The following is a 230,686-nucleotide window of genomic DNA, read 5'->3' on the forward strand; positions in this document are numbered from 1 at the left end:
TGAAGCCTTCGTCTACCAGCACCTGAGCCAGCTCTTCGTCGACTTCCAGCTCGTCGATGAAGTTGCGCAGGATGTCACCGGTTTCCGCTTGCTGCTTGGCCTGGATGTCCGACTCAGTCATCACGTTCAGGGTCCAGCCAGTCAACTGACTTGCCAGGCGAACGTTCTGACCGCCGCGACCAATCGCCTGGGCCAGGTTGTCTGCACCTACCGCGATGTCCATGGCGTGAGCGTCTTCATCGACGATGATCGCTGCGACTTCCGCAGGCGACATGGCGTTGATGACGAACTGCGCCGGGTTGTCATCCCACAGCACGATATCCACACGTTCGCCGCCCAACTCGCCGGAGACTGCCTGGACGCGCGAACCGCGCATACCGATGCAGGCACCCTGAGGGTCGATGCGCTTGTCCTTGGAGCGAACTGCAATCTTTGCACGCGAACCAGGATCACGAGAGGCGGCCATCACCTCGATGAGACCTTCAGCAATTTCCGGAACTTCAATCCGGAACAGCTCGATCAGCATCTCAGGCGCAGTACGCGACAGGATCAGCTGAGGACCGCGGTTTTCGGTGCGGATTTCTTTGAGCAGTGCTCGAACGCGGACACCGACGCGGAAAGTCTCCCGCGAAATGATGTCTTCACGCGCCAGCAGCGCCTCGGCATTGTTACCCAGGTCCACGATGACATTGTCACGCGTCACTTTCTTAACAGTACCGGAAATGATTTCGCCCAGACGCTCACGATAAGCATCGACGACTTGAGCACGCTCGGCTTCGCGAACTTTCTGCACAATGACTTGCTTGGCAGTCTGGGCAGCGATACGACCGAACTCGATGGACTCGATCTTCTCTTCCACGACGTCGCCAACAACGGCGCCCGGATGAGTCTGGGCTACCTTGCTCGGCCAGGTTTCGATGGCAGGATCGTCAAGATCGTCTTCTTCGACGACCGTCCAGCGACGGAAAGTCTCATAGGCACCGGTGTGGCGGTTGATTTCCACACGCAGGTCAACTTCGTCTTCGAAACGCTTTTTGGTGGCCGTGGCCAAAGCAATTTCAAGCGCTTCAAAAATTACACCGGCCGGTACGCCTTTTTCATTCGATACCGACTCAACAACCAGCAGTACTTCTTTGCTCATCGTACGCCTCGCCTTTCGCAAGCCATTGGATCCGCGGGATCCGCGTCTCAGTCAAACGTGGGAATAATGTTGGCTTTGTCGATCAGATCGATCGGCAACAGGTATTCATGGGCATCCACTTGCACCACGACATCCTGCTCCTCCACCCCGCGGAGAAGGCCTTGAAAGTTGCGACGACCCTCGAAGGGCGAACGCAGCTTTATCTTCACTTGTTCCCCGGCAAAGGCTGCAAACTGCTCGATCGTGAACAGCGGGCGTTCCATGCCAGGAGAAGAAACTTCGAGCGTATATTCGGAGCTGATCGGATCTTCTACGTCCAGAACACCGCTGATCTGACGGCTGACGATGGCACAATCGTCCACCAGCACGCCGCCCTCTTTATCGATATAAACGCGCAACATTGAGTGACGACCCTGGGCCGAAAACTCGATACCCCAGCATTCATAGCCAAGGGCCACGACCACCGGGGCCAACAAGGCCTGCAACTGTTCTAGCTTGCTCGACACCTGAACCCCCTCGTGCATGCTGTGCAATAAAAAATGGGCAAAGCGCCCATCATGAAAAACGCCGTCGAAAAACGGCGTAATAGAGTGTCCAGCTAACAAAAAGCCCCTGAAAAGGGGCTCCGCTAAAACTGGTTGCGGGGGCTGGATTTGAACCAACGACCTTCGGGTTATGAGCCCGACGAGCTACCAGACTGCTCCACCCCGCGACAAAGCTGGGGCGGAAGTATACGACCGAACCCGCTCGGGGTCAATCTGACACATCCACCTACAAGAAAGCCCGCTATTGCGGGCTCACTTGTTAATTGGTACCGAGAAGGGGACTCGAACCCCTACACCCTATGGGCACAACCACCTCAAGGTTGCGTGTCTACCAATTCCACCACCTCGGCATTAACTCTTTTTGCAGCCCCAATATATCAGCTGCGAATCCCGTGTTACTTCTGTTCTGGAGCGGCAGGAACGTCAGCTGGAGCAGCGGCTGGTTTCTGTTGCCCTTCCAGGACCGGAACATCATCTGCTGCCGGCTTTTGTTTCACTTCAAGTACCGCTGGATCTGGCAAACCTACTTGAGTCAGCTGGTGAGCTTTCTCTTTAGCAAAGTAACCTAACCCCAAGCTGGTTATGAAAAAACATGCAGCTAGTATAGCAGTAAACTTACTAAGAAAGGTAGAGGAACCTTGGCTTCCGAAGACAGTATTTGATGCACCTGCTCCGAACGACGCGCCAGCGTCCGCACCTTTACCCTGCTGCAGCAATACCAGAGCAACAACGCCCAGCGCACCCAGCAGATGAAGAACGACTACGACTGTTTCCAGCATTTTTCAGTTTCCCGCGGCGCGAATGATCGCACCGAACTCATCTGCATTCAGGGAAGCTCCACCAATGAGCCCCCCATCGATATCCGGCATGCTGAACAGCTCAGCCGCATTGGCCGCCTTCACGCTGCCGCCATATAGAAGCCGCACACCTTGCGCGACTTCAGAATTCTCTTTCGCCAACTGCGCACGAATCGCTGCGTGCACTTCCTGCGCCTGTTCCGGCGAGGCTGTCAGCCCGGTGCCAATGGCCCAGACCGGCTCGTAGGCAACTACCGCATTCACGAAAGCTTCGATGCCGAGCTCTTCGATGATGCTGTCGAGCTGTTGCCCGACAACTTCAAGCGTCTTGCCAGCTTCGCGCTCTTCGAGCGTCTCGCCGATGCAGAGCACCGGCACAAGGCCGCTTGCCTGGGCTGCCGCGAACTTGCGGTTCAGGACCCCGTTACCTTCGCCCATGATCTGGCGACGTTCCGAGTGACCTACAAGCACCAGCTTGCAACCTGCATCAGCCAGCTGAGTCGGCGACACTTCGCCAGTCAGCGCACCCTGCCCTGCTTCGTGTGCGCAGTTCTGCGCACCCACAGAGATCGGTTGCTCTTCAAGGCACTCAACAACGAAGCTGAGGTGCAGACTCGAAGGAAACACTGCAACGTCGACACCGTCGGGGATAGCCATGTTGGCCAACCCCTCGACCAGCTCAGCGACGCTGGCGCAGGTACCGTGCATCTTCCAGTTACCAGCTACCATAGGGCGACGCATGCTGTACCTCGTCGGTCAAAGTGGGCGCAGATGTTACCCAACAGTTTCAACACTGGCAAGCCGAAATCAGGCACAAACTTCAGCAACCAGTTTTGCCAGTTCATCGGCGTAGCCGGCGACCTGTGTTTCGTCCTCGCCTTCGACCATCACACGCACCAGAGGCTCTGTCCCGGACTTGCGCAACAGCACGCGGCCACGACCGCCCATGGCCGCGGTGACGCGATCACAGGCTTCCTTGACGGCCGGGTGCTGCACAGGATCCACGCTGCCGCCTTCGAAGCGGACGTTGACCAGTACCTGCGGGCATTTCTTCAGGCCCTGACGCGACTCGGCCAGGCTTTGACCGGTACGCTTGAGCGCCAGCAATACCTGCAGCGCGGCGATGATCGCATCACCGGTGGTGGTGTGCTGGAAGCACACGACATGGCCGGAGTTCTCGCCACCGACCTGCCAGTTGCGCTCCAGCAGCTCGGCGATCACATAGCGGTCGCCGACGTTGGCGCGCACGAACGGAATGTTCAGGTCCGCCAGCGCCAGCTCCAGCCCCAGGTTGCTCATCAGGGTGCCGACGACGCCACCCTGCAAGCGGCCGCGCTCGTGCAGATCACGGGCAATGACATAGAGCAGTTCGTCACCATCGACGATCGCGCCGGTGTGATCGACCATCAACACTCGGTCGCCGTCGCCGTCGAAGCCAATCCCCAGGTCCGCCTTCTCGGCAACCACAGCCGCCTGCAGGGCGCCCATGTGCGTCGAGCCGCAGTCATCGTTGATGTTCAGGCCATTGGGCGCAGCCGACAGCACGGTGACCTGGGCGCCCAGCTCACGGAAGACGTTCGGGGCCACTTTGTAGGTGGCGCCATGGGCGCAGTCGATCACCAGCTTGAGGCCGGCAAAGTTGGTGCTGGTCGGCACGCTGCTCTTGCAGAATTCGATGTAGCGGCCTGCTGCGTCGTTGATCCGCGAGACTTTGCCCAGGTGCTCGGACTCCACGACGGTCATCGGCGCGTCGAGCAATTCTTCGATCATCATTTCCACTTCGTCAGGCAGCTTGGTGCCCTGGCCCGAGAAGAACTTGATGCCGTTGTCGTGATGAGGGTTGTGCGATGCGCTGATGACGATCCCCGCCTGGGCGTGGAACGTGCGGGTCAGGTAGGCGATGGCAGGCGTCGGCATCGGGCCGAGCAGCATCACGTCGGCGCCAGCGGCAGACAGGCCGGCCTCAAGCGCGGATTCGAACATGTAGCCGGAAATCCGCGTGTCTTTGCCCACCAGGATCTTGCACGCACCCATCTTGCGGAAGGCCATGCCGGCCGCCCAGCCCAGCTTGAGCATGAAATCGGGAGTGATCGGGAATTGGCCTACACGACCGCGAATGCCGTCTGTTCCGAAATATTTTCTAGTACTCATGGGTGCTCCAGATTTCTTATTTTGCCGATTCAACAGCAGCAATCATGCGCACGACATCGACGGTTTGCGCCACGTCATGCACACGTAAAATTTTCGCGCCCTTGGCCATGGCCATGCCCGCCAGGGCGAGCGCACCGTAAAGACGCTGATCCACAGGCTTGTCCAGCACCTTGCCGATCATGCTCTTGCGCGATACGCCCACCAGCAAAGGCCGCCCCAGTGCGTGCAGGGCCTCCATGTGCTTGAACAGGCTCAGGTTGTGGTCCAGCGTCTTGGCGAAGCCGAAGCCGGGATCGAGGATGATCTTCTCGGCCGCGATCCCCGCCGCGATGCAGGCATCCATACGCTCACGCAGGAACGATGCGACCTCGCCCGTCACGTCATCGTAATGAGGCGCGTCCTGCATGTCGGTCGGCTCGCCGCGCATGTGCATCAGACACACCGGAAGACCGGTGGCCACAGCCGCATCGAGGGCCCCGTCACGACGCAGCGAACGCACGTCGTTGATGAGACCGGCACCCAGGCGGGCCGTTTCGCGCATCACAGCTGGCGTCGAGGTGTCCACCGAGATGACCACATCGAGTTCGCGATTGATCGCTTCGACGATGGGCGCAACACGCTCCATTTCCTCGACAGGCGATACCGCACGGGCCCCAGGACGGGTGGACTCGCCACCGACGTCGATCAGGGTCGCCCCTGCCGCAACCATCTCCTCGGCGTGACGCAATGCAAGATCGCGCTGGGCGAAACGCCCGCCATCGGAAAACGAATCCGGAGTGATATTGAGGATTCCCATGACGTGGGTCCGGGACAAATCAAGAACCCGGTTGCCGCAAGGCAACCGGGTCGGGTACAGCGCAGAAGTCATGTCAGGCCTTAGTGTTCAGCAGCTGGACCGCCAATCGGTGTTTCCGGACGCGGGCCGGCAGGAGCAGTCGGCGTGCCGGAATTACCGGTGCCACCCGTCCAGTCCCGCGGTTCGCGAGGCGTGCGGCCAGCCATGATGTCGTCGATCTGCTCGGCATCGATGGTTTCATACTTCATCAGCGCGTCAGCCATTGCATCCAGCTTGTCGCGGTTGTCGGTAAGAATCTGCTTCGCGGTGCCGTAGCACTGGTCGATGATGCTGCGCACTTCCAGATCGATCATCTTCGCGGTTTCACCCGAAAGACTGGAGCTCTGACCGCCGCCGCCACGTCCCAGGTAACCGCCGTCTTCGTCCTCGGAGTACATCAGCGGGCCCATTTTCTCGGACAGGCCCCACTTGGTGACCATGTTCCGGGCAATCTGGCTGGCACGCATGATGTCGTTGGACGCACCGGTGGTCACACCGTCGAAGCCCAAAGTCATCTCTTCAGCGATACGGCCGCCGTACAGCGAGCAGATCTGGCTGATCAATGCGCGCTTGGACAGGCTGTAGCGATCTTCTTCGGGCAGGAACATCGTCACGCCCAACGCACGACCACGAGGAATGATCGACACCTTGTAGACCGGATCATGCTCAGGCACGACGCGACCGACGATGGCGTGACCGGCTTCGTGGTACGCCGTGTTCTGTTTCTCTTTCTCGGACATGACCATGGATTTGCGCTCGGCGCCCATCATGATCTTGTCCTTGGCCAGTTCGAACTCCTTCATCTCGACAATGCGCTTGCCCACGCGAGCAGCGAACAGCGAGGCTTCATTGACCAGATTGGCCAGGTCCGCACCGGAGAAGCCCGGAGTACCGCGGGCGATGACGGCAGGTTGCACATCGTCACCCATTGGCACTTTGCGCATGTGCACCTTGAGGATCTGTTCGCGACCACGGATGTCCGGCAGGCCGACCACCACCTGGCGGTCGAAACGACCAGGACGCAGCAGCGCAGGGTCCAGTACGTCAGGACGGTTGGTAGCGGCAATCACGATGATGCCGTCGTTCATTTCAAAGCCGTCCATCTCGACCAGCAACTGGTTGAGGGTCTGCTCGCGCTCGTCGTGACCGCCGCCCATGCCGGCGCCACGATGGCGACCCACGGCGTCGATTTCGTCGATGAAGATGATGCAAGGTGCGTGTTTCTTGGCCTGTTCGAACATGTCACGGACACGGCTTGCACCGACACCCACGAACATTTCAACGAAGTCAGAACCGGAAATGGTGAAGAACGGCACCTTGGCCTCGCCGGCGATGGCCTTGGCAAGGAGGGTCTTACCGGTACCCGGAGGACCGACCATCAGCACGCCGCGAGGAATGCGGCCGCCCAGACGCTGGAATTTGCCCGGATCGCGCAGGAACTCGACCAGTTCGCCGACTTCTTCCTTGGCTTCGTCGCAACCTGCGACGTCGGCCAGGGTGGTCTTGACCTGATCTTCGGACAGCAGGCGCGCCTTGCTCTTGCCGAAACTCATCGGCCCGCCCTTGCCTCCGGCGCCACCTTGCATCTGGCGCATGAAGAACATGAACACGGCAATGATGACCAGGATCGGGAAGCTGGCGACCAGCAATTGGGTCCAGATGCTCTGCTGCTCTGGCTGCTTGCCTTCGACCACGACGTTGTTGTCGACCAGGTCACCGATCAGGCCGTTGTCCGGAATGTTCGGACGAATGGTCTTGAAGGTGTCGCCGTCGCTGCGCTTGCCTGTAATGACGAATCCGTCGACGGCAACTTTCTCGACCTTGCCATCCTTCACTTGCTGGATGAACTCGGAGTAGTTGAGGGTCTGCGGCTCGTTCGGGCTGGAGAAGTTGTTCATCACGGTCACCAGGACCGCAGCGATGATCAACCACAGGATCAAATTCTTTGCCATATCGTTCAATTAGCTACCCTCTGAAGCGAGCTCCACGCTGGAGCGCGCCTCGCATGATATTCACCGGCCTAACTTACTACAGATCCTACAGGTGTGGCAGGCGGCGTCTGTAACCCTTTGTGAAACATTGACTACAAGATGTTCGTTACGCTTGGTAAATAAAGCCATTTGAAAAAAGCTATTGCCCTTGCTCAAAGTCGGCCGGTGCCTCATAACCGCCCTTGAAACCGCGCCCCAGCAGGTACTGCTCGCGGGAACGGTCGCGGGACGACGTCGGCTTGCGCATCTGCACCTTGTCGAACATTTTGCGCACTTCCTTGTGGTAGACATCGAAGCCTTCACCCTGGAAGACCTTGATGAGAAAATCACCACCCGGACGCAGAACCCGACCTGCAAGGTCAAGCGCCAGCTCACAAAGGAACATGGCGCGTGGCATATCCACGGCGCTCAATCCACTCATATTGGGGGCCATATCGGAAATCACAAGGTCTACTTGCGTATTACCGATAGCCGCGAGGATCTGGCGGAACACTTCATCCTCGGTGAAATCCCCCTGAATGAAGGTCACATCAGGGATGCTGTCCATCTCAAGGATGTCGGATGCGATCAGCCGGCCTTGCCCACCAATCAGACGACTGGTCACCTGGGACCAGCCTCCGGGCGCCGCGCCGAGGTCGACCACGGTCATGCCGGGACGGATCAGCCGGTCCTTTTCCTGGATCTCAAGTAGCTTGTAGCTCGCACGCGAGCGGTAGCCGTCCTTCTGCGCCTGTTTGACGAAAGGATCGTTGAAATGTTCTCTCAGCCAGTTATGGCTGCTTTTGGAACGCTGCGCCACTGGGCACCTCGATGATAAGCGTCGTGATTAATTGGGCGGAGCCACGGGCCGTCGGGTAAAATGGCCACCAATTTTACAGAATCAGACGATAAGGGTCAGATTATGCCGCTCAATAACGAGCAGAAGAAACAGTACAAGTCCATTGGACATGATTTGAAGCCGGTCCTGATGGTTGCAGGCAACGGCCTGAGCGAAGGCGTGCTGGGCGAACTTGAACGCGCCCTGGTCGATCATGAACTCATCAAGGTCCAGATCAAGCTCGAAGATCGCGACGAGCGTCGTGCCGTGATCGAAGAGCTGTGCAAGCAGGGCCGTGCGGAACTGGTTCAGACCATCGGCAAGATGGCGCTGATCTACCGCAAGAACCCTCAGCCAAACAAGCAACTGTCCAACATTCACCGCTACAAGTAACGGTGATTCCGGTCAGCGGCGCGACCTGCGCGCCCTGACCGAAACCGGACACGTCCGGCAAGACCTGCCAATACCGACACATCTGCCCGCGAAACAGGCCACCGCCAGGCGACCTGCACGCAGGCATCGATCAGATGTGCTTGACCTCGACGATCTCGTACTCGATCACACCGCTCGGGGTCTTGATCGCCACGACATCACCTTCTTCCTTGCCAATGATCGCCCGGGCGATCGGCGCGCCGACCGAAATCTTGCCCAGTTTGATGTTGGCTTCGTCTTCACCCACGATCTGGTAAGTCACCTGCTCGTCAGTCTCGACGTTGGCCAGATCCACGGTGGTACCGAAGATCACCTTGCCGGTGTGGGCGATGGTGGTGACGTCAATCACCACCGAGTTCTGCAGACGGCCTTCGATGTCGCGGACACGCGCCTCGACCATGCCCTGCTCTTCGCGGGCAGCATGATACTCGGCGTTTTCCTTGAGGTCGCCCAGCTCGCGGGCTTCACCGATTGCCTGGCTCAAGCGCGGGCGCTCGACCTTGGACAGATGATGAAGCTCCTCTTCCAGGGCGCGAGCGCCCTGAACGGTCATCGGGTATTTGGTAATGCTCATGCGTTGAGTCCTGCATGCAGATCCTGCAGGCGACGAACGGTCTTTTCCGGACCGAATTTCAGCGCCTCGCAGATGGCTTCACCAGCCGCAATGGTGGTCGTGCAGTAGATCTTGTGCTGCAGCGCATTGCGACGAATCGAGTAGGAGTCAGCGATCGACTGACGACCTTCGGTGGTGTTGATGATCAGCGACACTTCGTCGTTCTTGATCATGTCGACCACGTGCGGACGCCCCTCGGTCACCTTATTGACGCGACGGACTTTCAGGCCGGCCGCCTCAATGACGCGGGCGGTGCCGGCAGTGGCAACCACTTCGAAGCCCAGACCGATCAGGTCGCGGGCAACGCCGGCTACCAGAGGCTTGTCGTCGTCACGCACGCTGATGAACGCCGTGCCACCGGTAGGCAGTACTTCGCTGGCGCCCATCTGTGCCTTGGCGAACGCTTCGCCGAAGGTGTCACCGACACCCATGACTTCACCGGTGGACTTCATCTCCGGGCCCAGGATCGGGTCAACGCCAGGGAATTTGGCGAACGGGAAGACCGCCTCTTTCACGCTGTAGAAGTTAGGGATGATTTCCTTGGTGAAGCCCAGCTCTTTCAGGGTCTTACCGGCCATGACGCGCGCGGCGATCATCGCCAGCGAGGTGCCGATGCACTTGGACACGAAAGGCACGGTACGCGAGGCGCGCGGGTTGACTTCGATCACGTAGATCTTGTCGCCCTGCAGGGCCAGCTGAACGTTCATCAGGCCGACCACGCCCAGTTCCAGGGCCATCTTGCGCACCTGGTCACGGACGTCGTCCTGAACGTGGGCCGGCAGCGAGTAAGGAGGCAGCGAGCACGCGGAGTCACCGGAGTGAACGCCCGCCTGTTCGATGTGCTGCATGATCGCGCCGATGACTACGTCAGTGCCGTCGCAGACCGCATCCACGTCCATTTCGATGGCGCAGTTGAGGAAGTGGTCCAGCAGCACCGGGCTGTCGTTGGAGACTTGTACCGCTTCACGCAGGTAGCGCTTGAGCTCGTCCAGTTCGTAGACGATCTCCATCGCGCGGCCGCCCAGTACGTAGGACGGGCGCACCACCAGCGGGTAACCGATGGAACCGGCAGCGCGAATCGCTTCGTCTTCGCTGCGCACGGTGGCGTTTGGCGGCTGCAGCAGGTTCAGGCGCTGAACCATCTGCTGGAAGCGCTCGCGGTCTTCGGCGCGGTCGATGGCGTCTGGGCTGGTGCCGATGATTGGCACGCCGGCTTCTTCCAGCGCACGGGCCAGCTTCAGAGGGGTCTGGCCGCCGTACTGGACGATCACGCCTTTTGGCTTCTCGACGCGGCAGACTTCCAGCACGTCTTCCAGGGTCAGCGGCTCGAAGTACAGACGGTCGGAAGTGTCGTAGTCGGTGGACACGGTTTCCGGGTTGCAGTTGACCATGATGGTCTCGTAACCGTCTTCACGCAGCGCCAGGGCGGCGTGTACGCAGCAGTAGTCGAACTCGATACCCTGGCCGATACGGTTAGGACCGCCGCCCAGGATCATGATCTTGTCGCGAGTCGACGGGTTGGCTTCGCACTCTTCCTCGTACGTGGAGTACAGGTAGGCAGTGTTGGTGGCGAATTCGGCGGCGCAGGTATCAACGCGCTTGTAGACCGGCAGCACTTCGAGCTTGTGGCGATGACGGCGCAGGTTCTTGTCGGTGATGCCCAACAGCTTGGCCAGACGCTGGTCGGAGAAGCCCTTGCGCTTGAGGCGCAGCATCAGGTCCTTGTCGATGGCCGACAGGGCCAGAGTCTTGACCTTCTCTTCGTCTTTGATGAGGTCTTCGATCTGCACCAGGAACCAGTGGTCGATGCCGGTCAGCGCGAAGATTTCGTCGCAGGTCATGCCAGCGCGCATGGCATCGGCGACGTACCAGATACGCTCGGCACCCGGAACGGTCAGCTCGCGTTTGAGAATGCTGCTGGCATCGGCACTGGTCAGGTCCACTTTAGGGTCCAGACCGCAGACGCCCACTTCCAGGCCGCGCAGGGCTTTCTGCAGGGATTCCTGGAAGGTACGGCCGATGGCCATGACTTCACCCACGGATTTCATCTGGGTGGTCAGGCGGGCGTCGGCTTTCGGGAATTTTTCGAAGGCGAAGCGCGGCAGCTTGGTCACGACGTAGTCGATCGACGGCTCGAAAGACGCCGGAGTGCGGCCGCCAGTGATGTCGTTCTGCAGCTCGTCCAGGGTGTAGCCGACAGCCAGCTTGGCCGCGATCTTGGCGATCGGGAAACCGGTAGCCTTGGAGGCCAGTGCCGAGGAACGCGATACGCGCGGGTTCATCTCGATCACGACCATGCGGCCGGTGTCCGGGCAGATGCCGAACTGTACGTTGGAACCGCCGGTTTCAACGCCGATCTCGCGCAGCACCGCCAGGGAGGCGTTGCGCATGATCTGGTATTCCTTGTCGGTCAGGGTCTGCGCAGGCGCGACGGTGATCGAGTCACCGGTGTGCACGCCCATCGGGTCGAAGTTCTCGATGGAGCAGACGATGATGCAGTTGTCCTTTTTGTCGCGGACAACTTCCATTTCGTATTCTTTCCAGCCGATCAGCGATTCGTCGATCAGCAGTTCCTTGGTCGGGGACAGGTCCAGACCACGGGCGCAGATTTCTTCGAATTCTTCACGGTTGTAGGCGATACCGCCACCGGTGCCGCCCATGGTGAAGGACGGACGGATGATGCACGGGAAGCCAAGCTTTTCGAGGACCGCATTGGCCTCGTCCATGGTGTGGGCGATACCCGAGCGCGGGCACTCCAGGCCGATGGCCTTCATGGCCTTGTCGAAGCGCGAACGGTCTTCGGCCTTGTCGATGGTGTCAGCGTTGGCACCGATCATTTCTACGCCGAACTTCTCCAGAACGCCTTCGCGCTCCAGGTCCAGGGCGCAGTTCAGTGCGGTCTGGCCACCCATGGTCGGCAGCAGGGCGTCCGGACGCTCTTTCTCGATGATCTTGGCGACGGTCGCCCACTTGATCGGCTCGATGTAGGTAGCGTCGGCCATGGCCGGGTCGGTCATGATGGTCGCCGGGTTGGAGTTGACCAGAATGACGCGGTAACCCTCTTCGCGCAGGGCCTTGCAGGCCTGGGCGCCGGAGTAGTCGAATTCACAGGCCTGGCCGATCACGATCGGGCCAGCGCCAAGAATCAGGATGCTTTTAATGTCTGTACGTTTTGGCATGGGTTGTCACTCGAATCCTGTGTCAGTCGGCTGAGCCGTCTTGAACATTCTCTGAGGTGCCGGGCGCAGTCGGACGTGGGTCCGGCGCCGCAGCACCTGCTCGCTACAGTCGCAAGTCAGCCGCCTAGCGGCGCTTGGCCATGGCTGTGATGAAGCGATCGAACAGCGGCGCGACGTCGTTCGGGCCCGGGCTCGCTTCAGGGTGACCCTGGAAGCTGAACGCGTCCTTGTCGGTGCGCTCGATACCCTGCAGGGTACCGTCGAACAGCGACTTGTGGATGGCGCGCACATTGCCCGGCAGAGTGGCTTCGTCCACCGCAAAACCGTGGTTCTGGCTGGTGATCATGACCACGCCGGTGTCCAGATCCTGGACCGGGTGGTTGGCGCCGTGGTGGCCGTGGCCCATCTTGACGGTCTTGGCACCGGAGGCCAAGGCCAGCAACTGGTGGCCCAGGCAGATGCCGAACACCGGAATCTGGGTCTCAAGGACGTCCTTGATGGCCTGGATAGCGTAGTCGCACGGCTCGGGGTCGCCAGGGCCGTTGGACAGGAACACGCCGTCCGGGTTGAGCGCCAGTACTTCGCTGGCTGGCGTCTGGGCCGGCACCACGGTCACGCGGCAGCCGCGCTCGACCAGCATGCGCAGGATGTTGGTCTTGACGCCGTAGTCGTAGGCAACCACGTTGTACGGCAGGTCAGCGGCAGCGATTTCAGGATGGCTGTCGGTTTTCAGGCTCCAGACGCTGGAGCGCCACTCGTAGCTTTCCTTGGTGCTGACGACTTTCGCCAGGTCCATGCCCTTCAGGCCCGGGAAGCCGCGGGCTGCTGCGATGGCGGCCTCTTCGGAAATGTTGTCACCGGCCATGATGCAGCCGTTCTGTGCGCCTTTCTCACGCAGGATGCGGGTCAGGCGGCGGGTGTCGATGCCGGCGATGGCGACGACATTGTTGGCTTTCAGATAGTCAGCCAGGGACATCTTGTTACGCCAGTTGCTCGCTACCAGTGGCAGGTCACGAATCACCAGGCCCGCGGACCAGACGCGATCGGATTCGGCATCTTCCGGCGTAGTGCCGGTGTTGCCGATGTGCGGGTAAGTCAGGGTGACGATTTGCTGGGCATAGGAAGGATCGGTAAGGATTTCCTGATAGCCGGTCATTGCGGTGTTGAACACCACCTCACCAACGGTCTGACCGTCGGCTCCAATGGCTTCGCCGCGAAAAATGCTGCCATCAGCAAGGGCGAGTATGGCTGGCTTAGTCAAGAAGACCTCCCGTAATAAAGCCTGAAAGGGCGATCGCAGGTTGTAAAAAAGCGGAATGACGTATAGACACGTCACCCCGCTTTTTTTCATCGAATTATCTGCGCGCTTTTAGTGGACACACTAAAGCTGTAGCTTACAGAAAAAGGGATTTTTAATCCACCGCTAAAACGCCGTTCAGGCTCAAGAATGCGACAGGACATCGCGTAGCGGTTAAAAACTGCGGGCAGGATACAGGGAAAAGCCCCTCTCCGCCCGCATTCTTGCGGGCAATAGACTCTGTACGAAAGTTTTGAGACGAAGGTAAGGCAAGGCGAAAACAGCCGAGGAAGCGGAGTTTACGGTTTGTAAATGAGCATTCCGAGGCTGTTTTCAACGCAGCATGACCGAGTATCAAGACTTTTCGTCAACGCAGATCCAGCACATCCTGCATGTCATACAGCCCCGACGCCTTGCCATCGAGCCACAGCGCGGCACGCACTGCACCCTTGGCAAACGTCATGCGGCTCGACGCCTTGTGGGTGATTTCCAAGCGCTCGCCTTCGGCTGCGAACAGCACCGTGTGATCGCCCACCACATCACCACCGCGAACGGTCGCGAAGCCAATGGTCTCGCGCTCGCGCACGCCGGTGTTGCCTTCGCGCCCGTAGACCGCGACCTTGTTCAGGTCACGCCCCAGGGCCTTGGCGACCACCTCACCCATGCTCACGGCCGTACCCGAAGGGGCATCGACCTTGTTGCGGTGGTGGGCTTCGATGATCTCGATGTCCGCATCCTCGCCCATCACCCGCGCCGCCAGATCCAGCAGCTTGAACGACAGGTTCACGCCGACGCTGAAGTTGGAGGCGAAGACGATCGGAATGTCCTTGCTCGCCTCTTCCAGCAGATGCTTCTGCTCGGGGTTCAGGCCCGTGGTGCCGATGACCATGGCCTTGCCTGCCCTGCGGCAGAACGCCAGGTTTTTCAGCATCACGTCCGGCAGGGTGAAGTCGATCAGCACGTCGAACTCGTCGATCACCTGTTCCAGGTTGCCGGTCAACTGCACACCGATACGCCCCAGGGAAGCCAGTTCGCCGGCATCGGCACCAATCATGGTGCTGCCGGGACGAACGATCGCCGCCGTCAGCCCCGTCAGTGGCGCACGTTCCTGAACGGCCTCCACCAGGTTCTTGCCCATCCGCCCGGCGGCGCCCATCACAGCAATACGTCGCATGCCCTGCTCCTTAGAGGTCGCCGAAGAAACGCTTCACGCCTTCGAACCAGCCACTGGCCTTGGGCGAATGCGAGCTGTCACCTTCCAGGGACGAACGCAGCTCTTCGAGCAGTTCGCGCTGACGACGGCTCAGGTTGACCGGCGTTTCGACCGCCACACGGCACATCAGGTCTCCAGCACCGCCACCACGCACAGGGGCAACGCCCTTGCCACGCAGACGGAACTGCTTGCCGGTCTGGGTACCCTCAGGGATTTTCAGTTTGACGCGGCCGTCCAGGGTCGGCACTTCCAGCTCGCCACCCAACGCTGCATCGGTGAAGCTGATCGGCACTTCGCAGTACAGGTGCTTGCCGTCGCGCTGGAAGATATCGTGCTCGCGCACATTGATCACGACGTACAGGTCGCCCGTCGGGCCACCCTGAACACCCGCCTCGCCTTCGCCCGACAGGCGAATGCGGTCGCCGGTATCGACACCCGGCGGCACCTTGACCGACAGCGTCTTGTACTCTTCGACACGGCCTTCGCCATGGCAGGAATCGCAAGGGTCGGAGATGATCTTGCCGTTGCCGTGGCAACGTGGGCAGGTCTGCTGGACAGAGAAGAAACCCTGCTGCATGCGCACTTGGCCAATACCGCCACAGGTCGGGCAGGTAACGGGCGAGGAGCCTTTCTTGGCGCCGCTGCCATCGCACGGTTTGCAGTTGACCAGCGTCGGCACGCGGATGCTGACGGTCGTGCCGCGCACGGCTTCTTCCAGGTTCAGCTCCAGGGTGTAACGCAGGTCGCTGCCACGCTGGGCGCCCCCACGACCGCCGCCGGCACGGCCGCCGCCGAAGAAGTCACTGAAGACATCGCCGAAGATATCGGAGAAGTTGGCACCACCGCCGAAACCTCCACCGCCGCCCATGCCCTGATCCATGGCGGCATGGCCATACTGATCGTAGGCCGCACGCTTGCTGGCGTCGGACAGCACTTCATAGGCTTCGTTGGCTTCCTTGAACGCATCTTCCGAGGCTTTGTCGCCCGGGTTGCGGTCAGGGTGGTATTTCATCGCGAGACGACGGTACGCCTTTTTCAGGTCCGCCTCGCTGGAGCCGCGCTCGACCCCCAACACTTCGTAATAGTCACGCTTTGACATAAGTTTTCTGCACTCTTGAGGACGTCCGACATAACCCTCCTGAGTTTGCCGAACTCGTTGAGCCCCTTTCAGGCCCGGACCCAACTCACGTCAATTCAACGATCCTGGTCTTGGTTCAACGGCCTTCAACGACCGAGAAAAGCGGCAGAACAAGCCGGGTTGCAGGAGCTTCCGGCTTTGCCACGGGCCTTGCGAACGGGTTCGCAAAACCTTGAAAAAATTCGCGTATTCCAGACACGCCAACGCGGGAGCAAGCTCCCGCGCGGCGACATCCTACCAGCGACCACAAAAAAGTGTTCAACCGGCGATCAAGTGAGCTCGCGCTTACTTGTGATCTTTCACTTCTTCGAACTCGGCATCGACGACGTCGTCAGCCTTGTGCTCTTCCTGGGCGGCCTGAGCACCGGCTTCAGGTTTTTCGGCCTGCTCGGCGTACATCTTCTGAGCAACCGGAGCGGAGACTTTCGACAGCTCTTCGACTTTCGCGTCGATGGCAGCCTTGTCGTCGCCTTTAACAGCGGCTTCCAGGGCAACCACGGCAGCTTCGATCGCGGTCTTCTCTTCGGCGGTGACCTTGTCACCTGCGTCAGCGACCATCTTGCGAGTCGAGTGAACCAGTGCATCGCCCTGGTTACGGGCAGCGGCCAGCTCTTCGAACTTGCGGTCTTCGTCCGAGTTCGCTTCAGCGTCGCGAATCATCTGCTGGATTTCTTCATCCGACAGACCGGAGTTGGCCTTGATCACGATCGACTGAGTCTTGCCGGTGGCCTTGTCTTTCGCGCCGACGTGCAGGATGCCGTTGGCGTCGATGTCGAAGGTCACTTCGATCTGAGGCACGCCACGTGGTGCTGGTGGAATCTCGGCCAGGTCGAACTTGCCCAGGGACTTGTTCGAAGAAGCCTGCTTGCGCTCACCTTGCAGCACGTGAATGGTCACGGCGCTCTGGTTGTCATCGGCAGTCGAGAACACTTGCGATTTCTTGGTAGGAATCGTGGTGTTCTTCTCGATCAGCGCGGTCATCACGCCACCCATGGTTTCGATACCCAGGGTCAGCGGGCTGACGTCCAGCAGCAGAACGTCCTTGACGTCACCGGCCAGTACCGCACCTTGAATCGCAGCACCCATGGCAACGGCTTCGTCAGGGTTGACGTCCTTGCGAGCTTCCTTACCGAAGAACTCGGTCACTTTCTGCTGAACCAGCGGCATACGGGTCTGACCGCCGACCAGGATCACGTCGTTGATCGAACCGACGTCGATGCCCGAGTCTTTCAGCGCGATGCGGCAAGGCTCGATGGTGCGCTGAACCAGGTCTTCAACCAGCGATTCCAGCTTGGCGCGGGAGATCTTCACGTTCAGGTGCTTCGGACCGGTTGCGTCTGCAGTGATGTACGGCAGGTTGACGTCGGTCTGCAGGCTGGAAGACAGCTCGATCTTGGCTTTCTCAGCGGCTTCTTTCAGGCGCTGCATGGCCAGCGGGTCACCCTTGAGGTTCATGCCGCTTTCTTTCTTGAATTCGTCAACGAGGTAGTCGATCAGACGAATGTCGAAGTCCTCGCCACCCAGGAAGGTGTCGCCGTTGGTGGCCAGTACTTCGAACTGGTGCTCACCGTCGACTTCAGCGATTTCGATGACCGAAACGTCGAAAGTACCGCCACCCAGGTCATAAACGATGACAGTGTGGTCGCCCTTCGCCTTGTCCATACCGTAGGCCAGAGCGGCTGCGGTTGGTTCGTTGATGATACGTTTCACGTCCAGGCCAGCAATACGGCCGGCGTCTTTGGTCGCCTGGCGCTGGCTGTCGTTGAAGTAGGCCGGAACGGTGATGACCGCTTCGGTAACGGACTCACCGAGGTAGTCTTCGGCGGTCTTCTTCATCTTCTTCAGGATTTCAGCGGAAATCTGAGGAGGCGACATCTTCTTGTCGTTGACCGAAACCCAGGCGTCGCCGTTGTCGGCCTTGGCGATGGTGTAAGGCACCATCTTGATGTCTTTCTGCACGACTTCTTCGTCGAACTTGCGACCGATCAGACGCTTTACCGCGTACAGGGTGTTGTGCGGGTTGGTGACCGCCTGGCGCTTGGCCGACTGGCCTACCAGGGTTTCGCCGTCGTTGGCGTAAGCGATGATCGAAGGCGTGGTACGTGCGCCTTCAGCGTTTTCGATGACCTTCGCAACACCGTTTTCCAGAACCGAGACGCAGGAGTTGGTGGTCCCCAGGTCGATACCGATAATCTTGCCCATGTTTGACTCTCCCGAAACTTTGAATTTGGTTGCCGCAACTGCGTTTACAAATTGCGGTAATTCTTTAAACCATGGCCCTTAGATGGGGCCCGTTCAGCTGATTTCAAGCCTGCTCGTCAATTGACGGTGCAACAGGCGACGGTGCCTTGCTGACCACGACCATGGCCGGGCGCAGCAGACGACCGTTGAGCTGATAACCCTTCTGGAACACCTTGAGCACACTATTGGGCTCGACGTCGGCGCTTTCCTGCATGGCCATCGCCTGGTGGTGCTCGGCGTTGAACGGCTGGCCGTGCGGGTCGATGGCTTCCAGCTGGTAGCGCTTGAGGGTGTCGCCGAACATTTTCAGGGTCAGCTCGATGCCTTCACGCATCGGGCGGATGCTCTCGTCGTCCGGATTGGACAGGTCCAGGCCACGCTCCAGGCTGTCGACGATCGGCAGCAAGTCGCTTGCGAACTTCTCCAGCGCGAATTTGTGGGCCTTCTCGACGTCCTGCTCGGCGCGGCGGCGGACGTTCTGCAGATCCGCAGCGACACGCAGGGACTGGTCCTTCGCTGCGGCCAGTTGCTCTTCGAGCACTTGTACGCGGGTTGCCAAATCTTCTCCGGACGCCGCGTCTGCAGCCTGATCCTGAGCCTGCGTATCCGGGTTCTGTTCGTCAGCCATTGTTCTCTCCTCCAAATTACGTCCGTGAGCTCAACTCACGCTTCTGCCCGGCTATATGGGGCCTTAATTTTCGGCTTCAAGGGCATTCGGTGCAGGATCAGGCGAAAGACCCTACAAATTTTCCGACATGGCGTTTTTCCAGTCGTTACCAGCGATTGATGATTGGTGGTGCTAAAAACATCCCTCCAACCTGCCAAATCGAGCTAAGCACGGGCATTGTCAGCCCGAAGCAAAACACTGTATAAATAACCAGACAATTTCTTGGGAGCCGCCCCTATGCTGGTGCACCTGTCCATCCACAACTACGCCATCGTTGAACACCTCGATCTGGAACTGGATCGCGGCATGAGCGTGATCACCGGGGAAACCGGGGCCGGCAAGTCGATCATGCTCGACGCGCTGGGCCTGACCCTGGGCGATCGCGCCGACAGCGGCGTGGTCAGGCCGGGCGCCGACAAGGCCGACATCCTCGCCACCTTCGACGTCTCCGACATTCCGGAAGCGCAGGCGTGGCTCTCCGAGCGCGATCTGGAAACCGACGGGCCGTGCATCCTGCGCCGGGTCATCACCGCCGAAGGCCGTTCCCGCGCCTATATAAATGGCACGCCATGCCCGCAAGGTGACCTGAAAGCGCTGGGCGAGCTGTTGATCGACATCCATAGCCAGCACGAGCATCAGTCGCTGCTCAAGACCGACACCCATCGCCGCCTGCTGGACGAATACGCCGGGGCCACCGACCTCGCTCGCCAGGTACACCTTGCGGCCCAGCGCTGGCGCCAGACCCGCCAGGAACTGGAACGCCTGGCCAACTCCGGTGACGAACAGCGCGCCAAGCATCAGTTGCTCAGCTACCAGCTCGAAGAACTTGAAGGCCTGAGCCTGGGCGAAAACGAGCTGGAGCATCTGGAGCAGGAACACACCACCCTGACCAACGCCGAAAGCCTGCTGGGCATTTGCCGACAGGTGGTCGAACTGTGCAGCGAAAGCGATTCAGGCAACGCACTGAACGCGCTGACCGCCAGCCTCAACCGCCTGACCAGTGTGAACAACTCGCCGGATGCCCTGAACGAGGCGACCAACCTGCTCTCCAGTGCGCAGATTCAGGTCGAGGAAGCGGTCGGTGAAATCAACCGGTTTCTTGATCGTTTCGAGGCCGATCCGGCGCGCCTGCAACAAATCGAAGAACGCCTGGACACCATCTACACCCTGGCGCGCAAACACCGGGTCCAGCCGACCGAAGTTCCGGCGCTGCATCAGAAACTGCTGGATGAAATCGAAACCCTCAACGCTAACGACGAGGCCATCGAACGCCTGGAGCACGAACTGGGCTCCTACGCGCGTCATTACCAGGAAAAGGCCCGGGAACTGAGCGACCTGCGCCACCGCGCAGCGCCTGAACTGGCCCATGCAGTTGAAACCGAGATTCAGCGCCTGGGCATGCCCGGCGGACGGTTCAACATCGAGCTGCGGCAGAACGCCGACAAGGAACTGTCACCCCACGGGCTTGAGCTGGTCGAGTTGCTGGTCAGCGCCAACCCCGGGCAGCCGATCAAGGCACTGGCGAAAGTCGCGTCAGGGGGCGAACTGTCACGGATCAGCCTGGCGATACAGGTCATCACGGCGCAGACCTCGCGCATTCCGACCCTGGTGTTCGACGAAGTGGACGTCGGCATCGGCGGCCCGACCGCAGAAATCGTCGGGCAACTGCTGCGCAGGCTGGGCGAACGCGGCCAGGTCATGACCGTGACCCACCTGCCCCAGGTCGCCGCCCAAGGGCATCAGCACCTGTTCGTGCACAAGGTCCGTGAAGCCGAGGCCACACGAACTGCCGTATCGAAGCTGAGCAAGGCCGAGCGAGTCGAAGAAGTGGCGCGGATGCTCGGCGGCATCGACCTGACCAAGGAATCCCTGGCCCACGCGAAGAAGATGGTGGTGGCAGCAAAATCCTGAACGTAGCAGCACGGCTTGCCGGCGGGGCGGTGTGCCTGTGACGAAGAATTCGCCTGACCCACCGCTCCCGCCGGCAAGCCGTGCTGCTACAGGATCAGAGCAGATACGACCAAAGGGGCAAACTCCCGAAAACGACAAAGGCGACCCTGAGGTCGCCTTTGTTTTGTTTCAAAAAAAGACTTACGCCTTTTTCTTGCGTACGTAGAGCACAAGATTGTGATCCACCAGCTCGAAGCCGTGTTCGGCGACGATCTGCTTCTGAAGCTCTTCGATGCCCTTGTGGAAGAACTCGATCACTTCACCGGAATCCACGTTGACCATATGGTCGTGGTGGCCTCCGTCGGCCAGTTCGAATACGGCGTGACCGCCGTCGAAGTTGTGGCGAACCACCAACCCGGCTGCTTCGAACTGAGTCAAAACACGGTAAACCGTCGCCAGACCGACGTCCTCGTTGGCCTCCATAAGCGCCTTGTAGACGTCTTCCGCGCTCATGTGGCGCTGCTCTGCAGAATCGAGCATTTGAAGGATCTTGACCCGTGGCAGGGTCACTTTAAGTCCAGCTTTGCGTAGTTCGCTATTTTCAACCATGGTCAGCTTTCTCGCAGACGCTGCTTCGCAGCTTCTCTTAATGCAGGTATGATCGGGGTTTACGTTGTCCCAGCCAAGATAGTGGAAGTCGCCCACCGATGCAAAACACCAAGCTCTTGCTAACCAGTTTCACCTTCGTGGGACTGCTCGCACTCGCCGGTTGTTCATTCCCCGGGGTTTATAAAATCGACATCCAACAGGGCAATGTCGTCACGCAGGACATGATAGACCAGTTAAGGCCCGGAATGACCCGTCGGCAAGTAAGGTTTATCATGGGTAACCCCCTGCTGACCGACACGTTCCACCCTGAGCGCTGGGACTACCTGTACAGTCTTCAGCCAGGTGGCGGTGAACGCCAGCAGGAACGCATCAGCCTGACCTTCAACGGCAATGACCAGTTGGCCAGCCTTTCCGGTGACTTCAAGCCAGGCGTGAGCCGCGACGAAGCCATCCTCGGCAAAGGCAGCGATACCACTGTCACCCCCGAAAACACTGGGGAACAGCCGAAGAAAGAAGAGCCGCCAAAGCCAGGATCGCTGCTCGAGCAGATCCAGAACGACGTCGACAAGGTCGAAACCGTTCCGGTCCCGAACCAGGAACCGCTGGACACCAATCCACGCTGATTCCGCGCTGCACCGCCCCTTCCCCCTCCGGGAAGGCGGCACAAAAAAACCCGGCCAGCCCGGGTTTTTTTATGTCCATCGATTGCAGCGATGGAAAACTTAAATCGATTTCTGCCCTTTTCGCGCCTTCGCAGCCTTCTCTGCGCGCAAACGCCGCACCTCTTTGGGATCAGCCAGCAGCGGTCGGTAGATCTCGACGCGATCCCCCTCCTCCAACTTTCGCACCTTGGGATCGGCGATCACCTTGCCGAAAATGCCCAATGCACAGGCCGTCAGGTCGAGATCCGGAAACAACGCGCCGATCCCCGAAGCCTGCACGGCACTGAGCACCGTGGCGCCGACCGGCACTTGCAGCTTGAGCAGTTCCTGGCGATCGACAGCGGCGTATACCACTTCGACGCTGATCAGCGCCTCAGCCATACAGTTCTTTGGCGCGCTGGCAGAACGCATCCACCAGCGTATTGGCAGCCTGGTTGAACAGCGGCCCCAGGGTTGCACGCACGATGGCGCCGGAATAGTCGAACGACAGGTCGAGGCTGATCTTGCAGGCTTTCTCGCCCAGTGCCTTGAAGGTCCAGATGCCGTGCAACTGGCTGAACGGGCCTTCTTCGAGGTTCATCTCGATGATCTGGCCCGGGGTCAGCGTATTGCGCGTGACGAAGTGCTGGCTCAGTCCACCCTTGGCGACATCGACCCGGGCACGCATCGCGGTATCGCTCTGCTCCAGCACCGCGGTGCCGGAACACCATGGCAGAAACTCCGCGTAGCGGGATACGTCGTTGACCAGGTCGTAGAGCGCCTGGGCGGGATAAGGCAACAGGGCAGAGCGTTGAATATGGGTAGTCATTTCAGCGTCATTTCCAAAGCTGAGCGGCAAACACAATCAGAATGCCGATCGGCGCCACATAGCGCATCAAAAAGAACGTCAGAGCGAACAGGACCGGACTGCGTACCGACAACTCGTCGCGCACCGCCTCACGGCCCATCACCCAACCTGCAAATACCACGAAACACAATCCGCCCAGAGGCAGCATGATCCGCGACGTGAAGAAGTCAATCACGCCAAAGAAATCCAGGCCCGCAGTCGCGCCCCATTGGTAGAGGTGAAACGCGCCGCCTTCGTTCACGAAGAACTTGGCTTCTTTCCAGATATTGAACGAGAACACCGTGCCCAGGCCAACGAACCAGCAGATGAACGACAGCCAGAACGTCACCCAGCCGCGACGGACGCGAGTTCGCTCGACCAGGTACGCCACCATCGGCTCCAGCAGCGAAATCGCCGAACTCCACGCGGCCACGGCCACCAGGATGAAGAACACCACGCCCATCACCGTGCCGAAGGCCACGTTACCGAAAGCGTAAGGGAGTGTGACAAACATCAACCCCGGGCCTTCGCTGGGGTTCAGCCCCGCGGCGAAGACAATCGGGAACAGCGCAAGGCCTGCCAGCAGCGACACGAAGGTGTCCAGCAGCGCTACGCCCACGACGGTGGCGCTGATGGAGGCTTCCTTGGTCATGTAGGCGCCGTAGATCATGATCGAGCCGACACCCACGCTGAGCGAGAAGAAGGCATGCCCCATCGCCGGGAGCAGCCCGTCGAGCAGCTTCTCAGGGGTGAAGTCGAACATGAAATGCACGCCTTCCATGAAATGCCCGGTGGTCAGGCTGTAGCCCAGCAGGATCACCATCAGCACGAACAGCAGCGGCATCAGGATGCGCAGGCTGCGCTCCAGACCCGCGTTGACACCTTTGGCAATAGTAATGGCCGACAGCAGCATGAAGAACGTATGCCAGGCCACCAGGCGCCACGGATCGGCAATCATTTCACCGAAAAACGCGCCCACGCCATCAGGGGTCACCGACTGGAAGTCGCCCTTGCCCACATCGATGATGTACTCCAGGGACCAACCACCGACCACGCTATAGAAAGACAGGATCAGCAGCGCGGTAATCATCCCGGCGAACGCACCCCAGGACCACTTGCCCGAATGCCCCGCCTCGCGGGCCAGCACTTTCAGGGCATTGGCCGGGCTTTGCCGGGCGCGGCGGCCGATCAGGGTCTCGGCGATCATCACCGGAATGCCGATCAGTGCGATGCACGCCAGGAACACCAGCACGAATGCACCGCCGCCATAGACGCCGACCATGTACGGGAATTTCCAGATGCTGCCCAACCCCACGGCCGAACCAGTGGCGGCCAGGATGAACACCCAGCGGCTTGCCCAGCTTCCGTGAACTGAAACCTTGTCCGTCGACATCGTTGACACGTCCAACACGCAAAAAAAGATCGCGCATTGTCCGGGATTCACTCAGTGCGCTCAAGCACGCAGGTCACTGTTGCGAGCCCATAGCCGAGAGCACCGTTGATCCCTATAATGCGTCGCCTATGGCCAAGCTCAAGAAACATCCCACAGGGACCATCGCGCAAAATAAAAAGGCGCGTCACGATTACTTCATCGAACACAAGTTCGAGGCCGGTCTGGTCCTGTCCGGTTGGGAAGTAAAAAGCCTGCGTGCCAACAAGGTGCAGCTGGTGGACAGTTACGTGCTGCTCAAGGACGGTGAGGCATGGCTGATGGGCAGTCATATCACGCCGCTGACGACAGCCAGTACCCACGTCATCGCTGACCCGACACGCACCCGTAAACTGCTGCTCAACAAGCGCGAGCTCGAAAGGCTCAACGCTGCCGTGGCACAAAAAGGCTACACGGCCGTCGCCCTCGCCCTTTACTGGAAGGCGCACCTGATCAAGTGCGAAATCGCACTCGGCAAGGGTAAGAAAGAGTACGACAAGCGCGACACCGAACGCGCCCGCGACTCCGACCGCGAATTGCAACGTGCGGTGCGCAACAAGGGCAAGGAAGACTGAGCCCGAGATAAGCCGCGCTACTCCTTACTGTAGGAGCGCGCTTGCCCGCGACTGCGGTGTGTTAGCCCGATGGTTTTCATCTGGCACGACGCCGTCGCGGGCAAGCGCGCTCCTACAAGTGTGCGGTCGCTGCTTCTTTAAATCCCGTTACGCCGCTCGGCACGGGCCGTTCGCTGCACCTGCTGGCGCACTTCTTCCAGCACTTCCTGCACATACAGCAAATGACGGCTGGACACCTCGCGGGCGTCGTCAGCCCGGCCTTCGATGATCGCCAGGTACAACTCGCGATGCTGGCTGATCAGCATGTCGCGCGTTTCTGAGCGCTGCTGATACATGCCCCCGATGTTGGTCACCACATTGCGGCGCAAGAGGTCGAACAACCCACGAATGGTATGCAGCAACACCGCGTTGTGGCTCGCTTCGGCAATCGCCAGGTGGAAGTTCGCATCCGCCGCACCCTCTTCGGCACGGCTCACCTCATCGACCCGGGTGTAACAGTCCTGCAGGGCATCGAACGCCTCACGCAGCCGAATGCGGTCCACATCAGTGGCGCGAATCGCTGCGTAATAGGCGCAGGAAGCTTCCAGCGTGTGGCGAAATTCCAGCAGGTCGCGTTGCGCCTCGGAACTGCTTTCCAGCAGATGCAGCAAAGGATCGCTGAAAGTCGAACCCAGGTTCTCCACCACATAATTGCCCCCGCCCTGGCGACTGACCAGCAGCCCCTTGGCGGTGAGTTTCTGGATGGCCTCGCGCAGGGACGGGCGCGACACGCCGAACTGTTCGGCAAGCGCCCGTTCGGCAGGCAAACGCCCCCCGGCCCTGAGCGTGCCCTCGAGAATCATTCGTTCGAGCTGTTCGACAATATCGTCTGACAACCGGCGCTGACGCACCTGATCAAAGCCCATACCCCATCACTCCACATCACCTGCCGCCCCGCCTGACATAAAAACGGGGGCGCATATTCTCACTGATTGTGGCCAGACATTCACCCGGCAGATGCAATCCAAATCACCATTTCAGGCAAAAGCCGGACGAACTGCTACAAAAGTTCTAGAGCCTGAAATTGACACATCAACACCAAGGCTTTTAACCTAGCGACAAGACATTGTAAATTGGTCTTACCAATTTATGAATGCCGGCGACGAGTGGCTATCCCCACGACACGCCGCAAGCGATTCGCGACGGCGCAACGCTTGAGCTGGTGAGCTGTGCGATTCGTTCGTCAGCACCGGCAGGACAGAGGCCAACAGGCCGTCGTCCGCTGGAGCCGCGCACGCAGGACACGGACACCGGGCCTAACCAAAAACAACTAGGGGCCTCCTACATGCAAACCTGGCAACAGTTCTACACACCCTTGGGCAGCCTGGGCCTTTCGGCGCTCGCTGCAGTCATCCCGATCGTGTTCTTCTTTCTTGCGCTGGCAGTCTTTCGGCTCAAAGGACACATTGCGGGCACCATCACCCTGTTGCTTGCCGTGCTGATCGCGATCTTCGCGTTCAAAATGCCAGCCGACATGGCCATCGCCTCGGCGATCTACGGCTTCCTGTACGGCCTGTGGCCCATCGCGTGGATCATCATCGCGGCGGTGTTCCTCTACAAACTCACCGTCAAGAGCGGCCAGTTCGAGATCATTCGAAGCTCCGTCATGTCGATCACCGACGACCAGCGCTTGCAGGTCCTGCTGATCGGCTTCTGCTTCGGCGCCTTCCTGGAAGGTGCGGCAGGTTTCGGTGCGCCGGTGGCGATCACCGCGGCGCTGCTTGTAGGCCTGGGGCTGAACCCGCTGTACGCAGCCGGCCTGTGCCTGATCGCCAACACCGCACCGGTGGCGTTCGGCGCCCTGGGGATTCCGATCATCGTCGCCGGCCAGGTGTCGGGCATCGACGCCTTCAAGATCGGCGCCATGGCCGGTCGGCAACTGCCGCTGCTGTCGGTGTTCGTGCCGTTCTGGCTGATGTTCATGATGGACGGCGTCAAGGGTGTGAAAGAGACCTGGCCCGCAGCGCTGGTAGCAGGCGGCAGCTTCGCCATCGTGCAATTCCTGACCTCGAACTACATTGGCCCGGAACTGCCTGACATTACCTCGGCACTGGTGAGCCTGGTGTCCCTGACCTTCTTCCTGAAAGTCTGGCAACCGGCCCGCGCCACCGACATGCAAGTGGCCAGCGCAGGCGGCGGTGCCGTGGTGATGGGCGGCCCTGGCGGCTTCGGTCAGCCGCGCACCACCAAGAAATCCCCGTACTCCGCCGGCACCATCATCAAGGCCTGGTCGCCGTTCCTGATCCTGACTGTGATCGTCACGATCTGGACGCTGAAGCCGTTCAAGGCGCTGTTCGCCGCTGGCGGCCCGCTGCAAGCCCTGACCATGAACTTCCCGGTTCCGCACCTGGATCAACTGGTCATGAAGGCTGCCCCCATCGTGGCCAACCCGACCGCCATGCCAGCCGTGTACAAGTTCGACCTGCTGGCCGCATCGGGCAGCGCGATTCTGGTCTCGGCGATTCTGGCGATGATCGTACTGCGCATCGGCGCAAAAACTGGTCTGACCACTTTCAAGGAAACCCTGATCGAGCTGCGCTGGGCCATCGTGTCCATCGGCATGGTGCTGGCCTTCGCCTTCGTCATGAACTACTCGGGCATGTCCACCACACTGGCCCTGGTGCTGGCAGGCACGGGCGCTGCGTTCCCGTTCTTCTCGCCCTTCTTGGGCTGGCTGGGTGTGTTCCTGACCGGTTCCGACACATCGAGCAACGCCCTGTTCGGCTCGCTGCAAGCGACCACCGCGCACCAGGTGGGCGTCAGCGACGTGCTGATGGTGGCCGCCAACTCCAGCGGCGGCGTAACCGGCAAGATGATTTCCCCGCAATCGATCGCGGTCGCCTGTGCGGCCACAGGTCTTGTGGGTAAAGAGTCCGATCTGTTCCGCTTCACCCTCAAGCACAGCATCTTCTTCGCCGCCATCGTCGGTTGCATCACCTACGCCCAGGCGTACTGGTTCACCGGCATGCTGGTTCACTAAAGAGACGAGCACCGGGCGCCACTGCGTGCGCCCGGCTGCTGCCCTGCTCATTCAACGCTGCGAGACCCCATGATCATTTCCGCCGCAACCGACTACCGCGCCGCCGCGCAGCGCAAGCTGCCACCCTTCCTGTTTCACTACGCCGACGGTGGCGCCTACGCCGAACACACCCTGCGCCACAACGTTTCCGATCTTGCTGGCATCGCTTTGCGTCAGCGCGTTCTGAAAAACATGTCGGAACTGAGCCTGCAAACCACGCTGTTCAATGAAACCCTGAGCATGCCTGTCGCTCTGGCTCCTGTAGGACTTTGCGGCATGTATGCCCGTCGCGGCGAAGTGCAGGCCGCCCGCGCCGCTGCCAGCAAAGGCATTCCGTTTACCTTGTCGACCGTGTCGGTGTGCCCGATCGAAGAAGTCGCGCCCGCCATCGACCGCCCCATGTGGTTCCAGTTGTACGTGCTCAAGGACCGCGGCTTCATGCGCAACGCGCTTGAACGCGCCAAGGCCGCCGGGGTGAAAACCCTGGTGTTCACCGTCGACATGCCGGTGCCCGGCGCCCGCTACCGCGACCTGCACTCGGGCATGAGCGGCAGCAACGGCCCGATCCGTCGCGTGCTGCAGTCCATGGTTCATCCGCAATGGGCCTGGGACGTCGGCGTCAACGGCCGCCCCCATGACCTGGGCAACGTCTCCGCCTACCGTGGCAGCCCGACAGGTTTGACCGATTACATCGCCTGGCTGGGCAACAATTTCGATCCGTCGATTTCCTGGAAGGATCTGGAATGGATTCGTGACTACTGGGACGGCCCGATGCTCATCAAAGGCATCCTCGACGCTGACGACGCCCGCGACGCGGTGAAATTCGGCGCCGACGGCATCGTCGTCTCCAACCACGGCGGTCGTCAGCTCGATGGCGTGCTATCCAGCGCCCGCGCACTCCCCGCCATCGCCGACGCCGTGAAGGGCGACATCAAGATCCTCGCAGACTCCGGCATTCGCAGCGGCCTGGACGTGGTGCGCATGATCGCCCTGGGTGCCGACACCGTGATGATCGGTCGCGCCTTCATCTACGCCCTGGCCACCCACGGCGAAGCCGGCGTGAAACATCTGCTCGAACTGTTCGAGAAAGAAATGCGCGTGGCCATGGTGCTGACCGGCGCCAAATCCATCAGCGAAATCACCCGCGACTCCCTCGTTCGAGAGCTGCGTGAACTGGGCGCCTGAGCGCCCACCCTTTCAGATAACGCACCACGCACGCGGCACGCCAGATGCCGCGGCTGCAGAGGAAGACCGCATGAGCCTGCCCGCCTCCTTCCTGGCCGATGTTAAACGCCTGATCCCCGCCGAACGCCGCTTCGACGACCCGCTCTCGACCCTGGCCTTCGGCACCGACGCGAGCTTCTACCGGCTGATTCCAAAGCTGGTGATTCGTGTCGAATCCGAAGACGAAGTGGCCGCGCTGCTGCAGCACGCCCGCGTCGATCGCGTGCCAGTGACCTTTCGCGCCGCTGGCACCAGCCTGTCCGGCCAGGCCATCAGCGACTCGGTGCTGATCGTGCTGGGCGACAACTGGAACGGCCGTGAAATTCGTGGACAAGGCGAGCAAATCCGCCTGCAACCCGGCGTCATCGGCGCCCAGGCCAACGCCTGGCTCGCGCCGTTCGGACGCAAGATTGGCCCTGACCCGGCCTCGATCAACGCCGCCAAGATCGGCGGCATCGTCGCCAACAACTCCAGCGGCATGTGCTGCGGCACCGCCCAGAACACCTACCACACCCTGGCGGGCATCCGCATGGTGCTGGCCGACGGCACGCGCATCGACACCGAAGACGCCGCCAGCGTCGCCGCCTTTCGCGCAAGCCACGGCTCGCTGCTGGAGAGCCTTGCGCAACTGGGCCGCAAGACCCGGGCAAATGCCGAGTTGGCTGCAAAGATTCGCCACAAATATCGTCTGAAAAACACCACCGGGCTGTCACTCAACGCCCTGGTCGATTTCGACGAGCCGCTGGATATCTTGAGCCACCTGCTGGTCGGCTCCGAGGGCACGCTGGGTTTCATCAGCGCCGTGACCTACGACACCGTGCCCGACCACCCGAACAAGGCCTCGGCGCTGATCGTCTTCCCCGATGTGGAAACCTGCTGCAACGCGGTCACCGTGCTAAAGACACAGCCTGTCTCAGCCGTCGAATTGCTCGACCGGCGCAGCATGCGTTCCGTGCAGAACAAACCCGGCATGCCCGCTTTCGTACGAGAGCTGTCGGAAAGTGCCTGCGCGCTGCTGATCGAAGCCCGCGCCGCCACCCAGCCATTGCTGCATGAACAACTGGCACAAATCATGGCCTCCATCGCGCACTTTCCAGTGGAGAAACAGGTAGATTTCACCGAAGACCCCGGCGAAAACGCGCGCCTCTGGGCCATCCGCAAGGACACCTTCCCCGCCGTCGGCGCGGTGCGCGAAACCGGCACCACAGTCATCATCGAAGACGTCACCTTCCCGGTCGAGCAACTGGCCATCGGCGTGCGTCGCCTGATCGAACTGTTCGACAAACACCACTACGACGAAGCGATCCTCTTCGGCCACGCGCTGGAGGGGAACCTGCACTTCGTGTTCACCCAAGGCTTCAACGACCCTGAAGAAATCGCCCGCTACTCGGCCTTCATGGACGATGTCACGCAACTGGTCGCGGTGGAATTCAACGGCTCGCTCAAGGCCGAGCACGGCACCGGGCGCAACATGGCGCCCTTCGTCGAACTCGAATGGGGCAGCGAAGCCTATCAATTGATGTGGCAACTCAAACGCCTGCTCGACCCCACCGGCATTCTCAACCCGGACGTCGTGCTCAGCGAAGACCCGCAGATCCACCTCAAACACCTCAAGCCCATGCCCGCCGCCGACACCATCGTCGACAAATGCATCGAGTGCGGATTTTGTGAGCCGGTGTGTCCGTCCAAAGGACTGACCCTCAGCCCGCGCCAGCGCATCGTCATGTGGCGCGACATCCAAGCCAAAAAACGCAGCGGCATCGACACCACCGAACTGGAGCGCGACTACCACTACCAGGGCATCGACACCTGCGCCGCCACCGGCCTGTGCGCGCAACGCTGCCCGGTCGGCATCAACACCGGCGAGCTGGTGAAAAAACTGCGCGCCCAGCAAGCCACCCACGGCAAAACCGCAGGCTGGCTGGCCGACCACTTCACCACCGCCCTCAAAGGCGCACGCTTCACCCTCCACGCCGCCAACGGCGCACGCATGCTGCTGGGCGCCCCGAGATTGGCGAAGATTTCCGCCGCCCTGACCAAGGCATCCTCAGGCCGCGTGCCCCTCTGGACCCCGGCCATGCCGCAAGCGGAAAACGCCATCCGCTTCACCCCGCCGATTGAAGATCAACGCCCACGCGTCGTCTATCTGGCAGCCTGCGTGTCGCGCGTCATGGGCCCGGCAGCCGCCGACCAGGAACAGACCTCGCTGATGGACAAAACCCGCAGCCTGCTGGAAAAAGCCGGTTACCAAGTCGTCTTCCCCGAAGACCAGGACGCCCTCTGCTGCGGCCAACCCTTCGCCTCAAAAGGCTACGCCGAACAGGCCGAAGAAAAACGCCAGCAACTGCTCGCAGCACTGACCAAAGCCAGCCGCGGCGGCCTGGACCCCATCTACTGCGACACCAGCCCCTGCACCCTGCGTTTGGTGCAGGACCTCAAGGACACCCGCCTGGACCTCTACGACCCGGTCCGCTTCATCCGCACCCACCTGCTCGACAAACTGGTGTTCACCCCGCAACAGGAATCCATTGCCGTTCACGTCACCTGCAGCACCCAGCACTTGGGCGAAAGCCAGGCGCTGATCGAACTGGCGCGCATGTGCAGCCTCAACGTCGTGATCCCGGAAGGCATTCACTGCTGCGGTTTCGCCGGCGACAAAGGCTTCACCACACCCGAGCTCAACGCCCACTCCCTGCGCACCCTCAAAGACGCCGTGCAGTACTGCAGCGAAGGCATCTCCACCAGCCGCACCTGCGAAATCGGCCTCACGCAGCACGGCGGCATCGACTACCACGGGCTGGTTTATCTCGTGGACAGAGTCACCCGACCAAGAACCGCTTGATGCACCCAAATGGGGCGACAATCGCCCCATTTCCCCGACACATCTCGCAACATGGCTTTTTCACACCACCCGCGAAAAAAATAGAACCCCTGCGACGGCGGACAGTCCATCTCTTTAAGCGCCACACATGGCTGCTTGTCATTCCCTATCCGGGCATCGGCCCCATTGAATGCCCAGTCCACAGGCTTAAGGAGATACACATGAAACGTACAGCACTGACTGGCTTGTTTCTGACCGCTGCACTGTTGGGTTCCCCGGTATTCGCTGCCGATGACCTGTGCGGCACCAACCTGCAAACCCTCAAGGATGCCCACACCTCATCGGCGACCAACCTCAGCCCGGACAAAAAGGAAGAGGTCGAACGCGCCATGATGGCCGGCGAAGCCGCGCAAAAAGCCGGCGACGACAAGAAATGCATCGCCGAAACCAGCAAGACCATTCAAGAGCTGAAAACCATGGGCTCGGGCAGCGAAGGCGCCAAGTAACCCTCGCCTCGGCAAACGGGGTTCGACCTGTCCAGCGCAGGTCGCATCCCGCACAAGGTGACGTATCCCATTGATTCGGGTAGACTCCGTCCCCTGACTGCCTAGAGCAGCAGAATTGGGGCCGATTAGGATTCGACGCCGGTGATGAAACTCTAGGGGCATGCCGACTTGGTAACAGAAGTCGTAAATCCACTGTTGCAACTTTCTATAGTTGCCAATGACGAAACCTACGGGGAACAAGCTCTCGCTGCGTAAGCGGCGCTAGCCTTCCTTCTGGTAGCTTCGGCTCCAGCAATCATCAGGGGATGCCTGTAAACCCGAAATGATTGTCATACAGAACAGGATCGCCGTGCAGTACGCTGTGGACGAATCGGCTAAAACTTACACAGCTCGCCCAAAGCACCCTGCCCGTCGGGTCGCTGAGGGTTAACTTAATAGACACGGCTAAGCATGTAGGCCCGAAAGCGGAGTACTGGCGGACGGGGGTTCAAATCCCCCCGGCTCCACCACTTCAACATCTAAAGACGTCCACGGACGTCTTTTTTTGTGCCTGCAGGTCAGCAAAAACGGGGCTTTCAGCGCTTTTGCGGTCTTCAGTGGTTTTTTGAGTTCCAACGCTTTTGGTATCCCGGGTGGTATCCCTGGCTAACCAGTGCTATTTTCAGGATACCAAAACGCTGCTGGAGGTATCCCAATGCCTACTAACGCAAGCCGCCTCTCCGACCGCCAGCTCAAGACGGTCAAGGCCACTGGTAAAGACTTCGTCCTCACCGACGGCGATGGTCTGCAGCTTCGAGTACGCGCCAGCGGCTCGATGATCTGGAACTTCAATTACCGCGAGCCGCTGACCCGCGATCGCCTCAACATGGCGCTCGGCCCTTACCCCGACCTCTCACTGGCCAATGCCCGGAAGAAAGCGACAGAGGCGCGCGAACTGCTCGCACTGGGTATTGACCCCAAAGCCCAACGCGATGAGGCTCGACAGGCAAGGCTGGCCGAGAACGAGCACACCTTTGAGAAAGTCGCCACCGCCTGGTTCGAGCTCAAGAAGGACTCGGTGACGCCCGCCTACGCAGAGGACATCTGGCGCTCGCTCGTGCTGCACGTTTTGCCCAGCATGAAAAGCACGCCCCTCAAGGACGTGTCCGCCCCCATGGTGATCAAGCTGCTCAGACCTTTAGAGGCGAAGGGCAGCCTAGAGACGGTGAAGCGCGTCAGTCAGCGGCTCAACGAGATCATGACCTATGGAGTGAACTCCGGCCTGATCTTCGCCAACCCGCTGACTGGTATACGTTCGGTTTTCAAAAAACCGAGAAAAGAAAATATGGCTGCGCTTCCGCCCGAGGAGCTTCCCGAGCTGATGATGGAAATCGCCAATGCTAGCATCAAACGCATAACCCGCTGCTTGCTCGAGTGGCAACTCCACACCATGACCCGCCCCGCCGAGGCGGCTACCACACGGTGGGCCGATATCGACGTCGATAAGGCTCTGTGGGTCATCCCCGCCGAGCGTATGAAAAAACGCCGACCCCATGCGATCCCGCTCACAGACCAAGCACTTGCATTGCTGACCACGGTCCGGCCACTCAGCGGCAACCGCGAATACGTGTTTCCATCTGACCGGAATCCCCGTACCCATGCCAATAGCCAGACGGCGAACATGGCGCTTAAAAGGATGGGCTTCCAGGATCGGCTCGTCAGCCACGGGCTGCGCTCGATGGCCAGCACTATCCTTAACGAACATGGTTGGGACCCCGAACTGATCGAGGTCGCGCTGGCGCACGTAGATAAAGATGAGGTGCGCAGCGCATACAACCGGGCGGACTACATCGAGCGTCGACGACCAATGATGGTCTGGTGGAGTGAATACATCCAGAAAGCCGCGACCGGCAACCTCTCGGCCAGCGCGATCAATGTGGCGCGGGATCGCGTAGTACCGATCCAGTAACGCTGCGGCAATAGTCCCAAAAGGCACGCCTTCAGGTTCACTGGCGGCAATGGCCTACTTATCTTGCGCTAGCCCCCTCCGGCTAAGCCCCTGGATTTGATGCGGGGAAGCTTCGCGTCCCCACATCAAATCCAGGGGCTAACACTATAAAAGCGACCATCGGCTACACAACTACTGAGTGCCACCGAATTCCACTCCACGCCAAAGCAAGGAACTGGCGCAATCTCCAACGCTTTGCGGCTATTGACAGCCACCCCAACGACCATTAGAACGAAGCTTCCAAGCGCTGCAGTTGGCAGCACCCCAGGTGACCCGAACCTTAAAGGTCACGCCGCTCCTGCGGTGGTTCAGCCGCAAGTACGATTCGCGTCCGGCAGCTCGTACGGTCACTACCCATGTGATGGATGCTAACTCAATATCGTTGCCCCTGCGGTAACCACCCTACCCATCTGCTCAGCAGCAGCCTATCCGCTTGGCCATTTCACGTGCGCCAACCTGCGCCCGTCTCTTTCACTGGAAAGAGACGGGCGCTCCTGACACTGCTGCAGCCCTGATCGCACATGGCTCAACGGCAATTCCCCTCATGACAATCGGCGTGACAAACGCCGATGCCACCAGCCACAGCCATGTAGATGATGGTGCCGCAGACCAAGGAATGGACTGCAGCTGACTGACAGTCAGCCATGCCCCGGTCATCGCATTGCTGCTTGCACATGGCTCAGGATCTCGCGGCGCTGGTCTCGTCAACCAATGCAGCCTCCACCCGCCCACCGGTAACGGTGTTCAGGAGGCCAGATCATGAGATGCCCTTGCTCCCGGACGTAAGGAGCCGCCAGTCCCGCGTTAGAGGACATCCTCACAGGTCGCAGGGGCCTTGATCCCTGATAACACTCAACATCCTTGGCGGGATGACGTGGGGCGAGGGTCTGAGAACGAACGATGAGGTGACCGACATGGCAATAGTGAGTAGGCACGACGGTCGAAATTTTGGTTACGGCAGGCAGTTGAGCTACGCAGGGCTGCAGGCGCTGAAAGCCATGTTCGGCGGTGGTCATTACGGCACGGTCAAGGCGCACTGTGATCGGTGGCTGGCATTCGTGAAGTGGTGCCGCTCCGAACACGGGCCCGGTATCAATGATGCGCGGCAGATTGATCGAAGTGTGTTGGCCGCCTATGCGACGTATCTGCGCGACGTGGTTCGGCGCGGCGACCTCGCCGTCAGCACTGCACAAAACCGGCTATCCAGCGTGAACAGGACCATGGCGGCGCTGCGCGGTGATCAGTACGTGAGGCTGCTAAGTCCGAGCAAAGCGCTGGGTATGCAGCGCACCGGGGTTCGACATTCAGTGCCTCAGGGCCAAGACCGCGAACAGGTTAAGCAGATCGTCGATGCGCTCTGCAGCCAAAATCAGTTCCGGGCCGCCGCGATCGTACTGTTGGCGCGAGCGACCGGTATGCGCTTACGTGAGGCTATTCTGGCTGACCTGCCACGACTAAGCCGTGAGGCTAACGCCCAAGGCAGGATTAACATTCAGGATGGCACCAAAGGCGGCCGCGCCGGCGCCTCGGCGCCACGATGGATTGCGGTGGACGGCCAAGTTCGAGATGCACTTAAGTTTACACGGCAGATTTCGCCTGCAGGTAGCCGCAACCTGCTTGCGTCACACGAAAGCTACTCGAGTCTTCTCCTACAAATCATCCGCCCTGCGCGGGACATCCTGCATGCCCACAATCTCAAAGGCTTCCATGAGCTACGAGCGGCATACGCTTGTGAGCGCTATGAGCAAATCACCCGACACAGCGCGCCTATCAATGGCGGCCACTGTTACCAGGTAGATCGGAGCCTTGATCGTGAGGCTCGGAAGCAAATCGGCTATGAGTTGGGGCACGGTCGGATCGATGTGGTCGCTGCCTACATTGGAGGGCGGCTATGAGTAAACCATTCGATATGGAGTTGTTCTTGGCTGGTGTGCTGACCGGATCTAATGCAACCCGGCAACGTCACTTACGACAAGCAAAACTCATCCATGCTGAAATATATGATCGCTGGCAACTAGAGACGCCTTGGGCTTGGCAGAGAAAGCATGTGGCTTGGTTTCTTGAGCACCGCCTAGCTGGGCGATGCGAGCTGACCCGCTATTACTATCTGCTGACCGTAAGGCTGCTTGCTAGCCGCTTGAAAAAATCCTGGACATTCGTTTCCCAAGCGAAGACCTAATTTTGATAGTCAAGACCGACCAAATTCGATCCATGACCGCCATCCTCGGATGGCAACTACCAGCGATAAGCAGCCCTTATTCGTTACCCCGAAACGCCACCTCGCCGACCATGCCAATCAAACGCGAAGTTTGGCTACGAGGCTGCGAATGTGCTTTTGTGGTTTGCAGCCACCGTAGAACGCTTTAAGCCACCGCGACCTGGCCATTCATCAGCATGGGCAGCAGCCAGTCGCGGAGTTGTGTGAGGTATTGATTCTCCATACTTCGCTTAAAAACCATTTGGTTATACTTCGTCACGACTTTGTCATATTCAGTGAGTAGTTTATTTTGAGGATAAGCCAGCGGCAATGAATACAGATCATCCTTGGTTATAGAGCCAAATGTGGTTCCCTCACTATTTCTTCTATCGAAAATCGTTTTGAAATATTTCATGGCATAAAATAGGAAGCCATCAAAACCATCCTTGCTATTCAACGCAGCCAACCCACGCCCGATGCAACAGTCTAGGTGCGCAATATTCATATCACCGACTGGGGCACGAACACTGAGCAATATATCGCCGCTTTTTGCCATACGGGTAGGTTGAGTTGTGTACTGGCGCACCGTCGGAAACTGCCAGCCAAAATCGGTAGACCCTTGAAAGAACTCCACCCCCTCTTCGGAATCATTCAGGGACTCTCCAACTGGAGACTGTCCCATGGTTATATTTGCAATCTGACTTAACTGTCTATCCTCCCATCCATCTGGAATTTCTCGTTTCAGCGTGACATTGTAACGCATCTTGCCACCGGCGGACTTGTAGGGTTTTCCGTTAGCGTCGGGAAAGTCAAACTGCACAAACCAGTAGTCGTACAGAGTCTTAGCCATCATTTCCAGTTGGGCGTTGATACGATTATTACAGTCAATCTTAGCGTCCAAGGCGGAGAGGACCGCAGCGATTTTTTTCTGCTCTGCTGCGGGCGGCGTCGGAATCCGAAGATTTCTAATTGATGCAAGAGACAGATTTTTGATAGTTGAGCCAGTAGCAACGTTCCAAATCTGCCGTTGAATGTGCCCTAACTGCAAGTAGTAGTAAAGAAAATCAACGTCTATTTTTGAGCACTTAATGTAAGCCACGCTTTTGCCAAGAATGACAGATTCCCCGCGGTATTTTGCCAAGCTACCGAGGGTGCCATTGATGGATAGAAACAAAGTATTCTCGTCGAACTCAATGAAATATTTTTCAAATTCAGAGCGATTTACTTTTTTCGTCTGCGGAAATATCCTAATAAAACCTTGTTTTAAATTATTGCCATTAATGAACGGATACTCCGAGTTCTCAACGTATCTGGGCGTTCCATGAACCCCATCCCCAATCCGAGAACAAAGGGAGTTTAAACTGGATTCTGGCCAAGAAGGTTTACTCATACCGCAACCCCGCCAACTGCTTCTTAATTTCCTGTTTCAGACCCGCCGACTCGTTAAATAGATCATCCAGATTGTCAGCAAAACCCTGTAGCTTTGCGGCGAACTGTGCCGGGGTCAAGTCGGCATACTCAATCTTCACCTCAAAATACTGCCCGGCACTCAGGGAATAGTTTTTGGCAGCAATGAGGCCGTAGCTAACCACCACCGAGAAATCGTCGACCGCTTCTTTGCCATTAAAGGTAGCAATTATGCGGTCTTCCTCTGCCTCCGAAAGTAGGGTCTTCTGATTCTTTCCATCCTTAACTTTAGTGCCAAGGCCGGAGGCGTCAAGTAGCACTACATCCTCTTTATTAGCTGCGTCGATAAACAAGATGGAAACATTGGTACCGGTGGTGGCAAAAATATTACTGGGCATGGAGACCACACCGGCCAGCATTCTGTTATCCACAAGATGCTGCCTGATAGCCCTGTCGATGCCACTTTGTGCCGTGATAAAGCCGGTGGGCACTACCACGGCGGCTTTGCCCCCTGGTTTAAGCGAATGAATAATGTGCTGCAGAAAAAGTTGATAGATAGCCATTTTGTCGACGGCCTGTTTAGGGATATTCGGCACCCCAGCGAAAAAGCGTCCCTGATGTTCCTTGCTGTCCAGCTCATTACGAAAATCACTGAAGTCCATCTTGAACGGTGGATTGCTGACAATGTAATCGAATTTTTTAAGCGCCTTACCCTCCCGATGGTAGGGGTGGGCCATGGTGTTGCCCTGGATGACGTTGGGGATGGAGTGCACTAGATTATTGAGGACCAAGTTCAAGCGCAGCAGGCTGGATGACTTTTGCGAGATATCCTGCGAATAGATACTGCAGCGCTGCTCGCCGATGGCATGGGCGATGTTCATCAATAGGGTGCCGGAGCCGGCGGAAGGGTCGTAGCAGCTCACGTTCCTGATTTTGCCGCGCACACTCTCTGGTACCAATATGGCGGCCATGATCTTCGCCACCGCATGGGGGGTGTAGTACTCGGCGTACTTACCGCCGCTATCATTGTTGTAATCTTTGATCAGATACTCGAAAAGCGCAGCGTAAAAGTCGTACTTCTGGGTGAAGATGCGCTCGAAGCTGAACTCCACCAGCTTGTTGATCAGTGCGCGGCAAAAATTGTCACGCTTGGACGGGTCGGAGATGTATTCGCTGACACGATCAAACAACGTGACCTTGGCACCACCATCTGTTTTCACTGCGAAGATGTCATTGTTGGTAATGGCGATGTCACGCAGGGTGTCGTCAAACAGCTTAGCGAACTCAGGCTCATTCTGCTGGCGGAAGAGATGAGCGAGAAAGTGCTCAGGCTTCAATCGTGGGGTGTCTGGCCCCAATTGCAATTGCAGCATTTCCAACTCATCAGCACTAAGACTGGCTATGGCCTGCTCCCAAGTGAGGGCTTGGCTCAGCTCGGGACGAATTTTTTTTGCTTCGTAAGTGAACTTGTCGTTGAGAAATTTGTAGAGAAAAACCTGGGTTATGATCTTGAATTCATTACCATCGTTGCCCAGACCATAGTCTGCGCAAGTTTTTTTAAGACTGTCAATGAGGCGGCGAGTGCGTTGCTCAAATTCCTGCGTTACCACGTGGGTGTTCCTATTCGAGTGCCTGAGGCAAATTCATTGATGTATTCGGCCACCACCAATTGGTTGATGGTGCGAGAAGCGCCTGGAGTGAGCTGAATTTTCTGGCGACCTTGAAACTCGCCAATCACCAGCGGCATCATCATCCCTTCAAAGTAGCTTTCGTTGTTCACTAGCTGAGTGTTCTGCAACACCTGTTCGTCGGCCTGCTGTTTCACTCCGGAAAGCGCCTCAAACAGACGGCGTTCCGTTTTAGTGAGGCCGCCGCGCTCTTGCAGACGCTTGTGGATACGGGTGTATTTTGCGTCACCTTGGTACTTGGCGCGCAGCTGATTATTCTGCCGATTGAGCTCTTTGACCTGTTCGTGAATCGCGTTGAGTGCGCCGATGTTGGCAGTCATTTCCTCCTGACTGACCTCGCTGAGTTTCTTTTTCTTGAACAATCGCTCCAGCTCTTCTCTGAGCGTAATGAACTTGGGATCTTGCTGGTCGAAATTGTCGACCAGAGCTTCACGGGTCTGACGCAAGGTGTTCTTGAGTTTGTCAGCCAGTACCAGCTCTTCTTCCCGGATCTTGGAGAACATGAACAGCACATCTTCCAGCGCCACGTTGAGCAGGTTGGCGGTATCGGAACTGGATTCGATGCTCTCTTTCAGGTTGAGCATATCGAGGTGGTTGCAGGTTTCGCGGTAAAGCTGGTTGAGCTTCTGGAAATCAAGCTGCTGCAGGTGTGCGTAGTCGCCCTGCAGGCGAATCAGGTTATAAAGGATCCGGGCGTCGGCCAGTGCCTTCTTGAGCGCCAGCACCGTAGCGCGATCCTGAATTTGGATGATCTGCCGCGAGAACTCCTCGGCGTTCTCGATGTTGAAGCTAAAAAGGATGTCCTTGATCTGTTCGATTTCCTCGGCGATTTCTTCAGCGGATTTAAACAGATTGGAGTAGTGCTCGACCTCGTCGCCCAACTCGGCCTGCAGCTCGTCGAAATAGGCCTTGTTAGTGGCGTCGAACTCCTTGCGGATGTCGGCGAAATCGACCACGTAGCCGTAGCGGAAATCCTTGTAAGTACGATTGACACGTGTGAGCGCCTGCAGCAAATTGTGCGAACGGATCACTCGACCTAGGTAGAGCTTTTTCAGGCGCTTGGCATCGAAGCCGGTGAGCAGCATGTTGTAGACGAATAGCAGGTCGATGTTGCCTGCCTTGAAGTCTTCCACCCATTGCTTACGCTCTTCCTTACTCCCTACGTCATGCAGGATCAGTGCGGCAGTCTTGACGCGATTTTCCTGCAGTCTGCGAGCGGCGTAGCTACCGGGCGGCGCGGCGGTGATCAAGGCTTGCGAGGATTCCTTTAGGTTGGAGCTGGGCTGGCCCTGCTTGGCGTGAACGTCGTTGAATATCTCGAACATCTGCCGGGCCTGTTCGGCGCTGTCGCAGATCACCATACCGCCGATGCTGGCGTCGGCCAGCGCACCGCGGCTCTTTTCGAAATCACGCACGATATATTCGAGCATAGGCTCGACGAACTTCGGGTGAGAGTAGACAAGCTTGCGTTCAATATCACCCTGTTTCAGTTCTACAGCAGCCAGCGCCTCCTGAAGCACCAGTTTGTAGTTGGTGGCAATTTCTTCACGGATCAGTCGCAGGGTGTAGCCGTCTGCGATAGATGCGTTGTAGTAGTACTTGTGGATGTAGTCACCGAACAAGGCCCGGGAATTGCGATCATCACCTAACAAGGGGGTGCCGGTAAGGCCAATCTTGATGGCGCTGCGGTCTGATTGGCTGAGGTTAGCGAGGAAACTGCCCTGCGGGTTGTAGCTGCGGTGCACCTCATCAAGGAAGTAGACGCGCTGGATGTTGACGTCGTAATCCTCGATACGCACCGCGTCCGGGTCATCCTGGAATTTCTGGATGTTGACCACGGTGATCTCTGACCTGCCGCTGTGGTTGTGCAACACCTGCGTGGCCTTGATATCGCGAGCGAAGGCTTCACGACTGTCGATGCTGTGTACGATCAGCCCGCGCCCGGAAAACTCGCGCTGGGCCTGGGTGAGCAGATCGAGCCGGTCGACGATGAAATAGAACTTGGGAATAATGCCCTGACGCTGAAAATATTCCGTCAGAAAGCGGGTGTTGTAGTAAGCAAGCGCGGTCTTGCCACTTCCCTGAGTGTGCCAAATGATGCCATTGCGTACGCCAGCGTCGAGCTTCTTCTCGATGGCCTTAGTGGCGAAAAGCTGCGGGTATCGCATGACATGCTTTTGCAGGCCGTCGGCCTCGTTCACATAGACGAGCGAAAAACGCAACAGAAATGCCAAGCGTTGACGGCTGAACAGCGATGTGCAGATACGGTTGGTCGGCGCGTCGGGATCCTTGTTGCTGAGAAACTCCGGACTGTGTTTGATAACGTTGAGATTATTGTCGCGCAGCACTGTGTTCTCGATGTCGTCATCTTCTGCAGCCAGCAACTCGGCCAGATTCAACGCTTCCTCTTCACGGAAGTAGTTGAAGATTGGCGAGTCATACGAAGGGCTGGCATAGAAGGCGCCTTCGATTGGCTGCGGCGAGCCGTCTTCATACTCCATGTTGTTGGAGAAAACCATCAACTGGGTAATGTTAATGAAACGACGGAAGCGCAGATTGCGGCAGCGCTTGATGATGCGGTTGCGCTCGGACAGCACGCCTTCGCGGTTGTTAGGCTTCTTGACCTCGAGGAAGGCCAGCGGCATGCCATTTATAAGCAGGGTGATGTCGGGCCGGAACGCATCATCACCATTTCGGTATGGCAGCTCGGTCACAACGTGGAAGCTGTTGTTGTCGAAGTTTTCGAAGTCAATCAGACGGGGGCCAGAGCGCGCGGTGAGCCTATTGAAGAAGGCCTGACCGAGGTCCTCGTAATCTAACAAGAGCTTGGCTTCGGCCAGCAGCCGGTCGATGTCATCTGCCTCCACTTCAGGGTTGATTCTGGCCAAAGAAGAACAAAAAAGCGCCGGAAAGATATTGGTTTGCTCATCCCATGAGGCGTCTTTCAGGGAGAGGTAGCTGTATCCTAGGCGAATCATGTGCAAGATGCAGGGGATCTTGACTCGCGAATCTTCACTGAAAACCATTAGAAGTGCTCATCCTTATGCAGTGCGCTAATTGTGTTGCGGTGCGGTTTCGGAGGCATCATCCGCCCCACCAGCGCGTACCCACTCATCCACCTCGGAGAGCTGGAACTTCCAGAGTCTGCCAATGCGATGGGCCGGCATGCCCCGCCGCTCACGCCAGCGATAGACCGTATCTTTGGCCACCCCCAAATGAAGGGAGACCTGCTCAGCAGTAACCCAAGGTTCGGTGCTCATAGACCAGCCTAACACTTCCATAGTCGCTTTAAATCGGCTGAAGTCTACCAGCACGAGCTTCACTCGCAAAGGTCTGGACCCCAGCAGTCACCTATGCTTCGTATTAGCGGAGCGCGCACAAGGCGGTCGTAAGATTGAATGCAAACGGGTAGTTCAGCTAAATGAGATTTCTCGAGGAATGCCAAATGGTATTCCAAGCTAAAACTACAGTTCTAAATTAATTTTTTTATCAAAAGCTTGCGCAATTGGTTCAGATCACCCCGGCCCAAATGATCAAATAAAGACGTCCACGGACGTCTTTTTTTGTGCCTGTAATTCCTCAAACACAAGCGAGCCGAATACAAAAGTTGCCGGATCGAGCACGCCCCCTCGCCCGGCTGCGAATTATTCGCTGTCCAGTTGCCTTACCTGATACACCTGCCTGATGCTAGCACCCATGCTGTTCTCCACCATCAGCCGCCCCAGCCTAACCCGCTCGATGAGCACCATTCAGATACCCAGTCTTCGAACTGCCCGAGCACCATCCGAGAGGTCAGGAGAGATCACTGACACGCCGTAACGATCAACGGATCTAAAACGCCCCCACCCGCACCAAGGACCATCGATGTTCAAACCACAAACCCCTCTGGCCCGAATGAAAGCAGTTGCCAGCGGCTTGCTCCTGATCGCCGCCTGCCTTTACATCACCGCGCTAGAGCTCACCCAAATCTACCCGACCTTCGCCGGTTACCTAAAAGCCTTCTCCGAGGCGGCCATGGTCGGTGCGATTGCTGACTGGTTCGCCGTCACGGCGCTGTTCCGCCGTCCTTTGGGCCTGCCGATCCCTCATACGGCGATCATCCCGCGCAACAAGGCTCGGATCGGGGCAAACCTGGGTGATTTCATCTGCACGCACTTTCTGTCCCGTGAGCAGGTGCTGGCGAAGGTCAGTGAGTTCGATGCGGCCAGGCGTGTGTCGCAGTGGTTGTCTGTTCCTGCTAACGCGACGCAACTGTCCGGTTTGGCGGTGAGTCTGGCGGGGCATGGAGTGGGGGCTTTGCGGGATGAGCGGGTGCGGCAGTTTGTGCGGGGGACGGCGTTGGCTCGGCTTGAGCAGGTGGATCTGGCGCGTATGAGTGGGCAGTTGCTGGAGGTGCTGACCGATGACGGCCGGGCTCAGGAGGTGCTGGAGGGCGTCCTCGACAAGGTGGACGCCATGATGCAGAGCGAGGCGACGCAACAGCGGATTGCGCAGATGATCGCGGCGGAGCTGGATGTGTTGCGGTTCAGCGTGTTCGGCAAGGAGTTTTCGTTCAGTGGCATGGCGGGTAACTGGAGTTCGGACAAGCTGGTCAGGAAGATTTCCACGGTCATCAGTGAGGTGAACGCGGACCCCGAGCATGAGTTGCGCAAGGCTTTCGATGAGCAACTGCACACGTTGATCGAGAAGCTGAAAGAGGACCCGGCGTTTCGCCTGCGCGCCAGTCAACTGCGGGCGCAGTTGGTTCAGCATCCAGCGCTTCATGGTTATCTGACGGGGCTGGTCGACGATCTGGTCAACTGGCTCGAAACCGATATCCGCAGCGACGACTCCACCCTTCGCCTGCATCTGAACAGCGGAGTGTTGAAGCTGGGCGAAGCCTTGCGCGAGGCCCCGGCGATGCGTAGCTGGATCAACGAGCAATTGCTCATCGCGGCCGGCCCGATGGTTGAACGCTATCGCGCGCAGATCGGCAACTACATCGCCGAACGCATCGACGCCTGGAACGAGCACGAGTTGGTCGAGCAACTGGAGGCTCAGGTCGGCAAAGATCTGCAGTTCATCCGGATCAACGGCACGCTGGTGGGCGGCCTTGCAGGGTTGATGATCCATGGCGGGACGCAGTTGCTGGCAGGAGTTTGATCGGTTGATTCCGGGCGATCGAGCGGCTAACTCAAGGACTCAACTTTATTGGATCCAGGCCGAAACACTCTTTTAGACACTCTTTCCTAAACGCACAGGGACGTTGCGCATGCCGCGCTTTTCGGTCAACCCACGCCACACCGGCTGACGCCGCACCGCCAACACTCGAACAACACAACACATCGAAGAGAGCACCATGGCAGACCAATCTTTTGAAAAGAACTACTCGGACGACTCGTTCTGGGACAAGGTCAAGAACTACGCGAAATCCGCCGGCGAAGCGGCTCTGGAACCTGCGTTGAAGATGTACTACGCCGCCACCGACGCAGACACCCCGACCTGGGCCAAGACCACCATCTACGGCGCGCTGGGTTACTTCATCTCGCCTATCGACGTGATTCCGGACCTGACGCCAATCGTGGGCTACACCGACGACATCGGCGTGCTGTGCGCAGCATTGGCTGCGACGGCGAGCCATATCAAGGATGAGCATGTGACGCGGGCGAAGGAAACGCTGAGGCAGTGGTTTTCTTGATTGGCCTGCAGGGGCTCACTTGAACCGGCGAGGCTATCGCAATCTATCCTCGGCGTGGCTAGAAGGCGCTGACTAGAGCATCCGGCAAAGCTGTTGGACCACGCTGCAAAGTATGCGGCCATATGACATCATTGGCCTTGCCCTGAATTTTAGCGGCGCACAGGAGCGCTGCCTGGACAGTGATGCATGCGACAGGAGACGCAGTTGATGGATCGAACACAAAGGGTCGAGGGTTTTGAGGCGGAATACGCGCAGCTCGCCAGCCAGCGCGGTGATACCGCTCCGGCCAAGCCGCGCATCGCCGCCTGGGGTCTTGTTAAGGCGGGAAAAAGCTCTTTGCTCAACATGTTGAGCGGGCACGCCAGCGATGAGCATTTCAAGACGGGGGATACCCGCACCACCCGCACCAATCAGGCCCTTGAGCTTGATGATTACGTACTGATCGATACGCCGGGCCTGGGCTTTGATGCAAGTGACACTCAGCAGGCCAACGAGGGGCTCGACAGCGCTGATGTCGTGCTTTTCGTTCACGCGCCACCGGGCGAGCTGGACGAGGAAGAAGTGGCCCTGCTCGATCAGCTGCGCGAGACCTATGGTGACGATGTCGGCGAGCGCGTGGTGCTGGTAATAAGCCAACTGGACAAACTCCAGGACGCCGATCTGACTGACGTCAGACAGACCATCGAGCGTCAGGCTCTGATTCATCTCGGTGCCATGCCCGAGTGCTTCGTTATCTCCAACACTCGCTTCAAAAGCGGAGTTGAGAAGGACAAGGAAGGGTTGCGCAGCAAAAGCGGGATTCCGCAACTGACGGAACATCTGCAGGCCCTATCGAAAAGCCTCACCCGCTCGCTGGAAGAAGCACGACAAAAACGCCTGGCGCGCCGGGCACTTGATCTCTGCCAGCGTATCGACCTGGCGATGGAACAGGAGATCAAGCTGATCGAGCAGATCACCGAGCCATACGTAGTGAAGGCCAAAGCGTTCGTCGAACTCATCGACGGTGCCCGTCAGACGTTCAGGACCCACACGTCAGACATGCAGAAAGCCCGCAAAAAACTCGAGAGCCTTTAAGTAAGGAGACTTGCAATGCCTCTACCCTGGTTGATCGGCGCCGCAGCAGTCGCTGCCGTAGCCGCCATTGCCAAAGCTGTTTCCGATGACAGCCCCTCCTCTTCCAGCAGCACGACGACCCACGACGATAGTCACCGGCGCAAGCAGGAGGAGGAAGCCAAACGCCAGCGTGAACGCGATAACCTCAAGGCCCGAGTTGGGTCGCTTGCTGGGGAGCGCCGTGAACAGCTCAAGACCGGACTCAGAGCGGCGGCGACGACACTGGCGGCAACATCGGACAAGCACAATCCGGTTTCCGAAGGCTTGAGCAAGATGACCAGGCTCACGCTAGAAGGTGTGACGGGCGATCAGCTTGAACAACGTATCCGCAGCACCGCGTCTTCTACGTCCGGTTACGGCAAGACCGTCAAAGCCATCCTCCAGGCGTCACCGGCTCTGGAAGGCGAACAGGTCGTGAACTTCATGCAAGGGATGAATCTGCTTGAAACCGTGACCGCGCCCGCCGATGCCTCTGCCAGCGACCTTGCAGCACTGGCCAAGGCACAGGCCGCCCAGCAACGCATCGAGCGGCTACAGCAGCTCAAACGTCAACTTCTAGCCCAGGCGTAAACGATCCATGAGCACTGTTACTCGCGATGAGTTGATGCAGGTCTTTCAGCAATTGCAGGGGCAATTCTCCAGCAAGAAACAGAGCCTTGCCGATACCCAGCAGCGCTTCGATACGCTGCGCACAGGCTTCGTCGAGCTGATGCGCCAGAATACGGAACGCATGGCCGCGTCGGTCAACAAGCAGAACCCGCTTGCAAATGACGCCGCTCAGCTCGCACAGCGCCTGACGGACCAGTTCTGCGTCTGGGAAAAACGCGCAAAGCTGCGGGCCAGTGGAGCGGCGTTTCGGGAAAATTACAACGATTCTCTGTTGGTATTCGTTTACGGCAAGGTCAAGTCCGGCAAGAGTTCGCTGGGCAACTACGTGGCCTGGGGACATAGTGAGCCTTCTGCTCATTTGAAAGCAGAGGCCGCCCTGAAACCCGCTTACTTTTCCCATGAGCGCACCTCTGTCGCCAGCGGTGATCAGGAAGGTGAAGCGTTCCGTTCGGAGCAATTCCGAGTGGGCGCAACCGAGGCCACCAGTTCTATCCAGGGCTTCAAGTTGCCGGGCTTCACCTGGGTCGATTCCCCCGGGCTGCACTCGACCAACAGCGCCAACGGTGACCTTGCGCGCAAGTACGTCGATCAGGCGGACCTGATCCTCTACACCATGAACTCGCAAGCCCCTGGCCGCCAGTCGGATATGAGCGAAGTCAGCGCCCTGCTGAGCGGCCAGCGTTCGCTGATGGTCCTGCTGACCGGTAGCGACCTTACCGACGAAGATGAGGATGACGACGGGCAGCTCGTCACCGAAGTTTTGATGAAATCCAAAGAGACGCAGCAGCGCCAGATCAAGGAGGTCGCTAACAACCTCGTGGCGATGGAGCACGATGCTGTGGATAAAATCAGCATACTGCCCATCTCTACCCGCTTCGCTGAACGGCATCCTTCGCACTTGCAGGAAAGTGGTTTGGGAACATTGTTCCAGACCCTCAAGACCCTTTCTGAGGGCCAGGGTTTGCAGCTCAAGCTGAACACGCCGCTGAACAACCTGCGCAAGGCCGTCAAGGAAACCAACGACGATCTGGGCCTGATCAAGGAACTGACCGAATCATTCGAAGAGCAGATCCAGAAACAGGACCAGACGGTGGAGCGGGAACTGCACATGCTCGGCCAGAAAGGCACGACGCAGATGCGCAGTTTCATCAATCAACTGTTCAACGGCCCTCGCCCTGCCAACGTTCAAGCGCAGTTGCAGGAGCAGTTGGCCAAGGTTGTCGGCCAACTGACCAGTGAGGCAATGAAGACCATTGGTGAAACGCAGCAGAATGCGCTGAAACGCGCCTTCGACATGAGCCGCCTCGGTGCGATTCCGGACTATCAGGAAGTCACGGTCGAGAAGGAATACATGAGCGGCACCCGGAGCAGTACCAAAGCTGCATGGGGGACCGCCGGCGCCGTCATTGGCGGCACCATCGGTTTCTTCGTCGGCGGCCCTGCGGGCGCTGCAGCAGGGGCTTCCCTTGGTGGCGCTGCCAGCATGATCGGACGAAGCGCAGAGGCCATCATGGCCAAACACAACGTGGTCGTCGGCGATAACCTCGAAGAGCAACGCCAGATTGCAATCGAGCAGTACGCGAACGCGCTGCCCACCTATCTGAACGAGCAAGTGCTGGGCATCTACGAGCCCCATCGCGACTCCATGCTCGAATACTGTCAGGTCCTGACCATCGAAATGCAGCGCCTGCGCCAGGCTCTCAACACTCTAGAAACGAGCACCGTGCAATGACAAAACCAGGTCCGATGACACAGTTGCTGGCCCTCTACGACGAAGTAGATCCGCTGTGCGAAACCTACAACCCGAACGACATCGCCAGCATTCGCGAGTTGACTCGGGCGAAGAAGGCCCAAGCCGGTGCGACCATCATGGTGTATGGCGTCTACAACGCCGGTAAGAGCACCTTGATCAACGCCCTTCTCGGCCAGGAGCTGGCTGCAGTGGCTGATGTGCCCGAGACTGCGCGGGTACAAGGCTATCGCTGGGGCGATTTCGAAGTCCTGGATACACCCGGTATCGACGCGCCACTTGAGCACGAAGAAATCACTCGCGAGCAGCTGATTCAGTCGGATGTCGTGGTGTTCGTCGTCAACCCGCTAGGCGTCGTTGAAGAAGAAAAGACCCTCGATGTACTGCTTGAGCTCGTGCTGGCAGGCAAAATGATCTTCCTGGTGCTCAACTGCAAAAACCGCTTTGATCCGATCGATCTTGCGAAGGTCAAGGATGAGTTGCGCGAGCGCATCCAGCTCAAGGCAGGCGCCCGGCAGCTACTGGATCACATCCCGATCGTCGATGTGAACGCCCGCTCTGCGCTCAAGGCAAAACTGGAGAACAAGCAGAATCTGCTGAACAGTTCGGGCTTCCCGAAATTCGAGAGCGCACTTGCCGAGTTCTTCGCATCGGTCGAACAAAAGGCAATCGTTGCACGGGTCGCCACCGAACTGCGCGGTTTCATCCAGGAGACCGTGGATGCACTGGATGAGCAGCAAGACTACGCCTCGATCAAGCGCCTGGACACTTTCTACGCAGACATTGCACGTCGAGAACTCGATATCCGCCGTGGCTTGAAATCACTGATCGAAGCCAAGGCGGCCTATATCAGCAAGAGCACGATCAATGCACTGCACCTCAACAGCGACGGCGCGCAAGCCAAGATCGAGCAAATCATCGGCCAGGCGAACCACGAGGTGTGCACCGAGCTTGAAGAAGCCCTTACCCGCCTGGGCCTGGACGCTTCCGAAATGCTCGAAGAGGTCATCCGCGAAGTACGAATCCAGCCCCAGGCCTACAATGGCCAGGCTGCGCCGGACCTCGATGCGCAGGGCAATGAAACGGCTCAGGGGCCGGCATCGTCCGGTATCGACCTGACCCTGCTTGAATCGGGTGTGCGCCAGGCAAGTGGCCTGCTGAAGGCTGAACATGTGGTCAGTGTGCTGAAGGTCGGCAAGGAGTGGCTGCCTACCCTGTTCAAGGGCATCGGCCCCGTAACGATGGGAAAGATGGCCGAGCAGATCATCGGCAAGGTCATCCCGGTCATCGGTATCGCCTTCCAGGTGGGCAGCACACTGTATTCGGCTTTCGCCGGCGACCCAGAGCAGCAGCGATTGAATCAACAGGCCCAACGGGAAGCCCAGGAGCGGGAGCGTCGTGACCAGGCCATTCAGGCATTCGGTGAGGAAACGGCCTGGGAGTTCTCTCAATCGCTCAACTCGGTTGTCGATACCCATTTGAAAGCCAGCTTTGCCGAGATCAAGGAAAAGCTGCAAAGCCTGCGCGGCAGCCTCAGCCAGAATCAACGCGGCCTCAGCGAAGATCGTGAACGTCTGGTGAGATGCCAGGCTGCCATGGACGAATATGCCTGAAACTCCTCGGGCATTCGCCTGCAACCGGTGCATGGAGTGCTGCCGGCGGGTGAACCTGCTTCCTGAAACCGCCGCGATGGACCGCGGCGATGGTGCATGCCGGCACCTTGATGAAGTCGAGGGCGCGTGTCGCATCTATGACGACCGACCGGATATCTGCCGCGTTGATCGGCAATACGCGCTCCACTATCAGCAGACGATGACGTGGGACGCGTACGTCAAGATGAACGAGGATGGGTGCAAACAGTTGCAGGTACTGGCGCTCGCCCAAACGATCTGCGCCGCCCCTGCTGCCTGATCAGACCCGTTCAACACGAGGAGAAGCGAGTTCAGTCTATTGATCGAACTCGCACATACCCTGCAGAACACTTTCAGCATCTTCAGACGCCGAGCGAGCAGCCCGGGTAGAACTGCTCGAACAGAGCGGTTGGCAAGCGCTGCGTAGCGAGAGGACTGGCAGCGCAGCAGCACCTGGGTTAGAAAATGCCAAACAACTTGGGTTTGATAACCACGCCGGACAGCGGAAGGCAGCGGGCAAAGAATTGGTCTTGCTCGGCGTACTTGACGAACAATCGGTCGAGCTCAGCATTCACCCGACCAAAGCCCTCGTCAAACCAACCGATCAGAGTCGATTTCAAGGTCAGTATAATTTTTGCCATCTCATAGAGCGCACCCACTTTACTTAGAAGGCTGTCCGACTCAAACCCGTCTTCTATCTCTTTGAATCGGCCCTCCATCTCGGCCTGGAAGTCGTCGAATGCACGAGTCATCGTGCTTTCCAACTCATCGCTGGTTTCCCAGTCCCCGACAAACCCGAAGGACGAAAGGTAATCATCAAAGCCTTGCAGGTCGCCGAGCAGCTCGTCAAAGTTGGGTAGTTCAATCTCGCTGTCCAGATCAAGATCGGCGATTTTCAACAGACTCAGATCCGCCTGCTCAATCTTGCGAACCACTGCATTACGCATGTCGGTGAGTAGACGCTTGAAGTTCAAGCAGCTCATCGCCGCCAGGCGCTTGCTCAGAAAGGCGTGAGATTGCTCAAGGTACAGAGCAAGCACTTCTTCACGGCCGAACGCCTGCGTCGACTGGCCACCGCGCTTGCGAATCGACACGGAACATAGAGGTGTTACCGCCACACCTGGGCACTGTTTATGAATTTCCCGCGTCAGGGCCTCGACTTTGTCCCCTGCCACATCAGCATTGGTCAGGATCACTTGCAGGGGGATTCGCTCATCCTGGCCGATCACTCTGATCAAGGACAAGTCCACGGGCTCAAGCCGTGCGGAGCTGGCGTTAATGACATAAAAAGCGCCATGTATCCAGGTTTCCGGCTGCATGGGCCGTGCACGTCGCTCGTGCATGAAGCGGTCAAACTGTTCTAGCCACCGTGTGTGGTTGTCAGCCTCCAAACCCACACTGTCGAACACATTCAACAAGTGCATCTTGTGCTCAAAAGTATGCGACTGGAAATTTTTTTCCCACGTGGTGACAGGCTTGCCACTTCCGGTCTCAAATAGGCCGGGCTTGTCGAACAGGTAATTGCAGAAGCTACTTTTGCCTACGCCACTTTTGCCCAACACGATGAGATTGATTGCGAACTGATCCATTAACTTGAAAACCCTGAACAGCTGTAATCGTAGAAAGCCTGGGGAGAAAGCGCGGCGGTTCGCGCCTCCCCAGCCCTTGGCGTGCACGAGCAGGGATCAGGCTTTACCCGACTTCCACTTACTCAACCCGCTGCTGAAAGCCTGCATGAACAGCTCACTGGACAGTAACTTGGTCCAGTCCGGCGACTTGCCGGTTTTCAGATAGCCATCGATGGCACGCTCATATACCTCCACCAAAGCCAGTCCCAGTCCGCCGGTGATGACCCCCGCCACGCCCGCATTGATGACCTGCCCCAGCACTGGGATGAACTTGGTAAGACTGGCTGCCAACTGGCGCCCCATCAAACTCAGGATCTGCCCCTTGAGCATACTTACGGCGATTTCGCCCATCGAATCGAAACCATAGAGTTTGGCCAGCGAGGCGGCCATGGCGATCTGCTGAGGCACGATGAGCAATGCATCGGACATCGGCACCGGATTGAGACCGGCACTGGTGGCAGTCGTGGCGCTGTAGGTCATGATGATGGTCATGGCCTCGCTGCGTTTGGCAGGGAGCGAGGCAATTTGCGCGGCGATAAACGACTGGCGCAACGAATCATCCTTGAGCGATGCGCTGGACCAGTCGATCAGTTTTTCAAGGTCCAGCTTCAGCTCTGGATCATGGCTGGGATTTTCGGCACAGGTCTCGAAAACCTTGCAGCTCACTCCGTTTTCGCGCAGGACTTTGCGAAACGCCTGGGAAGTCAGACCATTACCTTGTTCGTCGACTGGCTCGGAGTCGCATTGCGTCAGGACAACGGCCACCGGTACATCCAGTTCACCAGTGATCAACCTCAGGTTGTCCAGATCAAAATCAGTGATGCGGTGATTGGCAACTGACAGACAGTACCAAATGAGGTGGATTTGCTCATTCAGGGCCTGGCTTTTGCGCTTCTTGATTTCAGGGATGATTTTTTCCCGAAAATTGCCCGCCGACGCTTTGCCTTCGGCTACCTCGTAACCTTCGGTATCGAAGATAACCAACGGCACCTTGGGATCCTCGTAGCGGTCGCAGCCGCGAGTGATCGGCTGCCCTGTACCCACCTTGGCAATGGCTTTGCCGAAGATATGATTGATCAGGCTGCTTTTGCCCACCCCGGTTCCGCCAACGATCATCAGGTTGGGTTTTTTGACCTGAGCCATCTCATTGTCGAACTGCTCTTCGAACCGCGTTTCCATACTTGCCATAGATTCGTCTCCGTCACCGCGCCACGTGTGTGCGCCCATATTTCACGCATTAAAAATACATCGGTTTGGATCCGAAAACCTTTAGGCACCAATTGCAAACTGCCATTAACGACACAGGTTTTCAGCCAGGAACTTGAACGTCATTCGACGCGCCGCCTCTTTCAGGGACAGCACCACTCGACCCTCAGAGCAGGTCTCACTCCCCCATCGCCGCCTGCCTCAACGCCTCATTCTCCCGCTCCATCCGCCGGTACTCCACATACGCATCAAACCCGGCCTTCAACACCACCGCCAACCCGACCGCCGCCAGCACATTCTTAACCATGCCCCATTCCTCTGTTTGCAATGTGCTTACACCATGCCGTTGAACCGCGACAAATTGCGTCGGGGTCAATCGCGTAGCCGTGCACCAGGTGGTTAAAGGTTGCCGGGGTATCGCCGATAGGCAGACGAAGGAATTTTTAGCTGGCCCGCAGCCAGCATCAACATTGAAAGGAAGACTCCCGTGCCCTCAGCCAAAATCCACACCGCCCTAAGCCGCCAGTGGGAGCTGTTGCAGCACCTCCCCAAGCGTTCCCCTGGCATCACGGTCACCGAATTGCTGGCTCGCCTGACCGCCGCCGGTTATTCGATCAGTCGGCGTAGTGTCGAGCGGGATTTGCGGGATCTGTCGTCGGTGTTTCCGTTGCAGTGCAATGACGGTGGTACGCCGTTTGGCTGGTATTGGCAGCCGGGTGTGAGCGTGGAGTTGCAGGGGATCACGCTGACGGAGGCGGTGAGTCTGGCGTTGGTGGAGGATGCGGTGCGGCCGTTGTTGCCGGGCAGTATGTTGAGTGTGCTGGAGCCGCGTTTCGAGCACGCCCGGCAGAAGCTCAAGGGGCTGGGCGAGGGTAATCCTACGGCGCGCTGGCCGGACAAGGTGGCCAGTGTGCGGCCGGATTTCAATCTGCGGGCGCCGGAGATTCGTGCCGATATTCTGGAGGCGTTGCAGCATGCGGTGATCAGCGAGCAGCAGCTGCACTGTCAGTACTATTCGGCGCACACCAATAAAGAAAGCGAGTTGACGCTCAACCCGCTGGCAATCGTGCAGCGTGGTTTGATCACTTACCTCATTGCCACGGCTGCGCCTTACACTGACATTCGTCAGTTCGCGGTGCATCGCTTTCGTGCGGTCACGGCGCTGGACACGCCGTGTCAGGGGCTGGATTCGTTCGAGTTGCAGGGTTATCTGGACAGTGATGCGCTGCAGTTCGGCAAGCCGGAGAAGATTCGTTTCAAGGCCTGGGTGAGTGAGCATCAGGCACGTCTGATCCGGGAGACGCCGTTGAGCGCGGACATGATACTGGAGGCGCTGGCCAACGGTTTCGAGTTGCAGGCGACGGTGAGCAATACCTGGCAGTTGCAGTGGTGGATTCTGTCTCTGGGTGACGCATTGGTGGTGCAGGAGCCGGCGGACTTGCGCCGGCACGTGGGCGACACCTTGCGCCGTGCGGCGGCGGCCTATGCCGATGAGGCCGTCGAGGCGGCCTCGCTGTAATTCTGGTGCCACGCGGATGATTGCGCGGCATCGGCAGGCTGCCTATCGACGCAGCCGTGCAAACCACTGGGCCAGGGTGCGGTCGATCACGCCTGCGGTCTTGAAGCTCAATGACGTGCTGCCGCAGTGCTCGCAACGGTCGCACCATTCGCCTGGGCCCAGGGCGTCGCTGCGGGGTGCGATGGTTTTCTTCCAGCCGCAACGGTCGCAGGTGAAGGTAAAGGGGTGGGGTCTTACGGGCATCTCATCGCTCCTTGGTCCCGCGTGGCCGCCACGCGGGGGTGGTCAATTCAATTGTCTCAGGCAGCAGGCACGAGGGCCTGAAGCAGTTCTACCTTGCGCTGCAACTGGGCGACGTGCGCCTTGTGGGCCCGTAGCGCCGATTTCAGTTCGCGGTTTTCCTCGGCATGCCTGCCCGGCCGCGTCTTGCCGCCGAACGGGGTGTCCTGCCAATGCGTCAGCAGGCGCCAGCACTTGCGGCATTGCAGGTACAACGCCGACAGCAGCGCCAGAATCACGCACAGCATGGCCAGCGTCAGCCAAGCCTCAATACCCATAGCATTTCTCTCCTGTCACGAATGCATGTTCAGCAGCCCGTCGATACCACTGCAACGCCTGGCGACAATCCGGCGCTTGCCCTGCCACGCCCTGCTCGTGCAGTCGCCCCAAGGCCCGCGCGGCCTGGACGATGCCGCGCTCGTAGGCCTGTTCGTAGTAGCTGACGGCCAAATCCTGATCCACCCGCATGCCTCGCCCGTGAAGGGCCTGCTCTGCCAGGTTGAACGCGGCTTCGGCCGAGCCCAGCACGTAGGCGAGTTTGAACAGGCGTCGCGCCAGTACGGTGTCCTGGGGCGTGCGGCTGCCGTTGATCCACAGCCAGCCCAGATCGTTGAGGGCGTCGGGATCGGAAGCGAGCGCGTCATCGCGCAACGAGCGGTACAAAAAGCCCAGCAGCGCAGGGTCGGTCATGGTTGCCAGCGGGCTGGGCGCTTGCAACCTGTGGTAGGTGAATGTCTCGCACGTGGCCGGCTTGAAGACGCGCAACGACGGCATGCCAATGCTCGGGCGGGTAGCGGGTGCCCGGGTGGAATCGATAAAACGCATGGCCTGGGGATCAGGCAACAGCGTGTCCAGCATCTGGAACACTTTCTCGGCAGGGCTCATTCGGACAGCCTTCTGATTCATCATTCGATGAGTGCCATTATTCGCAGTGGCGCGTCATTTTGTGTCGTGCGCAAACTGCGGTAGCTGTCGAATCGCAGATGGATCGTCGGCATTAAACGCAGTAGCATCTGGCCACACCTTGCCCAGCCACGTACCGCCATGGATGCCCGCGACGGCTCAAGCGCGGCGGTCTGCGGCCGATAGGGCTAGACACTTCTGCGTTTAAGGAATCTTCCCGGAATGGATTACCAGTCGCTCAAAACCCGCCACCGCAACGAGCGCGATGCGCACCACCCCAACCTCGCCCTGCGCGTGCATCGGGCCCTGAGCTGGCTCAACCGCGCCGAGCAGGCAGAAGACGTCGATGGCCGTTTCATCTTCCTGTGGATCGCTTTCAACGCGGCCTATGCGACCGACATCGACGAGCAGCATCGGCTGTCCGAGCAGGAGTCGTTCAAGGCGTTTCTGCAAAAGCTCTGCGTGCTGGACAGCGAACACCTGATCGAGAAACTGGTGTGGTCGGAATTCCCGGGAAGCATTCGCGCCCTGCTGGACAACCCTTATGTGTTCCAGAGTTTCTGGGATTTCCAGAACGGCAAGATCACCGAAGCCACGTGGGAAGAGCGCCTGCGCAGCGGCAAGCGCAACGCGCAGACGGCGCTGGCCAACCGCGACACGGCCAAGGTGCTGGGCGTGATGTTCAACCGCATCTACACCTTGCGTAACCAGGTGATGCACGGCGGGGCGACCTGGGAGGGCAGCGTCAACCGCTCCCAGTTGCGCGACTGCTCCAGCCTGCTCGGCAAGCTGGTGCCGCTGATTATCCTGCTGATGCTCGACAACCCCGACACACTCTGGGGCGACGCCTGCTACCCGGTGGTCAAGCAGTAAGGCGGTGTTTGCGCGTCGCCCGCGAGGGCGGCAGCGCCCCGTGTACGCTCACCAACTCACCCTCACCCCCAGCGTCCCGCTCACCCCTTCCAGCGCCTCGCTGTCCAGATTCGCCGCATAGTCCGCCGTCAAATACACACTCACATTCCCCGACACCTTCGCCACCACCCCCATGCCCACATCCATCGACGACGCCTTGTGCTCGGTCTTGATCCGGTCCAGGCCGTTGTAGGTCGTGGTGTCTTTGCCGCCGAAGCTGTGCCAGAGGTTGGTCCGCAGGTAGGGTTCGATTGGCAGGTTGTCGATCAGATATCGCCCTTTTAGCCGTGCGCCGAGTCGTCCTGTCCAGTAGGGCTGTGAGTCGAAGGAGACGTCGGAGATGCCGTCGTTCTGTTTGTCGAGGTCGATGCGTTGGTGGATGAGTTGGGCTTGTGGTTCAACCACCCAGTGCTCGGAAACCGGGATCGGGTAGCCGCCTTCAAGGGACAGGGTGACGGCGTGGCCTTCGGTGTCGAGTTTGACGCCGCGATCCGAGCGGTTGCTGCCGTCCAGGCGGGTGCCCATGGCGACGGCGTCGAGGTACCAGCCTTGAGGATCGACAAGGGTCCAGTAGGCGCCGAAGTGGTCGCCGTTGAGTTTGATGTGGCCGGCCTTGCGGTGCTGGAAGCCTTCGGCAAATCCGTCGACGTCGCCGCGCAGTCGGCTTTGGCCGACGAACAGGCCGATGCGTTGGGTCTGGCCGCTTTCGGTGGTGGCGCTGTAGAGGTCGTGGCCGATCTGGTAGCCCTGGTTGGAGGCGTCGAGGCGTGGAGACACGGTGCCTGACCAGCTTTTCTTCATATCGCCGCCGTACATCCGCGCCCAGCCTGCGGGAACGGCGCCGGTTTCGCCGAGCAGGCTTTGATCGCCCTGGCGCTCGTGAAAGGTGCCGAGTGCCGTGAGTATCATGAGTTGGGCGGCGGGCACGACGACTGAGTAGACCGGTACTTCGAGGCGGTAGAGTGGAATCGGCGCGGCGCCCGCGACAGCCTGTGGAACGGGCGGCGAGCTGACGGCCGGGATGGGCGACGTGGCTGCCGGGGTGTCGGGTTGCGTAGGCGCCGCCGGAGGATCCGCCGGGGCGACCGGTGTCGCGGTGGGTGGCTCGACCGGGGGTTCGTCGGGGCTGACGGTGGGTGCGGCGGCAACGATGGGCGGGCTCGCCACCGGCGGGACGACCACCGGTGGCGCGGGCGGCTCGACTGGTGCGGGCACGGCGACCACCGATGAACGCAGGTACCAGTTGTTTTCCGTGCCTGCGCTCACGCCGCCCTTGAACAGGTAGTACTCGTAGGCGCCGGCAGACAGCGAGCCTCGCAGGGCAAAAGCGTCGCTGGTGCTGGTGGCGCCGTTGAGGGCCTGGACCACTTCGATGCCGTCGGACCGGGTCAGCCCGCCCAGGCCGCCGAGGTTGGTCACAGCCAGTTGGGTGTTGCCGCTGATGGCGCCCTGGGACACCACCAAGCGGTCGCTGGGCGAGCCGTCGCCGCCCAGTTCGGTCTGCACCCGCAACTGGCCGTTGTTGCCGACGTAGTTGCCGTAGACGCTGAGGGTGTCGCTTGCGACTGCGCTGCCGGAAGTCAGGTCGATTACCCCGGCGTTGTTGAGTGTCGCCAGTTGCCCGGCGGTGTAGGGGCGGATCGCGCCTTGGGTGGCGGTCAGGGTGCTGCTGGCGTCGATGTTGAAGGTGCCGGTGTTGCTGGCACTGTCACCCAGGAAAAAATCGTCGGCCAGATCGAAACGCGAGCCGCTGGTGAGGTTGACGGTTTCCCAGCCGATGTAGCGCGCCGCAGTGGCAGACGAGGTGTCGATGAAGGTCAGGGTGTCAGCGCCCAGGCCGCCATCGATTGCGGGCGTCGGGGCCAGGGCGCTCTCGGTCAGGCGGGCGATTTGCGCAGTGTCGTTGCCGTCGCCCATCAATACAGCGGACTGGATTTGCCCGCCGCCGTCCCAGACGAAAATGTCGTTGCCGGTGCTGGCGCGAATCTGCCCGCTGATGATGCCGCCGGTGACCGTCACCCGGTCATCGCCCCCGCTGACGCTGAGGTTGCCGCCGATGCTGCCACCGGACACCCTGATCGTGTCGCGGCCAAAGCCTGCGACCAGGTTGCCGATGATGCGCCCGCCAGACAGGTCGAAGATGTTGTCGTCGAGCTTCATGTCGACGCGCCCGATGGTGCCGCCGCTCATGGCCGCAACATCGCCGTCTTCGAAGGCGCCGATGATCGTGCCGCCGGTCATGGAGAACACATCACGGCCGCCACTCTGGGCCAGCGACTGGATCGTGCCCCCGGTCATCAGAAAGTTGTCGATGTCGTTACCCTGGATCACCGCGCCGGTGATGGTACCGCCGCCAATGCGGATGACGTTGCCACCGTCGCCCAGGTCGATGGAGCCGCGAATGGAACCCGAGTCCATCTGCAGCACGATGGCGCCCGCACCAAACAGCACATTGCCGTTGATGACGCCGGTGCCGCCGACGGGAAAAGTGAGGGTGTTGTTGCCCAGCAAATCGGTCAGGCCGGGGCTGGTACCGCTGTCGCAGACATAGTTGTCATTACCTGCACCGGCAATCAGTGTGCAGGCCGCCTTAATCTCCGTGGCTGGCAATAACAGCATAGATACGCAAGACAGATAGAGAATATTGCTGACACTAGCCCGTAGGGGCCGTTTCATCAGAAATACTCCTGCGGGCATGGCCCGGGAGGGTTGCATCCGTTCGAAACCGGCGCCCGTTATAGGCCGTGCACCGAATTAACTTCCTTATTTAATTCAGCTAAGAGCAACCTCAAGAAAACGTCAAGTTATCCACAAGCCGCGCTGAGCGCTTTTGCCGCAGGGCGGCTCGGTTGTGACAACGATAACAACGGCGTAGAATTCGCCTCATTCGCTCGTCCCCATACCCATAATAGTTTGCTGACTGCCTACACCGCCCAGGCCATGAGCCTTGTGCGGCGTTTCTGCTTGTCGGCGTTTTCATGGGCTGGGGCTCGATCCTGCTTTTCGATGTTTGCCCGAGGCTTGCGCTTTTTACATGAACACTACCGATGCTCGCACTGGAAGTTGGCTCAGCGTGATCGCGCTGGCCCTGGCGGCCTTCATCTTCAACACCACCGAATTCGTGCCGGTGGGGCTGCTCAGCGCCATTGGCCACAGTTTCGACATGACCACCGCGCAAGTGGGCCTGATGCTCACGGTGTACGCCTGGATCGTGTCGCTGGCGTCGTTGCCGATGATGCTGATGACGCGCAACATCGAGCGCCGCAAGCTGCTGACCTTCGTGTTCCTGCTGTTCATTGCCAGCCACGTGATGTCCAGCGTGGCGTCGAGTTTCGGGATGCTGCTGGTCAGCCGGGTGGGCATTGCCCTGGCCCATGCGGTGTTCTGGTCGATCACCGCCTCCCTTGCAGTGCGTGTGGCGCCGGCGGGCAAGCAGGTGCAGGCACTGGGACTGCTGGCCACCGGGACGTCCATGGCCATGGTGCTGGGCATCCCGCTGGGCCGGGTGCTGGGTGAGGCGCTGGGCTGGCGGACGACATTCCTCGCCATCGCCGTCGTGTCGGGGCTGACGGTGCTGATTCTGATCAAATCGCTGCCGCTGCTGCCCAGCCAGAATTCGGGGTCGCTGCGCAGTCTGCCGATGCTGTTCAAGCGTCCGGCGCTGGTGACGGTGTACGTACTGACTGCACTGGTCATCACCGCGCAGTTCACGGCCTACAGCTACATCGAACCTTTCGTGCAGGTCGTGGCGAAGATGAGCGGTGAAATGACCACCGTTATCCTGTTGCTGTTCGGTGGCGCCGGCCTGCTGGGCTCGGTGGCGTTCAGTCGCTTCAACAACCGCTATCCACGCGGCCTGCTGATCGCCACCATTGGCGCGCTGACGGTGTGCCTGACCCTGCTGTTGCCGCTGTCGGGGAGCAGCTCGTGGATTTCGATCCTGAGCGTGGTGTGGGGCATGGCGATCATCTGCTTTGGCCTGGTGATGCAGGCCAAGGTACTGGCCCTGGCGCCAGACGCCACGGATGTCGCGATGTCGCTGTTCTCGGGGATCTACAACATCGGCATCGGCGGCGGCGCGCTGCTGGGCAGCATGGTCATCAGCCAGTTGGGCATCGCCAATATCGGCCTGGTGGGCGGCCTGGTGGCCCTCAGCGGCTTGGCGCTGGCGTGCCTGGCGTCGTATCGCTACGCAGAGAGCATCCGCGCCTGATTGGCGCAGCCTCTTCTGATCGTTCCCACGCTCCGCGTGGTAACGGCTCCTGCGACGCTCCGCGTCGCTGGACGCAGAGCGTCCTGGGCTGCATGCCCACGCAGAGCGTGGGCACGATCAACATCCTGCGCAACCATCATTCCCATCGATAACCAACATTCCGCCGATTGCCTTCCGCTCAAAATCCATGGGCGTACTATCACCTCACACCCAGACACGAACCGAGGGCAGGAAAAATGGTTATTCATCTTCTGACTTGCTTGTCACTGACAGCGCTGACCAGCTATGTCGTGGCCCTCAAACTTTTCGCTCTGACTCCGGTGCCAGTCACCGCAGACGAAACCAGCCATCGTGTCATGGCACGGGCTCGCTGATTACTTATCAGCCGCCCAAGTAGCTGAAACTTATCAGCACCTTTTACCCTTCTACTTTCTGTTTTTTGCGGAGCATTCGACATGGCCCGAGACGTCACCCTGCACGTTAGTTTTCCCAACTTTGGCACTAACTATTACTCACAACATGTCGTCGTCCGCAAAAACCGTCACAGCCTGATCGAGGACAAACGCTTCGACGCCTTCATGATGCCGGCGGCGGAACAGCACTTCAGTAACGAGGTGGTGGGCTTCAACGATCAGTTCCGTTTTCTGACTGACGCGCTGGCCATGCACCTGCTGGAAGTCGAAGACGCACGTCCTGCCAGAAGGGGCCGCCAATCGGCCCAGGCACGCAGTCTGTAATTCAAAATTTCTTCGCCTGGATCGCCAAAAATCCGTGGGACGGCCGTTCAGTGCAAAATTATTGATGGATGACTGCATTAATTTGAATTTGCCTCACAGCGTGTTTCTGACCACAATCGCCGTGCTTCAAATGTGACCGGAAAGTTGCCGCAACAGCTTTCCACTGTCGCACTGCTGTTTTGAAACACTTGGCACATGCCCTCCCTGTGCAGGAGCTCAGTCGTTTGAGACGAGCTCCTTTTTTCGCCCTGGAAGATTCGATTGAAAACGCTTTTGCGCAGTTTCATCCCTCATTCACTCAATACCCACCCTGCTGAATGGTCCCGCGCGGCCATCGGCGCGTGCTTGGGTATCCTGCTCAGCGCCCTGTTGAGCCAGCAGTTGTTCGGCACCGATGCCACGCTGCATCTGCTCGGCCCACTGGGTGCGTCGGCGGTGCTGTTGTTCGCTGTATCGACCGGCGCGCTGGCCCAGCCGTGGTCGATCATCGGCAGTTACCTCATCGCTGCACTGGTCGCCCTGGCGAGTGTGCACATGCTCGGCAACACAGTCGCGGCGGCCAGTGTCGCGGTGCTGTCCTCGATTGTGGTCATGTGCATATTGCGCTGCCTGCATCCGCCGGGCGCCGCGATTGCCATCAGCATTGTCGTGTCGAAACACGATCTCTCGGCCCTTGGCCTGCACGTGTTGTTGCCGGTGATGTTCAACGCCGGTTGCCTGTTGCTGTTCGCTCTGGTCTACAACAACCTGACCCGCATGCGCTACCCCAGGGCGCAGGCCAAGCCGGCCGTTGCGGCTCAGGTGATCGAGCCTGCGCAGGCTGGCGCGCCTGTACCGGGGAGTTTCAGCAGCGAGGATCTGGACAAGGCGCTGGATGAGGTCGGATCGTTTGTCGATGTGTCCCGCGCTGATCTTGAAAGCATCCTGCACAAGGCTGAAGACATCGCCCAGCACCGCAACCGCACTGACATCGACACACGGCAGGTCATTTCCCGCACCGCGCCCAGTCTGTCCCTCGAGCACTCGATGGCCGATGCGATGAAGCTGCTGAGCAAGCAAGGCAGCAAATACCTGCCGGTGCTCGACGCCGAGCGCAAGGTGGTCGGAATCATCAGCCTGGTGGATTGAAGCTTCACCGGCCCGTAGCAGTCCGGCTTGCCGGCGTCGGCGCCCTCAAGATCGATCCCGCGGGCAAGCCCGGCTGCTACGGATTGGCGGGGGACGCGGGACCGTAGCAGCACGGCTTGCCGGCGGGAAGTACTTGAGATCGCTGTCGCCGGCAAGCCGGACTGCTACGTTCGGGATTTACACATATTGGCTAGATCAAAGGATCCCAGCGCTGGGACCAGTCGCCTTCTTGCTTGACGATATCGCGCAGCAGGTCACACGCCGGTTGCAGCGTGGGTGAGGGATTGTCCCGCGAGTAAATCAGATAAGTCGGATAGCTGAACTCCGGCGCCATCGGCACCCGCTCGACAATTCCGCGATCCAGGTAGGACTGCACCACTCGCGTGCGAAAGTAACCGGAGCCGCCATTGTCGAGGATGTACTGCAAGGCGAACGGCCCCAGGTTGAAGGCTACGGCGGCCTTGGATCTTTCCGGCATGGCATCGTCGTGTTGCCGACGAAACGCCGGACCCCAGTCGATGTAGACATAGGGCTCGGGCCGACCCACCACCTGCACCAGAATCAGCTTCTCTTCGAGCAACTCCTCGACCTGCACCCCGGGCCAGTAGGCCGGTTGATACACCAGGGCTGCATCCAGCACGCCGCGTTCGACATCCTTCATCAGCACGTCGTCATCCTTGACCTCGGCGTGCAGCGCGTGGTCCGGGATCACTCGCTTGATCTCGCGCACCCAACTAAGCAGCAGCGGGTTGCACAGGCTCATCTGCGCGCCGATACGCAGCACGTGGTGATAACCGTCGGGCAGCGGCAGGTCGCGCCGCGCGGCGTCCCAGGTCTGGACCAACTGGTTGGCGAACAGGATGAACGCCTCGCCGTCCGGGGTCAGCCGGGCGCCGGTCCGGTTGCGCACGAACAGCTTGCAGTTCAGATGACTTTCCAGCTTCTGCACCCTGGCTGTGATGGCAGTCTGGGTAACGTGCAGCTGTTCGGCGGCCGCCATGAGGCTGCCCAGGCGGACGATTTCGAGAAAGGTACGGGCGAGGTCAATGTCCATCGATACGGCTCGGTGTCTGGCGTCGTGTGCCGCGCCATGGTAGCGCAGCAGCACCGTAGGCCGATGGAAAAGCAGGCAGGACTTTCATCGCCGGGGGTTTGCAGAAATGCGAAATCCGCTGTCTGATGCAGCAGGTTCGTACAGATAGCGAGCCACTTACCTACTTTCTGCGGAAAATCCTATGAAACACGCCCTGCTCACCGGCCTGCTCCTGACCGCTTTCGCCCTGCCCTTCGCGGCGTCTGCCAATGACGACAGCAACCAATGCCAGATGAACCTGAGCAAAGTCCGAGATGCAAAAGTCGCCCGGCCCAACTTGAGCGATGCCGTGAAGAGCGACGTCGACACCACCGTCCACCGCGCAGAATCAGCCTATGCCCGGCACAATGAAGATGGTGCCAGGGAGTGCGTGGCATTGACGCAGCAGGCGTTGCAGAAGATTCAGGGTAATTGACGCGAGTCAATTACAACCCCGGCCCCCGTAGCAGCACGGCTTGCCGGCGGGGGCGTCCGCAAGATCGCCCCCGCCGGCAAGCCGTGCTGCTACGGTTGAATCACTTCAAGACCAGCAACCGATAAACCCCCGCCTCGTTCTCGATCCCGTGGGTGTCATGGGTGAACCCCGGGAATGACCGGTCGAAGCTCTCCAGCGCCCTCAGATACGCCAACAGCGGCCCATCCGCAGGCCCTGCGTTTTCTCCCGGCATCAACAGCGGAATGCCTGGCGGATAGGGCACGATGCCAGTGGCCGCGATGCGTCCGGCAGCCTCTTCCAGCGTGACCTGCTCGACCTCGTTCTTGACCAGTTTTTCGTACGCCTCCACCGGGCTGAATTCGGCCTTGGGCAGGGTGCCGAACGCCTGGGCCATGGCTGCGGTGGTCCGGGTTTTCTTCATGGCGGCGAAGATGTCCTGGGACAAATCCTTCAAGCCCATCCCCGCATAGCGCACCTGGTTGGCGGTCAGCAGGTCGGGCAGGCACAGCTCCAGTTCGAGGTTCAGGTCATAGTCGCGCTTGAAGTCCAGCAGAGCGTTGACCAGCGTGCCCCATTTGCCCTTGGTGATGCCGATGGAGAACAGGAACAGGATGGTGAAGTCCGTGGTTTTCTCCACGACGATGCCTTGGCGCCCCAAGTAGGCGCTGAGCACGCAGGCAGGGATGCCGAAGTCGAGCAGGTTGCCGTCGTCGCCCATGCCGGGGCTGAGGATCGACACCTTGATCGGGTCGAGCATGCAGTAGCCGTCTTCGATGTCGCCGAAGCCGTGCCAGACTTCGTTCGGGTGCAGTACCCAGCAGTTGGGATCGCTCTTGAGCCTGGCCGGATCGACCTCATGGAACGGCAGCGAGGTCGCGCCCACCTGCACACTCGGCGGCTGCCAGCAGGAGAAGAACCAGTCGTCATTGCTGAGCATTTCGCTCTGCATGCGCGAGATGACCTGGCGAAAGGCAATCGCTTCTTCGATGGATTCATTGGTCAGAATCTGCCCGCTGGGCGATTCCATCATCGCCGAACTCACATCGCACGAGGCCATGATCGCGTAGTTGGGCGAGGTCGAGGCGTGCATCATGAACGACTCGTTGAAGCGACCGTGAGGGATCGGGTTGCGCCCGTTGCGCACGTGAATCATCGAAGCCTGGGACAACGCCGCCAGCAGCTTGTGGGTGGACTGGGTAGCGAACACCGTGGGCTTGGACGCATCGTGATCGTCCGGGCTGCCATGCATCGCGAAGCGATCCTTGTACAACGGGTTGAAGCGCGCGTAGCCGTACCAGGCCTCGTCGAAATGCAGGCGGTCGACGCTCTGCCCCAGCAACTGCTCGACCCGGGTGACGTTGTAGGTCAGGCCATCGTAGGTGGAGTTGGTGACGATGGCGTGCACCGGTGTCGGGTCGATGTGGCTCTTGACCAGCGGGTTGTTGGCGATGGCCGCCTTCACGCCCTCGGCGCTCAAGGTCTGCGGCAGGATCGGGCCGATGATGCCGAAACGGTTGCGCGTGGGCACGAGGTAGGTCGGAATCGCCCCCGAGAGGGTCATCGCATGCTCGGCGGACTTGTGGCAGTTGCGGTCGCAGAGGGCGATCTGGTCCCGCGTGACGCTGGCCATCAGAATCACCCGGTTGGACATCGACGAGCCGTTGGTCACGTAGTAGGTGCGATGGGCGCCGAACACCTTGGCCGCATAGCGCTCGCCCTGGCCGATGGGGCCGCTGTGGTCGAGCAGCGAGCCCAGTTCGCCGACGGAAATCGACAGGTCCGAGCGCAGCAGGTTTTCCCCGAAGAATTCGTAGAAGGCGCGCCCCGCCGTGCTCTTCAGAAACGCCGTACCACCGGCGTGCCCCGGCGTGTGCCAGGAATATTCGTAACTGCGGGCAAACTTGAGCAGCGCGCCGAACATCGGCGGCAACACCGCCTGACGATAACGCTCGATGGCGGCCATGATCCGCCCGCTCAGGAAGCGGCTGGTGTCTTCGGGCAGCCAGATGAAGTCATCGGCGTGCTGCATGACGATCAGCGGCACGCTGGAGGCGGTGCTGCGGTCGCTGATGAGGAAAACCGGGACGCGGGTGTTGCGCTCACGCAGCGCAGTGAGCAGGTCGATGCATTCCTGGTGGTCTTCGCTGGTGTCCATCTCCCAGCTCAGCAGCACGCACTGGACGGCCGGGTCAGTGCTCAGGATCGACTTGGCGTCGCTCAGGCTTTCCGAGGTCAACACGCTGATGGAGCGTTCTTCGACGTCACTGATGAGCTGGATCAGCGCCCGGCCAAAGACGCTGCGTTTGTCCGGCTGGTTGCAGACCAGCAGCGCCAGCATGCCGAGCAGGTGTCTGTATTCCGTCATGGGTGGGTCTCCAAGGTGGCCTGATTCACGCTGTTGAGAGGCAGGTTATTCACGGGGATGGGGTCCGCAGTGAGGTGCTGCGCCGCGACGGTCTGGGTCGGAACGCTGTTGTTGAGTGCCTCCAGTTTGATCAGGCGAGTGTTGACGAAGCCGAACAGCGTGTAGCCGACGATGGTCGCCACGCCGCCGAGCATCAACGCCTGCTCGCCCGAGCTATAGAGCGCCAGATAGCTGTAGGCCGCCGCGATGTAGGCCACGATGTTGGTGATGAGTGCCTTGTCAGGCGGAACGTTGGACACCTTCTGCAGGGTCATCAGAGTCGCCATGGACAGGATGTACGGCACCAGGTTGGTCACCACCGCGAGGTTGACCAGGGTGTCGAACTGTTTGGCAAGGTCGGGGCTGATGGTCAGCAAGGCCATGGCCGTCTGCATCGCCAGCAGGATCAGCATGCTGATGATCGGCACGCCATGCTTGTTGGCCTTGGCGAAGATCGGCAGGAAGTAGCCGGTGTCCGCCGAACTCTTGAACACCTGCGCCACGGTGAATTGCCAGCCAAGCAGCGAGCCTATGCATGCCAGCACCATCAGCCCCATGACGATGTTGCCGACCATGGGCGTGAACATCTTGGCGAACACCAGGCCGAAGGGTGCGGTGGAGGACACCAGTTCGGCGTTGTCGACGATGCCGGCGATCACGTTGGTGGACACGATGTAGATCACCGCCGCGCCCAGGGTGCCGCCCAGTACCGCGATGGGCACGTTCTTCTCGGGATTTTCCACCGCATCGCCGTTGGCGCACGCCGACTCCAGCCCCAGAAATGCCCACAGGGTGATCGCCACCGAGGCCCCGGCCGCTTCGAACCAGCTTTTGTCGTGGGGGTTCCAGCCAGCGGCGTACACGCTGCTGTCGAACCAGAACCAGCCGATGGTGGACACCAGAACCACCGGTGCAATGACGCCCCATACGGTGACTGAGCCGATCCGGCCGGTAATACTGGCACCGCCGAAGTTGGCGAATGTGGTAATCCACAACAGGGCGATAGTGGCCAGGCCAACTTGCAACGAGTCAAGCTTTAGCCCAAATAATGTCTGGATATAACCCACGGCCGTAATACTGATCGCCACGTTGGCAATCAATAACGACAGGCCATAGGTGTAGTTGGTGATGTAGTTACCGGACTTGCCAAAGGTGTATTCGGCATAGCCGCCCATCCCGCCGGTCTTGCGGCTGAGCATGCCACAGCGGGCGAAGGCGTAGGCCAGCGCCAGCGAGCCGGTGGCCGTTATCAGCCAGGACAGAATCGAGATACCGCCGACTTCGGCGAGTTTGGTTGGCAACAACACAATGCCGGAGCCCAACATGTTGACGGCCGTCAACATTGTCAGTTGTCCCACGCTCATTTTCTTTGCGACTGACATTCCGTTGCCTCTGCTGGATGAAGTGAGAGGCTTTTAGCTATAGCAAATGTTTCTCACTAATCAAGAAATGAGTGGCGCGCTGAGTACTGTCAAAGCGCCACTTAATCAACTTGCAGAGACACTAGCCGGATATTAACGGGTCATTCGGTCAGATTGTTTTTCATCCGTTCGAATACACTCATATCGGTGCGCTCGAAGCGCAACGGCGTTACAGAGACCCCGCCATGGGTCACGACCCAGGTTTCGCTGTCATCGAAATCCGGGCGGTCGTGGCGGTCGATATTCAGCCAGTAATAACCCTGCTCGCGCATGTCGGTGCGCTGGGTGATATTCAGGCCGTCCATGCGGCCGATGCCCTGCCGGGTGATCTGCAGCGGTCCGGCCTGCTCGGGTTCGACATCCGGAAAGTTGATGTTCAGGCACACGTCCCCTGCCCACTGCATCCCAAGGACCTTGCGAATCACATCGGGCGCCAGCGCACGGGCCGTGCCCCACTTCACCGCATCGCGGCGGCTGAAGAACTGGCTGAGGGCAATCGAGGGAATGCCCATCAGCAAGCCGGCCATGGCCGCACCGACGGTGCCGGAAAACATGGTTTCGACGCCCAGGTTCGCCCCCTTGTTGATGCCCGACAGCAGCAGTTGCGGCGGCTGCTTCATCAGCTCGCGCACACCGATGGCCACGCAGTCGGCTGGCGTGCCGGACACCGAAAAGCGCCGCTCGCCACGGGCCTTCACCCGTAGCGGATGGTGCAGGCTCAGGGCGTGGGAAATGCCGCTCTGATCCTGATCCGGCGCCACTACCCACACTTCATCGGCCAGCTCACGGGCCACGGCTTCCAGTACCTCAAGGCCCGGGGCGTCGATGCCGTCGTCGTTGGTGATCAGGATTCGCTCGATCTTCGGGGGCATGCACATCTCCTCGGCTGGCAATCAGACAAACAAGGTACACAACGCAAAACCGGCGTACCAGACGATGGCCGCGCGAATCAGCAATTCCCACAAGACATCCAGACTGTTCACACCTTCGACGCCGACAACCGGCGCCGGAACCTCGCCGGCCACGCAGCCCACCTTGGTAATCAGCTGCGAGGCGCTGATGTTCCAGTTGAGCAACTCACCGAGCATCACCCGGCTGACCGCGACGAAATTGCCCACCAGGGCAAAGCTTGCAGCCAGCAGGCGCACCGGCACCCAATCGAATGCATGGCGCAGTTGCGTGGCGCGCTCCACCAGCGGCGCAGTCCTGCCATGCTCAGCGGCCAGTGCCAGCAGGCGATAGGCCAAGGCCGCGACCGGGCCCAGGAGGAAATACCAGAAAATCACGGCAAAGAAGCCCTGATACACCTGCCACAGCAGGTAGGTTTGCGCACCGCCGAGCAGTTGCTCTTCGTTCTCGGCCTGCACGCCCAGGTCGCGCTCGGCGACCAGCACGGCCGCTTCCTGATCACCACGCCGGCAGGCATCGCGGAATGATCCCAGATTGGCCTTGATGTCCCCGCGCCCCAGGCTGTAGATCAGCACCAGCAGGTGAATCGGCAGCGCCAGCCAGCCATAGGCCACGGAGCCGACGATCCACAGCACCAGGGCCAGCACCAGCAACGGCAGCAGCACGATCAGGGACAGTATCCACCACGGCCGCTTTGCCGTACCTGGGTTCGACTCCAGCCGGCTCAGTTGGTACAGCCACGGAGCGTCACGCTGAACACGCTGGCGCAGGGCGGAAAACTTCTCGATCCACACTGCCAACAGCAACACCAGAAAACTCATCACCTGCTCCTTGATTCAATCCTGTAAAGCCGAACGAAACCGTGCCCAGTCAAAGCATGGACCCGGATCGGTCTTGCGTCCCGGGGCGATGTCGCTGTGCCCGCAGATGCGCTGGTTGGTGATCGCGGGCCAGGCGGCCTGCAACTGCCGGGTCAGGGCGATCAGCGCATCGTATTGCGCGTCGGTGAACGGCTGGTCATCGGTGCCTTCCAGCTCGATGCCGATGGAGAAATCGTTGCACGTCTCGCGCCCCTCGAACACCGAGATCCCGGCATGCCAGGCACGGTCCAGACAGGAGACGAACTGGGTCAGCTCGCCATCACGTTCGATCAGGAAATGCGCAGAAACCCGTAGCTCGGCGATGCCTTCAAAGTAGGGGTGTTCGGTGACGTCCAGGTGATTCCGGAAAAACTCCTGCACCTTGCCGGTCTTGAACTGCGCGGGCGGCAGGCTGATGTTATGGATCACCAGCAGCGAGATTTCCGCCTCGGGGCGGTCATTGAAATTGGGCGAAGGGCACGGATGCGCTCCGTGACACCAGCCCGTGGCAGGGTCCAATCGCATGGAGGGTCCTTAAGCGTGAATCGACAGCGACCAGTATGCCCGCGATGGAACGAGATGTGGCGGGCAATGGTGATCCGATGTTGCAAACCCGATCCACACGTAGCAGCACGGCTTGCCGGCGGGGGCGCCGGTAAGACCGCCGTCGCGGGCAAGCGCGCTTCTACAGGGGATTGAGGTGTTCATGCGATCCAAGAACAAGTAAACAACCCGTAGCAGCACGGCTTGCCGGCGGGGGCGTACTTGAGATCGCCCCGCGGGCAAGCCCTGCTGCTACAGGGGTTTTAGCCTTTGAGCTTGCGCAGATTGCCCAGCACCGATTCAAGGGCGCGGTCGAACAGCAGCGAATCGTCCAGCACGCGGATAGTGCCGCGACGGAATTCGACGGCCAGGCCCATGCGGGTTTTTTCCAGCACTTTCATGCCCGTGCGGTTGACGAACACGTAGCGCCCGCTCGGCTCGACAATCGCCGCCAGCTTGCAGCGCAGCTTGTGGTCTTCGTCTTCCTGGATCTCGACCCAACTGCCCAGGCGCAGGGTATCGACCTGTTGCAGCCCGGCATCGTCGTCCGGCAAGTTCAGCGAAGGCTCGCGCATCACCTGCTCACCTGGCGCAACCAGCACGATTTCTTCCACCACCGCCATCATCGACGGGCCGTCAGCGGGCTCCTGCGCCGTCTCGGCCTGTGGCGCTCGCGCAACGTTGTTGAACGCCTGCACATGCAGCGCTTCGAGCTGGCTGAAAAACTCGCTGGTGGCAAACGGATCGAACGCCGCGCTGCTCAGACCATCGCGCAGCGACTTGAGCAGGCCCGGCACCAGTTCCAGCAAGCGCTGACGGGCCTCGGGCTCCTCGTGGGGCTCGACGCTCCAGATCAGATCATCCATGGCCTGCAGCCCCGACTTCCACTCGGCCGACTGCTCGCCATGCTTGAGGCAGGTCAGCAGCAGCACCTTGCTCCAGGCCTCCTGCAACAGACGCACCACCACTTCAGGGAGCGTGCGGCCCAACAGGCGATCATTGAGCGCCTGTTGCACCTGCTGACGCGCAAGCTCGGCCAGGGCACGGCCCTCTTCGGCATCGCGGGTGCGTTGCTCCAGCAGCTCACTGCGACGACGCTCATCGCTGGTGAACGCCAGGAAATCCACCAGCAATTCGGTGAAGATCGCCGGATCGTCGACGAAGTCATGCAGCAACCGCTGCACGATCTGATCGATGCGCGAGTACAGCGAATCGCGCTGGCTGTCGTCGCGCCCTCCCCAACCGAGCGCTGCCGAAGCGATCTCGTTGAGCAGGCGCCGCGCAGGGTGGCTGCCACGGCTGAAGAAACTCTTGTCGATCACCGCGACCTTGAGCATCGGAATCTGCAACCGGCCAATCAGCGCGCGCAGGGAAGATGGCAGGTTACGGTCGTCGAGGATGAACTCGAACAGCATCGAGATGAGGTTGATGACATCCTCATCCGTTGCACCGACGGTGCGGAACTTGCCACTGCGCGCGCTCACGCGACCGATGAGTTGCTCGAGCTGCGCACGCAGGTCGAAGTCATCCGGGGTTTCGGCGCGAGGCACGTATTGCTGCAGATGGGACAGCAGGCGCAGCAGGTCCTGACTGGAAATCGGCCGTGCTTCAGTGACGCTGTCCGGGCGCGGCGTGAGGTTGCCGCGCACATGCACCAGCAGCTCCTGCAAGGCGCCGAAGACTTCCTGGACGCTCTTGTCGAGCTTCTCGGCGGCCTGCACCAGCGCAGCGCTGTCGGCGCGCTGGGCTTCGGTTGCGGGCGCTGCGTCTGCCGAACGATCGGTAGAGCGGCGCGACGGCAACACTTTCAGATCCGGCAACACACCGGCGGAAATCAAAAGGTAATTGGCTTCTTCGTAAAGCTGATCGGCATTGCTCAGCGCGTACTTTTCGAAGAGCTTGAGAATGATCAGCTTGACCTTGATCTCGACGCCCAAATTGCGCCCGGCCTGCAAGAAGAAATCACACAGCAGGGTCGGCCCCAGGGGGTTGGTTTCGTCGGTCAGGCTCTGGGGAATCAACTCGTTCAGGCGCGTGGTCAACTGGCCCAGCGCGACACCGTCACGGTTCATGACCTTGGTGACCATGCTGTCCACGGCAACCGTGCGTTCCAGGTCATCGTTGTGGACCAGCGCCAGCTTGTCGAAGGAAACGGGGTCGCTGAGGATCGGCTCGGCGATTTCGTACTGGCCGAGGCGCAGGAAGGATTCGAAGAATTTGTCGAGGAAATTGCGCTCGATACTCTTTCGCTTCAGGCGCAAGTCGCGCATGGCTTCGAAGAAGATGCTCTGCTCGGCGTTGTTGCGCGCCCGGTCCGCCATCTCGAAGAGGGTGTCATCGGCGTTGTCGAAGAGGGTCTGAAGGCTTTCCTTGAGCTGCTGGGCGGCCTTGTCACGCACCTGCAGCAAAACGACGGGCAGCCGAGCGACAGGCGAGGCACCCGAATGATCGGAGCTCGTCTTGCTCAACGGCACCACTTTACTGTCGTTCTGCATCAAGGACTCCATTCATCAACCATCACTTACAACAGCCACTGCTTGCGCCACAACCTGAGACCAGTTGGAGGCAGGCTCCATCTGGACGGATCGCGAGTGTGTAGTCCCTGGGGTATTACGGCATACGTCAAAACTATGACGTCAAGGCTATGACATCAACTGCGGGGCGAATTATCTTTGAAATGCCTTCCGCTCGCCAGCGGTCTCGTGGTCCGGGTCGCAAAAATGCATCGCTGCTACAAGCGTAGGCCCAGACGGAGCGGCACGTGCAGGGATAGACCGCGGAAATCGCGTTCTGTCGCATGAAACGGGAAAAAACCGACAAAATGCAGCACATCCCCTCAAATGGATGTTCCAGCGTGGGTGGGTTGGTACAGACGACTGCCTTATACTCCGGCGACTTAGTAAGTGGAGTCCGATATGCCGAATCTTCGTCTTGCCGCACTGACCGCAGAAATCGAAGCCAACGTACGCCGTGCGTTGCTCGAAGACATCGGCAGTGGTGACATCACCGCGCAACTGATCCCCGCCGAGCGCCTGGCCAAGGCCACCGTGATCTCCCGCGACGCCGCCGTGATCGCCGGCACCGCTTGGGTCGACAGTGTGTTCCGCCAGCTCGATCAGCGCGTGGCCGTGCATTGGCAAGTCGCCGACGGTGACCGTGTCCAGCCCAACCAGCCTCTGTTCCACCTCGAAGGCCCTGCACGCTCCCTGCTCACCGGCGAGCGCAGCGCGCTGAACTTCCTGCAGTTGCTCTCGGGCGTCGCCACTCGCTCGCAGCATTACGCTGACATGGTCGCCGACACCCAGGTCAAGCTCCTGGATACCCGCAAGACCCTTCCCGGCCTTCGCCTGGCGCAGAAATATGCCGTCACCTGCGGCGGCTGCCATAACCACCGAATCGGCCTGTTCGACGCCTTCCTGATCAAGGAAAACCACATCGCAGCCTGCGGCGGCATCGCCCAGGCCATCACCGCAGCCCACAAGATCGCCCCCGGCAAACCGGTGGAAGTGGAAGTCGAAAGCCTGGACGAACTGAAACAGGCCCTGGACGGCGGCGCCGACATCATCATGCTCGACGAGCTGTCCCTGGACGACATGCGCGAAGCCGTGCGCCTCACCGCTGGCCGCGCCAAACTCGAAGCCAGCGGCGGCGTCACCGATGCGACGTTGCGCACCATTGCCGAAACGGGCGTGGACTACATCTCGATCGGGACGCTGACCAAGGATGTGAAGGCGGTGGACCTGTCGATGCGGTTGAGCATCTGACCGGAACGGGTTGAGCCTGAAAACGAAAAACCCGCCGTAGCGGGTTTTTCTTCAATGGGAATGCGCAATCAACTTCCGCCAAACCCGGACAACAACTCGGGGTTGTCGCGCACGATCAACTTGCCGACCATGGACGAGCCGTGCACGTTCAGATGGTTATTATCCCGGTAGAGCAACTGCGCATCCTTGACCATCGTGCAGTCATCGGCATTGCACAGGTACTGGCTCACCGGAATATATTTCACGCGCACATCCCGCTTGGCCACATCGACCAGTTGGGCTTTATAGGCATCGAGTTCCTTGCTGGCCTGCGCGAACGGAATCGAGCAATGACGGGTAGTGGTACCCACCCGGCTCACACAGTCTTGTGGGCCGAAAGGGAATCGAGGGACGTCATCGACCAGGTAAACCTCTTTGCCCAACGACTCCAGATATTCCACCGTTGAATACACTTCGGCTTCGAGAGTCGATCCTGCTGGTATCTCATCGATCCGCTGAATCCAGTGCATGGTGATCAGGACTTTCTTGATCGAGGGGTGATCTTTCACGAAATCAAAGATGTATTTGAATCGTGGATTGCTCAGATAAGGCGGACTCGACTGGATGTAGTAAGCGACCGTGTGCTGGTCCATGGCTTTTGCCAGACCGACAAACAGATGTTCCCCATGACTGTCGCCAATGATCGCGACATCAACATCCTTGTCTGCCCTGGACTGCATGCATCGGGTGTAGATTTCATAAGTCTCCGATTGCGCCCGCACGCCTTCATCCGCACAGGGGTAGAAGTTGGCCTTCATGTAATCGAAGAACCTGGTATGCCCCATGTCCTGGGCCATCGGGCTCACTTGCCGCATATCGAACAGCGTACCCCTGAATACCGAAATCCCCAGCGCTGCCACCATCACCATCATGACCGCCAGCACTGCAGCGTTGGTGTTGGTCCGGGACTTGCGCACCGGGGTTTCCACGACCTTGTAGGTGATCCACGCCAGCGCCACAGACAGCGCCACCGCGCCTGCGCGATACCAGGGCTCGGCGAACTGGCTGGAGACGATGGTCGAGAACGACATGATCGGCCAGTGCCACAGGTACAGCGGAAAGCTGATCAAACCGACCCACACCGCTAGCCTGTTCGAGAGGATTTGCCGGTTGATCCAGGAGTTCCGGCCAGGCCCGATCAACAGCAGCGACGCACCCACGGGCAACAGCGCCCACAGGCCCGGGAAGGATCGGGTCTTGTCGATCAGCACCAGCCCCGCAGCCAGCAACAGCATCCCGCCGACAGCGCTGACCTCCTGGGTCCAGCGCAGACGATGGGCACTCATCGCCTTGCCTGCATGCAGATAGGCAAGGGCGCCGCCCAGCGCAAGCTCCCAGAACCTGGTGAGCGGTGAATAGAACGCGGCCGTCGGATCGGTGCTGACCTTCACGGCACTCGCATAAAGCGACAACGCAATCAGGAGCGCGAAAACCCAGACCGCCACTTTCCTGCACCGAAAGCCCACCCACAGGGCGATCGGCCAGAACAGGTAGAACTGCTCTTCGATCCCCAGGCTCCACAAGTGAAGCAACGGTTTGGATTCAGCGGCGGTATCGAAATATCCAACTTCGCGCCAAAGGGCAATGTTGGAAATGAAACCGGCCCCGGCAAACACATGCTTGCCGAGCGCCTTCAACTCATCGTCGAACAACACATACCAGCCAACGATCAGACAGGCCGCCAGCACCAGCAACAGCGCCGGGAAGATCCGCCGGATCCTTCGCAGGTAGAACTTGAAGATGCTGAAAGTCCCGGACTCGAGTTCCTTGAGCAAGATGCCGGTAATCAAGTAACCCGAAATCACGAAGAAAACGTCAACGCCTATGAAGCCGCCGGGCAGCAATGCGGGAAACGCGTGATAGATGACAACGGAAAGAACGGCAATTGCCCGCAAGCCGTCAATGTCGGCCCGGTATTTCTGATTGGTAAGCATCGCTTGTCTTGCAGATGAGGACGGCAAGGCAGACTGCCAAGCGGGTCGCGGTGAATGAGGGCGCCGAGTGTACCCGCGGCGCGGGCGCAGCGGCAATGAAACAGCAAGGCGTGGGCGGCTTGCAGAACGCGGTGCTAGCGCTGCGGCGGGAGTTACAAAGGTGGCCGGAAACAAAAAGCCCGGTCTTGAGGACAGGGCTTTTAGGTGTTGCTGGTGCCGAAAATAGGAATCGAACCTACGACCTTCGCGTTACGAGTGCGCTGCTCTACCGACTGAGCTATTTCGGCGGTGAGATCACAGAATAACCTGTGAAATCACGACAAGCGAATCAGCAACCGCCTTGACCAGCTTTCAAACCACGAGTGGCGTTGCAAATGGTGCCAGTCATGGTCCACACCATATTCGCGTTCGCAGCGTTGAATGCAGGGGTGTAGGTAAAGGTCAGCGCAGTACCACCAGCATCGGTTGCCGCACTGTTACCAGTCATCACACCTGCGGCAGTAATGGCCAGGCTGTTAGTGTTCGTCGTTGCAACTACAGCAGGAACGCCGTTGCTGCCAGGACCGCAGGCAGTCAGAGCACCCGTTTCAGCCGCACACAGGCTGACGGCCTGCTTGTAGGCTGCCAAGTCGTTCACGGTGGAAGAGGCGCGAGCCCGTGAGGTGTAGTCGCTGTACTGCGGAATCGCAACAGCAGCCAAAATACCGATGATCGCAACCACGATCATCAATTCAATCAACGTAAAACCTTTTTGTGCATTCATCGCTACTACTCCAAGCGTCAAATTAGGTGATGCTCCCACGCTGGTAAAGCATGCGCCGTGCCAAAGAGTCGCCCTAGTTTGCTATAAGGCGCAATCAAGGCCACAGGCTATTGCTGGTCCTCACCTCAAGCACTAACTGACAATTTTTGTCACCTAACACACGTCTATTTGGCAGCCAAGCCTGACTACGCTATAAACGGTCTAATGTCTGTGTCTGGTGGCTGTAATGACTGATGTCGTCCTCACCGGTTTGGCGAAACAACTCGTCATAGCCGAACTCCTCAATGAAAAATCTGCTCAACAGGCCTACCAGCAGGCACGCCGGGACAAGGTTTCGCTGGTCAACTATCTAGTCCAGAACAAACTGGTCAAAAGCCTGACACTGGCCGAGCTTGCGTCGGAACAGTTTGGCCTGCCATTCCTCGACCTGAGCACTCTCGACAAGGAAAGCCAACCCAAGGGGCTGGTCAGCGAGAAGCTGGTACGCCAGCACTCGGCGCTGCCGTTGTGGCGGCGGGGCAACAAGTTGTTCGTCGGCGTATCCGACCCGACCAACCACCAGGCAATCACTGATATCCAGTTCAGCACCGGTCTCAATACCGAAGCGATTCTGGTTGAAGACGACAAACTGACGGCAGCCATCGACAAGTTCTTCGACAGCCATTCGGGTCTGGGCGACATCTCCGATGTTGACCTGGGTCTGGAAATCGAGACCGTCGATGACAGCAAAGAAAGTTCGATTGCAGGTCAGGACGTCGATGACGCACCGGTGGTGCGCTTCGTTAACAAGATGCTGATGGACGCCATCAGGCTGGGCTCTTCGGACCTGCACTTTGAGCCCTACGAGAAGATTTTCCGCGTACGCTTGCGTACCGACGGGATCCTCCACGAAGTGGCCAAACCGCCAACCCAACTGGCGGCCCGTATCGCTGCCCGACTGAAAGTGATGGCTGGGCTCGATATATCCGAGCGCCGCAAACCGCAGGACGGTCGGATCAAACTGCGCATTTCGAAAAGCCGCGCGATCGACTTCCGGGTTAACACATTGCCGACTCTTTGGGGCGAGAAGATCGTGATGCGTATTCTCGACCCTACCAGCGCGCAAATGGGGATTGATGCTCTGGGATACGAACCAGAGCAAAAGGCTCTGTATCTGGATGCATTGAGCAAGCCCCAAGGCATGATCCTTGTGACCGGCCCAACCGGCTCGGGTAAAACCGTTTCTCTTTATACCGGCCTGAATATCCTGAACACCCCGGACATCAACATTTCTACCGCTGAAGATCCGGTCGAGATCAACCTTGAGGGCATTAACCAGGTCAACGTCAACCCGCGTCAGGGAATGGACTTTTCCCAAGCGCTGCGGGCGTTTCTGCGTCAGGACCCGGACGTCATCATGGTCGGTGAGATTCGCGACCTTGAAACAGCTGAAATTGCGATCAAGGCTTCGCAAACCGGCCACATGGTGCTGTCCACCCTTCACACCAACAGCGCAGCGGAAACCCTGACACGCCTGCACCACATGGGCGTTGCGGCGTTCAACATCGCGACGGCGATCAACCTCATCATTGCCCAGCGGCTGGCACGCAAGCTTTGTCCGCACTGCAAAAAAGAGATCGAAATACCGCGGGAAACTTTGATTGCCGAAGGTTTTCCTGAAGAGAAAATCGGCTCGTTCAAGCTGTATTCCCCAGTAGGGTGCGAACAGTGCAATGCGGGTTATAAAGGTCGCGTAGGGATTTACGAAGTGGTGAAAAGCACCCCGGCACTGGAGCGCATCATCATGGAAGAAGGCAACTCCATCGAAATTTCAGAACAGATGCGCAAGGACGGATTCAATGACTTGCGAACGTCTGGTCTGTTGAAGGCCATGCATGGCCTGACGAGCCTCGAGGAAATCAATCGGGTGACCAAGGATTAACCATGGCGACTAAAGCAGTAAAGGTCAGCATTTATACCTGGGAAGGTATAGACCGAAAAGGCGCCAAACAGACGGGCGAGATAAACGGTCATAATCCGGCCCTGGTAAAAGCGCAACTGCGTAAACAAGGGATCAACCCGACTAAAGTCCGCAAGAAAGCGGTCTCGATATTTGGTGCGGGCAAAAAGATCAAACCACTGGATATCGCTTTCTTCAGCCGCCAGATGGCCACGATGATGAAAGCGGGCGTTCCGTTGCTGCAGTCGTTTGACATTATCAGTGAGGGTTCTGACAACCCGAACATGCGCAAGCTTGTGGACGACATCAAGCAGCATGTTGCCGCCGGGCACAGCCTTGCGGCCTCGCTGCGCCAGAAGCCGCAGTATTTCGATGATTTGTTCTGCAACCTCGTAGATGCCGGCGAACAGGCAGGTGCGCTGGAGTCATTGCTGGACCGGGTTGCCACCTACAAAGAAAAAACCGAACGGCTGAAAGCGAAAATCAAGAAGGCCATGACCTACCCGATGGCGGTCATTATCGTGGCGTTCATCGTGACCGGTATTCTGCTTATCAAAGTCGTTCCGCAATTCCAGGCGGTGTTCGGGAGCTTTGGCGCAAAGCTTCCGGCTTTTACACTGATGGTGATCGGCCTTTCTGAACTTCTCCAGAACTACTGGTACTTCGTACTGATCGGTCTGGTGATTGCAATCGTGGCTTTCAGAAGGGCCCATAGGACCTCTGAAAAATTCCGGGACGCGATCGATCGAATGCTTCTGAAAATCCCGATCATCGGCCCGCTGATTTTCAAGTCGTCGGTTGCACGGTACGCCCGCACCCTCTCGACTACGTTTGCCGCTGGCGTGCCACTGGTTGACGCCCTGGACTCCGTTGCCGGCGCCACCGGCAACGTCGTGTTCCGAAACGCCGTGTATAAAGTAAAACAGGACGTCTCAACAGGCATGCAGCTCAATTTCTCCATGCGCAGCACGGGCGTGTTCCCTATGCTCGCGGTGCAAATGACGGCCATCGGCGAGGAGTCGGGCGCCCTTGATTCAATGCTCGACAAGGTCGCGACTTACTACGAAGAAGAAGTCGACACCATGGTCGACAGCCTCACCAGCCTGATGGAACCGATGATCATGGCCGTTCTGGGTGTTGTCGTCGGCGGCCTCGTTATCGCCATGTACCTCCCCATCTTCCAGCTCGGAAACGTCGTCTAGCCATGTCCCTCCCCGAACTCCTGGCCAGCTCTCCGCTGGCCTTTGTTTTATGCACCCTGGTTTTGGGCCTGCTCGTGGGCAGTTTTCTCAACGTGGTGGTTTACCGTCTGCCGACGATGATGCTGCGCGACTGGAAGATCCAGGCGCGTGAAGTGCTGGAGCTGCCCCCAGAACCGCAGGCAGAAACCTTCAACCTGATCCTCCCCCACTCCCGCTGCCCGCACTGTTCGCACAGGATCCGCGCATGGGAAAACCTGCCGGTGGTGAGCTATCTGTTCCTGGGCGGCAAGTGCTCGAGCTGCAAGGCGCCTATCAGCAAGCGTTATCCGCTGGTAGAGCTGGCATGCGGGGTGATGTCGGCGTTCGTGGCCTGGCATTTCGGTTTTGGCTGGCAGGCGGGTGCGGTGCTGGTGTTGAGTTGGGGGTTGCTGTCGATGAGCCTGATCGACGCCGATCATCAGTTGTTGCCCGATGCAATTGTGTTGCCGTTGCTGTGGCTGGGACTGATCGTCAACGCGTTCGGGCTGTTCACGACCCTGACTGACGCGCTGTGGGGCGCGGTGGCGGGTTATCTGGTGCTGTGGGCGGTGTTCTGGGTGTTCAAGCTGCTCACCGGCAAGGACGGCATGGGTTACGGCGACTTCAAGCTGCTGGCCATGCTCGGCGCCTGGGGTGGCTGGCAGATCCTGCCGCTGACGATCATGTTGTCGTCGATTGTCGGGGCGGTGCTGGGGCTGATTCTGCTGCGTGCGCGCAATGTCCAGACCAGCACGCCGATCCCCTTCGGGCCTTATCTGGCCATTGCGGGCTGGATCGCATTGCTCTGGGGTGCTCAAATAACCACTTCTTATTTGCAGATCGCCGGTTTCAGATGACCTCTCACGCAACAGCTCCCTGGATTCTGGGCCTGACGGGCGGCATTGGCAGTGGCAAGAGCGCCGCTGCGCAGTGTTTCGTCGATTTGGGCGTACACCTGGTCGATGCCGACAACGCCGCGCGTTGGGTGGTCGAGCCCGGGCGCCCTGCCCTGGCACGGATCGCCGAGCACTTCGGCGCGGGCGTACTGCAGGCCGATGGCACGCTGAACCGGGCGGCGTTGCGCGAGCTGATCTTCAAGGACCCGCAGCAGCGGGCCTGGCTCGAGGGCTTGCTGCATCCGTTGATTCGCGAAGAGATTCGCGACTACCTGGCCCGCGCCGAATCACCCTATGCGATCCTGGTGTCGCCGCTGTTGCTGGAAACCACTCAGCACCAGATGGTTCAGAGAGTGCTCGTGATCGATGTGCCAGAGGCGTTGCAAATCGAGCGCACGGTACTGCGCGACAAGACCAACGAAGAGCAGGTCCGGGCGATCCTCAAGGCCCAGACCACCCGCGAGCATCGCCTGAGCCAGGCTGACGATGTCATCGTCAATGACCGTGACCCTGCGTGGCTGAAAAGCGAGGTCGAGCGCCTGCATCACTTTTATCTAACTTTGCGTGGAGGCCAATGATGAGCCAACCAATGACCGTCAATTGCCCAACCTGCGGAGCGCCTGTGGAATGGACGCCAGCGAGCAAGTTCCGGCCGTTCTGTTCCGACCGTTGCAAGCTGATCGACCTGGGCGCCTGGGCTGCTGAAGAGCATGCGATTCCAGTCGCGCCGGATGCCGAGGACGAGCTGTTTTCGGGTGAACTGGACCCGCGTCAGCATTGACCGGGCGTGACACCTGATGCGTTGCCGTCAGGTGTCACCGTCATCGACCCAGGGTTCGGACAGATACCGCGAGCGGTTGAAGGTTTCCAGCCACTCTGGGCAGAACACCACCAACGCAGTCACGATTACGCCGTTGATGAACGCCTCGGGGAAGATGATCAGCCACAGGTAGCCGATGAAGTCCCCCAGCCACTCCGGCATGGCGAACAATCCACCCACCCATAGTAAACCCATCGCCAGCAGCAGACAGAGCAGCGCGGTCAGCGCTGCGGCGAAGAATCCGGAACAGAAGATGTAGGTAAACGGACTCTTGGGCTGGGCGCGCTCGACCAACAGGCAGCAGGCTTCGGTCACCATGACCGGAATGCCCACCAACAGCAGGCCGTTGACGCCCATCGACGCCATGTCCTGATGCCCCATCGACAGCATGCCCAACTGGGCCATCAACCCACCGACAATCGCCAGCGGCCAGTTCAGCAACAGGGTCACGGCTGTCATGCCGATGAAGTGATAAGACACGCCGGTGTCGAAGTCGCGGCGCAGCAACCAGAGCAGAAACAGGGCGAACACCGTGCCGAAGAACACGTGCTGGCGACGGGTGTCGGTGATCAATTCGATCCACGGACAACGCCACAGCGCCCAGGCAATGAGGGGAAGGTAGAGCATCCAGCCCAGGATCATGGTTTCGGGGGTGAGAACTTGTGCTCCGATCATGGCGACGACTTCTTTTTATGGGTTCGGATTAAGGGCAGCCTACACCTTTTGAAAAAGCCTGCGTGTCAAACCCGATAACACCGCAAAACCTCGGTTTATTCACCCTCGCAGCTGTAAGCAGATGTGTGTAGTGGCCCAAAGCCTTACTTTGGCCAGTTTCATTTTTGGGTGTGAATCCATAGACTTGGCGCTCATTGTTTCCAGCCAAGAGACATCTATGGATCGCATCGAATGCATGCGCGCGTTCGTCGCCACGGTGGGCGCCAACGGTTTCGCCGCAGCCGCCCGCGCACTGGACGTGCCCCGCTCGAAAGTCAGCAAACAGATCCAGGCGCTGGAAGAAGCCATCGGCGTGCAATTGTTGCAACGTACTACACGCAGCCTGCATCTCACCGAAGCCGGCGCCGAGTACTACGACGCCTGTCGTGATGTCATCGCCTCGCTGGACGAAGCCGAACAGCGCGCCCGCACCGGAATGGGCGAGATCCGCGGCGTGCTGCGCGTCAACGCGCCGATGTCGTTTGGCCTGAGCCGGCTGGGGCCGTTGCTGCCGCGCTTCAACGAATTGCATCCCAATGTCGAGCTGCAGATTGTACTCAGTGACCAGCAGGTCGATCCGGTGAAAGGCGGGTTTGATGTCACCATCCGGATTGCCAGCCTGCCCGACTCTTCCATGGTGGCCCGCTCCCTGGCACCGGCGCCACGGGTGATGGTTGCCTCGCCGGAGTATCTGGCCAGGCACGGCACGCCGCAGTCGCCCAAGGACCTGGCCAGCCATCAGTTCCTCAGCTACGGCTACCTGCAAAGCGGCATCAGCCTGCAACTGTGCAACGGCAAGGAAACCCAGCGCGTGACGGTCAGCGGCCCGCTTCACGCCAACAACGGGGATATCCTCGCGCAAGCGGCAGTGTCGGGGATGGGCATCGCGCTGCTGCCCAACTTCATCGTCGAAAGGGCTGTGGCCGATGGCCGGCTCAAGCCGGTGTTGTGCGAATGGCAGGCGCCGGCGATTTCGGTGAACGCGGTATATCCGTCAGCACGCCGTGTGCCGATGAAAACCCGCGCGTTCATTGATTTTCTGGTCGAGGAATTGGCGTTGGGGTCGGCGGGATTCTGACCCTATCCAGTACCCCACAAATCCCGTAGCAGCATGGCTTGCCAGCGGGAGCGATCTTGAGGACGCCGACGCCGGCAAGCCGTGCTGCTACGGAGCGGTGGGCCAGTACACATTGGGGACATTCAAATCACTCGTAGCAGTCCGGCTTGCCGGCGATTGCGATCTTGAGGGCGCCGACGCCGGCAGGCCGGACTGCTACGGGTCGGTGTTTCACGCGACGGCGCCGACGGGCTCCTGGCCGTTCAATACCGCTGCCAGGCTGGCGAGCACCATGTGGCCCATACGCGTGCGCGTCTGCACGGTTGCGCTGGCGCGGTGGGGTTGCAGGATGACCGTTTCCAGCCCAAACAATGCCTCTGGCACGTGGGGCTCGTCGACGAACACGTCCAGTCCCGCACCGGCAATCGACCCGGACTCAAGAGCTGCGATCAGCTCGGGCTCGTTGACCAGGCTGCCGCGGGCCACGTTGATCAGGTAACCCTCAGTCCCCAACGCCGCGAGCACATTGGCGTTGATGATGCCCTTGGCCTTGTCGGCTGCTGCCGCGACGATCAGCGCGTCGCTTTGACGAGCCAGTTCCACCAGATCGCTGACGAAGGTGTAGGGTACGTCGCTCATTTCGTTGAGGTCGGTGTAGCTGATCGGGCAGCCGAACGCCGCGGCGCGAGTGGCGACTGCGCGCCCTACCCGGCCCAGCCCGACGATGCCCACGCGCATGCCGCTGAACTGCCTTGCCAGTGGCAGCGGCACCAGCGGCGTCGAAGTTCTGGCCCACTCCCCTGAACGCACATAACGGTCGCCCGTGCCCAGGCCGCGGCAGGCCGAGATCAGCAAGCCGATGGCAAGGTCGGCGACGTCTTCGGTGAGCGCGCCGATGGTGGCAGTCACGCGGATGCCACGGTCCCGGGCATAGGCCAGATCGACCGCATCAGTGCCAACGCCGTTGACCGCGATCACTTCCACCTTGGGCAGTTGCTCCATGACAGCACGAGTGATGCCAGTGTGTCCGCCAGTGACCACACCACGAATGTTGGCGCCATGCTCACGCAGGTAGGCAGCTTTGTCGGTCTGCTGGAAGTACGGGCGCACGGTGTACAGCTCGTTCAGGCGCGCGTTGACTTCCGGGATCAGAATGGGGCTCAGTTGCAGGATTTCTGGTTTCATCGATGCCTCGCTCATATCGGTTCAGACAGGTTCAGCCACGGCCCACGAAAGGCATGTTGGTGGCCATCACGGTCATGTTCAGGACGTTGGCCGACAGCGGCAGCGCCGAGATGTAACGCACGGCATCGGCGATGTGCTTGACGTCGATCATAGGCTCGACCGCGGTCGTGCCGTTGGCCTGGCGCACGCCTTTGGTCATGCGCACCGACAGCTCGGTGAGCGCGTTGCCGATGTCGATCTGGCTGCAGGCGATATTGAACTCGCGGCCATCCAGCGCCAGGCTTTTGGTCAGGCCCAGCACGGCGTGTTTGCTGGCGGTATAAGGCGCGGTGAACGGACGAGGCACGTGGGCCGAAATCGAACCGTTGTTGATGATCCGGCCACCCTGAGGCGACTGCTTGCGCATCAGGCCGAAGGCGCCACGGCTGCACAGGAAAACCCCGGTGACGTTGGTGTCGATCACGCTCAGCCACTTTGCCACCGGCAGCTCGTCCATCGGCACCGCAGGGGCATTGACGCCTGCGTTGTTGAACACCACATCGAGCCGGCCGTAGACCTCCTCGATGGTCGCGAACAGGCGGTCGACACTGGCCGGATCGCGAACATCGGTGGACACCGCCAGCGCCTCGCCGCCCTGCTCGCGGGCCAGTGCGACCAGTTCTTCCAGCGGCTCGATGCGACGCCCGGTCACCACCACCTTGTAGCCGTCTTCCAGGAGGCCCAACGCCACGGCACGACCGATACCGCTGCCTGCGCCGGTGACCAGGGCGATTTTCGAGAGAGATTGTTCTGTCATTGTTGTTCTCCTTTTGCCTGTGGGAATGGGTCAGGCAGCGCGACGGCTGCCGACCCGAACTTCGAATGTGCCAATGCCGTCGATACCGCCCTGGATGACATCGCCCTCTTGCAGCGATGCAACGCCAGGCGGCGTGCCGGTCATGACCAGGTCGCCCGCGCGCAGGCCGACCGAATGAGAGAGCTGGCTGACGATCTCCGCCACCGACCAGATCTGGCTTTCAAGGTCCGAACGCTGGCGCTCGACGCCGTTGACGCTGAGCCAGATCGCGCCTTGCCGCGGATGGCCATGGACTTGCACCGAGCGGATTGGGGTGATCGGCGCGGAGCCGTCGAACGCCTTGGCCGGCTCCCACGGATTGCCCACCGCCTTGGCCGCCATCTGCAAATCACGGCGGGTCAGGTCCAGGCCTGCGGCATAGCCCCAGACGTGTTCAAGGGCCTGGGCTTCACTGATCTGAAACCCGTCTTTGCCGATGGCCACCACCAGTTCGATTTCATGGCAGAACTGGTCGGTCTGGGAGGGAAACCCCAGCTCTCCGGTGGCATCGATGACCGAAGTGGCAGGCTTCATGAAAAACGCCGGCACTTCCCGGGCGGCATTCAGCGAATCGCCCCAGTGATAGTTGCGCCCCAGGCAAAACACCCGGGCAACGGGAAAGCGCGCGTCGCTGTCGGCAACCGGCAGGCTGGAAGTGCGCAGGGGTTCGAATACGAAGTTGTTCATGGGTGTTCCTTGGGGGCCCGTTTCATCCAGAGACTACGGGATGCAAACGGGTGAAAGTTGGACAAAACCGTGTTCGCGCTGGACTAAAAAACTCAATGTCGAGGGCAGAAAAAAGGCGCACTCACGTACGCCTTTGCCCAATTCGGCAGAAAGTCACACACACATTCTCAAGACTCAGCGAGCCTTCAATTCAATGCGATAAATGCGCCCCAGCAGCAGTGAATACGACAGCGAACCCATGCACGCCAGACCGCCGATGAACCAGAACGCCCAGGCGAAACCACCGGTTACATGCAGGATCTGACCGATGACGATGGGGGTGACGATGCCGCCAATGTTCGCTGCCAGGCTGGTGACGCCACCGGTCAGGCCGATCAGCTGTTTCGGGGCGATTTCAGACACTGCGGCCCACGAAGCCGAAGCGATGCCTTGCGCGAAGAATGCAATGGTCAACAGCGCGATGCACACCGTGTTGGAGTCGGTGAAGTTCACCAGCATGATCGACATGCCCAGCGCCGAGCCCACCACCAGCGGCAATTTGCGAGCGAAGGACAGCGAAACACCGCGCCGGATCAGCCAGTCGGACACGATACCCGCCAACAACACCCCCACCGTGGCGCCGATGAATGGCAACACCGCGAAGATGCCGACTTTGACCATGGTCAGATGACGCTCTTCGATCAGGTAGGTGGGGAACCACGTCAGGAAGAAATACAGCACCGAGGTATTGGCGAATTTGCCGATGCAGATAGCCCAGACCTGACGATATTGAAACAGCTCGGCGATCTGCGCCCATTTGAATTTGTTCTTGTCCTGGCTGCTTTTGACCAGGCCGCCGCCCGCCTCGATGTATTCGAGTTCCTCCTTGCTGACCTTCTTGCAGTTCAGCGGATCGCGGTACAGGTAAAGCCAGGCGATACCAAACAGGATGCCGACGATACCGGTGCTATAGAACACGTGGCGCCAGTCGTAAGTTGTCGCCAGCCACAGCAACAGGCCAGTAAACAACGCCGTGCCCAGGTACTGGCCGCAGACGTAGATACTGCTGGCCATGCCCCGCTCACGGGCCGGAAACCAGACCGTCACCGCGCGGCTGTTGGCCGGAAATGCAGGCGCTTCCATCGCGCCAACGGCCAGACGAAGACCAAACAGCGAGGCAAAGCCGCCCGCCAGCCCTTGGCACACGGTGACCGCCGACCAGGAAATCAGCGACACACCATAGGTCAGGCGCGATCCGAAGCGGTCGGCGATAAATCCTGCGGGCACCAGGGCGAAGGCGTAGGTCCAGGCGAATGCCGAGAAGATCAAGCCCATCTGGACTTTATCCAGTCCCAGATCCTTGGCCATGAACGGCGCGGCGATGGAGATGTTGACCCGGTCCACGTAGTTGATGATCGTCGCGATCAGCAGCAGCGAGAGCATGAACCAGCGCCGGTGGGTGGTCGGGCGGGCGGGAGCGGCGGCTTTTGGAGCGGCCACGACCGCATCCATCGCCTGAATGTCAGGGTTGCTCGACATGAGAATTCCTCGTTGTTTTTATTGGAATCGAGTGATGAAGCGCCCCTTTAACTTATCGTACGACTGGTTTTAAACAAGACGCCGCTTAGAACGTTTTTAAATTTCAGAGATGGCGGCTTATTGTTTGTCCAAGAAATTTCTGAAGGACAAAGCGCGGCTGAAAGCTTGAAATTTCGCTCGCAAACACCGTGCTAGAGCCGTTTTTAGTGGCTTAGGTGAAAGTGGATTTTTTGGACAGAAAATCCTGACGGTGTCAAAAGAAAGGTTTGAAGGAAGTCATAGGACAACCGACAATGCATCCAGAACAACGAGGAACCGCACGATGGATTCAGCGACCCGCGCGCCCACCTATGGCATGCAGCAACGCAGCGAGCGTCCGGACTTCTATATCCGTGGCAAGACCGAAGGCAAGCCGGAAACCGCGCCCCATCGCCATGAGTATTTTCAGATCCAGATCAACCTGGGCGGCGATACGGTGCAGCACATCGGCGGCGTGGTTCGGCCCTTTCCGCGCAATACGCTGGCGTTCATCCTGCCGCACAAACTGCATCTGATCCCTCATCCGCCGGAAGGCAACTTCCTGCTCATCAACTTTGCCCAGACTTTTCTGCTGCCGCAGTTGCAGTGCGACCCGCTGGATCTGGAAGACGTCGCCATCGCGCTGGCGCCGGAGCTGTCGCCGTTTCGCTTTCAGGAGCATCTGGACTTCACCCTGGACGCCGAGCAATTCGCCGAAATCGAGCGCTTGCTCGACCGCATGCGCAGACTCGATCAGAACCGCCAGTTCGGCACTCGGGAAATCCTCAAGGGTTGCCTGTTGCAATTGATCGGCACGGTCTGCGAACTCTATGCCGAACCGATCAAACTCATGGCCGACGACAATGCCGCCGAGCGCAGCCGGCGTGACGCCCTGGCGCGGATGTCCGAGTACGTGCGCAAGAACCTCAGTGACCCGGATTTGAGCCTGAAGAAAGCTGCTTCTGCGGCGTTTCTCTCACCCAATTACCTGACCCACTGGCTGCGCAAGGAAGTGGGCAAGACCTTCAGCGAATTGGTGCTGGAACGGCGCATGCACTTGGCGCGCACGCTGCTGCTCAACGGCAGCAAGCCTGTGGGAGAAGTCGCGAGATTATGCGGGTTTGCCGATGAGGCCTACTTCTCCAGGCGCTTTCGCCACGCCCACGGCATGCCGCCTGGGCAATTCCGCAAGCAGAGAGATTTGTAGGAGCGCGCTTGCCCGCGATGGCGGTATGTCTGAAACGTCGGTGGTGGCTGATCCACCGCCGTCGCGGGCAAGCGCGCTCCTACAGGTCGGTATTGAATTTAGGTTCCATCTTCACGCCAGAGCGCTAAGCTCTTCCTCATGGATGACTCCGATTACCTGCGTCTGTTGACGATCCAGGCCGAGCAGGCCAACACCTTCCTGTCCAACGCGCGTAAATGGGAGCGCGAGCGCTGGGTGTGCCAGCGTTTGCTGCAGGGCCTGAACATCCCTCACCGCAACGAAGACTTCCTGCCAGCCGGCCAGGAACCCCCGGACGTGTTGTTTCGCGATGCCTGTTTCGAGGTGTTTTTCGTGCTCGATGAGGGTCGCAGGCTCAACGACGAATGGCGCGAAGAGCTGCAGCGTCGGCGCAGTGCGTTTTCCCTGAGCCAACTGGTACGTCGCGAGGCCAAGCCCAAGCGTATTCCGGCCTCGGACCTGTTGCGGCGCCTGGGCCCGACCTTGCGCAAGAAGGCCCACAACTACAAGGAACGCGGCCTGGACCTGAGCGAACTGGACATCATCGCCTTCGCCAGCCTCAAGCGCGAAGTGCTGGACCTGAACAGCCATTTCCCCCCGCCCACCGAGTACCTGCGCCAGGGCTGGCGTTCGCTGTCGCTGGTGGGGCCGACCTTCGCCCGCGTGCTGTTCGCCCACCCCGATGCACCGGATTTTCTGCGGACCAACCTGGGGCGCAGCGTGGTGTTCGATGTGGGCATCAGCCTGTGATGGCGGATTTCCCGTGCGAATGTTACAAAGCGGAATCCGACGCGAAATCTGCTGTATCGAAAAGCCGCAGCAGGGCGTCAACGAATGTAATGCTTTGCACGACGCCAGCGTTTGACGTCGATCAATTGTTCATGACGAGGCTCATATGACAAGCCGCCTGAACCCCGAAGACCAAAAGCGTGTCGAAGAGTACCTTCGCGCGCCCCAGCACCAAGTCGAGCGCCGGCCTTTTAGGCCCTGGCTGCTCCTTGTGATTGTGCTTGCGGTGGTGATCGGGTTGGGCTTGTTGAGCCGCCTGTTGAGCTATCTGACGCTATGAGCTGCCTTGCGCTCGCGCAGATTGCGCCCAAAGAGAATTCCTTAAGCCTTATGAGATATCCCCATGACTCATCGTATCGTGATCGTCGGCGGAGGCGCTGGTGGTCTGGAGCTGGCTACCCGCCTGGGTAAAACCCTGGGCAAGAAAGGCACGGCCAGCGTCACGCTGGTGGACGCCAATCTGACGCACATCTGGAAACCGCTGCTGCACGAAGTGGCCGCAGGTTCGCTCAACTCCTACGAGGACGAGCTGAACTACGTGGCGCAGGCCAAGTGGAACCATTTTCAGTTCCAGTTGGGCCGCATGACGGGGCTGGATCGCGAGCACAAGCAGATTCACCTGGCGGCCACACTGGATGAAAACGGCGACGAACTGGTTCCGGCGCGCAGCCTGGATTACGACTCGCTGGTGATTTCGGTCGGCAGCACCACCAACGATTTCGGCACCAAGGGTGCGGCCGAGCACTGCCTGTTCCTGGACACGCGCAAGCAGGCCGAGCGCTTCCATCAACAACTGCTCAATCGCTACCTGCGCGCCCACGCAAGCGAGCTGGCGGCCACTGAAGAAATCAACGTGGCCATCGTCGGCGCCGGTGCGACCGGGGTCGAGCTCGCCGCCGAGCTGCACAACGCCGCCCACGAACTGGCCGCCTACGGGCTGGGCCAGATCAAGCCCGAGAACCTGCGCATCACTGTGATCGAAGCGGGCCCTCGCGTGTTGCCAGCACTGCCTGAGCGGATTGGCGGGCCGGTGCACAAGACCCTGGAAAAACTGGGGGTCACGGTGCTGACCAACTCGGCGGTCAGCGAAGTGACGGCTGAAGGCCTGGTCACCAACACCGGCCAGTTGATTCCGGCGACGCTGAAAGTGTGGGCGGCGGGCATCCGCGCTCCGGCGTTCCTGGAAGGTATCGCCGGGCTTGAGACCAACCGCATCAATCAGTTGCAGGTGCGCCCGACGCTGCAAACCACCCGCGACGACAACATCTTCGCCTTCGGCGATTGCGCCGCCTGCCCGCAAAAAGGCACCGACCGCAACGTGCCGCCACGGGCCCAGGCCGCGCACCAACAGGCGTCCCTGCTGGTGAAATCGTTGAAGCTGCGGATCGAGGGCGGTGAGTTGCCCGAGTACAGCTACAAGGACTACGGCTCGCTGATTTCGCTGTCGAAGTTCTCGGCGGTGGGTAACCTGATGGGCAACCTGACCGGCAGCGTCATGCTCGAGGGCTGGCTGGCGCGGATGTTCTACGTCTCGCTGTACCGCATGCACCAGATGGCGCTGTACGGCACGTTCCGCACCTTGATGTTGATGCTCGGCAGCCGGATCGGACGCGGCACCGAGCCGCGGATGAAGCTGCACTGATATCGAGGCTTGCTGCTACGGGCCGCTGCAAAAGGCTCTGTAGGAGCGCGCTTGCCCGCGACGGCGTCGGCACAGCCTGCATGGCTGGTGGCTGATCCAACGCTGTCGCGGGCAAGCGCGCTCCTACGGGGTTCCCCTACGGCATTACCCGCCCCTTGCCCAGATGCTTGGCCTTGTACATCCACCGGTCGGCCTCGCGCATCAGTTCGTCCTGCTCCTTGCCGGAGCCCGGTTCGTACATCGCAAACCCCACGCTGGCATTGCTGCGGATCACGTCGCCCTTGATGATGATCGGCTCGCCAATGGCCGCCAGCAGTTTCTTCGCGACTTCCCGCGCTTCATCCGCACCCGGCACGATCCCTTCGAGAATCACGATGAACTCGTCTCCCGCCAGACGCACCAGGCTGTCGGTCCGTCGCACGCAGCTTTGCAGGCGCACGGCGATGGTGCGCAGCAAGTCATCCCCCGCATCGTGGCCGTAGGTGTCGTTGATCCCTTTGAAACCATCCAGATCGATGAACATCAGCGCCATTTGCAGCATCGAGCGGTCGGCACGGGCCTGGGCGATCGGCAGCAGCGCCTCCAGCGCACGGCGGTTGTACAGCCCGGTGAGCGCATCATGCCGGGCTTCCTGCTCAAGCTCCTTGCGCGCCTGAATGTTCTGGATGATGGAGATGAAGTATTCCAGATCCCCTTCGCCTGACAGCTTCTTGGTCACGCTCAGGTTGACCCACACCGAATTGCCGTCCTTGCGCAGGTAGCGCTTTTCCATCTGGTAGTGATCGATCTTGCTGTCGATCAACTGCTGCAGATGCTCCATGTCGGTGTTCAGGTCATCGGGGTGGGTGATGTCCTGAAAGGTCAGCAGTTCAAGCTCCGCTGCGCTGTAGCCGATGATCTCGCACAGCGCGCGGTTGACGTTGATCCAGCCACCATCGGGCGCGACCAGGGCGATGCCCACCGACGCCAGTTCGAACATCGAGCGATAGCCGGCCTCACTGGCGCGGAACAGCGCCTCGGAGCGGTTGCGCTGCCTGCGCGCCAGCATCAGGTTTTCCCGCAGTTGCACCTCGCGGCTGACGATGTCGGCCAGGTCACGCAGGGTGTCGATTTCTTCCTGGGTCAGTTGCCGGGGCCGCTCGTCGATGGCGCACAGGGTGCCCACGGCAAAACCCTTGCTGGTGCGGATCGGCACGCCGGCGTAGAAGCGGATGTGCGGCGCGCCGGTCACCAGTTGGTTATCGCGAAAACGGTCGTCTTCGGCGGCGTCCGGTATCACCAACGGGGAGGTTTGCAGGATGGCGTGGGCGCAGAAGGCCATTTCCCGAGGCGTCTCGCTGGCCTCCAGCCCTTCGCGGGATTTGAACCACTGGCGGTCTTCATCCACCAGCGAAACCAGGGCAATGGGCACGTCGAGCACACGGGCGACCAGGCGGGTGATGCGGTCCAGCGAGGCCTCCGCTGGCGTGTCGAGGATTTCAAGATTGCGAAGCGCTTCGAGGCGCTCTGTTTCGTATGGAGGAGTGGGCGCTTTCATATATCGATGGGCCGGTCCTGAAAAGACTGACTGGAGTCTATACCGGGTGCCGGCAATGCGCACGGATCCGAGGCCCGCGCCCCGAAGGGTGCACTCGGTTACTTCCTGTCATAAAAACGTTCTGTTTACTGTGATCCCATTGAGACATCACACCCGAATCGTTCGATCACAGGAAAACATTCATGTTTCAACGCTCCCGCTTGATGCTGGCTACCGGCCTTGGCATTGCACTGAACCTCTCTCTGATGAACGGCGCCAGCGCGGCACAGGAAGTGACCGGCGCGGGCTCCACCTTCATCTATCCGGTGCTCTACAAGTGGGCCACTGACTACGACCAGAAGACCGGCGTCAAAGTGAACTATCAGAGCATCGGTTCAGGTGCTGGCGTGGCTCAGATCAAGGAAGGCGCAGTGGACTTCGGCGCCACCGACATGCCACTGCGCTCGGCCGATCTGCAGACGCTGGGCCTGCAACAATTCCCGTCGGTGATTGGCGGTGTGGTGCCGGTGATCAACGTAGCGTCGATCAAACCCGGCAGCCTCAAGTTCAGCGGCCCGGTGCTGGCCGACATCTACCTGGGCAAGATCACCCAGTGGAACGACCCTGCCCTGGCGGCGCTGAACCCGGAGATGAAGCTGCCTGCCGACAAGATCAACGTCGTGTACCGCTCGGATGATTCGGGCACCACGTTCAACTGGGCGAGCTACCTGTCCAAGGTCAGCAACGACTGGAAGAGCAAGGTGGGCTCGGGCACTTCGGTGAAGTGGCCGGTGGGCATCGGCAGCAAAGGCAGTGAGGGCGTGGCGTCCTACGTGAAGAAGATGCCGAACTCCATTGGCTACGTCGAATACGCCTACATCAAACAGCAGGGCCTGAACTTCGGCCTGTTGCAGAACGCCGCCGGGCATTTCGTTGCACCAAGCACTGAAAGCTTCCAGGCCGCTGCCGCCACGGCCGACTGGAAAAGCGCCAAGGATTTCGACCTGTCGATGCTCAACGCGCCGGGCGACAACGCCTACCCCATCACCGCCGCGACGTTCATCGTCATGTACAAGCAGCCCAAGAACGCCGATCGTCAGAAAACCGTACAGGACTTTTTCCGCTGGACTTTGGAAAGCGGTCAGGATCACGCACGGGCGCTGGACTTCGCACCTATCCCCGGTGACCTGAAGAACCAGATCGAAGCCTACTGGGGCGACGCCCCCAAGGCGCAATAAACCGCAGATTGACCAGGTGAGCGCAGAAACCCTGCGCTCACCGCCCTGACAATCGGTCGAGCAACGCGCTCTTCTCTTCCAGCACTGCGGACTTCCTGGCGATTTCCGCGCGTGCCTGCTCGATGCGCGAGCGCCCTGCCTCCACCGCAGCCTCGTGGGAATCAAACAGGCTGTCCGGTGCGTACCATTTGCCCTTGATGGAGCGGTCGTTCTGGCCGTCCGCCGTAGGGCCGACCAATTCGACTTCAAGCACGACGAAGCTGCGGGTCAACACCCAAGCGGTGTAGGGATAGCTGCGGATGTTTCTGCTGTGCCTCATGGTGGTGTCTCATTGATGAGGTTTTCTGCGTGATAGACGCCTCGCAAGCAGGCGAAGCCGTCGAATGGCTGCCAATGATACCTAGCGCTGTATATATTTTCATATAGCGAAAAGCAGCAGAATGCCAGGCAGTGCCGCCATCAACGGCGCAAAGGCTAACGGGTGCGGGGATTGAAAAGCCGGAAACGAAAAAAGGCGCCCCGAAGGACGCCTTTTTTGTTGGCTCAGCGCGAGTGGCGCTGTGACCTTGTTTTCTACCCGGATACAGCCTGGGCGAAAATGGTCGGGGTAAGGGGATTCGAACTCCTGACATCCTGCTCCCAAAGCAGGCGCGCTACCGGACTGCGCTATACCCCGGTGTTACAAAAATACGCCCCTTGGGGCGTATTTCAAGCGGGTGACGCAACTGACGTCACTCCCTAAGATTCAACCCGATGAAGCCAGGCCAAAAATGGTGGGTCGTGTAGGATTCGAACCTACGACCAATTGGTTAAAAGCCAACTGCTCTACCAACTGAGCTAACGACCCAAAAAATGGTCGGGGTAAGGGGATTCGAACTCCTGACATCCTGCTCCCAAAGCAGGCGCGCTACCGGACTGCGCTATACCCCGACGGTACTACTTCTGGAAATTGGCTCCGTGACCAGGACTCGAACCTGGGACCCAATGATTAACAGTCATTTGCTCTACCGACTGAGCTATCACGGAACTATTCAATTTCAGATGCAGCGTTTGACGCGCTTCGATACAACAAATTCAGTACTTCTTTGCGAAACGAATCCCGCACCTACTGCCCTGAATCTACTGCATTTTCAGCCTCTTCGACCTGTCTGCATCGCTGCGTTCACGTCTCTGAGGCGCGCTATTCTACATTCCCAGAAACAGGTGTCAACCCTCTAAATTGCTTTTAATCCAATGATTTGCAACTTTTTTTCGAGAAGGCCTCCTGGCCGCAAAAAACAGGTCCGAGACAAGCGCAGATCTTGTCCGTAGCAGCACGGCTTGCCGGCGGGGACGGTGTGTCAGCCAATCCATCCTTCACTGACACACCGCTCCCGCCGGCAAGCCGTGCTGCTACGGGCAATAAAAAGGGCGCCCATCAGGAGCGCCCTCGTCTTTCTATATAGAAGCCAATCAGACGAACGCGATCTCGTCGTCCACTACCGTGCCCTTGATGCTGGTGCCAGGCATGAAGCTGCCCGACAGGATCAACTGCGCCAGCGGGTTTTCGATCCAGCGCTGGATCGCACGCTTGAGTGGCCGTGCGCCATACACCGGGTCGTAACCCACCGCGATCAGTTTCTCCAGCGCCTCAGGCGCCAGTTCAAGGCTCAGGTCACGCTCAGCCAGGCGCTGACGCAAACGGCCCAGCTGGATCTCGGTAATACCCGCGATCTGGTCATGGCCCAGCGGCTCGAAGATCACTACTTCGTCGACCCGGTTGATGAACTCCGGACGGAAATGCGTCGTCAGGGCGTCCATCACCGCAGCACGCTGCGCCTCGCGATCACCCACCAGCTCCTGGATTCGTGCAGAGCCCAGGTTGGAGGTCATGACGATCACCGTGTTACGGAAATCGACGGTGCGGCCGTGGCTGTCGGTCAGACGACCATCTTCAAGCACCTGCAACAGAATGTTGAAGACGTCCGGATGGGCCTTCTCGACCTCGTCCAGCAGGATTACCGAATACGGCTTGCGACGCACCGCCTCGGTCAGGTAGCCGCCCTCTTCATAGCCGACGTAGCCCGGTGGCGCACCGATCAGCCGTGCCACGGAATGCTTCTCCATGAACTCGGACATGTCGATGCGCACCATCGCTTCCTCGGTGTCGAACAGGAACTCCGCCAGCGCCTTGCACAGCTCGGTCTTGCCCACGCCGGTCGGGCCCAGGAACATGAACGAGCCGCTGGGGCGATTCGGGTCGGACAATCCGGCACGGGAACGACGCACCGCGTTGGAAACCGCCACCACGGCCTCGTTCTGTCCGATCACCCGCTCATGCAGCAGGCTTTCCATCTTCAGCAGCTTGTCGCGCTCGCCCTCGAGCATCTTCGACACAGGAATGCCGGTCCACTTGGAAACCACCTCGGCGATTTCTTCCTCGGTCACCTTGCTGCGCAGCAACTGGTTCTCAGGCTTGCCGTGCTGGTCGACCATCTGCAGGCTGCGCTCCAGATCCGGAATCACCCCGTATTGCAGCTCGGCCATGCGATTGAGGTCGCCACGGCGGCGCGCCGCTTCCAGCTCCTGACGGGACTGTTCAATCTTCTGCTGGATCTGCGCAGAACCTGTGACCTCGGCTTTTTCCGAAGTCCAGATCTCTTCCAGATCGGCGTACTCACGCTCCAGACGGATGATTTCTTCCTGAAGTTTTTCGAGGCGCTTGATCGCGGGCTCGTCGTCTTCCTTCTTCAGCGCCTGGGATTCAACCTTGAGCTGAATCAGACGGCGTTCGAGGCGGTCCAGCACTTCGGGCTTGGAGTCGATCTCCATGCGAATGCGGCTGGCGGCTTCGTCAATCAGGTCGATGGCCTTGTCCGGCAGTTGCCGGTCAGTGATGTAGCGATGGCTGAGCTTGGCCGCCGCGATGATCGCGCCGTCGGTGATCGCCACCTTGTGGTGGACCTCGTAGCGCTCCTTGAGGCCACGCAGGATCGCGATGGTGTCCTCTTCGCTCGGCTCGTCCACCAGCACTTTCTGGAAGCGCCGCTCGAGGGCCGCATCCTTCTCTATATATTGGCGGTATTCGTTGAGGGTCGTGGCGCCCACGCAATGCAGCTCGCCACGGGCCAGCGCCGGCTTGAGCATGTTGCCGGCGTCCATCGAACCCTCGGCCTTGCCCGCGCCGACCATTGTGTGCAGCTCGTCGATGAACAGGATGATCTGGCCTTCCTGCTTGGACAGCTCGTTGAGCACGGCCTTCAGGCGCTCTTCGAACTCACCGCGGAACTTGGCACCGGCGATCAGCGCGCCCATGTCCAGGGACAACAGGCGTTTGCCCCGCAGGCCATCGGGCACTTCGCCATTAATGATGCGCTGGGCCAGACCCTCGGCAATGGCGGTCTTACCCACCCCAGGCTCACCGATCAGTACCGGGTTGTTCTTGGTGCGACGCTGCAACACCTGGATGGTGCGGCGAATCTCGTCGTCACGGCCGATCACCGGGTCGAGCTTGCCGTCTTCGGCACGCTTGGTCAGGTCGACGGTGTATTTGTCCAGCGCCTGACGGGACTCTTCGGCGTTCGGGTCGTTGACCGCATCGCCACCGCGCAGGTTGCTGATGGCGTTTTCCAGCGCCTTCTTGCTCACACCCTGGCCGAGCAGCAGCTTGCCAAGCTTGCTGTTCTCGTCCATGGCGGCGAGCAACACCAGTTCGCTGGAGATGAACTGGTCGCCCTTCTGCTGGGCCAGGCGGTCGGCCTGGTTGAGCAGGCGCGCCAGATCCTGCGACATGTTGACGTCGCCGGTAGGGTTTTGAATTTTCGGCAGTTGGTCCAGCTCCTTGCTCAACGCCTTGCGCAGGCTGTTGATGTCGAAGCCGACCTGCAGCAGCAGGGGTTTGATCGAACCACCCTGCTGTTCGAGCAGCGCCTGCATCAGGTGCGCAGGCTCGATGGCGGGATGGTCCATGCCCACCGCCAGGGATTGGGAATCAGATAAAGCGAGCTGTAATTTGCTGGTTAAACGGTCAATACGCATTGGTCACCTTCCTAATGGGCAGGCCGGAGCAATGAACACACCTTAATAAAGAAAACCTGCCAGATAGCCCTTAGATGTGGCCGATTGCACAGGATTCAAGCGGTGAGTGCTTGACATAGATCAATTTAGCTTGTTGGCGGAAGTCTGAGAGCGAATTGTAGGAGCGCGCTTGCCCGCGACTGCGGTGGCACATCTTGCATCGACGATGGTTGATCAACCGCGGTCGCGGGCGAGCGCGCTCCTACAGGGGTCGACTACCGCTCGATCCACACCAGCGAAGCAAAGCGCCCGGTGCGTGCGCCGCGGCGATAGGAGAAGAAACGCTCGTCGTTGTAGGTCGACCAGCCGCCGCCGTACACCGCCGTGACGCCGTGGGCTGCCAGGCGCAAACGCGCCAGTTGGTAGATATCGGCCATGAACTTGCCGGCATTGACGCTCGGCACAAAGGCTTCTGCCGTATCAGGATGGGTGGCCATGAAGGCATCGCGCACTTCCGGGCCGACTTCAAAGGCTTGCGGACCGATGGACGGGCCGAGCCATACCAGAATGTCCGAAGGAGTATCAGCAAAGCTGTCCACCGTCGCCTCCAGCACACCCGCCGCCAGCCCCCGCCACCCGGCGTGGGCCGCCGCAACCTGGGTGCCCTGGCGATTGCAGAACAGCGCAGGCAGGCAATCGGCCGTCATGATGGTGCAGGCAACGCCCGGGATCTTGCTCCAGCTGGCATCAGCCTGCATTACCTGGCCCGGCGTGGCCTGAACCACATCAATGCCGTGTACCTGTTTCAGCCAGGCGGGCTGTACGTTCAGCCGGGAGGTCAGCAGCGAACGGTTGTGGGCAACCGCGGCTGGATCGTCATCGACGTGATCGCCCAGATTGAAGCTGTCGAATGGCGCGACGCTGACGCCGCCCGCTCGCGTCGTGACGCACGCCTTGATGCCGACCGGCGCAGGCCAGTCGGGAGTCAGCCATTGCGTCACGAAGTCACTCATCCGATGAACGCCTCGCGATCCTGCTTGAGCAGCGACAGCAGCCAGACGAAATCATCCGGCAGCGGCGACTCCCAGCTCATCCGTTGACCGGTCGTCGGATGATCCAGCTCCAGGAAGCGCGCGTGCAGCGCCTGGCGGGGGAAGTTCTTCAAGGATTCGACCATCGTCACGCTGGCCGCAGGCGGAATGCGGAAGCGGCCGCCGTAGGCCGGATCGCCCACCAGCGGGAAATTGATGTGCGCCATGTGTACGCGAATCTGGTGGGTACGGCCGGTTTCCAGCTTGACCCGCACATGGGTGTGGGAGCGGAAACGCTCCAGCACGCGATAGTGGCTGACGGCTGGCTTGCCGCCTTCCATTACCGCCATGCGCTGGCGCTGCTGGCCGTGACGCCCGATCGGCGCGTTGATCTTGCCGCCGGCGGTCACCACGCCGATCACGATGCACTCGTAGATCCGGCTGACGCTGCGCGCCTGCAACTGGGTGACCAGTTGGGTCTGCGCCTGAATGGTCTTGGCCACCACCATAAGGCCGGTGGTGTCCTTGTCCAGACGGTGCACGATGCCGGCACGCGGGACGTTGATGATGTCCGGCACGTGGTGCAGCAAGGCGTTGAGCAGGGTGCCATCAGCGTGGCCTGCCGCCGGATGCACGACCAGCCCGGCCGGTTTGTTGATCACCAGAATCTGGTCGTCTTCGTAGACGATATCCAGTTCGATGTCCTGCGCCACCCACTCTCCCTGAGCTTCCTGCTCGGCCTGCAGAAGCAGAACGGCACCGCCATGAACGATGTCACGCGGGCGCAGAACGCCTCCGTCCACGGTCAGGCGGCCGTCTTTGATCCAGGCGGAAAGGCGCGAGCGCGAGTGCTCGGCGAAGAGTTGGGCGGCGACCTGGTCGAGGCGTTGACCGCCCAATTCGGACGGCACCTCTGCGCGAAGTTCAATGATCTCAGACATGCTCAAACTAGGAGGTGGCACTGGCCTTTGGTTTCGGCTGTGCGCTTGTGGTTAAATACGGCGTCTTTTGTCCCGGGGGTTCCACGGGGCGCCCATCATAACAGGACGGTCCTGCGCAAGACAGCAGGCCGTTATAGGGACGCAAGCCGCCATGCAAGTGAAACACCTGCTGCTGATAGCCATCCTCGGACTTACCGCTGCCTGTTCTTCGAAGAAAGAAGTCATCGACGAAAACCTCAGTGAAGTCGAGCTGTACCAGCAGGCGCAGGCCGACCTGGACAACAACAGCTACAACAGCGCGAGCGAAAAACTCAAGGCGCTGGAATCGCGCTATCCGTTCGGTCGCTACGCCGACCAGGCGCAGCTGGAGCTGATCTACGCCAACTACAAGAACGGTGAGCCTGAGGCCGCGAAATCCGCAGCCGAGCGTTTCATTCGCCTGCACCCCCAGCACCCGAACGTCGACTACGCCTACTACCTCAAGGGCCTGACCTCGTTCGACCAGGACGTGGGCATCATTGCGCGCTTCCTGCCGCTGGACCAGACCAAGCGTGACCCGGGCGCCGCCCGTGACTCGTACAACGAGTTCGCACAGCTGACCAGCCGCTATCCGAACAGCCGCTATGCGCCGGACGCCAAGCAACGCATGATCTACCTGCGTAACCTGCTGGCGGCCTATGAAATCCACGTGGCCGACTACTACCTGACCCGTCAGGCCTATGTCGCCGCCGTGAACCGTGGCCGCTACGTGGTGGAAAACTTCCAGGAAACCCCATCGGTCGGCGACGGCCTGGCCGTCATGGTCGAAGGCTATCAGCGTCTGCACCTGGACGACCTGGCCGACACCAGCCTGCAAGTCCTGAAAGCCAACTACCCGGATCACCCGCAACTGGCCGATGGCAAGTTCGAAGCCCGTACCCCGGATCCTGACAACCGTTCGTGGCTGTCCAAGGCCACCCTGGGTCTGATCGAGAGCCGTCCGCCGCTGCCGCCGGGAGAAACCCGCGCCAACCAGGACGTGATCAAGCAGTACCAGGACGCCAAGGACGCCATCCCGGCCGACCTGCTGCCTGAAAACCAGACGGAAGAGCCGAAGAACGACGACGCGGACGGCACCCCGAAAAGCCGCTCGATCTTCAGCTACATGACCTTCGGCCTGTTCGACTGATTCAGTCGCAGCCCCTGAGTCACTGAGAAAGAGGTCCTACGGGACCTCTTTTTCGTTTCTGACACGCCAAGGCGCCGTAGACGACTGTGCGCCCGCCAGTGCCTTGGCTAAACTGCGGCATCCTCACTCAATAAGCTGGTAGACATGATTCGCTTGATTATGTGGGTCGCCCTGATCTGGTTGGCGATCTGGTTCTTCAAACGCGTGACCAAACGCCCTGCGCCCCGTCCACGGCCTGCCGCGCCGCCCATCGATGCCGCGCCCATGGTGCGCTGTGCCCAGTGCGGCGTGCACCTGCCCCGTGACCGCGCGCTGAGCCAGAACGAACAGTGGTACTGCACCGAAGCCCACCGGCTACAGGGCCCGGCAGCACGTGACCGCTGAAACCCTGTCGCTGGTCACGGCGCAGGCCCAGCGTATCCTGCGGCTCTACCACCTCTACCGCCTGAGCATCGGCATTCTGCTGGTGCTGCTGATTTCCAGCAGCCTGGATGCCGAACTGCTGCAAATGGCCGATATCGAACTGTTTCGCACCGGCTGCTGGCTCTATCTGGTGTTCAACATTCTGGTGGTCGTACTGCTCGAACGGCCGACGCGCCAAGGCCATCTGTTCACCCTGGCGCTGGCCGACGCCTGCATGCTGTGCGCCCTGTTCTATGCCGGAGGCGGCGCACCCAGCGGCCTGGGCAACTTGATCGTGGCCTCGGTGGCGATCAGCAACGTGCTGCTGCGCAAACGCACCGGGCTGCTGATTGCCGCGATTTCAGCCATCGGCATCATCTACCTGACGTTCTTCATCAGCTACAACAAGCCTGCAGCGGCCAATCATTTCGTCCAGGCCGGGTCCCTTGGCGCCCTGTGCTTCGCCGCCGCCCTGCTGGTACAGGCACTGGCGCGCCGGCTGCAGGCCAGCGAGGACATCGCCGAACGGCGCGCGGCCGACGTCGACAACCTCGAAGAACTCAACGCGCTGATCCTGCAGCGCATGCGCACCGGCATTCTGGTACTGGACGCCGAGCGCAAGGTGCTACTGGCCAACCACAGCGCCCTGGCACTGCTGGGCCACGAGCATCTGCTTGGCGAAATCATCGACCCCTACTCTCCGCAGTTGGTCGAGCGTCTGCGGCAATGGCAGATCAACCCGTCCATGGCGCCACGAAGCATTACCACTTCGGCAATCGGCCCCGTGCTGCGCCCCGGCTTCATTGCCTTGAACCGTGACAGCCAGCGCCACACCCTGATCTTCATTGATGACCTGTCAAAAATCTCCCAGCAGGCCCAGCAACTCAAGCTCGCGGCCCTGGGCAGGCTGACCGCCGGCATCGCCCACGAGATCCGCAACCCGCTGGGCGCCATCAGCCACGCGGCCCAGCTGCTCCATGAATCCGAGGAACTGACCGGTCCCGACCGGCGTCTGAGTGAAATCATTCAAGATCAATCGCGACGGATGAATCTGGTGATCGAGAACGTCTTGCAGCTGTCCCGCCGACGTCAGACCGAGCCGCACCTGCTTGACCTCAGGCAGTGGCTCGAAGGATTCGTCAGCGACTTGCGCTCCCGACTGCCCGACGACCAGGCAGTGCATCTGGAAATCGGCCCCGGTGCCCTCACCACCCGCATGGATGCCGAGCAGCTTGTGCAAGTCGTGACTAACCTGACCCAGAACGGCTTGCGCTACAGTGGTCAGATGCATGCACGCGCTCAAGTCTGGCTGCGACTGTTTCACGCACCCCACAGCGAGCTGCCAAGCCTTGAGGTGCTGGATAATGGTCCCGGTGTCGCCAGAGAGCACCTGAGCAAGCTCTTCGAACCATTTTTCACCACTGAAAGCAAAGGGACCGGCCTGGGCCTGTATCTTTCGCGGGAACTGTGCGAAAGCAATCAGGCGAACCTGGACTACACACCACGGGAAGGTGGCGGAAGCTGTATGCGGATCACCTTCGCCCATCCGTTCAAATTGAGTTGAAGATGAGCCAACGGCAAAAGATCCTGATCGTCGACGATGAGCCGGACATTCGCGAATTACTGGAGATCACTCTGGGGCGGATGAAGCTGGACACTCGCAGTGCGCGCAACGTCAAGGAAGCTCAAGACTGGCTCGCCCGCGAACCCTTCGACCTGTGCCTGACCGACATGCGCCTGCCCGACGGCAACGGCCTGGAACTGGTGCAGCACATCCAGAAGCGCCACACCCAGGTGCCGGTGGCGATGATCACCGCGCACGGCAGCCTCGACACAGCGATCCATGCCCTGAAAGCCGGTGCCTTCGACTTCCTCACCAAGCCCGTGGACCTGGGTCGCCTGCGCGAGCTGGTCGGCAGCGCGCTGCGCCTGCACATGGCGCCGTCCAACGAAAACAGCATCGACAACCGCCTGCTCGGCAACTCACCGCCCATGCAGGCCTTGCGCAAGCAGATCGGCAAGCTGGCGCGCAGCCAGGCGCCGATCTACATCAGCGGCGAATCGGGCAGCGGCAAGGAGTTGGTCGCCCGGCTGATCCACGAGCAGGGCCCGCGGATCGACAAGCCGTTCGTGCCGGTCAACTGCGGCGCGATTCCTACGGAACTGATGGAAAGCGAATTCTTCGGCCATCGCAAAGGCAGCTTCACCGGGGCCCACGAAGACAAACCGGGGCTGTTCCAGACGGCCAACGGCGGTACGTTGTTTCTCGATGAAGTGGCCGACCTGCCGCTGGCGATGCAGGTAAAACTGCTGCGCGCCATCCAGGAGAAATCCATCCGCGCGGTGGGCGGGCAGCAGGAGCAAGTGGTCGATGTGCGCGTGTTGTGCGCCACCCACAAGGACCTGAGTGTCGAAGTCGCGGCCCAGCGCTTCCGGCAGGATCTGTATTACCGCCTCAACGTCATCGAACTGCGCGTGCCGCCGCTGCGCGAACGCCGCGAAGACATCGAGGAAATCGCTGGCAACGTCCTGCGCCGCCTGGCCGAAGGCGCCGCCCAGCCCCCTGCCCGCCTCGCCTCGCCGGCACTGACGGCGCTCAAGGGCTACCGCTTTCCCGGCAACGTTCGCGAGCTGGAGAACATGCTCGAACGGGCCTACACCCTGTGCGAAAACGACCAGATCAACGCCGACGACCTGCGCCTGGCAGAACCGGTCACGGTCAACGAACAGGACGGCCCGAGCCTGGCTGACATCGACAATCTGGAAGACTACCTGGAGAGCATCGAGCGCAAGCTGATCCTCCAGGCCCTCGAAGAGACCCGCTGGAACCGCACGGCAGCCGCGCAACGGTTGAGCCTGACGTTCAGGTCGATGCGCTATCGGTTGAAGAAGTTGGGGTTGGAGTAGTTTCCCGTAGCAGTCCGGCTTGCCGGCGTCGGCGTCCTTGAAATCACCCCCGCGGGCAAGCCCGGCTGCTACGGGATTGATGGCGCACTCACAACCGTAGCAGCACGGCTTGCCGGCGGGAGCGTTCTCAAGATCGCTGACGCCGGCAAGCCGGACTGCTACGGGGTCTCGACCGTTTTTTGGCCAAGGGCTGCGAGCGCTGGCGCATACGGCGCCGGATCGATGATCGGCACATCGCCCACCAGCAAATCCGTCAGCAACTGGCACGACGCCGGCGCCAGCACCAGGCCGTTGCGGAAATGCCCGCAGTTGAGCCACAGCCCGTCATGCCCCGGCACCGGGCCGATGAACGGAATGCCATCCGGTGACCCCGGGCGCAGCCCTGCCCAGTGCCCCACCACCTCGGCATTGGCCAGGGCCGGGATCAGCTCCACTGCCGACGCTTTCAGGCTTTGCAGCGCCACATCGGTCGGGGTCTTGTCGTAGCCTTCGTGCTCCAGCGTGCTGCCGATCAGAATGTGGCCGTCACGGCGAGGAATCGCGTAGCGGCCCTTGGCGAGGATCATGCTGGGGAGAAAGTCGGATGCGCATTTGTACAGAATCATCTGGCCCTTGACCGGCTCTACCGGCAATTCCAGCCCGAGCCTGGCGAGCAGATCGCCGCTCCAGGCACCGGCAGCCAGCACTACGCTGTCACCCAGGATGTCGCCTTGCGGTGTGCTTACGCCGATGATCCTGTCGCCATCGCGCACGAAATCACTGACTTCGCACTGCTCGTGAAGGGTCACGTTAGGCAGCGCCAGCAGTGCCGCCTTCAGGGATTTGACCAGTCGCGGGTTGCGCACGTTGGCGATGTCGGCCATGTAAATGGCGCGGGTAAACCCGCCGCCCATCACCGGCACCGCGTCATAGACCGCCGAGATATCCACAGAGGCCAGCGGCCGCCCGACTCGTGCAGCCCATTCCAGCGCCTGCTGTTCGTCATCCAGATCCAGCCAGTACAAACCGGTACGGTGGACTTCCGGATCGATCCCCGTGGCATCGAGCAGCCGCTCGCCCAACTGCGGATAGAAATCCTGGGACCAATGCGCCAGCGCCGTGACCGCCGGGCTGTAGCGCCAGGGATAAAGCGGTGAAACGATACCGCCGCCCGCCCAGGAAGACTCCTGACCGACACCGGAACGGTCGAGCAACACCACGCTCTGAACCTTTGCCGCGAGATTGAAGGCCGTCAGCAGACCGATGACGCCACCACCGACGATTACCACGTGTTGCCTGGACATGCAGAACCCGATCATCAAGAGGAAACAATCGCCGGCCACTGCCCGACTTCCTGCGGACAAACCGACTCCATTACCGTCAAAAATCAGTACCATGCCGCTGATCCGGCGAATAGCCCCGGACATCCACTACATAGCGACTTTCAACCTGAGTAGTATCACCATATTTCAAACGAAAAATGGAATTTCCTTGATGGGTTTCAGCTCTGGTCTTACGCGCCTGCATTCGCGTCGCAGCTGGCAAGGTCCTTCCGGGGGCAATAGCGGCGGGTTTACCCTGATCGAGCTGATCGTGGTCGTGGTGATCGTGGGCATCTTTGCGGCCTTCGCCATCCCGAACTTCTCGTCGATGTTGCACCGCATGAACGTGCGTGCGGCTGCCGATGAATTTTACGACCTGTTGCAATACGCACGGGGCGAGGCGGTGACGCGCGGTACGACGGTGAACGTTTCCGCAGCCGCGGGGACGACCAACATCGTGGTGTCTACCAGTGGCACCACACTCAGACAGGTGGGTAGTAACGGCCTGCAGTCTGGCGTGTCCATCAATGCCAATGTGAACAGCGTTAATTTCACGCCGACCGGCACTGCTTCGGTCAGCGGCTGCTTTCAAATCCTCTATCCAACCGATACCGCCATTTCCTCGCAATATGTCACGCTTCTGACCAGTGGCCGGGTCACCGCGCCGACGTCCACCAAACCGAGTGGATGCTGATGAATGTAACGTCCCGAAATCACAGCGCAGGCTTCAGCATGATCGAAGTACTGGTCAGCCTGATCATCATTGCCGTCGGCGTACTGGGCATGGTGGCGCTGCAAAGCAAGGCCATTCCGTACACTCAGGATTCCGTGCAGCGCAACACCGCGATCATGCTGGTGGACGATCTGGTGGATATCATCCGCACCGCCGGCACCTGTACGACGGCCAATAACTGCATCAAGCCGCCGCAGTCGAGTTTTCCGACACCTCCCGGCAGCTGCAATCCCACACCGACCGACCTCTCCGCCCAGATCGCCTGCTGGGCAGCGCAGGCAAGCCGCGCCCTGCCTGGCGTCACCGCCGCGGTGTTGAGCAACTCGTTCTATATCTGTCGAAGCCTGGTGCCCGGCGACTCCCAGAATGCCTGTGGCACGGGCAATACGACCAACAGCGAAGTCGAGATTCAGGTGGGCTGGACTGTGAAATCGTCCGCTGAATGTCTGGACGCCAACCTTGTTGGTAACACCTGCACCTATCGCATCAGGACACGCCTGCGATGAAGCCGCCATCACTCTCGTTCCCCCAACGCAACACGCAGGCGGGGCTGTCGCTCATCGAGCTGATGGTCGCCATGCTCATTGGCCTGTTCCTCATCCTTGGGGTGACGCAGATCTTCATCAACAACCAGAAAAGCTACCTGTTCCAGCAGGGCCAGGTGGGCAATCAGGAGAACGGACGGTTCGCCATGACCTTATTGAGTCAGGAGCTTTCCAAGGCAGGCTACCGCAGCAATCCGGCCAAATCGTTCCCCAGCGGTGCAGGGCTGGGATGCTCGTTTGCGGAGGACACCTCGGTGATCGCCGTATCGCCCACAGCCCTGTGCGTGCGCTACCAGGCGGCGAACAAAAACGACGTCAACTGCCAGGGCACTGCACTGTCGAGCGCCAATCAGGACACGATCACTGCGCCCTATAGCAAGCAGATCAACCCGATCGTCATCGAGAAAATAGAATACGACGCCGCGAGTAAATCCATCGTCTGCACTTCGGGTACGGTCGCCAAGCAGCCCTTGGTGACTGGCGTGGCGGGGCTGCGCTTCGAGTACGGTTCAGGGCCGGGCGACTTGAAGGCGGTCTCGACATTCAGCGCCACCCCCACAGACACCGTGGGGGCGGTGCGATATACCGTGCTCATGCAGAGCCAGGGCACTGCCTCCGTACGCGACGATGCCACGACATCGGCCGCGTTGAATGAGTGGAACACGCGATTCGGCGACAGTCTGGTGGACAGCAACCAGATCTATCAATTGGTCCAGGGCACCACGATGATCAGGAACCAGATGCAATGAGTTCGATGACATCGGGCCGTATCGGCGTTTCAGGGCGCCACCAGACCGGGGCGACGCTGCTGGTAGCGATCATGATGCTGCTGGTCATCACGCTTCTGGCATTGTCCAGCATGCGCGGCGTCTCGCTCGAATCGCGCATCACTGGCAACCTGAAAATGCAGAAGACATTGTTCAATGCTGCCGAGGGTGCGCTACGCATCGGTGAGAGCAGCATCAGCTCGGTCGCACCTCCCTCGGCAAGCAGTGTCTGCAACAGCACGTTTTGTCTGCGCTGGAGCCTCGCGGATCTGGCCGTACCGGCCTCGAAGGACACACCAACTCGCTTCACGACCGCCGACGGAAACAATGTCACCACCGTGGCGAATAACTACGACGTGAAAGTGCAGTGGTATGTCGTGGACCTGGGCAATCTCGTGGGTTACAGCCAAGGCGACTGCGGCGCCAGGGGATGCGGGTTCCACTATTACGAAGTCAACGCCTGTGCATCAACGGTGCTATGCACCAGCGACACCACGACCCCTCGCGTGACATTGCGAACCGTCATTGCCCGGTACTACAACCCATGAAAATCAGCCGTTACCTGAGTGCCCTTCCAACCATCAGCCCCCTTCGCTTGCTGAGTGCGGTCGGTGCCGTTCTGGCTCTGTCGATATCGTCGGCGCACGGTGCGGTGAGTCAGGTGCCGGCGCAGGCACCGCTGTTCGTCAACGACTCGGTTCCTCCGCTGAACATGTTGGTGGTGGGCCGTGACCACAAGCTGTTTTTCCCTGCTTACAACGACGCGTCTGATCTGGACGGTGATGGCTCGATCGACATTCGCTACAAGCCCTCGATCGACTATCTGGGCTATTTCGATTCGTTGACGTGCTACAGCTACAGCAGTGGCTACTTCACGCCCTCCTCGACGACCACGGCCGCCAACCTGAAGAAATGCCCGGGCAGTTGGAGCGGTGATTACCTCAACTACCTGACGACCTCTCGCGCCGACGCTTTGCGCAAGGTGCTGTACGGTGGATATCGCAGCACCGACACCACCACCCAGACCATCCTGGAGCGCGCGTACATTCCGACCGACGCTCACACCTGGGGCAAGGAGTACCGCAGCCCGACAGTCGATGGCTACAACTTGTCCGACTACACCCCGTTCGCCAACCCTACGGGCAGTAACTACGCATTATTTGCGAACAATACACAGTCGTCTGCTCCGCTGCTGCGGGTGCTGCCCAATGCCTCCAACATCCGCATATTCGGCTGGGTGTCTCGCGAAGTGACGCAAGGTGGATCGGTGGCCACCAACACCAGCTTCCAGGACGTCGTCGTAGTCCCGAACGACTATCAAGTCCGGGTGGAGGTCTGCAAAACTGGCTTTCTGGAGAGCAACTGCCGCCTTTACCCCAACGGAAAATACAAACCTACCGGCATCCTTCACGATTATGGCGAAGGCAATCAGATGTACTTCGGCCTGATGACCGGCACCTATCAGAACAACATTCAGGGCGGTGCAATCCGCAAGGCGATCAGCAGTTTTGCCAATGAAATCGAGACCTCGACGGGGATTTTCGGGACCAAGAACACGCTGGGCGTTTACGTCAAAAGCGGCATCATCGGCACCCTGGACGGCCTGCGAATCAGGTCCAGCGGGTGCAGCAGCACCGGCAACACGACTACCAACGGCACCTGCCAGGACTGGGGTAACCCCCTCGCAGAGATGATGTTCGAAACCATGCGCTACTTCAGCGGCGCCACTACCCCGACCAGCGGCTTTCTGTCGGGCGCGGGAGACACCGCGTTGGGCCTGAGCGGCCTGACAACTTGGACCAACCCCTATTCGAGCACCCCCAACCCGGATGCCAACCCGCCGACGTTTCCGAGCTGTTCCAAGCCCTTCGAGACGCTGTTCAGTGATGTCAACCCGACCTACGACTCGGACCTGCCTGGCAGTGCGTTCACAACCAGCAACGCACCAAGCGCCACCACGGCTTTGACCGGTTTCAACGCCCAAACCCAGGGGCAGGCGATCTGGAACGCTGACGTAGGCTCAGGCAGCAGGAACATCAACATCGGTCAGACCACAAGCCTGAGCGACACCGCGCCGACTGCCAAAGCTGCCTCAAGCCTTGGCAACATCCGCGGCCTGCCGGAGGAGCCTACCAAGCAAGGAACCTTTAACGCCGGGGCAGTCGCCTATTACGCCAACACCAACCCGATCACCACGTTGGGCGGCCAGAAAGTCCAGACGTTCTCCATTGCCTTGTCCTCTACCTTGCCTCGCATCCAGATGCCCGTCGGCGGAGGCACAATCACGCTGCTGCCATTCGGCAAGGTCACCAGTGGCGTCACCGAGCAGATCACAGGCTTCTACATTGATTCGCTATACAACATGCCCGGCCAGCCAGCCGACACGACGGTCAATGGTGGACGACCCCAAGCGATTTTCCGGGTTGTATTCGATGACTGCGGCCAAGGCTGCGACTACGACATGGACGCCATTGTTCTCTACACCGTGTCGGTCACTGCCGCCAGCACCCTGAACGTTACTACGCAGACCGTGTACTCGGTGTCCGGCGCCGAATCCCACATGGGCTATACCATTTCGGGCACCACCAACGACGGTATCTATCTGGAAGTGACCGGCGGCGGCAATGGCAACAGTCACTACGAACTCGACACCCCCGGCACCAAACTGCCCGGTGCGTGCGTGCCATCCAACCAATGCACGGGCACAGCAGATCTTCTGCCCGGCCGCCGCTCCGGCAGTGCGGTGGTTAACGGCAGTGACAGTCACTCGCGGGTGTTCACCCCTTCGTCTGCCCGCTCGGTCACCAACCTGCAAGACCCCTTGTGGTATGCGGCCAAGTGGGGCGGCTTCGGCACCAAGGACAACACCACGAGCAGCGTACCGGTGGCAGGGCAGTGGGATTCGAACGTTTCCGGCACGCCCGACAACTACTTTCTGGTGAGCAGCGCCTCGACACTCAAACAACAGCTTCAGGAGGCCTTCAGCCAGATCGTGCAGAAGAACACGTCGGTTTCGCCGCCCGCTGTTTCACCGCCGCCGCAGTCGTCTTCGACCTCGACATCCACCTACACCAACAGTTTCAGCGTCACTCTCTGGAGCGGCGATCTGACAAAGACTACCGCCACCTATGACTACACGGGGGGCACAAGCACCTCGGCTGTGAACTGGACTGCAGGGTCCCAAGTCCCTGCACCTGCCAATCGCAACATACAAATCGCTAACTCGGCAGGTAACGGCCTGCAGGATTTCACCTACACCAATCTGGCGGGGCGGATCTTCGCAGGCGTACGCTGGCAATACTCCTCGGCCTTCCCCAACGGTGTGCTGACCTCCGATCAGGTATCGTTCATCAGGGGCGTACGTACGCTGGAAGGGACCACGTTCCGCAGACGTTCGCCGACATCAATACTGGGCGATATCGTCGACTCACAACCCGTGGTGGTGCAAAAAGCCACCTATATCGCCTCTGTGGCCGACTCGCTGGACGGCTCGCCTGGGGATTACGCCAAGTTCCAGGCCTCCATCAGCGCGCGAACGCCTCAGGTCTACGTCGGTGCCAACGACGGCATGTTCCACGCGTTCGATGCCAATACCGGGGTCGAGACGTTCGCCTTCATTCCTTCTGCCGTTGTCGCCAACCTGGGGGCGCTGAGCAACCAGAACTACAACAGCGACTCCTCGCTGCATCGCTTCTTTGTCGATGGTTCGTCGGTGGTCAAAGATGCTTACTTCGGCGGGGCATGGCACACCGTGCTGGTGGGAAGCCTGGGCGCAGGTGGGCGAGAAATCTTCGCTCTCGATATCACCGACCCTGGCAACATCAAGCTGCTCTGGGAATTCACCTCTCAGAACGACGTCGACCTGGGCTCGACCTTCTCCACCCCCTATATCTCCAAGCTGCATTCGGGCGAGTGGGGCGTGATCTTTGGCAGCGGTTACAACGGCAACAGCGGTAATGCCAGCCTGTTCGTGCTCAATGTCGCCAACGGTGCAGTGATCAAGAAGATGGCCGTGCCGGACAGCAACCCCAAAGTGGAGAATGGCCTTTCAACGCCAGTTATCCTCGACGTCAACTCAGACGGTATCGCCGACTACGTTTACGCGGGTGACCTGTTGGGCAACCTGTGGCGTTTCGATCTGGTCGGCTCCACGCTGACGGACACAGCAACCGCCGCCAACTACAAGGTGTCGTTCGGCAACAAGCCGCTGTTCACCGCCTCCTCGCCGATAACAGGCGCCGCCCCGCAGTCGATTACCACCCCACCGGCGATCTATCCACATCCTAGCGGCACAGGCGCTCTGGTGATCTTCGGGACAGGCCGCTATTTCACCTCGGCTGACAAGACCTCAAAGGATGTTCAAAGCCTCTACGGCATCTGGGACAAACAGACCAACGCTGAATCGACCACCAACCCTGCTGCTTCGAACACGCTGGCATCGATCGCGCGTAGCAACCTGCAAAGCCAGACAGTGTCCTCGGCAGCGGGAAGCATCGGGGGCTACACAGGCTTGAGGACAGTCACCCAGAACGGTGTTGACTGGACGACGAGGTACGGCTGGTACCTGGACTTGCAAACCAGTACCACCGTAAACAACATCACGACTGTATCTGCAGTAGGCGAGCGGATGGTTGACCTGCTGACCATCTCCGGCGGTGTTCTGGTGGTGGCTACACGAACGCCAATCGCCGATGTCTGCGAGGCGGGGATCCAGGGCAAACGACTGGGGCTGGACCCGAATACAGGGGGAGCCACCACCTTTTCGATTTTCGATTTCACACGCGACGGTCTGATCACCAGGGACGACACCATCGGTGGCGCCGTGATCAGCGGGTTCGACTCCACAGCCGGTGGCTTCACGCTTGGAGGGACTAACAACCCCAACGGGCTGCTTACGATGTACAACAGTGACGGGGCGGGGCTTCCCGGCAGCGGCACTGGCGTGTACACAGGGCTCAAATATAACGGCCGCCAGACCTGGCGCGTGATTCCATCACCTTGAGAACGACAGCTATGATCTTCCAACCTAACCCACAGCGCGGCTTCACCCTCATCGAGCTGATGATCACCGTCGCGATTGTCGCGATTCTTGCGGCCGTGGCTTATCCGTCCTACACCAAGTACGTACAGCGGGGCTATCGGTCTGAAGGTCTTGCTCAGTTGAGCGATGCCGCGGCGCGGGCTGAGCGTTTTTACGCCCAGAACAACACCTATGTTGGAGCAACCCCTGCGTCAATGGGGTTAGTCACTGATGCTGATATCAACGCGACGAAACTCGCGACCGGTAAAGCCGACATCAAGGCGAGCGACGTTACAGACACAAGCTCGACCACTGGCAAATACAAACTGTCGGTTGTGAGCACCACGGCCACCACCTACAGCTTTAAGGTCGTCCCCCAGGGCTCTCAAGCTAATGATTCATGTGGAACCCTGACAATCGATCAGGCGGGCAACAAAACCTCGACCGCAGGCACCGACTGCTTCAAATAATCCCCTCACCGCCCCCAGCATTGCTGGACACTGGCATCACCCGACATCCCAAGGTTGTCGCGCTTGCCAGTGTTCTCCAGCACGAACGCGCCGCAGCGGTCCCCTGCCATGAGCGCGCTGGCTGACGGCGTCGCCACCAGCACGAATCTGTCTTCGGAGCGCTCGGCCTCGATGGCGTAGAAGCCGTTGCCAGCCGTGACCTCATGCCTGTGCGCGGGCGGCCCGATGACATCTGCGTACTGGACTGCGCGTGAATGGAAACGCTCCAGCCTTTGTGCCTCTTCAACCAGCAGCGCCGCGATTTCCGAGCGGCGGGCTTTCTTCGAGTATTCGGTGTACGCCGGGTAGGCGACGCCGGCGAGAATCGCGACGATCGCCACGGCGATCAGCAGTTCGATCATCGAGAATCCCCTGTTGCTGGCTGCCATCTCCCTGCCTCCTCATTGCCGTTGTCGCCACATGATCCGCCGCTCGGCGGTGTGGATGCTCTCAAGCACCGTCCGCGAGCTGCCCTGTATCACCACCGCCGTGATCCGATAGAGCGAAGCAGTTCCGTTGCCATGGGCCGGATCTTCGGTTTGCCCGAGGTGCTGGATGCCGTAGACCCCACCCGCGCCCGCCAGCCAGTTCACACCTGAACCTCCACCGCTGCCAGCGCCTGACAGCGTCAAGGCCTCCGGTGGCGGCATGCAGGTGGCCGGGCCGGAGCACTCGGGCAGGAGAAAGCCGGGGGCGACCACCTGCGCTTCACCGGTTCTCAAAACCGTCTCGGCCGCCTGCAACGCCAGGTTGCGTCGTTGCAGGGTGCCCGCCACCTTCTCCTGCAGGGTGGCGTTTTGCATCGATGAGGTGGCAAGCAAAGTCACCAGCACCAGAAATGCCAGCGCGGCGATCAGCACCGCGCCTCGTTCAGCATTCATCTGCGCTCTCCTCAACCGGTACGGTTACGAATGGCGGCGACGACGCTGAAGGTCTGCTGCCGGGTGCGGTCAGCGGGGTCGAACAGCGTCAATGCCAGGCGCACGCTGCGAATCAACGCGGGGGCGGGTTGCGCGGTGTAGCGGGCAATGCCCGGTGCGTCGGCGGCGCTGGCGACACCGAACAGCACCTCGAACGCACCCACGTTGCTGATCAGCGGCTGGCCGTTGAGGGTCAGCTCGCCGGCGCCTTGATTGAATCTATAGACCTGTTGATGAATCGCCAGCACGTGCTCGCCTTCGGCAGGTTTCGGCGCTCGCCCTCGGGTCCAGGCAGTGGCCGTGGACGTGCAATCGGTGTGGATTTCCCAGTTGTGCCACGAACCGCTGTCGGCGGGTGCAGTGGTGTTGAGCGTCAACGCGGCCTGGGGTGCATCCCACTGAACCGGTGAACGAAAGGCCGCCGAGAACGCTGCGCCAGTGCTCTCGTCCCGCACACTGGCCAGGCAACCGAACGCACCGGCCAGACGCACCTCCTGAATCATCTTGGCCAGCACGAACCGGGCGTCCTCCTGCAGGCTGGCCGACGCCGCCTGGCTCAGGAAGGTACTGCGAGAGGTGATGAAGATCTGCGCCAGGGCCAGCGAAATCACCAGCCCCAGCAACAGCGCCAGCATGATTTCGACCAAGCCGAAGCCGCGGGTTGCGCGCTTCAAGGCTGGGTACTCCACAGCGGTTTGATCAGGCTGCTCAGGGACAATGTGCGGGTATAAGCCTCGGAGCCCTGTGCCCTTGAGTCGTTCCAGTCCACGGTGACTGTAACCTGGCTGCCGGCCACGGCGATGGACGCCTGAACGTCACTGCCGGCCATGCGCCGCAACTGATCGGCGAAGTCGAACAGGTCCTGGTCTCGTGGACTTTCAAGGCTGGCGGCAGACGGCGCCTGGCTGAGGGATGCCAGCGCGTAATGGCCGTCGGGGTTGGCGCGAACCCGCTCCAGCAAGTCCTGGGCAACGAAGCTCACCTGGCTGCTGCGCATCGCGCTGTCGGAGTGTTTCAGCGCATTGAGCTGCAACAAAGCCACGCCCAGAATGCCGACACCGAGCACCAGCAATGCGACCATCACTTCGATCAGGGTTGCCCCCGCCTGCCCTGCTCCTGCCCCCATCGCTCACCTCCGCAAGTCCCTGTGCAGTGACCATTGAAGCCGATCCGCGGCGTCCTGCCCGACAGGTGTGTAACCGCAGCTTGCGGACACACCGGCTGACAATCCGGAGATTGTCTATCCCTCGCAACAGGAGTCTTCTAGGGCGCGCTGAGGCAAGGGAGGGCTGAAACATGAGGCAAGACGGACTGACGCTGCTGGAGTTGCTGGCCGGGCTTGCGCTGCTCGGCATCGTGGCCGCCCTGGCCGCGCCGAGCCTTGGGGCATTCATCGATTCACAGCGACGCCACGACACCGCGCAGCAACTCACCAGCAGCCTGCGCATGGCCCGCGCCGAGGCCATCCTGCGCAATCAGCCGGTGGTGGTGCAGGCAAACGACGGCAACTGGAGCAAGGGCTGGAGCGTGTTTGTAGACAGTCGTCGTCAGCAGTTGCCGGGTGATGCCGAGTACCTGCTGGCCGAGTTCAGCGGCCACCGGAACGTGAAGGTGATAGGCAACAGCAAGGTGGCCGAGCGGGTCGGTTTCGACCGCGCCGGAAGGCCGCTGGAAAGTGCCAACGGCACGCTGGCGGTGTGTCGCGATGATTCGCCCGCCAGCCATTATCAGGTGGTGATCGCCGTGACCGGCCGGATCATCCTGCGTGACGAGGGCTTCAGCAGCGAGCCCTGCACCTGAGCCCGCTGGCGTTGCGCTTACTGGACCTGCTTGACGCGCAGTTCCTTGGGCATCGAGAAGGTGATGTTCTCTTCGCGCCCTGCCAGCTCGTCAGCGCCCGTGGCACCCCAGGCTTGCAGTTGCTGGATAACGCCACGCACCAGCACCTCAGGTGCGGAAGCCCCTGCGGTGATGCCGATCCGCTCGACGCCGTCGAACCAGCTGCGTTGCATGTCTTCGGCGCCATCGATCAGGTAGGCCGGGGTCGCCATGCGCTCGGCCAGTTCGCGCAGGCGGTTGGAGTTGGAGCTGTTGGGGCTGCCGACCACCAGCACCACGTCGCACTCGTCAGCCAGCTGTTTCACGGCATCCTGACGGTTTTGCGTGGCGTAGCAGATGTCGTCCTTGCGCGGACCGCCGATGGCCGGGAAACGCGAACGCAGGGCGTCGATCACGCGGCTGGTGTCGTCCATGGACAGCGTGGTCTGGGTCACGAAGGCGAGCTTATCGGGGTTTTGCACCTTGAGGTTGGCAACGTCTTCTTCATCCTCGACCAGATAGATCGCGCCGCCATTGCTCGCGTCGTACTGGCCCATGGTGCCTTCGACTTCCGGGTGGCCTTCATGGCCGATCAGGATGCATTCGCGACCATCGCGGCTGTAACGGGCAACCTCGATGTGAACCTTGGTGACCAGTGGGCAAGTGGCGTCGAAGACTTTCAGGCCACGGCCTGCCGCTTCGCTGCGCACGGCCTGGGACACGCCGTGGGCGCTGAAAATGACGATGACGTCGTCCGGCACCTGGTCGAGCTCTTCGACGAAGATCGCGCCACGGCTGCGCAGGTCTTCGACGACGAATTTGTTATGAACCACTTCATGGCGCACGTAGATCGGCGGGCCAAACACTTCCAGCGCGCGATTGACGATTTCGATCGCACGGTCCACCCCGGCGCAGAAGCCACGTGGGTTGGCGAGTTTGATTTGCATGATGTGCCTCGTGTCTTGCGCGCAAGAAATAGCGAAAACGATAAAAACAATTGTAGGAGTGAGCTTGCTCGCGATGAGGACCTTTCCTTCAACATAGGTGTTGAATGATGCTCAGTCATCGCGAGCAAGCTCACTCCTACAGGTCATCTGCCTGGTCGGTTACAGCGATTTGACCTCGAAGATTTCCACTTCGAACGTCAACGTCTTGCCCGACAGCGGATGGTTGAAGTCGACGGTCACCTGATCGTCGTCAAACGCCTTCACCACACCCGGCAGCTCGGTATTGGCCGCATCGTTGAAGATCACCAGCAGGCCTTCGGCCAGATCCATGTTCTGGAACTGCGAACGCGGCATGATCTGCACGTTCTGCGGGTTGGGCTGGCCAAAAGCGTTCTCTGGCGGGACCTGCAGGGTGCGCTTGTCGCCGGCCTTGAAGCCGAACAGCAGGGCTTCGAAGCCCGGCAACAGGCTGCCGTCACCCACCTTGAACGTGGCCGGGGCCTTGTCGAAGGTGCTGTCTACAGTGTCGCCGTTTTCCAGATGCAAAGCGAAGTGCAGGGTAACTTCCGTGTTCTGACCGATGCGGACTTCTTCAATAGCGTGTTCAGTCATGAACGGGTTCTCCGGTTTTCTTGCTCTTGAACATGTCCAGGGCAAGCATGATCGCGCCTACAGTGATGGCACTGTCGGCAAAGTTGAAGGCCGGGAAGTACCAGCGGTTATCCCAGTGCACCAACACGAAGTCGATGACGTGACCGATTGCAATGCGGTCGTACAGATTGCCTAGCGCGCCGCCCAGCACCAGGGCCAGGGCGACGGCCAGCCAGGTCTCGTTGCGCCCCAGGCGCTTGAGCCAGACCACCAGCACCGCACTGACCACCACGGCGATCAGGGCGAACAGCCAGCGCTGCCAGCCGGAGCTGTCAGCCAGGAAGCTGAAGGCAGCGCCGGTGTTGTAGGCCAGCGTCCAGCTGAAATAGCTGGGGATGACCACGATCTGTTGGTACAGGCTCAGCGAGTTCTCGAAGTAGTACTTGCTGGCCTGATCGATGATCAGCACCAGCACGCTCAACCACAGCCAGCTCAAACGGCCCATACGGCCAGCCGACGCATTAGGCATAGTGACGAACCTCGCCCGCACCGCTGATGTTGTCGACGCAACGACCGCAGATTTCCGGATGCTCGGCGTGCACGCCCACGTCCTCGCGGAAGTGCCAGCAACGGCCGCACTTGGCGTAGCCGGACTTGACCACCTTGAGTTTCAGGCCCGCCACCTCAGTGACCACGGCATCGGCCGGGGCATCGACGAACGGCGCCACGCTGGCCTTGGAAGTGATCAGCACGAAGCGCAACTCGTCGCCCAGCTTGTTCAGGTCCAGGGTCAGGTCGCTTTCGGCGTACAGGGTCACTTCGGCTTGCAGGTTGCCACCGATGGCTTTCGCCGCGCGCTGGTTTTCCAGTTCCTTGTTGACCGAGGTCTTGACCGCCATGATCCGCTCCCAGTAGGCGCGGTCCAGCTCGAAGCCTTCCGGCAGCTCGCTCAGGCCTTCGTACCAGGTGTTGAGCATGACCGACTCGTTGCGCTCGCCCGGCATGAACTGCCACAGCTCGTCGGCGGTGAAGGCCAGGATCGGAGCGATCCAGCGCACCAGCGCTTCGGAGATGTGGAACAGCGCGGTCTGGCACGAACGGCGGGCCTTGCTGTTGGCCGCGGTGGTGTACTGGCGGTCCTTGATGATGTCCAGGTAGAAGCCGCCCAACTCCTGCACGCAGAAGTTGTGCACCTTGGAGTAGACGTTCCAGAAACGGTATTCGCCGTAATGCTCTTCCAGCTCGCGCTGCAGCAGCAAAGCGCGATCCACCGCCCAACGGTCCAGTGCCAGCATTTCGTCGGCAGGCAGGATGTCAGTGGCCGGGTTGAAGCCGCTCAGGTTGGAGAGCAGGAAACGCGCGGTGTTGCGAATGCGGCGGTAAGCGTCGGCGCTGCGCTGCAGGATGGTCTCGGAGACAGCCATCTCGCCCGAATAGTCGGTGGCCGAAACCCACAGGCGCATGATGTCGGCGCCCAGGGTGTCGTTGACCTTCTGCGGCGCGATGACGTTGCCCAGCGACTTGGACATCTTGCGGCCGTTCTCGTCCACGGTGAAGCCGTGGGTCAGCAGCTCGCGGTAGGGCGCATGGCCGTCGATGGCGCTGCCGGTCAGCAACGAGGAGTGGAACCAGCCGCGGTGCTGGTCCGAACCCTCCAGGTACAGGTCGGCGCGTGGGCCGCTCTCGTGGCCCATCGGGTGCGAGCCGCGCAGCACGTGCCAGTGAGTGGTGCCCGAGTCGAACCAGACGTCCAGAGTGTCGGAGATCTTGTCGTACTGCGCGGCTTCATCGCCCAGCAGTTCGGCGGCGTCCATCTTGAACCAGGCTTCGATGCCTTCGTTCTCGACACGCTTGGCGACTTCTTCCATCAGCTCGACGGTGCGCGGGTGCAGCTCGCCGGTTGCCTTGTCCAGGAAGAACGGGATCGGCACGCCCCAGTTGCGCTGACGGGAGATGCACCAGTCAGGACGGTTGGCGATCATCGAGTGCAGGCGCGCCTGGCCCCAGGCCGGTACGAACTTGGTGTCCTCGATGGCCTTGACCGCGGTTTCGCGCAGGGTGGCGCCCGAGGCCGCCTGGCGGTCCATGCCCACGAACCACTGCGCGGTGGCGCGGTAGATCAGTGGAGTCTTGTGGCGCCAGCAGTGCATGTAGCTGTGGGAAATGGTTTCGGTGTGCAACAGCGCGCCGACTTCCTGCAGCTTCTCGACGATGGCCGGGTTGGCCTTCCAGATGAACTGGCCGCCGAAGAACTCCAGGGACTGCGCATAGACGCCGTTGCTCTGCACCGGGGTCAGGATGTCGTCGTTGACCATGCCGTAGCGTTTGCAGGTCGCGAAGTCGTCCTCGCCGTAGGCAGGCGCGGAGTGAACCACGCCGGTGCCCGCGCCCAGTTCGACGTACTCGGCCAGATACACTGGCGACAGGCGCTCGTAGAACGGGTGGCTGAAGTTGACCAGCTCAAGGGCCGCACCTGGCGCGGTGGCCAGCACGGTGCCTTCGAGGTTCCAGCGCTTGAGGCAGGATTCGACCAGCTCTTCGGCAAGCACCAGCAGGCGCTCGCCGGTATCGACCAGCGCGTACTTGAATTCCGGGTGAACGTTGAGCGCCTGGTTGGCCGGGATGGTCCACGGGGTGGTGGTCCAGATCACGATGGCGGCAGGCTTGGCCAGGCTCGGCAGGCCGAAGGCGGCGGCGAGCTTGTCGGCATCGGCCACCGGGAAGGCGACGTCGATGGTCGAGGACTTCTTGTCCTGGTACTCGACTTCCGCTTCAGCCAGGGCCGAGCCGCAGTCGAAGCACCAGTTCACAGGCTTGAGGCCCTTGAACACGAAACCGTTCTTGACCATTTCGGCCAGCGCACGGATTTCCCCGGCTTCGTTGGCGAAGTCCATGGTGCGGTACGGGTTGGCCCAGTCACCCAGGACGCCCAGGCGAATGAACTCGGCCTTCTGGCCTTCGATCTGCTCGGCGGCATAGGCGCGGCACAGCTCGCGGGTCTTGTCGGCAGGCAGGTTCTTGCCGTGGGTAACCTCGACCTTGTGCTCGATCGGCAGGCCGTGGCAGTCCCAGCCCGGAACATAAGGTGCGTCGAAGCCCGAGAGGGTCTTGGAGCGCACGATCATGTCCTTGAGAATCTTGTTGACCGCATGACCGATGTGGATATTGCCGTTGGCGTACGGAGGACCGTCGTGCAGGACGAACTTTGGACGATCCTTGCCAATTTCGCGCAGCTTCTGGTACAGGCCAATGCTGTCCCAGCGCTGCAGAGTTTGCGGCTCGCGCTGGGGCAGGCCGGCCTTCATCGGGAAGGCGGTGTCCGGAAGATTAAGCGTGGCTTTGTAGTCGGTCATTTCAGGCTCTAAATTAGCGGTTGACCATGCCCCAATGGGCACGGGCGGCAGCGACATCCGCATCGATCGCCGTCTTGAGCGCCTCCAGGGAGGCAAAACGCTGCTCATCGCGCAGCTTTTGGTGGAAGACCACCGTCAAACGCCGGCCATAGATATCACCGGCAAAATCCAGAAGATGTATTTCAAGGTGCGGGCGTCCATCCCCCGCCACGGTCGGACGCACGCCGATGTTGGCGACGCCTGGCCAGACCTTGCCGTCGATCTCGGCGCTGACCAGGTAGACACCGGTCAGGGGCACGCGACGACGCTTGAGCTGCACGTTGGCAGTGGGCGTGCCCAACTTTCGCGCCAGCTTCTGACCGTGCAGCACACGGCCGGATATCTCGAACGGACGGCCCAGCAGATGCTCGGCCAGGGTGAAGTCTGCGGCGGCCAGGGCATTTCGCACCTTGGTGCTGCTGACGCGCACGCCGTCGATTTCGACGGTCTGTGCCGCTTCCACGGTAAAGCCTTTTTCGGCGCCGACCTTTTGCAGGAAGTCGAAATCGCCGATCCGGTCACAGCCGAAACGGAAATCGTCGCCAACCTCCAGATGCTTCACACCCAGGCCGTCGACCAGTACGGTGTCGACGAACTCGGCGGCGGAGAGCTTGCTCAGGCGCTGGTTGAACGCCAGGCACAGCACCAGATCGACGCCCTCGCCCGCCAGCAGATCCAGCTTGTCGCGCAGGCGCGCCAGACGCGCTGGCGCCGTTTCAGGGGCAAAGAACTCGCGCGGTTGCGGCTCGAAAATCACCACGCAACTGGGCAGGCCCAGCTCGACGGCACGCTCACGCAGACGCGCCAGGATAGCCTGGTGGCCACGGTGAACCCCGTCGAAGTTGCCAATGGTGGCGACGCAGCCCCGATGCTGGGGGCGCAGGTTGTGAAGACCTCGAACCAGCTGCATAACGCGCTTCTTGCTCATAAAGTGGCCGATTATAACCACACACCGCCCTCAACGACAGGCGACACACCCAGGCAAAACGCAACAATCGACGTTAACCGGCATAAACCGACGACTGATCCTACAGGATCGCCTTGCGGGCGAAGTCTTTCAGACGAAAGCCCAGCAACAGCAACATGCCGAAATACGCAACGACACCGGCGATCACCAACCCGCCCAGACGAAGGAAGCGGTCGAGCATCTGGCCATCCGACCAGGCCGGCATGACATGCATCAGGCCCAGCAACACCGCCGACATCACCGACACGGCGACCAGCAGCTTGATGAGGAATACCGGCCAGCCCGGCTGCGGCTGGAACAGGTCCTGCTTGCGCAACTGCCAGAACAGCAGCAGGCCATTGAGGCAGGCCCCCATGCTGATCGCCAGCGCCAGGCCCGCGTGGGCCAGGTGGATGCCGAACACGAACAGCACGTTGAACGCCTGAGTCACCACCAGGGTGAAGATTGCGATCTTCACCGGCGTGCGGATGTTCTGCTGCGCGTAGAAGCCGGGCGCGAGCACCTTGACCACAATGATACCCAACAGCCCCACCGCGTAACCAATCAATGCACGCTGGGTCATGAGTGCGTCATGGCCGTCGAACTTGCCGTACTGGAACAACGAAACGGTCAACGGCTCGGCCAGAAGCCCCAGCGCCAGCGTACAGGGCAGCACCAGCACGAAACACAGACGCAGCCCCCAGTCGAGGATCCGCGAATACTCGTGGCGGTCCTTGTTGGCGTAGGTTTTCGACAGGATCGGCAGCAGGATCGTCCCCAGCGCGACACCCAGCACACCGGATGGCAATTCCATCAGGCGGTCGGCGTAGTACATCCAGGACACCGAGCCTGCCACCAGAAAGGAGGCAAAGATGGTGTTGATGATCAGCGAAATCTGGCTCACCGACACGCCGAGCATGGCCGGCAGCATCTGTTTCATCACCCGCCACACACCGGTATCGCGAAGATTGAGGCGTGGCAGGACCAGCATGCCGATCTTCTTCAAATGCGGCAGTTGATAGAGCAATTGCAGCAGACCGCCCGCCAGCACCGCCCAGCCCAGCGCCATGACCGGTGGATGGAAGTACGGCGTGAGGAACAGCGCGAACACGATCATCGACAGGTTGAGCAGCGTCGGCACAAAGGCCGGCACCGAGAAGCGGTTCCAGGTGTTGAGGATCGCCCCCGCCAGCGATGACAGCGAGATCAGCAATATATAAGGAAAGGTGACGCGCAGCAGGTCGGAGGTCAGCTGGAATTTTTCCGGCGTGTCGGCAAAGCCCGGCGCGGTGGCCCAGATCACCCAGGGCGCGAAGACGATGCCCAGCACCGTGACCAGCGCCAGGGCCAGCGTCAGCAGGCCGGTGACATAAGCGACAAAGGTGCGGGTGGCTTCTTCGCCCTGCTGGCTTTTATATTCGGCCAGGATCGGCACGAAGGCCTGGGAGAAGGCGCCCTCGGCGAAAATCCGGCGCAGCAGGTTGGGCAGCTTGAATGCGATGAAGAAGGCATCCGTTGCCATTCCGGCCCCGAAAGCCCGGGCGATGATCGTGTCGCGGATAAAGCCCAGGACCCGCGAAAGCATCGTGATAGAGCTTACGGCGGCAAGCGATTTGAGTAGATTCATCTAAAGTGTGTGCGCCCGACCAAAGGATGCGCGTAAGCGCTGTCCATTTATGCGATACTCCGCGCCGCAAAACAGCACTGAGCCAAAACCCGCGAGTTTACAGGTCGTACGCCGGAAAGAAATAACCCTGGCATCACACGGCGACCACTCAGCGGAACGCATCATCCGCCCTTGACAAGCATCAAACTCATCGGCATGATTCGCGGCCTATTTTGTTAGCTATTTCCCAAGTCTTTCGAGGAGCTCGACGGTGGCCAACTCACCTTCCGCCAAAAAACGTGCAAAACAGGCTGAGAAGCGTCGCAGCCACAACGCCAGCCTGCGTTCCATGGTTCGTACCTACATCAAGAACGTAGTTAAGGCCATCGACGCTAAAGACGCTGCCAAAGCGCAAGCCGCTTATGTTCTGGCTGTGCCAGTTATCGACCGTATGGCCGATAAAGGCATCATCCACAAGAACAAGGCCGCTCGTCATAAGAGCCGCCTGAACGGTCACGTCAAGGCTCTGAACCAAGCTGCAGCCTAAGCGACCGCTTATTAAAAAACCGACCTCAGGGTCGGTTTTTTATTGCCCGCGATTTGATCCTGTAGCAGCACGGCTTGCCGGCGGGGACATTCTCAAGACCACCGCCGACTCAAAATCGCTCCCGCCGGCAAGCCGTGCTGCTACGAGAGCGAGGCACGTTGCAACAGACGATGGCACGTTGCAACAAATGTAGGAGCGCGCTTGCCCGCGAAAGGCCCGAAGGGCATCAGGGTAACAATCCCAAGCCAACCCCTCGCCCAGCCTCCTCACTCAATCACGGAGCCGGCGCAGGCGCCCAAGGCAAGATCGGAATCGCTGTCACCGCATTCTGCGGGCTGCCCTCGATCACGCGGTCGCTGTACACCAGATACACCAGCGTATTGCGCTTCTTGTCCAGGAAACGCACCACCTGCATGGTCTTGAACACCAGCGAGGTGCGCTCCTTGAACACTTCGTCGCCGTCCTTCAACTCACCCTTGAAGTGAATCGGCCCGACCTGGCGACAGGCAATGGACGCCTCGGCACGGTCTTCCGCCAGACCCAGCCCACCCTTGAGGCCGCCCGTCTTGGCACGAGACAGGTAGCAGGTCACACCATCGACCTTGGGATCATCGAACGCCTCGACCACGATCCGGTCATTGGGGCCGACGAACTTGAACACCGTCGACACCTGGCCAATCTCTTCGGCCGACGCCAGCAAAGGCAGCATCAGCAGCGCGCCCACTATCCCTTTCACGATTCGCATTGCAGCTTCCTTAAATGAAGGATCAGACCAGAATCAGGTTATCGCGGTGCACCAGCTCGGGCTCGGCCATGTAGCCCAACTCCTTGACGATGGCATCGGAGGGCTGACCGATGATCTTCTGCGCCTCAAGGGCACTGTAGTTGCTGAGACCCCGGGCGATCTCGCGACCGTCCGCAGCCACGCACACCACCATCTCGCCGCGGCGGAAGCTGCCCTGAACCACTTTCACACCCACAGGCAGCAGGCTCTTGTTGCTTTCGGTCAGCGCCTTGACCGCGCCATCATCCAGCACCAGGGTGCCGCGCGTCTGTAGGTGCCCTGCCAGCCACTGCTTGCGCGCCGCCAGCATGCCGCGCTCAGGCGACAGCAGCGTGCCCAGCCGCTCGCCGGCCTTGAGGCGCGCCAGCACGCGCTCGATACGACCACCGACGATCACCGTGTGAGCACCCGAACGGGCCGCCAGACGCGCCGCACGCAGCTTGGTCTGCATGCCGCCGCGCCCCAGCGCACCACCGGTACCGCCTGCCACGGCGTCGAGCGCCGGATCATCGGCACGGGCTTCGTAAATAAGCTGCGCCTCGGGATTGTTGCGCGGATCGGCGTCGAACATACCGTCGCGGTCCGTCAGGATCACCAGCAAGTCCGCCTCGACCAGATTGGCCACAAGCGCCGCCAGGGTGTCGTTGTCGCCGAAACGGATTTCGTCGGTGACCACCGTGTCGTTTTCGTTGATGACCGGCACCACACCCAGCTCGACCAGCGTGCGCAGCGTACTGCGGGCATTGAGGTAGCGCTTGCGGTCGGACAGGTCGTCGTGGGTCAGCAGAATCTGCGCGGTGTGCCGGTCATGCTCGGCAAAACTCGACTCCCAGGCCTGCACCAGGCCCATCTGGCCAATCGCCGCCGCTGCCTGAAGCTCATGCATGGCACTCGGTCGCACAGCCCAGCCCAGGCGACTCATACCGGCGGCCACCGCACCGGAAGAAACCAGAACCAGTTCGACGCCCGCTTCATGCAGCGCCACCATCTGCTCGACCCAAACACCCATCGCGTTGCGATCAAGACCCTTGCCGTCCGCCGTCAGCAGCGCACTTCCGATCTTCACAACCCAACGCTGGGCACCTGTCACCTTGCTCCGCATGATCTTTCAACCTTAAGCCAGAAAGTACAAATCCAAGATACTAAAACGCCGCTCTGGGAGCGGCGCTGTAGTTTACTTCACTCGATCACTCACGGACGTAAATGATTTCCGGACCATCTTCATCGTCCACGTCATCTTCATCCCAATCATCGTCATCGCCGATGTCATGCACGCTCTTCACGCCGCTGCGACGCAGGGCACGGGCATCGTCCAGCGCCTGCAACTGGGCACGGGCTTCGTCTTCGATGCGCTGATCCAGCTCAGCCAGTTCTTCGGCGTAGGCCGGGTCATTGGCCAGGCGATCGGCACGGTCTTCCAGGTAACGCATGATGTCGTGGCTGATGCGCTCGGTACCCAGCTTGGAAATCGCCGAGATCATGTAGACCGGACCTTCCCAGTTCAGGCGCTCGATAATCCGCTGCTTGATCGCTTCATGCTCTTCTTCCGGCAGCATGTCGCACTTGTTCAGGACCAGCCAGCGATCGCGATCCGTCAGCGCCGGGCTGAACTTGAGCAGCTCGTTGACGATCACTTCGGCGGCATCGGCCGGATCGCTTTCGTCCAGTGGCGCCATGTCCACGAGGTGCAGCAACAGACGGGTACGCGCCAAGTGCTTGAGGAAGCGAATGCCCAGGCCCGCGCCGTCGGATGCGCCTTCGATCAGGCCGGGAATGTCGGCGATGACAAAGCTCTTCCAGCGGTCGACGCTGACTACGCCCAGGTTTGGCACCAGCGTGGTGAACGGATAGTCCGCAACCTTTGGCTTGGCGGCCGAAACCGAACGGATGAAGGTGCTTTTGCCCGCGTTCGGCAGACCCAGCAGACCAACGTCGGCCAGCACTTTCATTTCGAGCTTCAGGTCACGCTGCTCGCCCGGCTTGCCTGGCGTGGTCTGGCGCGGCGCGCGGTTGGTACTGGATTTGAAACGGGTGTTGCCCAGACCGTGCCAACCACCCTGCACCACCATCAGGCGCTGACCGGCTTTGGTCAGGTCACCGATGATTTCCTGGGTGCTGGCGTCGATCACCGTGGTACCGACCGGTACGCGCAGCACCAGGTCTTCACCCTTGCGGCCGGTGCAATCGGTGCTACCACCGTTGGAACCGCGCTCGGCATCGAAGTGGCGGGTGTAGCGGTAGTCGACCAGGGTGTTGAGGTTTTCGTCGGCGACCATGTAGATCGAGCCGCCATCACCACCGTCACCGCCGTTAGGACCACCGTTTTCGATGAATTTTTCGCGACGGAAGCTCATGCAACCGTTGCCGCCGTCACCGGCCTTCACCCGAATGGATACTTCATCAACAAATTTCATAACGCACGCCTCCCGTCACAAAGACGAGCAAACAACATAAATTCATAAGGCTCTTGCAAAGATGAGCGTTGCGATACCGATCAGAAACCAGCGCCTCACACCACAACGGCCCACACAAACAGCTTTGCAAGAGACTCACCAGAGCGCAAATTCTCGGCTCTCTACAAACGAAAAAGCCCTGTCGCGAGACAGGGCTTGATCTGCTAACGCAAGATTATGCCGCGACTTCAGTCTTTGGCACGATGCTTACATAGCGACGACCGAAGGCGCCTTTAACCTGGAACTTGATCACGCCTTCGACTTTAGCGAACAGGGTGTGATCCTTGCCCATGCCAACGCCGTAGCCAGCGTGGAATTGGGTGCCGCGCTGACGCACGATGATGTTGCCCGGAACGATTACCTGGCCGCCATACATCTTCACGCCAAGGCGTTTGGCTTCTGAGTCGCGACCGTTACGGGTACTACCACCAGCTTTTTTGTGTGCCATGAGTTCAATACTCCTATTAGGGTATCAGGCTGAAAAATCAGGCCTGGATACCGGTGATTTTGATCTCGGTGAACCACTGGCGGTGGCCCATACGCTTCATGTGGTGCTTACGACGGCGGAACTTGATGATGCGGACTTTATCGTGACGACCTTGGGAGATCACTTCAGCCACAACGGTAGCGCCGGCGACAACTGGAGCACCGATGTTGACATCGTCACCGTTGGCAACCAACAGAACGCGGTCAAAGGTAACGGTTTCGCCGGTGGCGACTTCCAGTTTTTCAATTTTCAGGTATTCACCTGGGGCGACTTTGTACTGCTTGCCACCAGTAACGATTACTGCGTACGACATGGTATATCTCCGAAAATCCTGCTCACCCAGCTCTTTATAAGAAGAGTATCGGCTGGCATGGCTGCATGGGGCTGGAAAGGCCGGTCATGCAATTGCGTAAGGCAGGTGCTGCCCAGGAAAGTTAGGGTGCGCGATTGTACGCAAGCGGCGAACGCCTTGCAAGGGGCCTTACGTCACGCCTTGACAGGGTGGGGCCTGCCACCTAGCATGCCGCGCAACCCTTATGGAGCACGCCTTGCAGATGCAACCTCAAGCCTTCTATCGCGCTGTGGCTGACGACTTTACAGCCGTCGACCACATTATCAAGAAGCAGCTGACGTCGCGCGTGCCGCTGGTCTCCAAAATCGGCGACTACATCACCTCCGCCGGTGGCAAACGCCTGCGTCCCCTGCTCGTGCTGCTGTGCGGCAAGGCACTGGGCCATGGCGGCGACGATCTGCGCCTGCTGGCGGCGACCATCGAATTTTTGCACACCGCGACCCTGCTGCACGACGACGTCGTCGACATGTCCGGCATGCGCCGTGGCCGCTCGACCGCCAACGCCATGTGGGGCAACGCGCCAAGCGTGCTGGTCGGTGACTTCCTCTACTCGCGCTCCTTCGAGATGATGGTCGAGCTGGGCTCGATGCCGGTCATGAAGATCCTCTCCAAGGCCACTCGCGTGATTGCCGAAGGCGAAGTGCTGCAGCTGTCCAAGGTGCGCGACGCCAGCACAACCGAAGAAACCTACATGGAAGTGATTCGCGGCAAGACAGCCATGCTGTTCGAAGCCTCGACCCACAGCGCCGCCGCCCTGGCCCAGGCCAACGATGTGCAGAGCGAAGCCCTGCGCACCTTTGGCGATCACCTGGGTATCGCGTTCCAGCTGGTCGACGATCTGCTGGACTACCGCGGCGACGCCGAGACCATGGGCAAGAACATCGGTGACGACCTGGCAGAAGGCAAACCGACCCTGCCGCTGATCTACACCATGCGTGAAGGCACGGCAGAACAGGCTGCGCTGGTGCGCAAGGCGATTCAGAAAGGCGGCCTGGAAGATCTGGAAAGCATCCGTGAGGCGGTCGAGCAGTCCGGCTCGCTGGACTACACCGCCAAGCTGGCCCGCGACTACGCTGCCCGCGCCATCGCCTGCCTGGACGCCCTGCCAGCCAGCGAATACCGCGACGCGCTGATCGAACTGAGCGAGTTCGCAGTGGCCCGCACGCACTGACAGGCGCCCTGCCCGACCGAAAAGCCCGTCCATGTGACGGGCTTTTTTGTGCCTGCTCCGCTAACTCATCGCCCCGTAGCAGCACGGCTTGCCGGCGGGAGCGGTGGATCAGTGACAAATGCGTGTCTGACACACCGCCCCCGCCGGCAAGCCGTGCTGCTACGGGACCGCGTCACCACTGCATCAAAATGCGAATTAATCTCAAATAGATCCTTGCTATTCTTCAGATAAGAATTATTCTCATTGAAAGCCTTTCAAGGAGAACGAACATGACTTACCTGATCGATGCGTGGCTGGATCGCCCACACCCTTACCTGCGCATCCTGCACCGTGAAACCGGTGAGGTCTGTGCCGTGCTGGAAGAAGACGCTCTGGATGAATTGCGCGACCAGGGTGACCTGGACGTCCACAGCCTCAGCTCATCGGAGCCGGGTGTGCAAAAGGAGATGGTGCGCAGCCTGTTTCTGTTCTGCTATGCCCGAGCATTGCGCCCGGCCTGCGTAGAGCAGCTACAAGTTGCAAGCTTCAAGCCTCAAGCTGTTCGTCACTGACTGAACGCTTAGCGCCAGTCAGCAAAGAGCCGCTTTGACTTGCAGCTTGCAACTTGCCGCTTAAAGCTGCTTACAGTACGTCGAGCAGCTCTACGTCGAACACCAGCACGCTGTGCGGCGGGATGCTGCCAACGCCTTGTGCGCCGTAGGCCAGTTCGCTAGGAACGTGCAGGCGCCATTTGCTGCCGGCTTTCATCAGTTGCAGGGCTTCGGTCCAGCCGGCGATCACGCCGCCGACCGGGAATTCGGCAGGCTCGCCACGATCGTAGGAGCTGTCGAACACGGTGCCGTCGATCAGCATGCCGTGGTAGTGGGTGCGCACGTTGCTTTCGCGGCTTGGCTGAGCGCCTTCGCCGGAAGTGATCACTTCGTACTGCAGGCCCGAGGCCAGAGTAGTCACGCCTTCGCGCTTGGCGTTTTCAGCCAGGTACTCTTTGCCAGCACCGGCAGCGGCTTCGGCCTTGGCGGCAGCTTCTGCCTGCATGATTTCACGAATGACTTTGAAGCTTGCAGCCATTTCTTCCTGGCTGACGCGGCTCGGGACACCACCGAACGCATCGGTCAGGCCGGCGAGGATGGCATCCAGGCTGACACCCGGTGGCGGGTTGTCGCGCAGTTGGTCGCCCAGCTGACGACCAATGCCGTAGCTGACGCGGGTTTCGTCGGTGGACAGATTGACTTCGGACATGGTGCTGCTCCGTTGAAGGGCACCCGCAGGCGCCCTGAACTAAAAGGCCGAGCAGCCTAGCACAAGCTGAAAACCGAGGTAATGACTACCAGGCCGAACGAATCGACATCGGCACCCGCACGGTCTGTTCTTCGTCATCACGGATGCCGCACATCTCGTCGTGCACCACAGCGTGAACCAGATTGAACGGCATCGGGGTGATCGCGTGCAGCACATCCCGGGCGTGCTCGACCGAGCGCAAGTGCAAGGTCTTGCCGTGGGCATCGTTCAAGGGGTGCGCCGCGCCGTGCATTCGCGCTTCGAGCAGATAAATGCCGCCTTCCATGGAGATCAGATTCAGCTCGTCGATATGCCCTGCGCTGGCGTGGGCGGTCAGTTCCTGCAGATTCATGAGAGGACCCTCGTCGATCTCGGACTTCTGTGAGCGAACTACAAGTTTCGCCCAGTCTGGCCGCAGATCAAGGGGCCGGCGGTGCCGCTGGTCATTTTTTGCCCAAACGACCATCCCCTGTAGGAGCGCGCTTGCCCGCGACCGCGGTAGGCCAGTCATGAAGATGTGACAAGTAGAACGCAATCGCGGGCAAGCGCGCTCCTACAGGGATTTCGCCGGAGCCGATGCCGGGTGAAATCCCCATATCACACCAACCAGATCAATGCTTGGTCAGCTTGTCCAGATAACCCATCGCGAACGCCGATACCACGAAGGTCATGTGAATGATCACGTACCACATCAGGTATTGCGGCTCGATGTTCTTGGCGTCCATGAACACCCGCAGCAGGTGGATCGACGAGATGGCGACGATGGACGCCGCGACCTTCATCTTCAGCGAAGAAGAGTCCATCTTGCCCAGCCAGCTGAGCTTCTCTTTACCCTCGTCGATGTTCAGTTCCGAGACGAAGTTTTCGTAGCCGGAGATCATCACCATCACCAGCAGGCCGCCCACCAGCGCCATGTCGATCAGCGACAGCAGTACCAGGATCAGGTCCGATTCGGCCAGCGAAAAAACGTTGGGGATGACGTGGAAGATTTCCTGAAAGAACTTCAGCGCCAGCGCCAGCAGGCCCAGCGACAAACCAATGTAAATCGGCGCCAGCAACCAGCGCGACGCGTACATGGCATTTTCGATAAAACGTTCCATTGAAACTCACAGTTGATTGAAAGCCCGCGAGTATAGGGCGAAGGCCGTGACACACAAGCGCTCGCGACAAGACTTGAAACAATTAACTTGAGAGGAAGGCTGATGCAGTACTCGACGAATTCCACGCTACAGCTCTGCCGTGCAGGAATAACAGACGTGGCCTTCGTCGAGGCAAGTTGTCAGTGGGCGGGAGAGGTTCGCTGGTTGTGAGTCGAGCCGTTGATCCGTCGCAGCTCGCCTTGCAGGTGCAGGCTCCAGATCGGTATCTCTTCTGCGGTCTGATAGCCATGCAGCGCAAGGCTTTCTGCAATCGCATCAAGCACCGACTCGGCAGCGACCGGACCGTGAAACGGGCCTTGGGCTTTTAACGCGGAAGGCTGCTCCCCGGACATCCCGGCGGCAAACAACAGTGTCCACATACCGTTGTCACCAGACAGAGGGCGAATCACACATTCGATACGGGTCACCAGACCCAGGCATTGGCGAGTAAGACAGAGGCTGCGCGGCATGGCGAGCTCCTCATTGATTGCAGTATTCATTTCCAAGAACAGGCCAGGAAACGCGTCAGTCCTTTTGACAACTGCTGTAACGCGACAATAACGAACAAATACCCTCAAGGAAAAGAGTGAAAACAAAAAAGGGCGCCGAATGGTCATTTGGCCATCAGGCGCCCTGTTTAGTTGACGTCAAACACTCAACTTTTCAGTTCGGGCTGTAATTGTGGCGCCTCTTTTTCGAGCTCTTTGAGGTCCTCGTCACTGAGCATTTCGGCGATGTCGCGCAGGCGATCCACCACCCGCCCGTTGACCGAGTTTTCCGGGAACTGGCCTTCCTCGTCCACCTCGCCAACCGCCTCGCCCACCAGCAGGCTGAGGGCTTCGTCCACCTGGCGCACGGCGTACACGTGGAACTGCCCGGCGCGCACCGCTTGCAGCACGCGCTCGTCGAGCATCAGGGTTGCCACGTTGGCCTGCGGGATGATCGCGCCCTGATCGCCGGTCAGGCCTCGGGCTTCGCAGAGCCTGAAGAAGCCTTCGATCTTCTCGTTGACCCCGCCCACCGCCTGCACTTCACCAAACTGGTTGATGGAGCCGGTGATGGCGAAACACTGCTTGAGCGGCGTTTTCGACAGGGCCGAGATCAGCGTGCACACCTCGCCAAGCGAGGCGCTGTCACCGTCCACGTAACCGTAGGACTGCTCCAGCGCGATGCTCGCGGAAATCGCCAACGGAAATTCCTGCGCGTAACGGCTGCCCAGGTAGCCGGTAAGGATCATCACACCCTTGGAGTGAATCGGCTGGCCGAGGTTGACCTCACGCTCGATGTCGACGATGCCGCTGCCGCCCGGATAGACCGTGGCGGAAATCCGCGCCGGCACACCGAACGCCGAATCGCCCACTTCCAGCACCGTCAGCCCGTTGCATTTGCCGACTGCCGCCCCTGCGGTGTCGATCAAAATGATACCGGCGAGCATGTCGTCCAGAATCCGCGCCGAGACCCGACCGGTGCGCGTGGCCTTGGCCTTGAGCGCGCGCTCGATGTGGCCGGCGTCGGTGCGTTCATCGTTGGCCAGGCTGCGAATGAAATCCGCCTCGCTGACCAGTTGGAACAGGTCACCGATGCGCGCCGACAACCGCCCCTGATGCTCGGCCAGTCGTGCGCTGTAGGTCGCAAGGCGCGCCACCGCATCGGCGGTCAGCGGCGCCATGCCTTCCTCGGAGGTGCGCGTCTTGAGCAACTGGGCGAACTGCTCCAGGCTCTCGTCGACCATCGGGATGTCTTCGTCGAAGTCCACCAGCACCCGGAACATCTCCTGGAAGTCCGGATCCAGGTCCTGCAGCGTGTAGTACAGCGACCGCGCGCCAATGATGATGACCTTGACCTGCAGCGGGATGGTCTGCGGGGTCAGGGTCACGGTGGCGATGCGGCCCAGCTCGCCCAGCGGCGATTCCATTTTCAGCTTGCGCGATTGCAGCGAGCGCTTGAGGGCGTCCCACACGAACGGCTCGCTGAGCATCTTCTCGGCTTCCAGAATCAGGAAGCCGCCGTTGGCCCGATGAAACGCACCGGGGCGCAGCTGGCGATAGGTGGTGTACAGCGCGCCCTGGTCGGTGCTGTATTCGATACGGCCGAACAGGTTGTCGTAGGTCGGGTGCGGTTCGAACACCACCGGCGCCCCGCCGCTGGCCGAGTGGCCCACCACCAGGCTTGGGCAGTATTGCTCTTCGAGCAGCTTGCGCGCCTGGGCGTCGGTCTTGCTGTCATCGACCAGTTGCTCGACCACTGTTTTCAGCAGGTTGACCTGCATCGCCTGCAAGTAGGCGCACACTGCCGCGTTCTCGGCGTACTGCTCCGACAGCGGGGCCAGCAGCGGCTGCAGGGCCAGGATGATGGTCTCTTCGTTGAGCTGACGCATCTGGTTATTGGACTCGCGCTTCCATTGCGGCAGGCTCGCGAGTTCCTCGTTCAGGCGTTCTTCCAGCGCCGAGATATCGGTGTGAAAACGTTCGCGCTCGGCTTCCGGCAACTGCGAGAATTCGGCCTCATCCAGCGCCTTGCCTTCGAGCATCGGGGTGAAGGCGATGTTGCTGCTGTCGCGGTACAGGGCGATGTCCTTTTCCAGCGCCAGGCGCTCGATCACATCCAGGGCGCGGTCATAGCGCTGATTGAACGCGCGGTCGATGGCGCTTTTTTTCTGCTGGTAGGACGGATGCTCGAACACGGCAGGAAAAGTCGACAAGAGGTTGTCGACCAGCCCGTTGATGTCGGACATGAACGAGCTGGCACTGCCCGGTGGCAGCTCCACGGCGCGTGGCTCGCGGGGCTCGTCGAAGTTGTTGACGTAGACCCAGTCCGACGGGGTCTGCATGCGCTTGCCCTCGGCCTTGAGGTAGCGTTTGACGAACGAGAAGCGACCGGTGCCAGGCTCGCCCATGACGAACACGTTGTAGCCGGGGCGCGGCATCGCCACCCCGAATTGCAGGGCCTCGACCGCTCGTTCCTGACCGAGCACGCCGCGAAAGGGTTCCAGATCGTTGGTTGTCGTGAAGCTGAACTGTTCAGCGGAGAAGGGACGGGTCAGCGCCTCAGGCGCAAGTCGCAGGCTGGCAGCTACAGAATCGGGCATCGGACATCCTTACATCAGGCGGGGCAGATGGGGGCATTCTGGCGCTCGGCGCACCAGACTGGCAAGGAAGGAAACACCTGAATATGTTTTAGCTTGATGAACATTCCCACAGCCTTTTAAGACGCGGCCTGCATACAACAAAACGCAATAAATCACGGAACGTTCAGATCCTGCCTAAACTCCAACCTGCGCGGCCGGTAACAAATCAATAAACCGGCCCTCCCTGGCGCTGTTTTCGGCCAGGAATCCGACCCTTGGTTGAAACAACAGAGACTAAAGCTATGAAACGGATTCTTCTTGGTACTCTCTTCGCCGCTGTGTCCATAAACGCCATGGCTCAAGCTCCCGGCGGTCCAGACTGCGGTTGGGGCAACATGCTGTTCGAAGGGCAGCGCGGCACCCCGGCACACTTCCTCGCTTCCACCACCAACGGCACCTCCGGTAACGCCACTTTCGGCATGACCTCAGGCACCAACGGCTGCTCCACCAACGCGGCCCTGACCTACGGCGGCAAGTCGTGGCTGGCCATGAACGGCATGATGGACGAACTCTCCAAAGACATGGCCATGGGCCAGGGCGAGGCGCTCACCACCTACGCGGTCGTGCTCGGCGTGGCACCGCAGGATCGTGCCCGTTTCGCCGCAGTCACCCATGACCACTACCAACAGATCTTCAACAAGGCTGATGCCACTGCCGAGGACGTGCACACCAACACCCTCGACGTGCTGAAGAACGACCCGGCTCTGGCCAAATACGCAACCCAGGCCTAAAGTCGCGCAAACCTGCCCTCTTTCGAGAGGGCAGGCATTCACTGCTTCCGATCCCATCTGACTAGTTGCCAATCTATGCTCAAACGCCTCGCCTGGCTGGCGCTCTGTGTCTGTGCCCCGCTGTCTGCCACACCGCAAGTCGACCAAGATCGTTTGCAGCAACTGGCCTCTTCCAGATTCTGGATTGCCATCGGACATTACGAAGCCGGCAAGCTCGGTGGCTGGCGCAGCTATGTGGACGATGCCAAATTCTTCCTCGCCAAAAACGGCGCCCATGACCCGATGGCCGAACTGGCCGCAACCCTTGAGGCGATCTACCGCCCGGTCGTTGCAGGGCAGGAAGACGCACATCCGCAGTGCGTTTACCCTTCCCGCACCCGTTACCTGCGCGACGAGCTGAAACTGACCGACCTGCCCGCCGTCGATTGCAAGGAATTCAACAAGTGGTTTTCTGACGTGGCGCCGGACAGCACGGTGATGATCTTCCCTGCGGCCTACCTCAATAGCCCCTCATCGATGTTCGGCCACACCCTGCTGCGCATCGACCAGGCTGACGTGCAGGCCAACAAGACCGCCCTGCTCAGCTATGCGATCAACTTCGGCGCCTACATCGAAGGCTCCGACAACAGCATCCTCTATGCCTGGAAAGGCTTGATGGGCGGCTACCCCGGCCTGTTCGCGCTGGTGCCCTACCAGGAGAAACTTTCCGAATACAGCAGCCTGGAAAACCGCGACCTGTGGGAGTACCGCCTGAACCTGACCCCGGAAGAAACCCGGCGCATGGTCGAGCACGTGTGGGAACTCAAGCAGATCCGCTTCGGCTATTTCTTCTTCGACGAAAACTGCTCCTATCGCCTGCTCGAACTGCTGCAAGTGGCGCGCCCCAGCCTTGATCTCACGCCGCAGTTCCGCCTCACCGCCATCCCCACCGACACCGTGCGCGCGGTCAAGGAGGCCGGGCTGGTGGAGAAGATCGACTACCGGCCTTCCAAGGAGCGCGAGTTGCTCAGCCGCGCCGAGCCCCTGAGCCACGATGAAAAGCAGCAGGTGCTGAAAGTCAGCGCCGATCAGAAGCAAATGCAGAGCCCCGATTACGCCGCCCTGCCCAAGGAGCGCCAGGCGTTGATTCAGGACGCGGCCTACCGCCTTGAACGTTACCGCGCCAATGGCGAGGAACGTGACCCTGCCCGCTCGCAGCGCAGTTATGACCTGCTGCGCGCCATCAGCACCAACCCGCCGCCGGCCCTTGAAATCGAGCGCCCCGGCCTGCCTGAAGACGGCCATGAGTCGCGCACCTGGCAACTGGGCGTGGGCACCCGTGATGACAAGGCCTTTGCCGAATATGGCCTGCGCATGGCCTATCACGACCTCAACGACAACGCCTATGGCTTCCCGCTGGGCGCGCAGATCGAGATCCTGCAGCTAAAGCTGCGCCAGTACGAAGACAGCCACTGGCAAGTGCAGCGGCTGGACCTGGCAACCATCCGCTCGCTGACCCCGCGCAATGAGTTGCTCAAGCCCTGGTCATGGCAAGTGGCTGGCGGCCTTGAGCGGGTGCTGGGCAAGCACGGCGACGAGAACCTGGTCAGCCACGTCAACGGCGGCGCGGGCGGCACCTGGAAACTGGGCGACGACATGCTGGGCTTTGCGCTGGGCACGGTGCGGGTGGAGCACAACAATGACTTCTCGGCCCTCGTCTCACCGGCAGCGGGTTTCAACACCGGCGTGCTGTGGCGCAATCCACTGGGCAATTTTAGCCTGGAAACCAAGGGCGACTACTTCACCAACGGCGAGGTGCGTCGCACGATCAGTCTGAATCAGCAGTGGGAATTGTCGCGCAACCTGGGCGTGCGCCTCAGCGCACAGCGGGATTTCAGTGAGATGAGTTCCCCGGTGAACGAGGTGATGCTTGAGTTGAAGTGGTATCACTATTGACCAGATCGTTCCCGTGTCGCGGGCGAACACAAAACCTGTAGGAGCGCGCTTGCCCGCGACGGCGGTGGGTCAGTGACACAGTTATCGTCTGCCCCACCGCCGTCGCGGGCAAGCGCGCTCCTACAGAGGGTTCAGGCAAGACGTTACTTCGTCTGGACGCTGTAGCCCTCTTCTTCGATCAACCCGATCACCTGCTCCGCCGCCAACCGGCTTTGCACGGCCACTTCGCCTTTGGGCAGGTCAACCTGCACCTCGGCGGCCGGATCTTCGCCCTTGATTGCATTGGTCACCGCGCGAACGCAGTGGCCGCAGGTCATGCCTTGAACGTTGAATGTTTGCATCGGATGACTCCTCGCTGGAAGAAATGTGACCAGATGTCGTGATCTTCCACCTTCCCACCATGGCAAGGTCAAGTTTGTGGCGTTTCTGCCGGGCTGGTATTCCATGGAAAGCTGAGCCAAAGTGTTTCATCAACGTACATCAGGAGACATCGGCCATGGGCTGGTCAGCCTTTCGCATTGCAGGTTTTATCGGTCTGGTGGCCTGCGCATCCTGGGCACAGGCCGATCAGGATTACGGGGTGCTCATCATTTCTCGCGAGCGGCTGGAAGTGGCGACGTCCTGTGAGATTGGCATTTACATGCAGGATCAGTTGGTAGGCCGGCTGTTTCAGGAGGAGTCGCGTTCGTTCAACCTGCCGGCGGGGGATCTGTCGGTGCGCCTGCGGGTGTTGCCGGGGCAGGCGCCGGGGTGTTTGCCGGGGATCGAGGCGCAGAACAATACGCGGCTGCATATTAATGCGGGGGATGTGTTGAAGTACCGGATCGCGTCGGGGCCTAATGGGATGTATCTCAAGCGGGCTGATTTGAATTATTGACAGTTGCGGTTTTGGCGTTTGGCGAGCATATCTGGTTGCGATGTCGACTCGGAGTCAGCCTTCCGCCCTTACGGCGGGTCACTTTTTCCAAGAGCTGAAAAAGTAACCAAAAAAGCCCTGCGACAGGCTGGGGTCCTTCGGACTTCCCTCGACTCCGGCGCCGTTCCGGGGGCACGCCGTGATGGGCCGTCCCTGGCCCGCACGGCTTTCGCGGCATCCATGCCGCTCATCCCCCTACACGACGCCTGCGCTCGGCCTGGCGCCTTAACGTCGCGTTCGGCGGCGCCTGTGCCATCGCGCATCAGGATCAAAATCAAAAGCTTTGGTTGTACACCGACCCGTAGCAGCACGGCTTGCCGGCGGGGGCGTCCTCAAGATCGCCGACGCCGGCAAGCCGGACTGCTACGGGCGGGTTACCTCACTCCTGTAGGAGCGCGCTTGGTCTGGGCCGCATTCGGACGACGGCGTCTCTGAAATCGCCCCCGCCGGCAAGCCGTGCTGCTACGGGGATGGGGTGTGCCTGGGGGGACTGGGCTGGCGTTCGAAATCGCCATTTCCTGCAACACATCTGACGGTTTGTAGCCCCTTTCTGACAGGCTTCTCCCTTTCTTATGCAGGACATTTCCTAGAAACTCTCAGGCGCTTGTGCAGCGCGATCTGAGTGCTAATCTGCGGCCGTCGCTGGGAATCAGCGATCGGGTTTAGCAGCCTGAATCAACTCAGATCAACGCACTCCATCCTATGGTGGCTTTGCGCGGGGCACCTTCGGGTGCGCCGGGTTCTGAGGTCCCGGTCTGCTAACCCGTTGTCAAAGCCGCCACCCTTCATTTGTTTAGCAGCGAAGATGCCGGTGGTCCCAGACCTCAGGATGAAAAATGCTAAAAATCACCCCCGACCCACCCAACCCCACACTTGAAGACTCCCTGGCCCAGATCTCCGGGCTGTTACGCTGCGCCAAGGCCACCGCCTACGAAAGCGCCGACGCTCAGAGCGGCAGCAAGCGCGATCTGGCGTTTTCCGTAGTGCATCTGATCGACATGGCGCGAACCATTGCCGAGCAGTCGCTGGACCAGATCGAAGTGCGTTGATGCACTGAAAAACGGGACTTGACCTTGCCAACGTGGCAAGGTTGATCCTTGCTGGCAATAGCCTTCAAGGAGTGTCCGCGATGCCCAGTCCTCAGACGTTCGATCTGCCCATCACCGGCATGACCTGCGCCAGTTGCGCAGGCCGTGTCGAGCGCGCGTTGCGCAAGGTGCCCGGGGTAACGCTTGCGACCGTGAACCTCGCCAGTGAACGCGCCCACGTCGAAGTGCAGGAGCGTATCGACCCCGCCAGCCTGATCGCGGCGGTGGACAAGGCCGGTTACGGCGCAACCCTGGAGCAGGACCGTGCCGCGCAGCAGGCCGATCAGCTCAAGCGCCACGACAGCGAGCGCTGGCACTTGGCGCTGGCGATCATCCTGGCCTTGCCGCTGGTTTTGCCGATGCTGCTGCAGCCCTTCGGCATCGAGTGGATGCTGCCGGCCTGGGCCCAGTTCGCCTTGGCAACCCCGGTGCAATTCTTCCTCGGTGCGCGCTTTTACGTCGCCGCTTACAAGGCCGTGCGTGCGGGCGCGGGCAACATGGATTTGCTGGTGGCGCTGGGCACCAGTGCCGGTTATGGCCTGAGTGTCTATCAGTGGCTGGCCGCCGCCCATCACGACATGCCCCACCTGTATTTCGAAGCCTCGGCGGTGGTCATCACTTTGGTATTGCTGGGCAAATACCTGGAAAGCAGCGCCAAGCGCCAGACCGCCAGCGCCATCCGCGCCCTCGAAGCCTTGCGGCCGGAACGGGCGATTCAGGTGGTCGACGGTCAGGAGCAAGAGGTAGCGATCAGCGCGCTGAAGCTGGGCGATCAGGTGCTGGTCAAACCCGGCGAACGCTTCCCGGTGGACGGCGTCGTGATCGACGGCCAGAGCCACGCCGACGAAGCGCTCATCAGCGGCGAGAGCCTGCCGGTGCCCAAGCAGCCGGGCGACAAGGTCACGGGCGGTGCGATCAACGGCGAAGGTCGTCTGCTGGTGCGTACGGAGGCCTTGGGGGCCGAAACCGTGCTGGCGCGGATCATTCGTCTGGTCGAAGACGCGCAATCAGCGAAGGCCCCGATCCAGAAGCTTGTGGATAAAGTCAGCCAGGTGTTCGTGCCGGTGGTGCTGCTGCTCGCCCTGGCCACGCTGGCCGGCTGGCTGCTAGCGGGCGTGCCGCTGGAGACCGCCATCATCAACGCCGTGGCCGTGCTGGTCATCGCCTGCCCTTGCGCACTGGGGCTGGCCACGCCGACCGCGATCATGGCCGGAACCGGCGTCGCGGCGCGCCATGGCATCCTGGTCAAGGACGCCGAAGCGCTGGAGCGTGCCCATCAGGTGAGCGCAGTGGTCTTCGACAAGACCGGCACATTGACCAGCGGCACACCACGCATCGCCCACCTGACCGCCCTCGATGGCGATGAAAACGCACTGCTGCTAATGGCCGGTGCGCTGCAACGGGGCAGCGAACACCCACTGGCCAAGGCCGTTCTGGACCTCTGCGCTGATCGCAACCTCAAGCCCGAAGACGTCAGCAACAGCCGCTCCCTCGCCGGGCGCGGTATCGCCGGCACGTTGCAGGGGCGCGAACTGGCGCTGGGCAACAAACGCCTGCTGGACGAAAGCGGCCTGGCTGCCGATGCCCTCGCAGGCACCGCAAGCGATTGGGAAGCCGAAGGCCGTACGCTCTCCTGGCTGATCGAAACCGCTCCGCAGCCCCGCGTGCTCGGCCTGTTCGCCTTTGGCGATACCGTCAAGCCCGGCGCCGCGCAGGCCATCGTGCAACTCAAGCAACGGCACATCAGCAGCCACTTGCTGACCGGCGACAATCGCGGCAGCGCCAGAGTGGTCGCCGAGGCGCTGGGCATCGATGACGTGCACGCCGAAGTCCTGCCCGCGGACAAGGCCGCCACCGTGATTGCGCTGAAGAAAACCGGCGTCGTGGCCATGGTCGGCGATGGCATCAACGACGCCCCGGCCCTGGCCGCCGCCGACGTGGGCATCGCCATGGGCGGCGGCACCGACGTGGCCATGCACGCTGCAGGCATCACCCTGATGCGCGGCGACCCGCGCCTGATCCCCGCCGCGCTGGACATCAGCCGCAGAACCTACGCCAAGATCCGCCAGAACCTGTTCTGGGCCTTCGTCTACAACCTGATCGGCATCCCGCTGGCCGCCTTCGGCCTGCTCAACCCGATGCTTGCAGGCGCAGCCATGGCGCTGTCCAGCGTCAGCGTGGTGAGCAATGCGCTGTTGCTCAAGACCTGGAAACCAGACGGGCAAACGCAAAATCACGGAGACCCACAATGAACATCGGCCAAGCCGCAAAAACCAGTGGCCTGAGCGCCAAGATGATCCGCTACTACGAATCCATCGGCCTGCTGCAGGCGGCCCATCGCACCGACAGCGGCTACCGGCTGTACGGCAAGGACGACCTGCACACCCTGGCCTTCATCAAGCGCTCGCGGGACATGGGGTTTTCACTGGAGGAAGTCGGCAAGCTGCTCACACTCTGGCAAGACAGAGGCCGCGCCAGCGCCGATGTAAAGGCCCTGGCCGGACAGCATATCGAAGAACTCAACCGCAAGATCGCCGAGCTGACAGGGCTGCGCGATACCTTGCAGGACCTGGTGCAGCATTGCCATGGAGATGACCGGCCGGATTGTCCGATATTGAAGGATCTGGAGTCGGGCGGGTGTTGTGCGTGACGTTTAAACCAGGCATCGACGTTCGCAACCGATCCTCGCGATATGCCGACACACCTTGATCGCGAATCAATATAACTTCGCCCGGAAAAACCCGCTTCACTTTACAAGGTGAATAACGACGCTCCCCATCATTGGACAACATGAAAAGGAATTCCCATGAGCGACAATTCCCTGCGCGCGACCACGGTGGAAATTCGTGACAACAACATCGTGCTCGCCAACAACGTACCCATCCAGGCTGACGGTTCCTGGAGTTTCCTGACCTCCACCTTGGCCCCGGGCGCTCATACCTTTACGGCCCATGCCGACGGTCAGATGTCCAACAACTGGGTGATCAGTGTCGGAACGAGTCAGATGGATCTCAGGGCGCCGCATTTCCGGGGCGCAACAGGCGTGGGCCAGAACCGTGAAGAAATCAATTACTATGCCCAGGAAGGTGACGGCTTTGTAGAGATTCCCGACTACGGGATGCACCCAGGGGACACGGTGCGCCTGACCTGGGTCGGCCGAAGGGTGACGGTGCAGTCTGAAATCCAGCAAGTGGCCAATCCCCCGAGGCCCTTGGTGTTCAAGGTCTCCATGTACGAGATCATCGACTGCATTGGGGTCAACGCGACCATGACCTACACCGTAGTGAGGGCACCCGCCGGCCCTTCCACATCACAATCCATGTCCCTTTCGGTGTTTGGACATGTCGGCGCTATCGATGCCCCCACCATCAACTCGCCGAACAATGACAACATTCGCGTGCAGTTCGCTCAGAACTATTACTCCGCACAAGTGAGGTTCATCGGGCTGACCACCGTTGAAAGCGCGGTACGGGAATTTCATGGCGACTACATCAACTTTGCCATCAACGAAACATGGCGCGCTCAGAACCGGGGTAAGCCCGTGCTGTTCAACTACAGCTTGAAAAGGTTCGACAACACTCAGATCTTCTACTCACAGATTCTGAGGGTCAATAATCTGTAACGGTCAGCGCCTTCGCGATCGCAATCGCCAGCAAGCCGGAAGCGGCGAAGCGGGTAAAAAAAACGCCGGGGCATGGATCCCCGGCGCTTCATTCACTGCCCGATCACTGCATCCACGGCGGAGGCGGTTCCTCGGTCTTGTCACGCGGGGCATCTTCTGCCGCTCGCGCTGCCTGCCTGCGGGCTTCATCCCGTTGCGCCGCCTCGATCTCGCGCAGCACGCTGTTCACGTCGGCGACGTCGTCGGGGTCAGCGAACTCGCCGGTCAGCACCGTGGCCGGCGAGAGCGTGCCGGCTTCGTAGTGGGACCACATCTCCCTGGCATAGCGGGTCTTTTTCAATTCCGGCGCAAAGTGGCCGAAGTAAGCGGCCATGTTGCCAACGTCGCGCTCCAGCATGCTGAAGGCGTGGTTGTTGCCTGCGGCGTCCACCGCCTGCGGCAGGTCGATGATGACCGGACCTTCGGGCGAGAGCAGCACGTTGAACTCGGAAAGGTCACCGTGCACCAGTCCGGCACACAGCATCAACACGATTTGCTGGATCAGGAAGGCGTGGTACTCGCGCGCCTGATCGGGTTCCAGGGTCACGTCATTGAGGCGCGGCGCCGCATCGCCGTAGCCGTCGGACACCATTTCCATGAGCAGCACGCCTTCGAGGAAGTCATACGGCTTGGGAACACGCACCCCCGCGTTCGCCAGGCGGAACAGGGCTGCAACTTCGGCGTTCTGCCACGCATCCTCGGCTTCCTTGCGCCCGAATTTGGAGCCCTTGGCCATGGCGCGGGCATCGCGACTGTTGCGCACCTTGCGGCCTTCCTGATACTCGGCCGCCTGACGAAAACTGCGTTTGTTCGCCTCCTTGTAAACCTTCGCGCAGCGCAGCTCTTTGCCGCAGCGCACCACATAAACAGCTGCCTCTTTACCGCTCATGAGCGGGCGCAGCACCTCGTCTACCAGACCGTCTTCGATCAGCGGTTCAATGCGTTTTGGAGTCTTCATCAGCTTTTATTGTGGGTCCTTCGTGGCCAGACACGCGATTGTTGCTCGTTATACGGCAATCCTCAGCCTGCGAGTAGTGGTGCGGTGAATGCAGTCATGGATTCGATTGCAGATCATAGGTTCCGCCGATAATGGCAAGCACCTTTCATGCCGCAGCGCAGCATAGACCAATGTAGGCACCCGAAGGCCGGCCAGCTGTGAGCGAATATGACCACCCATGGGGTCGATCAGGCACCCGGCAGCGAACGCCAGACACAAGAAAGGGGCCTGTCACGGCCCCTTTCATTACCGCAAATGATTGCCTCTTCGTTACCAGCTGTAGCGAACCCCCACGTTCACGCCCCAAGGCTGCTCGATATTCTTGCCATTGCTGTAATCGACATCGGCATGCAACTGCAGCACGTCGGTCAGTTGCGCAGCAATACCTGCACCCAGCTCGCCACGGCTGCCGGACAGATCGTTGCTGAAAGTGTTGTCGTTGACCTTGACCCGGTTGCTGTTGGCGAATTCATGGGCCAGCGCCACCTTCACGTAGGGTTGCACGTAGCCGCCCTTGTCCAGCGGGAAGTTGCGGCCCACGGTGGTGCCGACCTTGCCCAGGAAAGAGTCGGCCTTGTTGCTGTCGGCACGCATGCCGTTGTCCAGCGAGTAGTCGGCGCCCTGTACCCAGAGGCTTGAGAGTTGCGCGTAGGGCTCGACGAACCAGTCGTCCTGCAGCTTGATGTGCTTGCCTGCTTCGACCGAGGCACCGATGCCGTTGGTGTTGTAGTCGCCACCGGTCTTGGCGCCATCGCTCATGCGCACGTCCGAGGTGTTCTTGAAGCGGTTGGCCTTGATCACGGCGTCGATGTAGTAGCCGCTGTCGGACAGCCAGGTGGTGTAGGCACCCAGGTAGTAGCTGTCGACGTGGCCGGAGGTGCCTGCGGCGATGTCCAGGTCAGAGCGGCTGTAACCGGCCAGCACACCCACCAGCCACTGGCCGTCGGACACCGGCAACGGTGCGTCGGCACCGAAGGAGATACCGTGCTGATTCTGCTGGTAAGCCGTGCCGCCGGCTGCGGACATGTTGTACTTGTTGCCGTAGGCGCGGGTCCAGGCGCCGCCCTGGCTCTGGCCGTAGCGCAATTCTCCCATGCGGCTGCGCAGGGTGCTCAGTTCGCCATACCAGACGGTCGGCGCGGCGCTGAACAGGCTGATGACCGACTCGGTGCCGGGGGTCACGATCGGGTTGCCGTCGTCATCGAATTTCTGCACCAGGAACCAGTCGGTGCCGCGCTGCTCCAGGTCATAGGCGAAGGTCCCGAAATCCACTTGCCCGCCGACCACCGCAAAACCTGCGGTGCTGCCTGTACCGGTGTGCACCACCTGTTGATCCGGGCCGCCCTTGACCGGGTCCACGCCGGTGTTGCGGATCAGCAAGTCATAGCTGCCGCTGGCCTGGCCGGAGACGCTCACCAGGTCACCCTGCTGTGCGCCAAGGTTGGTGTCCATGATGAACCGGCCATTACCCGACAGCGTGCTGAGGTTCAGGGTTTCGAAGGTGCCATCACCCGCACCCAGCTTGACCGTGCCGGCATTCATGGCGAGGTTGGTCACGCCCTGGCCGTCGTTGGTGGTCCAGGTGGAGTTTTCCAGGCTCAGGTTGGTGACGTTGCTCAGGTTACCGGTGACCGACGAGTTGCCGGTCAGGTTGAAGTTCTCCACATCACTAACATTGCCGCTGACGCTGGAATTGTTGCTTGCGGTGAGGTTGGTAGTGCGGGTCAGGTTGCCTGAAAGGCTGGAGCCGTTGTTCAGGGTGAAGTCCGCGACGTTGGTAATGTTACCCGTCGCGCTCGAGTTGTTGTCCAGCAGTACCGTGGCACTGGAGCCGTCCTGCACCAGGATACCGCCGTTCAATCGGCTGCTGTCCACCCTGACTTGGGAGGTGCTGTCTGGGCCAACCTCCAGCGCCAGGCCGTTGCCGCCATTGAGTTGCGCACCATTGGCGATGGTGATGTTGGCGTTGACAGGCGTACCGGCATCCAGCGAGCCCAGGAACAAGGCGCTTGAGGCCGTACCCGTCACGGTCGATCCATCGATCAGCAGGGTGTTGTTACCCTCCCCCACGCCACCGATGCTGTCGTGTGTCATGTACACGCCGTAGTTCGCCCCCGTCACGGAACTGCCAGCGAGCACCGTGGCATTCCCGCCTGTCAGGAGAATCCCGGTGCCATCGACCAGTGGGTCGAGGGTTCCAGACGCAGCTCCGTTGACCACCGTTCCATTGAGCACCACCGAGCTTTCGAACGTCGCAAAGATCCCGGCGCCGGCGCCACTGATGCTGCCGCCGGTGACACTGGCGCTGGAAGGAGGGCCGAACAGGGCGTTGCGGTTGATGAGCAGCCCGAAGCTGCCGGTGCTGGTCACGTTAGTGTCGACGAGTGTGGCGGTGGAGCCGAACAAGGTGATGCCCTCGCCCGCTCCCCCGGTCACGGTCGAACCCTGCATGTTCAGCGTCCCACCGTCGAACGAGGTAATGTTCAGCGTATTGGTGCCCGGCAAGGTGTTGAGGATCGATCCACTGTTGAGCGTCCAGGTCTCGACTGGATCGTCGGGGCCGATGGTGACTTCCAGATCGGGGATTATATTACCGGCTTGGGCGTATGAATTCATTGCGAGAAATACAACCGCAGCCGCTAATGAATGGTTGAAAGACTGAAAGACCAGTTGTTTTTTCACATTAAAATCCTTGACTGCCGCGAGTCATGAACCGGGCAGTTATCGGTAGGCACGAAGCGCAGTAGTAGACATGAACTTGTCTGTAAGATCTGTAGGATGTGTTCGCGCACGGCGTAGGAGACTTCCTACATTGCAAGCTCACCCCTCAATGCCGCCAACCATCATCCATTTGTACGCACTCATTCGAGTAGCAAGTTCAGCGGGCAACCCCGCGCCACCTTGCAACACAGATCAAAACCGCATTAAACACGGCCTTCCTATGCCAACATAGCTCTTAATGCCTGGCGAGTTAGTTTGATTCGCGATAGAGATTACTTCGAATAGCTATAACTAATTTAGTTAGAGCCCATCGCTATTGTTTCAATCGCCAATCAATCTAAATGGCGCCAAATGCCTGAACTAGCCTTCGAATGCGATAAATTGAAACCTGGCGCGAATGTCCATGGATGGAACGAAGTCATGTTCCCCTTCCCATGCTCTGGATTGAAGCGGCTCTATTGGGCAATGGCCCGTAGAGCCAACACAGACACGTCAGCGTTATCGAACATGACCTAAACCTCGAGGATGAGAAAGATGGACAATTCCCCCCTTCCCCTGAAAACCAGGCTCAAATATGGAGACAAACTTTCCATTGCCGTGGCACGGCCCCAGCCCGTGACCCCAGCCGGTGCGCCCGCCCCGAAAGCCGTAGATCCGGCTCTGAGCGCGCCAACCGTCGCCGGCCAGTTCGCCAGCAAGAAAATCCCGGTGGCCGAAGCCGATGCTGGCATCAGAGTCGAGGTTCCTCGCTGGCCGACAATGCTGGCGACGTACCGCATCCGGATCACCTGGGATGGCAATGATGCTTCCAACGTGGTGCCCACAGTGCCGCCGTTTTACGAAATCACGGCCGCCGATGTGGTGGACCCCAACTTCAAATGGACCGTTCAGCTACCGGCGTCACTCACCGCGCAGGAAGGCACTCACGTGGTCAGCTATCGGGTGACCACCCGTCTGGGCGGAAACGCAACCTGGCCGACTGCCGGCACAACGATCATCGTTGATCGCACCGCTCCCGGTGGTGAGTTGCTGCCGATTCTGTTGGGTGACGATGAACAACAGCTTCCTCCTTTGATCACCGCCGCAAACTTCATCAACGACGAGTTCATCACCACTGTTTCCGACTACGACGGGATTGAACTCAACGATGTGCTGGTTCCATGGATACAGCGAGGCACGGACCCGATTGTGCGCCTGCCGGGATCCGCCGAAGTTGTCGATGCCGACGAAGTGCATACCCGCAAGGTCAAGCTGCGCTTCAAGAGGTCGGACGTCGAAACCCTGGCCGATGGCGTGATCAACTTCGGCTATAACATCACCGACGAGCCGGGTAACGTTTCTTTCGACTCTCCGGCGGCGAGGATTCGAGTCATTCTTCTCGACGTTCCCTCCCAGCTCGAAGCACCGATCGTGCCGGCCTTTCTCAATGACGGCGTGGTGAGCTATAGCGATGCGGTGGCAGGGGTGGATGTGCAGATTCCGATCTATCGTGATCCTCATCTGGCCGACGTTATCGTGGTCGACTGGGGCGGGCAGAAATCGGCGCCGTATTCGTTGACCACCGCCGACCTCACTCAGGACCCCGTGACCACCATCAAGCTGCTGTTTCCTGTGGTCGCGACGGCCGGTTCCAATCCACGGCTTCCCGTGTCGTACACGGTCTCGCGTGAAGGTTTGCCTTATCCATCTCCTGTGCTGGAGGTTAATGTCGACCTTCGAGTACCGGGCGGACCCGATCCCGAGACGAACCTGAAGCAAATCGTGATTGAAAGTGGCACCGGAGACATCGACCGCATCTCCGAAGCGGCCTTCAGCCTGACGGCATTCGCCATCGTCAGTAACCGGACCAACGATACTCCCCCTCAACCTTCTTTCGTTGCCGGCGACATCATCACCGTCACTTGGGGTGGAACGGACGTAGCTCCTCCTTATATTGTTGCCACGGGTGACAATGCTCAACCATTGCGCCTGGCCGTACCTCCTGGATATTTCCACGCGACGGGAAATATCCCGGTGAACTACCGTATCTCGCGCGAACTGCAACCGCCTTATACACCTCCGGTACGCGAAGAAGGAGCGCCGCTGCCGAAACTGATTCCGGTGGAGTCCAGCCAGGGCAAACCCAACGATGGCCAACCCTTCTCCGGCCCGACCTATCCGGACAAGAACGCCGATGACATCATTGACCGTGAAACAGCACAAAGACCGGTGCGCGTACGGACCCAGGTTGCATTGACGAACATGGCCGAAGGAGACGACGTCGAACTCACACTCAAAGGTGTCGACTTTGATTCAGGGGCGGATCTGCCCGTGCCACCACTGGTGCAAGATCATAGGATTTCCCCTGAGGAGTTTGCGCGGGGTTATTACGACTTCACCGTGGATAGAGACTTCCTGCGCAGCATTTGCCAAGGCTACATGGTGGGGACCTACAAACTGACCAACAGCAGAGGGTCGGGTATCTCGGACGCCTCCAGCGTGATCGTCGACCTGGCCAACACGGAGTTTCCGTTCTGCGAAGCGTAACCGCGCAGTGACTCGACCAGGGGCGAATCCTGACCCAGGAATCGCCCCGCTTTTACACTCAATACTGAATCGGCCATGGTTGAACATGGCCGATTCTGCAGGGTGGATGTGCCACGGCGCAGGCCGCCCAAGGAAGGGTATACAACATGGACGCACTCTCTGACATCGGCATACTGGCGCTGTTTCGCCCCAGCATTCCCGTGGTCGATCAGGCAAACAAAGGCGGGCTCGGCGTACTGGAACTCAGGAAAAACCCACCGGAGCCGGTGGTTGTCACTGCCCCTATCGCGCTGGGGATGCAGCCGAACACCACGCTGGTCCTGTACTGGGACAACCGAGTGGTGGACTCCTACAAGATTTCGCAAGAACAATTGGGCACCGGGCTGATCGTTTTCAGAGTGCAGCCACACCTGATACTGGACAACGACAATGCCGTCCTCTACTACACCTCCGCCTCGCCGATAGGTGGAAACCCGGACACATCGCCCACCAGGACGGTCATCGTCAATACCCAGGTGCCTGGCAATCCTCCCCTCAACCCCACCGACCCGATCAATACCAACCTGCAACCGCCGCGCAACATCCCCAATCCTGTGACGGATGCCAATTCGGCCAACGGCATCACAGTGACGATTCCCAACTGGGTGAACATGGAGGTGGGTGACATCCTTACCCTGACCTGGGGACAAACCCGCATCCCCTTCGGTCGTCCGCTGGAGCAGTCAGACCTGGACCGCCCATTGACGATTCATGTCAGCCAGGCAACGATCCTTGCTAACTCCAACATGCTGGGCCTTAAAGTCTTCTACGACATCCGCGACATCGTCGGTAACTGGTCGCTCAATTCCACTCCGTTCATCACCGACATCGAGGCAGGGCCCAACACCATGCCTGCGCCCCGGGTCACCGAAGCAGATGCCAATGGAGATATTGATCTGGCGAGACTGGGCGCCGGCAATGTGCATGTCGTGGTACCGGTCTACTCGCCGTGGACGGCCCAAGACCACGTCGCCATCCGCTGGCACGGGCTGACGGCCGGTGGCAGCAGCGTCGATGAGACGGTGGAATTCGACATGACGCCCGGCGATGAAGGCTTTCCGGTTACCAAAGAGATTCAGAACCCGACCGTGACGGCCATCGCCGGTGGCACCGCGGTGGTCTACTACGAAGTGAACAATGTACGGCGCTCGCGACGTCGGTCGCTGACGGTCAGTGGCACTGTTCCTCCGCTGGCAAAGCCGCAAGTGCTCGAAGCGCAGAACGGGGTACTGGACCCCGCCACCCTTCCCGGTCCCGGTGCCACGGTGGTAGTGCCGCAATATGCGGGGATGGCGAAAGACGACAAGATTTACCTGTACTGGGAGGGCACGACCGCAGCAGGTGACGCAACCCATTACTCCGCCGAACATACCGTCGGCACCATTGGCTTCGTACAATTTTCTGTCCCGACTGCCGCCAACGTCACGCCTCTGGCAGGGGGCAGTGTGAAGATCTACTACACGGTGGTGGTCGGACTGGTAAGCAGAACCTCCGATACCCTGCAACTGAGCGTGAGCCGCAACCAGCCGGTGGAACTGACCGAGGCTTTCGACATGGTTGGCAACAATATCATTCGCGCAGGCAACTCGATCCGGCCGCCTCACACGCTGATCTCGTTCGCGAGTGGCGCAGGCACTGCAGGTGTCAACGACGTGTACGACCCGGTGAGCCAAGGCGGTGACCCTGCATTGTTCCAGCGCCCGGCGTTGCAGGTGTGCATTGCCGATGTGGGGGTCCAGACGATCCTGATCGACCTGCTGCAGACTTGGGATAGGGTCACGATCAACGTACTCGGCGCAGTACACGGGCGAACAACGCTCGAATTCCGGGATGAGCTCGACCGCTTTCTTTACGGCACCACGCCGCCTTCCGGAAGCCCGAGGAATCAGACACTGCAGTATTCAGCCAATGGCGGCACACCGATCCGCTACTTGCGGATCTTCGGCCAGCAAAACTGGACCGTGTGGGACAACATCAAAATGATCCGTTAACCCAAGCTCGTATCCTTGACTGCAAACGGGAGAAACACACCATGGCCAGTAACTTCAGAGCGCCCACATCGCCGGATGCGAACAACGGCTTTTTAAGTCCTGCCGTTCTCACCAATGGCGCTCGTATCGATGTGCGATATGACGATATGTCAGTCAATGACTACATCATCGTGCATTGGGGCGCAGGCTACGAGACCGATCCGCAACCCGGCAGCAATGGCCCCGTAGTGCAGATTCTCATTCCCGCAGCCGAGGTGGTGAAGACCGCAGGACAAACCTTGCAGGTCACTTATACCGTCATTTTTCCGGGCGGCCCTGGCCTCTCGAACGCAAGCACGTTCATCGTGCCGGCGAATGCGACGGTGGTGGCGATCACCCAGGTGCTGGACAGCAATAACGTGTCGATTCCCAACGGTGGAACCACGACGTCTACGCGGGTGACTGTAAGAGGCTTGGTATCCTGATCGCTGTGCGTGTTCACTTCGGCTACGCCCGAAAAAGCTCCCCCGGCGTGAAGCCGAACAGGGTCTTGAAGGCGGCAATGAACGCCGACGTCGAGTCATAACCGCAATTGAGGGCGGTGCTGGTCACGCTGTCGCCCTCCTCCAGCGCATTGAGCGAAGCCAGCAGTCTCGCTCGTTGGCGCCAGCCTCTGAAGCTCAGGCCGGTTTCGCGCTGGAACAGGCGCATCAGGGTTTTTTCCGACATGCTCAAACGTGACGCCCACTCGGTGAGCGTGATGTCCTGGCCGGGTGCTTCGACCAGTTCCTGACACAGTGCCAGTAGCCGGGCATGGCGTGGCAGTGGCAGGGAGAAGCCGACTTCGGGGAGGTTGGACAGTTGGTCGAGGAGCACCTGCACCAGGCGGGCTTCCTGGCTGTCTTGCTGGGGGTAATCGGGGGGCAGGAGGCAGAATGCCTTGATGAGTTCCCGGGCCAGGGGCGTGACTTCCAGCACCCGGCAACGGCCCGGCGCCCAGAGCGAGTCCTGGGTGCGCACGTAGAGGCTGCGCATTTCGGCGCGGGTGGAGGTGACCACCTCGTGATCCAGCCCCGCCGGAATCCACACGCCCCACTGCGGCGGCGCGAAGAAACTGCCCTGTTCGGTGTGAACCCCCAGCACGCCGCTGATGGCGTAGGAAAACTGCACCCAGTCATGGCGATGGGTCGGCGTCCATGACCCGGCGCTCAGGCTTTCGGCACGGGCATACAGCGGCCGGGGCAGGTCGGTCAGCGCAGGGATCGAGCGCAGCGTTTCGGGGCTGCGCGAGGGGGAGTGTCCGTTGCTCGGCATGGGCGGGCCTTTTGTCGTGAATAAGCAGTTTATCCAGAACGACATCAAACCTGTAGGTGCGCGCTTGCCCGCGATGGCGGCGTGTCAGGTGTGAATATGTATCTGACACATCGCGGTCGCGGGCAAGCGCGCTCCTACAGGGCAACGTACACGTAGCAGTTCGCCTTGGCGGCGACGGGGTATTTGATGTCGCCGACGCCGGCAAGCCGGACTGCTACGGCTATGAGCTCGCTTACAAATCATCTGCACGCCCCAATCCTCTGTAGGAGCGCGCTTGCCCGCGAAGGCGGCGTGTCAGGCATGCATGGGTATCTGACACATCGCGGTCGCGGGCAAGGGCGCTCCTACAAGGAAACGTCCGCCTTGGCGGCGACGAGGTATTTGATGTCGCCGACGCCGGCAAGCCGGACTGCTACGGCTATGAGCTCGCTTACAAATCATCTGCATGCCCCAATCCTCTGTAGGAGCGCGCTTGCCCGCGATGGCGGTGGGTCAGCCATGTAGAGTTAATCTGACACATCGCGGTCGCGGGCAAGCGCGCTCCTACAGGGCAACGTCCGCCTTGGCGGCGGGGCGATTTCAGCGTTCGAGGATGGCCGTCACGCCCTGGCCACCTGCTGCGCAAATCGAGATCAAGCCGCGACCCTGCCCTGCCACGCTGAGCAACTTGGCGAGGTTGGCGACGATCCGCCCGCCGGTGGCGGCGAAGGGGTGGCCGGCGGCCAGTGAGCTGCCTTTGACGTTGAGCTTGCTGCGATCAATCGACCCGAGCGGCGCATCCAGGCCCAGGCGGGTCTTGCAGTAATCGGCATCTTCCCAGGCCTTCAAGGTGCACAGCACCTGGGCGGCGAAGGCTTCGTGGATTTCGTAGAAGTCAAAGTCCTGCAAGGTCAGGCCGTTACGCGCCAGCAACCGGGGCACGGCGTATACCGGTGCCATCAACAAGCCCTCCTCGCCGCGCACGAAATCCACGGCCGCCGCTTCGCCATCGCGCCAGTACGCCAGCACCGGCAAGCCACGTTCCCGGGCCCAGTCTTCGCTGGCGAGCAACACCAGGGAGGCGCCGTCGGTGAGTGGCGTCGAATTGCCAGCGGTCAATGTGCCCCTGGCGCTGCGCTCATAGGCCGGCTTGAGCGAGGCGAGCTTTTCCAGGCTGGCGTCGGGGCGCAGGTTGTTGTCCCGGGTCAGGCTGTGGAACGGCGTCAGCAGATCGTCGTGCCAGCCTTCGGCGTAGGCATTGGCCATCTTCTGATGACTTTCGAGCGCCAGTTGATCCTGCGCCTGGCGCGGGATCTGCCAGGCCTGCGCCATCAGCTCGCAATGCTGCCCCATCGACAGCCCCGTGCGCGGCTCGCCGTTGCGCGGCAACTCGGGTTTGAGGTTGTGCGGACGCAACTGAGTGAGCGCCTTGAGCTTGTCGCCGGTGCTCTTGGCGCGATTGACCTGCAGGAGGATCTGGCGCAGGTCTTCATTCACCCCAATCGGCGCATCGGAGGTGGTATCGACGCCACCGGCGATGCCGCATTCGATCTGCCCCAGGGCAATCTTGTTGGCCACCAGCAACGCCGCTTCAAGCCCGGTGCCGCAGGCCTGTTGCAAGTCATAGGCGGGGGTTTGCGCCGACAGCCGCGAGCCCAGCACACACTCGCGGGTGAGGTTGAAATCCCGTGAATGCTTGAGCACGGCCCCCGCCACCACCTCGCCCATGCGCAGGCCGTGCAGGTTGAAGCGCTCGATCAGCCCCTCCAGCGCGGCGGTCAGCATGTCCTGGTTGCTGGCAGTGGCGTAGGCGCCGTTGGAGCGCGCGAAAGGAATGCGATTGCCACCTATGATTGCCACGCGGCGTGTCTGGATCATTGAAAACTCCCTTTTTGTGTGGGTCGTGCAGGCGCCACGCTCTTGTAGGAGCGCGCTTGCCCGCGATAGCGGTGTGCCAGATTACCTGTAGATGGCTGACACACCGCCGTCGCGGGCAAGCGCGCTCCTACAAGTATGGTCCGGACCATGCCAGCCAATAGCGTAGGACCTTCTACCTGACAGTGTGGTCCACTGCTTTGAACCCAGCCTCAAGGAGAGTGTTCCATGGCATCTGATCGCTACATTGACTTCGCCAACTCGGATATCGGTCGTCGGTTGGTCGGGGCAGTCGGGCTGCCGGCTCCCGTGCGCCTGGAGCGCTGGCAGGCCGGGCGGTTGCGGCCGGTGGAGGGTGCGCTGCTGCTCAGCAGTGGCCCGTTGGCCGAGCAGGTCGCAGGTTTTGCCCCGCGCATGACTGATCTGCTGTTCAGCTCTGGCGGCGAGGTCAGCGGCGCACACCCATGGAGCGCCGAGCAGGGTTCGAAGATTAAGGCCATAGTGTTCGACGCCAGTCACCTTCTGCACACGTCTGAACTGGCGCAGCTGCGGGACTTCTTCCAGCCGGTACTGCGCAGTCTCGATCACAGCGCACACATCGTGATTCTGGCCCGCGATCCCGCCACCCAGAGCGATCCGCTCGCGTCGAGCACGCAACAGGCCATCGAAGGCTTCAGCCGCTCGCTGGCCAAGGAAATGCGTAACGGCGGCACCGTACAACTGCTGCAGGTGGAAGACGGCGCAGAAGATCAACTCGAAGGCGCGCTGCGGTTCTTTCTCTCGCCCAAGAGCGCGTTTATCTCCGGGCAGGTCATTCGCCTGAGCGCCTGCGCCAACAAGGTTCAGGACTGGAGCCGCCCGCTGGCTGGCCGCAAGGCGCTGGTGACCGGCGCGGCACGTGGCATTGGCGCTGCCATCGCCGAAACCCTGGCCCGGGATGGGGCAGAAATTGTGTTGCTGGATGTGCCACAGGCCAAGGCTGACCTCGAAGCTCTCGCGGCGCGGCTTGGCGGTCAGGCGCTGGTGCTGGACATCTGCGCCCCGGACGCGGCCACGCAGTTGATCGAGCAGGTCCCCGGCGGGCTGGACATCGTGGTGCACAACGCTGGCATCACTCGCGACAAGACGCTGGCCAACATGACCGCCGATTTCTGGGATCAGGTGCTCAACGTCAACCTCAACGCCCCGCAGGTGCTGACCCAGGCACTGATCGACGCCGGCGCCTTGCACGATAACGGCAGTGTGATCCTCATGGCCTCCATCAGCGGCCTGGCGGGCAATCGCGGGCAGACCAACTACACCACCAGCAAGGCCGGGTTGATTGGCCTGGCCCGGGCCATGGCGCCTGTGCTCAAGGCGCGGGGCATCAGCATCAACGCGGTAGCGCCGGGCTTCATCGAAACCAGCATGACCGCGCACATGCCCTTCGCCCTGCGCGAGGCCGGGCGGCGCATGAGCTCGCTGGGCCAGGGCGGCCTGCCGCAGGACGTCGCCGAAGCCGTGGCGTGGCTGAGCCAGCCGGGCAGCGGTGCCGTCAGCGGCCAGGTGTTGCGAGTATGCGGGCAGAGCGTGATCGGCGCCTGAACCAGCCTGTGGATGAAATGCACATGAGGATTAGCGCGGGAGAAAGTCGATGAGTGCGCATTGGCGTTATCTGGATACCCCACCGGCGTTGCCGGGCCTGTTCATGCAAGCGGCGCTGCGGCGCAAGGTCAGCGGTACGCAGTTGCCCGATCAGGGGCTGCGCTGCTGGGTGTCGGTGGATCCGCAGAAGGTCGAGGCTTTCGCCAAGGTCTGTGGATATGTTCCGGGCAGCCTGCTGCCGCCGACTTATCCACATGTGCTCGCCTTCCCGTTGCAGATGAAGCTGCTGACCGACAAGGACTTCCCCTTCCCGCTGCTGGGCCTGGTGCACCTGCAGAACCGGATCAGCATCCGTCGCCCGCTGGGCAACGTGATCAAGGCGCAGGTCAGCGTGCGCGTCGCCCGTCTGCGGCCCCACGCCAAGGGCGCGACGTTCAGCCTGATTACCCAGATCGAGGACGCGCTGGGCCTGCTGTGGGAAGAAGACAGCACCATGCTCTGCCGTGGCGTGCAGATACCCGGCGACGTCGAAGGCGCCTACGAACCCGCGCCCCTGCCCATGACCGAGCTGGCGACCTGGTACGCACCGTCCGACATAGGCCGGCAATACGCCAAGGTCAGTGGTGATTACAACCCGATCCACCTGAGCGACAGCAGCGCGAAGCTGTTCGGCTTCCCCAAGGCCATCGCCCACGGCCTGTGGATAAAAAGCCGCACCCTGGCGGCGCTGGACGATCACTTGCCGGCGTCGAATGTGGATATTTCGGTGGAGTTCCAGAAGCCCGTGCGCCTGCCCAGTGAGGTGACGCTGTCGGCCAGCGCGGCGGGGTCTCATGGGCAGTTGAAGGTCCAGGGCAAGGAAGGGATCGTGCATATGATCGGGACGTGGCAGCCTGCATCTGATTGACAACCTGTAGGAGCGCGCTTGCCCGCGACGCGATCTTTCTGCCCGATATGTACCGCCTGACACACCGCCGTCGCGGGCAAGCGCGCTCCTACGGGGGGCGGGGCTTGATTCCGCCATCCATCCCCCTGAAGCTACGCACCTTCAGGAGACCTGCCCATGAACCTCGACGAACTCACCCAACGCCTGCATCGCATCCGCGATACCAACGACTGGCGGCAATTCCACAGCCCGAAGAACCTTGCCATGGCCGCCAGTGTGGAAATGGCCGAGCTGGTGGAGATCTTCCAGTGGAAAACCGAGGACCAGTCACGCCAGTTGCCCGCTGACGAACTGGCTCATGCCGGACAGGAAGTGGGTGACATCGTGCTGTATCTGCTGCTGATGTGCAGCGAACTGGGGCTGGACATGAACGAAGTGGTAAGCGCCAAGCTGGCCGACAGCGAGCGGCGGTTCGCCAAATGAGTGATCGTCATTTCGACCAGTTGGCGACCCGTTTCGCCGAGAAGATCTACGGCGGTGCCAAGGGCGCGATTCGCCTGGCAGTGTTGCAGGCGGATTTGTCCGAGTGCTTACCGGATCGCCCATTGAAAGTGCTGGATATCGGCGGCGGATTGGGCCACATGTCGTTGTGGCTGGCTGAACGGGGCCACGACGTTACGTTCACCGAGCCTGCCGAACCGATGCTCGAAGGCGCGCGCCAGCGCTTTGCCGAAGCCGGGCAGACCGCGACCTTCATCCAGGCGCCTTGGCAGGATCTGCCAAGCCTGTTAAGCGAGCCCTACGATCTGGTGATCTGCCACGCAGTGCTTGAATGGCTCGCCGAGCCGTTCACCATCCTGCCCGTGCTACGCCAGTTGACCCGCGCCGACGGCTGGTTGTCTCTGGCGTTTTACAACCGCGACGCGCTGATCTACCGCAATCTGCTCAAGGGCCATTTCCGCAAGATGCGCAAAAACACCATGGCCGGTGAAAAACAGAGCCTGACCCCGCAACAACCCCTTGATCCGCGCGAATTAGCGGCGCAACTTGAAGGTATGTGGCGAGTCGAAACCAGAAGTGGCGTTCGGGTTTTCCACGACTACATGCCCGTGGAATTCCAGGCCAAAGCCGAGCTTGCCGACCTGCTGGAGATGGAACTCGCGCACCGACGTCACCCAGGCTTTGCCGGATTGGGACGCTATCTGCACTGGATGTGCCGACCTGTTTGAGGCTACTTGCGGAGACCATCATGAAACGCCGTCTTGCTTTGCTCGCCCTGTGCGCAGGCCTTGCTGCCTGCCAGAGTCAAAACCCGTACCGTGCCGTCTCCGCCGCGATCCCGCCTGCCCCGCCGCAAGCGGCCAACGTCCTGGACATGAGCGCCTACCCTGCCGCGCCCCGGGATTTTGGCCGTTATCGCAACTGGACCTGGCTCAACAACCAGTTGCCGCCGGGCACCCAATGGGCAGATTCGGCGCAACTCGCCGAGGCGGTGAGCAACGGGCTGGATCAGCGTGGCTTGCGGCCTTCGCGCAATCCCCAGGCGGCCGACCTGAGCATCGCTGCCGACACCCGCGTGGAAACCCGGCTGCGCCAGGTGCGTGACGATTATTACGACCCGTACTATGGCGGCACGGGCGTGGGCTGCTACAACGGCTATCGCCACGGCTGCGGCGGTCACGCCAGCGTGCCCATCGTCAGAACCTATCAAGAGCAAGTGGTCGTGGTGCGCATCAGTATGTTCGATGCCCGCAGCGGCCAGCCCGTGTGGAGCGCCAGTGCCGAGACCGGCAGTGGCGGCGATCAGTCCGATCGCGCCAAAGCCCTGCGCCAGGCGGTACAGCAGGCTTTGACCGCCTACCCACCTACGTAATACTCGTTACGGTATCGGAGAGCCATCATGTTCCGCTGCATCGCTGTCTTGTGTGTTGCCCTGCTGCTCAGCGCCTGCCAGACCGATCGGGTCAATCGTGACTTCGACGCGCAGCGGGACTTCGGCGGGTATCGAACCTGGGCCTGGAAAGAGCCTGGCCTGCAATATCAACCCAATGATCCAAGGATCAAGAGCGACCTGACCGAGCAGCGCATTCGCCAGTCGGTCGGCGATCAGCTCGACCAGCGCGGCCTGCGCCCTGCCGCACCCGGCACCCGGGCCGATGTGCAGGTGCAGGCCTGGCTGATCGTCGAGGACCGCCAGCAGATGGTCACCACCAACTACGGCGGTGGCGGCTATTGGGGCAACCCGTGGGGCGGCTACTGGGGCGGCCCGATAGGCACCGAGACGCGTAATGTGAGCTACAAGGTTTCGACCTTGCAGATCGACCTGCTCGACGGCAAGGACGGCAAGCTGGTCTGGCGCGGCAGCACCGAACAGAGCGCCACCGACGGCAACGCCAACCCCGCAGCCCGCGAACTGGCGCTGCGCCAGACAGTGCAGAAAATCCTGCAGCAATATCCGCCGCGTTAGAGCAGTTGTAAGCGGCAAGCTACAAGCTGCAAGTAAAGGCAAAAGCAAAAGCGACGCGGATCGTCTTTACTTACAGCTTGTAGCTTGCAGCTTTTAGCTGCTTTCGGGAGTAGCGACGGCTTTGCCGAAGGAGTGCTGGATGTCTCCCCTGATGTACCCCTGCGCCCGCCGGGAGCGGCAGCGTGGTGCCATAGGATTGATGGCAGCGCTGACGATGGCCCTGGCCCTTTTGTGCACCCTGGTCGTGGTCGACAGCGGTCGGCTGTACATGGAAAAACGCACCTTGCAGCGGGTCGCCGACATGGCCGCGCTGGAAGCGGCGAGCCTGAACGGCAACTGCATCGGCGCAAGCTCCGCCAAGGCTTATGCCACCCAGAGCGCGACCCGCAACGGCTTCACCGTCACCGACGCCAGCCGCACCCTGACCACCCTGTGCGGCACCCTTGCGGTGGGCGCCAACAGCCGCCGGGCGTTTACCCTGGACGCCAGCAGATCCGACGCCATCCAGGTCACCGTCAGCCACGCCGTGCCGCGCAGCATCGCCGCTGGCATCGGCGCGATGTTCGGCAGCGCCACACCTGCCGATGTCGCACTCACCGCAGTGGCAGTCGCCGCCAAGCCATCGCCGCCCATGGCGCAACTGACCATCCGCAGCTCGCTGCTGAGCGTGAACGTCGACCAGAGCCGCGCCAACTCACTGAATTCGGCCCTCAGCGCCCTGCTCGGCTCCACCGTCAACCTGAGCCTGGCCAGTTGGAAAGGGCTGCTGGACACGGACGTGAACCTGCTCAAGTTTGCCGATCAACTGGCCATCGCCCTGAACGTGAAGGCAGGCGACTACACCCAGCTACTGGCCACCAACACCACGCTGACCAAGCTGATCGGCGCATCCATCAGTGCCCTGCAACAGAGCGGCGCCACGGCGACCATCACCGCCGCCATCAACGGCCTGACCAGCTTGCAAACAGCGGTGGCGGGATCGGGCGCCGGGTCTTCGCTGGTCAAGCTGGGGGACCTGCTCAATGTGCAGAGCGGCACGCCCAGCGCGGGGCTCGACGCCGGGCTTCAGGCGTTTCAACTGGTGCAGACCCTCGCGCAACTGGCCAACAGCAAGAACGCCGCGGCCATCACCCAGTCGATCAGCGTGCCGGGCCTGGCGCTGATTTCGGCCAAGGTCAAAGTGATCGAGCCGCCGCAACTGTCGGCGGTGGGCAACCCGCTGCTGGCCAAGGCAGACCCGATGGGCGCCAACCGGATCTACGTGCGTACCGCGCAGGTCCGGGCGCTGGTCACGGTCGATCTGCCGCTGCTGACGGGCGTGGTCGGCCTGGTCAACACAGTGGCGGGGCTGACCGGCCCGCTCACCTCCACCCTCAACGGCCTGCTGAACCTGAACCTGAGCGCGGTCGGTTGCCTGCTGGGCACCAAATGCACCCAGACCGATCCGCAAGTGCTGCCCAACGGGGTGAAGGTCTCGTTGGGACTGGAACTCGCGGCCGCCAATGCCCACGTCACCGACGTCAACTGCACCACCGACGCCACCAAGACCCTGACCACCCAGACCAACACCGCCCTGGCGACGGTCAGGGTCGGGACCATCGACGAGACCACCTTCTTCTCGAGCCTGACGCCGACCAATGCCGACCCGCTGGCCATCGTGGACATCGGCACCAAGGCCTGCAGCAATCTGCTGCTGATCCCGCTCACCTGCGATCCGCGCAAGCCCTTCGCGGCCGGTGGGCTGGGGCTGACGCTCAATACCTCGCTGGTCGGCAACGCCGCGCCATACACCTACGTGTTCAATCAGCCGCCTGAGTTGACCAAGCCGCCGGCCATGCAACCCGCGCCGCCCAACGACATCGTCAACAGCCTGAGCACGACGCTGTCGGGGATCAGCATCAACCAGTTCGGCCCCAACGCCAATGCAACGGGGCTGGGAGCGCTGCTCAATACGGTGGCCAGTACGTTTAGCGGTGTCACCAGTCTGGTCGGTGCGCTCATCAAGAGCACTCTGAGCCCGCTGCTCGATCCGTTGCTCAACAGCCTGCTGAGTAATTTGGGGATTGATGTGACCAACATCGATATCGGCGCCAACCTCAGTTGCCATCCAGGGCAGGCGCAGTTGGTCATCTGACACCGATCCCCTCCGGTACAACCCCATTTCCTGTAGGAGCGCGCTTGCCCGCGACGGCGGTGTGTCTGCCAAGCATGTATTGCCTGACACACCGCCATCGCGGGCAAGCGCGCTCCTACAGGTGGTGGCGCATGTTTCGGGGTAGGTGTCAGACCAACGCGATGGGCAAGGCGATGCGGAAACACGCGCCTTCACTCGCGTTGCTGACGCTCAGCCGCCCGCCCATCTGTTCGACGATGCCATAACTCACCGACAACCCCAGCCCGGTGCCCACGCCCACCGGTTTGGTGGTGAAGAACGGCTCGAAAATCCGCTCCAGCAACCGTGGGTCAATACCGCCGCCGTTGTCCTCGACCACCAGCCACAGCGTCTGGTCATCCTGTTCCACCCGCAACGCGATCCAGGGTTCGAAGTCCCGGTCCTTGTCCCGCTTGGAGAGCAATGCATCCCGGGCATTGACCATCAGGTTGATCAGCACCTGTTCAAGCTGATCCACATGCCCGCGCACCTGCACCCGCTCACCGTACTCGCCCACCCGCAGGTCGACGCCCTTGCCTTTCATGCCCTCGGTGAGCATGTTCAGGGTGCCTTCCACCGCCTCGATCGGGTCGAACAATTGCTGCTCGATTTCCGAGCGTCGGCCGAACACACGCATGTGGTTGACCACCCGCGCCGCGCGCTGGACCTGGGCGTCGATGCGGTTGAGTTTGTCGGTCAGGTAGTCGATTTCCACCTCGCCGTTGCTCAGGCGCTTGAGCACGTTGACCACCGCCATGCGCATGACGTTGAGCGGCTGGTTGATCTCGTGGGCAAGCCCGGTCGCCATCTCACCCAGTGTCGCCATTTTCGCGCTCTGGTTGAGCTGCATGCGGGTGCGGCGGATTTCCGTGTTGTCGCGGCCCACGGCCTGGATTTCGATCAGTTCGCCGGCATCGTTGAACACCCCACGGTCGGCCCAGATCCACCAGGCGTGCTCGCGGCCCGGCAGTTCGAGGCAGATCTCCGCCGTGCTCATGGGCGATTCAGGCGTCAGGTCGTCGATACGCCGCAGGAAGGCCTCCTTCTGCTCGGCGGAAAACCATTCGCCCAGATTGACCCCTGGCAGTTGCGCGGGGGTGCATTCCAGGTAATCGGCCAGAGGCCGGTTGCCGAAGTTCAGGATCAGGTCCGGGGTGTAGCGGCAGATCATGGCCGGGGAATCTTCCACCAGAATCCGGTAGCGCTCTTCGCTCTCACGCACGCGCTCGGTGGCTTGAGTGGCGTCCGTCACATCCAGCCACAATCCCACCGCCTCCACCGGCATGCCGAGGTCATCACGCAGCAGCCGCGCCTCGTCCAGCAGCCAGTGGTAGCTGCCCTTTTTATCGCGCAGACGATAACGGCAACTGACCACGCCCTCGCGAAGCAACTGACGGGTGCGCTGGAACCAGATGTCGCGGTCATCGGGGTGAATGTACTGGGTGAGCTGGCCATCGCTGCACTCGGCCTGGGTCCAGCCCAGCAGCGGCGTGAGGCTGGCGCTGAAGAACGTCGGCTCGAGGCTGCCGTGGTCGTAGCCCAGCACATAGATCACCGCAGGGGAGCTGGCGATCAGGTTATCGAGACGGGCGTGGGCGGCGGCGGCCTGGATTTCCTGGTTCTTGATATCGCTGACATCGAGCATGAAGCCCAGCACCCGACGCACCTGCCCGCTGACCAGCACCTGCCCCTGGATCCGCAGCCAGACCGGCGCCTGACCCGGATCGTCCTGACGCAACCTCACGCAGGACAGCATGGCGGTGCCGTGGTCACGCAAAAGGCTGAGGCGGCTTTCCAGTTCGTGGCGGTCAGCCGGGTGAATCAGTTGCAGCCAGGCGTCCAGCGCCAGCACATCGCGAGTCTCGGGCAAGCCCAGGGTGCGCGCCAGTTGCGGGGCCAACTGGATGTCTTCGCCACCGGGAAGCAGCTCCCACCAGCCGGTGCCCAGCAGATCCTGCAACACCGCCAGGCGCTCCAACTGGTGGCGGTGCACCTGATCGGCCTGGCGATAGAGAATGGGGCCGGCCAGCGCCGCACACAGGTTCATCCACTCGCGATCACCCAGCTCGGGGGCCTGATGCGCGGCGTTGTAGAAACCGAACAGCAGCCAGGCCTTGATCGAGCCTTCCTTGTGATGGGGCAACAGGAAACCCTCGGCGTTGCCGAAGGCACTTTGCAGGTGAACCTGGGCGACAGGTGCGCCGAAGTCGATCTGATGAGTGACGGTGCTGTTCAGTGAGTCGAGATCGGTGCCCAGGCGCTGGCCGTCCTGCCACAGCTGCGGCGCGGTCTGGGCGTTGTAGTGGGCATAGATGCGCCAGCCCACGCCGCCGGGCTCGGCCAGGGCCAAGGCCAGGCAAGGCACGCGGTAATTCTGCGCCAGTTCTTCGAGCTGCTCGGCGGTCACCGCCTGCAACCGCTCCAGATGACACCCCCGGACCTTCTCGGCCAACTGCCCGGCCAGGCGCAGGCACTGCTGACGGCTCTGGGCCGCGCTGGCCTGCTCCATGAGGTCGCCGATATCCAGCAGTTGCAGCAGCCAGTCACTGCCCTGCGCCTGCACCCAGCCACGTGTGTGCAGTACCTGACCGTTGGGGCGCCTGAAATCCAGGTCGAGCATGTGGCCCAGCCAGTCCTGCGGGGTGCCCTCCACCACCAGTGCGCTGCTGGGCATCAGGTAGCCGAGCAGGCGCTGCGCCGGCGTCACGGCCCCGCTCACCCCCAGCGCCGTACGCAGCGCCTTGCTGATGCCCGTGACCCGCCCCTCTTCGTCCAGCTGCATGTTCCAGTCGGCACTGACCGGCGCAGGCTCGCTCACCTGAGGCAGGCGTTGCGGCGCGGGCTCGGCGGGCGCATCGGTTCGCCCCAGCCAACGATTGAGGATTTCGTTCTTAAGGGGCAAGTTGCAGGCTCGCTTCGGCTGAAAGGTAGGTCGGCAGATTCGGCACGTTACCGATTCCGGGCAGGGTCATGACCGGCATGACCTGGGTCAGCTTGCTTCGCGGGTAATTGATGCGGACACTGAGCAGTTTGCCGTCGAAGGTCACCACGGCATCGGTGGCCACATTGAAGGCGAAGGCCGCGGGTATCCACGCCAGTTGGCCGCTCAGCACCGAACTGGCCTGGGTGGTGACCACGCTGCTGTAGTTGTTGACACTGGGGCTGATGGCGACGCTCTGGCGCACGGCTTCGGCGGTGGCGTTGTTGAATGACTGCATCATCAACAGCGGCAGGCTGTAGGTCACCAGGCCATAGAAAATGCCGAAGAAAATCACGAACGCCAACGCAAACTCGATGGCAGCGGCGCCGTTTTGTCCTGCGGGGGAAAAGTTGCGTGAGGTCCTTCGCATGCCGACGTCTACCCTGACAGTGCTACCTTGCATGGAGCATAGATTCTTTCCGGAAAACAGGACGTTTTTTACCCGATGAATTTACTTTTCCTACTCATCTGGTTTGCCGTTTGCGCGGACCAGGATGCGCGCAGCAGAAGGGTTTCCAACTGGCTGACGTTCGGCGGTGCGCTGTTCGCCCTGATCTACCTGCTGAGCACCGGCACCAGTTGGCTGGGTGTGCCCATGGCGCAAACGGGCTGGGGCGTAACCGTGGCGCTGCTGCTGACATTGCCGGGTTATGCACTGAACCGCTTGGGGGCCGGTGATGTGAAACTTCTTGTCGCACTGGCCCTGGCCAGCGGGCATCTGTACATACTCGGCACCTTCATCGGCGCCGGAGTGGCCAGCCTGGCCTGGCTGCTGGCGCGTCAAAAAGCCTGGCCCCTGCTCGCTCAAGGGCTTAGCAATCGCTACTCCAGGATGGCGCCGCAGGCGTCAAGCAAACAGCCCTTCGTGCCCTTTCTGTTCGCCGGTTTTCTGGTGATGGCGCTATGGCTCCATTAGTCGCATTGCCCGCTCTATCTATGTACATAGTCAGAAAGTGAGACTAGGTTTAGCCCTACGTCCGGACAGTGATAGTCCTACGAGGATTGCCGTGAAGGATTACATGGCGCCGGACCCGGTTCAGTTGTATTCGCAGCAGGGAGTAGCGGGTGAACAAGCATTCGGCAGTAAAGGTCCTGGTGGTCGACGATCAACCCCTGATCGTCGATGAGATCACTGAATTTCTGGAAGGCTGCGGCTATCGCTGCGCGCCTTGTTATTCGAGCCGCGAGGCGCTGGAGCGGTTCCGCGAGGACCACAGCATCGCCATTGTCCTGTGCGATCTGGACATGCCGGGCATGAACGGCATCGAGCTGGTGCAGGCGCTGAAAGTGCTGGCCGGCAAGACGCGCATCTTCGAATCCATCATGCTCACCGGGCGCGCCGAGAAGCAGGATGTGATCAAGGCCCTGCGTGCGGGCATCGCCGATTATTATCAGAAACCGGTCGATCTGAACGAGTTGTTCCAGGGCGTGCAGCGTCAGGAAGAGTCGCTGGAAGAGCGGGTCAAGAACGTCCAGCACCTGGGGCATCTGAACGACAAATTGCAGTTTCTGGCGGCGTCGATCGATGACCTCTGCCAGGATCTGGACAAGTCGCGCCAGGCCGCCCAGCCCGGTTTCGCCGAGGGCGATGGCGAGTTCGTGATTCCGGCCATCTTCGAGCAACTGTCGCCGCGTCAGCTGGACGTGGCCAAGCTGGTCAGCCAGGGCAAGACCAACTATCAGATCGCCTGTGAACTGGGGATTACCGAGAACACGGTGAAGCTCTATGTGTCTCAGGTGCTGCGCCTGACCCACATGCACAACCGCACGCAACTGGCGCTGGCGTTATCGCCGACCAACGCGGCGGCCCGGGGGCGGGTGACCGCGCATTGACGGCGCTCTCCTGCACAACATCGATCCCGGGTGGTGTGGTGCGTCGATCATTGTTGGGGTGGCCGCACGACCTGTAGGAGCGCGCTTGCCCGCGACGGCGTCGGCGCACATGACATCAACGGCGCCTGACACAACCCTGTCGCGGGCAAGCGCGCTCCTACAAGTTAGTTGCCGCCCGAGCCGCCACTGCCTGACACGCTGCCGCCCTTCTTCTGCTCGAAGAACTCCGGAATCTGATGCTGATAACTGTCCAGCCAGCGCTGCATGCTCAGGTCGCGTTCAATGGGAGCGGCCGCTTGCGGGATGGGGGATGCGGCGTGGCCGCTGGCTTGCAGGTTGAGCCAGGTTTCGGTCTGCTTTTGCGAGGGCGAGGACGGCCCCGGCTCTATCCCCAGCGCCGTGCCGCAGATCACTGAAAGGCCCAGTGCACTGATGATGAACCGGTTCATGGCTGTCTCCCTGTGTCAGGCAGGTCGCTCACCGCCGCCACCTTGACGGCCTTGATGGTCAGCCCTGCGGGGCTGGCCCTGAGTTTTTCCGCGCGGGCCTGGGCATCGTTGACCTGATCGGGCGTCAGGCCGCTGCGGGACACAAGCTCGGCGGCCTGGGTCCATTCATCCTGATAGATCAGCAAGGTCACCAGGTTCAACGCCGCCAGCGTGTCGGACTGCTTGAGTTCCATGGCCGTCAGAAACTGGAACCGCGCCTGATCGAGCTTGAGCTGGTTGAGATAGACCACCCCCAGATCGTTGCGAATCTTCTCGTCGGTGGGCGACAGCTTCACGGCAGCCTGCAAATGCATCAGCGCCTGATTGTTATCGCCCCGCGCCGCCGCCAACTGGCCCAGACCATGTTCGCCCTCGGCGGCCCGGCAGGTGCCCAGCAGGCTCTTGTACAGCGGCTCGGCCTCGCGACTGCCCAGCAGGCGCAGCACCCGCGCCTTGCGCAGGCGGACCTCGGGGAGCGTCGGCGGCAGGCTCTCCAGATGCGCCAGGCTCGCGTGCAGGCGGCCTTCGTCGGCCATGTCCTGGGCCATGTTCAACGCCAGCTCCTGATCGGAGCTGGGCTTGGCGCAACTGCCGCCACCAGCCTGGGCCAGCCACGGCGCCGAGCCATCACTGGCGCAGCCGCTCAGCAGGATGAGGCTCAACGCTGCAATCATTGCTTTCATTCAAACTCCCTAATGCGAAGTCAACGCCTTGCTGATCGCCATGAACCCGGGCCCCGCCAACACAATCAGCAAGGCCGGAAACAGAAACACCATCATCACCACCGACATCTTCGCCGAGAGCTTGGAGATGTACTCCTGCAAACGGGTGAGCCTGCGGTCATCGATCAATTGCTTGAGCGACAGCAGCGACTTCATCGCGCCACCGCCCTGATGAATCAACTGGTTGAGAATCACGCAGGTGTCGCTGAACTCATCCACCGCCAGCAGCGTGGCGACCTTGTTCAGCTCGTTGCCCAGTTCCAGCCCCGAATCCACACGCACCAGCATCGCCCGCAGCTCCGATGCCAGCACCGGCAACAGCCGCCCGCCTTCATTGCTGAGCACCCGCAGCGCCTGCTCGACCGCCATGCCGGACTCGAACAGGATGCGCAGCAGCGGGATAAAAGTGGACACCTCCACCACCACGCGTTTCTGCCGTGCAGAGGCCGCCGCGGCCAGAATCCGCTTGGGCGCCAGATAGCCCAAGCCCAAGGCAAAGGCCGGTGCCATGATCGGGTAGGCGGTGTCACTGAAGAACAGCGTCTGAATCAACACCACCACACTGAACGCCAGCACCGGAACACCCACCTGGCAAGCCGCGAACATTGAACGCTGGCTCGCCCGGCGCCAGCCGATGCGGTTGAGCAGTAGCTGGGTTTCGCTGTCCAGGCTCACCGAGCGCTGCCCGAAACGGCTGTCGCCCAACAGCCGCAACAGGCTGCCGACGCGGCTGTCGCGCCCCACCCGCCCCTGCAGACGCGACAACGCCAGGCGCTCGGCACGACGCTGGCGGGCCAGGGTCAGCAGCAGGAAAAACCCGGCCAGGGCGAACAGCAGCGCACTCAGCATCAAGGCCATCTCAGACGCTCCGCAACATGCGCCACAGCGCAAGGCAACCCAGGGTTTGCATCACGAACGCAACCGCGAGCATTTTCCATCCTGACTCGTCGTTCCACATGTGCAGCAAATACGTCGGGTTGACCACCATGAAGTACCCCACCATGCCCACCGGCAGCAGCCCCAGGACCACCGCCGTCATGCGCGTTTCCCCGGTCATGGCCCGCAACTGGCGCGCACCCTGTTCACGCTCGCGGATCAACCGGATCAGGTTCTCCAGCAGCTCGCTGGCATTGCCGCCGTAACGGTGGTTGACCCGCAGCCCCAGGGCGAACAGCTGGAATTCGTCGCGCTCGTACAACTCGGCGAAGTCCTGCACCGCATCGGGCAAGGTGATGCCCAACTGCACGTTGCGCTTGATCCGCGACATGGCCTCGCTCAGCGGACGGTCCGCGGCGTCGATGCTATTGAGCACCGCATCGCCCAGCGTGCGTCCGGATTTGAGGCTGCGCACCGTGTGATCGAGCAACTGCGGCAACTGGGCAATCATGCGCTGCATGCGCCGCCGGTAACGGAAGCTGACGTAAAAGCGCAGCACGATAACCGGCAGCAGAATGCCCAGCGCCAGACCAAAGCCGTCGTACATCGCATAGCCCAGCAGCATGGTCATCAGCCAGATCGTCAGGGCCAGCGGCAAGCGCTCGGTGGGACGACCCAGACCGGCTCGCAGGAACGCCCGCTCGATGGCCGCCAGAGCGGGTCTGGCAGCGACTTTCTCGGGCTGCCCCAATGCCAGCCGGGCCATGATCCGTTCGTTGGCGCCCTTGTTCAGGCCGCGATAGAACAGATACAGCGACAGCCCTGTCAGCAGCATGAATATCAGCCCGAGGACGATGGCTCCCTTCACTGTCGGATCTCCCTGAGCTGCGCCTGTGAGCAGTGCCTAGTAATCGAGCTGGCGCAGCTTGTCGCCAGCCGGGTTGATCGCCTCGCGCAGGAAGCCGAACCCGGTGCGCCGGTCCAGGCGGAACAGGGTGTTGGTCACGTACACGTCTTCACGGGTGCCGACCACCTCTACCACCTCGCTGACACAGCGGCGCCCGTCGGGCATGCGGGTCAGCTGGATGATCACGTCCAGCGCCGCGCAGATCATCTGGCGCAGGGTCTTTTCGGCGATCTGCCGCCCGGTCAGGCCCACCAGGGTTTCCAGGCGCAGCAGCGCGTCCTGGGCATTGTTGGCGTGCACCGTACTCATCGAGCCATCGTGGCCGGTGTTCATGGCGGTCATCACATCGAGCACTTCGACGCCGCGAATTTCCCCCAGGATGATGCGGTCCGGGCGCATCCGCAGGGCGTTGCGAATCAGGTCGCTGGCGCGCACCTCGCCATGACCTTCGGCATTCGGCGGACGGGTTTCCAAGCGCACCACGTGGGGGTGGCCCAGCTGCAATTCGGCGACGTCTTCGATGGTCACCAGCCGCTGATGAGTGTCGATCATCTGGCTCAAGACGTTGAGCATGGTGGTCTTGCCGGTGCCGGTACCGCCGCTGATGAGGATGTTGCAGCGCTTGTTCACGGCGCTGGCGAGGAAGTCATAGATGGGCTGGTCGATGGTCTGCATGGCCACCAGATCGGAGCTTCTGAGCATGTCCTTGCGAAACTTCCGGATCGACACGCAGGGCCCGTCCAGCGCAATCGGCGGGATGATCGCGTTGACCCGGCTGCCATCAGGCAGGCGCGCATCGACCATCGGCGAGGACTCGTCCAGCCGCCGGCCCAGCGGAGCAAGAATGCGCTGGATGACGCGCTCGACGTGATGCGAGTCGATGAAACGCAGGTCCGAATGGTGCAGCACGCCCTCGCGCTCGATGAACACCTTGTTGGGGCCGTTGACCAGAATCTCGGTCACCGACTTGTCGCGCAGCAGCACTTCCAGCGGGCCGAAACCGGTGAGCTCGTCCACCAGTTCCTCGGCCAGGCGCTCCATCTCGTAGCGCGAAATCGCCAGCTTCAGGCGGGCGACATACTCGGCCACCTTGTCGGTGACGAACTGCGCCAGCGCCGGGCGCGTGCCTTCGAGCAGGTTGCGCCCGCTCTCTTCGATGGCGTCGATGATGTAGCGATGCAGCACCAGTTTCAGGCCCTGCCCATCGCCGCCGCTTTCCGTTGGCCGGGACGACACGCCAAAGAGTTTTTCATTCTTCATTTGTTGGCCCTCAAGAGCCGGCCCAGCCAGCCATCACGCGGCTTGCTGGCGGTATCGGACTGACTGGCCAGGCGCTCGCCCAGATTGCGCAGGCCCGCGCTCAACGACTCCCGTGGCGACAGCTCGAACAGCGACAGGCCCTGATTCTTGGCGTTCAGGCGCACCTCGGGGCTGAGTGGCAGCACCACCATGGCGGGCAGGCCGAAGGTCTTCTCCAGCGCCTCGGAATTGGGTGTGACCTGGCGCAGGTATTTGTCCACCAACAGCCCGGCCTGCTGCAGCTTCAGGCCCTTTTCCCGCCACAGATTGAGGATCGCCAGATTGCGCCGGCACTCGATGACGTTCTGGTCCACGTACCACAGCAACTGGTCGCAATGGGCGACGAAGGTGCGCAGCGATTCGCTGTCCGGCTGGCCCACGAGATTGACCACCACATGCTGGAAATGCTGGCGCAAGGCGCTGAGCAGCATGTACAGCTCGGCGGCGCTGGTGTGCTCCAGCGGCATGTCGTCCTCGCCGTAGGCCAGGATGCGCAACTGGCTGGGATGGACGGTGAAGGCGCTGTCGATCAGGGTCGAGTCGAGCCTGCGCAAATGACGCACCGAGTCGCCGAAGGTGAACGACGACTCCAGGCTGAGCATCGCCAGGCTGTCGCCGCGCGGGGTGCCCAGGTCGAGCAGCAGCGTGCGCTGGCCTTTCTGTTGCGCCACCAATGCCAGGTGCGCCGACACCAGCGCGCCATCGCCGTCGCACTGGGCGCCGTAGATCACGGTCAGGCCACCCATGTTCGGGTTGGGCGCCACGGCCGGCAGGCGCTTGCCAAGGCGCCGCACCAGCCCGGCCACTTCGCTGGAGCGTGAACCGTAGGCCACGAAATCCCGAGCCCCGGCGCGCATGGCGTTGAGCACCAACTGGTTGTCCATACCGTCACCCAGGGCGACGATGGCCAGCATCGGCTTGGCTTCCAGGGCACCTTCGATCAACGCGCTCTGGTTCATCAGGTGCTCGCGGTCGAGCCCCACGAACACCACACTGGCAAAGGTCACGTCCACCAGCGCCAGCAGTTCGTCGAGGCTGCCGGTGCCGGCGCTGACCACCTGGCCCAGCGGCGCCAGCGCCCCCTGCAGCCATTCAAGGTCGGTGGTGTTGCGCGTGATCGCCAGAAACGTCTGGCTGAGGTTCGGTCCCTGGCTCATTGCGATAACCCGCTGCGGCGATCGAAGCTGCCGTTTTCGAGGAAATACATCTTGTAGAAATTCGGGTCGTAGTTGCGCAGCGCCTCGCCCGGCAGCGACGGCAACTGCGCGTTGGCGGCCAGTGGCTGCACCAGGTGCGGGGTGACGATCATCAGCAGTTCACGTTCGTCGCGGTTGATCTGCGAACTGCGAAACAGCGCGCCCAGCACCGGGATATCGCCCAGGCCCGGAAACTTGTCCACAGACGCAATGTTGCTGGTGTTGATCAGGCCGCTGATGACGAAGCTCTCGCCATCGGCCAGTGACACGCTGGTGTCGGTGCGCCGCACATTCAGTGCCGGCACGGTGGTTCCGGCGATGGTCACGCCGGCGGTGAAATCCAGCTCGCTGACCTCCGGCGCCACTTTCAGGGAGATGCGGTTGCGCCCGACGACGGTGGGCGTCAGGGTCAGGCGCACGCCGTATTCCTTGTACTCGATGGAAATACCGTTGCTTTCGCCATTGGGCACCGGCACCGGGAACTCGCCACCGGCCAGGAAACTTGCGCTCTGTCCGCTCAAGGCCACAAGACTGGGTCGCGCCAGGGTGTAGGCGAAGCCGCTGCTTTCCATCGCGTTGAGCATACCCAGCACCTTGCTGCTACCGCCGCCCCAGACGATGTTGAAGTTGTTGTTGTTCAGCGGAATATTGGGCCGCGTACCGCCAACCGTGCCGGGGGTCACGGTCACGCCCGGCACTGTGCCGGGGGACCCGAACAGGAAGTTGTTCGAGCCTCTGCCGAAGATCGAGGTGCTGGCTTCCTTGAGCTTGGTGCGGCTGACTTCGACGAAGCGGATGTCGGTCTGCACCTGGCTGGGCAGCAGCGGGTCTTCCGAGGGTGGCAGCAAGGTGTCGGTCATGGCCGCCTTGGCCGCACCGCGCACGAAGACCATGCTCTGCCGAGGGGCGGTGGAACAATTGGTCCAGATCATCAGGCTGGTGGTGCCCGGCCCCACGCCGGTCAGCAGGAAGGCGCCGTTGTCATTGCCGTTGACCTGCACGTCAGCGATCTTCGGATCGCCTACCGCCAGGCGCGTGATCGCCACCGGCGAGCGCATTTCCTGCTGCACGCCCTGCCCGATCTCCAGCGCCGCCGGCATCGCCGACAACGCGGAACAGTTGCCCGCAGCGGCTTCGACAGTCCCCTGATACAACCCCGCAGCCAAAAAGGCCGACACGATACGGTTCAAAACCGGCTTGAAACGGTTACTCATGAATGTGCGGTCCTTGCTCGGTCAGGGGGTTTGCGCGGTGGCCTGGCTGCCACGAATGACTTCGATGGGCTTCGGTCCGCGCGGTGTGCTGCTGCCTGCCGGCTGGACGCGGGCGGCTGTGCTTTGCATGCTCAGCTGATTGAAATGCACGAGGTTGCGATTGACCGTGTCCAGTTGCGTGGCGATGTCGCTGTCCCCGGCCCAGTAGCGTTCCAGGTTCTTCTCCTGGGCACTGCGTACGGCCAGCCGCAAGGGACCTACCTGGGACGCCAGCATCAGGCGGCTCAACAGTTGCTCCGGTACCGCGAGCACGACGCTGCGCGCATTGACCTTGAGTTTCTGCTGCTGCACCCGCTCATCCCGGCTGACACTTTGATCGTCCTGCCCCTGGTTCACCGGGCCCAGCAGTGCGCCAACGCTGAGCACCCGCAGGGCAGGCACGACGGTCTGGGCGCTGCGGTCCGTGGAGGTCTGATCAGACGGGAGGTAAAGCAGGACGTCTACGTAATCGCCGGGGCTGATCTGGCCGCCGGCGCCAATGATTTCGTCGGTGGACAACGCCAGCGCCCGTTCGCCGGGACGAATCATCCGCGCCAGGCTGCCACCGGCTTCGAAGCTGTTCTCGGTAAGCCAGGTGCCCGCCGCAAGCGGACGCCAGGACATGCGCCCCACGGCCTCTTCAGTGTGGGAAAAACTGCCGGGTGGCGCGACCTTGAGGCGCTCGACGATCAGGTCGTCGGCCTTGATGGGCTCGTAGGCGGGAATGTCCCGGGCCAGCACCACGACGGGCTGACGGGTGGGGTCCTGGGAAGGCTGTTCAGCGGCCACGGGGACGGCTGCAGGCGCCTGGGCCTGGCTGACGGGCGCCACCGCTGCTGGCGCAGGCTGACGACTCAACACCAGCCCCCAATACCCGGCAAACAATGCCCCCAACAGAAAAAACACGGCCAGCCCCATTGTGACGCGACTGCTCATGACGGCCCTCCCGTGCCTGACTACAACCTCGAAAACGTTACGAGACAACCTGTCATTCAGTTGGCTATGAACATTCATCCTTTTCGCTATTAGAAGGTAGTCGAGGTCATCCAAAACGCCATCAGTTGTCGGAAATTTCCGCGCATTCACTCCGTTCGGGTGTCAGGGTGCAGAGCGGCCCATGCGTCTGCCACTACTACTTTCCGACTAATGCTTTCTTGTGATTGTGGAGTACGGGTTTGGGGTCAATGCTGTGGGTACGAAGGATTGTTCAACGCTGCAAACGCGTAGTAGCGCTCTAGGGCGCTGAGGAGAAGTCAGATGTACCTAACCTACCTGTCGGCCCTGTTACGTCGCTTCGTCAAGAACGAGGAAGCCGCATCGGCCATCGAATATGCCGTGATCGTGGCGATGGTCGCCCTGGTGCTGTTTGCGATGATCACGCCTATGGGCACTGCCATCAGAGCCCGGTTCAACGAAATCATTGTGGCCCTTGGAGGCACGGCAGCAACGTGACTCAGCGCGAGTTGGCAATTCTTTTGTTCAATCAGCCAAGGCCGTGAAAATGCCCGCTCCTACACGCCAACAACTGCTGCTCGTTGACGACGAAGAGGACGCCAACGAAGAACTCGCCGAATTGCTCGAAGGCGAGGGTTTCTGCTGCTTTACCGCGCCGTCGGTCAAGGTGGCGCTGAAGATTCTGACCGAGCACCCGGATATCGCACTGGTGATCACGGATCTGCGCATGCCCGAAGAAAGCGGCATCTCGCTGATCAAGCGCCTGCGCGAGCACACGTCACGCCAGCACCTGCCGGTGATCGTCACCTCAGGCCACGCCGACATGGAGGATGTCAGCGATTTGCTTCGCCTGCAGGTGCTGGATCTATTCCGCAAACCCATCTACCACGTACGGCTGCTGGAAACGCTCAACAATCTGTTTCCAGAGCCGAAGGTGTACAAGGTCGGGCAGTAGTCCCGACCTTCCCTCGTTTGCCTTCAGCACACCCCCGCCGGCAAGCCGTGCTGCTACGGGAGATCGGGCGTGCGCACCTTCTTCGCTTATCCCCGATCCGTAGCAGTCCGGCTTGCCGGCGTCCTGGCGCAGCGGCATCGCCTAGGCAAAAAAAAGACAGGGGATCATCCGATTCCCCTGTCTGAACAGGCGCAGGCGTTGAATGAAAAGCCGCGACCAAGGCACGCCGGAGAAAGAACACTGCATCGCAGACCACTTGCTTGCGATAGTTCTCACACTGCCCGGCACTGCATGCCTGCGGTTCGCTGCCGCTCCATTCAAACCACCGCCCAACACGCCTGTTACCCCGTTGAGCAACCCACCGATACTGCCGGTGGGTGTGCCTCATGGCTGCATGACACGCCCTTGGAAGGAATGGGGCAATCCGTAACTTGGTATTAACCCCTTGGATAACTGGGCGATCCAGCGCCAACCCCACGAATAAATCCCATATATATCAACGACTAAACTTCACCAAGCCGACAAGCCAGACGAAAGTTGTATAGTCGCAATTGACTAGCGCACACGGAATTGGCGTTTTTACGGCGACCTCAATCCACCACACTGAACTCCACGCGCGCGGTCTGGCCGCTTTCGTCGAGTACGCTCAACTGATAGCGCCCAAGGCGGCTGAAGGTGTGGCTCCAGATTTCCTGATTGCCCGTGTCCCCCAGCGGCGCGCCGTCGATGAACCACCAGCGGCGCCCGTTACCGCCCAGTGCCGACAATTGCAGCCGCAACTGCTGCTGGCTGCCCGCAGGCAAACGCAACTGATCGCCGTCGCGCACGCCGACGATGGAAATCGGCGCCGCGAGGCTCAAGCCCTGAGGGGCACAACCGGGGTCGATGGCGGGCAGGCGCGCTTCTCGTCGTTCGGCCTTCGGCAGCCAGGGTTCGAGCGGTGCCGGCCAAAGTGCGACGTCCTTTGGTTGAGCCCCGGGACACGTGGCATCGACGCGCAATCCCTTGTCATTCACCCAGATTTTTTCCAGCAGCCCCAATCCCAGCGGCTGGTCGGGGGCCTGCAAGGTCGGCGGCGTCGTGCCGTCCAGCGTCCAGGCAAAGCGCTGCCGCCGACAGTTAGGGTCGCTCTTGCTCATGGGCTGGCCCAGCGGCCAGCAGATCGCCGCGACGCCCACATTCAGCGGCACCGGCAATACCGGCGGCAGGATGTTGCGCTGGGCGTCGCGGTTCACCAGCAGGTCATGCACCTGAATCATCAGCGGTGCGGCAGAGGCCAGGCCGAACTGCCCCGGCACCGGCGTGCCATCGGGACGGCCAATCCACACCCCGATCAGGAAACGCGGCCCCACGCCAATCGACCAGGCATCGCGAAAGCCATAACTGGTGCCAGTCTTCCAGGCCAGTTGCGGGCGCTGCACCAGTTCGGCGTGAGGATCCAGATCAGGCCGCGACTGGCCGCTCAGGATGCGCCGGATGATCCACGCCGCCCCCGGCGACATCATGGGCCGGTCGCGCAGGCGGTCATCGGGTTGCAGGCGAATATCGGCGCTGCGTCCGCCTCGGGCAAACGCGGCGTAACCACCCACCAGATCCTCCAGCCGGCTGCCCGCCCCGCCCAGAATCAACGCCAGGTTCGGCTGGGCCAGTGGCGGCAAGGTCAGCGGCACCCCGCCGTTGCGCAGTTCGGCGGCGAAGCGTTTCGGGCCGTAGGCTTCGAGCAGTTGCACCGCCGGCAGGTTGAGCGACATCGACAGCGCCGAGCTGGCCGCCACCGCGCCATTGAAACCCGATGAAAAATTCCCCGGACGGTAATCGCCATAACGACGCGGCACGTCCTGTAGCAGCGATTCGGAGTGAATCAGCCCGGCATCCAGCGCCTTGCCGTACAAAAACGGCTTGAGGGTCGAACCCGGGGAGCGCATCGCGCTGACCATGTCCACGTGCCCGAAGCGTCTTGCATCGCCGATGTCCACGGAGCCGACGTACGCCCGCACCGCCATGTTCTGCGCCTCGACCACCAGAATCGCCGCCGAGGTGCGCTCCGGCAGACGCGCTCTCCAGCCCAGCAGCAGGTCTTCAAGACGACGTTGAAGGCTGGCGTCCAGCGTGGTGCGGATCAATGGCGGGCTGTCGGGCCGGTTCAGGCGACGGGCCAGCAGCGGGGCCAGGCTGGGCTCCTGTCGCGGCGCCAGCAACAACGGTTCTTCCAGCGCTTCGGTCACGGCCTGCTGCGGCCAGACGTCAAACTCGGCCAGGCGCTTGAGCACCTTGTCCCGCGCGGCCTGGGCTCGCTGTGGGTGACGGTCGGGGCGCAAGCGGCTCGGTGCCTGGGGCAACACCGCCAGGAGCGCTGCGTCGGCGCGGGTCAGTTGCTGTGGAGACTTGCCCAGATACGCCCAACTGGCGGCCGCAACGCCTTGCAGGGTGCCGCCAAACGGTGCGCGGTTCAGATAAAGTCCGAGGATCTCGGGCTTGGACAGATGCCACTCCAGTTGCGCCGTGCGCCAGAGCTGGCGCAGTTTGCCCGGCAGCGTGCGCGAATGGGGATCGAGCAGCCGCGCCACCTGCATCGACAGCGTGCTGCCGCCGGATACCACATGGCCGCCGCTCAGGTTCTGCCAGGTCGCGCGCACCAGCGCCATGGGGTTCACCCCCGGATGCTGATAGAACCAGCGGTCCTCGTAGGTCAGCACCGCTTCGAGGTAATAAGGCGACACCTGATCCACCGTCACCGGATAGCGCCACACACCGTTGGCATCGGCAAAACGCCACAACGGCGTGCCATCTTCGGCCAGCACCACCCGGGCCAGATCATCTTTGGGCAGCGGCAGCGGCCAGATGCGGTCAGCCAGCCAGAGCGCCAGGCACAGGAGCAAAATGCTGGCGGCGATCCAGCGAACGAGTCGTTTCATGCCAGACTGCCTCTACCGGTCAGGGAACTCGCTCTGGCCTGTGATAGCCCAAGTGAACAATCCCCTCTCCATTCAATGCCCGTCATCAGGAAAAACATATGCAGGTAGAAAGCGTTTTCGAATGGCTCGGCCAGGTCATCGGCGCAGTGATTCGTTTCGTCGTCGACGGTTTGAGCTGGTTGTTCAACATGTTCACTCATGCGGGTGGCAATTTTGTCGACGGCCTGGCGCGCACGCTGGGCATGAACACTTCGATCGTCAGCATCGCCGGGCTGATCGTAGGGCTGATGCTGCTGTACTCGGCGATCCGCGCGTTCATGCGCGGCTCGATCATCATCGGCATTATCTGGTTGTTTCTGGGGTTGTGGTTGTTGAGCTGGATTATTCATTGATCCGGGGTGAATCCGCCTTAACGGGCGCCCTCAAGATCGCTCCCGCCGGCAAGCCGTGCTGCTACGGGGGCGCGGCGCACGCTGAACCTTCATACATTCCGTAGGAGCGCGCTTGGTCTGGGCCGCATCCGGACGATGGCGGTGTGTCTGTACCCATGAGGGTGTCTGACCCACCGCCATCGCGGGCAAGCGCGCTCCTACAAGCTGCCTATTTCTTCGCTTTCACGACCAACTGCGCAGGCGCGTCGCCCAGGGCTTGCCAGTTCGGGCGGTACATCGACTCGACCTGCGGCGGCGGTACGCGGTAGGTGCCTGGGGTCACGGCGCGGGCCAGGTACAGCAGGTGCACGGTGTTGAACCCTTGCAGGTCCACCGCCGCCACGTAGCGGTCGCCACGGAATTCCTGATGCTTGAGCCCGGCGTTCTCCATCGATTCGCGCCACTGTTTCACCGACTCGCTGGCGTCTTCCAGGCTGGCCGCGCTCTGGGCCAGGTTCTGGTTCTCGATCTCGAGCCCGGCAGGCAACAGGTCCACCACCAGCGCATCCGGCACGCGCTCCTTGGCCTTCAACTCAAGATGCACCAGCACCAGCTCGCCGCTCTTCAAGGCATTGAGGTTCAGCGCCTCGCCGTCCATACCCAGGTACTCGCGACGAATGCTCAGGTTCTCGCCACCGGCCACCGGCGGCTGCGACGGATAACCCGAAATGGTCATCTGCTGATACAGGGTTTCGCCACCGCTGCTCTGCACCGTCAGAGGTGAAGCCAGCACCGAACTGTCGAGCTTCACGCCTGGCTGGTCGTTGCTCAGTTCGCGATTGTTGCTACCGCTGGACAGCGTCGCCGCCCACTTGGCCTCGGGTTTGCCCAGCAGATCACGCCCGGCGAGGAACAGCGAGTTGCGCTCCTGAGTCGACAGATAGCGGCTGGCCGCCACCTGATCGGACAGCGCAAACAGCCGCTCCTCGACCTTGTCCTGGGCCAGTTTGTTTTCTTCAAGCAGCGACAGGATCAACGCCTGATCGCGCAGCGGGCTGCCATAGTCGGCCAGCCAGTCATTGGCCTTGCGACCTGCAGCAAGCCCGGCCAGCAACGCCTGATCGGCACGCGGCTTGTCGCCCATTTTCTCCAGCGCGATGGACAACTGCACCAGCGGCAAACCGGAGCGCGCATCGCTGCGACGGTCGAACAGGCTGCGCAGCGCACCCAGCGGCGCCTGCTGGCTGCGGGACAACACCAGCCCCGCGTAGGCCTGCACGGCGAAGCGGGTGTGGTCGGCGTTTTCGCTGTAGTTGACCTCGATCTGGTTGCGCTCCTGCAAGTAGCGCAACAGGCGTTCGCTGGCCCTCTTCAGCGCGTCCGGCGGCACAGCGTAGCCCTGGTCGCGGGCACGCAGCAGGAAGTCGGTGACGTAGGCGGTCAGCCAGTACTCCTCATCGCCGTCCGCGCCCCACAGGCCGAAGCTGCCGTTGTAGCGCTGCATGCCGAGCAGTCGCTCGATCCCCACCTCGATCTTGCGCTTGCGCACCGCGTCGGCCTCGCCTTCCAGTCCCAGGCGCTTGAGGGTTGCGGCGTCAGCGTAGAGCGACGGATACAGGCCGCTGGTGGTCTGCTCCAGGCAGCCGTAGGGGTATGCCTTGAGCGCGCGAATCTGCTCGCCCAGGTTCAACGGAGGCCGGCTCGACACCGACAGCATCGCTTCGCGTCCCGCAGGTTCGAAGGCGTCCAGCGCTCCGTCCGGCAGGCTCCAGGCCTGATCCTTGAGCACCGCCCGGTACTGCCTGAGCATGGCCGGATAGGCCGGGCGCACGCCGATGGTCCACTCGCGGCTGAACGCAGGCAGATTCTCGCCCGGCAGCTCCAGACCATTGACCGTGACCTTGATCGTGCCCTGACCGAAACCGCCCTGGGCCTTGACCGGAATCTGCAAGGTGGTGCGCTGGCCCTGGGTCAGACTGATCGCCTTGCCAGCATCCGGCTGCGCCAGGCTCAACTGGCCCTCGGCACTGACCTGCACGTTGAGTTTCTGCGCCTGCCCCGACAGGTTCGACACATCCAGCGCCACGCTGGTCTGGTCACCGCCGGCCAAAAAGCGTGGCGCCGACAGTTCAGCGATCAGCGGCGCGGCCACCACGGTCTTGGCCTCGGCCATGCCGTAGCGCTCGTCGGTCCAGGCCTGGGCCATGATCCGCAGTTCGCCGTTGAAGTCGGGGATATCGACGCTGACTTCTGCATCGCCCTGCTCGTTCAGTGTCACCGGCGCGCTTTGCAGGGCAACGATGGTGACACTGGTTTCCGGACGCTTGCCGCCCTTCGCCAGGGCTGCGTCACCACCGAATGCCAGGCTGGCCAGACGATTGCGCCCGGCCTCGATCAACTGGCCATAGATGTCGAGCTGGTCGGCACCGTATTCCTTGCGCCCGAACAGGCTGGCGAACGGATCGGGGGTGGCGTATTCGGTGATATTGAGGATCCCAACGTCCACCGCCGCAACCAGCACGTGCACGTCTTTGGGGATCGAACCGTCAGCGTTCTTCGCGTTGACCTTGAGCCTGAGCGGCTGCTTGGGCCGCATCTTCTCAGGGGCGGTCACGGTCAGTGCCAGTTTGCGTTCCGAGCGATCCAGCGGCAGGTGCAGCACGCCGACAGCACGCTTGGGCGTGACGTTGGCCTTGCGCTCGCCGGGGCGGATCACCAGCGCGCTGACGTACAGGTCATGCCGCGCCCACTTTTTATCCACAGGCACGTCGAAGGTCTTGCCCTCGGCCGGCACCTCGATTTCCTGCCACCACAGCGGCCCTTCGCTGGATTCCACCAGCAGATAGCCTTTGCCGGCGCTCGGCGGGGTGACGGTGACCTTGGCTGTGTCGCCATCGGCGTAGGCCGGTTTATCCAGCGCCAGCTTGACCTGATCCGGACGCACCGCGCCGCCTTCGGCGTTGTCCTGCCAGCGGTACCCGGCCCAGAAGCGCACGCTGCTGATCAGGCCCGTTTCCGGATCCTCGACCTCGACGCGGTACGGGCCCCACTCCACCGGGAAGCTGACCTTGGCCGTGGAGTCCTTCTTCACGCTGAGGGTTTCTTCGGACAGGTTCAGAAACTTCTCGTTGTAGTGATAGCTCCAGCCGTCGCTGTCCGAGTAGTTCCAGTAGTAGTCGCGGCGCTCGCGAATCAGCCGGACCTTGAGATTCTCGGCCGCCAGTTTGTGGCCCTCGGCATCGGCCATCAGCACTTCGAATTCCACCGGGCCATCGCCATCGGTGGCTTCACCGTCGAACAGGCCACGCAGGCCCGGCAGTTTTTCCGCCGGCCACACCGGCTGGGTCAGGCGGCGGGTGATCGGCCGCCCGCCCGACTCCTGCAAGCTGGCCTGCAACACCAGTTGCAGCGGCGACCTGGCCTTGGCCCACTGGCTGTCGATGCTCAGGTCCAGTTCACCGTTGGCGTCCAACACGCTGTCTTCGACTTCCAGATCCTGCTTGAGGTCTTCTTCGGTAATCGAACCGAACTGATAACCCGGCAGCCCCGGCACCGCTTCACGCAGCGGACGCACGTACAACTGGCCGGTCAGGCGGTTGCCGGAAGCGGGGGCGCCATAGAGGTAACGACCGTTGATGGACACATCCAGCGCTGCATCGGGGGTGATGGGCGTGTCGCTGCCCTTGAGTTCCAGCGCCATGCGCTCGGGCAGGAAATCCTCGACCTGAAATTCATACAGTTGCGGTTTGCCATCGCCCAGGTCGAACACCAGTTGCCAGCGCCCGGTTGGGGCTTCGTCTGACAGTTGCAGTTGGTATTGATACAGGCCGCTGGCGTCGGCATCCCACACAAACTTGCGACTGACCTGATCGTCTGGACGACGCACTTCCACGGTGATGGGTTGAGCTTTCACACGCTTGCCGTCGTTGTCGCGCAGCAGGCCGTTGAGCAGCACCACTTCACCGGGGCGATACAGGTCGCGAGGGCCGAAGATGAAGAACTGCAACGGGTGGGCCTGGGGCCCGGTGATGTCAAATTCGGCCAGGTCCAGGGCGGCGCTGTTCAGGCGCAGCAGGCTGGTCTGTTCGGCCTGTTTGGCCAGCAGCACTTCGGCCTTCGCTGGCAGCGGCAGTTCGGCGTGACCGGCGTTGTCGGTCTTGCCCTGACCGACCATGCGGCCCTTGTCGTCGTAGAGTTCCAGATCGATGCCGTTGAGCGCCTTGCCGCCCTCCAGCGCCTGGGTGAACACGTCGAGGCGATTGGCGTAGCGGTGCACCGACAGGCCGATGTCGCTCAAGGTGAACAGCGTTGCAGGCTGGGAATAGTTGTAGGTGCCCGAGGCGCGCATTACCGCCAGGTACACGCCCGGCTGCTGCAACTGCTTGAGCCCGGCGATGGGCAGCAGCACGGTTTCCCGGGTGTTACGCGCAGGGTTCAGGTCGAACCGGCCGCCGTAGACCAGGTCGGCCATGGGCAGCAGCTCTTTGGATTCATAGCTTTGCAGGCTGGACGAACCTTCCCAGGAACTGAGAAATGCAGGGAGCGAGTCGGGCTTGATGCGGAAGAATTCGACATCGACCTTATCGACGTTCAGCGCAATCACCGGCAAGCCTTCCGCCAAGCGGGTCGGCAGCAGGCTGCCACGGCTGGCGAAGCCTACCGTGGCTTGCAGGTCAGAGGTTTCGAGGCGCGCGGAATACTCGGCCGCCAGGGTGTTGTTGTTCACGGCCGCCAGGCCCGGATCGATGGTCAGCACCAGTTTGCGCTTGGGCTCCAGATGACGCAGGCGCAACTCCATGAGGTTGTCCGACAGCTCCCACGCGCCATCGACCTTGCCGTTGACGCTGTCCACCAGATGCACTTTCTCGGCGAATTTCTGATCGGGATTGAGCGGCACCGAGAAACTCAGCGACAGCGTGCTGGCGCCGTCGAGCTGGATTTCCGAGACATCCACCACCGTCAACTCGCGCCCTGCATAGCGCTTGCTCAGCGCGGGAATGTCCACCGCAGGCTTGGGCTTGGCCGTCTCCACGGCAGCGGCCTGCGGCGCTGCAGGCTGCGCGGGGGCAGGCGCTGGTTTGTCGGAGGTTGAGGAATCGCAGGCACTGAGCAGTACCAGCGCACAGGCCAGGAACAATCCTTTGTTAAGCATGAGGCACTCATTGGCGGCAGTTGTGATGAGAAGCAGCAGTTATAGCATCGCAACGCTGAACGTACAGCGCAGCGCGGGAATAGACCTTGGGTTTGTGGGTTTGTTCGCAGCGGCGTGGCGTTGCACACGGTCCACGAATGCACACAAAACCTGTAGGAGTGAGCTTGCTCGCGATAGCGGACTGCCAGACAACTCTGCTGCGACAGACCAAACGCCATCGCGAGCAAGCTCACTCCTACAGGTGCCCGGTACCCGCTACAATGCCGCCCTTCCCCGGGAGCCTTATGTCCAACTTTTTCGCAGACTGGCGTCAGCGTGCCACCCACCGGCAGGTGTGGGCGCTGGCTGCGCCGATGATTCTTTCCAACATCTCCGTGCCGCTGGTCACGCTGGTCGACAGCAGCGTGATCGGCCATCTGCCCCACGCCCACCAATTGGGCGCGGTGGCAGTGGGCGGCACCTTGTACAGTTTCCTGGCCTGGGCGATGAGTTTCCTGCGCATGGGCACCACCGGCTTTGCCGCTCAGGCGGCGGGGCGCAAGGACGGTGCCGCGCTGCGTCAGGTGCTGCTGCAAGGCCTGATGCTGGCCATGGGTTTCGCGGTGCTGCTGGGGCTGATCGGGCTGCCGTTCCAGCATCTGGCGTTGCAACTGATGCAGCCCTCGCCGGACCTCAACGAACTCACCCAGGATTTCTTTCATACCCGGCTGTTTGGCTTGCCCGCGGCGCTCGCCAGTTATGCATTGGTCGGCTGGTTCCTGGGCCTGCAAAACGCGAGGGCGCCGCTGGCGATTCTGCTGACCACCAACCTGGTCAATATCGCCCTGAACCTGTGGTTCGTGCTCGGCCTGGACTGGGGTGTGGTCGGCAGTGCCCGGGCGTCGGTGGTGGCCGAGTGGATTGGCGCGCTGCTGGGCCTGGCGCTGACCCACAAAGGCCTGCGCGATTACCCCGGACACCTGGCTTTGGCCGCTCTCAAGCGCTGGCAAAGCTGGCGACCGCTGTTGATGGTCAACCGCGATATCTTCATACGCAGCCTGGTGCTGCAATCGGTGTTCTTTCTTATCACCACCCAGGGCGCACGGCTGGGCGATGCCACGGTGGCGGCCAACGCGCTGCTGCTCAATGGCCTGCTGCTGACCGCCAATGCGCTGGATGGCCTGGCCCATGCGGTGGAAGCCCTCTGCGGCCACGCCATCGGCGCGCGGGACCGCAACGCCCTGCGCCGTTCGTTGAACGTGGCCGGGGGCTGGTCGCTGATCTGCAGTCTGGGGTTCGCCGTGCTGTTCCTGCTGTGCGGGCACCTGTTCATCGCCATGCAGACCGACATCGTTCAGGTGCGGGAAATCGCCTTCATCTATCTGCCTTACCTTGCAGTGCTACCGCTGGTGGCCGTCTGGAGCTACCTGCTCGACGGCCTGTTCATCGGCGCCACCCGGGCCCGAGAGATGCGCAATGCGATGGTCGTCACCGCATTGCTGACAGCCCCCTTTGCCTGGCTGGCGGGCGGCTTGGGCAACCACGCCCTGTGGTGGGTGTTCTTGCTGTTCATGGCGCTGCGGGCCGTGACGCTGGGCGTGATCGCCAGGCGCCTGAACCGCAGCGATGGCTGGTTTCACGGCTGATCGGGCTCGCCTGGCTGCGCTTGCGCCTCGGCCCTGGCAATGGACGAGAGCATGACCTTCAGGCCGCTCAGTGACAGGGTCCGTGAATCGATGGTCACCAGGCTCGCGCCCACCCTGAAATGCAGCTCGTTGTTGCGGGCCAGGCGCACGATCAGCTTGTCGTCAACGGAGAACTGCCGGGACTCGTCCAGAAACAGTTCCTTGTCGATGCGAGTGGTGATCACCCTGCGCGGAACCACGGCCGGGTCGGGCTTGGCGCGCGGGTTGATGTCCGGATCCCACAACCGGTGGCTGACGTAGGGATAGCTGGGGTTACCGTCACGGAAGTTCACCACCACCTCCATACCGCCCCACCATGGGTTCTTGCCGTTGATGAGCGCAGGATCGATGGGCACCCAGCAGTCATTGAACCGTGCGCCGTCACCTTGGTGCCCCCATTCGAAGCGCACCTTCAGCCGGCCCCTTGCATCCAGCTTCACCGGCTCGAACAGCCCGCCCACCACACAGGCGCGCTGCATGTTCATGGGCGCGTCCTTTGCCGGATCGATCTTGCGCGGCTCGCTGGGGAGTTGCGTCGCTTGGGCGACAGAGGCTTCACGCGCCTGTGGCGACTGGTCGGTGAACACCACGACATGCCGCTTGCGGGTGTGCAGGAAGTAATAGTGCATGCCTTCCTCGTCACACAGGCGTTGCAGCAGGGACAGATCGCTCTCGCGGTACTGGGCGCAGAAGTCACGCTCCACGCACGGCTGGCTGCGTTGCCAGACGTAGCCCGCGTCGTCGATGCCGTGCTCGCTCAGCACCTGGTTGATGATCTGGTCGGCGCTCATCCCCTGGAAGATGCGCTGGTTGTGCCGGAAGGCCATCAACCCCAGCCGGGGGCCCAGGGTGATGATGAAACGCGTGGGCCGCATCTGCGCCAGGTTGCTGGGCGCAGGCTCCGTGGTGCTGCGCACGATACTCTGGATATGCCCGTGGATGCCCCAGGCCAGGTCATGGGTATGTAAGTAAGCGCCGCTGAACAGTAATTCATGGGCGTCCAGATCGCCGCCGGGATGGACGATTTCCAGTTCATAGGAATAGGGCTGATTGAAGACCTCACCCCCCGTGCATGTCAGCACTTCGAACGAGCGCTTGGGGCGACCGGTTTCCAGACGCAGGGGCTTTGAGTCGGCGAACTGAAGCATAAAGCGGATGACCTCTACGGGTAGTTGCGAGAGGCCAGCGATTCTGGGGCAGAAGATCCGCCAAGTAGAGGGGGTAAAAGCAGAACAGGAAATAGCCTACAACCGTGGGCGGCAGGTTGTGGCGAATTGTAGGAGAGGCGCGTGCCAGCAGGGCCGCACGGTGCCCGCAAGATCGCTCCCGCGGGCAAGCCCGGCTGCTACGAAGAGCGGGCGCGCCCTCATCCCGTAGCAGCACGGCTTGCCGGCGGGGGCGTCGTCGGGGGCGCCATCGCCGGCAAGTCAGGCCGTCATCACGAAGACAGGTACGAAGACCGCGTCAGCCCCAAGCGCAACGCATCCAGGTACTGGGTACGCTCACGTGGGGAAATCCGCGCGCTGGCCACCTTGTCGCGGTAGTGCGTCATCAACTCCTCCGGCGACAGGTGCACGTAGCGCAGCATGTCTTCGATGGTGTCGTGGGTTTCGATACCTGCGTGGTACACGCTGCCGTCGGCGTTCTGGTAGATGTTCACCGAATCGGTGTCGCCGAACAGGTTGTGCATGTCGCCCAGGATTTCCTGATAGGCACCGACCAGGAACACGCCCAGCAGGTAGTCTTCGCCTTCATTGAGGGCATGAACCGGCAGGCTGGTCTCGATGCTCTGCTCGTCGACGTACTGGTTGATCTTGCCATCCGAGTCACAGGTCAGGTCCTGCAGCACGGCGCGACGGTTCGGCTCTTCGTTCAGGCGGTGCAGCGGGATGATCGGCAATACCTGATCGATCGCCCAGGTGTCCGGCAGGCTCTGGAACACCGAGAAGTTGCAGATGTACTTGTCGGCCAGCTTGTCGTTGAGTTCGTCCAGCACCTGACGGTGCGAGCGCTGACGGGCCTTCAACGAGTTGTGCAGGCGACGGCACACGGCGAAGTAGCACTGCTCGCCCAGCGCTTTTTGCGCCAGGGTCAGCTTGCCGTCCGAATACTGCGCGGCCAGGTCGCTCATGTAGTGGGTGGCGCGCCAGTAGGTCTCGGTGACCATCTCGATGTCGGTCGGGCCGAGAAGATCGACCAGCCATTGCAGGGTTTCGGGCAGGCTTTCCTTGTCCTCGATTTCCGGCACTTCGTCGTTGTGACGCTCCACGTCGGTGACCTGGATCACCAGCATCGCGTGGTGCGCGGTCAGCGAGCGGCCGCTCTCGGAGAAAATGTGCGGATGCGGCAGGCCCTGGGCGTCGCAGAACTCCTTGAGCATGCCGACCACGACACCGGCGTAATCGTCCATGTCGTAGTTGATCGAACTGGCATTACGCGAATGGGTGCCGTCGTAGTCCACCCCCAGACCACCGCCGACGTCGATGTGATCGACCGGCAGGCCCAGGTTGCGCAGCTCGCCGTAGTAACGGATGGCTTCCTTGAAACCGTGCTGGTAGTCGGCCAGGTTGGCGATCTGCGAGCCCATGTGGAAGTGCAGCAGGCGAATGCCCTGGTCAAGCCCCGCCTTGGTGAAGCGCTCGACCACCGACAGCAGTTGCGCGGCAGACAGACCGAACTTGGACTTCTCGCCACCGGTGTCCGCCCACTTGCTCGACGCCAGCGAAGACAGACGAACCCGCAGGCCCACCTGTGGCGCGACTTTCAGCTCGGCGGCCTCTTCGATCACCAGTTCGACTTCGGATTCTTTCTCGATGACGATAAAGACGTTGTGGCCCAGCTTCTGGCCCATCAGCGCCAGACGGATGAACTCACGGTCCTTGTAACCGTTGCAGACGATGGTGCCGCCCTTCGGCGCCAGTGCCAGCACGGCCATCAGCTCGGGCTTGGAACCAGCCTCAAGGCCGATGGAAACGTTCTGCGTGGCGATGATGTTTTCCACCACCGCTTCCTGCTGGTTGACCTTGATCGGGTACAGCGCGGTGTACTTGCTCTGGTATTCCAGACGCGCGATGTTGGCGTCGAACGCACCGGTCAGCTGACGCACACGGTCTTGCAGGATATCGGGGAAACGCACCAGCAATGGCAGGGAAAGGCCGCTCTTGCGCAGCTCTTCTACCTGCTCGTAGAGATCGATGGGCGAACTGCCTGGCCCGTTGGGGCGAACTTCAACACGGCCGGCTTCGTTGATTGCAAAATAACCAGCCCCCCAATGGCGAATCCCGTAGACACTGCGGCTGTCCGCCACGGTCCATTGGCTGCCATCGTCTTTGCGTGTGCGTCGTACGGACATCGAAGTCCCCTGTATAAAAGTCAATAAAGCCCCGGCCTGACCGGCTGGGCGCAGTGTATAGAGTGCAAATGACGGTTTGGCACCCGCCTGCTGTGGGTAATAGACCCAACGTGCAGACCGGAGTTTGTTTTGAACGTGAATGCCAGACCGAAGGGGCAATGCCAGGCATGAGCCCAAGAGCGAAAAGTGGCGACTCAGCCGCCGGACTTTTTTGCCTTGAAGCCCTGCTTGACCAGTTCTGCCAGCAGCGTCTCGACGTGATCGCCCTGAATCTCGATCACGCCATCCTTGAGCGCACCACCGGTTCCGCAACGACGTTTGAGCGTAGTCGCCAGTTCCTTGAGTGCATCTTCAGGCAGCGGCACGCCGGTGATGGTGGTGACGGTCTTGCCGCCACGGCCCTTGCTCTCGCGACGAACGCGGGCAATGCCATCACCTTCGGGGATAACCGATTTCTTGCAGATGCAGGCATCGACAGGCTGACGGCATTCGGGACAGTGCCGTCCTGCGTCGGTGGAAAATACCAGGCCGCCGAGGGCAGCGAAGGATGCGGCTTTTTTGGCCACGGGCAATCCTCTTCTTGAGGACCAAAGTCTAGCCGACGGGAGCCGACCGCGAAGCCCCACTCAGGCAGGGGCAGCGCTACCGGACCGTGAAGACAGTCCGGCTTGAAAAGTCGCGCAGTGTAACGGCAAAAAGCGCTGCTGCTAAGTGCAAATATGCGCCAATTTACGGGCGTTTTGCGACGTCGCCCAGATAGCGCTTCAACGCAGCCAGAGAGTCCGGGCAATAAGGCTTCTCGGCGGTTTCGCGCAGGACCTGATCGATGCTGATGAAACGCGCTTCGAGCACCTCTTCAGGTTGCAGTTTCAAGGGCCCGTCCCAGACGGCGGAGAAGACTGCGCACCACAGACGGTTGTCCGGCTGATCGAAGAAAAACTGCTCATGGGCGGTCAGCTCGACGCCAGCCACCCCCAGCTCCTCTTCCAACTCCCGCGTCGCCGACAGCTCATAGCTTTCATCGGCCTGGACCATGCCACCCGCCGCCACGTCCCAGTAGCCCGGGTAGATGGCCTTGCTCAGGGTGCGCCGATGCACGCACAGCTCACCGGCGGAATTGAACAGCAGGATATAGGTGCCCCGCCCGATCAGGCCGCGCTCGCGCAATTCGGCCCGCGGCATCGAACCCAGCAGTTGATCCTGACGATCGACCCAGGCGATCTGCTCGGCATCGGAAGCCGCGCGATGCGCGACTTCGTTTTCAGAGACGGCCACCGATCAACCCTGCGACAACAACTGGCGCAGGTCGATGACTGCGGCGTTGGCGCGGGACAGGTAGTTGGCCATGACCAGCGAGTGGTTGGCGAACACGCCGTATGGGCTGCCGTTGAGGATCAACGGGCTCCACATCGGTTCCTGCGAGGCCTCCAGCTCACGGATGATCTGACGCACGCTGACGGTGGCGTTCTTCTTGGCCAGTACATCGGCGAAATCGACTTCGATGGCCCGCAGCAGCAGGGACAGCGCCCAGGCCTGACCGCGCGCTTCATAGAACACGTTGTCGATCTGCATCCACGGGGTTTCGACGATTTCTTCGTCTACCTGCGGCACTTCACCCGGCTTCACGGTCACCGTGGACTGGGCTTCGGTCTTCAGGGTGCTGTTGAGCTTGACCCGACCGACGCTGGCCGACAGGCGCTGCGACAGCGAGCCCAGGCGGGTCCCGACATCACCCAGCCAGTTGTTCAGGTTGTCGGCACGGGTATAGAACAGCGCGCCGCGCTGGTTCGGATCGGACAGACGCGCCTGATAACGGGTCAGGGCAGCGATACCGTCGCGGTACTGGGATTCGCTCGACGGCAGGATCCAGCTCTTGTTGTCGAAGTTGAACAGCGGCTCGGCGCGGCCCAGATCGCCGTCTTCGGCCGACTGCGACTGGGAGCGGGCGAAGTCCTTGCGCAGGGCGCGGGTCAGGTCACGCACCTGGACCAGCACGCCGTATTCCCAGCTCGGCATGTTGTCCATCCACAGGCCTGGCGGGAAGCGGTCGTTGGAAATGTAGCCGCCCGGCTTGTCGAGCAGGGTCGAGACGACAGTCTTGAGGGTCTCGACGGTGGTGTAGCCAATCACCATCGGCTTGCCGTCACGCTCGGCGGCCGCCTGGGCCTGCTGCTGGACCGGAAACAAGGCCGGCTCGCTGCTCCACCAGATGCCCAGGACGACGGTCACCAGCAGGTAGATCGCCACCACCGCGCCCACCGCCCGGCTGAACAGCAGCCCGCTCCAATACCCGCGCGCGGCACGAGGTGCCTTGCCCACAGGTTTCCCGTCTACGCGCTCGCCCCCGCCCGCAGTGTCCGAGCGCTTCTTCCAATCCAGCATGGCCTTGTCCTTTCAATCACGGAATTCAGTGCTTAGGACCGCAACCTTACAGCAAGGTGCGTTTGGCAGGAACGCGAGGGATGGTCCATTTGCGTAATCCAGTGGTCCGTCTGCGCCATCCTTCGGCACCATGCCCTGTGCATGCATCGGGAAAACCCTGACTGGCCGGTCGCGACGTGAATCTTTGGCCACTGAAAATCCATCGCCTCAACACGCTTGAGCGGTGAAAATTTGACGCAAAAAAACCCTGAAAAAATGACAACTAAATGACTTGCGGCGCACTTGCGTCATAAAAGTAGTGCTAGCATAGCGCCAGCATTTGTATCAGGGTTTCCCCGATAAGTAGTCAGGACATGACCGAGCCAGAAGATTCGAGCCCAGACCGTCTCAAACACCACTTCGCCCAACGCGTCATCCACCAGGCCAGGCAGATCCTGGAGGTGTGGCAGCGCTTGCAGCAAAGCGAATGGTCGGTTGCTGACATGGAAGAACTCAGCGACGCCAACCAGCGCCTGCTGCGTTTTGCCGAACGCTTCGAACAGGCCGAGCATGCGCAACTGGCGCGCGGCATCAACCGCTCGCTGGAAGAGGTCCACGCCAACCGTGGCCGACTGAGCAGCGCCCTGATTACCGACCTCAACCGCTTGATGCAACGCCTGTCACGTACCGGCCTGCGCCACGGCGACCGTCTGGAACACACCTCCCTGCCGCCCCTGCGCAAGCCCATCTACGTGATGCTGCAGGATCACGATCGCGGCGAGCGGCTGGCCAAGCAGCTTGAGTTCTTTGGATTGAGCGCCCAGGCGCTGAACACGGTCCAGGCCTTCCACGCGACCCTGGCCGAGCGCCTGCCGGCGGCGGTGGTGATGGACGTGGACTTCGGCGGGATCGGCGAAGGGCTGAAACTGGCGGCCAAGATGCAGGAAGGCCTGGAGCAGAAGCTGCCGCTGCTGTTCTTCAGCCATCACGAAACCGATACGCCCACCCGCCTGGCGGCGGTGCGTGCCGGTGGCGAGGAATTCCTCACGGGCACCCTGGAAGCGTCGAGCCTGCTGGAAAAGATCGAGATCCTGACCCGGGTGGCGCAGTACGAACCCTACAAGGTGCTCATCATCGATGACTCCCGCGCCCAGGCCACCCACACCGAGCGGCTGCTCAATAGCGCCGGGATCGTCACACGCACGTTGTTCGACCCCATCAAGACCATGTCGGAGCTGGCCGAATTCCAGCCCGACCTGATCATCCTCGACATGTACATGCCTGGCTGCACCGGTACGGAGCTGGCGAAGGTAATCCGCCACAACGACCGATACGTCAGCGTGCCGATCATTTACCTGTCTGCCGAGGACGATCTGGATAAACAGCTGGATGCGATGAGCGAAGGCGGCGATGACTTCCTGACCAAACCGATCAAGCCTCGGCACCTGATCACTACCGTGCGCAACCGCGCGGCCCGGGCGCGCAACCTCAAGGCGCGGATGGTGCGCGACAGCCTGACCGGGCTGTACAACCACACCCACATCCTGCAACTGCTCGAAGACTGCAGCTTCCGCGCACGCCGCGAGAACAAGCCGCTGAGTTTCGTCATGCTCGACATCGACCACTTCAAGAAGGTCAACGACACCCACGGCCACCCCATGGGCGACCGCGTCATCAAGAGCCTGGCGCTGTTTCTCAAGCAACGCCTGCGCAAGACCGACTACATCGGCCGTTACGGCGGCGAAGAGTTTGCGGTGGTCATGCCCGATACCGATCTGGCGGCAGCCCACAGCGTACTCGACGAAATCCGTCGCCGCTTCGCCGAAATCCACTACCCCGCCCAGCCAGCAGACCTGTTCTGTACCTTCAGCGCAGGCGTGGTCGAACTGGGTGAACACGACGACGCACTGCTCATGGCCTCCCACGCGGACGACGCGCTGTACCGCGCGAAGAAGGCCGGGCGCAATCAGGTGCATTCAGCGCGCGATGAGATCGCGAAAGCGAAGATGGAGACGATGGCAACCATCCCGTAGCAGCACGGCTTGCCGGCGGGGGCGTACTGATGATCGATCCCGCCGGCAAGCCGTGCTGCTACGGATCGCGTCATGTCCGTTATGATGCGCGCATGTTCGAGATGCGAGATCGCCATGCGCCGCCTGCTTTTTCTGATACTGCTGACCTTTGCCCTGCCCGCCTTCAGCGCCAGTCTGCTGGACAATCGCCCCGCCGGCGGGCTGGGCAGTGCCGCAGTCGATAACAGCAAGGATTTCCTGCCGGTTCGCCAGGCCTTCCAGCTCAACCTGATCGACTCGACGCCCGAGGCGATCAAGCTGCAATTCGTCGCGACCGAAGGCTATTACCTCTATCGCCACCGCTTTCAATTTCGCACCGAGCCTGCCGACATCGGCCTCGGTGCCGCGCAATTGCCTGATGGGGAAAAGAAGCACGACGAGTACTTCGGCGACGTCGAGGTGTACCACGGCATTCTCGACGTCACCCTGCCGCGCAAGATAGGCGATAATCGCGCCTTCACCCTGGTCGTGACCTACCAGGGCTGCGCCGACAAGGGCCTGTGCTACCCGCCCGAAACCGAGCGCTTGAAGATCGATGGCGGCGCCCCCGGCGCCACGGCCACAGGCGAACCCGGCGTCACCAAAGCCGCTTTCAGCTGGAAACAACTGGCGCTGTTCTTCCTCGCAGGCGTCGGCCTGACCTTCACGCCTTGCGTGCTGCCGATGCTGCCAATCCTCTCCGGCGTGGTTCTGCGCGGGCAAGTGGGCGGCATGCGCGGCTTCTCGCTGTCACTGGCCTACGTGCTGCCCATGGCGATCTGTTTCGCCCTGCTCGGCGCCCTGATGGGCATGTTCGGCGCCAGCCTCAATTTGCAGGCACGGTTGCAATCGGCCTGGGTGCTGGTGCCGTTTTCGCTGTTCTTCGTGGTGTTCGCCATCGCCATGTTCGGCGTCTTCGAGCTGCGCCTGCCTCGGGCGCTCAACGACCGGCTCGAACGCATTGCCGGCAACACCCAGGGCGGCTCGTTATGGGGCGCTGCGGTGCTGGGCGCCGTTTCCAGCCTGGTGGTGTCGCCCTGCGTGTCTGCGCCGCTGGCCGGTGCCTTGCTTTATATAAGTGCCAGCGGCGATGCATTGGGCGGCGCCTTGAAGCTGTTCGTGCTCGGACTGGGCATGGGTGCGCCCCTGGTGCTGGTGGCAACAGGCGGCGCGGCCTGGCTGCCGAAAAGCGGCCCTTGGCTGGTGACGGTGAAGAACATCATCGGCGTGTTGCTGCTGGCGCTGGCCATCGGCCTGTTGAGCCGGGTGATTCCCGGGCAACTGACCCTGATGCTGATCGGCGCGCTCTGGGCCGGCGTTGCGCTGTTTCTCGGCGCGCTGGAGTTCGTCGAGAAATCCACCCGCGGGCGGCTCAATCAACTGCTCGGCATTCTGTTGTTGGTCTACGCTCTGTGCTGCTGGTTCGGCGGCCTCGGCGGGCAGACCGATCCGCTACGGCCACTGGGCGGCTCGCAAAACGCGCAACTGGCCCGGCAAGGCGGTAGCGAGGCATCTGCCTGGCAAACCGTGACCGATGCCAGCGAGCTGGACCGGATTCTGGAAACATCGGGCAACACAGGCCAACCGGTGCTCGTCGACTGGTATGCCGACTGGTGCATCAGCTGCAAGGTGATCGAGCACCAGGTTCTGCCAGATCCGAAAATTGTCAGCCAACTCAAGGGGTTCCGGTTGATTCGTTTCGACATGACGGCCAGCGGCGCCGAACAGCGCGCCTTGCTCGATCGCTACAAATTGTTCGGTCCCCCGGCGCTGCTGTTCTTCGGAAAAGACGGGAACGAGCTGACAAATGCGCGTGTCGTCGGCGAAATCGACGTTGAGGGCTTCTCTGAGCACATAACTAGAGCAAATGACCAAATTTAGCTGCATAGTCACAAACTTTGCGCGAACATCGGTCATCGTGCTAGGTATTGTCGGTAACTGGACAGTCCATTGCGCTTTCCGGCATAGTCGCTGCGCATCAACGGCTCATACCTGTGTATGAGCGTCGACAACGCACCTAACCAAGGACACACGATGGCGACTTTTCTGGTTCTCCACGGACCTAACCTGAACCTGCTGGGCACCCGCGAGCCGGGCATCTACGGCGCGGTCACGTTGGCCGATATCAACCAGGACCTGGAAAAGCGTGCGCGCGAAGCCGGTCACCATCTGATGTATCTGCAGAGCAATGCCGAGTACGAGTTGATCGACCGCATTCACGCAGCACGCGACGAAGGCGTGGACTTCATCCTGATCAATCCGGCTGCTTTCACTCACACAAGTGTCGCAATACGTGACGCGCTGCTTGGAGTGAGCATCCCATTCATCGAAGTGCACCTGTCGAACGTGCACAAGCGCGAACCTTTCCGCCATCACTCCTACTTTTCAGATGTCGCTGTAGGAGTGATCTGCGGCCTTGGCGCCAGCGGATACCGACTGGCCCTGGAGGCTGCCCTGGAACAACTGGCCACCCGTTCGAAGGCATGAACGGCGCAGTTTCGCACTGAGCCACATAGCCCGAACCGGCTACCCAATACCCCTGACCGTCCCCTGGGAGTTGATGATTAATGGATATCCGTAAAGTCAAGAAACTGATCGAACTGCTGGAAGAGTCCGGCATTGACGAACTGGAAATCAAAGAAGGCGAAGAATCCGTACGGATCAGCCGCCACAGCAAGACCCCGGCACAGCAGTACTACGCGCCAGCTCCAATGGCCGCTCCGGCCGCAGCCCCTGCTCCAGCCGCCGCGCCTGCAGCAGCTGCCCCGGCAGAAGCTTCCGCGCCAAAACTGAACGGCACCGTTGCCCGCTCGCCAATGGTCGGTACCTTCTACCGCAAGGCTTCGCCTACCTCGCCAGCCTTCGTTGAAGTTGGCCAGACCGTGAAGAAAGGCGACACCCTGTGCATCGTCGAAGCGATGAAAATGATGAACCACATCGAAGCTGAAACCAGCGGTGTGATCGAGTCCATCCTCGTTGAAGATGGCCAGCCGGTTGAATTCGACCAGCCGCTGTTCACCATCGTTTGAACCGCGAGGAGCCAATGATGTTGAAACCTGCGAAGCTGGAAAAAGTCCTGATCGCCAACCGCGGTGAAATCGCTCTGCGAATCCTGCGCGCTTGCAAGGAACTGGACATCAAGACTGTCGCCGTCTACTCCAAGGCCGACAAAGAACTGATGCACCTGGGCCTGGCTGACGAATCCGTTTGCATCGGTCCGGCATCGGCTGCGCAGTCCTACCTGCACATCCCGGCGATCATCGCGGCAGCGGAAGTCACCGGCGCCACGGCGATCCACCCTGGCTACGGCTTCCTGGCCGAAAACGCCGACTTCGCCGAACAGGTCGAGAAATCCGGCTTTGCCTTCATCGGCCCGAACGCCGAGACCATTCGCCTGATGGGCGACAAGGTGTCGGCCAAGGACGCCATGATCAAGGCAGGCGTGCCAACCGTTCCAGGTTCTGACGGCCCGCTGCCTGAAGACGAAGAAGAAGCCCTGCGCATTGGCCGCGAAGTCGGTTACCCGGTGATCATCAAGGCCGCTGGCGGCGGCGGTGGTCGCGGCATGCGCGTGGTGCACAAGGAAGAAGACCTGATCTCGTCGGCCAAGCTGACCCGTTCGGAAGCCGGTGCAGCCTTCGGCAACCCGATGGTCTACCTGGAGAAGTTCCTGACCAACCCGCGTCACGTGGAAGTTCAGGTGCTGTCCGACGGCCAGGGCCAGGCGATCCATCTGGGCGACCGTGACTGCTCGCTGCAACGCCGTCACCAGAAGGTGCTTGAAGAAGCGCCGGCGCCTGGCATCGACGAAAAAGCGCGCCAGGAAGTGCTGGCTCGCTGCGTCAAGGCGTGCATCGACATCGGTTACCGCGGTGCCGGTACGTTCGAATTCCTGTACGAAAACGGCGCGTTCTATTTCATCGAAATGAACACCCGCGTTCAGGTCGAGCACCCGGTTTCGGAAATGGTCACCGGTATCGACATCGTCAAGGAGATGCTGAGCATCGCCGCTGGCAACAAATTGTCGTTCACCCAGGACGACGTGAAGATCCACGGTCACGCGCTGGAATGCCGTATCAACGCCGAAGACCCGAAGACCTTCATGCCAAGCCCTGGCACGGTCAAGCATTTCCACGCACCAGGCGGCAACGGCGTTCGCGTCGATTCGCACCTGTACAGCGGTTATGCGGTTCCACCGAACTACGACTCGCTGATCGGCAAGCTGATCACCTGGGGCGCAACCCGCGATGAAGCCATGGCTCGCATGCGCAATGCCCTGGACGAAATCGTGGTCGATGGCATCAAGACCAACATCCCGCTGCACCGTGAACTGACCCGCGACGAAAGCTTCTGCAAAGGCGGCGTCAACATTCACTACCTGGAACACAAGCTGGCCGGTGAGAAACACTGATCCGTCAGTAAATGTTGCAGACCAACAAGGCCGCTTTCGAGCGGCTTTGTTGTTTCTGGCGTCCAGGTGACTCCTGTAGGAGCGCGCTTGCCCGCGACAACGCCGGCACACGCACCATCATTGGCGTCAGACACCCCACGGTCGCGGGCAAGCGCGCTCCTACAACGGGACACTGCGCCTGCTCTTTGTTGTTTCCCCCCGAACCCCGTAAACTTGCCGGTCTTTCGCGGCATTTGCGCCGCCTGTCATTTTTTCTATTCGAAGGTAATCCGCCATGCCTTGGCTGCAAGTCCGTCTCGCCATCAGCCCAGAACAAGCCGAAACCTACGAAGACGCGCTTCTTGAAGTCGGCGCCGTGTCCGTGACGTTCATGGACGCTGAAGACCAGCCCATCTTCGAACCGGAACTCAACACCACGCCGCTGTGGTCGCACACCCACCTGCTGGCTCTGTTCGAGGCCGACACCGACGCCGACATGGCGCTCAACCACCTCAAGCTTCTGACCGGCGCCGAGCTGCCGGAGCACTCCCACGAAGTGATCGAAGACCAGGATTGGGAACGCAGCTGGATGGACAACTTTCAGCCAATGCGCTTTGGCCAGCGCCTGTGGATCGTGCCGAGCTGGCACGCAGCGCCGGAGCCTGATGCGGTCAACCTGCTGCTCGACCCGGGCCTGGCGTTCGGCACCGGTACCCACCCCACTACCGCCCTGTGCCTGGAATGGCTCGACGGCCAGGACCTGTACGACGCCAACGTCCTGGACTTCGGCTGCGGCTCGGGCATCCTGGCCATCGCCGCGTTGCTGCTGGGCGCAAAGCACGCCGTGGGCACCGACATCGACGTACAGGCGCTGGAAGCCTCCCGCGACAACGCCGGGCGCAACAATGTGCCGGCCGAGAAATTCCCGCTCTACCTGCCCGAAGATCTGCCAAAAGAGCCGGCCGACGTATTGGTGGCTAATATTCTGGCAGGACCGCTGGTTTCGCTGGCACCTGTGCTCGCAAGCTTGGTCAAACCCGGTGGACGCCTGGCGTTGTCCGGCATTCTTGCCGAGCAAGGCGATGAAGTGGCCGCTGCCTACGCCGACACATTCGACCTGGACCCGATCGCCAACCGCGACGGCTGGGTGCGGATCACCGGCCGTCGTCGCTGACACTCCCCCAGTTTTCAGGCGCTCTACTCTCCGGATACCCGAATGACCGACAGTTTCGTCACCCAGTGCCCCCACTGCCAGACCAGCTTCCGCGTCAGTCACGCTCAACTGAGCGTGGCCCGCGGCATGGTTCGCTGTGGCTCCTGCCTGCAAGTGTTCAACGCGGCAAAACAGCTGCTGGAGCAGCGTGCCGAGGAAATCGCTGCACAGTTGCCCGAGGCTGCGCCAAGGGTCATCGAGCTTCCGGCGGAGTCCGCGCCAACTGTCGCCCCGCACGAGCAGTTGCCCGTACCGGTGCCTGTACCCGCGAAACGGGAGAAGGCCCCCGTCGATCTCGACAGCCTGGATCTGGACGATCTTGACGTGGAACTGGCGCGCCTGGAGCAGCGGGAGATTCAACTGCCTGAATCCTTTGGCCGCGCAGGTCACCCCACCGAGCATGAGCACGAGCGGGTCGAGTCATTCAGCGCCAGCCGGGACGAACCGCAAGTCAGCGGTGAGAAGTGGGACCACGGCCTGAGCGACGACGATGTCAGCCAGTTGCCCGAGTTGCGCGCCGAAGCCACCTACGAGGGCAACGACGAACGGGACGAGCCGGCGCTGCTGACCGAGACGGCTAACGAGGATGTCGATCAGGACGATGACCACCGCACCGAGCCTTCGCTGTCGATGGCACCGGTGGATCTGGACGACGAGCCGGCGCACGGGCAACGCCTGAGCGCCGATTCGCGCCATGACGAGGAACATCACGAGCACCACGCGCATCACGATCACGAACACCGCGGCGAGCGGTTTTCGGCGCTCGACGGTGACGAGGATCAGCGCCATCGCGATCACGACGACCTGGACGACGATGACGAGGACGACCGCCGCCACAATCACGGCAAGCGCGCTCGCAGCGAACCTGCCCTGCGCGACCCGGCCCTGCATGATCTGATGGACGACCCGCTGCAACTGTCCTGGCAGAAGCCCAAGCCACGCTGGGGCCGCCGGATGCTCTGGCTGTTGCTGGTGCTGATCGCTCTGGGCGCATTGGTCGGCCAGTACGTCTGGTATCACTTCGACGAACTGGCCCGCCAGGACCAGTACCGCCCCTGGTTCCAGGAACTGTGCCCACAAGTGGGGTGCAAAGTCCCCTCCCGGGTGGACATCAAGCTGCTGAAAAGCAGCAACCTGGTGGTCCGCACCCATCCTGAGTTCCAGGGGGCGCTGGTGGTGGATGCGATCATCTACAACCGCGCGTCGTTTTCCCAACCTTTCCCGTTGCTGGAATTGCGCTTTGCCGACACCGGCGGTCAGTTGATTGCCAGTCGTCGGTTCAAGCCAGGCGAATATCTCTCCGGAGAACTGGCCGGCAAGGACGAAATGCCGCCCCAGACGCCTATCCACATCGCGCTGGACATTCTGGACCCAGGTCCCAAGGCTGTGAATTACAGTTTGAGTTTCCGCTCTCCGGAGTAAACTCCAGAACGGACCCGGCTGAACCGCCCTCCCCGCAGCAGCATTGCAAATGCACTGATATGCGGCACAGAGCGGTCGATAATCCGACGACAGTTTAATGACAGCGCGAACCTGCACCTTACCGTTCGCGATAAAAAAGCAACTGTTCAGATTTTATCCAATTCAGCCTTTATCCGGTCATCGAGAGCGGGTATCATGCCAACCCTTTTTCATACTCCGGGTCCTGTCTGAAAAGTGCCATACCTGATGGGCAAGCACTTTTCGGACCCGACCTCGTGATACGGCCCCACAACAGGTCACCCTATGTCGGCGGTACGCATCGGCCCATATACATTGCAGAACGGCTTGATCCTCGCCCCCATGGCGGGCGTCACCGACCAGCCTTTCCGCCAGCTGTGCCGCCAACTCGGCGCCGGCCTGGTGGTGTCGGAAATGGTCACCAGTGACATGAGCCTGTGGAACAGCCGCAAATCGCGGTTGCGCATGATCCACGAAGGTGATCCCGAGCCGCGCTCGGTGCAGATCGCCGGTGGAGATCCGCAGATGCTTGCGGATGCAGCACGTGCCAACGTCGAACTTGGCGCGCAGATCATCGACATCAACATGGGCTGTCCGGCAAAGAAGGTCTGTAACAAGGCCGCAGGGTCAGCGCTGTTGAAAGATGAACAGCTGGTGACCGAAATCCTGCACGCGGTGGTCGCGGCAGTCGAGGTACCGGTCACCTTGAAGATTCGCACCGGCTGGGACCGGGCGAACAAGAATGGTCTGACAGTCGCCCGTATCGCCGAACAAGCCGGCATCCAGGCGCTGGCGGTTCACGGACGGACCCGTGCGGACCTCTACACCGGTGAAGCCGAGTACGACACCATCGCTGCGATCAAGCAGGCGGTGTCGATCCCGGTGTTCGCCAATGGCGATATCGATTCACCCGAGAAAGCCCGGCACGTGCTGCACGCGACCGGCGCCGACGGACTGTTGATTGGCCGGGCTGCCCAAGGGCGCCCATGGATTTTTCGCGAGATAGAACACTACCTGCGCACCGGGGAAAAACTCCCTGCGCTTGCGCTGCATGAAGTGGAACGCATTCTGCTAGAGCATCTGGCAGCACTTCATACGTTCTATGGCGACGTGATGGGCGTGCGAATCGCCCGCAAGCACGTCGGCTGGTATCTCGCAACCTTGCCGGGCGCCAGGGAGTTTCGCGCCCTTTTCAATCGTTTGGAAGATACGGAAGCACAGTGCGCCAACGTTCGGGAATTCTTTGCCGAACGCATAAAAAGCCCGCAGTCAGGGACCGAACAAGAGGTGGCCGCATGACGATGATGACAGAGACTTTAGTGAGTGGAACAACACCCGTGAGCGACAACGTCAATTTGAAACAGCACCTCAACACGCCAAGCGAAGAGGGTCAGACCCTGCGCGGAAGCGTCGAAAAGGCGCTGCACAATTATTTCGCTCACCTTGAAGGTGCTGCCGTCACCGATGTCTACAACCTGGTGCTCTCGGAAGTCGAAGCCCCGTTGCTCGAGTGCGTGATGAACTACGTCAAGGGCAACCAGACGAAGGCGTCCGAGCTGCTGGGCCTGAACCGTGGCACCTTGCGCAAGAAACTCAAGCAGTACGACCTGCTGTAAGCATCCAAAACACAAAAAGCGACCTCATTCCCTGCGGTCGTTTTTTTTGCTGAATTGATAATGGAAGTTGAGATGACCGACCAGACTACCCGCCTGCCGATCCGCCGCGCCTTGATCAGCGTTTCCGACAAGACCGGCATCCTTGAATTCGCCCGTGAACTCGAAGCCCTGGGCGTCGAGATCCTGTCCACTGGCGGCACCTTCAAGCTGCTCAAGGACAACGGCGTTGCAGCGGTAGAAGTCGCGGACTACACAGGCTTCGCAGAAATGATGGACGGCCGGGTCAAGACCCTGCACCCGAAAATCCACGGCGGCATCCTGGGCCGTCGCGGCACCGACGACGCCATCATGGCCGAGCACGGCATCAAGCCGATCGACCTGGTCGCGGTGAACCTCTACCCGTTCGAAGCCACTGTTTCCAAGCCAGGTTGCGACCTGCCGACCGCTATCGAAAACATCGACATCGGCGGCCCGACCATGGTCCGTTCGGCAGCGAAAAACCATAAGGACGTGGCCATCGTGGTCAACGCCAGCGACTACGGCCAGGTGCTGGAAAGCCTGAAAGCCGGCGGCCTGACCTATGCCCAGCGCTTTGACCTGATGCTCAAGGCGTTCGAGCACACCGCCGCCTACGACGGCATGATCGCCAACTACCTGGGCAGCGTCGACCAGAGCGCCGAGACCCTGTCCACCGAAGGCCGCAGCGAGTTTCCGCGCACCTTCAACACCCAGTTCATCAAGGCCCAGGAAATGCGCTACGGCGAGAACCCGCACCAGAGCGCGGCGTTCTACGTGGAAGCCAAGCCTGCCGAAGTGGGCATCGCCACCGCGACCCAACTGCAGGGTAAAGAGCTGTCCTACAACAACGTGGCCGACACCGACGCCGCGCTGGAATGCGTGAAGAGCTTCGTCAAGCCAGCCTGCGTCATCGTCAAGCACGCCAACCCGTGCGGCGTGGCCGTAAGCCCGGACGCCGAAGGCGGCATTCGCCAGGCCTACGAGCTGGCCTACGCCACTGACAGCGAATCGGCATTTGGCGGCATCATCGCCTTCAACCGCGAACTGGACGCCGAGACGGCGAAAGCCATCGTCGAGCGCCAGTTCGTCGAAGTCATCATCGCCCCAAGCGTCAGCGCCGAAGCCCAGGGCATTGTTGCCGCCAAAGCCAACGTGCGCCTGCTGACCAGCGGCCAGTGGGCTGCCGACCGCGCCCCGGCGTGGGACTACAAGCGCGTCAACGGCGGCCTGCTGGTACAGAGCCGCGATATCGGCATGATCAGCGCCGATGACCTGAAAGTCGTGACCAAGCGCGCCCCGACCGAACAGGAAATCAACGACCTGATCTTCGCCTGGAAAGTGGCCAAGTACGTCAAGTCCAACGCCATCGTCTACGCCAAGAACCGCCAGACCATCGGTGTCGGCGCCGGCCAGATGAGCCGCGTGAACTCCGCACGCATCGCTGCAATCAAGGCCGAGCATGCTGGCCTGCAAGTGGCAGGTTCGGTGATGGCATCGGACGCGTTCTTCCCGTTCCGCGACGGCCTGGACAACGCGGCCAAGGTCGGTATCACTGCGGTGATCCAGCCAGGTGGTTCGATGCGTGATGCTGAAGTGATTGCTGCCGCTGACGAAGCTGGTATCGCAATGGTGTTCACCGGCATGCGTCACTTTAGGCATTAATACGACGTCAGCCGCGTGAATACACGCGGCTGTCGGATTGCACGCCATCTCCTGTAGGAGTGAGCTTGCTCGCGATGCGATGTGCCAGACGCTGAATGTGCATCGGCTGTACGGTCCTATCGCGAGCAAGCTCACTCCTACAGGGTCTGCGCACCGCAGATACAAGGCGACACCCACAGAATTAGCGTCATCGAGGTTTTAGACATGAACGTACTCATCATCGGCAGCGGTGGCCGTGAACACGCGCTGGCCTGGAAGGTCGCGCAGGATCCTCGCGTGCAGAAGGTTTTCGTCGCGCCGGGTAACGCCGGTACCGCCATCGAGGCCAAGTGCGAGAACGTCGCTATCGACGTGCTGGCCCTTGAGCAACTGGCCGACTTCGCCGAGAAGAACGTTTCGCTGACCATCGTCGGTCCAGAAGTGCCGCTGGTGGCGGGCGTGGTCGACCTGTTCCGCTCCCGTGGCCTGGACTGCTTCGGTCCGACCAAGGGCGCAGCGCAACTGGAAGGTTCGAAAGCCTTCACCAAGGACTTCCTGGCGCGTCACAAGATTCCGACTGCCGATTACCAGAACTTCACCGAGATCGAGCCGGCCCTGGCCTACCTGCAAGAGAAAGGCGCACCGATCGTCATCAAGGCCGACGGCCTGGCTGCCGGTAAAGGCGTGATCGTCGCCATGACCCTGGCCGAAGCCGAAGAAGCCGTGCGCGACATGCTCGCTGGCAACGCCTTCGGTGATGCCGGTTCGCGCGTGGTCATCGAGGAATTCCTCGACGGCGAAGAAGCCAGCTTCATCGTCATGGTCGACGGCAAGAACGTGCTGCCAATGGCCACAAGCCAGGACCACAAGCGAGTCGGCGACGGCGACAGCGGCCCGAACACCGGCGGCATGGGCGCTTATTCCCCGGCGCCAGTGGTCACTGCCGACGTGCACCAGCGCGTGATGGACCAGGTCATCTGGCCGACTGTCCGGGGCATGGCCGAGGAAGGTAACGTTTATACCGGTTTCCTCTATGCTGGTCTGATGATCGACAAGGCCGGGAACCCGAAAGTCATCGAGTTCAACTGCCGCTTCGGCGATCCGGAAACCCAACCGGTGATGCTGCGCCTGCAATCGAGCCTGGTCTTGCTGGTCGAGGCTGCATTGGCGCAAGCTCTGGATAAAGTGGAAGCCCAGTGGGATCCGCGTCCGAGCCTGGGCATCGTGCTGGCCGCCGGCGGTTACCCTGGCGACTACGCCAAGGGCTCGGCGATCGACGGCCTGGACGTAGCAGCGAGCCTGCCGGGCAAGGTGTTCCACGCCGGTACCGCACTGAAAGATGGCCAGGTGGTCACTTCCGGTGGTCGTGTGCTCTGTGCGACCGCGCTGGGCGACAGCGTAGGCGATGCACAGAAACACGCGTACGAACTGGCTGCAAAGATTGACTGGCAAGGCTGTTTCTACCGCAAGGACATTGGCTACCGTGCCATTGCCCGGGAACGCGGCGAACATCTGGAGTAAGTCCAGGCCGGGCAGTCATCCCCTGGATGGCTGCCCGATCATCCTGTGCCGCCCCAGAGTAAACTGGCTTCATTCACGAAGGGATTTCGCCGTGCGCTGGCTCAGGATTGCCACTTGTTTGATCATCACGATGATGACACTGCTCTGTGTACCCACGGCAAACGCCGAGGTCAGTGCAGGCTGGTCGACGCTTGTCGACGATCAGGCCAACCTTCAGCTCAGCGACATTCGCTCCCCCCATTACGATTCCCAGTTCAGCCCGGTCGAACTCGACCAGGTTCGCGCCATCAATCGCGACTCCGCGTTGTGGCTGCATTACCGCCTCGCCCCCACCGACCACGAACAGCTGGTGCGCATCTTCGCCCCTGACCTGGCCACGGTGGACATGTACGTGCTGGACGGCGAGAACCTCGTGGACCATTCGCGCTCCGGCAACAAGGTCCCGCGCGCCGCGCAACCCTTGCCTTCCATCGACTTCCTGCTGCCCGTGCCCCAGAGCGAGCGGCCGCTGGACCTGTATCTGCGGCTCAAGTCCGAACAGGAACTGCGCCCCAACATCTCGCTGGAAGCAGCCGTGGATGTTGCCGCCGATGAGCGTCGCCCGCTTTTGCTGGGGTTGTTCTTCGGCTCACTGATCATGCTGATCGTGCAGAACATCACCCGCTACGCCCAGTCACGCTCGGTCAGCAGCCTGTGGCTTGCCGCCTGCGAGGCGTTTCTGGGGCTCAGTGCGCTGCTCCTGCTCAACCTGCAGGCGCCCTGGCTGCCTCACTGGCACCTGGCACAAACCCCGAGCGCGCACCTGGCGCTGTTGCTCGCGGCCGCCACGGGCCTGATCTACACCTACTGTTTCTTCATTCAGCGGGGGGTAGAGTCGCTCAACCGATTGCTGATGAGCGTGCTGCTGGTGGTCGGCTTTGGCGGGCTGCTGGTGCTGTTCGTCAACACCCTGCCGCTGAACATCCTGACCTTCCTGCTGGTGGCGCTGACGACGCTGACCATCACGCTGGTCTCGATCTATCACCTGCAGAAAGGCTACGCGCCGGCGCGTCCGTTCGTCATTGCCATGATCGTCTTCAACATGGGCAATCTGGTGATCCTGCCCGCTATGCTCTGGCTGACCACCATACCCGCGCAGACCCTCATCATCGCGGTGCTGGGCATGTTCTGCCTGTGCGGGCTGCTGATGAGTATCGCCCTGAGCGAACGGCATCGCAGCATCACCGAAGACAACTTCAGCATCAGCCGCGAGCTTGCCGCCAGCACCGCCGAGATCAACGCCAAGGCCGAGTTCCTGGCCAAGATCAGCCACGAAATCCGCACCCCCATGAACGGCGTACTCGGCATGACCGAGCTGCTGCTGGGCACCCCGCTGTCGGTCAAGCAGCGCGATTATGTGCAGACCATTCACAGCGCCGGCAATGAACTGCTGACGCTGATCAACGAAATTCTCGACATCACCAAGCTCGAATCCGGGCAGATCGAACTGGACGACGTGCAGTTCGACCTCAACGCGATGATCGAAGACTGCCTGAACATCTTTCGCGCCAAGGCCGAGCAGCAGAGCGTGGAGCTGATCAGTTTCATCCAGCCGCAGGTACCTCGGGTCATCAGCGGCGACCCTACGCGCCTGCGCCAGACGCTGCTGAGTCTTCTGGAAAACGCCCTGAAGAAGACCGACGAGGGCGAAATCCTGCTGGTGGTGGCGCTCGACTCGCGGGGCGGCAAACCCCGGCTGCGCATCGCCGTGCAGGACAGCGGCACGCCGCTGACGCCCAAGGAACGCGATGCGCTGCTGCACGCCGAACTGCACAGCAAGAACTTTCTCGCTGCCAGCAAGGTGGGCGGACACCTGGGCCTGGTGATCGCCCGCCAGTTGATCCTGTTGATGAATGGCGAATTCGGCATCCAGAGCGGCAGCAATCAGGGCAGCACCCTGTGGCTGAGCCTGCCGCTGGACCCGGAGCGCCTCGAACAGCCGCCGTCGGATCTGGACAGCCCGCTCAAGGGCGCGCGGGTGCTGGTGGTCGACGACAACGACACCTGTCGCAAGGTGCTCGTGCAGCAGTGCAGCGCCTGGGGTCTGAACGTCAGCGCCGTGCCATCGGGCAAGGAAGCGCTGGCGCTGTTGCGCACCAAGGCGCACCTGCGTGACTACTTCGACATCGTCCTGCTCGACCAGAACATGCCCGGCATGACCGGCATGCAACTGGCCGCCAAGATCAAGGAAGACCCGAGCCTTAATCATGACATCCTGCTGATCATGCTCACCGGCATCAGCAACGCGCCGAGCAAGGTCATCGCGCGCAACGCCGGGGTCAAGCGGATCCTGGCCAAACCGGTGGCGGGCTACACCCTCAAGACCACGCTGGCTGACGAACTGAACCAGCGCAACAAGGGGCAGGCGCCGTTTCCGCCGGCACCGAACCTGATCCCCGAAATCGACGTGCCCAGCGACTTCCGCATTCTGGTGGCCGAAGACAACAGCATCTCCACCAAGGTGATTCGCGGCATGCTGGGCAAGCTCAACCTGCAACCCGACACGGCCAGCAATGGCGAGGAAGCCTTGCGCGCCATGAAGGCCCAGCGCTATGACCTGGTGCTGATGGACTGCGAAATGCCGATCCTCGACGGCTTCTCGGCGACCCAGCAACTGCGCGCCTGGGAGATGGGCAATCAGCGGGTGCGCACGCCGGTGGTGGCGTTGACCGCGCATATCTTGGCCGAGCACAAGGATCGCGCCCGCCAGTCAGGCATGGACGGGCACATGTCCAAACCGGTCGAACTGTCGCAGCTGCGCGAGCTGGTCGAATACTGGGTCGAGCAGCGAGCCCTGCAGCAGGCAGGCATCGCCTCGGATGACCAGGACCGCTACCAGCAAAACTGACACCGCCCTCAAGCGCGGCGCCTGATAGACTTGCCCCGTCCCGAGTCTGCCGCCAAGAGCCGATACCATGCTGCATGTGCTGTTCAGCGTTTACCTGAAGATGCTGGTGCTCTATAGCCCGTTCTTCGTCCTCTCCTGCTTCATCAGCCTGAGCCGCGGTTATTCGCGCAAGGAACGCCGCTACCTGGCCTGGAAGATCGCCTTCGCGACGCTGGTGTCCAGCGTGCTGCTGTACCTGTTCGGGCGAGTGATCTTCGGCGTGTTCGGCATCACCGCCGATGCCTTCCGCATTGGCGCGGGCAGTGTGCTGTTCATTTCGGCGCTGGGCATGGCCCAGGGCAAGTCAGGGGTTCAGACCGACAATGTGCAACAGGATGTCGCCATCGTCCCCCTGACCATCCCGATCACTGTCGGCCCCGGCACCATCGGCGCCTTGCTGGTCATGGGCGTCAGCCAGCCGCACTGGGATGACAAGCTCACGGCGATCGTCAGCATTGCCCTGGCCAGCTTCACCGTTGGCGTGGTGCTTTACCTGTCCAACAGCATCGAGCGAATCCTGGGCGACCAGGGCCTGCAGATCGTCAGCCGGTTGATGGGGCTGTTCGTCTGTGCCCTGGCCGCGCAGATCATCTTTACCGGCATCAAGGGCTACCTGCTGCCGGGCTGACATCACTTCGCAGGCTTGGCGCCGTACCACCTTGGCGTGTAGACCCACGCAGTGCCGTCGGCGCGGGGGAACACGCAGGTCAGCGAAGACCCCACCAGCACCATGGTGCGCATGTCGACCGTCTCCGGCGTGAGCTCACCCAGGGTGACGACCCGTAGCGTCTGGCCCGGACGACCGATGTCACGCCCCAGCGTCACGGGTGTTTCAGGGGAACGATGCTGACGCACGATTTCCAGCGCACGGCCAAGTTGCCAAGGGCGAGAGCGGGAAATCGGGTTGTAGAAGGCCAGCGCCAGGTCAGCCTGACAGGCCAGGTCCAGACGCTTTTCGATGATGTCCCAGGGCTTGAGATTGTCCGAGAGCGACATCACGCAGAAGTCATGCCCCAGCGGCGCGCCCGCCTGAGCGGCCGTTGCCAGCGAGGCTGAAACGCCGGGCAATATCTCCAGATCGACTGTGTGCCATTGCGGGTTGTCCGATTCATGCAGCGCTTCGAGCACTGCAGCGGCCATGGCGAATACCCCGGGGTCCCCGGACGATACCACCACCACCGAACGACCTTGGGCAGCCAGTTCGAAGGCGTGCCGGGCGCGCTGCATCTCTTCACGGTTGTCGGTGCAATGCAGCACCTGGTCCGGGCGGAAAGGTCCGGCCATGCGCACATAGGTTTCGTAACCCAGTACGTCATTGGCGCGGGCCAGTTCAGCCTTGACCGCAGGAATCATGAACTCGGCAGCACCCGGGCCCAGGCCGATAACGGCCAGTCGCCCACGGGGGCGTCCGATCTGCTCGATGTCCAGAGGCTGCTGACCGACAGCAATCGCAACGCCTTCGACTGGCGTGATCGGCAACAGCAACTGCGGCAAAGCCTGCTGCGCCATCTCGCTCGCCGATGCCGCAGCGGTGAAGCGCATGGGCACGCCCAAGTCTTCAGCCGCAGCGCGCAATGCCGGGTCGGCCATGTGCTCCTCGCTCGCCAGCAGGCAGGCTAGCGCCTGCACGGCGATGCGTGAATCGTGCAGGGTGGCCCGGACCACCTGCGCCAGGTTCTCCAGCGTGCCGTCCACCGCCACCAGCACATTGCGCGGGTAGATCAGCAGCTCATGGGCTGAGGGCTCGCGCTCGGCGTAGCCCACGTGAATCGCCAGTTGCGCCTGATCGCTTTCAGGCAGTTGCGCCTGGGCCAGCCACGGCGCGGCACCTTCGATGCGCACGCTCTCGCCAGACAGCAGATCGGAGACGAAGCGCTTGCCCAGCTCCAGGTCGCCCAGCGCGTAGCCGGCCGGTGGGTTGAGCAGGCAGGTGCCAAAGCGCAGCTCGCCGCTGGTGGTAATGGCTGGCGCAGTATCAAGCCCTGCGGCGATTTCCCGGGCCATGACATTGACCCCGCCCAACCCGCCGAGCAGCGGCACCACGGCGCTGCCATCTTCGGCCACGGCCAGCACCGGCGGCTCGGCGCCCTTCTCCAGCAACACCGGCGCCAGCGTGCGAATGACGATGCCCGCAGCGCACAGGGCGATGATCGGTGTGTCCTGCTGGTACAACTGGCGCAGGGTTGCACCGAAATCGGCATAGCTGCGATCCGCCCCTTCGACGCGCTCGGCCAGGCCGTGAATCAACGCCTGTGGGTAGATCTGCTGAATCCTTCGCGCCGTCGCCAGCGCGCCCTTGCCCAGAATGACGATGGCCGGCGCTCTCATGTTCGAAGCCCCCATCAGCCCTGCCACCTTTCACCGGGAACGATGATCAGCGAGAAGTAGGGCGAAGAGGTCGGATCGACCTCGGCCAGCGGCACGATCTTCTGATTGCTCATGGTCGCGCGCTCCACGTACAGCGCGCGCTCTGCCAGGCCAGCGTCCACCAGCACCTGACGCACCTTGGGCAGGTTGCGCCCCAGCTTCATGATGACCGCGGCATCGGCGTCCACCAGCTTGCGCTTGAGTTCGTCAGCCGAGAGCACGCCAGACAGCACCGACAGGCTCTGGTTGCGATACACCAGCGGCGCACCGAGCACCGAAGCGCCACCCAGCATCGAGCAGACGCCCGGAATCACCTGGGCCTCGTAGCGCTCGGCGAGGCGATCGTGCAGGTACATGTAGGAGCCGTAGAAGAACGGATCGCCTTCACAGATCACCGCCACGTCGCGCCCGGCATCCAGGTGCGCGGCCACGTCCAGGCTGGCGGTGTCGTAGAAATCACTGATGATCTGCTCGTAGGACATCGGCTCGGGCAACACCTCGGTGGTGACCGGGTACACCAGCGGCATCAGGGTTTGCGCGTCCTGCAAGTGTCCTTCGATGATGCCGAAGGCGTTGCCTTTCTTGCCCTTGGCGACGAAGTAGGCCACCACCGGCGACTCGCGCAACAGGCGCAGCGCCTTGACGGTAATGAGTTCCGGATCCCCGGGCCCGACGCCCAACCCGATCAGACGACCACGAGCCTGCATCATTCGACCTCCGTGGCCAGTGCGTTGACCGCCGCAGCCGCCATCGCGCTGCCGCCGCGACGGCCCTGCATGATGACGTACGGCACGCCACGGCTGTCGGCAGCGAGCATGTCCTTGGACTCGGCCGCGCCAACAAAGCCCACCGGGAAGCCAAGAATCAGCGCGGGCTTGGGCGCACCGGCGTCGATCATTTCCAGCAGGTAGAACAGCGCCGTCGGCGCGTTGCCGATCACCACCACCGCACCTTCCAGATGCGGGCGCCACAGCTCCAGCGCCGCCGCCGAACGGGTGTTGCCCAGCTCCTGGGCGAGCGCCGGCACGCCTTCGTTCTTGAGGGTGCAGATCACCTGATTGTTGGCCGGCAGACGGGCGCGGGTCACGCCCTCGGCGACCATGTGCGCGTCACACAGGATCGGCGCGCCGGCGGCCAGCGCCTGGCGCCCCGCAGTACCCGCGCCAGGGGAGAACCGCAGGCCGTCGACCGCATCGACCATGCCGCAGGCGTGAATCACCCGCACGGCGAGCTTTTCCAGATCGGGCGGGATCCTGTCGAGGTTGGCTTCGGCGCGAATGATCGCGAAGGAGTTGCGATAGATCTCCTGGCCGTCGCGGATGTAATCAATCATCGGTGTTGCTCCGTGAGTCGGCGGTCAACAACGCACCGACTGCTTCAATAGTGAGGTCTCGCCCACGCAACTGGCCGAAACCCGGCGCGTCTGCGTGGTGAAAATAAAGGTCGTAACGCCCGGCGCTCACCGCAAGCAGGGTGATCGGCGCGGTATGGGCAGCGGCGCAGGAGCGCTCGCAACCGGAAAGGTGTACAGCCCGGACCACCGAATGTCCTTGCAGACAGTCGGCCAGTTGCAGCGCGTCGGCCTTGGTGTCGGCCAGGCCCTTTGCGCACGCAGCGGAACCGGTACAGGCGATCACCTGCGCCAGGGCCTGGCCGGCATGGACCAACAGGCCTGCGAGGGCCAGACCCTCAAGCGCCAGCGCGACCCGAGCGGTGGGCACATTGCGCAGCATCAGGCTCTGCCAAGGTGTCATCACCAGCGCGCCGTCGCCCAGTTCCTCGGCAAGCCTCGCGGCACCGCGCAACATGGACGGCGTCAAACGGCCCAAAGGCACGACACCACCGACACAGGCCAGATCGGCCTGCACCTGAGGGTAAACGCCGATATGCGCATTGGCCTTGTCGGGCGCTCGCTTGCGAGTAGTGACGGCAGGGCCGGTCATCAACGGCACCGACAGCCGCGAAGCCAGATCTGCGAGCAACTGCTCGACAGAGACTTCCTGCAACAGATGCCGCATACGCGCCTGATCGGGCCGGGCACGGTCAAGGAACAGCTCAAGCACGGCGACCACCAACTCATGGCCTGCCGCAACCGGCACCGCAGCCAGCGGCGAATCCCTGGCAGGACAACCGGCCAGGCCGAAGCCCAGCAGCGTATCGCCCTCGACCTGCAATGCAGACAGCCACAAATCGTGCGGATGTTCGAGCATCGCCAGGCCTTCGCCTGCGTCCAGCGACAGGGCGAACTTGGCCGACAGCTCGTGAAAACGGGGGTGATTCTCCAGCGAGTGCAGAATCTGCGCAGCAAGCGGCCGAGCATCGAACAACTGCTGCGGATCGACGCCAGCAGCAGGGCTGAGCATCAGGTTACGAACGTCATCGCTGGCAGGATTTTTCGGGCCCAGGCCCGCATCGAGCAGGGCTGCGATCAAGCCGTCATGATCGGCCCCGATGCCACGAATCTGCAGATTGCCCCGATTGGTCGCCTCGATCACGCCGCCGGCAAAACCCTCGGCAGCATCGGCCACCGCCAACGCCTGACTGGTCGTGATGACACCGCCCGGCAACTTGATCCGGCAGATCCCGCCATCCAGCGCCGGCACGATACGCAACAACCCCGGACAAGCCGAAGGGCGCAGAGGCGTAGCAGACGGGCGAGCGGACAACGGCTCGGACAAGGGATCACCTGACAGGGACGGGCTGGAAAGCGCCATATTATGCCTGCTTTGACGCCGGGCATGAAAAGGCGGTTGGTCGGCTGGCCGTCTACGTGTGGCTATCAGCAGAATTTGTCTAGAGAATAGAGGAACAACAGCACGGCGAGGGTAACTCCGTCTACTCGCATAGGTATGCAGATCCATCGCCGATGAGCTTTGGAAATGTTGTTGACCTCATTGATGTCGATCAGCCCCTTCCTTTCAAGCAAACGAGTGGATGTAAGCGCCAGATTGACCATGACATACCGATGGCTCCAACCATGTAGTCCTGTCCCCCAGAACGCTTTAGCGTCCGTCACAATCCTGCAGTTTTCAAGTTGCTGCTCGACTTTGGGAAGGACTTTCCACTGAACGTACAACGACACCGCACAACTGAACAGTAACAACAGAGTGTCTCCAAAAAGTATCCAGCGCAGGAAGTCTTTATTCATCTCCCAACAGCTCATAGAGCATTGTCCCCATCATGCCTCCGCTTGAAGAGCCTGCGCTTCCGCTGCCCCACCCACCAACTGCCGCGCCAGCGATCCCGCATACAGCGATACTTGCCCCACGACTGGGCCCCGCTAGCCGTAGACACAATTGTGCAAAGGCTCTTTCACCAATCCTGCCACCGGCCATCGACGCTGGTATGCCCAACATCATCTTCCCCACCTCAACAAACTTGGCCCTTGTGCATTCCTGCTCACGCCCGGAGGAACACGCCTCGGAGATTTCCATTGCACCTGCGCCCAGATCCAGCGTGACCCCGACCAACGTTCCTGCGCTCAAGTTGCGCGCAACGTTATTAATGCGCTTAAGGTTCTTGGCGTAATCGCGAATTTCTCCGTTCGCCCAGTAGCGCTTGCTGGAAATCCCGAGCATCTTCTTGATCGTCGAGTTGTTTCTCAGTCCAGTACCCCAGCGTCCGATGCCCCGCAGTTGCCCATCGAGTACCGTGAACAGCTTCTGCCGATGGGCTACGAACTGATCCTTGGTGAAAACGCCGGAGCGCCACTTCTGGTAGGTCCCGTTGATCTCTTTCAACGTGTCCTGCACAGCGTTCAGGTGCGTCGCCCATCCCGAGGTCACGCTGCCAACGCCTATGGAGCCGTAGGACATGATGTTCTGCAAAAGGTCATAGTTCTGGACCGCGGCATGGGAACTGGCGGCATTGCTCGGCATCAACGTCTGGCGCACATCCCGGGCGTAGGACATCAACTGTTGCTCATGGGGCGTGCACATGCTGGTCGATTCGTCCCCCAGGAGAATCAGCTCCCCCGGCAGAACATTGAGCCCAAGGCCCAGATGGGCGTTGAGCTGATCGAACTTGGTCCGGGCGTGACCTCTGAGCAGCACGCTGTCCCTGTAGCCGGACAGGTTTTGCGAGCGGTCATTGATGAAGGCATAAGGTCCAAACATGGAAGGATCAACCTGATCGTCGGCACGAATGACCGGAAGATAGATTCATGGTTTGGAGCCTGTCATTACACAGAGGGCTTAAAACGGCGCGCTTACGCGACTTTCGGAAACGCCCCACAAGCTGCTTCATAAAGCCTTACAAAACGGGGCCTTTGGCGCGGTATCATGCCGACCTTATCCACAGGCCACCCAGACCGGCCTGTGGCAGATTCAGGTTGAGGGCAATACATGTCGCCGTGGCTGACAGTCGTGGGAATCGGTGAGGACGGCTTCAAGGGGTTGGGCAGGAATGCCCGGCATGCGTTGTTGCAGGCTCGGCAGGTGTTTGGCAGTTCGCGCCAGCTGGAGCTGCTGCCGCCTTGTATTCAGGCCGAGCGGCACCAGTGGCCGAGCCCGTTTTCCCTGCACCCGGTGCTGGAGCTGCGTGGGCAGCCGGTCTGTGTGATCGCCAGCGGCGATCCAATGCTCTACGGCGTGGGCGTGAGTCTGTCGCGTCAAGTGCCTGTCGAGCAGATGCGGGTGATCCCTGCGCCTTCTTCCTATTCCCTGGCCGCCGCTCGACTGGGCTGGGCGTTGCAGGATGTGGTGACGCTGTCTGTGGTGGCTCGCCCGTTGGCGGCGCTGAATGCGCAACTGCATCACGGCTTGCGCCTTCTGGTGTTGAGCAATGACGGCACGAGCCCCGCTGCGATTGCCGCCCTGCTGCGTGATCGCGGATTCGGCCCCAGTCATATGACGGTGCTGGAGCACCTCGGCGGGCCAGTTGAGCGGCGCATCGAGGGCATCGCCAACGAGTGGTCGAACCCGGAAATTGCGGCGCTGAACCTGGTCGCCATCGACTGCCGCGCCGCGCCCGACACCCTGCGCCTGTCGCCCCTGGGCGGCCTGCCGGATGACGCCTTTCGCCATGACGGCCAGTTGACCAAACGCGATGTGCGCGCCATTACGCTGGCCCGCCTCGCTCCGGTTCCCGGGCAGCTGCTATGGGATGTCGGTGCGGGTTGCGGTTCCATCGGCATCGAGTGGATGCGCGCTCACCCGACCTGCCGCGCCGTGGCCATCGAGGCCAATGAAGAGCGGCAACAGTTGATCGAATTCAACCGCGACGCGCTGGGCGTGCCCGGCCTGCAACTGGTGCGCGGTCGGGCGCCAGATGCCCTTGAAGGGCTGGAGCACCCGGATGCGATTTTCATCGGCGGCGGCGTGACCCGCGCTGGCGTGCTGGACACTTGCTGGCAACAGTTGCGCCCGGGCGGGCGGCTGGTGGCCAACGCCGTCACCCTGCAAAGCGAAGCGATGCTGGTCAACTGGCGCGAGGCCCATGGCGGCGAATTGACCCGCGTGCACCTTGCGCATTCCAAGCCACTGGGCAAGTTCGACACCTGGCGTCAGGCGCTGCCGATCACCCTGCTCGAAGCGATCAAACCCTGATGCGCGAAGAAACCGCCGAACAACCCGCGCCCCTGCGCAGCGGGCTGACCACAGGCAGTTGCGCCACGGCGACCTCGCTGGCGGCGGCGCGCCTGTTGCTGGCGGACGAGACCAACGATGCCATCGAGATCACCCTGCCCAAGGGCAAGCAGGTGACGATGCGCCTGGAGTTCTGCCGCCCACTGGCGAGCGGCGCCGAGGCCGGCACGATCAAAGATGCCGGCGATGACCCGGACGTCACCCACGGCGCGCTGCTGTATTCCCAGGTGCGCTTGATATCCGAACCCGGCGTGCGTTTTGTCGCAGGCCCGGGCGTGGGCACCGTAACCCGGCCTGGCCTGGTGCTGGGCGTGGGGGAACCGGCGATCAACCCGGTGCCTCGGCGAATGATGACCGAACACCTGACGGCACTTGCCACCGAACGAGGCTATGCAGGTGGCTTCGAAGTGACGGTCTGCGTGAACAACGGCGGCGAGCTGGCACTCAAGACCATGAACCCGCGCTTGGGCATTCTTGGCGGGCTGTCGATTCTAGGCACCAGCGGCATCGTGCGGCCGTTCTCCTGCGCGGCCTACATCGCTTCGATTCACCAGGGCATCGATGTGGCCAGGACCAACGGCTACCAGCACATCGCCGCCTGCACCGGCAACGCCAGCGAAGACACCATGCGCCGGGTCTACCAGTTCCCCGACATCGCCCTGATCGAGATGGGCGACTTCGTCGGCGCCGTGCTAAAGCACCTGCGCAAAGTGCCTGTGGATAAACTCAGCCTGTGCGGCGGCTTCGGCAAGATCAGCAAACTGGCCGCCGGCCACATGGACCTGCACAGTCGCCACTCCAGCATCGACCTTGAACAATTGGCGCAATGGGCGGCGGATGTAGGCGCGGATGCCGGGTTGCAACAAGGCATTCGAGAAGCCAATACCAGCCAGCAGGCGCTGGCCATGGCCTCGAAGGTCGGCGTGCCGCTGGGAGATGCGGTGTGCCAGCACGCGCTGGATTTCGCCCGCAGCGTGGTGCCCGCCCAGGTGCAGGTGGAAGTCTTCGCCATCGACCGTCAGGGCGGCATCGTCGGCCACGCAGGAGCCCTCACATGAAACGCATCTTGTTGCTGGGCGGCGTGACCGAAGCGCTCGCCATCGCCCGAACCCTGGGGCCTGAACACGTCTACAGCCTGGCAGGTGTAGGCCGGGTGCCGTCTGATCTGCAATGCCAGGTGCGGGTCGGCGGGTATGGCGGCGCCGAAGGCTTGGCGCAATTCGTACATGACGAAGGGATCAGTCTGATCCTCGACGCGACTCATCCCTACGCCGCGCAGATCAGCTTCAACGCAGCGACTGCCGCAAAACTCACGGGTATTCCCTGCTGGGCCTTGCGTCGCCCCGCGTGGCAGGCAGGCCCGGATGACGACTGGCGTGAAGTGGCCAACTGGGCCGAACTCATCTCCGCCCTCGCCCCCTTCAAACGCCCCCTGTTCACCCTGGGCCGCGAGCCGCTGGAACACCTGCACGAAATCCCCGAACACCAGTTCTGGACCCTGCGCGCCCTCGACACCTACCCCGACAACGAGCGCTGCGAAGTCATCGGCGCCCGCGGGCCGTTCCGGATCGAGGACGAACGCGAGTTGTTCGAACGTCGCGATATCGACGTGCTGATCAGCAAGAACAGCGGCAGCAGCGCCACCGAGCCCAAGCTGGACGTCGCGCGGGAGCGTGGTGTGCCGGTGCTGGTACTGAAACGGCCGGTGTTGGTGGGGGTGGATCGGGAGTTTGGGAGTGTTGCGGAAGTTCTAAACGCAATAACTATGTAACTCCTCAGACCTTGTGATCGAGCGCAAGCTATCAAGCTCAGCGTATGGTCGGCGACGAATTGGCCTCGTAACCTTAGCTCATGCGCACACGCACTAATGCACAGGAAAAAATGCCATGAGGCTCACCCGATCAGTGAAAGAAACGATCTTCGAGAGAATGCAGAAAGACGCTGAGTTTACAGAAGGGGTTTCGGATCAGGCTCGCGAACTCTGTCAGCGCGGAGAGATGACAACGGCCATTCTCTTGCAGAAAGATCTTGAAGAGTGCCCCCATCCGATTTTGCCTGAACGGGAGAGTTTTGCGCCGTTCAATGTCGCCGAGTATCTGGAAACACCCGATGATATGGACGGCTATCTGAAAGCTTGCCGCGAACTCGATCCAGGAGATGGCTCGCTTGTGAGGAAAGCGGAGCAAAACATTGCATTAGCCGTGGCCCGCCTATCCGGAATCAAGGCCCATCCCTGACCCCGCGACATAACGCCGCACTCAGTCTTTTTACATCTCCCCATCATTCAGGCTAAATGGCCGACATGAACACACAACAACAATCCCTACAGAGCTTCAAGCGGCGCCGGGCCTTTGCCTGGATTGCGTGCTTTGCGCTCCTGTTCGGGATGTTGGCGATGCCCATGACGCCGACCATGCCGCGTACGCAGGGTGAGCAGGTGTTGTGGGGCAGTTTCTGTACGAGCAATGGCCCGCGCCTGGTGGCAACGAACATTGCGCCGGCCGACCAGCAGGCGCCGGACCGTTCCGATCACGGGGTGATGCAGCATTGCCCGTGTTGTTCCGGGGCCTTGACGATGGTGGCGGTTCCGGCCGGTAACCAGCTCGGTTTCCTGACCTTCGTGCAGCCCGTTCGTCTGCCGGATGTGCTGGTGGTTTTCCACGCGCCTCCCCGCATTCTGTGGCCCAGCCTCAGTCCCAGAGCCTCTCCTCGCGTCTGATCGTTCGTTCACGCCGTACTTCGCGTATCTGAATGGATTGAGAGAGGTCACCCATGCTGAAAAAATTCCTGTTGCTGGCAGCGCTGCTGATGCCGGCCTGCTATGTTGATGCTCATGAGTATGCAAAAGGCCATCTAGCTATCGCCCACCCTTGGTCGATGGAGCTGCCGCCGAATGCGCCCACGGTTGCGGCGTATTTCGTGATCAGCAATGCAGGTCCCGACGCCGATCGCCTGACCGGTGTCGACAGCCCCATTGCCGGCACCGCTCAATTGCACGAGCACGTGAACAGAGACGGCCTGATGAAGATGCAGCAAGTCGAGACGGTGGACATCCCGGCCGGCGGCGCGGTGACCTTCGCGCCCATGGCTTACCACGTCATGCTGCTGGATCTGAAGGACCGCTCGAAGCTCGTTGATGGGCAGAAATTCCCGCTGACCCTGCACTTCGAGAAAACCGGCGACGTGACCGTCGATGTCATGGTGCAGAAACAGGCACCAGACGCAGCTCCGGCCCACGTTCATTGATGGCTTTTGACCGTCGAAGCTGAAGCGCCATGAAACCCGTGCCCGCGATCCGCGCCCAGTCCGCCCCAGCATCCCGCAACACGCCGGCTGCCTGGCTGAGCCTGTTCGCCATGCTGATGATCTTCATCGGCCCGCTGATTTCCCAGTCGATGCCGATGGAGCATCACGCGGGAATGTCGATGCCGGCCGGCATGGACATGGCTGCGCCAATGAAGGCCGCCTCGGCAGACCACGGCGGGCACCACGCCACCGCGCCTGAGGTTGCAGCCCCAGACCACGTGATCTGGGCCAAATGCGGTTATTGCACCCTGTTGTTCAGTTGCCCGGCGTTGACCCAGACCCTGGCAGTGGCGGCCCCCATCCCGCCCAAACCCGCCGATTTCTATAATGCGGCCCCACAACAGGGCCACGCCCAGCGCAACATCTTTCCCAACGCCCGTACCCGCGCCCCGCCCCTCGCCTCCGTCGCCTGAACCCTGAAAAAAGATTCCGTATCCGCTGGCCACTTGCGTGCGCCCGCGCGCTGCGCCGTGTTCTTCCCTGACGGGAGCGTTGCATCATGTCCAAACCAAACGTGTCGTTCTATAACCTGGCGTGGCGCTGGCATTTCTATGCCGGCCTGTTCGTCGCCCCTTTCATGATCATGCTGTCGCTGACCGGCATGATTTACCTGTTCAAGCCCCAGCTCGATTCGCTGATGTACAGCGACCTTTTGACCGTCAAACCGGCGCATCACATGCTCAGCGCCGACGAGCAACAACAGCGCGTGCTTGCGGCTTATCCACAGGCACCGATCAGCAAGTACCTGCCGCCAGTGAATGCCGAAAGCAGCGCGCAGTTCGTGATCAAGCAGGACGGCCGCGAAACCAACCTGTTCATCGACCCCTACAGCGGCAAGATCCTCGGCACCCAGGACGCCAAGAGCAACCTGCAGGCCATGGCCCGTGAGATCCACGGCGAGCTGATGATCGGCACCGTCGGCGATCGGCTGGTGGAGCTGGCTGCCGGCTGGGGCATCGTGCTGGTGGTGTCGGGCCTGTACCTGTGGTGGCCGAGGGGGCGCTCGCCGGCTGGCGTGCTCTGGCCTCGCGTCACTGCACGCGGTCGGGTGTTGTGGCGTGACCTGCATGCGGTGACCGGTTTCTGGGGTTCGGTGGCGCTGCTGTTCATGCTGCTCAGTGGCATGACCTGGACCGGCATGTGGGGCAAGGTCTACGCCGATGTCTGGAACACCTTTCCGGCGGCGATGTGGAACGACGTGCCCAAGTCCGACAGGCAGGCGGGCGATCTGAACACTGCTGCCGTGCAGACCGTACCCTGGGCCATGGAAAACACGCCGATGCCAGTGTCTTCGGGTGATCACGCCGAGCACATGAACCATGGCGGCATGTCCAGCGCCCCGGCGGCCCCTGTCGTCACCCTGCAACGGGTGGTGGACATCGCCAGTGAACGCAAGATCGAGCCCGGCTACAGCATCAGCGCGCCGAAAACCGCCGACGGTGTATTCACGGTGTCGGTGTTCGCCGACGATCCGCGCAACGACGCCACCCTGCACATCGACCAATACAGCGGCAAGGTGCTGGCCGACGTGCGCTATCAGGATTACAGCACGGTATCCAGGGCCACCGAGCTGGGTGTGATGCTGCACGAGGGCAAGATGTTTGGCTGGTTCAACCAGTTGGTCATCCTGTTCATCTGCCTGATGGTGCTGCTCAGCTCGGTGAGCGGGATCGTGATCTGGTGGAAACGCCGCCCGCAAAACGGCTTTGGCGTCCCGCCGCTGCGTCATGATCTGCCACGCTGGAAAATTGCGACTATCGTGATGATTGTCCTGGGCGTTGCCTTCCCGCTCGTCGGGATTTCCATGCTGGCTGTGTGGCTGCTCGATCGGATAGCCCTTTCGCGCTTTGCCAAAACGGCGGCAACAGCTTAGATTGCGTCCTGCGGGGCCTGGAACCTTTTTGAGTGGTTTAGTGATGAATTCCTCCTCATTTCCGGTTTCAGGCCCCGCCCTTGTTTTTACCTCCGCGTGTACGACCTGTAGGAGCGCGCTTGCCCGCGACCTGCCGGGTACCGGCAGTAAAACCTGACGCCGCACTCCGTCCGACGCACCGCATCAACCGAATTGCGACGACTTCGTCGCCGTTCGCGGGACAAGCCACGCTCCTACAGGTCAGTGGTGCAGCCGAAATCCTGTCGACCTCGTCAACTTCCCCGCACCACATCGGCGCAACCTGCGCACCACGGCACCCTGCTGATCCCACATTGGTGCAAACCGCTTCCTGAATGTTTCGAACCCCTTTGATTTTTCGGCATTTTCTGCCTTGGCCCAGCCTTTGCTATGAGCTCTTCAGCCTCAACTCCCGGCACCGCCAACCGCCGTCATTTCAAAAAATCGAAGAATGGAGCTAGCCAATGAAGCGTCGCAGTTTGCTTAAAGCGTTCACCTTGTCCGCATCGATCGCCGCCATGGGCATGACCTGGACCGTTCAGGCCGCCGAGACCATCAAGGTCGGCATTCTGCATTCTTTGTCCGGCACCATGGCCATCTCCGAGACGTCGCTCAAGGACATGGCGCTGATGACCATCGACGAAATCAACGCCAAGGGCGGCGTCAATGGCAAGAAGCTGGAAGCGGTGGTGGTGGACCCTGCGTCCAACTGGCCGCTGTTCGCCGAGAAGGCCCGTCAGTTGCTGACCCAGGACAAGGTCTCGGTGGTGTTCGGTTGCTGGACCTCGGTGTCGCGCAAATCGGTATTGCCAGTCTTCGAAGAGCTGAACGGCCTGCTGTTCTACCCGGTGCAATACGAAGGCGAAGAAATGTCGCCAAACGTGTTCTACACCGGCGCTGCGCCTAACCAGCAGGCGATTCCCGCAGTCGAGTACCTGATGAGCGAAGACGGCGGCGCGGCCAAGCGCTTCTTCCTGCTGGGCACCGACTACGTCTACCCGCGCACCACCAACAAGATTCTGCGCTCGTTCCTGCACTCCAGAGGCGTGAAGGACAGCGACATCGAAGAGGTCTACACCCCGTTCGGCCACAGCGATTACCAGACCATCGTGGCCAACATCAAGAAGTTCTCGGCAGGCGGCAAGACCGCTGTGATCTCCACCGTCAACGGCGACTCCAACGTGCCGTTCTACAAGGAACTGGGCAACCAGGGCCTGAAAGCCACCGACGTACCGGTGGTGGCCTTCTCGGTGGGCGAGGAAGAACTGCGCGGCGTGGACACCAAGCCGCTGGTGGGCAACCTGGCCGCCTGGAACTACTTCGAGTCGGTCAAGAATCCGGTGAACACCAAGTTCGTCGCCGACTGGAAAGCCTACGCCAAGGCGCACAACCTGCCGAACGCCGACAAGGCGGTGACCAACGATCCGATGGAAGCCACCTACGTGGGCATCCACATGTGGGCCCAGGCGGTCGAGAAAGCCAAGTCCACCGATGTGGATAAAGTCCGTGAAGCCATGGCCGGCCAGACTTTCGCCGCGCCGTCGGGCTTCACCCTGGAAATGGACAAGACCAACCACCACCTGCACAAGCCGGTGATGATCGGCGAGATCAAGGCCGACGGTCAGTTCAACGTAGTCTGGAAAACCAAGGAGCCACTGCGCGCCCAGCCTTGGAGCCCGTTCATTCCGGGCAACGACAAGAAGCCGGATTATGCGGTGAAGAGTAACTAAGCAACGCGCTGTCGGGTCGGGGCACGCCCTCGACTCGACGCAATTTCCTTGTAGGAGCGCGCTTGCCCGCGACGGCGGTGGGTCTGTGTCATCGAGGTCGCCTGACACACCCCGTCGCGGGCAAGCGCGCTCCTACAGGACGCCGACACCAAGGCCAAACGATATGCCCAGATCTCTCCACCACCTCATCCTTACCCTGTGCCTGCTGCTGCCTTTCGCAGCCCATGCCAGCGATGCCGGTGACTTTGTCGCCGCCGAGTCCTCTCAACGTGCCGAACTGCTGGAAGCCTGGGCCGCCAAGCCCGACCCGGCGCGCGTTGAACTGCTGGTTGCCCTGCAGGAAGGCCGCGTGGCCGCCGACAGCAGCAACCGCGCCTTCATCCAGAACAGCGATGACAGCTTCACCGCCGTCGATCCAGCCGCACCGGCACTGGCCGACGCGCCCAATCCCGACGAGCCGCAAGCGATCAGCCTGAACAACCGCCTGCGCGGCCTCGTGGAAACCGCGCTGGCCAGTCACCAACTGCTCGCCGCCGACGCCAAACTGCGCCTGGCCGCCGCGCTGACACTGCAAAAGAGCGCCCGCCCTGCCCAACTGCAACTGCTGATGCAGCAGGTCGCCGCTGAAAAAAACGATGCCGTGCACTCGGCCCTGAGCCTGGCGCTGGCCAATCTGCAACTGGTGGACTCAAGCCCGACCGTGCGCCTGGCCGCCGTGCGTCTGTTGGGCGAAACCGGCGACCCGCTGGCCCGCACGCGTCTGCAGAACCTGCTCGAACCCAACGTCGAAACCGACCCCACCGTACGCCTCGCGGCCGAGACCAGCCTGGCGCAGGTCAAACGCAAGCTGATGATCGGCGAAGTGATCGGCCAGGTGTTCAGCGGCGTTTCGCTCGGTTCGATCCTGCTGCTGGCAGCATTGGGGCTGGCGATCACCTTTGGCCTGTTGGGCGTCATCAACATGGCCCACGGCGAAATGCTGATGCTCGGCGCCTACGCCACCTATGTCGTGCAACTGATGTTTCAACGTTACGCGCCGGGTGCGCTGGAGCTGTATCCGCTGGTGGCGCTGCCGGTGGCGTTCTTCGTAACGGCCTGCATCGGCATGGCGCTGGAGCGCACGGTGATTCGTCACCTGTACGGCCGCCCGCTGGAAACCCTGCTCGCCACCTGGGGCATCAGCCTGATGCTGATCCAGTTGATTCGCGTGGTGTTCGGCGCGCAGAACGTCGAAGTCGCCAACCCCGAGTGGCTGTCCGGCGGCATTCAGGTGCTGCCGAACCTGGTGCTGCCGTACAACCGGATCATCATCATTGGCTTCGCGCTGTTCGTGGTGGTGCTGACCTGGCTGCTGCTGAACAAGACCCGTCTGGGCCTGAACGTGCGCGCCGTGACCCAGAACCGCAACATGGCCGCCTGCTGCGGCGTGCCCACCGGGCGTATCGACATGATGGCCTTCGGGCTCGGCTCCGGGATCGCAGGCCTTGGTGGCGTGGCTCTGAGCCAGATCGGCAACGTCGGCCCTGACCTGGGCCAGAGCTACATCATCGACTCGTTCCTGGTGGTGGTGCTCGGCGGTGTCGGGCAACTGGCCGGCAGCGTGATGGCGGCCTTCGGCCTTGGCATCGCCAACAAGATTCTCGAACCGCAAATCGGCGCAGTGCTGGGCAAGATCCTGATCCTGGCGCTGATCATTCTGTTTATCCAGAAACGTCCGCAAGGGCTGTTCGCGCTCAAAGGACGGGTGATCGACTGATGAACCAGCCATTGATGGTTACCGCCGCGCAACGCGCTGGCACCAAAGTCACGATCTCGGTGGGCGTGGTCATCCTCGCCCTGCTGATCGCCCTGCCGCTGCTGTCGCTGCTGCCCGAAGGCAATAGCCTGCAAGTGTCGGCCTACACCCTGACGCTGGTAGGCAAGATTCTCTGCTACGCCATCGTCGCCCTGGCGCTGGACCTGGTGTGGGGTTACGCAGGCCTGCTGTCGCTGGGCCACGGCCTGTTCTTCGCCCTGGGCGGTTACGCGATGGGCATGTACCTGATGCGCGAAGCCTCGGGCGACAGCCTGCCGGCCTTCATGACCTTCCTGTCGTGGACCGAGCTGCCGTGGTACTGGGTCGGCACCCAGCACTTCCTCTGGGCCCTGTGCCTGGTGGTGCTGGCGCCAGGATTGCTGGCGCTGGTGTTCGGCTTCTTCGCCTTTCGCTCGCGGATCAAGGGCGTGTATTTCTCGATCATGACCCAAGCCCTGACCTTCGCCGGGATGTTGCTGTTTTTCCGCAACGAAACCGGCTTTGGCGGTAACAACGGCTTTACCAACTTCCGCAGCATCCTGGGCTTCAGCATCACTTCCCAGGGCACGCGGGCGGTGCTGTTTCTGCTCACGGTGGCCCTGCTGGTCGGCAGCCTGTTCGTGGGCTGGCGCCTGGCGCGCAGCAAGTTCGGCCGGGTGCTGACCGCCGTGCGTGATGCAGAGAACCGCCTGATGTTCTGCGGCTACGATCCGCGTGGTTTCAAGCTGTTCGTCTGGGTGCTGAGCGCTGTCTTGTGTGGCCTTGCGGGCGCGCTGTATGTGCCCCAGGTCGGCATCATCAACCCCAGCGAAATGTCGCCGACCAACTCCATTGAAGCCGCCGTGTGGGTCGCCCTGGGCGGGCGCGGCACGCTGATTGGCCCGCTGCTGGGCGCAGGCCTGGTCAACGGCATGAAGAGCTGGTTCACCGTGGCCTTCCCGGAATACTGGCTGTTCTTCCTCGGCGCGCTGTTCATTGTGGTGACGCTGTACCTGCCCAAGGGCGTGATCGGCCTGCTCAAGAAAAGGGGAGAACAATGAAGAGTTCACCAACGCCGGCTTTCGACCCGGTGCTTGATCCCAACAGCGACGCCGGCACCAGCCGCGACGCCATCGGCCTTGGCCAGACGGCAGGCCGTGGCCTGAACACGCTGCACGGCACCATCCTGACCCTGGAAGACATCAGCGTCAGCTTCGACGGCTTCAAGGCGCTCAACGACCTGAACCTGTACATCGGCGTGGGCGAGCTGCGCTGCATCATCGGCCCCAACGGCGCGGGCAAGACCACGCTGATGGACGTCATCACCGGCAAGACCCGCCCCTCCCACGGCAAGGCCTGGTTCGGCGAGACGCTGGATCTGACCCGCATGAGCGAGGTGCAGATCGCCCAGTCCGGCATCGGCCGCAAGTTTCAGAAACCCACGGTGTTCGAAGCCTTGAGCGTGTTCGAGAACCTGGAGCTGGCGCAGAAGACCGACAAATCGGTGTGGGCCAGCCTGCGGGCCCGGCTCAATGGCGAACAGCGCGACCGCATCGACGAAGTGCTGGAAACGATCCGCCTGGGCACCTCGCGCTCGCGTCCGGCGGGATTGTTGTCCCACGGCCAGAAGCAGTTTCTGGAGATCGGCATGCTGCTGGTCCAGGACCCGCAATTGCTGCTGCTCGACGAGCCGGTGGCAGGCATGACCGACGCCGAAACCGAATTCACCGCCGAACTGTTCAAGAGCCTGGCGGGCAAGCATTCGCTGATGGTGGTCGAGCACGACATGGGCTTCGTCGGCACCATCGCCGACCACGTCACTGTGCTGCACCAGGGCAGCGTGCTGGCCGAAGGGTCGCTGGAAGAAGTGCAGGCCGATGAGCGGGTGATCGAGGTTTATCTGGGCCGCTGATACCCCGTAGCAGCACGGCTTGCCGGCGGGAGCGGTGGGTCAGGCAATCCAGTGTGGGCTGACACACCGCCCCGCCGGCAAGCCGTGCTGCTACGAGAGTGCGTACTCCGGCCCGCTTTTTCTTGCAGCTTGAAGCTTGCCGCTTGAGGCTGATGAATCGAGGAAATCAAATTGTTAACCGTTAATCAGCTTCATCAGTTCTACGGCGGCAGCCACATCCTGCGCGGCCTGTCTTTCGATGTGAAGATCGGCGAAGTCACCTGCCTGCTGGGCCGCAACGGCGTGGGCAAGACCACCTTGCTCAAGGTCCTGATGGGCCTGCTCCCGGCCAAGGAAGGTGCGGTGCAGTGGGAAGGCAAGCCGATCACCGGTTTCAAGCCGCATCAGCGCGTGCACGCGGGCATCGCCTACGTGCCACAGGGCCGGGAGATTTTCGGGCGGCTGACCGTGGAAGAAAACCTGCTGATGGGCCTTTCCCGCTTCCCCGGTTCCCAAGCCAAAGAGGTGCCCGCGTTCATCTACGAGCTGTTCCCGGTGCTGCTGCAGATGAAGCATCGCCGTGGCGGCGACCTCTCGGGTGGCCAGCAGCAACAGCTTGCGATTGGCCGAGCACTGGCCAGCCGCCCTCGCCTGCTGATTCTCGATGAACCTACAGAAGGTATTCAGCCGTCGGTCATCAAGGAAATCGGCGCCGTCATCAAGAAGCTCGCCGAGCGTGGCGACATGGCGATTCTGCTGGTCGAGCAGTTCTACGATTTTGCCGCCGAGCTGGCCGACCAGTACATCGTCATGTCCCGTGGCGAGATCATTCAGCAGGGCCGTGGCGAGAACATGGAAGCCGAAGGCGTGCGTGGTCTGGTGACCATTTGACGCGCCGATCGGCTAAGGTAGACGCCTTCGAAATACGATAACCAAGACTATGAATCTTCCTGCCCACACCGCCCTGTTCACCCCCAGCTGGCACGCCGAGCTGGCGCTGGGCTATGGCCGTTTCGGCGACAGCACGCGGCCGGTCGAGCGCCGCCACAAGGGGCCCCTGCGGGTGCAGAAACACCTGTATGCCGAAGGCCCTGAGGTGTGCCAGCACATCATCGTCCACCCGCCCGGCGGCATCGCCGGGGGTGACCGGCTGGACATCAGCGCCACGGTCGGCCCCGATGCCTGGGCGCAACTGACCAGCCCCGGCGCGGCCAAGTGGTATCGCGCGGCGGGGCCTGCGTATCAGCAACTTGAGCTGAAGGTCGCGGCAGGCGCAACCCTGGAATGGCTGCCGCAGGAGACGATTGTCTTCAGCCAGGCCAAGGCCGAACTGACCACGCGCATCGAGCTTGAAGGCGATGCCCGGCTGTTCTACTGGGACGTGGTGGCCCTTGGGCGGCCCGCCAGTGGCGAGCGTTTCGATCAGGGCCACTTTCAGGCGCATCTGGACATTCGCCGCGACGGCAAGCTGTTGTGGCATGAGCGCCAGCGCATTACAGGCGACGATGGCCTGCTGGATTCGCCGATCGGGCTGGACGGCAAACCGGTGTTCGCGACGCTGATCGTGACCGGAGAAATAGACGCAGAACTGCTGGAGCGGTGCCGTGAACGGGCTGAGCATTCTCCGGTACGTGGCGACCTGAGCCAGTTGCCGGGGCTGATCGTCGCCCGCTGCCTGGCCGACGAAGCGCTGCATGCGCGAGCCTGGCTGATTGAATTGTGGAAGCTGCTGCGCCCGGCCCTGCTTGGCCGCGAGGCGGTGGCGCCGAGGATCTGGAGTACCTGATCGCCGCCAAACCGTTGTAGGAGCGCGCTTGCCCGCGATGCGTTGTGCCAGTCGATATCCATGGCACAGGTATTGCGCCATCGCGGGCAAGCGCGCTCCTACAGGGTTGGGGTGTCTTCACTTATCTGGTTTTGAAACGGAAAAACACATGGACCTGACTCCACGCGAAAAAGACAAGATGCTGATCTTCACCGCAGGCCTGGTGGCCGAGCGGCGGTTGGCACGGGGTTTGAAACTCAATTACCCGGAAGCCATGGCCTTCATCTCCGCCGCCCTCCTGGAAGGCGCGCGCGATGGCCAGACCGTCGCCGAACTGATGCACTACGGCACCACCCTGCTGAGCCGCGAACAGGTGATGGAAGGCGTGCCGGAAATGATCCCGGAGATCCAGGTCGAGGCGACCTTTCCCGACGGCACCAAACTGGTCACCGTGCACCAGCCCATCGCCTGAAACTGCTTTTTGAACAAGTGAAAACGAACATGACTTATACGATTCGTGACGCACTGCTGACTGACATGCCTGCCGTGCTGGACATCTACAACGACGCCGTACTCAACACCACGGCGATCTGGAACGAACAACCGGTGGACCTTGCCAACCGCCAGGCGTGGTTCGCCGCCCGCCAGACCCAGGCCTATCCGATCCTGGTGGTGGTCGATGACGCCGATCAGGTGCTGGGCTACTCCTCGTTTGGCGACTGGCGCCCCTTCGAAGGCTTCCGCCACACGGTGGAGCATTCGGTGTACGTGCGCGCCGACCAGCGCGGCAACGGCCTGGGCCCCCTGCTGATGAAGGCGCTGATCGAACGCGCCCGGGCCTGCGACAAGCACATGATGGTCGCGGCCATCGAAAGCGGGAACGCCGCATCGATCTACCTGCATCAACGCGAAGGCTTCGTCACCACCGGGCAGATGCCGCAGGTCGGCACCAAGTTCGGCCGCTGGCTGGACCTGACCTTCATGCAACTTGACCTGTCGCCGGGCGCTTCGGCACCACCTTCGCAAGCCCCGGCCAAAGCCTGATCTTCCCTCTCTGAAAGGAATGTCCGCCATGAATGCTGCTCAACTGCGACGCGTGACCCGTGAAAGCTTTGCGCACTACCACCAGGGCCTGGTGAGCGTGTTGCTCGATGCCGTCGAGCATGGCGCGTCGGTGGGCTTCATGGCCGACATCAATGCCGACGAGGCCTATCAATGGTGGAGTGGCGTCAAGACCGAGGTCGAGCAAGGCAACGTGTTGCTGTGGGTCGTGGTGCAGGACGAGCAGGTGCTGGCCACGGTGCAGCTTGCCCTGTGCCAGAAGGCCAACGGACTCAATCGTGCCGAGGTGCAGAAGCTTCTGGTGATGCAGCACGCCCGCCGCCATGGCCTGGCCACGCAACTGATGCACGCCGTGGAACAGGCCGCGCACCAGCATCAGCGCGGGCTGCTGTTCCTGGACACCCTGGCCGGCTCCCCGGCTGAAGATTTCTATCGCGCCTTGGGCTACGTGCTGTGCGGCAAGCTGCCGGACTACGCCTGCAACCCCGACGGCGAATACCGGGCCACCGCCATCTATTACAAATTACTGTCGAGGAAGAGCGCATGATTCCTGGTGAATACCAGATCCAGCCCGGCGAGATCGAACTCAATGTCGGCCGCCGCACCGTCACCCTGAGCGTCGCCAACAGCGGCGACCGGCCCATTCAGGTCGGCTCGCATTTCCATTTTTTCGAAACCAACGACGCCCTGACCTTCGACCGCGCAACCAGCCGCGGCATGCGCCTGAACATCCCGGCGGGCACCGCCGTGCGCTTTGAGCCGGGGCAGTCGCGGGAAGTCGAGCTGGTTGACCTGG

The 230,686-nt window shown here is 61.1% G+C and carries 203 protein-coding genes, 7 tRNA genes and 1 other RNA gene (1 of these 211 cut by a window edge); 105 read left to right on the forward strand and 106 right to left on the reverse strand.

Annotated elements, in window-relative coordinates; all coding sequences use genetic code 11:
* From nusA to rlmE, 10 genes are all read right to left on the reverse strand, one after another.
* The coding region (gene nusA, locus ACIPO9_RS15140) for a transcription termination factor NusA (RefSeq protein ID WP_400781802.1) at positions 1-1,141 on the reverse strand (1,141 nt) is incomplete at its 3' end.
* 47 nt (positions 1,142-1,188) lie between these two features.
* On the reverse strand, positions 1,189-1,647 hold the full coding sequence (rimP, locus tag ACIPO9_RS15145) for a ribosome maturation factor RimP (RefSeq protein WP_274135940.1): 459 nt from the start codon (positions 1,645-1,647) through the stop codon (positions 1,189-1,191).
* Positions 1,648-1,776: 129 nt separating this feature from the next.
* Positions 1,777-1,853, reverse strand: a tRNA-Met gene (locus ACIPO9_RS15150).
* Between the two features lie 97 nt (positions 1,854-1,950).
* Positions 1,951-2,036: transfer RNA gene (locus ACIPO9_RS15155), tRNA-Leu, on the reverse strand.
* Positions 2,037-2,081: 45 nt separating this feature from the next.
* On the reverse strand, positions 2,082-2,465 hold the full coding sequence (secG, locus tag ACIPO9_RS15160) for a preprotein translocase subunit SecG (protein ID WP_274135919.1): 384 nt from the start codon (positions 2,463-2,465) through the stop codon (positions 2,082-2,084).
* 3 nt (positions 2,466-2,468) lie between these two features.
* Entirely contained in the window at positions 2,469-3,224 is a 756-nt protein-coding gene (gene tpiA, locus ACIPO9_RS15165; RefSeq protein WP_274135921.1) for a triose-phosphate isomerase, read from the reverse strand.
* A 66-nt stretch (positions 3,225-3,290) separates the two neighbouring features.
* Positions 3,291-4,634: a phosphoglucosamine mutase gene (gene glmM, locus ACIPO9_RS15170; RefSeq protein WP_274135922.1), complete on the reverse strand. Its 1,344-nt coding sequence runs from the start codon at positions 4,632-4,634 to the stop codon at positions 3,291-3,293.
* Between the two features lie 16 nt (positions 4,635-4,650).
* The gene (folP, locus tag ACIPO9_RS15175) at positions 4,651-5,502 is read right to left on the reverse strand and encodes a dihydropteroate synthase (protein ID WP_400781804.1); all 852 of its coding nucleotides are present in this window, start codon (positions 5,500-5,502) and stop codon (positions 4,651-4,653) included.
* 8 nt (positions 5,503-5,510) lie between these two features.
* The gene (ftsH, locus tag ACIPO9_RS15180) at positions 5,511-7,421 is read right to left on the reverse strand and encodes an ATP-dependent zinc metalloprotease FtsH (protein ID WP_274135924.1); all 1,911 of its coding nucleotides are present in this window, start codon (positions 7,419-7,421) and stop codon (positions 5,511-5,513) included.
* 178 nt (positions 7,422-7,599) lie between these two features.
* Positions 7,600-8,259, reverse strand: coding sequence for a 23S rRNA (uridine(2552)-2'-O)-methyltransferase RlmE (gene rlmE, locus ACIPO9_RS15185; protein ID WP_274135925.1), 660 nt, complete (start codon positions 8,257-8,259; stop codon positions 7,600-7,602).
* Between the two features lie 102 nt (positions 8,260-8,361).
* On the opposite strand from rlmE, the gene yhbY reads away from it, so the two are divergent.
* Positions 8,362-8,670 (forward strand): ribosome assembly RNA-binding protein YhbY, encoded by a 309-nt coding sequence (gene yhbY / locus ACIPO9_RS15190; protein ID WP_274135926.1) that lies wholly within the window; start codon positions 8,362-8,364, stop codon positions 8,668-8,670.
* A gap of 130 nt (positions 8,671-8,800) precedes the next feature.
* Here yhbY and greA read toward each other — a convergent pair whose 3' ends face one another.
* From greA to grpE, 7 genes are all read right to left on the reverse strand, one after another.
* Positions 8,801-9,277, reverse strand: coding sequence for a transcription elongation factor GreA (greA, locus tag ACIPO9_RS15195; RefSeq protein WP_274135942.1), 477 nt, complete (start codon positions 9,275-9,277; stop codon positions 8,801-8,803).
* A 2-nt stretch (positions 9,278-9,279) separates the two neighbouring features.
* Positions 9,280-12,501 carry a carbamoyl-phosphate synthase large subunit gene (carB, locus tag ACIPO9_RS15200; RefSeq protein WP_400781806.1) on the reverse strand — a complete coding sequence of 1,074 codons (3,222 nt, stop codon included), beginning with the start codon at positions 12,499-12,501 and terminating at the stop codon, positions 9,280-9,282.
* A 124-nt stretch (positions 12,502-12,625) separates the two neighbouring features.
* The gene (carA, locus tag ACIPO9_RS15205; protein WP_400781809.1) at positions 12,626-13,762 is read right to left on the reverse strand and encodes a glutamine-hydrolyzing carbamoyl-phosphate synthase small subunit; all 1,137 of its coding nucleotides are present in this window, start codon (positions 13,760-13,762) and stop codon (positions 12,626-12,628) included.
* Positions 13,763-14,165: 403 nt separating this feature from the next.
* Complete coding sequence (gene dapB / locus ACIPO9_RS15210) at positions 14,166-14,972, reverse strand: 4-hydroxy-tetrahydrodipicolinate reductase (protein WP_400781812.1); 807 nt, start codon at positions 14,970-14,972, stop codon at positions 14,166-14,168.
* Between the two features lie 10 nt (positions 14,973-14,982).
* The gene (gene dnaJ / locus ACIPO9_RS15215) at positions 14,983-16,110 is read right to left on the reverse strand and encodes a molecular chaperone DnaJ (RefSeq protein ID WP_274135930.1); all 1,128 of its coding nucleotides are present in this window, start codon (positions 16,108-16,110) and stop codon (positions 14,983-14,985) included.
* A gap of 324 nt (positions 16,111-16,434) precedes the next feature.
* A complete protein-coding gene (gene dnaK, locus ACIPO9_RS15220) occupies positions 16,435-18,351 on the reverse strand; it encodes a molecular chaperone DnaK (RefSeq protein ID WP_274135931.1) in 1,917 nt (638 codons plus the stop codon).
* Positions 18,352-18,454: 103 nt separating this feature from the next.
* Positions 18,455-19,018, reverse strand: coding sequence for a nucleotide exchange factor GrpE (grpE, locus tag ACIPO9_RS15225; protein ID WP_400605242.1), 564 nt, complete (start codon positions 19,016-19,018; stop codon positions 18,455-18,457).
* Positions 19,019-19,294: 276 nt separating this feature from the next.
* On the opposite strand from grpE, the gene recN reads away from it, so the two are divergent.
* Positions 19,295-20,968: a DNA repair protein RecN gene (recN, locus tag ACIPO9_RS15230; RefSeq protein WP_274135933.1), complete on the forward strand. Its 1,674-nt coding sequence runs from the start codon at positions 19,295-19,297 to the stop codon at positions 20,966-20,968.
* 180 nt (positions 20,969-21,148) lie between these two features.
* On the opposite strand, the gene fur is transcribed toward recN, so the two are convergent.
* Positions 21,149-21,556: a ferric iron uptake transcriptional regulator gene (fur, locus tag ACIPO9_RS15235; RefSeq protein ID WP_108237931.1), complete on the reverse strand. Its 408-nt coding sequence runs from the start codon at positions 21,554-21,556 to the stop codon at positions 21,149-21,151.
* A 98-nt stretch (positions 21,557-21,654) separates the two neighbouring features.
* Between fur and ACIPO9_RS15240 the strand changes: the two genes are divergently transcribed.
* On the forward strand, positions 21,655-22,179 hold the full coding sequence (locus ACIPO9_RS15240) for an outer membrane protein assembly factor BamE (protein ID WP_274135934.1): 525 nt from the start codon (positions 21,655-21,657) through the stop codon (positions 22,177-22,179).
* A gap of 99 nt (positions 22,180-22,278) precedes the next feature.
* Here the strand turns inward: ACIPO9_RS15240 and ACIPO9_RS15245 are convergent, their stop codons facing one another.
* The 3 genes from ACIPO9_RS15245 to ACIPO9_RS15255 are packed head-to-tail and all read right to left on the reverse strand — an operon-like array spanning position 22,279 to position 24,437.
* Positions 22,279-22,599: an RnfH family protein gene (locus ACIPO9_RS15245; protein ID WP_274135936.1), complete on the reverse strand. Its 321-nt coding sequence runs from the start codon at positions 22,597-22,599 to the stop codon at positions 22,279-22,281.
* Positions 22,592-23,026: a type II toxin-antitoxin system RatA family toxin gene (locus tag ACIPO9_RS15250; RefSeq protein ID WP_274135937.1), complete on the reverse strand. Its 435-nt coding sequence runs from the start codon at positions 23,024-23,026 to the stop codon at positions 22,592-22,594. Before ACIPO9_RS15250 ends, ACIPO9_RS15245 begins: the two co-directional genes overlap by 8 nt.
* Before the next feature lie 7 nt (positions 23,027-23,033).
* The gene (locus ACIPO9_RS15255; RefSeq protein WP_274135938.1) at positions 23,034-24,437 is read right to left on the reverse strand and encodes a sodium-dependent transporter; all 1,404 of its coding nucleotides are present in this window, start codon (positions 24,435-24,437) and stop codon (positions 23,034-23,036) included.
* Positions 24,438-24,565: 128 nt separating this feature from the next.
* On the opposite strand from ACIPO9_RS15255, the gene smpB reads away from it, so the two are divergent.
* A complete protein-coding gene (gene smpB, locus ACIPO9_RS15260; RefSeq protein WP_274135939.1) occupies positions 24,566-25,048 on the forward strand; it encodes an SsrA-binding protein SmpB in 483 nt (160 codons plus the stop codon).
* Positions 25,049-25,185: 137 nt separating this feature from the next.
* Here smpB and ACIPO9_RS15265 read toward each other — a convergent pair whose 3' ends face one another.
* Complete coding sequence (locus tag ACIPO9_RS15265) at positions 25,186-25,953, reverse strand: GntR family transcriptional regulator (protein WP_274133592.1); 768 nt, start codon at positions 25,951-25,953, stop codon at positions 25,186-25,188.
* 419 nt (positions 25,954-26,372) lie between these two features.
* On the opposite strand from ACIPO9_RS15265, the gene ACIPO9_RS15270 reads away from it, so the two are divergent.
* From ACIPO9_RS15270 to ACIPO9_RS15305, 8 genes are all read left to right on the forward strand, one after another.
* Complete coding sequence (locus ACIPO9_RS15270; RefSeq protein ID WP_400605251.1) at positions 26,373-28,067, forward strand: lactate permease LctP family transporter; 1,695 nt, start codon at positions 26,373-26,375, stop codon at positions 28,065-28,067.
* Positions 28,068-28,136: 69 nt separating this feature from the next.
* Positions 28,137-29,291, forward strand: a complete 1,155-nt coding sequence (gene lldD, locus ACIPO9_RS15275; RefSeq protein ID WP_400781817.1) for an FMN-dependent L-lactate dehydrogenase LldD — start codon at positions 28,137-28,139, stop codon at positions 29,289-29,291.
* A 70-nt stretch (positions 29,292-29,361) separates the two neighbouring features.
* Positions 29,362-32,172, forward strand: a complete 2,811-nt coding sequence (locus ACIPO9_RS15280) for an FAD-binding and (Fe-S)-binding domain-containing protein (RefSeq protein ID WP_400781820.1) — start codon at positions 29,362-29,364, stop codon at positions 32,170-32,172.
* A 200-nt stretch (positions 32,173-32,372) separates the two neighbouring features.
* Positions 32,373-32,657, forward strand: a complete 285-nt coding sequence (locus tag ACIPO9_RS15285; RefSeq protein ID WP_274133596.1) for a hypothetical protein — start codon at positions 32,373-32,375, stop codon at positions 32,655-32,657.
* A gap of 117 nt (positions 32,658-32,774) precedes the next feature.
* Positions 32,775-33,166, forward strand: a transfer-messenger RNA (tmRNA) gene (gene ssrA, locus ACIPO9_RS15290).
* A gap of 185 nt (positions 33,167-33,351) precedes the next feature.
* Positions 33,352-34,605 carry an integrase domain-containing protein gene (locus ACIPO9_RS15295; RefSeq protein WP_400781822.1) on the forward strand — a complete coding sequence of 418 codons (1,254 nt, stop codon included), beginning with the start codon at positions 33,352-33,354 and terminating at the stop codon, positions 34,603-34,605.
* 953 nt (positions 34,606-35,558) lie between these two features.
* On the forward strand, positions 35,559-36,539 hold the full coding sequence (locus tag ACIPO9_RS15300) for an integrase domain-containing protein (RefSeq protein WP_400782132.1): 981 nt from the start codon (positions 35,559-35,561) through the stop codon (positions 36,537-36,539).
* The gene (locus ACIPO9_RS15305; RefSeq protein WP_400781825.1) at positions 36,536-36,823 is read left to right on the forward strand and encodes a hypothetical protein; all 288 of its coding nucleotides are present in this window, start codon (positions 36,536-36,538) and stop codon (positions 36,821-36,823) included. The genes ACIPO9_RS15300 and ACIPO9_RS15305 overlap by 4 nt, the downstream gene beginning before the upstream one ends.
* Before the next feature lie 184 nt (positions 36,824-37,007).
* On the opposite strand, the gene ACIPO9_RS15310 is transcribed toward ACIPO9_RS15305, so the two are convergent.
* From ACIPO9_RS15310 to ACIPO9_RS15325, 4 genes are read right to left on the reverse strand one after another with little or no spacing between them, the layout of a single operon-like run.
* Positions 37,008-38,231, reverse strand: coding sequence for a restriction endonuclease subunit S (locus ACIPO9_RS15310; protein ID WP_400781827.1), 1,224 nt, complete (start codon positions 38,229-38,231; stop codon positions 37,008-37,010).
* On the reverse strand, positions 38,224-39,858 hold the full coding sequence (locus ACIPO9_RS15315) for a class I SAM-dependent DNA methyltransferase (RefSeq protein ID WP_400781830.1): 1,635 nt from the start codon (positions 39,856-39,858) through the stop codon (positions 38,224-38,226). Before ACIPO9_RS15315 ends, ACIPO9_RS15310 begins: the two co-directional genes overlap by 8 nt.
* Entirely contained in the window at positions 39,852-42,962 is a 3,111-nt protein-coding gene (locus ACIPO9_RS15320) for a type I restriction endonuclease subunit R (protein WP_400781832.1), read from the reverse strand. Before ACIPO9_RS15320 ends, ACIPO9_RS15315 begins: the two co-directional genes overlap by 7 nt.
* Positions 42,963-42,989: 27 nt before the next feature.
* On the reverse strand, positions 42,990-43,196 hold the full coding sequence (locus tag ACIPO9_RS15325) for a helix-turn-helix domain-containing protein (RefSeq protein ID WP_400781834.1): 207 nt from the start codon (positions 43,194-43,196) through the stop codon (positions 42,990-42,992).
* 604 nt (positions 43,197-43,800) lie between these two features.
* On the opposite strand from ACIPO9_RS15325, the gene ACIPO9_RS15330 reads away from it, so the two are divergent.
* From ACIPO9_RS15330 to ACIPO9_RS15360, 7 genes are all read left to right on the forward strand, one after another.
* Positions 43,801-45,078, forward strand: a complete 1,278-nt coding sequence (locus ACIPO9_RS15330; RefSeq protein WP_400781837.1) for a DUF445 domain-containing protein — start codon at positions 43,801-43,803, stop codon at positions 45,076-45,078.
* A 196-nt stretch (positions 45,079-45,274) separates the two neighbouring features.
* On the forward strand, positions 45,275-45,613 hold the full coding sequence (locus tag ACIPO9_RS15335) for a YkvA family protein (protein WP_400781840.1): 339 nt from the start codon (positions 45,275-45,277) through the stop codon (positions 45,611-45,613).
* 207 nt (positions 45,614-45,820) lie between these two features.
* On the forward strand, positions 45,821-46,687 hold the full coding sequence (locus tag ACIPO9_RS15340; RefSeq protein WP_400605267.1) for a GTPase: 867 nt from the start codon (positions 45,821-45,823) through the stop codon (positions 46,685-46,687).
* A 15-nt stretch (positions 46,688-46,702) separates the two neighbouring features.
* On the forward strand, positions 46,703-47,296 hold the full coding sequence (locus ACIPO9_RS15345) for a hypothetical protein (protein ID WP_400605269.1): 594 nt from the start codon (positions 46,703-46,705) through the stop codon (positions 47,294-47,296).
* Positions 47,297-47,303: 7 nt separating this feature from the next.
* Positions 47,304-49,067 carry a dynamin family protein gene (locus tag ACIPO9_RS15350; protein WP_400781842.1) on the forward strand — a complete coding sequence of 588 codons (1,764 nt, stop codon included), beginning with the start codon at positions 47,304-47,306 and terminating at the stop codon, positions 49,065-49,067.
* The gene (locus ACIPO9_RS15355; protein ID WP_400781845.1) at positions 49,064-50,698 is read left to right on the forward strand and encodes a GTPase; all 1,635 of its coding nucleotides are present in this window, start codon (positions 49,064-49,066) and stop codon (positions 50,696-50,698) included. Before ACIPO9_RS15350 ends, ACIPO9_RS15355 begins: the two co-directional genes overlap by 4 nt.
* On the forward strand, positions 50,691-50,996 hold the full coding sequence (locus ACIPO9_RS15360) for a YkgJ family cysteine cluster protein (RefSeq protein ID WP_400605275.1): 306 nt from the start codon (positions 50,691-50,693) through the stop codon (positions 50,994-50,996). Before ACIPO9_RS15355 ends, ACIPO9_RS15360 begins: the two co-directional genes overlap by 8 nt.
* 178 nt (positions 50,997-51,174) lie before the next feature.
* Here ACIPO9_RS15360 and ACIPO9_RS15365 read toward each other — a convergent pair whose 3' ends face one another.
* The 3 genes from ACIPO9_RS15365 to ACIPO9_RS15375 all read right to left on the reverse strand — a co-directional run bounded on the left by ACIPO9_RS15365 (position 51,175) and on the right by ACIPO9_RS15375 (position 53,857).
* Positions 51,175-52,305 (reverse strand): GTPase, encoded by a 1,131-nt coding sequence (locus ACIPO9_RS15365; protein WP_400781847.1) that lies wholly within the window; start codon positions 52,303-52,305, stop codon positions 51,175-51,177.
* 96 nt (positions 52,306-52,401) lie between these two features.
* Positions 52,402-53,532: a GTPase gene (locus ACIPO9_RS15370; RefSeq protein WP_400605279.1), complete on the reverse strand. Its 1,131-nt coding sequence runs from the start codon at positions 53,530-53,532 to the stop codon at positions 52,402-52,404.
* Positions 53,533-53,728: 196 nt separating this feature from the next.
* Positions 53,729-53,857 (reverse strand): hypothetical protein, encoded by a 129-nt coding sequence (locus ACIPO9_RS15375; protein ID WP_400781849.1) that lies wholly within the window; start codon positions 53,855-53,857, stop codon positions 53,729-53,731.
* A 180-nt stretch (positions 53,858-54,037) separates the two neighbouring features.
* On the opposite strand from ACIPO9_RS15375, the gene ACIPO9_RS15380 reads away from it, so the two are divergent.
* Positions 54,038-55,069: a helix-turn-helix transcriptional regulator gene (locus ACIPO9_RS15380; RefSeq protein ID WP_400781852.1), complete on the forward strand. Its 1,032-nt coding sequence runs from the start codon at positions 54,038-54,040 to the stop codon at positions 55,067-55,069.
* Between the two features lie 42 nt (positions 55,070-55,111).
* Here ACIPO9_RS15380 and ACIPO9_RS15385 read toward each other — a convergent pair whose 3' ends face one another.
* Genes ACIPO9_RS15385 through ACIPO9_RS15395 form a run of 3 tightly spaced genes read right to left on the reverse strand, consistent with a single transcriptional unit; the run spans position 55,112 to position 56,233 of the window.
* Positions 55,112-55,312: a hypothetical protein gene (locus ACIPO9_RS15385; protein WP_400781855.1), complete on the reverse strand. Its 201-nt coding sequence runs from the start codon at positions 55,310-55,312 to the stop codon at positions 55,112-55,114.
* A 56-nt stretch (positions 55,313-55,368) separates the two neighbouring features.
* Positions 55,369-55,626: a hypothetical protein gene (locus ACIPO9_RS15390; protein ID WP_400605285.1), complete on the reverse strand. Its 258-nt coding sequence runs from the start codon at positions 55,624-55,626 to the stop codon at positions 55,369-55,371.
* Positions 55,616-56,233 (reverse strand): tetratricopeptide repeat protein, encoded by a 618-nt coding sequence (locus ACIPO9_RS15395; protein WP_400781857.1) that lies wholly within the window; start codon positions 56,231-56,233, stop codon positions 55,616-55,618. Before ACIPO9_RS15395 ends, ACIPO9_RS15390 begins: the two co-directional genes overlap by 11 nt.
* A gap of 240 nt (positions 56,234-56,473) precedes the next feature.
* On the opposite strand from ACIPO9_RS15395, the gene ACIPO9_RS15400 reads away from it, so the two are divergent.
* Positions 56,474-57,124, forward strand: a complete 651-nt coding sequence (locus tag ACIPO9_RS15400; protein WP_400605289.1) for a hypothetical protein — start codon at positions 56,474-56,476, stop codon at positions 57,122-57,124.
* 48 nt (positions 57,125-57,172) lie between these two features.
* On the opposite strand, the gene ACIPO9_RS15405 is transcribed toward ACIPO9_RS15400, so the two are convergent.
* Positions 57,173-59,839, reverse strand: a complete 2,667-nt coding sequence (locus ACIPO9_RS15405; RefSeq protein WP_400781859.1) for an autotransporter outer membrane beta-barrel domain-containing protein — start codon at positions 59,837-59,839, stop codon at positions 57,173-57,175.
* Between the two features lie 358 nt (positions 59,840-60,197).
* Here ACIPO9_RS15405 and ACIPO9_RS15410 point away from each other — a divergent pair, with 358 nt between their 5' ends.
* The 3 genes from ACIPO9_RS15410 to ACIPO9_RS15420 all read left to right on the forward strand — a co-directional run bounded on the left by ACIPO9_RS15410 (position 60,198) and on the right by ACIPO9_RS15420 (position 63,241).
* A complete protein-coding gene (locus ACIPO9_RS15410; protein WP_400781861.1) occupies positions 60,198-61,376 on the forward strand; it encodes a sugar transporter in 1,179 nt (392 codons plus the stop codon).
* Positions 61,377-61,831: 455 nt separating this feature from the next.
* Entirely contained in the window at positions 61,832-62,113 is a 282-nt protein-coding gene (locus tag ACIPO9_RS15415) for a hypothetical protein (protein WP_400605293.1), read from the forward strand.
* Positions 62,114-62,374: 261 nt separating this feature from the next.
* On the forward strand, positions 62,375-63,241 hold the full coding sequence (locus ACIPO9_RS15420) for an HPP family protein (RefSeq protein ID WP_274133615.1): 867 nt from the start codon (positions 62,375-62,377) through the stop codon (positions 63,239-63,241).
* Positions 63,242-63,431: 190 nt separating this feature from the next.
* Here the strand turns inward: ACIPO9_RS15420 and ACIPO9_RS15425 are convergent, their stop codons facing one another.
* On the reverse strand, positions 63,432-64,295 hold the full coding sequence (locus ACIPO9_RS15425; protein WP_274133616.1) for a LysR family transcriptional regulator: 864 nt from the start codon (positions 64,293-64,295) through the stop codon (positions 63,432-63,434).
* Positions 64,296-64,476: 181 nt separating this feature from the next.
* On the opposite strand from ACIPO9_RS15425, the gene ACIPO9_RS15430 reads away from it, so the two are divergent.
* Positions 64,477-64,749: a hypothetical protein gene (locus ACIPO9_RS15430; RefSeq protein ID WP_400781864.1), complete on the forward strand. Its 273-nt coding sequence runs from the start codon at positions 64,477-64,479 to the stop codon at positions 64,747-64,749.
* A 100-nt stretch (positions 64,750-64,849) separates the two neighbouring features.
* On the opposite strand, the gene ACIPO9_RS15435 is transcribed toward ACIPO9_RS15430, so the two are convergent.
* The 6 genes from ACIPO9_RS15435 to ACIPO9_RS15460 form a co-directional block, all read right to left on the reverse strand.
* The gene (locus tag ACIPO9_RS15435; protein WP_400781866.1) at positions 64,850-67,135 is read right to left on the reverse strand and encodes an Orn/Lys/Arg decarboxylase N-terminal domain-containing protein; all 2,286 of its coding nucleotides are present in this window, start codon (positions 67,133-67,135) and stop codon (positions 64,850-64,852) included.
* Positions 67,132-68,556 carry a putrescine-ornithine antiporter gene (gene potE, locus ACIPO9_RS15440; RefSeq protein WP_274133619.1) on the reverse strand — a complete coding sequence of 475 codons (1,425 nt, stop codon included), beginning with the start codon at positions 68,554-68,556 and terminating at the stop codon, positions 67,132-67,134. Before potE ends, ACIPO9_RS15435 begins: the two co-directional genes overlap by 4 nt.
* Positions 68,557-68,696: 140 nt before the next feature.
* Positions 68,697-69,467, reverse strand: a complete 771-nt coding sequence (gene surE / locus ACIPO9_RS15445; protein WP_274133620.1) for a 5'/3'-nucleotidase SurE — start codon at positions 69,465-69,467, stop codon at positions 68,697-68,699.
* Between the two features lie 21 nt (positions 69,468-69,488).
* A complete protein-coding gene (gene ampE / locus ACIPO9_RS15450) occupies positions 69,489-70,325 on the reverse strand; it encodes a regulatory signaling modulator protein AmpE (RefSeq protein ID WP_400781869.1) in 837 nt (278 codons plus the stop codon).
* A 15-nt stretch (positions 70,326-70,340) separates the two neighbouring features.
* Positions 70,341-70,889, reverse strand: coding sequence for a 1,6-anhydro-N-acetylmuramyl-L-alanine amidase AmpD (ampD, locus tag ACIPO9_RS15455; protein ID WP_400781872.1), 549 nt, complete (start codon positions 70,887-70,889; stop codon positions 70,341-70,343).
* 281 nt (positions 70,890-71,170) lie between these two features.
* Positions 71,171-73,402 (reverse strand): DUF1631 domain-containing protein, encoded by a 2,232-nt coding sequence (locus ACIPO9_RS15460; protein ID WP_274133623.1) that lies wholly within the window; start codon positions 73,400-73,402, stop codon positions 71,171-71,173.
* A 420-nt stretch (positions 73,403-73,822) separates the two neighbouring features.
* On the opposite strand from ACIPO9_RS15460, the gene nadC reads away from it, so the two are divergent.
* A complete protein-coding gene (gene nadC / locus ACIPO9_RS15465; RefSeq protein ID WP_400781874.1) occupies positions 73,823-74,671 on the forward strand; it encodes a carboxylating nicotinate-nucleotide diphosphorylase in 849 nt (282 codons plus the stop codon).
* Positions 74,672-74,739: 68 nt separating this feature from the next.
* Here nadC and ACIPO9_RS15470 read toward each other — a convergent pair whose 3' ends face one another.
* From ACIPO9_RS15470 to ACIPO9_RS15480, 3 genes are all read right to left on the reverse strand, one after another.
* Positions 74,740-76,818: an acyltransferase family protein gene (locus ACIPO9_RS15470; protein WP_400781876.1), complete on the reverse strand. Its 2,079-nt coding sequence runs from the start codon at positions 76,816-76,818 to the stop codon at positions 74,740-74,742.
* Positions 76,819-76,855: 37 nt separating this feature from the next.
* Positions 76,856-76,931: transfer RNA gene (locus ACIPO9_RS15475), tRNA-Thr, on the reverse strand.
* A 41-nt stretch (positions 76,932-76,972) separates the two neighbouring features.
* On the reverse strand, positions 76,973-77,407 hold the full coding sequence (locus tag ACIPO9_RS15480; protein WP_400781878.1) for a prepilin-type N-terminal cleavage/methylation domain-containing protein: 435 nt from the start codon (positions 77,405-77,407) through the stop codon (positions 76,973-76,975).
* Positions 77,408-77,633: 226 nt separating this feature from the next.
* On the opposite strand from ACIPO9_RS15480, the gene pilB reads away from it, so the two are divergent.
* From pilB to yacG, 5 genes are read left to right on the forward strand one after another with little or no spacing between them, the layout of a single operon-like run.
* A complete protein-coding gene (gene pilB, locus ACIPO9_RS15485; RefSeq protein WP_400781880.1) occupies positions 77,634-79,328 on the forward strand; it encodes a type IV-A pilus assembly ATPase PilB in 1,695 nt (564 codons plus the stop codon).
* 2 nt (positions 79,329-79,330) lie between these two features.
* On the forward strand, positions 79,331-80,548 hold the full coding sequence (locus ACIPO9_RS15490; protein ID WP_400781882.1) for a type II secretion system F family protein: 1,218 nt from the start codon (positions 79,331-79,333) through the stop codon (positions 80,546-80,548).
* 2 nt (positions 80,549-80,550) lie between these two features.
* On the forward strand, positions 80,551-81,423 hold the full coding sequence (locus ACIPO9_RS15495) for a prepilin peptidase (RefSeq protein ID WP_400781884.1): 873 nt from the start codon (positions 80,551-80,553) through the stop codon (positions 81,421-81,423).
* Positions 81,420-82,040, forward strand: a complete 621-nt coding sequence (gene coaE, locus ACIPO9_RS15500; RefSeq protein ID WP_400781886.1) for a dephospho-CoA kinase — start codon at positions 81,420-81,422, stop codon at positions 82,038-82,040. The genes ACIPO9_RS15495 and coaE overlap by 4 nt, the downstream gene beginning before the upstream one ends.
* The gene (yacG, locus tag ACIPO9_RS15505) at positions 82,040-82,243 is read left to right on the forward strand and encodes a DNA gyrase inhibitor YacG (RefSeq protein WP_274133633.1); all 204 of its coding nucleotides are present in this window, start codon (positions 82,040-82,042) and stop codon (positions 82,241-82,243) included. Before coaE ends, yacG begins: the two co-directional genes overlap by 1 nt.
* Positions 82,244-82,270: 27 nt before the next feature.
* Here yacG and ACIPO9_RS15510 read toward each other — a convergent pair whose 3' ends face one another.
* Complete coding sequence (locus ACIPO9_RS15510) at positions 82,271-82,957, reverse strand: energy-coupling factor ABC transporter permease (RefSeq protein ID WP_400605317.1); 687 nt, start codon at positions 82,955-82,957, stop codon at positions 82,271-82,273.
* A gap of 217 nt (positions 82,958-83,174) precedes the next feature.
* On the opposite strand from ACIPO9_RS15510, the gene ACIPO9_RS15515 reads away from it, so the two are divergent.
* Positions 83,175-84,074, forward strand: coding sequence for a LysR family transcriptional regulator (locus tag ACIPO9_RS15515; RefSeq protein WP_274133635.1), 900 nt, complete (start codon positions 83,175-83,177; stop codon positions 84,072-84,074).
* A gap of 210 nt (positions 84,075-84,284) precedes the next feature.
* Here ACIPO9_RS15515 and ACIPO9_RS15520 read toward each other — a convergent pair whose 3' ends face one another.
* The 4 genes from ACIPO9_RS15520 to ACIPO9_RS15535 all read right to left on the reverse strand — a co-directional run bounded on the left by ACIPO9_RS15520 (position 84,285) and on the right by ACIPO9_RS15535 (position 88,278).
* Entirely contained in the window at positions 84,285-85,238 is a 954-nt protein-coding gene (locus ACIPO9_RS15520) for a 2-hydroxyacid dehydrogenase (protein WP_400781888.1), read from the reverse strand.
* 31 nt (positions 85,239-85,269) lie between these two features.
* On the reverse strand, positions 85,270-86,034 hold the full coding sequence (locus ACIPO9_RS15525) for an SDR family oxidoreductase (protein WP_400781890.1): 765 nt from the start codon (positions 86,032-86,034) through the stop codon (positions 85,270-85,272).
* A 30-nt stretch (positions 86,035-86,064) separates the two neighbouring features.
* Complete coding sequence (locus ACIPO9_RS15530) at positions 86,065-86,760, reverse strand: fumarylacetoacetate hydrolase family protein (RefSeq protein ID WP_274133638.1); 696 nt, start codon at positions 86,758-86,760, stop codon at positions 86,065-86,067.
* Positions 86,761-86,934: 174 nt separating this feature from the next.
* The gene (locus ACIPO9_RS15535; protein WP_400781893.1) at positions 86,935-88,278 is read right to left on the reverse strand and encodes an MFS transporter; all 1,344 of its coding nucleotides are present in this window, start codon (positions 88,276-88,278) and stop codon (positions 86,935-86,937) included.
* 322 nt (positions 88,279-88,600) lie between these two features.
* On the opposite strand from ACIPO9_RS15535, the gene ACIPO9_RS15540 reads away from it, so the two are divergent.
* From ACIPO9_RS15540 to ACIPO9_RS15555, 4 genes are all read left to right on the forward strand, one after another.
* Entirely contained in the window at positions 88,601-89,503 is a 903-nt protein-coding gene (locus tag ACIPO9_RS15540) for a helix-turn-helix transcriptional regulator (protein ID WP_400606317.1), read from the forward strand.
* A 138-nt stretch (positions 89,504-89,641) separates the two neighbouring features.
* A complete protein-coding gene (locus ACIPO9_RS15545; protein WP_274133640.1) occupies positions 89,642-90,271 on the forward strand; it encodes a DUF1780 domain-containing protein in 630 nt (209 codons plus the stop codon).
* A gap of 145 nt (positions 90,272-90,416) precedes the next feature.
* Positions 90,417-90,590: a DUF3094 family protein gene (locus tag ACIPO9_RS15550; RefSeq protein ID WP_400605324.1), complete on the forward strand. Its 174-nt coding sequence runs from the start codon at positions 90,417-90,419 to the stop codon at positions 90,588-90,590.
* Positions 90,591-90,653: 63 nt separating this feature from the next.
* Positions 90,654-91,952 (forward strand): NAD(P)/FAD-dependent oxidoreductase, encoded by a 1,299-nt coding sequence (locus tag ACIPO9_RS15555; protein WP_274133641.1) that lies wholly within the window; start codon positions 90,654-90,656, stop codon positions 91,950-91,952.
* A gap of 136 nt (positions 91,953-92,088) precedes the next feature.
* Here the strand turns inward: ACIPO9_RS15555 and ACIPO9_RS15560 are convergent, their stop codons facing one another.
* Positions 92,089-93,489, reverse strand: a complete 1,401-nt coding sequence (locus tag ACIPO9_RS15560; RefSeq protein ID WP_274133642.1) for a diguanylate cyclase domain-containing protein — start codon at positions 93,487-93,489, stop codon at positions 92,089-92,091.
* Between the two features lie 182 nt (positions 93,490-93,671).
* Here ACIPO9_RS15560 and pstS point away from each other — a divergent pair, with 182 nt between their 5' ends.
* Positions 93,672-94,706: a phosphate ABC transporter substrate-binding protein PstS gene (gene pstS / locus ACIPO9_RS15565; RefSeq protein WP_400781895.1), complete on the forward strand. Its 1,035-nt coding sequence runs from the start codon at positions 93,672-93,674 to the stop codon at positions 94,704-94,706.
* 37 nt (positions 94,707-94,743) lie between these two features.
* Here the strand turns inward: pstS and ACIPO9_RS15570 are convergent, their stop codons facing one another.
* From ACIPO9_RS15570 to rluD, 8 genes are all read right to left on the reverse strand, one after another.
* Positions 94,744-95,025, reverse strand: coding sequence for a hypothetical protein (locus ACIPO9_RS15570; RefSeq protein WP_274133643.1), 282 nt, complete (start codon positions 95,023-95,025; stop codon positions 94,744-94,746).
* A gap of 280 nt (positions 95,026-95,305) precedes the next feature.
* A tRNA-Pro gene (locus tag ACIPO9_RS15575) sits at positions 95,306-95,382 on the reverse strand.
* Between the two features lie 95 nt (positions 95,383-95,477).
* A tRNA-Lys gene (locus ACIPO9_RS15580) sits at positions 95,478-95,553 on the reverse strand.
* Between the two features lie 6 nt (positions 95,554-95,559).
* Positions 95,560-95,636 (reverse strand) — tRNA-Pro (locus tag ACIPO9_RS15585).
* A 20-nt stretch (positions 95,637-95,656) separates the two neighbouring features.
* Positions 95,657-95,732 (reverse strand) — tRNA-Asn (locus tag ACIPO9_RS15590).
* Between the two features lie 426 nt (positions 95,733-96,158).
* Entirely contained in the window at positions 96,159-98,723 is a 2,565-nt protein-coding gene (gene clpB, locus ACIPO9_RS15595) for an ATP-dependent chaperone ClpB (protein WP_400605329.1), read from the reverse strand.
* A gap of 254 nt (positions 98,724-98,977) precedes the next feature.
* Complete coding sequence (gene pgeF, locus ACIPO9_RS15600; RefSeq protein WP_400782133.1) at positions 98,978-99,703, reverse strand: peptidoglycan editing factor PgeF; 726 nt, start codon at positions 99,701-99,703, stop codon at positions 98,978-98,980.
* Positions 99,704-99,711: 8 nt separating this feature from the next.
* On the reverse strand, positions 99,712-100,674 hold the full coding sequence (gene rluD, locus ACIPO9_RS15605; protein WP_274133645.1) for a 23S rRNA pseudouridine(1911/1915/1917) synthase RluD: 963 nt from the start codon (positions 100,672-100,674) through the stop codon (positions 99,712-99,714).
* Positions 100,675-100,825: 151 nt separating this feature from the next.
* Here rluD and ACIPO9_RS15610 point away from each other — a divergent pair, with 151 nt between their 5' ends.
* The 4 genes from ACIPO9_RS15610 (at position 100,826) to ACIPO9_RS15625 (ending at position 105,151) form a co-directional block, all read left to right on the forward strand.
* Positions 100,826-101,842 carry an outer membrane protein assembly factor BamD gene (locus ACIPO9_RS15610; protein ID WP_274133646.1) on the forward strand — a complete coding sequence of 339 codons (1,017 nt, stop codon included), beginning with the start codon at positions 100,826-100,828 and terminating at the stop codon, positions 101,840-101,842.
* A 144-nt stretch (positions 101,843-101,986) separates the two neighbouring features.
* Complete coding sequence (locus tag ACIPO9_RS15615) at positions 101,987-102,226, forward strand: PP0621 family protein (protein ID WP_274133647.1); 240 nt, start codon at positions 101,987-101,989, stop codon at positions 102,224-102,226.
* The gene (locus ACIPO9_RS15620) at positions 102,216-103,808 is read left to right on the forward strand and encodes a nitrogen regulation protein NR(II) (protein WP_400781897.1); all 1,593 of its coding nucleotides are present in this window, start codon (positions 102,216-102,218) and stop codon (positions 103,806-103,808) included. Before ACIPO9_RS15615 ends, ACIPO9_RS15620 begins: the two co-directional genes overlap by 11 nt.
* Before the next feature lie 2 nt (positions 103,809-103,810).
* Positions 103,811-105,151: a sigma-54-dependent transcriptional regulator gene (locus ACIPO9_RS15625; RefSeq protein ID WP_400781899.1), complete on the forward strand. Its 1,341-nt coding sequence runs from the start codon at positions 103,811-103,813 to the stop codon at positions 105,149-105,151.
* A gap of 158 nt (positions 105,152-105,309) precedes the next feature.
* Here ACIPO9_RS15625 and thiO read toward each other — a convergent pair whose 3' ends face one another.
* Positions 105,310-106,434 carry a glycine oxidase ThiO gene (gene thiO, locus ACIPO9_RS15630; RefSeq protein ID WP_400781901.1) on the reverse strand — a complete coding sequence of 375 codons (1,125 nt, stop codon included), beginning with the start codon at positions 106,432-106,434 and terminating at the stop codon, positions 105,310-105,312.
* Between thiO and ACIPO9_RS15635 the strand changes: the two genes are divergently transcribed.
* From ACIPO9_RS15635 to ACIPO9_RS15660, 6 genes are read left to right on the forward strand one after another with little or no spacing between them, the layout of a single operon-like run.
* Positions 106,433-107,146: a GspH/FimT family pseudopilin gene (locus ACIPO9_RS15635; protein WP_400781904.1), complete on the forward strand. Its 714-nt coding sequence runs from the start codon at positions 106,433-106,435 to the stop codon at positions 107,144-107,146. The genes thiO and ACIPO9_RS15635 overlap by 2 nt on opposite strands.
* A complete protein-coding gene (gene pilV / locus ACIPO9_RS15640; RefSeq protein WP_400605339.1) occupies positions 107,146-107,691 on the forward strand; it encodes a type IV pilus modification protein PilV in 546 nt (181 codons plus the stop codon). The genes ACIPO9_RS15635 and pilV (ACIPO9_RS15640) overlap by 1 nt, the downstream gene beginning before the upstream one ends.
* Positions 107,688-108,479, forward strand: a complete 792-nt coding sequence (locus tag ACIPO9_RS15645) for a PilW family protein (RefSeq protein WP_400781907.1) — start codon at positions 107,688-107,690, stop codon at positions 108,477-108,479. Before pilV (ACIPO9_RS15640) ends, ACIPO9_RS15645 begins: the two co-directional genes overlap by 4 nt.
* Positions 108,476-109,045 carry a PilX N-terminal domain-containing pilus assembly protein gene (locus tag ACIPO9_RS15650; RefSeq protein ID WP_400781910.1) on the forward strand — a complete coding sequence of 190 codons (570 nt, stop codon included), beginning with the start codon at positions 108,476-108,478 and terminating at the stop codon, positions 109,043-109,045. The genes ACIPO9_RS15645 and ACIPO9_RS15650 overlap by 4 nt, the downstream gene beginning before the upstream one ends.
* Positions 109,042-113,499: a pilus assembly protein gene (locus ACIPO9_RS15655; RefSeq protein WP_400781912.1), complete on the forward strand. Its 4,458-nt coding sequence runs from the start codon at positions 109,042-109,044 to the stop codon at positions 113,497-113,499. The genes ACIPO9_RS15650 and ACIPO9_RS15655 overlap by 4 nt, the downstream gene beginning before the upstream one ends.
* A gap of 11 nt (positions 113,500-113,510) precedes the next feature.
* Positions 113,511-113,987: a type IV pilin protein gene (locus ACIPO9_RS15660; RefSeq protein ID WP_400781915.1), complete on the forward strand. Its 477-nt coding sequence runs from the start codon at positions 113,511-113,513 to the stop codon at positions 113,985-113,987.
* 5 nt (positions 113,988-113,992) lie between these two features.
* Here the strand turns inward: ACIPO9_RS15660 and ACIPO9_RS15665 are convergent, their stop codons facing one another.
* Genes ACIPO9_RS15665 through pilV (ACIPO9_RS15680) form a run of 4 tightly spaced genes read right to left on the reverse strand, consistent with a single transcriptional unit; the run spans position 113,993 to position 116,072 of the window.
* On the reverse strand, positions 113,993-114,415 hold the full coding sequence (locus ACIPO9_RS15665; RefSeq protein WP_400781917.1) for a type IV pilin protein: 423 nt from the start codon (positions 114,413-114,415) through the stop codon (positions 113,993-113,995).
* Between the two features lie 12 nt (positions 114,416-114,427).
* Positions 114,428-114,907, reverse strand: coding sequence for a PilX N-terminal domain-containing pilus assembly protein (locus ACIPO9_RS15670; RefSeq protein ID WP_400781919.1), 480 nt, complete (start codon positions 114,905-114,907; stop codon positions 114,428-114,430).
* Between the two features lie 11 nt (positions 114,908-114,918).
* The gene (locus ACIPO9_RS15675) at positions 114,919-115,620 is read right to left on the reverse strand and encodes a PilW family protein (protein WP_400781922.1); all 702 of its coding nucleotides are present in this window, start codon (positions 115,618-115,620) and stop codon (positions 114,919-114,921) included.
* Positions 115,617-116,072 (reverse strand): type IV pilus modification protein PilV, encoded by a 456-nt coding sequence (gene pilV, locus ACIPO9_RS15680; RefSeq protein ID WP_400781924.1) that lies wholly within the window; start codon positions 116,070-116,072, stop codon positions 115,617-115,619. Before pilV (ACIPO9_RS15680) ends, ACIPO9_RS15675 begins: the two co-directional genes overlap by 4 nt.
* Before the next feature lie 170 nt (positions 116,073-116,242).
* Here pilV (ACIPO9_RS15680) and ACIPO9_RS15685 point away from each other — a divergent pair, with 170 nt between their 5' ends.
* On the forward strand, positions 116,243-116,746 hold the full coding sequence (locus ACIPO9_RS15685; protein ID WP_400781926.1) for a GspH/FimT family protein: 504 nt from the start codon (positions 116,243-116,245) through the stop codon (positions 116,744-116,746).
* A gap of 17 nt (positions 116,747-116,763) precedes the next feature.
* On the opposite strand, the gene ispH is transcribed toward ACIPO9_RS15685, so the two are convergent.
* From ispH to murJ, 6 genes are all read right to left on the reverse strand, one after another.
* A complete protein-coding gene (gene ispH, locus ACIPO9_RS15690; RefSeq protein ID WP_400781929.1) occupies positions 116,764-117,711 on the reverse strand; it encodes a 4-hydroxy-3-methylbut-2-enyl diphosphate reductase in 948 nt (315 codons plus the stop codon).
* Between the two features lie 159 nt (positions 117,712-117,870).
* Positions 117,871-118,323, reverse strand: a complete 453-nt coding sequence (fkpB, locus tag ACIPO9_RS15695) for an FKBP-type peptidyl-prolyl cis-trans isomerase (RefSeq protein ID WP_274133663.1) — start codon at positions 118,321-118,323, stop codon at positions 117,871-117,873.
* Positions 118,316-118,831: a signal peptidase II gene (gene lspA, locus ACIPO9_RS15700; protein WP_274133664.1), complete on the reverse strand. Its 516-nt coding sequence runs from the start codon at positions 118,829-118,831 to the stop codon at positions 118,316-118,318. Before lspA ends, fkpB begins: the two co-directional genes overlap by 8 nt.
* Entirely contained in the window at positions 118,824-121,655 is a 2,832-nt protein-coding gene (ileS, locus tag ACIPO9_RS15705; RefSeq protein WP_400781932.1) for an isoleucine--tRNA ligase, read from the reverse strand. Before ileS ends, lspA begins: the two co-directional genes overlap by 8 nt.
* Before the next feature lie 13 nt (positions 121,656-121,668).
* Positions 121,669-122,604: a bifunctional riboflavin kinase/FAD synthetase gene (ribF, locus tag ACIPO9_RS15710; RefSeq protein ID WP_400781934.1), complete on the reverse strand. Its 936-nt coding sequence runs from the start codon at positions 122,602-122,604 to the stop codon at positions 121,669-121,671.
* A 118-nt stretch (positions 122,605-122,722) separates the two neighbouring features.
* Positions 122,723-124,267, reverse strand: coding sequence for a murein biosynthesis integral membrane protein MurJ (murJ, locus tag ACIPO9_RS15715; RefSeq protein WP_400605364.1), 1,545 nt, complete (start codon positions 124,265-124,267; stop codon positions 122,723-122,725).
* A gap of 250 nt (positions 124,268-124,517) precedes the next feature.
* On the opposite strand from murJ, the gene rpsT reads away from it, so the two are divergent.
* A complete protein-coding gene (rpsT, locus tag ACIPO9_RS15720; RefSeq protein WP_108237862.1) occupies positions 124,518-124,793 on the forward strand; it encodes a 30S ribosomal protein S20 in 276 nt (91 codons plus the stop codon).
* A gap of 274 nt (positions 124,794-125,067) precedes the next feature.
* Here the strand turns inward: rpsT and ACIPO9_RS15725 are convergent, their stop codons facing one another.
* The 5 genes from ACIPO9_RS15725 to rplU all read right to left on the reverse strand — a co-directional run bounded on the left by ACIPO9_RS15725 (position 125,068) and on the right by rplU (position 128,830).
* Entirely contained in the window at positions 125,068-125,538 is a 471-nt protein-coding gene (locus ACIPO9_RS15725; RefSeq protein WP_274133668.1) for a CreA family protein, read from the reverse strand.
* Between the two features lie 22 nt (positions 125,539-125,560).
* Positions 125,561-126,679 (reverse strand): glutamate 5-kinase, encoded by a 1,119-nt coding sequence (gene proB, locus ACIPO9_RS15730; protein WP_400605367.1) that lies wholly within the window; start codon positions 126,677-126,679, stop codon positions 125,561-125,563.
* An 85-nt stretch (positions 126,680-126,764) separates the two neighbouring features.
* Positions 126,765-127,991, reverse strand: a complete 1,227-nt coding sequence (gene cgtA / locus ACIPO9_RS15735; protein WP_400605369.1) for an Obg family GTPase CgtA — start codon at positions 127,989-127,991, stop codon at positions 126,765-126,767.
* A 214-nt stretch (positions 127,992-128,205) separates the two neighbouring features.
* Positions 128,206-128,478 carry a 50S ribosomal protein L27 gene (gene rpmA / locus ACIPO9_RS15740; protein ID WP_037015434.1) on the reverse strand — a complete coding sequence of 91 codons (273 nt, stop codon included), beginning with the start codon at positions 128,476-128,478 and terminating at the stop codon, positions 128,206-128,208.
* A 37-nt stretch (positions 128,479-128,515) separates the two neighbouring features.
* Positions 128,516-128,830 (reverse strand): 50S ribosomal protein L21, encoded by a 315-nt coding sequence (gene rplU, locus ACIPO9_RS15745; RefSeq protein WP_093464734.1) that lies wholly within the window; start codon positions 128,828-128,830, stop codon positions 128,516-128,518.
* A gap of 241 nt (positions 128,831-129,071) precedes the next feature.
* Here rplU and ACIPO9_RS15750 point away from each other — a divergent pair, with 241 nt between their 5' ends.
* The gene (locus ACIPO9_RS15750) at positions 129,072-130,040 is read left to right on the forward strand and encodes a polyprenyl synthetase family protein (RefSeq protein ID WP_274133671.1); all 969 of its coding nucleotides are present in this window, start codon (positions 129,072-129,074) and stop codon (positions 130,038-130,040) included.
* Positions 130,041-130,309: 269 nt separating this feature from the next.
* Entirely contained in the window at positions 130,310-130,591 is a 282-nt protein-coding gene (locus ACIPO9_RS15755; RefSeq protein ID WP_274134134.1) for a hypothetical protein, read from the forward strand.
* Between the two features lie 70 nt (positions 130,592-130,661).
* On the opposite strand, the gene ACIPO9_RS15760 is transcribed toward ACIPO9_RS15755, so the two are convergent.
* The 5 genes from ACIPO9_RS15760 to ACIPO9_RS15780 form a co-directional block, all read right to left on the reverse strand.
* On the reverse strand, positions 130,662-131,279 hold the full coding sequence (locus tag ACIPO9_RS15760; protein ID WP_274134133.1) for an FKBP-type peptidyl-prolyl cis-trans isomerase: 618 nt from the start codon (positions 131,277-131,279) through the stop codon (positions 130,662-130,664).
* Positions 131,280-131,364: 85 nt separating this feature from the next.
* Positions 131,365-131,670: a DUF6482 family protein gene (locus ACIPO9_RS15765; RefSeq protein WP_274134132.1), complete on the reverse strand. Its 306-nt coding sequence runs from the start codon at positions 131,668-131,670 to the stop codon at positions 131,365-131,367.
* 259 nt (positions 131,671-131,929) lie between these two features.
* Entirely contained in the window at positions 131,930-132,418 is a 489-nt protein-coding gene (locus ACIPO9_RS15770; RefSeq protein WP_274134131.1) for a TIGR00645 family protein, read from the reverse strand.
* A gap of 179 nt (positions 132,419-132,597) precedes the next feature.
* Positions 132,598-132,927, reverse strand: coding sequence for a hypothetical protein (locus ACIPO9_RS15775; RefSeq protein WP_274134130.1), 330 nt, complete (start codon positions 132,925-132,927; stop codon positions 132,598-132,600).
* Positions 132,928-133,112: 185 nt separating this feature from the next.
* On the reverse strand, positions 133,113-135,545 hold the full coding sequence (locus ACIPO9_RS15780) for a Lon protease family protein (protein WP_274134129.1): 2,433 nt from the start codon (positions 135,543-135,545) through the stop codon (positions 133,113-133,115).
* Between the two features lie 281 nt (positions 135,546-135,826).
* On the opposite strand from ACIPO9_RS15780, the gene ACIPO9_RS15785 reads away from it, so the two are divergent.
* Together ACIPO9_RS15785 and ACIPO9_RS15790 are read left to right on the forward strand one after the other, a co-directional pair.
* Complete coding sequence (locus ACIPO9_RS15785; protein WP_274134128.1) at positions 135,827-136,315, forward strand: DUF3015 domain-containing protein; 489 nt, start codon at positions 135,827-135,829, stop codon at positions 136,313-136,315.
* A 75-nt stretch (positions 136,316-136,390) separates the two neighbouring features.
* Positions 136,391-138,250 (forward strand): DUF4105 domain-containing protein, encoded by a 1,860-nt coding sequence (locus ACIPO9_RS15790; protein WP_400781938.1) that lies wholly within the window; start codon positions 136,391-136,393, stop codon positions 138,248-138,250.
* Positions 138,251-138,393: 143 nt separating this feature from the next.
* Here ACIPO9_RS15790 and ACIPO9_RS15795 read toward each other — a convergent pair whose 3' ends face one another.
* Entirely contained in the window at positions 138,394-138,591 is a 198-nt protein-coding gene (locus tag ACIPO9_RS15795) for a heavy-metal-associated domain-containing protein (RefSeq protein WP_400781940.1), read from the reverse strand.
* A gap of 155 nt (positions 138,592-138,746) precedes the next feature.
* Here ACIPO9_RS15795 and ACIPO9_RS15800 point away from each other — a divergent pair, with 155 nt between their 5' ends.
* The 5 genes from ACIPO9_RS15800 to ACIPO9_RS15820 all read left to right on the forward strand — a co-directional run bounded on the left by ACIPO9_RS15800 (position 138,747) and on the right by ACIPO9_RS15820 (position 143,876).
* On the forward strand, positions 138,747-139,127 hold the full coding sequence (locus ACIPO9_RS15800) for a hypothetical protein (RefSeq protein WP_400781943.1): 381 nt from the start codon (positions 138,747-138,749) through the stop codon (positions 139,125-139,127).
* An 875-nt stretch (positions 139,128-140,002) separates the two neighbouring features.
* Positions 140,003-140,215 carry a DUF6124 family protein gene (locus tag ACIPO9_RS15805; protein WP_274134124.1) on the forward strand — a complete coding sequence of 71 codons (213 nt, stop codon included), beginning with the start codon at positions 140,003-140,005 and terminating at the stop codon, positions 140,213-140,215.
* A gap of 80 nt (positions 140,216-140,295) precedes the next feature.
* The gene (locus tag ACIPO9_RS15810; protein WP_400781945.1) at positions 140,296-142,506 is read left to right on the forward strand and encodes a heavy metal translocating P-type ATPase; all 2,211 of its coding nucleotides are present in this window, start codon (positions 140,296-140,298) and stop codon (positions 142,504-142,506) included.
* Positions 142,503-142,904, forward strand: coding sequence for a Cu(I)-responsive transcriptional regulator (gene cueR / locus ACIPO9_RS15815; RefSeq protein WP_274134122.1), 402 nt, complete (start codon positions 142,503-142,505; stop codon positions 142,902-142,904). The genes ACIPO9_RS15810 and cueR overlap by 4 nt, the downstream gene beginning before the upstream one ends.
* Before the next feature lie 156 nt (positions 142,905-143,060).
* On the forward strand, positions 143,061-143,876 hold the full coding sequence (locus ACIPO9_RS15820; protein WP_400781947.1) for an Ig-like domain-containing protein: 816 nt from the start codon (positions 143,061-143,063) through the stop codon (positions 143,874-143,876).
* 103 nt (positions 143,877-143,979) lie between these two features.
* Here ACIPO9_RS15820 and ACIPO9_RS15825 read toward each other — a convergent pair whose 3' ends face one another.
* Together ACIPO9_RS15825 and ACIPO9_RS15830 are read right to left on the reverse strand one after the other, a co-directional pair.
* The gene (locus ACIPO9_RS15825) at positions 143,980-144,873 is read right to left on the reverse strand and encodes a PA4780 family RIO1-like protein kinase (RefSeq protein WP_274134120.1); all 894 of its coding nucleotides are present in this window, start codon (positions 144,871-144,873) and stop codon (positions 143,980-143,982) included.
* Between the two features lie 309 nt (positions 144,874-145,182).
* Positions 145,183-147,528 carry an autotransporter outer membrane beta-barrel domain-containing protein gene (locus tag ACIPO9_RS15830; protein WP_400781949.1) on the reverse strand — a complete coding sequence of 782 codons (2,346 nt, stop codon included), beginning with the start codon at positions 147,526-147,528 and terminating at the stop codon, positions 145,183-145,185.
* A gap of 639 nt (positions 147,529-148,167) precedes the next feature.
* Between ACIPO9_RS15830 and ACIPO9_RS15835 the strand changes: the two genes are divergently transcribed.
* From ACIPO9_RS15835 to ACIPO9_RS15845, 3 genes are all read left to right on the forward strand, one after another.
* A complete protein-coding gene (locus ACIPO9_RS15835) occupies positions 148,168-150,159 on the forward strand; it encodes a hypothetical protein (protein ID WP_400781951.1) in 1,992 nt (663 codons plus the stop codon).
* A 146-nt stretch (positions 150,160-150,305) separates the two neighbouring features.
* Entirely contained in the window at positions 150,306-152,189 is a 1,884-nt protein-coding gene (locus ACIPO9_RS15840; protein ID WP_400781954.1) for a hypothetical protein, read from the forward strand.
* A gap of 41 nt (positions 152,190-152,230) precedes the next feature.
* Positions 152,231-152,653 carry a hypothetical protein gene (locus ACIPO9_RS15845; protein ID WP_400605394.1) on the forward strand — a complete coding sequence of 141 codons (423 nt, stop codon included), beginning with the start codon at positions 152,231-152,233 and terminating at the stop codon, positions 152,651-152,653.
* 22 nt (positions 152,654-152,675) lie between these two features.
* On the opposite strand, the gene ACIPO9_RS15850 is transcribed toward ACIPO9_RS15845, so the two are convergent.
* The gene (locus ACIPO9_RS15850; protein WP_274134115.1) at positions 152,676-153,482 is read right to left on the reverse strand and encodes a helix-turn-helix transcriptional regulator; all 807 of its coding nucleotides are present in this window, start codon (positions 153,480-153,482) and stop codon (positions 152,676-152,678) included.
* A 579-nt stretch (positions 153,483-154,061) separates the two neighbouring features.
* Positions 154,062-155,339, reverse strand: coding sequence for an acetyl-CoA C-acetyltransferase (locus tag ACIPO9_RS15855; protein WP_400781957.1), 1,278 nt, complete (start codon positions 155,337-155,339; stop codon positions 154,062-154,064).
* A gap of 225 nt (positions 155,340-155,564) precedes the next feature.
* On the opposite strand from ACIPO9_RS15855, the gene ACIPO9_RS15860 reads away from it, so the two are divergent.
* From ACIPO9_RS15860 to ACIPO9_RS15890, 7 genes are all read left to right on the forward strand, one after another.
* On the forward strand, positions 155,565-156,920 hold the full coding sequence (locus tag ACIPO9_RS15860) for a 3-oxoacyl-ACP reductase (protein WP_400781960.1): 1,356 nt from the start codon (positions 155,565-155,567) through the stop codon (positions 156,918-156,920).
* A 49-nt stretch (positions 156,921-156,969) separates the two neighbouring features.
* Complete coding sequence (locus ACIPO9_RS15865) at positions 156,970-157,827, forward strand: MaoC/PaaZ C-terminal domain-containing protein (protein WP_400781963.1); 858 nt, start codon at positions 156,970-156,972, stop codon at positions 157,825-157,827.
* 156 nt (positions 157,828-157,983) lie between these two features.
* A complete protein-coding gene (locus tag ACIPO9_RS15870; RefSeq protein ID WP_274134111.1) occupies positions 157,984-158,289 on the forward strand; it encodes a nucleotide pyrophosphohydrolase in 306 nt (101 codons plus the stop codon).
* On the forward strand, positions 158,286-159,035 hold the full coding sequence (locus ACIPO9_RS15875) for a methyltransferase (RefSeq protein WP_400781965.1): 750 nt from the start codon (positions 158,286-158,288) through the stop codon (positions 159,033-159,035). The genes ACIPO9_RS15870 and ACIPO9_RS15875 overlap by 4 nt, the downstream gene beginning before the upstream one ends.
* 20 nt (positions 159,036-159,055) lie before the next feature.
* Positions 159,056-159,679: a DUF4136 domain-containing protein gene (locus ACIPO9_RS15880; protein WP_400781968.1), complete on the forward strand. Its 624-nt coding sequence runs from the start codon at positions 159,056-159,058 to the stop codon at positions 159,677-159,679.
* Between the two features lie 27 nt (positions 159,680-159,706).
* A complete protein-coding gene (locus ACIPO9_RS15885; RefSeq protein WP_400781970.1) occupies positions 159,707-160,273 on the forward strand; it encodes a DUF4136 domain-containing protein in 567 nt (188 codons plus the stop codon).
* A 139-nt stretch (positions 160,274-160,412) separates the two neighbouring features.
* On the forward strand, positions 160,413-162,407 hold the full coding sequence (locus ACIPO9_RS15890; RefSeq protein WP_400781973.1) for a pilus assembly protein TadG-related protein: 1,995 nt from the start codon (positions 160,413-160,415) through the stop codon (positions 162,405-162,407).
* 148 nt (positions 162,408-162,555) lie between these two features.
* Here ACIPO9_RS15890 and ACIPO9_RS15895 read toward each other — a convergent pair whose 3' ends face one another.
* Positions 162,556-165,327: an ATP-binding protein gene (locus tag ACIPO9_RS15895; protein ID WP_400781975.1), complete on the reverse strand. Its 2,772-nt coding sequence runs from the start codon at positions 165,325-165,327 to the stop codon at positions 162,556-162,558.
* Complete coding sequence (locus ACIPO9_RS15900; protein ID WP_400781978.1) at positions 165,317-165,775, reverse strand: TadE family protein; 459 nt, start codon at positions 165,773-165,775, stop codon at positions 165,317-165,319. The genes ACIPO9_RS15895 and ACIPO9_RS15900 overlap by 11 nt, the downstream gene beginning before the upstream one ends.
* A gap of 75 nt (positions 165,776-165,850) precedes the next feature.
* On the opposite strand from ACIPO9_RS15900, the gene ACIPO9_RS15905 reads away from it, so the two are divergent.
* Both ACIPO9_RS15905 and ACIPO9_RS15910 read left to right on the forward strand, forming a co-directional pair.
* Complete coding sequence (locus ACIPO9_RS15905) at positions 165,851-166,321, forward strand: prepilin peptidase (protein WP_400781980.1); 471 nt, start codon at positions 165,851-165,853, stop codon at positions 166,319-166,321.
* Between the two features lie 149 nt (positions 166,322-166,470).
* Positions 166,471-167,238 carry a response regulator gene (locus ACIPO9_RS15910; RefSeq protein WP_400781983.1) on the forward strand — a complete coding sequence of 256 codons (768 nt, stop codon included), beginning with the start codon at positions 166,471-166,473 and terminating at the stop codon, positions 167,236-167,238.
* 164 nt (positions 167,239-167,402) lie between these two features.
* Here ACIPO9_RS15910 and ACIPO9_RS15915 read toward each other — a convergent pair whose 3' ends face one another.
* From ACIPO9_RS15915 to cpaB, 8 genes are read right to left on the reverse strand one after another with little or no spacing between them, the layout of a single operon-like run.
* Positions 167,403-167,687 (reverse strand): DUF3613 domain-containing protein, encoded by a 285-nt coding sequence (locus ACIPO9_RS15915; protein WP_274134102.1) that lies wholly within the window; start codon positions 167,685-167,687, stop codon positions 167,403-167,405.
* Positions 167,684-168,409, reverse strand: a complete 726-nt coding sequence (locus ACIPO9_RS15920) for a tetratricopeptide repeat protein (protein ID WP_400781985.1) — start codon at positions 168,407-168,409, stop codon at positions 167,684-167,686. Before ACIPO9_RS15920 ends, ACIPO9_RS15915 begins: the two co-directional genes overlap by 4 nt.
* 9 nt (positions 168,410-168,418) lie before the next feature.
* Positions 168,419-169,306, reverse strand: a complete 888-nt coding sequence (locus tag ACIPO9_RS15925; RefSeq protein WP_400781988.1) for a type II secretion system F family protein — start codon at positions 169,304-169,306, stop codon at positions 168,419-168,421.
* Position 169,307: 1 nt separating this feature from the next.
* Positions 169,308-170,192 (reverse strand): type II secretion system F family protein, encoded by an 885-nt coding sequence (locus tag ACIPO9_RS15930; RefSeq protein ID WP_274134099.1) that lies wholly within the window; start codon positions 170,190-170,192, stop codon positions 169,308-169,310.
* 36 nt (positions 170,193-170,228) lie between these two features.
* Entirely contained in the window at positions 170,229-171,491 is a 1,263-nt protein-coding gene (locus ACIPO9_RS15935; protein ID WP_274134098.1) for a CpaF family protein, read from the reverse strand.
* Positions 171,488-172,687: a CpaE family protein gene (locus ACIPO9_RS15940; RefSeq protein ID WP_400605423.1), complete on the reverse strand. Its 1,200-nt coding sequence runs from the start codon at positions 172,685-172,687 to the stop codon at positions 171,488-171,490. Before ACIPO9_RS15940 ends, ACIPO9_RS15935 begins: the two co-directional genes overlap by 4 nt.
* Positions 172,684-173,940 carry a type II and III secretion system protein family protein gene (locus tag ACIPO9_RS15945; protein ID WP_400781990.1) on the reverse strand — a complete coding sequence of 419 codons (1,257 nt, stop codon included), beginning with the start codon at positions 173,938-173,940 and terminating at the stop codon, positions 172,684-172,686. Before ACIPO9_RS15945 ends, ACIPO9_RS15940 begins: the two co-directional genes overlap by 4 nt.
* A gap of 21 nt (positions 173,941-173,961) precedes the next feature.
* The gene (gene cpaB, locus ACIPO9_RS15950; RefSeq protein WP_400781992.1) at positions 173,962-174,915 is read right to left on the reverse strand and encodes a Flp pilus assembly protein CpaB; all 954 of its coding nucleotides are present in this window, start codon (positions 174,913-174,915) and stop codon (positions 173,962-173,964) included.
* A gap of 321 nt (positions 174,916-175,236) precedes the next feature.
* Between cpaB and ACIPO9_RS15955 the strand changes: the two genes are divergently transcribed.
* Entirely contained in the window at positions 175,237-175,431 is a 195-nt protein-coding gene (locus ACIPO9_RS15955) for a Flp family type IVb pilin (protein WP_274134094.1), read from the forward strand.
* Between the two features lie 49 nt (positions 175,432-175,480).
* Entirely contained in the window at positions 175,481-175,888 is a 408-nt protein-coding gene (locus ACIPO9_RS15960) for a response regulator (protein ID WP_274134093.1), read from the forward strand.
* A gap of 590 nt (positions 175,889-176,478) precedes the next feature.
* Here the strand turns inward: ACIPO9_RS15960 and pbpC are convergent.
* Positions 176,479-178,803, reverse strand: coding sequence for a peptidoglycan glycosyltransferase PbpC (gene pbpC / locus ACIPO9_RS15965; protein WP_400781994.1), 2,325 nt, complete (start codon positions 178,801-178,803; stop codon positions 176,479-176,481).
* A gap of 98 nt (positions 178,804-178,901) precedes the next feature.
* Between pbpC and ACIPO9_RS15970 the strand changes: the two genes are divergently transcribed.
* Positions 178,902-179,195: a hypothetical protein gene (locus ACIPO9_RS15970; protein ID WP_274134091.1), complete on the forward strand. Its 294-nt coding sequence runs from the start codon at positions 178,902-178,904 to the stop codon at positions 179,193-179,195.
* A gap of 208 nt (positions 179,196-179,403) precedes the next feature.
* On the opposite strand, the gene ACIPO9_RS15975 is transcribed toward ACIPO9_RS15970, so the two are convergent.
* On the reverse strand, positions 179,404-184,326 hold the full coding sequence (locus tag ACIPO9_RS15975; RefSeq protein WP_400781997.1) for an alpha-2-macroglobulin family protein: 4,923 nt from the start codon (positions 184,324-184,326) through the stop codon (positions 179,404-179,406).
* Between the two features lie 284 nt (positions 184,327-184,610).
* Between ACIPO9_RS15975 and ACIPO9_RS15980 the strand changes: the two genes are divergently transcribed.
* A complete protein-coding gene (locus ACIPO9_RS15980) occupies positions 184,611-185,951 on the forward strand; it encodes an MATE family efflux transporter (protein WP_400781999.1) in 1,341 nt (446 codons plus the stop codon).
* Here ACIPO9_RS15980 and ACIPO9_RS15985 read toward each other — a convergent pair.
* The 5 genes from ACIPO9_RS15985 to ACIPO9_RS16005 form a co-directional block, all read right to left on the reverse strand.
* Positions 185,942-187,138 (reverse strand): contractile injection system protein, VgrG/Pvc8 family, encoded by a 1,197-nt coding sequence (locus ACIPO9_RS15985; RefSeq protein WP_400605437.1) that lies wholly within the window; start codon positions 187,136-187,138, stop codon positions 185,942-185,944. The two genes, ACIPO9_RS15980 and ACIPO9_RS15985, sit on opposite strands and share 10 nt — an antisense overlap.
* A 290-nt stretch (positions 187,139-187,428) precedes the next feature.
* A complete protein-coding gene (gene speA / locus ACIPO9_RS15990; RefSeq protein WP_400782001.1) occupies positions 187,429-189,342 on the reverse strand; it encodes an arginine decarboxylase in 1,914 nt (637 codons plus the stop codon).
* A 194-nt stretch (positions 189,343-189,536) separates the two neighbouring features.
* Positions 189,537-189,908, reverse strand: coding sequence for a translation initiation factor Sui1 (locus ACIPO9_RS15995; protein WP_274134086.1), 372 nt, complete (start codon positions 189,906-189,908; stop codon positions 189,537-189,539).
* 163 nt (positions 189,909-190,071) lie between these two features.
* Complete coding sequence (locus tag ACIPO9_RS16000) at positions 190,072-190,617, reverse strand: NUDIX hydrolase (protein ID WP_400782003.1); 546 nt, start codon at positions 190,615-190,617, stop codon at positions 190,072-190,074.
* Between the two features lie 3 nt (positions 190,618-190,620).
* Entirely contained in the window at positions 190,621-191,724 is a 1,104-nt protein-coding gene (locus tag ACIPO9_RS16005; protein ID WP_274134084.1) for a DUF2333 family protein, read from the reverse strand.
* A 353-nt stretch (positions 191,725-192,077) separates the two neighbouring features.
* On the opposite strand from ACIPO9_RS16005, the gene ACIPO9_RS16010 reads away from it, so the two are divergent.
* The 13 genes from ACIPO9_RS16010 to ACIPO9_RS16070 all read left to right on the forward strand — a co-directional run bounded on the left by ACIPO9_RS16010 (position 192,078) and on the right by ACIPO9_RS16070 (position 209,147).
* Positions 192,078-193,736 carry a PleD family two-component system response regulator gene (locus ACIPO9_RS16010; RefSeq protein ID WP_274134083.1) on the forward strand — a complete coding sequence of 553 codons (1,659 nt, stop codon included), beginning with the start codon at positions 192,078-192,080 and terminating at the stop codon, positions 193,734-193,736.
* A gap of 114 nt (positions 193,737-193,850) precedes the next feature.
* Complete coding sequence (locus tag ACIPO9_RS16015; RefSeq protein WP_400782006.1) at positions 193,851-195,635, forward strand: protein-disulfide reductase DsbD; 1,785 nt, start codon at positions 193,851-193,853, stop codon at positions 195,633-195,635.
* A gap of 153 nt (positions 195,636-195,788) precedes the next feature.
* Positions 195,789-196,241 (forward strand): type II 3-dehydroquinate dehydratase, encoded by a 453-nt coding sequence (aroQ, locus tag ACIPO9_RS16020; protein ID WP_274134136.1) that lies wholly within the window; start codon positions 195,789-195,791, stop codon positions 196,239-196,241.
* Between the two features lie 80 nt (positions 196,242-196,321).
* A complete protein-coding gene (gene accB, locus ACIPO9_RS16025) occupies positions 196,322-196,783 on the forward strand; it encodes an acetyl-CoA carboxylase biotin carboxyl carrier protein (RefSeq protein WP_274134081.1) in 462 nt (153 codons plus the stop codon).
* Positions 196,784-196,800: 17 nt separating this feature from the next.
* Positions 196,801-198,165, forward strand: a complete 1,365-nt coding sequence (gene accC, locus ACIPO9_RS16030) for an acetyl-CoA carboxylase biotin carboxylase subunit (protein ID WP_274134080.1) — start codon at positions 196,801-196,803, stop codon at positions 198,163-198,165.
* A 274-nt stretch (positions 198,166-198,439) separates the two neighbouring features.
* Positions 198,440-199,318, forward strand: a complete 879-nt coding sequence (prmA, locus tag ACIPO9_RS16035; protein ID WP_400782008.1) for a 50S ribosomal protein L11 methyltransferase — start codon at positions 198,440-198,442, stop codon at positions 199,316-199,318.
* A gap of 42 nt (positions 199,319-199,360) precedes the next feature.
* Positions 199,361-200,779: a DUF3426 domain-containing protein gene (locus ACIPO9_RS16040; protein WP_400782011.1), complete on the forward strand. Its 1,419-nt coding sequence runs from the start codon at positions 199,361-199,363 to the stop codon at positions 200,777-200,779.
* A gap of 303 nt (positions 200,780-201,082) precedes the next feature.
* Positions 201,083-202,096 (forward strand): tRNA dihydrouridine synthase DusB, encoded by a 1,014-nt coding sequence (gene dusB, locus ACIPO9_RS16045; protein ID WP_400605454.1) that lies wholly within the window; start codon positions 201,083-201,085, stop codon positions 202,094-202,096.
* The gene (gene fis / locus ACIPO9_RS16050) at positions 202,093-202,413 is read left to right on the forward strand and encodes a DNA-binding transcriptional regulator Fis (protein WP_007907419.1); all 321 of its coding nucleotides are present in this window, start codon (positions 202,093-202,095) and stop codon (positions 202,411-202,413) included. The genes dusB and fis overlap by 4 nt, the downstream gene beginning before the upstream one ends.
* 72 nt (positions 202,414-202,485) lie before the next feature.
* Positions 202,486-204,093, forward strand: coding sequence for a bifunctional phosphoribosylaminoimidazolecarboxamide formyltransferase/IMP cyclohydrolase (gene purH, locus ACIPO9_RS16055; protein ID WP_400782013.1), 1,608 nt, complete (start codon positions 202,486-202,488; stop codon positions 204,091-204,093).
* A 204-nt stretch (positions 204,094-204,297) separates the two neighbouring features.
* The gene (gene purD, locus ACIPO9_RS16060; RefSeq protein ID WP_400782016.1) at positions 204,298-205,593 is read left to right on the forward strand and encodes a phosphoribosylamine--glycine ligase; all 1,296 of its coding nucleotides are present in this window, start codon (positions 204,298-204,300) and stop codon (positions 205,591-205,593) included.
* A gap of 91 nt (positions 205,594-205,684) precedes the next feature.
* Positions 205,685-208,480 carry a response regulator gene (locus ACIPO9_RS16065; protein ID WP_400782019.1) on the forward strand — a complete coding sequence of 932 codons (2,796 nt, stop codon included), beginning with the start codon at positions 205,685-205,687 and terminating at the stop codon, positions 208,478-208,480.
* Between the two features lie 67 nt (positions 208,481-208,547).
* Entirely contained in the window at positions 208,548-209,147 is a 600-nt protein-coding gene (locus tag ACIPO9_RS16070) for a MarC family protein (RefSeq protein WP_274134073.1), read from the forward strand.
* A 2-nt stretch (positions 209,148-209,149) separates the two neighbouring features.
* Here the strand turns inward: ACIPO9_RS16070 and cobJ are convergent, their stop codons facing one another.
* The 6 genes from cobJ to ACIPO9_RS16100 form a co-directional block, all read right to left on the reverse strand.
* Positions 209,150-210,862 (reverse strand): precorrin-3B C(17)-methyltransferase, encoded by a 1,713-nt coding sequence (gene cobJ, locus ACIPO9_RS16075; protein WP_400782022.1) that lies wholly within the window; start codon positions 210,860-210,862, stop codon positions 209,150-209,152.
* Complete coding sequence (locus tag ACIPO9_RS16080) at positions 210,862-211,596, reverse strand: precorrin-2 C(20)-methyltransferase (RefSeq protein WP_400782025.1); 735 nt, start codon at positions 211,594-211,596, stop codon at positions 210,862-210,864. The genes cobJ and ACIPO9_RS16080 overlap by 1 nt, the downstream gene beginning before the upstream one ends.
* Positions 211,593-212,219 carry a precorrin-8X methylmutase gene (locus tag ACIPO9_RS16085; RefSeq protein WP_400782028.1) on the reverse strand — a complete coding sequence of 209 codons (627 nt, stop codon included), beginning with the start codon at positions 212,217-212,219 and terminating at the stop codon, positions 211,593-211,595. Before ACIPO9_RS16085 ends, ACIPO9_RS16080 begins: the two co-directional genes overlap by 4 nt.
* Positions 212,212-213,564: a precorrin-3B synthase gene (gene cobG, locus ACIPO9_RS16090; protein ID WP_400782031.1), complete on the reverse strand. Its 1,353-nt coding sequence runs from the start codon at positions 213,562-213,564 to the stop codon at positions 212,212-212,214. Before cobG ends, ACIPO9_RS16085 begins: the two co-directional genes overlap by 8 nt.
* A 101-nt stretch (positions 213,565-213,665) precedes the next feature.
* Positions 213,666-214,034, reverse strand: coding sequence for a hypothetical protein (locus ACIPO9_RS16095; RefSeq protein WP_400605470.1), 369 nt, complete (start codon positions 214,032-214,034; stop codon positions 213,666-213,668).
* Positions 214,027-215,001: a hypothetical protein gene (locus ACIPO9_RS16100; RefSeq protein ID WP_400782034.1), complete on the reverse strand. Its 975-nt coding sequence runs from the start codon at positions 214,999-215,001 to the stop codon at positions 214,027-214,029. Before ACIPO9_RS16100 ends, ACIPO9_RS16095 begins: the two co-directional genes overlap by 8 nt.
* 228 nt (positions 215,002-215,229) lie before the next feature.
* Between ACIPO9_RS16100 and cbiE the strand changes: the two genes are divergently transcribed.
* From cbiE to ACIPO9_RS16190, 18 genes are all read left to right on the forward strand, one after another.
* Positions 215,230-216,432 carry a precorrin-6y C5,15-methyltransferase (decarboxylating) subunit CbiE gene (gene cbiE / locus ACIPO9_RS16105; protein WP_400782037.1) on the forward strand — a complete coding sequence of 401 codons (1,203 nt, stop codon included), beginning with the start codon at positions 215,230-215,232 and terminating at the stop codon, positions 216,430-216,432.
* A complete protein-coding gene (locus ACIPO9_RS16110) occupies positions 216,432-217,529 on the forward strand; it encodes a cobalt-precorrin-5B (C(1))-methyltransferase (protein ID WP_400782039.1) in 1,098 nt (365 codons plus the stop codon). The genes cbiE and ACIPO9_RS16110 overlap by 1 nt, the downstream gene beginning before the upstream one ends.
* Positions 217,526-218,242 (forward strand): cobalt-precorrin-6A reductase, encoded by a 717-nt coding sequence (locus ACIPO9_RS16115; protein WP_400782041.1) that lies wholly within the window; start codon positions 217,526-217,528, stop codon positions 218,240-218,242. The genes ACIPO9_RS16110 and ACIPO9_RS16115 overlap by 4 nt, the downstream gene beginning before the upstream one ends.
* Positions 218,243-218,357: 115 nt before the next feature.
* Positions 218,358-218,708 (forward strand): hypothetical protein, encoded by a 351-nt coding sequence (locus tag ACIPO9_RS16120; protein ID WP_400782043.1) that lies wholly within the window; start codon positions 218,358-218,360, stop codon positions 218,706-218,708.
* A gap of 56 nt (positions 218,709-218,764) precedes the next feature.
* Positions 218,765-219,190: a DUF2946 domain-containing protein gene (locus ACIPO9_RS16125; protein WP_400605479.1), complete on the forward strand. Its 426-nt coding sequence runs from the start codon at positions 218,765-218,767 to the stop codon at positions 219,188-219,190.
* Positions 219,191-219,243: 53 nt separating this feature from the next.
* Positions 219,244-219,717 carry a copper chaperone PCu(A)C gene (locus tag ACIPO9_RS16130; protein ID WP_274136253.1) on the forward strand — a complete coding sequence of 158 codons (474 nt, stop codon included), beginning with the start codon at positions 219,244-219,246 and terminating at the stop codon, positions 219,715-219,717.
* Between the two features lie 38 nt (positions 219,718-219,755).
* Positions 219,756-220,190, forward strand: coding sequence for a DUF2946 domain-containing protein (locus ACIPO9_RS16135; RefSeq protein WP_400782135.1), 435 nt, complete (start codon positions 219,756-219,758; stop codon positions 220,188-220,190).
* An 86-nt stretch (positions 220,191-220,276) separates the two neighbouring features.
* Entirely contained in the window at positions 220,277-221,650 is a 1,374-nt protein-coding gene (locus ACIPO9_RS16140; protein ID WP_400782046.1) for a PepSY-associated TM helix domain-containing protein, read from the forward strand.
* Positions 221,651-222,132: 482 nt separating this feature from the next.
* On the forward strand, positions 222,133-223,398 hold the full coding sequence (gene urtA, locus ACIPO9_RS16145; RefSeq protein ID WP_400782048.1) for an urea ABC transporter substrate-binding protein: 1,266 nt from the start codon (positions 222,133-222,135) through the stop codon (positions 223,396-223,398).
* A 163-nt stretch (positions 223,399-223,561) separates the two neighbouring features.
* Positions 223,562-225,154, forward strand: coding sequence for an urea ABC transporter permease subunit UrtB (gene urtB / locus ACIPO9_RS16150; RefSeq protein WP_400782051.1), 1,593 nt, complete (start codon positions 223,562-223,564; stop codon positions 225,152-225,154).
* A complete protein-coding gene (gene urtC, locus ACIPO9_RS16155; RefSeq protein ID WP_400605487.1) occupies positions 225,154-226,233 on the forward strand; it encodes an urea ABC transporter permease subunit UrtC in 1,080 nt (359 codons plus the stop codon). The genes urtB and urtC overlap by 1 nt, the downstream gene beginning before the upstream one ends.
* Complete coding sequence (gene urtD / locus ACIPO9_RS16160) at positions 226,230-227,084, forward strand: urea ABC transporter ATP-binding protein UrtD (protein WP_400782053.1); 855 nt, start codon at positions 226,230-226,232, stop codon at positions 227,082-227,084. The genes urtC and urtD overlap by 4 nt, the downstream gene beginning before the upstream one ends.
* Before the next feature lie 171 nt (positions 227,085-227,255).
* A complete protein-coding gene (urtE, locus tag ACIPO9_RS16165) occupies positions 227,256-227,954 on the forward strand; it encodes an urea ABC transporter ATP-binding subunit UrtE (RefSeq protein WP_400782055.1) in 699 nt (232 codons plus the stop codon).
* 49 nt (positions 227,955-228,003) lie between these two features.
* Positions 228,004-228,849 (forward strand): urease accessory protein UreD, encoded by an 846-nt coding sequence (locus ACIPO9_RS16170; RefSeq protein WP_400782058.1) that lies wholly within the window; start codon positions 228,004-228,006, stop codon positions 228,847-228,849.
* A 148-nt stretch (positions 228,850-228,997) separates the two neighbouring features.
* On the forward strand, positions 228,998-229,300 hold the full coding sequence (gene ureA, locus ACIPO9_RS16175) for an urease subunit gamma (RefSeq protein WP_400595077.1): 303 nt from the start codon (positions 228,998-229,000) through the stop codon (positions 229,298-229,300).
* A 29-nt stretch (positions 229,301-229,329) separates the two neighbouring features.
* Complete coding sequence (locus ACIPO9_RS16180) at positions 229,330-229,872, forward strand: GNAT family N-acetyltransferase (protein WP_400605498.1); 543 nt, start codon at positions 229,330-229,332, stop codon at positions 229,870-229,872.
* 28 nt (positions 229,873-229,900) lie between these two features.
* Entirely contained in the window at positions 229,901-230,437 is a 537-nt protein-coding gene (locus tag ACIPO9_RS16185; protein ID WP_400782061.1) for a GNAT family N-acetyltransferase, read from the forward strand.
* Positions 230,434-230,686, forward strand: partial view of an urease subunit beta gene (locus ACIPO9_RS16190; RefSeq protein ID WP_274136237.1) — the 5' portion only. The gene runs 53 nt beyond the window's last position; 253 of the gene's 306 nt are visible here — the first part of the coding sequence; its start codon is at positions 230,434-230,436; the stop codon falls past the right edge of the window. The genes ACIPO9_RS16185 and ACIPO9_RS16190 overlap by 4 nt, the downstream gene beginning before the upstream one ends.

This window comes from Pseudomonas sp. NPDC090203 (assembly GCF_044746765.1).
Lineage (GTDB): Bacteria > Pseudomonadota > Gammaproteobacteria > Pseudomonadales > Pseudomonadaceae > Aquipseudomonas > Aquipseudomonas putida_AD.

Coding starts and splice junctions, on each gene's coding strand:
- ribF (WP_400781934.1), bottom strand. CDS start 122,604: ATGCAGCTGGTTCGAGGTCTTCACAACCTGCGCCCCCAGCATCGGGGC.
- ACIPO9_RS15755 (WP_274134134.1), top strand. CDS start 130,310: ATGACTTACCTGATCGATGCGTGGCTGGATCGCCCACACCCTTACCTG.
- glmM (WP_274135922.1), bottom strand. CDS start 4,634: ATGAGTACTAGAAAATATTTCGGAACAGACGGCATTCGCGGTCGTGTA.
- ACIPO9_RS16180 (WP_400605498.1), top strand. CDS start 229,330: ATGACTTATACGATTCGTGACGCACTGCTGACTGACATGCCTGCCGTG.
- ACIPO9_RS15530 (WP_274133638.1), bottom strand. CDS start 86,760: ATGAACAACTTCGTATTCGAACCCCTGCGCACTTCCAGCCTGCCGGTT.
- ACIPO9_RS15825 (WP_274134120.1), bottom strand. CDS start 144,873: ATGAAGACTCCAAAACGCATTGAACCGCTGATCGAAGACGGTCTGGTA.
- ACIPO9_RS15790 (WP_400781938.1), top strand. CDS start 136,391: ATGCTCAAACGCCTCGCCTGGCTGGCGCTCTGTGTCTGTGCCCCGCTG.
- ACIPO9_RS15510 (WP_400605317.1), bottom strand. CDS start 82,957: ATGATCGGAGCACAAGTTCTCACCCCCGAAACCATGATCCTGGGCTGG.
- ACIPO9_RS15435 (WP_400781866.1), bottom strand. CDS start 67,135: ATGACGGAATACAGACACCTGCTCGGCATGCTGGCGCTGCTGGTCTGC.
- ACIPO9_RS16115 (WP_400782041.1), top strand. CDS start 217,526: ATGAAACGCATCTTGTTGCTGGGCGGCGTGACCGAAGCGCTCGCCATC.
- ACIPO9_RS16170 (WP_400782058.1), top strand. CDS start 228,004: ATGAATCTTCCTGCCCACACCGCCCTGTTCACCCCCAGCTGGCACGCC.
- folP (WP_400781804.1), bottom strand. CDS start 5,502: ATGACTTCTGCGCTGTACCCGACCCGGTTGCCTTGCGGCAACCGGGTT.
- ACIPO9_RS15460 (WP_274133623.1), bottom strand. CDS start 73,402: ATGCAGAACGACAGTAAAGTGGTGCCGTTGAGCAAGACGAGCTCCGAT.
- grpE (WP_400605242.1), bottom strand. CDS start 19,018: ATGGCTGACGAACAGAACCCGGATACGCAGGCTCAGGATCAGGCTGCA.
- ACIPO9_RS16130 (WP_274136253.1), top strand. CDS start 219,244: ATGCTGAAAAAATTCCTGTTGCTGGCAGCGCTGCTGATGCCGGCCTGC.
- ACIPO9_RS15610 (WP_274133646.1), top strand. CDS start 100,826: ATGCAAGTGAAACACCTGCTGCTGATAGCCATCCTCGGACTTACCGCT.
- ACIPO9_RS16095 (WP_400605470.1), bottom strand. CDS start 214,034: ATGAATAAAGACTTCCTGCGCTGGATACTTTTTGGAGACACTCTGTTG.
- proB (WP_400605367.1), bottom strand. CDS start 126,679: ATGCGGAGCAAGGTGACAGGTGCCCAGCGTTGGGTTGTGAAGATCGGA.
- ACIPO9_RS15360 (WP_400605275.1), top strand. CDS start 50,691: ATGCCTGAAACTCCTCGGGCATTCGCCTGCAACCGGTGCATGGAGTGC.
- potE (WP_274133619.1), bottom strand. CDS start 68,556: ATGTCAGTCGCAAAGAAAATGAGCGTGGGACAACTGACAATGTTGACG.
- accC (WP_274134080.1), top strand. CDS start 196,801: ATGTTGAAACCTGCGAAGCTGGAAAAAGTCCTGATCGCCAACCGCGGT.
- ACIPO9_RS15410 (WP_400781861.1), top strand. CDS start 60,198: ATGAACACTACCGATGCTCGCACTGGAAGTTGGCTCAGCGTGATCGCG.
- ACIPO9_RS15285 (WP_274133596.1), top strand. CDS start 32,373: ATGAAACGTACAGCACTGACTGGCTTGTTTCTGACCGCTGCACTGTTG.
- ampD (WP_400781872.1), bottom strand. CDS start 70,889: ATGCGATTGGACCCTGCCACGGGCTGGTGTCACGGAGCGCATCCGTGC.
- ACIPO9_RS15750 (WP_274133671.1), top strand. CDS start 129,072: ATGCAACCTCAAGCCTTCTATCGCGCTGTGGCTGACGACTTTACAGCC.
- smpB (WP_274135939.1), top strand. CDS start 24,566: ATGGCCAAGCTCAAGAAACATCCCACAGGGACCATCGCGCAAAATAAA.
- ACIPO9_RS16120 (WP_400782043.1), top strand. CDS start 218,358: ATGAGGCTCACCCGATCAGTGAAAGAAACGATCTTCGAGAGAATGCAG.
- ACIPO9_RS15845 (WP_400605394.1), top strand. CDS start 152,231: ATGGCCAGTAACTTCAGAGCGCCCACATCGCCGGATGCGAACAACGGC.
- ACIPO9_RS15725 (WP_274133668.1), bottom strand. CDS start 125,538: ATGCGAATCGTGAAAGGGATAGTGGGCGCGCTGCTGATGCTGCCTTTG.
- ACIPO9_RS15295 (WP_400781822.1), top strand. CDS start 33,352: ATGCCTACTAACGCAAGCCGCCTCTCCGACCGCCAGCTCAAGACGGTC.
- ACIPO9_RS15670 (WP_400781919.1), bottom strand. CDS start 114,907: ATGAATGCTGAACGAGGCGCGGTGCTGATCGCCGCGCTGGCATTTCTG.
- ACIPO9_RS15400 (WP_400605289.1), top strand. CDS start 56,474: ATGGATTACCAGTCGCTCAAAACCCGCCACCGCAACGAGCGCGATGCG.
- accB (WP_274134081.1), top strand. CDS start 196,322: ATGGATATCCGTAAAGTCAAGAAACTGATCGAACTGCTGGAAGAGTCC.
- ACIPO9_RS15925 (WP_400781988.1), bottom strand. CDS start 169,306: ATGGCCTTGATGCTGAGTGCGCTGCTGTTCGCCCTGGCCGGGTTTTTC.
- ACIPO9_RS15800 (WP_400781943.1), top strand. CDS start 138,747: ATGGGCTGGTCAGCCTTTCGCATTGCAGGTTTTATCGGTCTGGTGGCC.
- ACIPO9_RS15645 (WP_400781907.1), top strand. CDS start 107,688: ATGAAGCCGCCATCACTCTCGTTCCCCCAACGCAACACGCAGGCGGGG.
- ileS (WP_400781932.1), bottom strand. CDS start 121,655: ATGACCGACTACAAAGCCACGCTTAATCTTCCGGACACCGCCTTCCCG.
- ACIPO9_RS15495 (WP_400781884.1), top strand. CDS start 80,551: ATGTCCCTCCCCGAACTCCTGGCCAGCTCTCCGCTGGCCTTTGTTTTA.
- ACIPO9_RS15245 (WP_274135936.1), bottom strand. CDS start 22,599: ATGGCTGAGGCGCTGATCAGCGTCGAAGTGGTATACGCCGCTGTCGAT.
- ACIPO9_RS15960 (WP_274134093.1), top strand. CDS start 175,481: ATGCCCGCTCCTACACGCCAACAACTGCTGCTCGTTGACGACGAAGAG.
- dapB (WP_400781812.1), bottom strand. CDS start 14,972: ATGCGACGTATTGCTGTGATGGGCGCCGCCGGGCGGATGGGCAAGAAC.
- fis (WP_007907419.1), top strand. CDS start 202,093: ATGACGATGATGACAGAGACTTTAGTGAGTGGAACAACACCCGTGAGC.
- ACIPO9_RS15830 (WP_400781949.1), bottom strand. CDS start 147,528: ATGAATTCATACGCCCAAGCCGGTAATATAATCCCCGATCTGGAAGTC.
- ACIPO9_RS16010 (WP_274134083.1), top strand. CDS start 192,078: ATGACCGAGCCAGAAGATTCGAGCCCAGACCGTCTCAAACACCACTTC.
- pilV (WP_400605339.1), top strand. CDS start 107,146: ATGAATGTAACGTCCCGAAATCACAGCGCAGGCTTCAGCATGATCGAA.
- urtA (WP_400782048.1), top strand. CDS start 222,133: ATGAAGCGTCGCAGTTTGCTTAAAGCGTTCACCTTGTCCGCATCGATC.
- ACIPO9_RS15480 (WP_400781878.1), bottom strand. CDS start 77,407: ATGAATGCACAAAAAGGTTTTACGTTGATTGAATTGATGATCGTGGTT.
- ACIPO9_RS15850 (WP_274134115.1), bottom strand. CDS start 153,482: ATGCCGAGCAACGGACACTCCCCCTCGCGCAGCCCCGAAACGCTGCGC.
- ureA (WP_400595077.1), top strand. CDS start 228,998: ATGGACCTGACTCCACGCGAAAAAGACAAGATGCTGATCTTCACCGCA.
- ACIPO9_RS15385 (WP_400781855.1), bottom strand. CDS start 55,312: ATGCCCGTAAGACCCCACCCCTTTACCTTCACCTGCGACCGTTGCGGC.
- urtC (WP_400605487.1), top strand. CDS start 225,154: ATGAACCAGCCATTGATGGTTACCGCCGCGCAACGCGCTGGCACCAAA.
- dusB (WP_400605454.1), top strand. CDS start 201,083: ATGTCGGCGGTACGCATCGGCCCATATACATTGCAGAACGGCTTGATC.
- yacG (WP_274133633.1), top strand. CDS start 82,040: ATGAGCCAACCAATGACCGTCAATTGCCCAACCTGCGGAGCGCCTGTG.
- purD (WP_400782016.1), top strand. CDS start 204,298: ATGAACGTACTCATCATCGGCAGCGGTGGCCGTGAACACGCGCTGGCC.
- urtD (WP_400782053.1), top strand. CDS start 226,230: ATGAAGAGTTCACCAACGCCGGCTTTCGACCCGGTGCTTGATCCCAAC.
- secG (WP_274135919.1), bottom strand. CDS start 2,465: ATGCTGGAAACAGTCGTAGTCGTTCTTCATCTGCTGGGTGCGCTGGGC.
- lspA (WP_274133664.1), bottom strand. CDS start 118,831: ATGCCTAATGCGTCGGCTGGCCGTATGGGCCGTTTGAGCTGGCTGTGG.
- ACIPO9_RS15650 (WP_400781910.1), top strand. CDS start 108,476: ATGAGTTCGATGACATCGGGCCGTATCGGCGTTTCAGGGCGCCACCAG.
- lldD (WP_400781817.1), top strand. CDS start 28,137: ATGATCATTTCCGCCGCAACCGACTACCGCGCCGCCGCGCAGCGCAAG.
- ACIPO9_RS16100 (WP_400782034.1), bottom strand. CDS start 215,001: ATGTTTGGACCTTATGCCTTCATCAATGACCGCTCGCAAAACCTGTCC.
- thiO (WP_400781901.1), bottom strand. CDS start 106,434: ATGTCCAGGCAACACGTGGTAATCGTCGGTGGTGGCGTCATCGGTCTG.
- ACIPO9_RS15665 (WP_400781917.1), bottom strand. CDS start 114,415: ATGGCAGCCAGCAACAGGGGATTCTCGATGATCGAACTGCTGATCGCC.
- ACIPO9_RS15365 (WP_400781847.1), bottom strand. CDS start 52,305: ATGGATCAGTTCGCAATCAATCTCATCGTGTTGGGCAAAAGTGGCGTA.
- ACIPO9_RS15520 (WP_400781888.1), bottom strand. CDS start 85,238: ATGAAACCAGAAATCCTGCAACTGAGCCCCATTCTGATCCCGGAAGTC.
- ACIPO9_RS15335 (WP_400781840.1), top strand. CDS start 45,275: ATGGCAGACCAATCTTTTGAAAAGAACTACTCGGACGACTCGTTCTGG.
- ACIPO9_RS15890 (WP_400781973.1), top strand. CDS start 160,413: ATGTCTCCCCTGATGTACCCCTGCGCCCGCCGGGAGCGGCAGCGTGGT.
- ACIPO9_RS16125 (WP_400605479.1), top strand. CDS start 218,765: ATGGCCGACATGAACACACAACAACAATCCCTACAGAGCTTCAAGCGG.
- ACIPO9_RS15880 (WP_400781968.1), top strand. CDS start 159,056: ATGAAACGCCGTCTTGCTTTGCTCGCCCTGTGCGCAGGCCTTGCTGCC.
- ACIPO9_RS15250 (WP_274135937.1), bottom strand. CDS start 23,026: ATGACTACCCATATTCAACGCTCTGCCCTGTTGCCTTATCCCGCCCAG.
- fur (WP_108237931.1), bottom strand. CDS start 21,556: ATGGTTGAAAATAGCGAACTACGCAAAGCTGGACTTAAAGTGACCCTG.
- ACIPO9_RS15560 (WP_274133642.1), bottom strand. CDS start 93,489: ATGAAAGCGCCCACTCCTCCATACGAAACAGAGCGCCTCGAAGCGCTT.
- ACIPO9_RS15300 (WP_400782132.1), top strand. CDS start 35,559: ATGGCAATAGTGAGTAGGCACGACGGTCGAAATTTTGGTTACGGCAGG.
- ACIPO9_RS16040 (WP_400782011.1), top strand. CDS start 199,361: ATGACCGACAGTTTCGTCACCCAGTGCCCCCACTGCCAGACCAGCTTC.
- tpiA (WP_274135921.1), bottom strand. CDS start 3,224: ATGCGTCGCCCTATGGTAGCTGGTAACTGGAAGATGCACGGTACCTGC.
- ACIPO9_RS15920 (WP_400781985.1), bottom strand. CDS start 168,409: ATGAAAGCAATGATTGCAGCGTTGAGCCTCATCCTGCTGAGCGGCTGC.
- cobJ (WP_400782022.1), bottom strand. CDS start 210,862: ATGGGGGCTTCGAACATGAGAGCGCCGGCCATCGTCATTCTGGGCAAG.
- ACIPO9_RS15320 (WP_400781832.1), bottom strand. CDS start 42,962: ATGGTTTTCAGTGAAGATTCGCGAGTCAAGATCCCCTGCATCTTGCAC.
- ACIPO9_RS15370 (WP_400605279.1), bottom strand. CDS start 53,532: ATGGCAAGTATGGAAACGCGGTTCGAAGAGCAGTTCGACAATGAGATG.
- ACIPO9_RS15685 (WP_400781926.1), top strand. CDS start 116,243: ATGAGGCAAGACGGACTGACGCTGCTGGAGTTGCTGGCCGGGCTTGCG.
- pilV (WP_400781924.1), bottom strand. CDS start 116,072: ATGGGGGCAGGAGCAGGGCAGGCGGGGGCAACCCTGATCGAAGTGATG.
- ACIPO9_RS15660 (WP_400781915.1), top strand. CDS start 113,511: ATGATCTTCCAACCTAACCCACAGCGCGGCTTCACCCTCATCGAGCTG.
- murJ (WP_400605364.1), bottom strand. CDS start 124,267: ATGAATCTACTCAAATCGCTTGCCGCCGTAAGCTCTATCACGATGCTT.
- ACIPO9_RS15900 (WP_400781978.1), bottom strand. CDS start 165,775: ATGCGAAGGACCTCACGCAACTTTTCCCCCGCAGGACAAAACGGCGCC.
- ACIPO9_RS16070 (WP_274134073.1), top strand. CDS start 208,548: ATGCTGCATGTGCTGTTCAGCGTTTACCTGAAGATGCTGGTGCTCTAT.
- ACIPO9_RS16005 (WP_274134084.1), bottom strand. CDS start 191,724: ATGCTGGATTGGAAGAAGCGCTCGGACACTGCGGGCGGGGGCGAGCGC.
- dnaK (WP_274135931.1), bottom strand. CDS start 18,351: ATGGGCAAGATTATCGGTATCGACCTGGGGACCACCAACTCCTGCGTC.
- recN (WP_274135933.1), top strand. CDS start 19,295: ATGCTGGTGCACCTGTCCATCCACAACTACGCCATCGTTGAACACCTC.
- ACIPO9_RS16185 (WP_400782061.1), top strand. CDS start 229,901: ATGAATGCTGCTCAACTGCGACGCGTGACCCGTGAAAGCTTTGCGCAC.
- ACIPO9_RS15795 (WP_400781940.1), bottom strand. CDS start 138,591: ATGCAAACATTCAACGTTCAAGGCATGACCTGCGGCCACTGCGTTCGC.
- ACIPO9_RS15545 (WP_274133640.1), top strand. CDS start 89,642: ATGGATGACTCCGATTACCTGCGTCTGTTGACGATCCAGGCCGAGCAG.
- ACIPO9_RS15785 (WP_274134128.1), top strand. CDS start 135,827: ATGAAACGGATTCTTCTTGGTACTCTCTTCGCCGCTGTGTCCATAAAC.
- ACIPO9_RS15330 (WP_400781837.1), top strand. CDS start 43,801: ATGTTCAAACCACAAACCCCTCTGGCCCGAATGAAAGCAGTTGCCAGC.
- nadC (WP_400781874.1), top strand. CDS start 73,823: ATGCCGAATCTTCGTCTTGCCGCACTGACCGCAGAAATCGAAGCCAAC.
- ACIPO9_RS16015 (WP_400782006.1), top strand. CDS start 193,851: ATGCGCCGCCTGCTTTTTCTGATACTGCTGACCTTTGCCCTGCCCGCC.
- ampE (WP_400781869.1), bottom strand. CDS start 70,325: ATGAGTTTTCTGGTGTTGCTGTTGGCAGTGTGGATCGAGAAGTTTTCC.
- ACIPO9_RS16140 (WP_400782046.1), top strand. CDS start 220,277: ATGTCCAAACCAAACGTGTCGTTCTATAACCTGGCGTGGCGCTGGCAT.
- cueR (WP_274134122.1), top strand. CDS start 142,503: ATGAACATCGGCCAAGCCGCAAAAACCAGTGGCCTGAGCGCCAAGATG.
- ACIPO9_RS15425 (WP_274133616.1), bottom strand. CDS start 64,295: ATGGACATTGACCTCGCCCGTACCTTTCTCGAAATCGTCCGCCTGGGC.
- ACIPO9_RS15345 (WP_400605269.1), top strand. CDS start 46,703: ATGCCTCTACCCTGGTTGATCGGCGCCGCAGCAGTCGCTGCCGTAGCC.
- ACIPO9_RS15780 (WP_274134129.1), bottom strand. CDS start 135,545: ATGCCCGATTCTGTAGCTGCCAGCCTGCGACTTGCGCCTGAGGCGCTG.
- ACIPO9_RS15770 (WP_274134131.1), bottom strand. CDS start 132,418: ATGGAACGTTTTATCGAAAATGCCATGTACGCGTCGCGCTGGTTGCTG.
- ACIPO9_RS15515 (WP_274133635.1), top strand. CDS start 83,175: ATGGATCGCATCGAATGCATGCGCGCGTTCGTCGCCACGGTGGGCGCC.
- ACIPO9_RS15760 (WP_274134133.1), bottom strand. CDS start 131,279: ATGTCCGAAGTCAATCTGTCCACCGACGAAACCCGCGTCAGCTACGGC.
- ACIPO9_RS15270 (WP_400605251.1), top strand. CDS start 26,373: ATGCAAACCTGGCAACAGTTCTACACACCCTTGGGCAGCCTGGGCCTT.
- ACIPO9_RS15840 (WP_400781954.1), top strand. CDS start 150,306: ATGGACGCACTCTCTGACATCGGCATACTGGCGCTGTTTCGCCCCAGC.
- ACIPO9_RS15655 (WP_400781912.1), top strand. CDS start 109,042: ATGAAAATCAGCCGTTACCTGAGTGCCCTTCCAACCATCAGCCCCCTT.
- ACIPO9_RS16080 (WP_400782025.1), bottom strand. CDS start 211,596: ATGATGCAGGCTCGTGGTCGTCTGATCGGGTTGGGCGTCGGGCCCGGG.
- ACIPO9_RS15775 (WP_274134130.1), bottom strand. CDS start 132,927: ATGCCGCGCAGCCTCTGTCTTACTCGCCAATGCCTGGGTCTGGTGACC.
- ACIPO9_RS15805 (WP_274134124.1), top strand. CDS start 140,003: ATGCTAAAAATCACCCCCGACCCACCCAACCCCACACTTGAAGACTCC.
- ACIPO9_RS15340 (WP_400605267.1), top strand. CDS start 45,821: ATGGATCGAACACAAAGGGTCGAGGGTTTTGAGGCGGAATACGCGCAG.
- ACIPO9_RS15955 (WP_274134094.1), top strand. CDS start 175,237: ATGTACCTAACCTACCTGTCGGCCCTGTTACGTCGCTTCGTCAAGAAC.
- coaE (WP_400781886.1), top strand. CDS start 81,420: ATGACCTCTCACGCAACAGCTCCCTGGATTCTGGGCCTGACGGGCGGC.
- ACIPO9_RS15255 (WP_274135938.1), bottom strand. CDS start 24,437: ATGTCGACGGACAAGGTTTCAGTTCACGGAAGCTGGGCAAGCCGCTGG.
- ACIPO9_RS16110 (WP_400782039.1), top strand. CDS start 216,432: ATGCGCGAAGAAACCGCCGAACAACCCGCGCCCCTGCGCAGCGGGCTG.
- ACIPO9_RS15355 (WP_400781845.1), top strand. CDS start 49,064: ATGACAAAACCAGGTCCGATGACACAGTTGCTGGCCCTCTACGACGAA.
- pilB (WP_400781880.1), top strand. CDS start 77,634: ATGACTGATGTCGTCCTCACCGGTTTGGCGAAACAACTCGTCATAGCC.
- ACIPO9_RS15945 (WP_400781990.1), bottom strand. CDS start 173,940: ATGAGTAACCGTTTCAAGCCGGTTTTGAACCGTATCGTGTCGGCCTTT.
- ACIPO9_RS15405 (WP_400781859.1), bottom strand. CDS start 59,839: ATGAAACGGCCCCTACGGGCTAGTGTCAGCAATATTCTCTATCTGTCT.
- pbpC (WP_400781994.1), bottom strand. CDS start 178,803: ATGAAACGACTCGTTCGCTGGATCGCCGCCAGCATTTTGCTCCTGTGC.
- cgtA (WP_400605369.1), bottom strand. CDS start 127,991: ATGAAATTTGTTGATGAAGTATCCATTCGGGTGAAGGCCGGTGACGGC.
- cbiE (WP_400782037.1), top strand. CDS start 215,230: ATGTCGCCGTGGCTGACAGTCGTGGGAATCGGTGAGGACGGCTTCAAG.
- ACIPO9_RS15865 (WP_400781963.1), top strand. CDS start 156,970: ATGAGTGCGCATTGGCGTTATCTGGATACCCCACCGGCGTTGCCGGGC.
- ACIPO9_RS15550 (WP_400605324.1), top strand. CDS start 90,417: ATGACAAGCCGCCTGAACCCCGAAGACCAAAAGCGTGTCGAAGAGTAC.
- ACIPO9_RS15350 (WP_400781842.1), top strand. CDS start 47,304: ATGAGCACTGTTACTCGCGATGAGTTGATGCAGGTCTTTCAGCAATTG.
- ACIPO9_RS15985 (WP_400605437.1), bottom strand. CDS start 187,138: ATGCTTCAGTTCGCCGACTCAAAGCCCCTGCGTCTGGAAACCGGTCGC.
- carB (WP_400781806.1), bottom strand. CDS start 12,501: ATGCCAAAACGTACAGACATTAAAAGCATCCTGATTCTTGGCGCTGGC.
- rpmA (WP_037015434.1), bottom strand. CDS start 128,478: ATGGCACACAAAAAAGCTGGTGGTAGTACCCGTAACGGTCGCGACTCA.
- ACIPO9_RS15980 (WP_400781999.1), top strand. CDS start 184,611: ATGTCCAACTTTTTCGCAGACTGGCGTCAGCGTGCCACCCACCGGCAG.
- ACIPO9_RS15875 (WP_400781965.1), top strand. CDS start 158,286: ATGAGTGATCGTCATTTCGACCAGTTGGCGACCCGTTTCGCCGAGAAG.
- ACIPO9_RS15835 (WP_400781951.1), top strand. CDS start 148,168: ATGGACAATTCCCCCCTTCCCCTGAAAACCAGGCTCAAATATGGAGAC.
- clpB (WP_400605329.1), bottom strand. CDS start 98,723: ATGCGTATTGACCGTTTAACCAGCAAATTACAGCTCGCTTTATCTGAT.
- ACIPO9_RS15885 (WP_400781970.1), top strand. CDS start 159,707: ATGTTCCGCTGCATCGCTGTCTTGTGTGTTGCCCTGCTGCTCAGCGCC.
- ispH (WP_400781929.1), bottom strand. CDS start 117,711: ATGCAAATCAAACTCGCCAACCCACGTGGCTTCTGCGCCGGGGTGGAC.
- ACIPO9_RS15540 (WP_400606317.1), top strand. CDS start 88,601: ATGGATTCAGCGACCCGCGCGCCCACCTATGGCATGCAGCAACGCAGC.
- ACIPO9_RS15870 (WP_274134111.1), top strand. CDS start 157,984: ATGAACCTCGACGAACTCACCCAACGCCTGCATCGCATCCGCGATACC.
- ACIPO9_RS15535 (WP_400781893.1), bottom strand. CDS start 88,278: ATGTCGAGCAACCCTGACATTCAGGCGATGGATGCGGTCGTGGCCGCT.
- ACIPO9_RS15765 (WP_274134132.1), bottom strand. CDS start 131,670: ATGAATCTGCAGGAACTGACCGCCCACGCCAGCGCAGGGCATATCGAC.
- ACIPO9_RS15635 (WP_400781904.1), top strand. CDS start 106,433: ATGCAGAACCCGATCATCAAGAGGAAACAATCGCCGGCCACTGCCCGA.
- ACIPO9_RS15240 (WP_274135934.1), top strand. CDS start 21,655: ATGCAAAACACCAAGCTCTTGCTAACCAGTTTCACCTTCGTGGGACTG.
- ACIPO9_RS15325 (WP_400781834.1), bottom strand. CDS start 43,196: ATGAGCACCGAACCTTGGGTTACTGCTGAGCAGGTCTCCCTTCATTTG.
- ACIPO9_RS15430 (WP_400781864.1), top strand. CDS start 64,477: ATGAAACACGCCCTGCTCACCGGCCTGCTCCTGACCGCTTTCGCCCTG.
- rluD (WP_274133645.1), bottom strand. CDS start 100,674: ATGTCTGAGATCATTGAACTTCGCGCAGAGGTGCCGTCCGAATTGGGC.
- urtB (WP_400782051.1), top strand. CDS start 223,562: ATGCCCAGATCTCTCCACCACCTCATCCTTACCCTGTGCCTGCTGCTG.
- ACIPO9_RS15860 (WP_400781960.1), top strand. CDS start 155,565: ATGGCATCTGATCGCTACATTGACTTCGCCAACTCGGATATCGGTCGT.
- ACIPO9_RS15570 (WP_274133643.1), bottom strand. CDS start 95,025: ATGAGGCACAGCAGAAACATCCGCAGCTATCCCTACACCGCTTGGGTG.
- ACIPO9_RS15935 (WP_274134098.1), bottom strand. CDS start 171,491: ATGAAGAATGAAAAACTCTTTGGCGTGTCGTCCCGGCCAACGGAAAGC.
- ACIPO9_RS15395 (WP_400781857.1), bottom strand. CDS start 56,233: ATGAGCCCTGCCGAGAAAGTGTTCCAGATGCTGGACACGCTGTTGCCT.
- ACIPO9_RS15415 (WP_400605293.1), top strand. CDS start 61,832: ATGGCCCGAGACGTCACCCTGCACGTTAGTTTTCCCAACTTTGGCACT.
- aroQ (WP_274134136.1), top strand. CDS start 195,789: ATGGCGACTTTTCTGGTTCTCCACGGACCTAACCTGAACCTGCTGGGC.
- ACIPO9_RS15915 (WP_274134102.1), bottom strand. CDS start 167,687: ATGAACCGGTTCATCATCAGTGCACTGGGCCTTTCAGTGATCTGCGGC.
- ACIPO9_RS15390 (WP_400605285.1), bottom strand. CDS start 55,626: ATGGGTATTGAGGCTTGGCTGACGCTGGCCATGCTGTGCGTGATTCTG.
- ACIPO9_RS15810 (WP_400781945.1), top strand. CDS start 140,296: ATGCCCAGTCCTCAGACGTTCGATCTGCCCATCACCGGCATGACCTGC.
- yhbY (WP_274135926.1), top strand. CDS start 8,362: ATGCCGCTCAATAACGAGCAGAAGAAACAGTACAAGTCCATTGGACAT.
- ACIPO9_RS15905 (WP_400781980.1), top strand. CDS start 165,851: ATGAATTTACTTTTCCTACTCATCTGGTTTGCCGTTTGCGCGGACCAG.
- ftsH (WP_274135924.1), bottom strand. CDS start 7,421: ATGGCAAAGAATTTGATCCTGTGGTTGATCATCGCTGCGGTCCTGGTG.
- ACIPO9_RS15525 (WP_400781890.1), bottom strand. CDS start 86,034: ATGACAGAACAATCTCTCTCGAAAATCGCCCTGGTCACCGGCGCAGGC.
- ACIPO9_RS15555 (WP_274133641.1), top strand. CDS start 90,654: ATGACTCATCGTATCGTGATCGTCGGCGGAGGCGCTGGTGGTCTGGAG.
- purH (WP_400782013.1), top strand. CDS start 202,486: ATGACCGACCAGACTACCCGCCTGCCGATCCGCCGCGCCTTGATCAGC.
- rplU (WP_093464734.1), bottom strand. CDS start 128,830: ATGTCGTACGCAGTAATCGTTACTGGTGGCAAGCAGTACAAAGTCGCC.
- pstS (WP_400781895.1), top strand. CDS start 93,672: ATGTTTCAACGCTCCCGCTTGATGCTGGCTACCGGCCTTGGCATTGCA.
- cpaB (WP_400781992.1), bottom strand. CDS start 174,915: ATGAGCAGTCGCGTCACAATGGGGCTGGCCGTGTTTTTTCTGTTGGGG.
- dnaJ (WP_274135930.1), bottom strand. CDS start 16,110: ATGTCAAAGCGTGACTATTACGAAGTGTTGGGGGTCGAGCGCGGCTCC.
- fkpB (WP_274133663.1), bottom strand. CDS start 118,323: ATGACTGAACACGCTATTGAAGAAGTCCGCATCGGTCAGAACACGGAA.
- ACIPO9_RS15975 (WP_400781997.1), bottom strand. CDS start 184,326: ATGCTTAACAAAGGATTGTTCCTGGCCTGTGCGCTGGTACTGCTCAGT.
- ACIPO9_RS15820 (WP_400781947.1), top strand. CDS start 143,061: ATGAGCGACAATTCCCTGCGCGCGACCACGGTGGAAATTCGTGACAAC.
- ACIPO9_RS15855 (WP_400781957.1), bottom strand. CDS start 155,339: ATGATCCAGACACGCCGCGTGGCAATCATAGGTGGCAATCGCATTCCT.
- ACIPO9_RS16085 (WP_400782028.1), bottom strand. CDS start 212,219: ATGATTGATTACATCCGCGACGGCCAGGAGATCTATCGCAACTCCTTC.
- ACIPO9_RS15375 (WP_400781849.1), bottom strand. CDS start 53,857: ATGGTTAAGAATGTGCTGGCGGCGGTCGGGTTGGCGGTGGTGTTGAAG.
- ACIPO9_RS15625 (WP_400781899.1), top strand. CDS start 103,811: ATGAGCCAACGGCAAAAGATCCTGATCGTCGACGATGAGCCGGACATT.
- ACIPO9_RS15940 (WP_400605423.1), bottom strand. CDS start 172,687: ATGAGCCAGGGACCGAACCTCAGCCAGACGTTTCTGGCGATCACGCGC.
- ACIPO9_RS15310 (WP_400781827.1), bottom strand. CDS start 38,231: ATGAGTAAACCTTCTTGGCCAGAATCCAGTTTAAACTCCCTTTGTTCT.
- ACIPO9_RS15280 (WP_400781820.1), top strand. CDS start 29,362: ATGAGCCTGCCCGCCTCCTTCCTGGCCGATGTTAAACGCCTGATCCCC.
- ACIPO9_RS15615 (WP_274133647.1), top strand. CDS start 101,987: ATGATTCGCTTGATTATGTGGGTCGCCCTGATCTGGTTGGCGATCTGG.
- ACIPO9_RS15305 (WP_400781825.1), top strand. CDS start 36,536: ATGAGTAAACCATTCGATATGGAGTTGTTCTTGGCTGGTGTGCTGACC.
- prmA (WP_400782008.1), top strand. CDS start 198,440: ATGCCTTGGCTGCAAGTCCGTCTCGCCATCAGCCCAGAACAAGCCGAA.
- ACIPO9_RS15970 (WP_274134091.1), top strand. CDS start 178,902: ATGCAGGTAGAAAGCGTTTTCGAATGGCTCGGCCAGGTCATCGGCGCA.
- ACIPO9_RS15490 (WP_400781882.1), top strand. CDS start 79,331: ATGGCGACTAAAGCAGTAAAGGTCAGCATTTATACCTGGGAAGGTATA.
- surE (WP_274133620.1), bottom strand. CDS start 69,467: ATGCCCCCGAAGATCGAGCGAATCCTGATCACCAACGACGACGGCATC.
- ACIPO9_RS15265 (WP_274133592.1), bottom strand. CDS start 25,953: ATGGGCTTTGATCAGGTGCGTCAGCGCCGGTTGTCAGACGATATTGTC.
- speA (WP_400782001.1), bottom strand. CDS start 189,342: ATGTCCGTACGACGCACACGCAAAGACGATGGCAGCCAATGGACCGTG.